Source organism: Sinomicrobium soli (assembly GCF_003285545.1).
Taxonomy (GTDB): domain Bacteria; phylum Bacteroidota; class Bacteroidia; order Flavobacteriales; family Flavobacteriaceae; genus Sinomicrobium.
On the sequence record NZ_QLNV01000004.1, the window covers coordinates 173,015 to 403,700 of the forward strand.

The 230,686-nt window shown below is 48.5% G+C and carries 206 protein-coding genes, 6 tRNA genes and 1 riboswitch (2 of these 213 cut by a window edge); of the genes, 126 read left to right on the forward strand and 86 right to left on the reverse strand.

The window, feature by feature from the left end:
• From DN748_RS06410 to DN748_RS06435, 6 genes are all read left to right on the forward strand, one after another.
• Positions 1-196, forward strand: partial view of a peptidylprolyl isomerase gene (locus DN748_RS06410; protein WP_112370956.1) — the end only. It extends 1,916 nt beyond the left edge of the window; 196 of the gene's 2,112 nt are visible here — the last part of the coding sequence; the start codon falls outside the window, past its left edge; it ends in the stop codon at positions 194-196.
• A 673-nt stretch (positions 197-869) separates the two neighbouring features.
• Positions 870-2,348, forward strand: coding sequence for a glycoside hydrolase family 28 protein (locus DN748_RS06415; RefSeq protein WP_236636806.1), 1,479 nt, complete (start codon positions 870-872; stop codon positions 2,346-2,348).
• Positions 2,308-3,387 (forward strand): pectinesterase family protein, encoded by a 1,080-nt coding sequence (locus tag DN748_RS06420; protein ID WP_236636807.1) that lies wholly within the window; start codon positions 2,308-2,310, stop codon positions 3,385-3,387. Before DN748_RS06415 ends, DN748_RS06420 begins: the two co-directional genes overlap by 41 nt.
• A 146-nt stretch (positions 3,388-3,533) precedes the next feature.
• A complete protein-coding gene (locus tag DN748_RS06425; protein ID WP_112370958.1) occupies positions 3,534-3,902 on the forward strand; it encodes a BlaI/MecI/CopY family transcriptional regulator in 369 nt (122 codons plus the stop codon).
• On the forward strand, positions 3,902-5,296 hold the full coding sequence (locus tag DN748_RS06430) for a M56 family metallopeptidase (protein WP_112370959.1): 1,395 nt from the start codon (positions 3,902-3,904) through the stop codon (positions 5,294-5,296). Before DN748_RS06425 ends, DN748_RS06430 begins: the two co-directional genes overlap by 1 nt.
• A gap of 138 nt (positions 5,297-5,434) precedes the next feature.
• A complete protein-coding gene (locus DN748_RS06435; RefSeq protein ID WP_112370960.1) occupies positions 5,435-5,587 on the forward strand; it encodes an SsrA-binding protein in 153 nt (50 codons plus the stop codon).
• Between the two features lie 15 nt (positions 5,588-5,602).
• Here DN748_RS06435 and DN748_RS06440 read toward each other — a convergent pair whose 3' ends face one another.
• Both DN748_RS06440 and DN748_RS06445 read right to left on the reverse strand, forming a co-directional pair.
• Positions 5,603-6,526 carry a GYDIA family GHMP kinase gene (locus DN748_RS06440; RefSeq protein WP_112370961.1) on the reverse strand — a complete coding sequence of 308 codons (924 nt, stop codon included), beginning with the start codon at positions 6,524-6,526 and terminating at the stop codon, positions 5,603-5,605.
• Between the two features lie 5 nt (positions 6,527-6,531).
• Entirely contained in the window at positions 6,532-7,854 is a 1,323-nt protein-coding gene (locus DN748_RS06445; RefSeq protein WP_112370962.1) for a hydroxymethylglutaryl-CoA reductase, degradative, read from the reverse strand.
• A gap of 223 nt (positions 7,855-8,077) precedes the next feature.
• On the opposite strand from DN748_RS06445, the gene DN748_RS06450 reads away from it, so the two are divergent.
• Positions 8,078-10,240, forward strand: a complete 2,163-nt coding sequence (locus DN748_RS06450; RefSeq protein WP_112370963.1) for a S9 family peptidase — start codon at positions 8,078-8,080, stop codon at positions 10,238-10,240.
• A gap of 17 nt (positions 10,241-10,257) precedes the next feature.
• The gene (locus DN748_RS06455; protein ID WP_112370964.1) at positions 10,258-11,631 is read left to right on the forward strand and encodes a peptide MFS transporter; all 1,374 of its coding nucleotides are present in this window, start codon (positions 10,258-10,260) and stop codon (positions 11,629-11,631) included.
• Between the two features lie 2 nt (positions 11,632-11,633).
• On the opposite strand, the gene DN748_RS06460 is transcribed toward DN748_RS06455, so the two are convergent.
• From DN748_RS06460 to surE, 5 genes are all read right to left on the reverse strand, one after another.
• Complete coding sequence (locus tag DN748_RS06460) at positions 11,634-13,667, reverse strand: ComEC/Rec2 family competence protein (RefSeq protein ID WP_112370965.1); 2,034 nt, start codon at positions 13,665-13,667, stop codon at positions 11,634-11,636.
• 42 nt (positions 13,668-13,709) lie between these two features.
• Entirely contained in the window at positions 13,710-14,270 is a 561-nt protein-coding gene (locus DN748_RS06465) for a C40 family peptidase (protein ID WP_112371150.1), read from the reverse strand.
• A 104-nt stretch (positions 14,271-14,374) separates the two neighbouring features.
• Positions 14,375-15,487 carry a lipid-A-disaccharide synthase gene (gene lpxB / locus DN748_RS06470; protein ID WP_112370966.1) on the reverse strand — a complete coding sequence of 371 codons (1,113 nt, stop codon included), beginning with the start codon at positions 15,485-15,487 and terminating at the stop codon, positions 14,375-14,377.
• A gap of 141 nt (positions 15,488-15,628) precedes the next feature.
• Positions 15,629-15,910, reverse strand: coding sequence for a hypothetical protein (locus tag DN748_RS06475; RefSeq protein ID WP_112370967.1), 282 nt, complete (start codon positions 15,908-15,910; stop codon positions 15,629-15,631).
• Positions 15,903-16,679, reverse strand: coding sequence for a 5'/3'-nucleotidase SurE (gene surE, locus DN748_RS06480; RefSeq protein ID WP_112370968.1), 777 nt, complete (start codon positions 16,677-16,679; stop codon positions 15,903-15,905). Before surE ends, DN748_RS06475 begins: the two co-directional genes overlap by 8 nt.
• A 329-nt stretch (positions 16,680-17,008) precedes the next feature.
• On the opposite strand from surE, the gene DN748_RS06485 reads away from it, so the two are divergent.
• Positions 17,009-19,138 carry a carboxy terminal-processing peptidase gene (locus DN748_RS06485; RefSeq protein WP_112370969.1) on the forward strand — a complete coding sequence of 710 codons (2,130 nt, stop codon included), beginning with the start codon at positions 17,009-17,011 and terminating at the stop codon, positions 19,136-19,138.
• On the opposite strand, the gene rodA is transcribed toward DN748_RS06485, so the two are convergent.
• The 6 genes from rodA to purH all read right to left on the reverse strand — a co-directional run bounded on the left by rodA (position 19,125) and on the right by purH (position 26,373).
• A complete protein-coding gene (gene rodA, locus DN748_RS06490) occupies positions 19,125-20,435 on the reverse strand; it encodes a rod shape-determining protein RodA (protein ID WP_112370970.1) in 1,311 nt (436 codons plus the stop codon). The genes DN748_RS06485 and rodA overlap by 14 nt on opposite strands.
• Complete coding sequence (gene mrdA / locus DN748_RS06495; RefSeq protein WP_112370971.1) at positions 20,428-22,290, reverse strand: penicillin-binding protein 2; 1,863 nt, start codon at positions 22,288-22,290, stop codon at positions 20,428-20,430. The genes rodA and mrdA overlap by 8 nt, the downstream gene beginning before the upstream one ends.
• Positions 22,287-22,796, reverse strand: coding sequence for a rod shape-determining protein MreD (locus DN748_RS06500; protein WP_112370972.1), 510 nt, complete (start codon positions 22,794-22,796; stop codon positions 22,287-22,289). The genes mrdA and DN748_RS06500 overlap by 4 nt, the downstream gene beginning before the upstream one ends.
• Complete coding sequence (gene mreC, locus DN748_RS06505; RefSeq protein WP_112370973.1) at positions 22,789-23,619, reverse strand: rod shape-determining protein MreC; 831 nt, start codon at positions 23,617-23,619, stop codon at positions 22,789-22,791. The genes DN748_RS06500 and mreC overlap by 8 nt, the downstream gene beginning before the upstream one ends.
• 15 nt (positions 23,620-23,634) lie before the next feature.
• Complete coding sequence (locus DN748_RS06510; RefSeq protein ID WP_112370974.1) at positions 23,635-24,663, reverse strand: rod shape-determining protein; 1,029 nt, start codon at positions 24,661-24,663, stop codon at positions 23,635-23,637.
• Positions 24,664-24,846: 183 nt separating this feature from the next.
• Positions 24,847-26,373: a bifunctional phosphoribosylaminoimidazolecarboxamide formyltransferase/IMP cyclohydrolase gene (gene purH, locus DN748_RS06515; RefSeq protein ID WP_112370975.1), complete on the reverse strand. Its 1,527-nt coding sequence runs from the start codon at positions 26,371-26,373 to the stop codon at positions 24,847-24,849.
• A gap of 296 nt (positions 26,374-26,669) precedes the next feature.
• Here purH and DN748_RS18960 point away from each other — a divergent pair, with 296 nt between their 5' ends.
• Positions 26,670-26,849, forward strand: a complete 180-nt coding sequence (locus DN748_RS18960) for a hypothetical protein (RefSeq protein WP_146746566.1) — start codon at positions 26,670-26,672, stop codon at positions 26,847-26,849.
• A gap of 9 nt (positions 26,850-26,858) precedes the next feature.
• Here DN748_RS18960 and DN748_RS06520 read toward each other — a convergent pair whose 3' ends face one another.
• Genes DN748_RS06520 through DN748_RS06530 form a run of 3 tightly spaced genes read right to left on the reverse strand, consistent with a single transcriptional unit; the run spans position 26,859 to position 29,810 of the window.
• Positions 26,859-28,220 carry a DUF5458 family protein gene (locus DN748_RS06520; protein WP_112370976.1) on the reverse strand — a complete coding sequence of 454 codons (1,362 nt, stop codon included), beginning with the start codon at positions 28,218-28,220 and terminating at the stop codon, positions 26,859-26,861.
• 8 nt (positions 28,221-28,228) lie between these two features.
• Positions 28,229-28,690, reverse strand: a complete 462-nt coding sequence (locus DN748_RS06525; RefSeq protein WP_112370977.1) for a type VI secretion system contractile sheath small subunit — start codon at positions 28,688-28,690, stop codon at positions 28,229-28,231.
• 58 nt (positions 28,691-28,748) lie between these two features.
• Positions 28,749-29,810 (reverse strand): PKD domain-containing protein, encoded by a 1,062-nt coding sequence (locus DN748_RS06530; protein WP_112370978.1) that lies wholly within the window; start codon positions 29,808-29,810, stop codon positions 28,749-28,751.
• Between the two features lie 463 nt (positions 29,811-30,273).
• On the opposite strand from DN748_RS06530, the gene DN748_RS06535 reads away from it, so the two are divergent.
• The 12 genes from DN748_RS06535 to secDF all read left to right on the forward strand — a co-directional run bounded on the left by DN748_RS06535 (position 30,274) and on the right by secDF (position 47,239).
• Positions 30,274-30,933 carry a C40 family peptidase gene (locus DN748_RS06535; RefSeq protein WP_161554491.1) on the forward strand — a complete coding sequence of 220 codons (660 nt, stop codon included), beginning with the start codon at positions 30,274-30,276 and terminating at the stop codon, positions 30,931-30,933.
• Positions 30,934-30,973: 40 nt separating this feature from the next.
• The gene (locus tag DN748_RS06540) at positions 30,974-31,954 is read left to right on the forward strand and encodes a C40 family peptidase (protein ID WP_112370980.1); all 981 of its coding nucleotides are present in this window, start codon (positions 30,974-30,976) and stop codon (positions 31,952-31,954) included.
• Positions 31,954-32,880: a hypothetical protein gene (locus DN748_RS06545; protein WP_112370981.1), complete on the forward strand. Its 927-nt coding sequence runs from the start codon at positions 31,954-31,956 to the stop codon at positions 32,878-32,880. Before DN748_RS06540 ends, DN748_RS06545 begins: the two co-directional genes overlap by 1 nt.
• 3 nt (positions 32,881-32,883) lie before the next feature.
• Positions 32,884-33,747 carry a TssN family type VI secretion system protein gene (locus DN748_RS06550; protein ID WP_112370982.1) on the forward strand — a complete coding sequence of 288 codons (864 nt, stop codon included), beginning with the start codon at positions 32,884-32,886 and terminating at the stop codon, positions 33,745-33,747.
• Between the two features lie 50 nt (positions 33,748-33,797).
• The gene (locus DN748_RS06555) at positions 33,798-35,006 is read left to right on the forward strand and encodes a hypothetical protein (RefSeq protein WP_112370983.1); all 1,209 of its coding nucleotides are present in this window, start codon (positions 33,798-33,800) and stop codon (positions 35,004-35,006) included.
• 17 nt (positions 35,007-35,023) lie between these two features.
• On the forward strand, positions 35,024-35,536 hold the full coding sequence (gene tssO, locus DN748_RS06560) for a type VI secretion system TssO (RefSeq protein ID WP_112370984.1): 513 nt from the start codon (positions 35,024-35,026) through the stop codon (positions 35,534-35,536).
• A gap of 23 nt (positions 35,537-35,559) precedes the next feature.
• Positions 35,560-38,070: an AAA family ATPase gene (locus DN748_RS06565; RefSeq protein WP_112370985.1), complete on the forward strand. Its 2,511-nt coding sequence runs from the start codon at positions 35,560-35,562 to the stop codon at positions 38,068-38,070.
• A gap of 19 nt (positions 38,071-38,089) precedes the next feature.
• Complete coding sequence (locus DN748_RS06570; RefSeq protein ID WP_112370986.1) at positions 38,090-38,521, forward strand: GPW/gp25 family protein; 432 nt, start codon at positions 38,090-38,092, stop codon at positions 38,519-38,521.
• A gap of 308 nt (positions 38,522-38,829) precedes the next feature.
• The gene (locus DN748_RS06575; protein WP_112370987.1) at positions 38,830-40,677 is read left to right on the forward strand and encodes a type VI secretion system baseplate subunit TssF; all 1,848 of its coding nucleotides are present in this window, start codon (positions 38,830-38,832) and stop codon (positions 40,675-40,677) included.
• Between the two features lie 185 nt (positions 40,678-40,862).
• The gene (gene gyrB, locus DN748_RS06580) at positions 40,863-42,800 is read left to right on the forward strand and encodes a DNA topoisomerase (ATP-hydrolyzing) subunit B (protein WP_112370988.1); all 1,938 of its coding nucleotides are present in this window, start codon (positions 40,863-40,865) and stop codon (positions 42,798-42,800) included.
• 257 nt (positions 42,801-43,057) lie between these two features.
• Positions 43,058-43,978 (forward strand): malate dehydrogenase, encoded by a 921-nt coding sequence (gene mdh / locus DN748_RS06590; protein WP_112370990.1) that lies wholly within the window; start codon positions 43,058-43,060, stop codon positions 43,976-43,978.
• 252 nt (positions 43,979-44,230) lie between these two features.
• Positions 44,231-47,239, forward strand: a complete 3,009-nt coding sequence (gene secDF, locus DN748_RS06595; RefSeq protein ID WP_112370991.1) for a protein translocase subunit SecDF — start codon at positions 44,231-44,233, stop codon at positions 47,237-47,239.
• 190 nt (positions 47,240-47,429) lie between these two features.
• On the opposite strand, the gene DN748_RS06600 is transcribed toward secDF, so the two are convergent.
• Entirely contained in the window at positions 47,430-48,245 is an 816-nt protein-coding gene (locus tag DN748_RS06600; protein WP_112370992.1) for a 2,3,4,5-tetrahydropyridine-2,6-dicarboxylate N-succinyltransferase, read from the reverse strand.
• A gap of 175 nt (positions 48,246-48,420) precedes the next feature.
• Here DN748_RS06600 and ruvX point away from each other — a divergent pair, with 175 nt between their 5' ends.
• The 7 genes from ruvX (at position 48,421) to DN748_RS06635 (ending at position 53,425) form a co-directional block, all read left to right on the forward strand.
• Positions 48,421-48,834 (forward strand): Holliday junction resolvase RuvX, encoded by a 414-nt coding sequence (gene ruvX / locus DN748_RS06605; protein WP_112370993.1) that lies wholly within the window; start codon positions 48,421-48,423, stop codon positions 48,832-48,834.
• Positions 48,835-48,864: 30 nt separating this feature from the next.
• Positions 48,865-49,455, forward strand: a complete 591-nt coding sequence (def, locus tag DN748_RS06610; protein WP_112370994.1) for a peptide deformylase — start codon at positions 48,865-48,867, stop codon at positions 49,453-49,455.
• 61 nt (positions 49,456-49,516) lie between these two features.
• The gene (locus tag DN748_RS06615) at positions 49,517-49,969 is read left to right on the forward strand and encodes a DUF5606 family protein (protein WP_112370995.1); all 453 of its coding nucleotides are present in this window, start codon (positions 49,517-49,519) and stop codon (positions 49,967-49,969) included.
• Between the two features lie 147 nt (positions 49,970-50,116).
• Positions 50,117-50,893 carry a nucleoside triphosphate pyrophosphohydrolase gene (gene mazG, locus DN748_RS06620; RefSeq protein WP_112371151.1) on the forward strand — a complete coding sequence of 259 codons (777 nt, stop codon included), beginning with the start codon at positions 50,117-50,119 and terminating at the stop codon, positions 50,891-50,893.
• A gap of 185 nt (positions 50,894-51,078) precedes the next feature.
• Positions 51,079-52,476, forward strand: coding sequence for an MATE family efflux transporter (locus DN748_RS06625; protein ID WP_112370996.1), 1,398 nt, complete (start codon positions 51,079-51,081; stop codon positions 52,474-52,476).
• Positions 52,477-52,543: 67 nt separating this feature from the next.
• Positions 52,544-52,768, forward strand: coding sequence for a hypothetical protein (locus DN748_RS06630; RefSeq protein WP_112370997.1), 225 nt, complete (start codon positions 52,544-52,546; stop codon positions 52,766-52,768).
• A gap of 81 nt (positions 52,769-52,849) precedes the next feature.
• Positions 52,850-53,425: a phosphatase PAP2 family protein gene (locus DN748_RS06635; RefSeq protein WP_112370998.1), complete on the forward strand. Its 576-nt coding sequence runs from the start codon at positions 52,850-52,852 to the stop codon at positions 53,423-53,425.
• A 4-nt stretch (positions 53,426-53,429) separates the two neighbouring features.
• Here the strand turns inward: DN748_RS06635 and DN748_RS06640 are convergent, their stop codons facing one another.
• The 10 genes from DN748_RS06640 to DN748_RS06685 all read right to left on the reverse strand — a co-directional run bounded on the left by DN748_RS06640 (position 53,430) and on the right by DN748_RS06685 (position 66,468).
• A complete protein-coding gene (locus DN748_RS06640) occupies positions 53,430-54,116 on the reverse strand; it encodes a hypothetical protein (RefSeq protein ID WP_112370999.1) in 687 nt (228 codons plus the stop codon).
• A gap of 166 nt (positions 54,117-54,282) precedes the next feature.
• The gene (locus DN748_RS06645; protein ID WP_112371000.1) at positions 54,283-55,926 is read right to left on the reverse strand and encodes an ArnT family glycosyltransferase; all 1,644 of its coding nucleotides are present in this window, start codon (positions 55,924-55,926) and stop codon (positions 54,283-54,285) included.
• Positions 55,919-56,542 (reverse strand): lipid-A-disaccharide synthase N-terminal domain-containing protein, encoded by a 624-nt coding sequence (locus DN748_RS06650; protein WP_112371001.1) that lies wholly within the window; start codon positions 56,540-56,542, stop codon positions 55,919-55,921. Before DN748_RS06650 ends, DN748_RS06645 begins: the two co-directional genes overlap by 8 nt.
• Complete coding sequence (locus DN748_RS06655) at positions 56,543-57,256, reverse strand: glycosyltransferase family 2 protein (protein WP_112371002.1); 714 nt, start codon at positions 57,254-57,256, stop codon at positions 56,543-56,545.
• A 123-nt stretch (positions 57,257-57,379) separates the two neighbouring features.
• The gene (gene meaB, locus DN748_RS06660) at positions 57,380-58,390 is read right to left on the reverse strand and encodes a methylmalonyl Co-A mutase-associated GTPase MeaB (RefSeq protein WP_112371152.1); all 1,011 of its coding nucleotides are present in this window, start codon (positions 58,388-58,390) and stop codon (positions 57,380-57,382) included.
• Positions 58,391-58,529: 139 nt separating this feature from the next.
• Positions 58,530-59,486 carry an aldose epimerase family protein gene (locus DN748_RS06665; protein ID WP_161554492.1) on the reverse strand — a complete coding sequence of 319 codons (957 nt, stop codon included), beginning with the start codon at positions 59,484-59,486 and terminating at the stop codon, positions 58,530-58,532.
• 112 nt (positions 59,487-59,598) lie between these two features.
• Positions 59,599-61,071 (reverse strand): efflux transporter outer membrane subunit, encoded by a 1,473-nt coding sequence (locus DN748_RS06670; protein WP_112371004.1) that lies wholly within the window; start codon positions 61,069-61,071, stop codon positions 59,599-59,601.
• Positions 61,072-61,099: 28 nt separating this feature from the next.
• Complete coding sequence (locus tag DN748_RS06675) at positions 61,100-64,261, reverse strand: efflux RND transporter permease subunit (RefSeq protein ID WP_112371005.1); 3,162 nt, start codon at positions 64,259-64,261, stop codon at positions 61,100-61,102.
• A gap of 253 nt (positions 64,262-64,514) precedes the next feature.
• A complete protein-coding gene (locus DN748_RS06680) occupies positions 64,515-65,747 on the reverse strand; it encodes an efflux RND transporter periplasmic adaptor subunit (RefSeq protein ID WP_236636808.1) in 1,233 nt (410 codons plus the stop codon).
• 124 nt (positions 65,748-65,871) lie between these two features.
• A complete protein-coding gene (locus DN748_RS06685; RefSeq protein WP_112371006.1) occupies positions 65,872-66,468 on the reverse strand; it encodes a TetR/AcrR family transcriptional regulator in 597 nt (198 codons plus the stop codon).
• Positions 66,469-66,798: 330 nt separating this feature from the next.
• Between DN748_RS06685 and DN748_RS06690 the strand changes: the two genes are divergently transcribed.
• From DN748_RS06690 to DN748_RS19055, 3 genes are read left to right on the forward strand one after another with little or no spacing between them, the layout of a single operon-like run.
• Entirely contained in the window at positions 66,799-67,356 is a 558-nt protein-coding gene (locus DN748_RS06690) for an RNA polymerase sigma factor (RefSeq protein WP_236636809.1), read from the forward strand.
• A gap of 31 nt (positions 67,357-67,387) precedes the next feature.
• A complete protein-coding gene (locus tag DN748_RS06695; protein ID WP_112371007.1) occupies positions 67,388-67,984 on the forward strand; it encodes a hypothetical protein in 597 nt (198 codons plus the stop codon).
• Positions 67,962-69,263, forward strand: coding sequence for a hypothetical protein (locus tag DN748_RS19055; protein WP_161554493.1), 1,302 nt, complete (start codon positions 67,962-67,964; stop codon positions 69,261-69,263). The genes DN748_RS06695 and DN748_RS19055 overlap by 23 nt, the downstream gene beginning before the upstream one ends.
• 15 nt (positions 69,264-69,278) lie before the next feature.
• On the opposite strand, the gene DN748_RS06710 is transcribed toward DN748_RS19055, so the two are convergent.
• The 3 genes from DN748_RS06710 to DN748_RS06720 form a co-directional block, all read right to left on the reverse strand.
• Positions 69,279-70,067: a patatin-like phospholipase family protein gene (locus tag DN748_RS06710; protein ID WP_112371010.1), complete on the reverse strand. Its 789-nt coding sequence runs from the start codon at positions 70,065-70,067 to the stop codon at positions 69,279-69,281.
• A gap of 2 nt (positions 70,068-70,069) precedes the next feature.
• Complete coding sequence (locus tag DN748_RS06715) at positions 70,070-71,575, reverse strand: S10 family peptidase (RefSeq protein WP_112371011.1); 1,506 nt, start codon at positions 71,573-71,575, stop codon at positions 70,070-70,072.
• Positions 71,576-71,694: 119 nt separating this feature from the next.
• Positions 71,695-72,462: a TIGR02757 family protein gene (locus DN748_RS06720; RefSeq protein ID WP_112371012.1), complete on the reverse strand. Its 768-nt coding sequence runs from the start codon at positions 72,460-72,462 to the stop codon at positions 71,695-71,697.
• An 85-nt stretch (positions 72,463-72,547) separates the two neighbouring features.
• On the opposite strand from DN748_RS06720, the gene DN748_RS06725 reads away from it, so the two are divergent.
• Both DN748_RS06725 and DN748_RS06730 read left to right on the forward strand, forming a co-directional pair.
• Positions 72,548-72,937, forward strand: coding sequence for an acyl-CoA thioesterase (locus DN748_RS06725; RefSeq protein WP_112371013.1), 390 nt, complete (start codon positions 72,548-72,550; stop codon positions 72,935-72,937).
• Between the two features lie 191 nt (positions 72,938-73,128).
• Positions 73,129-73,326 carry a hypothetical protein gene (locus tag DN748_RS06730; protein WP_112371155.1) on the forward strand — a complete coding sequence of 66 codons (198 nt, stop codon included), beginning with the start codon at positions 73,129-73,131 and terminating at the stop codon, positions 73,324-73,326.
• 69 nt (positions 73,327-73,395) lie between these two features.
• Here the strand turns inward: DN748_RS06730 and DN748_RS06735 are convergent, their stop codons facing one another.
• Positions 73,396-74,331, reverse strand: coding sequence for a LysR substrate-binding domain-containing protein (locus DN748_RS06735; RefSeq protein ID WP_112371014.1), 936 nt, complete (start codon positions 74,329-74,331; stop codon positions 73,396-73,398).
• Positions 74,332-74,593: 262 nt separating this feature from the next.
• Between DN748_RS06735 and DN748_RS06740 the strand changes: the two genes are divergently transcribed.
• Entirely contained in the window at positions 74,594-75,073 is a 480-nt protein-coding gene (locus DN748_RS06740; protein WP_112371015.1) for a Dps family protein, read from the forward strand.
• 88 nt (positions 75,074-75,161) lie between these two features.
• On the opposite strand, the gene DN748_RS06745 is transcribed toward DN748_RS06740, so the two are convergent.
• Genes DN748_RS06745 through DN748_RS06770 form a run of 6 tightly spaced genes read right to left on the reverse strand, consistent with a single transcriptional unit; the run spans position 75,162 to position 81,523 of the window.
• Positions 75,162-76,493 (reverse strand): DUF58 domain-containing protein, encoded by a 1,332-nt coding sequence (locus DN748_RS06745; protein ID WP_112371016.1) that lies wholly within the window; start codon positions 76,491-76,493, stop codon positions 75,162-75,164.
• A gap of 34 nt (positions 76,494-76,527) precedes the next feature.
• Positions 76,528-77,616, reverse strand: a complete 1,089-nt coding sequence (locus DN748_RS06750) for an AAA family ATPase (protein ID WP_112371017.1) — start codon at positions 77,614-77,616, stop codon at positions 76,528-76,530.
• 11 nt (positions 77,617-77,627) lie between these two features.
• A complete protein-coding gene (locus tag DN748_RS06755) occupies positions 77,628-78,830 on the reverse strand; it encodes a DUF4350 domain-containing protein (protein ID WP_112371018.1) in 1,203 nt (400 codons plus the stop codon).
• Positions 78,827-79,558, reverse strand: a complete 732-nt coding sequence (locus DN748_RS06760) for a DUF4129 domain-containing protein (RefSeq protein WP_112371019.1) — start codon at positions 79,556-79,558, stop codon at positions 78,827-78,829. Before DN748_RS06760 ends, DN748_RS06755 begins: the two co-directional genes overlap by 4 nt.
• A gap of 55 nt (positions 79,559-79,613) precedes the next feature.
• A complete protein-coding gene (locus tag DN748_RS06765; RefSeq protein WP_112371020.1) occupies positions 79,614-80,558 on the reverse strand; it encodes a hypothetical protein in 945 nt (314 codons plus the stop codon).
• Positions 80,555-81,523 (reverse strand): stage II sporulation protein M, encoded by a 969-nt coding sequence (locus DN748_RS06770; protein ID WP_112371021.1) that lies wholly within the window; start codon positions 81,521-81,523, stop codon positions 80,555-80,557. Before DN748_RS06770 ends, DN748_RS06765 begins: the two co-directional genes overlap by 4 nt.
• 231 nt (positions 81,524-81,754) lie before the next feature.
• Here DN748_RS06770 and DN748_RS06775 point away from each other — a divergent pair, with 231 nt between their 5' ends.
• From DN748_RS06775 to DN748_RS06810, 8 genes are all read left to right on the forward strand, one after another.
• The gene (locus tag DN748_RS06775; protein WP_112371022.1) at positions 81,755-82,498 is read left to right on the forward strand and encodes an RDD family protein; all 744 of its coding nucleotides are present in this window, start codon (positions 81,755-81,757) and stop codon (positions 82,496-82,498) included.
• Between the two features lie 40 nt (positions 82,499-82,538).
• Positions 82,539-83,162: a trimeric intracellular cation channel family protein gene (locus tag DN748_RS06780; RefSeq protein WP_112371023.1), complete on the forward strand. Its 624-nt coding sequence runs from the start codon at positions 82,539-82,541 to the stop codon at positions 83,160-83,162.
• A 71-nt stretch (positions 83,163-83,233) separates the two neighbouring features.
• Positions 83,234-84,109, forward strand: a complete 876-nt coding sequence (locus tag DN748_RS06785) for a Mur ligase domain-containing protein (protein ID WP_161554494.1) — start codon at positions 83,234-83,236, stop codon at positions 84,107-84,109.
• A 76-nt stretch (positions 84,110-84,185) separates the two neighbouring features.
• The gene (gene radC / locus DN748_RS06790) at positions 84,186-84,881 is read left to right on the forward strand and encodes a RadC family protein (protein WP_112371025.1); all 696 of its coding nucleotides are present in this window, start codon (positions 84,186-84,188) and stop codon (positions 84,879-84,881) included.
• A 74-nt stretch (positions 84,882-84,955) separates the two neighbouring features.
• Positions 84,956-86,317 carry a polysaccharide deacetylase family protein gene (locus DN748_RS06795; protein ID WP_201741434.1) on the forward strand — a complete coding sequence of 454 codons (1,362 nt, stop codon included), beginning with the start codon at positions 84,956-84,958 and terminating at the stop codon, positions 86,315-86,317.
• Entirely contained in the window at positions 86,304-87,008 is a 705-nt protein-coding gene (locus DN748_RS06800; RefSeq protein WP_112371026.1) for a YjjG family noncanonical pyrimidine nucleotidase, read from the forward strand. Before DN748_RS06795 ends, DN748_RS06800 begins: the two co-directional genes overlap by 14 nt.
• Positions 87,008-87,673: a hypothetical protein gene (locus DN748_RS06805; protein ID WP_112371027.1), complete on the forward strand. Its 666-nt coding sequence runs from the start codon at positions 87,008-87,010 to the stop codon at positions 87,671-87,673. The genes DN748_RS06800 and DN748_RS06805 overlap by 1 nt, the downstream gene beginning before the upstream one ends.
• 8 nt (positions 87,674-87,681) lie before the next feature.
• Positions 87,682-89,106: a DUF5723 family protein gene (locus tag DN748_RS06810; protein WP_112371028.1), complete on the forward strand. Its 1,425-nt coding sequence runs from the start codon at positions 87,682-87,684 to the stop codon at positions 89,104-89,106.
• 102 nt (positions 89,107-89,208) lie between these two features.
• Here the strand turns inward: DN748_RS06810 and DN748_RS06815 are convergent, their stop codons facing one another.
• Positions 89,209-89,697: a DUF192 domain-containing protein gene (locus DN748_RS06815; protein ID WP_112371029.1), complete on the reverse strand. Its 489-nt coding sequence runs from the start codon at positions 89,695-89,697 to the stop codon at positions 89,209-89,211.
• 11 nt (positions 89,698-89,708) lie between these two features.
• Positions 89,709-90,539 (reverse strand): prolipoprotein diacylglyceryl transferase, encoded by an 831-nt coding sequence (lgt, locus tag DN748_RS06820; RefSeq protein ID WP_112371030.1) that lies wholly within the window; start codon positions 90,537-90,539, stop codon positions 89,709-89,711.
• A gap of 221 nt (positions 90,540-90,760) precedes the next feature.
• Between lgt and DN748_RS06825 the strand changes: the two genes are divergently transcribed.
• Both DN748_RS06825 and DN748_RS06830 read left to right on the forward strand, forming a co-directional pair.
• Positions 90,761-91,612 carry a sigma-70 family RNA polymerase sigma factor gene (locus tag DN748_RS06825; RefSeq protein ID WP_112371031.1) on the forward strand — a complete coding sequence of 284 codons (852 nt, stop codon included), beginning with the start codon at positions 90,761-90,763 and terminating at the stop codon, positions 91,610-91,612.
• A 60-nt stretch (positions 91,613-91,672) separates the two neighbouring features.
• Entirely contained in the window at positions 91,673-92,125 is a 453-nt protein-coding gene (locus DN748_RS06830; RefSeq protein WP_112371032.1) for a carboxymuconolactone decarboxylase family protein, read from the forward strand.
• A gap of 8 nt (positions 92,126-92,133) precedes the next feature.
• Here DN748_RS06830 and yidD read toward each other — a convergent pair whose 3' ends face one another.
• The 5 genes from yidD to DN748_RS06855 form a co-directional block, all read right to left on the reverse strand.
• A complete protein-coding gene (gene yidD, locus DN748_RS06835; RefSeq protein WP_112371033.1) occupies positions 92,134-92,379 on the reverse strand; it encodes a membrane protein insertion efficiency factor YidD in 246 nt (81 codons plus the stop codon).
• 34 nt (positions 92,380-92,413) lie between these two features.
• Positions 92,414-93,901: a cysteine--tRNA ligase gene (gene cysS / locus DN748_RS06840; RefSeq protein WP_112371034.1), complete on the reverse strand. Its 1,488-nt coding sequence runs from the start codon at positions 93,899-93,901 to the stop codon at positions 92,414-92,416.
• Between the two features lie 31 nt (positions 93,902-93,932).
• Positions 93,933-94,613, reverse strand: coding sequence for a GTP cyclohydrolase I FolE (gene folE / locus DN748_RS06845; RefSeq protein ID WP_112371156.1), 681 nt, complete (start codon positions 94,611-94,613; stop codon positions 93,933-93,935).
• 272 nt (positions 94,614-94,885) lie between these two features.
• Positions 94,886-96,460, reverse strand: coding sequence for an OmpP1/FadL family transporter (locus DN748_RS06850; RefSeq protein ID WP_317047410.1), 1,575 nt, complete (start codon positions 96,458-96,460; stop codon positions 94,886-94,888).
• A gap of 110 nt (positions 96,461-96,570) precedes the next feature.
• A complete protein-coding gene (locus DN748_RS06855; protein ID WP_146746568.1) occupies positions 96,571-97,692 on the reverse strand; it encodes a hypothetical protein in 1,122 nt (373 codons plus the stop codon).
• A 97-nt stretch (positions 97,693-97,789) separates the two neighbouring features.
• Between DN748_RS06855 and proS the strand changes: the two genes are divergently transcribed.
• The gene (gene proS, locus DN748_RS06860; protein WP_112371036.1) at positions 97,790-99,265 is read left to right on the forward strand and encodes a proline--tRNA ligase; all 1,476 of its coding nucleotides are present in this window, start codon (positions 97,790-97,792) and stop codon (positions 99,263-99,265) included.
• A 73-nt stretch (positions 99,266-99,338) separates the two neighbouring features.
• On the opposite strand, the gene DN748_RS06865 is transcribed toward proS, so the two are convergent.
• The 11 genes from DN748_RS06865 to DN748_RS06920 all read right to left on the reverse strand — a co-directional run bounded on the left by DN748_RS06865 (position 99,339) and on the right by DN748_RS06920 (position 108,584).
• Entirely contained in the window at positions 99,339-99,476 is a 138-nt protein-coding gene (locus tag DN748_RS06865) for a 30S ribosomal protein THX (RefSeq protein WP_112371037.1), read from the reverse strand.
• A 113-nt stretch (positions 99,477-99,589) separates the two neighbouring features.
• The gene (trpA, locus tag DN748_RS06870; RefSeq protein ID WP_112371038.1) at positions 99,590-100,357 is read right to left on the reverse strand and encodes a tryptophan synthase subunit alpha; all 768 of its coding nucleotides are present in this window, start codon (positions 100,355-100,357) and stop codon (positions 99,590-99,592) included.
• Positions 100,358-100,419: 62 nt separating this feature from the next.
• Positions 100,420-101,652 (reverse strand): tryptophan synthase subunit beta, encoded by a 1,233-nt coding sequence (gene trpB, locus DN748_RS06875; protein ID WP_112371039.1) that lies wholly within the window; start codon positions 101,650-101,652, stop codon positions 100,420-100,422.
• Entirely contained in the window at positions 101,637-102,263 is a 627-nt protein-coding gene (locus DN748_RS06880; protein ID WP_112371158.1) for a phosphoribosylanthranilate isomerase, read from the reverse strand. Before DN748_RS06880 ends, trpB begins: the two co-directional genes overlap by 16 nt.
• A gap of 33 nt (positions 102,264-102,296) precedes the next feature.
• The gene (gene trpC, locus DN748_RS06885) at positions 102,297-103,085 is read right to left on the reverse strand and encodes an indole-3-glycerol phosphate synthase TrpC (protein ID WP_112371040.1); all 789 of its coding nucleotides are present in this window, start codon (positions 103,083-103,085) and stop codon (positions 102,297-102,299) included.
• 39 nt (positions 103,086-103,124) lie between these two features.
• Positions 103,125-104,120: an anthranilate phosphoribosyltransferase gene (trpD, locus tag DN748_RS06890; protein ID WP_112371041.1), complete on the reverse strand. Its 996-nt coding sequence runs from the start codon at positions 104,118-104,120 to the stop codon at positions 103,125-103,127.
• 120 nt (positions 104,121-104,240) lie between these two features.
• Positions 104,241-104,819, reverse strand: coding sequence for an anthranilate synthase component II (locus tag DN748_RS06895; protein ID WP_112371042.1), 579 nt, complete (start codon positions 104,817-104,819; stop codon positions 104,241-104,243).
• Between the two features lie 32 nt (positions 104,820-104,851).
• A complete protein-coding gene (locus DN748_RS06900; RefSeq protein WP_112371159.1) occupies positions 104,852-106,246 on the reverse strand; it encodes an anthranilate synthase component I family protein in 1,395 nt (464 codons plus the stop codon).
• Between the two features lie 453 nt (positions 106,247-106,699).
• Positions 106,700-107,278, reverse strand: coding sequence for a YceI family protein (locus tag DN748_RS06910; RefSeq protein ID WP_112371044.1), 579 nt, complete (start codon positions 107,276-107,278; stop codon positions 106,700-106,702).
• A gap of 45 nt (positions 107,279-107,323) precedes the next feature.
• A complete protein-coding gene (locus DN748_RS06915) occupies positions 107,324-107,956 on the reverse strand; it encodes an NAD(P)H-dependent oxidoreductase (RefSeq protein WP_112371045.1) in 633 nt (210 codons plus the stop codon).
• Positions 107,957-108,125: 169 nt separating this feature from the next.
• Positions 108,126-108,584, reverse strand: a complete 459-nt coding sequence (locus tag DN748_RS06920) for a MarR family winged helix-turn-helix transcriptional regulator (RefSeq protein ID WP_112371046.1) — start codon at positions 108,582-108,584, stop codon at positions 108,126-108,128.
• A 540-nt stretch (positions 108,585-109,124) separates the two neighbouring features.
• Between DN748_RS06920 and DN748_RS06925 the strand changes: the two genes are divergently transcribed.
• The 3 genes from DN748_RS06925 to DN748_RS06935 all read left to right on the forward strand — a co-directional run bounded on the left by DN748_RS06925 (position 109,125) and on the right by DN748_RS06935 (position 110,719).
• The gene (locus tag DN748_RS06925; RefSeq protein WP_112371160.1) at positions 109,125-109,679 is read left to right on the forward strand and encodes a TlpA disulfide reductase family protein; all 555 of its coding nucleotides are present in this window, start codon (positions 109,125-109,127) and stop codon (positions 109,677-109,679) included.
• Positions 109,680-109,691: 12 nt separating this feature from the next.
• Complete coding sequence (locus DN748_RS06930; RefSeq protein ID WP_112371161.1) at positions 109,692-110,303, forward strand: thioredoxin family protein; 612 nt, start codon at positions 109,692-109,694, stop codon at positions 110,301-110,303.
• Between the two features lie 101 nt (positions 110,304-110,404).
• Positions 110,405-110,719, forward strand: a complete 315-nt coding sequence (locus tag DN748_RS06935; protein WP_112371047.1) for a rhodanese-like domain-containing protein — start codon at positions 110,405-110,407, stop codon at positions 110,717-110,719.
• 81 nt (positions 110,720-110,800) lie between these two features.
• Here DN748_RS06935 and creD read toward each other — a convergent pair whose 3' ends face one another.
• Genes creD through DN748_RS06950 form a run of 3 tightly spaced genes read right to left on the reverse strand, consistent with a single transcriptional unit; the run spans position 110,801 to position 113,183 of the window.
• Entirely contained in the window at positions 110,801-112,222 is a 1,422-nt protein-coding gene (gene creD / locus DN748_RS06940) for a cell envelope integrity protein CreD (RefSeq protein ID WP_112371048.1), read from the reverse strand.
• Positions 112,223-112,274: 52 nt separating this feature from the next.
• Positions 112,275-112,571, reverse strand: a complete 297-nt coding sequence (locus DN748_RS06945) for a winged helix-turn-helix domain-containing protein (protein ID WP_112371049.1) — start codon at positions 112,569-112,571, stop codon at positions 112,275-112,277.
• A gap of 3 nt (positions 112,572-112,574) precedes the next feature.
• A complete protein-coding gene (locus DN748_RS06950; RefSeq protein WP_112371050.1) occupies positions 112,575-113,183 on the reverse strand; it encodes a hypothetical protein in 609 nt (202 codons plus the stop codon).
• A gap of 328 nt (positions 113,184-113,511) precedes the next feature.
• Here DN748_RS06950 and DN748_RS06955 point away from each other — a divergent pair, with 328 nt between their 5' ends.
• The 25 genes from DN748_RS06955 to DN748_RS07070 all read left to right on the forward strand — a co-directional run bounded on the left by DN748_RS06955 (position 113,512) and on the right by DN748_RS07070 (position 137,767).
• On the forward strand, positions 113,512-114,804 hold the full coding sequence (locus DN748_RS06955) for a DUF2851 family protein (RefSeq protein ID WP_146746569.1): 1,293 nt from the start codon (positions 113,512-113,514) through the stop codon (positions 114,802-114,804).
• Between the two features lie 39 nt (positions 114,805-114,843).
• Positions 114,844-115,071, forward strand: a complete 228-nt coding sequence (locus DN748_RS06960; protein WP_112371162.1) for a PspC domain-containing protein — start codon at positions 114,844-114,846, stop codon at positions 115,069-115,071.
• A 264-nt stretch (positions 115,072-115,335) separates the two neighbouring features.
• On the forward strand, positions 115,336-117,156 hold the full coding sequence (locus DN748_RS06965) for an alanine/glycine:cation symporter family protein (protein WP_112371163.1): 1,821 nt from the start codon (positions 115,336-115,338) through the stop codon (positions 117,154-117,156).
• A 33-nt stretch (positions 117,157-117,189) separates the two neighbouring features.
• The gene (locus DN748_RS06970; RefSeq protein WP_112371052.1) at positions 117,190-118,863 is read left to right on the forward strand and encodes a sodium-dependent transporter; all 1,674 of its coding nucleotides are present in this window, start codon (positions 117,190-117,192) and stop codon (positions 118,861-118,863) included.
• Complete coding sequence (locus DN748_RS19215) at positions 118,860-119,006, forward strand: hypothetical protein (RefSeq protein WP_201741435.1); 147 nt, start codon at positions 118,860-118,862, stop codon at positions 119,004-119,006. The genes DN748_RS06970 and DN748_RS19215 overlap by 4 nt, the downstream gene beginning before the upstream one ends.
• 28 nt (positions 119,007-119,034) lie before the next feature.
• Positions 119,035-119,886 carry a ComEA family DNA-binding protein gene (locus DN748_RS06975; RefSeq protein WP_161554495.1) on the forward strand — a complete coding sequence of 284 codons (852 nt, stop codon included), beginning with the start codon at positions 119,035-119,037 and terminating at the stop codon, positions 119,884-119,886.
• A gap of 244 nt (positions 119,887-120,130) precedes the next feature.
• On the forward strand, positions 120,131-121,273 hold the full coding sequence (locus DN748_RS06980; protein WP_112371164.1) for an acyl-CoA dehydrogenase family protein: 1,143 nt from the start codon (positions 120,131-120,133) through the stop codon (positions 121,271-121,273).
• 173 nt (positions 121,274-121,446) lie between these two features.
• Positions 121,447-121,641 carry a 30S ribosomal protein S21 gene (gene rpsU, locus DN748_RS06985; protein ID WP_112371054.1) on the forward strand — a complete coding sequence of 65 codons (195 nt, stop codon included), beginning with the start codon at positions 121,447-121,449 and terminating at the stop codon, positions 121,639-121,641.
• Positions 121,642-121,744: 103 nt separating this feature from the next.
• Positions 121,745-122,635, forward strand: a complete 891-nt coding sequence (locus DN748_RS06990) for a tyrosine-type recombinase/integrase (RefSeq protein ID WP_112371055.1) — start codon at positions 121,745-121,747, stop codon at positions 122,633-122,635.
• Between the two features lie 81 nt (positions 122,636-122,716).
• On the forward strand, positions 122,717-123,019 hold the full coding sequence (gene hpf, locus DN748_RS06995) for a ribosome hibernation-promoting factor, HPF/YfiA family (RefSeq protein ID WP_112371165.1): 303 nt from the start codon (positions 122,717-122,719) through the stop codon (positions 123,017-123,019).
• A 168-nt stretch (positions 123,020-123,187) separates the two neighbouring features.
• Positions 123,188-123,269, forward strand: a tRNA-Tyr gene (locus DN748_RS07000).
• Positions 123,270-123,493: 224 nt separating this feature from the next.
• Positions 123,494-123,566 (forward strand) — tRNA-Gly (locus tag DN748_RS07005).
• 33 nt (positions 123,567-123,599) lie between these two features.
• Positions 123,600-123,671: transfer RNA gene (locus DN748_RS07010), tRNA-Thr, on the forward strand.
• Between the two features lie 55 nt (positions 123,672-123,726).
• Entirely contained in the window at positions 123,727-124,914 is a 1,188-nt protein-coding gene (gene tuf / locus DN748_RS07015) for an elongation factor Tu (RefSeq protein ID WP_112371056.1), read from the forward strand.
• Between the two features lie 69 nt (positions 124,915-124,983).
• Positions 124,984-125,054: transfer RNA gene (locus DN748_RS07020), tRNA-Trp, on the forward strand.
• Positions 125,055-125,068: 14 nt separating this feature from the next.
• Entirely contained in the window at positions 125,069-125,260 is a 192-nt protein-coding gene (secE, locus tag DN748_RS07025) for a preprotein translocase subunit SecE (RefSeq protein ID WP_112371057.1), read from the forward strand.
• Positions 125,261-125,277: 17 nt separating this feature from the next.
• Positions 125,278-125,829, forward strand: coding sequence for a transcription termination/antitermination protein NusG (nusG, locus tag DN748_RS07030; RefSeq protein WP_112371058.1), 552 nt, complete (start codon positions 125,278-125,280; stop codon positions 125,827-125,829).
• Positions 125,830-125,895: 66 nt separating this feature from the next.
• Positions 125,896-126,333, forward strand: a complete 438-nt coding sequence (rplK, locus tag DN748_RS07035) for a 50S ribosomal protein L11 (RefSeq protein ID WP_112371059.1) — start codon at positions 125,896-125,898, stop codon at positions 126,331-126,333.
• A gap of 19 nt (positions 126,334-126,352) precedes the next feature.
• Positions 126,353-127,042, forward strand: coding sequence for a 50S ribosomal protein L1 (gene rplA / locus DN748_RS07040; RefSeq protein ID WP_112371060.1), 690 nt, complete (start codon positions 126,353-126,355; stop codon positions 127,040-127,042).
• Between the two features lie 23 nt (positions 127,043-127,065).
• Positions 127,066-127,587 carry a 50S ribosomal protein L10 gene (gene rplJ, locus DN748_RS07045; RefSeq protein WP_112371061.1) on the forward strand — a complete coding sequence of 174 codons (522 nt, stop codon included), beginning with the start codon at positions 127,066-127,068 and terminating at the stop codon, positions 127,585-127,587.
• Positions 127,588-127,638: 51 nt separating this feature from the next.
• Positions 127,639-128,019: a 50S ribosomal protein L7/L12 gene (rplL, locus tag DN748_RS07050; RefSeq protein ID WP_112371062.1), complete on the forward strand. Its 381-nt coding sequence runs from the start codon at positions 127,639-127,641 to the stop codon at positions 128,017-128,019.
• A gap of 125 nt (positions 128,020-128,144) precedes the next feature.
• Positions 128,145-131,954 (forward strand): DNA-directed RNA polymerase subunit beta, encoded by a 3,810-nt coding sequence (gene rpoB, locus DN748_RS07055; protein ID WP_112371063.1) that lies wholly within the window; start codon positions 128,145-128,147, stop codon positions 131,952-131,954.
• Positions 131,955-132,035: 81 nt separating this feature from the next.
• On the forward strand, positions 132,036-136,337 hold the full coding sequence (gene rpoC / locus DN748_RS07060; RefSeq protein ID WP_112371064.1) for a DNA-directed RNA polymerase subunit beta': 4,302 nt from the start codon (positions 132,036-132,038) through the stop codon (positions 136,335-136,337).
• Between the two features lie 96 nt (positions 136,338-136,433).
• Positions 136,434-136,748 carry a DUF3467 domain-containing protein gene (locus DN748_RS07065; RefSeq protein WP_112371065.1) on the forward strand — a complete coding sequence of 105 codons (315 nt, stop codon included), beginning with the start codon at positions 136,434-136,436 and terminating at the stop codon, positions 136,746-136,748.
• Positions 136,749-136,987: 239 nt separating this feature from the next.
• Entirely contained in the window at positions 136,988-137,767 is a 780-nt protein-coding gene (locus DN748_RS07070) for a hypothetical protein (protein WP_236636810.1), read from the forward strand.
• Between the two features lie 36 nt (positions 137,768-137,803).
• Here the strand turns inward: DN748_RS07070 and DN748_RS07075 are convergent, their stop codons facing one another.
• Positions 137,804-138,502 (reverse strand): rhomboid family intramembrane serine protease, encoded by a 699-nt coding sequence (locus tag DN748_RS07075; protein WP_112371067.1) that lies wholly within the window; start codon positions 138,500-138,502, stop codon positions 137,804-137,806.
• 59 nt (positions 138,503-138,561) lie between these two features.
• Here DN748_RS07075 and DN748_RS07080 point away from each other — a divergent pair, with 59 nt between their 5' ends.
• The gene (locus DN748_RS07080) at positions 138,562-139,842 is read left to right on the forward strand and encodes a replication-associated recombination protein A (RefSeq protein WP_112371068.1); all 1,281 of its coding nucleotides are present in this window, start codon (positions 138,562-138,564) and stop codon (positions 139,840-139,842) included.
• 246 nt (positions 139,843-140,088) lie between these two features.
• Here DN748_RS07080 and dnaJ read toward each other — a convergent pair whose 3' ends face one another.
• Together dnaJ and DN748_RS07090 are read right to left on the reverse strand one after the other, a co-directional pair.
• The gene (dnaJ, locus tag DN748_RS07085; RefSeq protein WP_112371069.1) at positions 140,089-141,204 is read right to left on the reverse strand and encodes a molecular chaperone DnaJ; all 1,116 of its coding nucleotides are present in this window, start codon (positions 141,202-141,204) and stop codon (positions 140,089-140,091) included.
• 45 nt (positions 141,205-141,249) lie between these two features.
• Positions 141,250-141,798 (reverse strand): nucleotide exchange factor GrpE, encoded by a 549-nt coding sequence (locus tag DN748_RS07090; RefSeq protein WP_112371166.1) that lies wholly within the window; start codon positions 141,796-141,798, stop codon positions 141,250-141,252.
• A 231-nt stretch (positions 141,799-142,029) separates the two neighbouring features.
• Here DN748_RS07090 and DN748_RS07095 point away from each other — a divergent pair, with 231 nt between their 5' ends.
• Entirely contained in the window at positions 142,030-142,680 is a 651-nt protein-coding gene (locus DN748_RS07095) for a DUF1684 domain-containing protein (RefSeq protein WP_112371070.1), read from the forward strand.
• A gap of 91 nt (positions 142,681-142,771) precedes the next feature.
• Here DN748_RS07095 and DN748_RS07100 read toward each other — a convergent pair whose 3' ends face one another.
• The 6 genes from DN748_RS07100 to DN748_RS07120 all read right to left on the reverse strand — a co-directional run bounded on the left by DN748_RS07100 (position 142,772) and on the right by DN748_RS07120 (position 147,729).
• The gene (locus DN748_RS07100; RefSeq protein WP_112371071.1) at positions 142,772-143,839 is read right to left on the reverse strand and encodes a porin; all 1,068 of its coding nucleotides are present in this window, start codon (positions 143,837-143,839) and stop codon (positions 142,772-142,774) included.
• 138 nt (positions 143,840-143,977) lie between these two features.
• On the reverse strand, positions 143,978-145,219 hold the full coding sequence (locus tag DN748_RS07105) for an ammonium transporter (protein WP_112371072.1): 1,242 nt from the start codon (positions 145,217-145,219) through the stop codon (positions 143,978-143,980).
• A gap of 47 nt (positions 145,220-145,266) precedes the next feature.
• Positions 145,267-145,605: a P-II family nitrogen regulator gene (locus tag DN748_RS07110; RefSeq protein ID WP_112371073.1), complete on the reverse strand. Its 339-nt coding sequence runs from the start codon at positions 145,603-145,605 to the stop codon at positions 145,267-145,269.
• Between the two features lie 353 nt (positions 145,606-145,958).
• Entirely contained in the window at positions 145,959-146,996 is a 1,038-nt protein-coding gene (locus DN748_RS07115; protein ID WP_112371074.1) for a GyrI-like domain-containing protein, read from the reverse strand.
• A 132-nt stretch (positions 146,997-147,128) separates the two neighbouring features.
• The gene (locus tag DN748_RS19060) at positions 147,129-147,305 is read right to left on the reverse strand and encodes a hypothetical protein (RefSeq protein ID WP_161554496.1); all 177 of its coding nucleotides are present in this window, start codon (positions 147,303-147,305) and stop codon (positions 147,129-147,131) included.
• A gap of 235 nt (positions 147,306-147,540) precedes the next feature.
• Positions 147,541-147,729: a hypothetical protein gene (locus DN748_RS07120; protein ID WP_112371075.1), complete on the reverse strand. Its 189-nt coding sequence runs from the start codon at positions 147,727-147,729 to the stop codon at positions 147,541-147,543.
• Positions 147,730-147,892: 163 nt separating this feature from the next.
• Between DN748_RS07120 and DN748_RS07125 the strand changes: the two genes are divergently transcribed.
• Positions 147,893-148,282 (forward strand): pyrophosphohydrolase domain-containing protein, encoded by a 390-nt coding sequence (locus tag DN748_RS07125; RefSeq protein WP_112371076.1) that lies wholly within the window; start codon positions 147,893-147,895, stop codon positions 148,280-148,282.
• 277 nt (positions 148,283-148,559) lie between these two features.
• On the opposite strand, the gene DN748_RS07130 is transcribed toward DN748_RS07125, so the two are convergent.
• On the reverse strand, positions 148,560-149,630 hold the full coding sequence (locus tag DN748_RS07130; RefSeq protein WP_112371077.1) for a branched-chain amino acid aminotransferase: 1,071 nt from the start codon (positions 149,628-149,630) through the stop codon (positions 148,560-148,562).
• A gap of 167 nt (positions 149,631-149,797) precedes the next feature.
• Here DN748_RS07130 and mnmD point away from each other — a divergent pair, with 167 nt between their 5' ends.
• Together mnmD and DN748_RS07140 are read left to right on the forward strand one after the other, a co-directional pair.
• Entirely contained in the window at positions 149,798-150,460 is a 663-nt protein-coding gene (mnmD, locus tag DN748_RS07135; RefSeq protein ID WP_112371167.1) for a tRNA (5-methylaminomethyl-2-thiouridine)(34)-methyltransferase MnmD, read from the forward strand.
• 153 nt (positions 150,461-150,613) lie between these two features.
• Positions 150,614-152,383, forward strand: coding sequence for an aromatic amino acid hydroxylase (locus tag DN748_RS07140; protein WP_112371078.1), 1,770 nt, complete (start codon positions 150,614-150,616; stop codon positions 152,381-152,383).
• A 20-nt stretch (positions 152,384-152,403) separates the two neighbouring features.
• Here the strand turns inward: DN748_RS07140 and DN748_RS07145 are convergent, their stop codons facing one another.
• Complete coding sequence (locus DN748_RS07145) at positions 152,404-153,078, reverse strand: PrsW family intramembrane metalloprotease (RefSeq protein ID WP_112371079.1); 675 nt, start codon at positions 153,076-153,078, stop codon at positions 152,404-152,406.
• Positions 153,079-153,306: 228 nt separating this feature from the next.
• On the opposite strand from DN748_RS07145, the gene DN748_RS07150 reads away from it, so the two are divergent.
• From DN748_RS07150 to DN748_RS07190, 9 genes are all read left to right on the forward strand, one after another.
• Complete coding sequence (locus tag DN748_RS07150; RefSeq protein WP_112371080.1) at positions 153,307-155,418, forward strand: HEPN domain-containing protein; 2,112 nt, start codon at positions 153,307-153,309, stop codon at positions 155,416-155,418.
• Between the two features lie 81 nt (positions 155,419-155,499).
• Positions 155,500-156,306: a uroporphyrinogen-III C-methyltransferase gene (cobA, locus tag DN748_RS07155; RefSeq protein ID WP_112371081.1), complete on the forward strand. Its 807-nt coding sequence runs from the start codon at positions 155,500-155,502 to the stop codon at positions 156,304-156,306.
• Positions 156,307-156,343: 37 nt separating this feature from the next.
• A complete protein-coding gene (locus DN748_RS07160; RefSeq protein ID WP_112371082.1) occupies positions 156,344-156,925 on the forward strand; it encodes a precorrin-2 dehydrogenase/sirohydrochlorin ferrochelatase family protein in 582 nt (193 codons plus the stop codon).
• Positions 156,926-156,993: 68 nt separating this feature from the next.
• On the forward strand, positions 156,994-158,052 hold the full coding sequence (locus DN748_RS07165; RefSeq protein WP_112371083.1) for an NAD(P)/FAD-dependent oxidoreductase: 1,059 nt from the start codon (positions 156,994-156,996) through the stop codon (positions 158,050-158,052).
• Positions 158,053-158,450: 398 nt separating this feature from the next.
• Positions 158,451-158,561, forward strand: a riboswitch (SAM riboswitch).
• Between the two features lie 113 nt (positions 158,562-158,674).
• Positions 158,675-159,679, forward strand: a complete 1,005-nt coding sequence (locus DN748_RS07170) for a homocysteine S-methyltransferase family protein (RefSeq protein ID WP_112371084.1) — start codon at positions 158,675-158,677, stop codon at positions 159,677-159,679.
• A gap of 56 nt (positions 159,680-159,735) precedes the next feature.
• Positions 159,736-162,477 (forward strand): methionine synthase, encoded by a 2,742-nt coding sequence (metH, locus tag DN748_RS07175; protein WP_112371085.1) that lies wholly within the window; start codon positions 159,736-159,738, stop codon positions 162,475-162,477.
• 52 nt (positions 162,478-162,529) lie between these two features.
• Complete coding sequence (gene metF / locus DN748_RS07180; protein WP_112371086.1) at positions 162,530-163,483, forward strand: methylenetetrahydrofolate reductase [NAD(P)H]; 954 nt, start codon at positions 162,530-162,532, stop codon at positions 163,481-163,483.
• 34 nt (positions 163,484-163,517) lie between these two features.
• Positions 163,518-164,621, forward strand: coding sequence for an acyloxyacyl hydrolase (locus DN748_RS07185; RefSeq protein WP_112371087.1), 1,104 nt, complete (start codon positions 163,518-163,520; stop codon positions 164,619-164,621).
• A gap of 137 nt (positions 164,622-164,758) precedes the next feature.
• The gene (locus DN748_RS07190) at positions 164,759-165,505 is read left to right on the forward strand and encodes a head GIN domain-containing protein (protein ID WP_146746570.1); all 747 of its coding nucleotides are present in this window, start codon (positions 164,759-164,761) and stop codon (positions 165,503-165,505) included.
• Positions 165,506-165,520: 15 nt separating this feature from the next.
• On the opposite strand, the gene gldA is transcribed toward DN748_RS07190, so the two are convergent.
• Entirely contained in the window at positions 165,521-166,429 is a 909-nt protein-coding gene (gene gldA / locus DN748_RS07195) for a gliding motility-associated ABC transporter ATP-binding subunit GldA (RefSeq protein WP_112371168.1), read from the reverse strand.
• Positions 166,430-166,627: 198 nt separating this feature from the next.
• On the opposite strand from gldA, the gene DN748_RS07200 reads away from it, so the two are divergent.
• Positions 166,628-168,304 carry a sodium/sugar symporter gene (locus DN748_RS07200; protein WP_112371089.1) on the forward strand — a complete coding sequence of 559 codons (1,677 nt, stop codon included), beginning with the start codon at positions 166,628-166,630 and terminating at the stop codon, positions 168,302-168,304.
• A gap of 151 nt (positions 168,305-168,455) precedes the next feature.
• On the opposite strand, the gene DN748_RS07205 is transcribed toward DN748_RS07200, so the two are convergent.
• The gene (locus DN748_RS07205; RefSeq protein WP_112371090.1) at positions 168,456-168,641 is read right to left on the reverse strand and encodes a hypothetical protein; all 186 of its coding nucleotides are present in this window, start codon (positions 168,639-168,641) and stop codon (positions 168,456-168,458) included.
• Positions 168,642-168,882: 241 nt separating this feature from the next.
• Between DN748_RS07205 and DN748_RS07210 the strand changes: the two genes are divergently transcribed.
• The 11 genes from DN748_RS07210 to rlmN all read left to right on the forward strand — a co-directional run bounded on the left by DN748_RS07210 (position 168,883) and on the right by rlmN (position 178,828).
• Positions 168,883-169,710 (forward strand): prephenate dehydratase, encoded by an 828-nt coding sequence (locus DN748_RS07210; protein WP_112371091.1) that lies wholly within the window; start codon positions 168,883-168,885, stop codon positions 169,708-169,710.
• Positions 169,707-170,852 carry a pyridoxal phosphate-dependent aminotransferase gene (locus tag DN748_RS07215; RefSeq protein ID WP_112371092.1) on the forward strand — a complete coding sequence of 382 codons (1,146 nt, stop codon included), beginning with the start codon at positions 169,707-169,709 and terminating at the stop codon, positions 170,850-170,852. Before DN748_RS07210 ends, DN748_RS07215 begins: the two co-directional genes overlap by 4 nt.
• 43 nt (positions 170,853-170,895) lie before the next feature.
• Positions 170,896-171,771 (forward strand): prephenate dehydrogenase, encoded by an 876-nt coding sequence (locus tag DN748_RS07220; RefSeq protein WP_112371169.1) that lies wholly within the window; start codon positions 170,896-170,898, stop codon positions 171,769-171,771.
• 58 nt (positions 171,772-171,829) lie between these two features.
• Positions 171,830-172,912, forward strand: coding sequence for a bifunctional 3-deoxy-7-phosphoheptulonate synthase/chorismate mutase type II (locus tag DN748_RS07225; protein ID WP_112371093.1), 1,083 nt, complete (start codon positions 171,830-171,832; stop codon positions 172,910-172,912).
• A 117-nt stretch (positions 172,913-173,029) separates the two neighbouring features.
• On the forward strand, positions 173,030-173,980 hold the full coding sequence (rsgA, locus tag DN748_RS07230) for a ribosome small subunit-dependent GTPase A (RefSeq protein ID WP_112371094.1): 951 nt from the start codon (positions 173,030-173,032) through the stop codon (positions 173,978-173,980).
• Between the two features lie 23 nt (positions 173,981-174,003).
• The gene (gene dtd, locus DN748_RS07235; protein WP_112371095.1) at positions 174,004-174,456 is read left to right on the forward strand and encodes a D-aminoacyl-tRNA deacylase; all 453 of its coding nucleotides are present in this window, start codon (positions 174,004-174,006) and stop codon (positions 174,454-174,456) included.
• Between the two features lie 26 nt (positions 174,457-174,482).
• Entirely contained in the window at positions 174,483-174,809 is a 327-nt protein-coding gene (locus DN748_RS07240) for a nucleotide pyrophosphohydrolase (RefSeq protein WP_112371096.1), read from the forward strand.
• Positions 174,810-174,823: 14 nt separating this feature from the next.
• Positions 174,824-176,050, forward strand: a complete 1,227-nt coding sequence (locus DN748_RS07245) for a 3-phosphoshikimate 1-carboxyvinyltransferase (protein ID WP_112371097.1) — start codon at positions 174,824-174,826, stop codon at positions 176,048-176,050.
• A 247-nt stretch (positions 176,051-176,297) separates the two neighbouring features.
• Positions 176,298-176,459: a fructosamine kinase family protein gene (locus tag DN748_RS19065; protein ID WP_161554497.1), complete on the forward strand. Its 162-nt coding sequence runs from the start codon at positions 176,298-176,300 to the stop codon at positions 176,457-176,459.
• 153 nt (positions 176,460-176,612) lie between these two features.
• Entirely contained in the window at positions 176,613-177,662 is a 1,050-nt protein-coding gene (gene queA / locus DN748_RS07255; protein ID WP_112371099.1) for a tRNA preQ1(34) S-adenosylmethionine ribosyltransferase-isomerase QueA, read from the forward strand.
• Positions 177,663-177,787: 125 nt separating this feature from the next.
• Positions 177,788-178,828: a 23S rRNA (adenine(2503)-C(2))-methyltransferase RlmN gene (gene rlmN, locus DN748_RS07260; RefSeq protein WP_112371100.1), complete on the forward strand. Its 1,041-nt coding sequence runs from the start codon at positions 177,788-177,790 to the stop codon at positions 178,826-178,828.
• On the opposite strand, the gene DN748_RS07265 is transcribed toward rlmN, so the two are convergent.
• Complete coding sequence (locus DN748_RS07265; protein ID WP_112371101.1) at positions 178,829-179,827, reverse strand: arginase family protein; 999 nt, start codon at positions 179,825-179,827, stop codon at positions 178,829-178,831. It lies immediately after the preceding gene.
• A 209-nt stretch (positions 179,828-180,036) separates the two neighbouring features.
• Here DN748_RS07265 and DN748_RS07270 point away from each other — a divergent pair, with 209 nt between their 5' ends.
• From DN748_RS07270 to DN748_RS07320, 10 genes are all read left to right on the forward strand, one after another.
• Complete coding sequence (locus DN748_RS07270) at positions 180,037-180,537, forward strand: porin family protein (protein ID WP_112371102.1); 501 nt, start codon at positions 180,037-180,039, stop codon at positions 180,535-180,537.
• A 144-nt stretch (positions 180,538-180,681) separates the two neighbouring features.
• Positions 180,682-182,193: a hypothetical protein gene (locus DN748_RS07275; RefSeq protein WP_112371103.1), complete on the forward strand. Its 1,512-nt coding sequence runs from the start codon at positions 180,682-180,684 to the stop codon at positions 182,191-182,193.
• Between the two features lie 106 nt (positions 182,194-182,299).
• Positions 182,300-182,884, forward strand: a complete 585-nt coding sequence (locus DN748_RS07280; RefSeq protein ID WP_112371104.1) for a porin family protein — start codon at positions 182,300-182,302, stop codon at positions 182,882-182,884.
• A 267-nt stretch (positions 182,885-183,151) separates the two neighbouring features.
• Entirely contained in the window at positions 183,152-183,496 is a 345-nt protein-coding gene (locus tag DN748_RS07285; RefSeq protein ID WP_112371105.1) for a helix-turn-helix domain-containing protein, read from the forward strand.
• Complete coding sequence (locus DN748_RS07290; protein WP_112371106.1) at positions 183,490-184,776, forward strand: type II toxin-antitoxin system HipA family toxin; 1,287 nt, start codon at positions 183,490-183,492, stop codon at positions 184,774-184,776. Before DN748_RS07285 ends, DN748_RS07290 begins: the two co-directional genes overlap by 7 nt.
• A 349-nt stretch (positions 184,777-185,125) precedes the next feature.
• A complete protein-coding gene (gene proC, locus DN748_RS07300) occupies positions 185,126-185,947 on the forward strand; it encodes a pyrroline-5-carboxylate reductase (RefSeq protein WP_112371108.1) in 822 nt (273 codons plus the stop codon).
• Positions 185,940-186,710: a glutamate 5-kinase gene (gene proB / locus DN748_RS07305; RefSeq protein ID WP_112371109.1), complete on the forward strand. Its 771-nt coding sequence runs from the start codon at positions 185,940-185,942 to the stop codon at positions 186,708-186,710. Before proC ends, proB begins: the two co-directional genes overlap by 8 nt.
• Before the next feature lie 175 nt (positions 186,711-186,885).
• Positions 186,886-188,088 (forward strand): glutamate-5-semialdehyde dehydrogenase, encoded by a 1,203-nt coding sequence (locus tag DN748_RS07310; RefSeq protein WP_112371110.1) that lies wholly within the window; start codon positions 186,886-186,888, stop codon positions 188,086-188,088.
• 287 nt (positions 188,089-188,375) lie between these two features.
• Positions 188,376-188,792, forward strand: a complete 417-nt coding sequence (gene aroQ, locus DN748_RS07315; protein WP_112371111.1) for a type II 3-dehydroquinate dehydratase — start codon at positions 188,376-188,378, stop codon at positions 188,790-188,792.
• Positions 188,793-188,867: 75 nt separating this feature from the next.
• Complete coding sequence (locus DN748_RS07320; RefSeq protein ID WP_112371112.1) at positions 188,868-189,794, forward strand: TIGR01777 family oxidoreductase; 927 nt, start codon at positions 188,868-188,870, stop codon at positions 189,792-189,794.
• Between the two features lie 38 nt (positions 189,795-189,832).
• On the opposite strand, the gene typA is transcribed toward DN748_RS07320, so the two are convergent.
• Positions 189,833-191,632, reverse strand: coding sequence for a translational GTPase TypA (gene typA, locus DN748_RS07325; protein ID WP_112371170.1), 1,800 nt, complete (start codon positions 191,630-191,632; stop codon positions 189,833-189,835).
• Between the two features lie 327 nt (positions 191,633-191,959).
• Between typA and DN748_RS07335 the strand changes: the two genes are divergently transcribed.
• From DN748_RS07335 to DN748_RS07385, 11 genes are all read left to right on the forward strand, one after another.
• Entirely contained in the window at positions 191,960-192,895 is a 936-nt protein-coding gene (locus DN748_RS07335) for an ABC transporter ATP-binding protein (protein WP_201741436.1), read from the forward strand.
• Positions 192,888-194,228 carry an ABC transporter permease gene (locus DN748_RS07340; protein ID WP_112371114.1) on the forward strand — a complete coding sequence of 447 codons (1,341 nt, stop codon included), beginning with the start codon at positions 192,888-192,890 and terminating at the stop codon, positions 194,226-194,228. The genes DN748_RS07335 and DN748_RS07340 overlap by 8 nt, the downstream gene beginning before the upstream one ends.
• 16 nt (positions 194,229-194,244) lie before the next feature.
• Complete coding sequence (locus DN748_RS07345) at positions 194,245-195,102, forward strand: mechanosensitive ion channel family protein (RefSeq protein ID WP_112371115.1); 858 nt, start codon at positions 194,245-194,247, stop codon at positions 195,100-195,102.
• A gap of 63 nt (positions 195,103-195,165) precedes the next feature.
• Positions 195,166-196,329: a sigma-54-dependent transcriptional regulator gene (locus tag DN748_RS07350; protein WP_112371116.1), complete on the forward strand. Its 1,164-nt coding sequence runs from the start codon at positions 195,166-195,168 to the stop codon at positions 196,327-196,329.
• A gap of 141 nt (positions 196,330-196,470) precedes the next feature.
• Complete coding sequence (gene yaaA, locus DN748_RS07355) at positions 196,471-197,232, forward strand: peroxide stress protein YaaA (protein WP_112371117.1); 762 nt, start codon at positions 196,471-196,473, stop codon at positions 197,230-197,232.
• A gap of 29 nt (positions 197,233-197,261) precedes the next feature.
• Positions 197,262-197,972, forward strand: a complete 711-nt coding sequence (locus DN748_RS07360; RefSeq protein WP_112371118.1) for a uracil-DNA glycosylase family protein — start codon at positions 197,262-197,264, stop codon at positions 197,970-197,972.
• Between the two features lie 28 nt (positions 197,973-198,000).
• Positions 198,001-198,687, forward strand: coding sequence for a response regulator transcription factor (locus DN748_RS07365; RefSeq protein ID WP_112371119.1), 687 nt, complete (start codon positions 198,001-198,003; stop codon positions 198,685-198,687).
• A gap of 24 nt (positions 198,688-198,711) precedes the next feature.
• Positions 198,712-200,076 carry a HAMP domain-containing sensor histidine kinase gene (locus DN748_RS07370; RefSeq protein ID WP_112371120.1) on the forward strand — a complete coding sequence of 455 codons (1,365 nt, stop codon included), beginning with the start codon at positions 198,712-198,714 and terminating at the stop codon, positions 200,074-200,076.
• 104 nt (positions 200,077-200,180) lie between these two features.
• Complete coding sequence (locus DN748_RS07375) at positions 200,181-201,446, forward strand: TolC family protein (RefSeq protein WP_161554498.1); 1,266 nt, start codon at positions 200,181-200,183, stop codon at positions 201,444-201,446.
• Positions 201,447-201,465: 19 nt separating this feature from the next.
• A complete protein-coding gene (locus DN748_RS07380) occupies positions 201,466-202,605 on the forward strand; it encodes an efflux RND transporter periplasmic adaptor subunit (protein WP_112371122.1) in 1,140 nt (379 codons plus the stop codon).
• 62 nt (positions 202,606-202,667) lie between these two features.
• Positions 202,668-205,781: an efflux RND transporter permease subunit gene (locus DN748_RS07385; RefSeq protein ID WP_112371123.1), complete on the forward strand. Its 3,114-nt coding sequence runs from the start codon at positions 202,668-202,670 to the stop codon at positions 205,779-205,781.
• Between the two features lie 87 nt (positions 205,782-205,868).
• On the opposite strand, the gene DN748_RS07390 is transcribed toward DN748_RS07385, so the two are convergent.
• Together DN748_RS07390 and DN748_RS07395 are read right to left on the reverse strand one after the other, a co-directional pair.
• The gene (locus DN748_RS07390; protein WP_112371124.1) at positions 205,869-206,756 is read right to left on the reverse strand and encodes a vWA domain-containing protein; all 888 of its coding nucleotides are present in this window, start codon (positions 206,754-206,756) and stop codon (positions 205,869-205,871) included.
• A gap of 156 nt (positions 206,757-206,912) precedes the next feature.
• Positions 206,913-208,730: an OmpA family protein gene (locus tag DN748_RS07395; RefSeq protein ID WP_201741437.1), complete on the reverse strand. Its 1,818-nt coding sequence runs from the start codon at positions 208,728-208,730 to the stop codon at positions 206,913-206,915.
• Between the two features lie 264 nt (positions 208,731-208,994).
• Here DN748_RS07395 and DN748_RS07400 point away from each other — a divergent pair.
• From DN748_RS07400 to rpsT, 3 genes are all read left to right on the forward strand, one after another.
• A tRNA-Glu gene (locus tag DN748_RS07400) sits at positions 208,995-209,066 on the forward strand.
• A 76-nt stretch (positions 209,067-209,142) separates the two neighbouring features.
• Positions 209,143-209,214, forward strand: a tRNA-Glu gene (locus DN748_RS07405).
• Between the two features lie 105 nt (positions 209,215-209,319).
• On the forward strand, positions 209,320-209,574 hold the full coding sequence (gene rpsT / locus DN748_RS07410; RefSeq protein ID WP_112371126.1) for a 30S ribosomal protein S20: 255 nt from the start codon (positions 209,320-209,322) through the stop codon (positions 209,572-209,574).
• Between the two features lie 110 nt (positions 209,575-209,684).
• Here rpsT and DN748_RS07415 read toward each other — a convergent pair whose 3' ends face one another.
• The 6 genes from DN748_RS07415 to rho all read right to left on the reverse strand — a co-directional run bounded on the left by DN748_RS07415 (position 209,685) and on the right by rho (position 215,802).
• Positions 209,685-210,452: a YoaK family protein gene (locus tag DN748_RS07415; protein WP_112371127.1), complete on the reverse strand. Its 768-nt coding sequence runs from the start codon at positions 210,450-210,452 to the stop codon at positions 209,685-209,687.
• Positions 210,433-210,939, reverse strand: a complete 507-nt coding sequence (locus DN748_RS07420; RefSeq protein WP_201741438.1) for a hypothetical protein — start codon at positions 210,937-210,939, stop codon at positions 210,433-210,435. The genes DN748_RS07415 and DN748_RS07420 overlap by 20 nt, the downstream gene beginning before the upstream one ends.
• 12 nt (positions 210,940-210,951) lie before the next feature.
• The gene (locus tag DN748_RS07425; RefSeq protein WP_112371128.1) at positions 210,952-211,431 is read right to left on the reverse strand and encodes a hypothetical protein; all 480 of its coding nucleotides are present in this window, start codon (positions 211,429-211,431) and stop codon (positions 210,952-210,954) included.
• Between the two features lie 176 nt (positions 211,432-211,607).
• Positions 211,608-212,969, reverse strand: a complete 1,362-nt coding sequence (locus DN748_RS07430; protein ID WP_112371129.1) for a sensor histidine kinase — start codon at positions 212,967-212,969, stop codon at positions 211,608-211,610.
• Complete coding sequence (locus DN748_RS07435; protein ID WP_112371173.1) at positions 212,953-213,672, reverse strand: response regulator transcription factor; 720 nt, start codon at positions 213,670-213,672, stop codon at positions 212,953-212,955. The genes DN748_RS07430 and DN748_RS07435 overlap by 17 nt, the downstream gene beginning before the upstream one ends.
• A 306-nt stretch (positions 213,673-213,978) precedes the next feature.
• Entirely contained in the window at positions 213,979-215,802 is a 1,824-nt protein-coding gene (gene rho, locus DN748_RS07440; protein ID WP_112371130.1) for a transcription termination factor Rho, read from the reverse strand.
• A gap of 224 nt (positions 215,803-216,026) precedes the next feature.
• On the opposite strand from rho, the gene DN748_RS07445 reads away from it, so the two are divergent.
• Complete coding sequence (locus DN748_RS07445) at positions 216,027-216,437, forward strand: DUF4293 domain-containing protein (RefSeq protein WP_112371131.1); 411 nt, start codon at positions 216,027-216,029, stop codon at positions 216,435-216,437.
• 145 nt (positions 216,438-216,582) lie between these two features.
• Here DN748_RS07445 and DN748_RS07450 read toward each other — a convergent pair whose 3' ends face one another.
• From DN748_RS07450 to DN748_RS07470, 5 genes are all read right to left on the reverse strand, one after another.
• A complete protein-coding gene (locus DN748_RS07450) occupies positions 216,583-217,077 on the reverse strand; it encodes a metallophosphoesterase family protein (protein ID WP_112371132.1) in 495 nt (164 codons plus the stop codon).
• 12 nt (positions 217,078-217,089) lie between these two features.
• Positions 217,090-218,859 carry an ABC transporter ATP-binding protein gene (locus DN748_RS07455; RefSeq protein WP_112371133.1) on the reverse strand — a complete coding sequence of 590 codons (1,770 nt, stop codon included), beginning with the start codon at positions 218,857-218,859 and terminating at the stop codon, positions 217,090-217,092.
• Positions 218,860-218,944: 85 nt separating this feature from the next.
• Positions 218,945-219,682: a tRNA pseudouridine(38-40) synthase TruA gene (gene truA, locus DN748_RS07460; protein WP_112371134.1), complete on the reverse strand. Its 738-nt coding sequence runs from the start codon at positions 219,680-219,682 to the stop codon at positions 218,945-218,947.
• Between the two features lie 65 nt (positions 219,683-219,747).
• On the reverse strand, positions 219,748-220,533 hold the full coding sequence (locus tag DN748_RS07465; RefSeq protein ID WP_112371135.1) for a diadenylate cyclase: 786 nt from the start codon (positions 220,531-220,533) through the stop codon (positions 219,748-219,750).
• A gap of 501 nt (positions 220,534-221,034) precedes the next feature.
• A complete protein-coding gene (locus DN748_RS07470; protein WP_112371136.1) occupies positions 221,035-221,766 on the reverse strand; it encodes a LexA family transcriptional regulator in 732 nt (243 codons plus the stop codon).
• Between the two features lie 1,009 nt (positions 221,767-222,775).
• Between DN748_RS07470 and DN748_RS07480 the strand changes: the two genes are divergently transcribed.
• Positions 222,776-230,686: part of an Ig-like domain-containing protein coding region (locus DN748_RS07480; RefSeq protein ID WP_458694045.1), annotated on the forward strand (this coding region is incomplete at its 3' end). The annotated region continues 3,089 nt past the right edge of the window; the window shows 7,911 of its 11,000 annotated nt.

Below are 230,686 nucleotides of genomic sequence, written 5' to 3' on the forward strand. Positions count from 1 at the left end.
TTCAGGAGTGATAGAAGGAAGAGACGGTGCGTATATGGTAACCGTGACCAAAAAGACTGAAGCTGCTGCACAGGAAAATTATGCTACGTATACCAATACCTTGAAAACTACAAACAGGAATACCGTAAACGGCCGGGTGCTTTCCGCCCTGGAAGAGGCTGCGGAGATCAAGGATAACAGGGCTCTCTTCTATTGATAAAGGATAGAAAGGAGGGTTTTAGGTTGCAGGTTTAGTTGATGACAATGCCTGTCATTCAGAACGCAGCGCAGCGGAGTGAAGAATCTCCGCTCCAGCCCAAAGGAACTTCAACAGCATAACGGAGAGCCCGGAGATTCCTCCCCGACCGAAAAGGCCGGGACAGGCTCTATCGTCGGAATGACAATATCCCTGTCATTCAGACCGTAGGGAAGAATCTCCGCCCCGGCATAAAGGAGCTTCAACAGCACAACGGCAAAAAAGAGATTTAACTGCGTTGAGCCCTTCGGGGTTCTCCTTTCCCGATGCTCGGGACAGGCTGTCGGGATGACAAAGCCATTACAAACATAGGATGACAATGCCTGTCATTCAGAGCGGAGCGCAGCGGAGGGAACCCGCCTGTCCGGCCGGCAGGGAATCTCCAACCCAGACCAAAGAACCTTCAACAGCATAACGGAGAGCCCGGAGATTCCTCCCCTGCGGTCGGAATGACAATACGAACTAAGAACTAACAACTAAAAAGCATTTAAAGGTTAATTTCTTTTGTTCATACCATTTATTTTTATAGTTTAGTGTAATCGATTGCATTTAAATACCCTGACTTGCCCGGGGGTATTGTGGAATGCAGTCCGGTAGAGAAAGATGATATGTATAACCACCTAAACCGGGAATTGTGAAAAATAATGAAATGTACTTCTCCGGGGCTTTTATAGCTGCATTGCTGATACTGGCCCTGGTCTTTCAATCGTGTAAGGACGCCGGGGAAAAGAAGGAGCGATCGGAAACCGTGGCCGTTACAGGTCCGGCCGATAAAATTATTGAGGGGATTGTGGTTCCGGTCTTTCCGGACAGGATCTTCCCTGTTACCGACTACGGAGCTGTAGGTGACGGGAACACACTGAATACGGAAGCCTTTCAAAAGGCAATTTCAGCATGCCACGATGCGGGGGGCGGGCAGGTAGTGGTTCCGGAGGGCCGGTTTCTCACCGGGCCGATCCACCTGAAAAGCAATGTAAACCTACATACCGAAGATGGTGCTGTGGTATTGTTCAGTACCGATAAGGAGGATTATCTCCCGGTAGTGCACACCTCCTATGAGGGAGTGGAACTGATGAATTATTCGCCCCTGATCTACGCGTATCAGCAGAAAAACATAGCGGTTACCGGTAAAGGGGTTTTTGACGGACAGGCCGGTAAAGACAATTGGTGGCCGTGGTGCGGAAGTGAGCGGTACGGGTATGAGGACGGAGCGCCTCACCAGAGAAATGAGCAGAACCTGCCCAGGTTGCGAAGAATGAATCAAGAAGGTACTCCCGTAGAAGAGCGGGTGTTCGGAAGAGGGCATCATCTGAGGCCTACCTTCTTTGAGCCCTTTGATTGTGAAAATGTGCTGGTACAGGGGGTCACGTTTACCAATGCCCCGTTCTGGGTCATGCATCCTATCAAATCTGACCACGTTACGGTAGACGGGGTTACGGTGAGTAGTCACGGGCCCAATAATGACGGTTGTGATCCGGAATATGCCCGGAATGTACATATCAAAAATTGTGTTTTCGATACGGGTGACGATTGTATTGCCATAAAATCGGGAAGAAATGAAGACGGGAGGAGAGTCAATATCCCCAGTGAAAATATAGTAGTCGAAAATTGTAAGATGAAAGACGGCCACGGCGGAGTGGTCATGGGCAGCGAAATATCGGCCGGGGTGAGAAATGTATATGTCAGGAATTGTGTGATGGACAGCCCGAACCTGGACAGGGCCATCAGGATAAAGACCAATACGCTCCGGGGTGGGTTTGTGGAAAATGTCTATGTGGATAATATTGAGGTGGGACAGGTTAAGGAAGCAACGCTGAAAATCAATACCCATTATGCCATTTACGAAGATCAGGAAGGAGACCATATCCCGGAAATCAGGAATATCAACCTCAGAAATGTCACGGTAAGGAACAGCGGAAAATACGGCGTGCTTATCAGGGGGCGCAAGGAAGCCCGGGTGGAAAAGATCACACTTGAGAACGTGACCATAGACACGGCCGGAAGTGTCATGCTGGTGGAAGATTCCGAGCCGGTCAGGTTTATTAATACCTCGATCAACGGGGAAAGTATGGATGCCGGACCGGACCCGGTTCGGGGTGAAGATGGAAAATAATGGTATCACGGGGTACAATGAGGGTGCCATGCCGGTAAAGCGAAAGTTGCTGTATGTCATTGTGATTCTCGGGGGGATGCTGACCTCCGCAGCACAATCGGTTATAGAGCCGTACCGTCAGATTACGGTATCGAAGGAAAAAGGCGCGGCATTCCAAACGATTCAGGAAGCGGTAAATGCCACCCGTGATTTAGGCCCGGGATATGTGCTGATTCATATCAGGAATGGGGTGTACCGCGAAAAGGTCAGCATACCCGGCTGGAAAACTAAGGTCATACTCCGGGGAGAGAGCAGGGAGGGGACTGTTATCGTGAATAGTGATTTTTCAGGGAAAAAGGATAGCATAACGGGACAGGAACGAACTACTTTTAACTCCTATACCCTGCTGGTGGAAGGAAATGATTTTACGGCGGAAAATCTCACCGTAAAAAATGCTTCCTGCGGAGAGGGACAAGCAGTAGCACTTCATGTGGAAGGTGACAGGGCGGTATTCAGGAACTGCAGGATACTGGGCTGCCAGGACACGGTATATGCCGCTGCGGAAGGCAGCCGGCAGTACTACGAAAACTGTTATGTGGAAGGAACGACAGATTTTATTTTCGGGGAGGCTACGGCAGTGTTCAGCAAATGTACGATCAAAAGCCTCCGGAATTCCTATATAACGGCCGCCGCAACCCCCGAAGGCAAGGATTTCGGCTTTGTATTTCTCCATTGCCGGCTGGTAGCGGCGGAAGGAGTTTCCGGAGTGTTTCTCGGCAGGCCGTGGAGGCCCTATGCAAAAACGGTTTTTATCAGCTGTAACCTCGGAGGCCATATCGTACCCGAAGGCTGGGATCCGTGGAAAGGCGACCGGATGTTCCCCGAAAAAGAGAAAACCGCCTTTTATGCGGAGTATGATAATACAGGCCCCGGGGCAGATACGGGGAAACGCGTTCCCTGGGCAAAACAGCTGACCCGTAAGCAATACCGGTCATATACCCTTCGCCACATCCTTATGGGAAAAGAAAAAGAGAATCCGTGGTATAAGAGATCACTGTAACTCCGGGGAAGCAACTTCTTTTGCCGGGAACATCGAAAATTTTATCACGATAAACTGTCTTTTTAGTCGTGTAACTATTTTTATAGTTGTATAACTAAAAAAATAGTTTATATTTGTAGTGGAAAAGAACACATAACCCTGTTATTATGAAAGTACTTCGAAAACTGACCTATAGGGAAGAGGAGGTGATGAAAATGCTCTGGAAGCTGGAAAAGGCCTTTGTCAAGGACATTCTCGCCGAATACAGGGCTGATAAACCGCATTACAACACTTTGTCTACCATCATCCGGAACCTGGAAGAAAAAGGATATGTGGCCCATGAGGCCTATGGCAATACACATCGGTATTATCCCCTGGTGAAAAAGGAGGAATACCGGAAAAAATTCATGAATAAAGTGATATCGGATTACTTCAACAATTCCTATAAGGGGCTGGTGTCCTTTTTTGCGGAGGAGGAGAAGATCAGTGTGGAGGAACTCAAAGAGATCGTAAAGGAAATAGAAAAGAAGAAGTAATGGAGGATTTTTTGTGGTACACCGTCAAAAGCGGATCACTGGTCGCCCTGTTCTACTTGTGCTACATCCTGCTGATACACGGGCAGACTTTTTTCCGCCTGAACCGTTTTTTCCTCCTCACCGGTCTGGGCTGTGCCGTGGTGGTGCCCCTGATCTTTATCACCAGAACGGTATATACCGGCCATATCTGGAATGCCGCGGAAGGTATGGCGGCCGGAACCGGCCTCAGGGAAGTTTCTGCGGGGCCCGGTATGGTATCTTTTTTGTTCTGGGGGTATATGGCCGGAATGGGGTTCTTCCTGGGCCGGTTCCTGTTGCAGCTGTTGTCGGTATGGGCGTTTCTCGGAAAGTGCCGTAAAACCCGCCGGGGCGGGTTCGTCCTGGCGGAGACCGAAGAAGATACGGCACCTTTTTCCTTTTTCGGTTTTATGGTGTATAATCCCGAAATGAGAGACCGAGAAGAGGAATGGGAGTCCGTGATGTCACATGAACTTGCCCATATCCGTCAGAAACATTCCTTCGATGTTCTCGCTGCAAACCTCTTTACGGTATTCCAGTGGTGGAATCCGCTGGTGTGGAGATATCGTAAGATAATGGTGCAAAACCTGGAATACCTGGCCGATGACCATGCGGCGGAAAACAGCGGATCGGAAAAAGACTACCAGCGATTACTGCTTCGTTACGCGGAGGAGCGCTGTAAGGACAACGTATTGATCAATACATTTTTTAATTCATCCATCAAAAAACGAATAGTTATGTTAAACAAAAACAAGTCAGGTAAGAGGCAGTTGTGGAGATACACTGCGGTATTACCGTTCGTGGCCCTCTTTTTACTCACGGTAAATACCAGGACCGTTGCACAGGAAACCGAGAGTGACAATCCGGGAAATATCACGGAAATGGTGGTGACCAAAAACACCACCGATCATTACCTGGAGCAGAGGATCGAAGAGTTTAAGGAAAGGGAAGGCGTCAAAGTCTCATTTTCCGGTATCAAGCGGAACACGGATGGTGAAATTGTCGCCATAGCTTCGGCATTTGATTCGGGTTCCGGGGATTCCGGTTCTTTTAATACACAGTCGGATACGCCTATCAAACCCTTCAGGTTTTATGTAAGCCGTAAAAACGGAGGGATTGATGACATAGGATATGCCACCCGGGAACCCACTGCGACTACTGTTACCGGTAACCCGTGGAAAGTTACCGGGATCACGACAAAGGACGGAAAGAACCCCTTGCTGGTTATAGACGGTAAGGTAATGGGTGAAGATGCTTTGCCTTCTCCGGAGCGGATACAGTCTATCAATGTTCTGAAGGGAAGTACGGCCACAACAGTATATGGTGACCGTGGAAAAGACGGGGTGATAGAGGTTACCACCAAAAAAGGGGAGTAACAGCACCAGGAACACGCATTTGAAGAAACCGCCGGATGGCGGTTTTTTTGTACCTTGTAGTGATGAAACGAAAGTGAATTCGGGTTGCAGGTTGACTTCGAGCTTCGAACTTCCGGGTAAACAAAAAATTTCTGACTGATGAAAAAACGGTTTTTTAAACTACTGGCCCGTCTTAACAAGGCGGTATTGCCGTCGTTCAGCAAACGGCAGCTCGACCTGGCAAAAGCCGGAAAATGGCAGCTGGCCATTATCGGGTGGAGGGCTTATGTGACTAAAAATGCCCTGGATTGAATGCGGAGCTGTTCCCTAACATAATACCATATCCTCATAGGGGAGTACGGTGTGATATCCCCTGGAGGCAAAATAATCACGCGGGTCATTTTCGGTAGTGACCAGGACGAAATCCCCTCCCCATGCTCCGAGACTTTTAACCCCTCCCGGGTAGTCGGGAAACAATCTTTCCTTTACGGGCGGCAGGGCCACCAGTGATGCAATGATCGTTTCGTGGCGGCCGAGCAGTTGTTCGAACTCTTCCAGGGTACGGCACCGGGACAGTTGAAGGGAGATCCCGGTAATATCTCGTATGGCCTGCGCTTTTGGAATTTTCAGGTCTTTGTAGTGCCGTATCCCTTCACGACTGTCCTGTTTCCGGTTCAGGTGTACGAAGTAGAGACATGATTTAAAAGCCGGTGAAAAACGGACAGGTGTTATTTCCGGTAAGGGGGAACCGGTACGGTATAAAATGGCTGTGTTGTTTCTCGCACAGGCAATGTCATATCCGCTGCCTGAAAAAGTGCGTTCGAGGAGAAGGTACGGGTTTACCCCGGCCCAGTCTGCGATATTGCTGACCAGGGTAGAGGAAGACCCCAGCCCCCAGTTCCGGGGAAACCCCAGCCGCGTGGCAACCCGGTATCCCTGCCCGGTACGGAGAAACCCGGGGTTCAGGTTCCGGGCTTCGCGAAACAGTGAGGCGAGCCGCAGCGCCACCTGATCTTCCGGAGCGGTGTAATTCTCTTTTGCAAAAAGCGCTTCCAGGTCAAAAACATATGTAAACCACGGATTGCCGTTATGGTCTTCACTGGCCCAATGCAGCTGCCCCGGGGCTCCCGGAGCTACGGTCATCTGCTGGCCGTATACCGTTGGAACGGCCAGGCACTGTGCCCCGTCCAGTACTACATATTCCCCGGAGAGTAACAATTTGCCGTTGCCGTAAAACTTTTTCGTTGTCATGTGCACTAAGCTTTCTCCCGTAATTGCTGAAAAGCTTCGGTCACCGACCGGTGTGTTACGGTTTTGTCTTTGAAATAATTTACAAAATACGCCTTTTCCGCTTCGGTGGCATGCAGTTGGTTGAGTATGTTGAGCAGGTGCATTTTCATATGGCCCTGTTGTATTCCCGTGGTTACCAGCGACCTTATTGCGGCAAAGTTCTGTGCCAGCCCGGCCACGGCGGTAATCTGCATGAGTTCTTCGGCCGACGGATGCCCCAGCATTTCCAGGGACAGCTTTACCAGGGGGTGCAGGTTGGTGAGCCCGCCTACCGTGCCCAGGGCAAGGGGGATTTCTATTTCAAAGGTAAAAATGCCGTCCGCAACCGATGCTTTGGTAAGACTGGTATATCTTCCGTCTTTGGCGGCATAGGCATGAATTCCGGCTTCGACGGCGCGAAAGTCGTTTCCCGTGGCCAGGACTACGGCATCTATACCATTCATGATACCCTTGTTGTGTGTAACTGCCCTGTATGGCTCAACCCGGGCGATATCTATGGCCCGGACAAACTTTTCGGCAAATTCTTCGGCGGGCATCCCGTCTTCGTTCAATGCTGCTACCTCACAGGATACGGAGGCTTTTACCCGGCAGTCGGGAACATAATTGGAGAGTATGCTCATTACAATACGGATATGCTTTTCCGTTTCCGTAAATGCAGGGTACTCCCGTGCACCTTCCTCAAAGGTCGTGGCAAATTGCTCCAGGCAGGAGTTGATAAAATTCGCCCCCATGGCATCGAGGGTCTCAAAGGTACAGTGCAGCTGGTAATACCCGGGTAGCCTTGCGGTCATATCGCGGAGTTCTATATGGCTTATTCCGCCGCCCCTTCTGCTCATGTTGGCCGTGATACCTTCGGCGTCTTTGTATAGCTGTGGTTTTACCGCGTCGAAATAGGTCCTGAGGTTTTCGGGATTACCTTCGTAAATAAAATGTACCTGCCCTACCTTTTCCGTACCGGTTACCGAGGCCCTGAACCCACCCCTTCCCGCCCAGAACTTGGCCGCTTTCCCTGCCGCTGCGACCACCGAACTCTCCTCGATAGCCATGGGAATCGTGTAAAGGCGGTCATTGATGAGGAAATTGGGGGCTATACCCAGCGGAAGATAGTAATTGGTAATGGTGTTTTCTATAAACTCATCGTGAAGCTGCTGTAGCTTTTTATCGTCGTTCCAGTATTTCTTAAACAGGGCCACCGCCTTGTCCGGCTGGGCGAAATACGTCTGTGCCAGCCAGTCTATTTTCTGGTTCTTGCTCAGTTTCGAGAATCCTTCTACGGCTCGTTTTGTCATCATACATCACATATTAGCGGTCCGGGTCCGTTTACGGGCTTCCGGAAAAATGGGTCCGTGCGCAAAGATACTAAAGAAATCCGGGCGGGAAAGATGTTAATATCTACGGCCTGGGTACGAAAAACCCTGAAATATCACAGTTTAACTGAAAAAGTTTATATTTTCGCAAAAAAAATAGTATACTTGGCAGATTTTTTAGCTGCCGTTAATAACCTGAACCTAAATGAAAAAATATTTTATCTTCTCTTTTCTGTTGATGGGACTTACAGGAATACTTACCGCACAAAAGCATATAACCCTCGAAGAAATATGGGGAGGAGCCTTCAGCACCCGTGGTATGGAGGTACTGCATTCCATGAAGAACGGGAAACAGTATTCCATTCTCAATTTTGATAAGGAACAGCGGGTGGTTTCCGTAGATAAATACGATTACAGCACCCTCGAAAAGGTAGAGACCATAGTGTCTACCCGCGACCTGGAGGAGATTCCTTATTTTACATCCTATGCCTTTAACCAGGATGAGAATAAGGTGCTGCTGGCCACGGATGTGGAGCCGGTCTATCGCCGGTCGAAACTCGGAACATATTACGTTTACGACCTGGCAGACCGCAAAACCGTAAAGCTGTCGGAACACAGGATACAGGAGCCCACTTTTTCACCGGATGGTACAAAAGTGGCTTTTGTGTTTAATAACAATATCTATATCAAGGACCTCCATAGCGGGGAGACTACGCAGGTTACCACAGACGGCGAAAAGAACAGTATCATCAATGGGGTTACCGACTGGGTGTACGAGGAGGAGTTTGCCTTTGTAAGGGCCTTCGAATGGAATGCCGACGGTACCCACCTGGCGTATATCAGGTTTGATGAAAGCGAGGTGCCCGAATTTTCCATGGACATTTACGGAAAGGACCTTTATCCCTCCCAACAGGTATTCAAATACCCCAAGGCAGGAGAGAATAATGCGGAAGTTTCCCTGTACGTCTACGGGATAAGCGACGGAGCAACGGAAAAAGTGGACCTGGAAGAGGCGTATTACATTCCGAGGATACAGTGGACCAACGACGCCGACCTGCTGAGCATTCAGGTGCTGAACCGGCATCAGAACAACCTGGACCTGGTACTTTACAGCATAGAGGAAAACAATACCCGGGTGGCGCTTCACGAAACCGACGAAGCCTATATCGATATTACAGACAACCTTACTTTTCTGAAAGACAACAGTTTTATCTGGACCAGTGAAAAAGACGGGTACAACCATATTTACCATTACGATATCAACGGTAAACTGATCCGCCAGCTCACCGAAGGCCCCTGGGAAGTTACCCGTTATTACGGATACGACCAGAAACGCAAGCGCGTATTCTACCAATCTGTTGAGAACGGCTCTGTCAACCGCGATGTATACGCTGTAAAACTCAACGGAAAAGGCAAGCAGCGGCTCTCTTCGCAGGAAGGCACCAACAGTGCGACCTTCAGTGCCGATTTCAGTTATTTTATCAATTCGCATTCGAGTGTGACCTCGCCGCCGAGATATACACTTAACGATGCCGGAACGGGTAAGGAACTCCGGGAGATCGTGAACAATGAGAAACTGTTGAAGAAGCTGGAACCTTATGAATTACCGGCCAAGGAATTTTCCACGATACATGTTAATGGCAACGATCTGAACATGTGGATGATCAGGCCGGCTGATTTTGATCCTGCAAAGAAATACCCCCTGTTTATGTTCCAGTACAGCGGCCCCGGCTCGCAGCAGGTGGCGAACCAGTGGGGGAGTTCCAATGACTACTGGTACCAGATGCTGGCCGGCCAGGGATATATCGTAGCCTGTGTAGACGGCAGGGGTACCGGGTTCAAGGGGGCTGAATTCAAGAAGCTAACCTATCAGGAGTTGGGAAAATACGAGGTGGAAGACCAGATTGCCGCTGCAAAAGAACTCGGGCAACGGGCCTATATCGACGAAGGCCGCATAGGGATCTGGGGATGGAGTTACGGAGGGTTTATGTCATCCAACTGTATCCTCAAAGGGAATGATGTTTTTAAAATGGCCATTGCCGTAGCCCCGGTGACCAACTGGAGGTTCTATGATACCATCTATACCGAACGCTATATGAGGACGCCGCAGGAAAATGCATCCGGCTACGATGATAATTCGCCGGTCAATCACGCAGATAAACTCAAAGGGGCCTATCTCCTGGTACACGGTACGGCAGACGACAATGTGCATGTACAGAACACCATGAGAATGGTAGAGGCCCTGGTACAGGCCAACAAGCAGTTCGACTGGGCGATCTATCCCGATAAAAACCACGGGATATACGGGGGAAATACCAGGTTGCAGCTGTATACCAAAATGACCGACTTCATTGAGAAAAACCTTTAGCATATAAATAATACTACATGGCAACGACAACCAAACCAGCACACGAGAGGGAACTGTTCGGGCACCCGGCAGGATTGTATATCCTGTTTTTTACCGAAATGTGGGAACGTTTCAGTTATTACGGGATGCGTGCTTTGTTTACCCTGTTCCTGGTTTCTGCAACAACAGAAGAAAACCCGGGATTCGGCTGGACCAATGAAGAGGCACTGTCGCTCTACGGCATGTATACCATGCTGGTCTATGTTTCTTCCATTCCGGGAGGCTGGCTGGCCGATCGTATACTGGGGCAGAAAAAGACGGTAATGCTGGGCGGGCTCCTGCTGTGTATAGGGCATACGGTTCTTGCCCTGAACTCGGAGTTGTCATTTTATATAGGCTGCTTGTTCATTATCCTCGGGGTAGGCTGCCTCAAACCGAATATCTCTTCTATGGTAGGTGGCCTGTACAAGCCCAAGGATGAGAGACGCGACCTCGGTTTCTATATCTTCTATATGGGTATAAATATCGGCGGATTTGCAGCGCCCATAATTTGCGGCTATGTAGGGGAAAAGATCAACTGGCATTATGGTTTCGGACTGGCGGCCATAGGGATGTTCCTGGGGCAGATCGTATACATGTGGGGCCAGAAATACCTGAGGGGCGTAGGCGACCTTATTTCTGCCAAGAATGAAAAAGACCGGGAAATACTCAACCGCCCTCTTACCCCGGTGGAGAAAGACAGGGTTAAGGTATTATTGCTGTCGTTCCTCCTTATCATACTTTTCTGGGCCGCTTTTGAGCAGGCCGGGGGGCTGATGAACCTTTACGCACAGCAGAAAACGGACCGGTCATTTTTCGGTCTGTTCGAAATACCGGCCTCCGTATTCCAGTCGGTTAATTCGTTCTTCATCATTACGCTGGCTACGGTAGTAGGCTCGTTCTGGCTGAAGTGGAGAAGAAAGGGAAATGAATCGTCTTCCCTGTTTAAGATCGCCATAGGGCTTATTATTATGGCACTCGGTTTTGGCTTTATGAGTGCTGCTTCTGCCCAGTATAATGCTACCGGCTCGTCAGCGATGTATTGGCTGATCCTGGCTTATCTCTTTCATACCATCGGAGAACTGTGCTCTTCCCCGGTATCCTTGTCTTTTATTACCAAGCTGGCTCCCCTCAAATACGCTTCCATCATTATGGGACTGTACTGGGCAGCTACCGGGTTTGGGAATTATTTTGCGGGAAAACTGGGAGTGCTTGCCCAATCTATGGGAGATTTCGAGGTGTTTACGGGGATCGCAGTGATCTGGACGCTGATAGGGATCGTTGTGATCTTATTGCTCAAACCCCTCAAAAGGCTTACGCACGGTGCAGAAGACGGGGAAGGAGCTGTCCGGGAGGCCGTGGCGGAGGCATAGATTTACGGACTTAGAACATACGCTCCCTTTTCATACGTGTTGTGAAAAGGGAGCCCTTTTTTATCACAGGTCGATTTCCACAATGCAACCAGGTATGGTGCGTTGTTCCCGTCTGCGATGACGGCTTTTGGCATGTGGTATTGTATAAGGCGTTCCAGGTTTATCCGGGGCGACTGCGAGAGCAGGATATAATCGGCTTTCGGAGCGGACAGGTAATGCTCAATGTCGGATCGGTTTACGTAAAGAACAAACTGGTCTCCGAAATCATAGCCGGGAAGCAGGTTGTGGACGTTTATCCGGCTGATCCCTTCTTCCCTCGGAAAACCTCCGAGCATCCTTTTTAAGGGAACCGTATCATTTTCGGCACGATATACCGCTACCCGGGAACCGGATTGCCGGGTGATAAAGGTCTGACGGTATTGATGCCAGATGATAAATTCTTCTTTTTCTGCGGGATGCAGGTGCCGGTAGCCCGGTATGCCGGCCAGCAGGCCCGCCGACGCCCATACCAGGAGCCGGGCCTTTCTTGTAGGCCCGGAGAACAGGAGGAGAAGGGACCCCGTGAAAATATAGGAGATTACCAACAGTTCCGCACTGAAAAAGATATCGTCAAAAACAAGGCTCTCCTGCCGGCCGGCCAGGGAGATAAAGGCATTCATTCTCGCTATAAGGAAGGTACAGGCCTGAACGAATACCGGCGGTAACAGTCCGGTCAGGGCGAGGATGAGAATAAGGACCCCGGCAGACATGATGATGCCGGTGAGGGGAACGACCACGATATTGGTAAGGAGAAAGAGGGCGGGAAACCGGTGAAAGTAATAGAGACTGAGAGGGAGTACTCCGAGCTGTGCGGTAACGGACACCCCGGCGAGTTGCCAGAAGTAACGCAGGATGGGATTTGAGGGGTTCCGGACAGACATCAGGACAGGATGAAAGTACACAATGGAGAATACGGCGGCATAACTCAGCTGAAACCCGGTGTCGGACAGGAAATCCGGTTTTATGAGGAGCAGTACGAACATGGAAACAAAAAGGGTGTTCCTTACCTCCGGGGTGCGTCGCAACTGTACGGAGAAGGCGAGAAAGGTGAACATGGTGGTGGCCCTGACTACCGAGGGCGATAGTCCCGCGATACATGCGAAGAGCCAGAGCGCCGAAACCGTAATGATGAATTTCGGGATGCGGCCGTACCTGATGTAATCGAAGGGGAACAGCGCGTAATGGAGCAGGAACAACAGTATTCCTACATGCAGGCCAGAAACGGCGAGTATATGTATGGCCCCCGCAGCGGCATAATCGTTGTATAGGGCGTCCGGTATATCCTGCCGCTCTCCCAGTAAAAGTGCCTGCATGACGGCCAGGGCATCTCCTTCGAACCCGTTTTTTTGCAACAGCCGGGTAGCGTCGTTCCGCAGTTTTCCGGCAATCGCATATATGTTGTTTTTACCGGCGGGCAACACCTGTATCCCGGATGCCTCAAGATAAAGCTGGTGATAGATGAACTGCCGGTGCAGGTAGTTGCGGTAATTGAACTGATGCGGGTTCCGGGGTGGGCGGATGTTCCGGAGATTGCCTTTTACGGAATAGGAGTGCCCCGTGGACATGACTACCGGTACGGATTCCCTGCTTATGTGACATATGACCTTTCCCCCGGCCGGTTTCCCGTTTATACGGTCGACCCGTACTGTATAACGAAGGTTCCGGGAAGTAGGCTTCAGCCGGTGCAGGGGCGTAATGACCAGGGTGTCGCTGCCGCGGATAAAATGGCTGTAGTGATCGGGGATATACCGGGGCTTTTCCGAATTGATCCTGTACAATCCGACACACCATAGCAGTATGAAGGCTGTGGCCATAAAGGAATAATTGACCGTACGCCCCGAAACGGGAGTGAGATAATGGGATATGCCGAGGAGCAACAGCAATACCAGGGAACATGACAGGAGGATCCCGGGCGGGATGTTACAGGTAAGGCCAACGGCAATACCCGTGCAAAACGGCAATAATAACCGGAAACTGTTGTAATCCCAAGGTAACATGGTTAAATGTAGTTAAAAATACCATGTAAAGAAAGTAAAAGACTACAATATTCTTCGGGCCTCGGTAAAAGCGTGGTTCCAGTATCCTTCTTTCAGGGAGGAGACCAGTACGCCTCTCGACGTGGTGGAGTGTATAAAACGTATGGCTTCGTCCTTGATGTCTACGACCAGGCCCACGTGATTTATCCGGTTTTTTCTCCCGGTCTTGAAAAAAAGCAGGTCGCCCTTACGCACTTCTTTCAGCTTGATCTTTTTTCCCTGGGTGGCCATCTGGTAGGAGGCGCGTTGTAAGGCAATGTCGTGCTCCAGGAACGAGACGTATACCAGTCCCGAGCAGTCCATACCTTTTCTGGTGGTGCCCCCGTATTTATATCGTGTGCCGTTATAGGAGAGTGCTGTTTTTATGATGGGGTCTGCCATGCTCTTTCCTGAACTTTTCTCTTTCTCCATGCGTTCCGCGGGCCAGGCTTCCACAGTTACCGTACGATGGTCGGTACCGGTTCCTTTGACAGATATTGTCCTGGGTTTTTCAACGGTCTTTTTACCCGACTTACAGGCGCAAAAACAGAGAAGCAGGCAGCAAATAAAAAGGTTTCTGATCATGGAAAACAAGCTCTTGGGCTAAATTAGTAAAAAAAGTGTTTGCTTCCATATTGCAATGGTGGCTTCAAAAGCTTTGCTGCGGATCAAAGTCAGATGACAATTAACTAAAGTGCATTTACAATAAGTTCCGCTGTATTTTTACTGGCTCCTTGTCCCCCGAGCTTTTTTTCGAGTTCGTAATAATCACGGAAAATCTGTTCCCGTTTTTCCGGGGTCAGTAATTTTTTCAGTTCCGTTCTCAGTCGTTTGCGGTTCAGGTCGCCCTGTATGAGTTCGGTCACCACTTCCTTGTCCATCACGAGATTTACCAGGGAAATGTATTTTAGTGTGATGATCCGTTTTGCGATCTGATAGGAGATCCAGTTGCCCTTGTAACAAACGATCTCCGGCACCTTGAACAGGGCAGTCTCCAGGGTGGCTGTACCGCTGGTTACCAGGGCTGCGGTGGCTACGCTTAGCAGGTCGTATGTCTTATTCCGGATAAGGTTGATGTTGGAATCTTTGAGAAAGGGGGTGTAAAATTCCCTGTCCTGTCCGGGTGCCCCGGCGATCACAAACTGGTAGCCGGGAAAATCATGTGGCATTTCGAGCATGACCGACAGCATTTTCCGTATTTCCTGTTTCCGGCTGCCCGGTAAGAGGGCGATGATCGGTTTCTCAGGGTCGAGGCCGTATTTCTTACGGAAGTCAGATTCATTGACTTTCGGGTATTGCGCAATGGCATCGATCAGCGGGTGGCCCACAAAATGTACCGGGTACTGATGTTTTTTTTCGTAAAAGTCTTTTTCAAACGGCAGGATGACATACATGCTGTCGATATCCCTTTTCACCGCCCTGATCCTGTTTTCTTTCCAGGCCCATAACTGCGGGGATATATAATAGTGCGTGCGATATCCTTCTTTTCGTGCCCACCGGGCAATACGCATATTAAACCCCGGGTAATCGACAAATATGATAACATCGGGACCGTAGCCGGCTATATCCTTTTTGCAGAAATTTATATTGCCCAGGATGGTACGGATATTCATCAACACTTCTGCAAAGCCCATAAAGGCGAGATCCTTGTAGTGTTTTACCATTTTACCACCTACACTTTCCATGAGGTCGCCGCCCCAGAACCGGAAATCGGCATCTTTATCAGCCTCTTTCAGCGCTTTCATAAGATTGGAGGCATGCAGGTCTCCCGAGGCTTCTCCGGCGATAATATAGTATTTCATTTGGTTCTTGGTTTTTTAGTTCGTAGTTCGTAGTCGGTCAGCCTGGTCAAACCAGGAACTACAAATGTGCTTAGGATGACAATTCCATGCTTCGCGCTCCCCCGATGCCGGGGCAGGCGGTACTTCCGGTTCCCCACTGTATCAGAACACTTTATACAGCAGGGTAAGCAGGGCGGTCAGTATGGTGGCCAGTAAAACTCCCCGGGCACGGTAATCCCTTCTCAGGCGCAGAAAGCCGAAAAAAGCAATCAGGTTGAGCAATGCGCCGAGGGCGAAGATGCTTCCCAGGTACCCTTCCGCAAATGCCGTTTTTAGGGTTTCCGCAATCCCTGTTCCGGAAAACAGCAATATGTACAGCAATGCTCCCACTATATTGGCGATAAGGCCAACGGCAAATCCTATGGCAATCTCTTTTTTAATCATTCAGTTTCCAGGAGTTTAAGGTTTGTATGGCGTGGTGTGCGGTAAGGTCGAACTGTACGGGGACTACAGAAATATAACCGTTGGCCAGGGCCCATTCATCGGTGTCCTCTCCGCGGTCGAGGTTGACGAATTTTCCGTCCAGCCAGTAATATTCCCTCCCCTGCGGGTTGGTCCGCTTGTCGAATTCCTGCGCCCAGCGGGCATTGGCCTGGCGGCAGACCTTAACGCCTTTTATCTCGTCCCTGCCGAGCCTGGGAAAATTCACATTCAATACGACCCCCTTGGGCATGCCGTTTTCAAGGGCATTGAGGGTAATGGTGCGTACGTAATCCTTGACTGCGTCAAAATCGGCGTCCCAGGAGTAGTCACACAGCGAAAAGCCTATGGCCGGAATTCCTTCCAGGCCGGCTTCTACCGCAGCACTCATGGTACCGGAATAAATGACATTTACCGAAGAATTCGACCCGTGGTTGATCCCGCTTACGCAGATATCCGGCTGTTGTTTTATCAGCTCGTTTACAGCCAGTTTTACACAGTCTACCGGGGTGCCCGAACAACTGTATTCTTCCGTGACCTGGTCGTCTATGTTTATCCGGTTGCAGAAAAGGGTGGCGTCTATGGTCACGGCATGGCCCTTTCCGGATTGGGGACTGTCGGGGGCCACCACCACGACATTGCCGATCTCTTTCATGACTTCGATCAGTGCCCGTATGCCCGGGGCGGCAATGCCGTCGTCATTGGTAACCAGTATCAGAGGTTTTTTTTTCATTTATGTGCTGTACTTTTCAAACGGTATGCTAAAATAAGCAATTATCCCCAGCTGTGTGCAAAACTTACCCCTGGCGGTGCGACATGCCCGGTGCCGGCCCGTACCGGAAACCGGGATTATGACAGGCGTTTAACAAAAAATTAGTATCATTGTGTGGTGCTGGCATGGTTTTTTCAGTAATTTAGGGGTTTTCAAATCGACCGGGGTAAAGTGATGCCTTTTTTGAAAAGGCGTAACGGTTGTTTGGAAAAAGAGAAGAAACAGAGTAGAATGAGCCGGATTTTTCTTTCCTGTATAAGGAACGGCAATGCGTTAAAAAAAATGAACAGATGAAAAGAAATTTTGTGTATGTACTGGCGGCCCTGCTGATATCGGCAGCTTCCTGTAGCTTTACCAATAAGACATTCGATAATCCTGATAAAGACAGGCTTCTGGTGGAGCTGCTTTCGTTTGTGATCCAGAAGTGGCATTTCAGTCCGTCTGAAGTGGACGACAGTTTTTCCGAAAAGGTGTTCGACAATTACATCGGAATGCTCGATCCGTCCAGGCGGTATTTCCTCCAGTCGGATATCGATGAATTTTCGGAGTATAAGGATAAGATAGACGACCAGATCCAGAGTGCGGACATCAGCTTTTTTGACCTGGTCCACAATCGTTTTGTGAAACGCTTAACCGAAGGGGAAGAGATCTATAAAGAGATCCTCGGCAAGCCTTTCGATTTTTCCGAAAATGAGGATATTGATATGGATTACGAGAACCTTCCGTTTCCGGAATCTGAAGATGATCGTGTGGAAAGGTGGAGAAAATATCTCAAATTTGCTGCTCTTGGCAGTTATGTGAGCCGGATGGAGGACGAGGAAGACAAAAAGGAGAAGGATGCTTCCTATACTGTAAAACCCGGTGAGGATATTGAAAAGGAGGCCCGGGAATCAATACTGAAAACACAGGCTGAGCACTTTGATATTGTAGACGACCTGGAGCGAAGAGACTGGTTTGTCATGTATCTCAATGCCATAGTTACGGAATTTGACCCTCATACCTTCTATTTTGCTCCTGATGATAAAGACCGTTTCGATGCCAGTATTTCAGGTAAGTTTGAAGGGATCGGCGCCCGTTTGCAGCGAAAAAACGATCGCATAAAGATCGTGGAGGTTATTTCGGGAGGGCCTGCATGGCGAGGTAATGAAGTAGAAGTGGGCGATGAGATCCTCAGGGTGGCACAGGGCGAAGAAGAGCCGGTAGACATCATAGGGATGAGGCTTGACGATGCCGTTAAGCTCATAAAGGGACCCAAGGGTTCGGAAGTCAAACTCACCGTGAAGAAAGTAGACGGGACCACCCAGACCATATCGATTGTCAGGGATGTGGTGGAACTGGAAGAATCTTATGCCAGGACCTCTCTGGTTAAAAAGGACGGGAGGACATACGGCATTATAAACCTTCCCAAATTTTATATAGATTTTGAGGATTATGAAAGCCGGAACGCAGCATCTGATGTCGAAAAAGAGATCGAGCGATTGAAGGAACAGGGCATGGAAGGGCTGGTACTTGACCTGAGAGGTAACGGTGGCGGTTCGCTGAAGACTGTGGTGGACATGGCCGGGTTTTTCATAAAAGAAGGGCCTGTGGTACAGGTCAAATCTTCGGGAAAACAGCAGGAAGTGCTCTCCGATACCGACAGCAGGGTACAGTGGGACGGCCCGCTGGTGATCCTGGTCAATGAACTTTCGGCTTCGGCTTCTGAAATTCTCGCAGCCGCCATGCAGGACTATAAGAGGGCGGTAATTGTAGGAAGCAAACAGACCTATGGAAAGGGAACGGTACAGAATGTGGTAAACCTGAACCAGTTCCTCGGGCAGAAGAACGACTATGGCGATGTGGGGGCCCTGAAACTGACCACCCAGAAATTCTACAGGATAAACGGAGGCTCTACCCAGCTCGAGGGGGTTAAGAGCGATATTGTAATACCGGACCGCTACAGTTATATCGACCTGGGGGAGAAAGATCAGATCAATCCGCTTCCCTGGGATAAAATAGCAGAGGCAGATTATCGCCCTTTAAAGGATCATGTGAATTACGATTACGCCATTTCCAGAAGCAAGGAGAGGATGGCTGAAAACGAACAGATCGGCCTCCTGGAGGAAAATGCACAATGGATAAAAAAGAAACAGGATGAAAGCACTTTTTCATTGAATTATGAAGCCTATCGCAAAAGTGTGGATGAGGATATGGAAGTCGCCAAAAAGTTTGATGTACTGTCGGAATACAGCACAGACCTGACCTTTGAGTCCCTCCCTTATGAAGATGCCCTGATTGCTCAGGATACCATTTTGAGAGACCGGCGTGAGCGCTGGCATAAAAACCTTTCCAGGGACGTATATGTGGAGGAAGCACTCAATGTATTGACGGATCTGAGAAACGAGTCTGAAAAGGGCCTGGCGCAGATCAGGAAACAGTAGCATCATTGAGGTCTTCCCACTCGTTGATCTGGTTGGCGTCGAGTTTGATAAAGACAAAGAGCAGCAGGGTAAAGGCCCATAGCCCGGAGCCGCCATAGCTGAAAAACGGGAGGGGGATGCCCACTGTGGGCAGCAGGCCGATAACCATGCCTATGTTTATGGTAAAGTGGGAAAACAGTATGGCTGCAACGCCGTAACCGTAAATACGGCTGAATTTGGATTTCTGGCGTTCTGCGAGAAACAGTATCCGGAGCAGCAGAAAGGTAAACAGCAGTATGACTGCCGTACTGCCGGCAAAGCCCCATTCTTCTCCTACCGTACTGAAAATATAGTCGGTATGCTGCTCGGGGACAAAACCACCTTTCGTACGGGTGCCTTCCAGAAATCCTTTACCGTAGAATCCGCCCGAAGAAATGGCAGATTCCGACTGATAGGTATTATACCCGATAGACCTCCTGATCTCCCTGAGTTTTTCAGGGTCGTGTTCCAGTTTGAGCCATAAGCTGATACGGTCCCTGTGATGTTGTTTGAAAATATGGTCGAAAGTAAACCGGACACTTGAAGTTACCAGTACCGTAATGACCATGAGGGTGAGGAAGGGCAGGAGGGAAACCACTTTTTTCTTTCTTTTCCGCCATATGAAATACAGGGTGAGTAACAGGAAGACCGCGACACTTACCCATATGGCACCGAAGATCAGGGTCGTGATAAAAAGCGTGAGCATTCCCAGGCCGCAAAGCAGGTAGCCGGAAGGCAGTCCCTCCCTGTACAATACGAGGATAAATGAAGCAAATACCATGGCACTTCCCGGGTCGGGTTGCAGGAGAATGAACACCATCGGGCCGGCAATAATTAAAAAGGCCCTCAGCTGGTCCCTGAAGTACTTGATATTGGTCTGCGAATCGCTGAGATACCCTGCGAGGGCCAGGGCCGTAGCGGTTTTTGCAAATTCCGCAGGCTGTATGCTCATAAAGCCGAAGTTGTACCAGGCCGTTTGTCCCGCTATGTTCTTGCCGAAAATGAATACCCCGGCCAGGGAGGCCAGGGAGATAAAGTAGATGATCCCGGAGAACCGCTGGTAGAACTTGGCGTCTATGGCCAGGATCAAAACGATGAAAACAGTACTCAGGCCTATAAACGTAAGCTGCTTGCCGTAGTATTGGGAGAAATCGAAAACGGAAGTCTCTAACCCGTCTGTAATACTGCTGGAATAGATATTGATCCACCCGGCAAATACCAGAAGGGCGTACAGCAGTACGGTGAGCCAGTCCATATTTCTTACCACCGAATTATTCATTGATCCTGAAAGGTTTTCCGCTTAGGGGTTTTGCATATTCGTCTTCGAGACTGGCTTCCAGCATCCGTTTTTCCAGGTCTTTCCGCGTTACTTCCCCCTTGAGGTATTTCTCAATCATGATCGAGGCTATGGGACCGGCATACCTGGAACCCCAGTAGCCGTTCTCTACAAAAACAGCTATGGCTATTTTGGGGTCTTCAACCGGGGCAAAGGCCACAAATATGGAATGGTCGGTAAGCTGGGTGCGTTCGCCGTCCAGACGTATAAAATTTTCGGCGGTCCCTGTTTTTCCCGCTATGTTTATATCCGGAACCTGGAACCATCTTGCCGTTCCGGAAGTGTAAACTTCGGCCATCCCTTCGATGACCGGCCCGAAGTTTTCCGGATCTATGGTAGTGTTTTTCCGCTCTGTAAATTTTGTATTCTCAAGAGGTTTGTTCTCGATACTTTTGAGGATGTGCGGGGTGTAGTAATATCCCCTGTTGGCTATGATGGCCGTGATATTGGCCAGTTGTATGGGAGTGGTCAGTATTTCCCCCTGCCCGATGGCGTTGGATATATTAGTGGTAGAATACCAGCGTCCTTTGCCGTACATGCGGTTATACAGATCGGTATCCGGGATCCTTCCTGCTTTTCCGGTGGGGAGGTCATACCCGAGGTAGTCGCCCAGTCCGAAACTTTGCATGTGTTTATCCCATGCATTCATGCCCTCTGCCGAGGTAGGATATTTATCTATGATACGGCGGTACACATTGGCAAAATAGCCGTTACAGGACAGGGCAACCCCTTTTACGAGGTCCCTGGAACCCCCTCCGCAATGGCATCCCATAAGTCTTCTTCCCATATAGTAATACCCGTTCTGGCAACCGATCCTGGTGTGCGGATCGATCACGCCTTCCTGCAGGGCAGCAAGGGCATTGAGCGCCTTGAATGGGGACCCCGGGGGGTACATGGCCAGCAGGCTTCTGTCGTATAAGGGCTTGGCGATCGAATCGTAATACAGTTGTGTGTAGTTCCTGGAACGCTCCCTGCCTACCAGGAGGGAAGGATCGTAACTGGGAGCGGTGACCAGGGCGAGGATCTGCCCGGTTTTCGGTTCCAGTGCAACGATGCCTCCGCGTTTGTGGGCCATGAGTTCTTCTCCGTAAGCCTGGAGGTCGATGTCAATGGTAAGTGCTATGTCCTTTCCCTGTACGGGCAGCGTATCGTATACGCCGTTCTTGTAGGGGCCTATATCCCTGTTGAAACGGTCTTTCTGGATAAATTTGACGCCTTTCCTGCCTTTCAGGGTGTCCTCGTAATATTCCTCTACGCCCTGTTTTCCTATGAGCTCTCCCGACATGTACTCCGGGTTGTTCTGCAGGTCGTATTCGCTCACCTCCCTGATATAACCGAAGATATTGGCGCCGTGACTGGTCTGGTAGTGCCTGAGAGATCGCTTTTGTATGTAGAACCCTTCGTATTTCCGCATTTTTTCCTGTAATGCGGCATATTCCGCCTTGGTGAGCTGGGGCAGGAATACCGAAGGCAAACGCGGGGAATAGGTATAGGCTTTTTTGTATTTTTTAGTGAAATCCTCTTTGGTAATGTTCAGCATGGAGCAGAATTCAATGGTGTCCAGGGGTTTTACCTCGCGGGGGATCACCATAACGTCATAGGAAGGCTGGTTGGCCACCAGGAGCGTACCGTTACGGTCGTAGATATATCCGCGTTCCGGGTAATCGTAAACCTGTTTTATAGCGGTGTCGTCCAGCGGGTTATCCCTGTTCCCTGAAATAAGTTGCAGGTAGGAAAGCCTGCCTGTATAGATCAGGGCCACCAGGATGATAACAGATGCCAGTAACAGTTTCCTCATTGATTCTTAACGCTAAATAACGGAATGAATATAAGACAGAGCAAGAGGGTAAATGCACCCGAGAACAATGCCTTTTCCAAAATGGTCAACAGATGTGTAAAACTAAAAATCTCCAGGGAGAAAAGAATGAAATGATGTGTTAAAACCATGATAAAGATATACACGAATCGCTGCCCGAAATTGGTGTTCTTTATTTTCAGTGTCTGGTATTCGTAGGCACTGCCAAAGGCAAAGCGTAATACGACAGGGCGTATATAAGCTATACATAGGGAAGCCGCCGCATTGATACCACCGCTGTCACTGAAAAAATCGACGCTCAGCCCGATTAAAAAGGAGAGCAGCAGAAAAGCGGCACGGTTTTCGTCTTTTAACGGGTACAGCAGAATGAAGAGCACATAGATATAAGGGCTGATATAGCCCATCAGGTATATGTGGTTGCAAATGAGTACCTGGGCCAGGACCAGTACGATAAACCGGATGCTATTTGCGAGAACACCGTTATTCATTGACCGAATGTTCCAGTTCCATAATTTCTTCCTTATTCGTGTTTTCTATAATGTAAACATGCCCGAGGTTGGTCATGTCGTTAAACAGCGCCACGTTTATGATATAGTAATTTTCAGAGATATCGAGGTGGTAATTCTCAATAGTCCCTATGGGAATGCCCTTGGGGAATATGGTGGACATCCCCCCCGTGATAACGGTATCTCCCTCTTTTAATGGTGCAATACGGGAAATATCTACGAGTTGTACGGTCCTTTCCGATCTTCCGTCCCACTGCAGGGAGCCGAAGTGATTGGTGTTTTTGAGCTGTGCATTGATACGGGTAAGGGTGTTCAGCACCGATTGTACGGTAGCGTAGTTTCCGGAAGTATTATCGATGATCCCGACAATACCTCTGGAAGTTATAACCCCCATGTCCTGGGCGATCCCATCATTTTCTCCCCGGTCTATGGTGACATAGTTTTTCGGGGTGTTATAGCTGTTCTTGATTACCGAAGCATTCCGTACGATATATCCCTGATTACCGCGGAGTAGCAGGGAGTCGGGAGGAATGGAGTCGGGATAGGGCAGGCGGTTGTTAAACAGCAGTGTCCGCAATCTCTTGTTTTCCTCTACCAGCTGTACATTGTGTGTTCTCAGCCCGAAATAATCCGAAATCCCGCTTGAGGCTTTGTAGATCCCTCCGGTGACCCAGTTGGCCGAATTGATAAATTTACTGGAGTGATAGTTGTGCGACTGCACCGTTAAAAAAAAGGAGAGTGACAGCAAAACAAGAAAAAGAAAGAAGAACCTGTTCTTTAAAAAAAAATTGACGATGTTCTGCATGGCGTCCTACCTTACCTATCTTACCAGTATACTCTTAAACCTGGAAATGTTTTTCAGTGCTATTCCCGTTCCCCGTACCACGGCGCGAAGCGGATCTTCGGCAATATATACGGGCAGGTCGGTTTTTTGTGAAAGCCGCTTGTCCAGCCCGCGCAGCATGGAGCCTCCGCCGGCGAGGTAAATCCCGGTATTGTAGATGTCGGCTGCAAGTTCGGGGGGAGTTTGCGACAGGGTTTCCATGACCGCGTCCTCGATACGGAGAATGGATTTGTCAAGTGCTTTGGCGATCTCCCGGTACGATACGTGTACCTGTTTGGGTTTTCCCGTCAGGAGATCCCGTCCCTGGACACTCATTTCCTCGGGCGGGGTTTCCAGGTCTTCCGTGGCGGAGCCTATCTGTATCTTGATATTTTCGGCCGTAGATTCTCCTACATACAGGTTGTGCTGGGTACGCATATAATAGACGATATCATTGGTAAATACATCCCCGGCAATTTTTACCGACTTGTCACATACGATCCCTCCCAGTGCGATGACGGCTATTTCCGTGGTCCCGCCTCCTATGTCTACGATCATGTTTCCCTTGGGCTCCATGATGTCTATCCCGATCCCTATGGCCGCAGCCATGGGCTCGTGGATAAGATAGACCTCCTTGCCATTTACCCTTTCGGCAGATTCCTTGACCGCCCGCATTTCCACCTCCGTAATTCCCGAAGGGATACAGATCACCATCCGCAGGCCGGGCTGAAAGAGTTTGCGCCTCAATGCCGGGATGTTCTTGATAAACATGTTGATCATTTTTTCCGAGGCGTCAAAATCGGCGATGACCCCGTCTTTCAGCGGACGGATGGTCTTTATGTTTTCATGGGTTTTTCCCTGCATCAGGTTGGCCTGCTGACCTACGGCGATAATCTTTCCGGAGATGCGGTCCCGGGCCACTATAGAGGGGCTGTCCACAACAACCTTGTCATTGTGAATGATCAGCGTATTGGCTGTGCCGAGGTCCATCGCAATTTCCTCTGTTAAAAAGTCAAAAAATCCCATGTATGCGTAAAATTATTCAGTTTGCTCGTTTGTATAAAGTGTATTTTTTCGGCCTTGCCCCAAATGTAACAATACTTTACTGCATTTTATATGCTGTAATTCAATAAAATATGCTCTTTGAACCATTTTTGCCCGGAGACTCTCCGGGCAATATCACAGTTTATAACGAAAAACCGGGTACAATTAGTGTTTAAAATGTCTGGTTCCTGTAAAAACCATGGCCATTTTGTGTTCGTTACAGTAATCGATACTCAGCTGGTCCTTGATAGAACCGCCGGGCTGTATTACCGAGTTTATCCCTGCCTGGTCTGCGATTTCCACACAATCGGGGAAAGGGAAAAAGGCATCGCTGGCCATGACAGCCCCGTGGAGGTCGAAATCAAAAGAACGCGCTTTTTCTATAGCCTGTCTCAGGGCATCTACCCTGCTGGTTTGCCCGGTACCGCTGGCATACAGCTGAAGGCCTTTTGCCAGAACTATGGTATTGGATTTGGTGTGTTTGCATATTTTCGATGCAAAGAGCAAATCCTTTAACTCGTTATCCGAAGGTTTATTGTCTGTCCGGTAGCTTATATCTTCCGCCGTGTCGGTCTTCTCGTTTTTTTCCTGTACGAGAAACCCGTTGAGGCAGGTTCTTACCTGGGTTTTGGAAAGTTCCGCCTCTTTGCGGACCAGGATGATGCGGTTTTTTTTCTGCTTCAGTGTTTCCAGGGCTTCTTCGGAGTAGGAGGGGGCAATGACCACTTCGCAGAAGAGTGTGCTTATCTCCCGGGCCGTATCTTCGTCTATGGGCCTGTTGGCAATGAGGATACCTCCGAATGCCGATACGGGGTCTCCGGCAAGCGCATCCCTGTAGGCTTGTGCGAGTGTACTCCGCGTAGCAACTCCACAGGCATTGTTGTGCTTCAGGATGGCAAAAGTGGGCTCGTCATTTTTAAATTCTTCCATCAGGTTTACTGCGGCGTCAACATCGAGCAGGTTGTTATAGGACAGTTCCTTGCCGTGAAGCTTGTCGAACATGGCCCCGAGATCTCCGAAGAAATACCCTTTCTGGTGGGGGTTCTCGCCATAGCGCAGCTCCTGTCCGCGGGTTTCACTCACCTTGAATACCGTTTCTTCCTCGTTGAAATAATTGAAGATGGCCGTGTCGTAATGCGAAGATACATTAAAAGCCTTTGCGGCAAACCGCTTGCGGTCCCGGAGCGTCGTGTTTCCGTTCCCCTCCGTGATAAGCTGCAGGAATTCGCTGTAATCTTCCATGGAAGCCACACAGAGCACGTCCTTGAAATTCTTGGCTGCCGCCCGGATCAGGGAAATGCCGCCGATGTCTATTTTTTCTATGATATCCTGTTCTGCGGCACCACTGGCCACGGTTTTTTCAAAAGGATAGAGGTCTACGATAACAATGTCGATCTGCGGTATTTCGTATGCTTTGAGCTCGTCCCGGTCACCTTCGTGTTCCTGGCGGTTCAGGATACCTCCGAATACCTTGGGGTGCAGGGTTTTTACCCGGCCTCCGAGTATGGAAGGATACCCGGTCACATCTTCCACGGGAATAACGTCAATGCCCAGGTCGCGTATGAATTTTTCGGTTCCTCCCGTAGAATACAATGTTACTCCCAGGTCATTCAGTTTTTGAATTACAGGCTCCAGTCCCTCCTTGCTGAAAACGGAAATTAAAGCAGATGTCGCTTTTTTAGTGGTACTCATGTTTATCGTGTTGTTTCTCTTGATTTTTCCGCGAAAATGCCATTGCCGAAATGTCGAGGTTTTTAATGGAACTCTTAAAATATCAGAAGGCATTTCGTACTGAGAGCTTGTTTAAACTAATTTCAATTGGCTACAAAATGATCTTTTACCCCATATTTCATCTTTTTCTTGCTCCATAGCTATGGCTATGCAGCGTAAAAAAGCCTTCATCTGGGGCAAAAATCTCTATTTTTCGCTGCAATCAAATCAATTTAAAAAAGCTCTGATACCGGTTCGTAAAACAGGACCGGATACGTTTGATTGCAAAAGTAACTTTTTTGTGGCAACAAACAGGTCTCCTGTTTAAAAATATTGGTATGAGGGTAGGGGAAGGACGTTTTGAAGGGAGGGCGGATATTCAGGTTTTATATGGAGTTAAAAATACAAAGGGCTATCTGAAAAGAGAGCCCCCTGTCTGTATGGTAAATACCCTTTGAAAGGGATGATTACTGTTCGGAATATTCCGTATCCCACTCCGTACCGTCGTCTCCCTTCTGCCCGTCCATTTTTATCAGGAAGTTTTTGGCAGGGAAGTACGGTTTGAGCCGTATGTCCAGGAAAATACGGTCTTTCTGGTTGGGGTCCTGTTCAAATCGCGTGATGTCAAAATCTTCGATGAGTTTGTCAGGCCCTGAAACGCTGTCCAGGAATTTTATGACCTGGTTGAGTATCTGCTTCCGGGTCTTGGCATTGAAGTTTTCAAAGGCCCGCCTGTTGAGGAAGTCCATCATCACCTTGGTGACGTAATCGAAAACCCTTACCACGGAGTAGGTCTGCAGCCCCAGGTTATCACCGTTGAACAGGGTCTTGCCGGAAAAGGCCATGACCTTGTTGTATTCATTGACCATGGGTACCAGTCCGAGGTGTTCGAGATCGGCTATTTCACTTTTCTTGAGATCGAATTTCACACCGTCTACCTCGTTGATCCCGCCAAACTTTTTGCCCGCGGTGATCTGGGACATCAGGGTATTGTATATTTTTCCTGCAAGGGCAGTAGAAGGAGGGATAAACAGGTGGTCTTCCTCGTCGATATCATCGTTCTTGCCACGGCCTACCAGCCAGTTACAGGTCATGACAACATTAGACCGGTAGATGTCTCCCCCGGTGAGGTTTGCCATTTCGAACATTTCGATCACATCGTCCGGTTCGTCCAGGTGCTGGAAGTCGGTAACCAGCATCACCTTGTTGTTGTGTGCGATTTTCGCCCATTTTTCAACGACCTTGTTAGACCCCAGGTACCCGGGAATCACCAGGAGGGCATAATTGTTCCTCAGGTCCAGCCTGTCGTAGTTGTTGACCAGTTCTTCCTGGATATAATCGATAAACCTGGTATTGTCAAGGTCCTTGAGCTGATCGAGTTCGGCATTGATAATGGACACGTTTTTTACCTTGCTCTCCTCGGTATTTTTGTAGAACAGGGCCAGGGTGCGATAGGCTTCTTCCAGTTCCCTGGTTTCACGGGTAGCTTCTGCAAGGTTCTTTTTCAGTGTCTGTTCTGCGCTTTCTGCCTTTTTCTGGCAGTCGTCTACCAGATCTACCAGGTTGTCCGAAGACTTCAGGGTTTCCGCCCAGAGCTTGAGAACCCTTTTCAGGTTCTGGCGCTCTGCCTTCTTGCCGGTCTCGTTCAGGAATATGTTTCTTCTGGCTTTTCTTTCCGGGCTCAGGTTCTGTACCCCTTCAATGGCACTCTCCAGCAGGTCGAAGCCCCCGTACTGGATAAAAGACTCGAGTTTCTGTTCCAGGCTGGCCTTCTGGCCTTCCCTGAGCTGTTCCCCTGCTGCGGTAGCCGATGATTTTTGATTCTTCATAAGTAGCTCTATTTGTCGTTTTCTTCAATTTCCCGTACCAGGGCCTCTATGGTTTCGATAATGGACTGTTTGGCTTCGGGATCCTGGAGCGCCAGTTTCAATACCTTATTGGTCTTGAGCTGCTTTATCATTTTACCGTATTGTTCTTTCTTGGTCTGAAGGTCGGTGAGGAATTCGCTCTGCTCGGTAATGCCTTTTACCGAAAAATCGGATACGTTCCCGAATTTGAGTTCTTCCCGGACGGTCATGCCCTGTTCATCCTCGAAATTGACATTCATTTTCGGAGCAAAATGTTCGAACACCTCATCCATATTCTTTAATCCGCTCACCGCTTCGGGGCGAACAGGGGTATTGGGAGTCAGCTTCTGTGCAATGAGTGTACGGTTTTGTGGGATGTCCACAATACTTTCTTCACCTTCCGGCTTTACCTCATTTCCTCCTATGCCATAACTATTAGAAAGGTTTGCCATAATATTAATTTTAGTTAAATATAATAAAAATTACGTATTGAGTATGCTTTTTCCTAATTCAGAACAGTCCTTTTCGCTTATAATCCAGTATGATAAGGCTTACGCAGTCCGTCTGCCTGTCGCGTACCATCGATACTTTCTTCAGTTCTATCTTCTTGCCGCGTATCGTATTGTACAGGTAGTGTACGGAGACTATGCTCCCGTCTTTTAACTGTACCTTGGGGAACTGGTCTTTGCAGAAATGACGGGTGAAGTTCTTGAAAGACAGTCTGTTCATCGAGATCCCCATGATTATGCCTGCCAGTCTTTCTTCGTCCATGGGGAGCACTGTTGCTTCCTCCTCCTCTTCCTCCGGGACATTGATGTTATCTACACGTTTTGCCTTTTCCGGTTCAAACCCGATAGGCTTCTCGGGAACTTTCTGGTTGATGTATATATCCACGATATCCTCATCCCTGGTGTCCTTCATGATATCCACCTTGTTGATCCTTTCCTTTTTATTGCGTGAAGGAAGAACGGTTATTTTTTTGTGGGTCAGGTATTTGGTGTCGTCATTGACAATAAGGTATACTGTTTTGAGGCCGGGAGTCTTGTAGGTGTACGAGGGATCCTTGTCAATGGCGTCGATCTTTTCTCCATCCCCTTCCCCGAAGCGCCATTCCCATCTTTTGGCGTGTGGCGTTTGGTCTGTAAAGGTTACCGGTTCGTCTACATAAGCTATTGCGGGAATGTCAAACCTGGGGAACAGTGTGGAGTCGATCAGTTCCTTGGAAGGAAGGATCTCCACGACTTTTGAAATATTACAATTTTTATTGACCCAGAGGTTGACCAGGTACTTACCCGGTTCCTTGTATTGATGGACCACCTTGGAACGGTGAGAAGCCGTATTGCCATCGCCGAAATTCCATTCCCATTCATGGGCATTGTCGGTATAGTCTGAAAAAGTTACGATCTCGCCCACTTTCAGGGCAGAGGCATCTATATTAAAGGATTGTACGAGGCAGGGCTCACTTTCCCTTACCTTGAAAGCCAATACGACGCCGGCTATGAACAACAGTGCGATGAAAGATAGCAATACCCTGGAGTCGAAATGTGTTTTTATACGGGAATTCCTATTCATGATACTATGATAATTACATTATAAAAATAATAATATACGACAATTATGATCAGAAATACATAAATTGTAATGTGCTTTGGGGGGTGTTTCAAAAGTACATCATTTGCGATTTATGCAAAATCACGGAAAACAAGTATTTCAAAGTAAAACAAAAATATTGTATTTTCGTACGAAATTTTGTGGGTACAAGCTAATAAAAATAGCTGAAACTCCGTAACAGTAAAAGAGTAAAGTTATAGAATATAGTGGTAAAATAATGTATTGTTGACCTGTATTTAAAATAAACTTAATATTTTACCGATTTATTTGTATTTGTCAATTGTGGAAAAAGATATTCCGGTATGTTGTTTGTCCGGTGGAGGTAACGAAAATGTCACGACGCGAATACGGTAGTGAGAAAAAGAAATGTGTACAGACAGATTATTCTTTGTCAATGTTAGGAAGCGATAATAATTTTTTAGCTGTGAAGTATATCAGGTGGATGATGGTCGTGTTTGCTGTTGTTCTTTTGGAAAGCTGTGGTGCAAAGAAAGATGCGGCATATATGGTTACCGATCCTTATGTGAATGCAGAGCTTGGCAGAAAGCCGGGGCTCAGCGATATAAAGGTTATTCGTGACCTGGAAATTGTATTTGAGGAGGAAGAAGAGGAGCCGGAACTTATATCGGAGGAACAGAAGCGCTATTTTGCCCGTAAACTGGGGGTTCCCGCATCTGAAATCACCAATCAGAAACTCTATGCCTATATTGTGGAGTGGGAGGGGGTGCCTTACCTGTACGGGGGGAATAGCAAAAGCGGGATAGATTGTTCCGCCCTGATGAAAAACCTGTACAGCGAGGTCTATAATGTGGAGTTGCCGCGGACGGCCTCCGAGATCATGCTTCACGACGACCAGGTACAGCCCTTCCGGTCTGTAGAATATCTCCAGGAAGGAGACCTGGTGTTTTTTCGCTCCGGCAAAGAAAAAGTAATGACCCATGTGGGTATTTACCTCGGAAATATGAAATTTCTGTCTGCCACCGAATCAAAAGGGGTTCAGATCACAAGTTTGAAAGACCCTTACTGGCATAATAGCTACAGGGTGAGTGGCAGGGTGAAGTCTTTGGTGGCTTCACAGGAATGACTGAAAGGGTCATGCCGTTTTGTTACATAATAGAGCAAGTATGGTACACGTAAGAGTATTGGTGTTTTTGGCAATGATAGTCATGGTTGTTTCCTGTAAGACCTCCAAAAGTGTAATTCCTATTACCGATGAGTATGTGAATATGGAGTTCGGGGAACTCGGGGATATGAATGAGGGAGAGGAAGAGGATACCGAAGACGAGTCGTATATTATTATAGCCCCGATTACGGATGAAGATGTTGAAGAAGAGTTCGGAGAAAGCGAGGGAGTGGCTGCTGCTACCCCTGCCCCTGTTCCTCAAAGGGTTCCGGCAACCAGAGGGCCTGTAGTGAATACGGCACCTCCTGTAGTGGATACAGAACCCCTGAATGCAGCCATAGAACTGGAAACCGGGCAGTTGCTGCTGTCGGATAGCGGTTCTTCCATTATGCTCGATGAGGTGGAAGTGGTCGGAATACGGAGGGAGGAGCAGTTCGCGCTTGGATCGCTCTCGGGGTTCCAGCTGGTTTACCTGAAAGAAACAGAAGCCCGGTCCTTGCCTCTGGTGAAGGAGGTGAAGGTCAAGGGGTATTCTCCCATTACCATAGAAGACAGGATATACTTCGGAAAACGGTTGAAGGTCAAGCCGATAAGGATCAGTAATGCACGTTTGTATTCTTTTGTCAAGGAGAATCTCGGAAAACCTTATCGGGAGAATTATCTCGACCATCTTACCCTGATGCAAAACCTTTATCAAAAGGTTTATGAGGTCAGTTTTCCGCGTACCACTTCAAAAGCCATTCTCGGTAATTATACCGAAGGGAAGATACACTACACCAGGGACATGGCAGAAGGTGACCTGCTGTTTTTCCGCCTGAGAGGCAATAAGGGAGGGCCGTACACCCATATAGGGATCTATCTCCAGAACAACAGGTTTCTTACCGTGACCCCTTCCGGGGGGGTAGAGATCACCAACCTTAGGAACCGGGAGTGGCGAACGGCATATATAGGAAGAGGCAGGGTCAAAAACACAGTAGACTGATGAACAGGGAGGATACGGCAATGGAGGCATTACAGGGATTGCCTGCTCTTGACCTGAGGGCAGAGCTGCTCTTTGAGGCCCTCTTGCGGCTCAAGGTAAGGGACAGGGATATCACGGTGTCTTCCAGGGGGAATTTTTTCCGGAAATTCAACCGGGATGTCATGGGAGTAGAGCTCGACATGAACCGTGCCGATATGTGGACTGTGATGCTGAGCAGGGACGGGTTGTACGATATCATACCGGAAGGGCTCTCCCATAATTACAGGAACCGTGCCAGGAATGAAGATCCTGTAGAAGAGTATAAAAAACGGAAACGGGAAGAGGCGGAAGCGCGCCACTTTTACAGCCCCCTGGAGAACGAGTTTTTTCGTTTCAGGCACCAGATCGAGAAATACGAAGCCGATTTTTTCCGGGATATCAATGCTTATGGCCTCTCCGATGTAATCCGCACGATTCTCGGGGTGTCTGGAAACGTCCCGGACGACCTGCTTGTCAGGATGTTCTTTTTGTTGATGCAGCAGAAAGACCACGTGAGCCGGAATATCGGCGATGTGTGCAGGGGGCTGGGGTTTATTATAGGCGAAAAAGTTGATGTCACCGTCAGGAATATCAGGCTCGAACACGGATTTGACCCTTATGAAAAAAGGGAAGAGATGCTTTTGGGGATCAATACGACACTGGAGAGTGATGAGGAAATATTCTTAAAGAAATATCACTTTGTCATCGGCCCCCTGAATGATTCGGGGATACTTGTGGAGTATGTGAACCACGGGCGGATGGAAAGCTTTCTGGAAGCCTTCTTCTACCTGTTCCTGCCCTGCCAGGTCCAGTTTTCATACGAGTTGGTGCTCAACGAGCACGACGAGGTCTTTGCATTGCACGAAAATGTCTATCAATCGCGTTTGGGAATATCAACAGTTATCTGATTCATGAGAAAAATTTTAGACTATATTGTTACCGGCGAAACCATGACACTGCTTCTCATAGTGCTTGCAGTGGCTTTTATACTAAGCATGCTTTTTGCGGCCAGGGCGCCGAAATTCCGCAAGAAGAAATGGAAGTATTTCCTGTACGTCCTGGTTATGGGGGTGCTGATCACGGCCTTCGGGGCGGTACTGTACAATCTGAAGTCTACCACCTTGAATACCCGTTTTGTTTCCTTTCAGGTGCTGATGTTCCTGCTGGGAACCGGGCACCTTGTGGTCTTTCACCGGCTTTTTGCCCGGTTTGATACCGAAAAAATGTTCCAGGAGATCTTTATGTCATTTATTACCGCACTTTATGCCGGCTGCTTTATGATCCTGGTAGTGGCTTATTTTGCAGAGTTCAGGTTTATCTACTATTTTTCCGGAAGCCTGCTGATGTTCCTCGTGCCCACGCTGGTGCTGATCCTGTTTGAAACAGCGGTTACCATTCCGGCAAGGCTGTACAAGAGATGGTTTTACCCGCTCAATAACAAGTATCCCAATCCGCAGATTACGGAAATGCGAAACATGATCCTGCTCAACCTGGTCTTTCACAAGAAGCCGAACGACCGCCACATGATCAACTTCAAGGTAAAGGCGCCCCGCGCCATGGAATTCGGCAGGTTGTTTTATTATTTTATCAATGACTACAACGACAAACACCCCAACAGCCAGATCTATTTTAAGGACGGAAAGAACGAACCGTATGGCTGGTATTTTCATACGAAACCCCGCTGGTTCAGTTCTACGAATCATATAGACCCCGACGAATCTGTAGACCGGAACGATATGAAAGACGGTGATACCATCATTTGTCAGCGTATATAAAAAAGAGGTCTTCAAGGTCTCTGTGTTTGAATTTTAAAAGATAAAAGACTATGGCAGAAGATATTCGATATTTCCCGGTGAACTGGATCGACGGGATGAAGATCAATAAGAACCATTTTATTGATCTGCAGGACAATGTGGAAGACCTCGTACGTGATGTCCGTGGGCTGATGATGACCCCGATGCAGTACGGACTGGTTTCCACCCGTTTTAAGGCGCCTTCGGAATATTCGGTGATTATCGATGAGCACAACGAACTTCACGTATCCATAAAGTTTCTCAAGGCCGTGACTCCCGGAGGGGGGCGTATCGAGGTCACGGATTTTACGGGGGAATTTTCAGAGAAGATTGCCCTGGAAAATTATGAATTCAAGGAAAACACCCGTTACCTGTTGCTCAATGTAGACCCTTTTAAGCGGGTGCCTACGGGCGTACAGAACATGGAGGAGATACCGCCGCGCTTTCCCTTTGCCATGTCGCGCTATTACCTTACAACCATTGCCGAGAGCGAAGTGACACAGAACAATATAGGGCCGCTGCAATTGCCCATCGCCAAATTTTCGTCCCGGGGCAGTGTGTTTGAGGTGGAGGATGCCTATATCCCTCCCTGTATTTCGGTAAACGGTCATCCTGCCCTGGTAAAACTTTATGAAGCCTATGACGCTTTTTTTAAGCAGATGGAATTTTACGCGGTACAGATATGCCAGAAAATACGCTTCAGGAGACTTAGCGGAGATGAAAACCTCATTGCCGATATTGTGTTCAATACCCTGGAGTGTATTATGGGATATGTCGGGCAGCAGATCAACAGGAACCGGTGGAACGGGGTGTATGCTTCCCCGATGGAAGTGCTGGACAAGGTGGTGAGCCTGGCCAGGATCATGAAAAACAGCTTTGATTCCTTTTCGGGGGATGGAAAGGAAATGGTGTTCAACTATTTTTCGGAATGGACTACGGAACTGGGGAGCGGGGATTATGAAAAACTGTTCTCGGAGACGATAAACCTCAGGTATAACGGTTATGACATCGCCCCGTGTGTACAGGGAGTGATGGAGTTCATAGAGAAAACAGACCACCTGTTCTCGATCCTCAACCAACTGGATTATATCGGGAGGAAAAAAGATTCCGGTATATTTGTCAATGAGAATATTATAAAAACAGAACGCTCTTCCGGGATCTTCTTCCGCCAGGAGGATTCGGAAAGCGGACCGGACAAGGGGGATTCCCGGGGCGAAGGAACGTCATTTCTGGCAGATTGATAATATAATAATAGATCATGGAAATACTGAATAAAAGGGAGCGGATATCTGCATTTTTGTTATTTCTTCTCATGCTTGTCATTACGGTGGGAGTGTTGATATTTGCCGTATTCTTCAATTACCAGTTGCCCTGGAAGGAGAACGAGGCCCTCAAGCAGGAAAACGACCGTATCATGAATGAGTACTACTACCAGGACACGTTTTCTGCCAAGCTGGACGAACTGACGGCGAGTATAGATTCCCTGGACCGGGCGGAAGACGGATTCCAGTTCCTCGAACAGACCATAAACCTGGAACTGGCCAAGCTCAAGGAAGGAGTCCCGGTAGACAAGGAAGCCTACAAACAGACGCTGATGTACGACAATGTCATTCTCAACCTCAAGGGGTTTGTCAATGCCAAGAGAAAGTTGCAGCTGCTGAGAACATCGGAAGAAGAGATCAATGATCTCAAGGCCCAGATATCCGATTATGAAGATATTATAAACGATCTGAAAAAGCAGCTGGAACTCTGTAAACAGTTGAGTAAGTAATACGAATTTTTTAAACGTGACCCATGTTGACACCCTACAGTGACCAGGCCATACATATCGCCCGCCGGATAGCCCGGGAAAATCACAATTCCGGCTATGCTCCTGCACATTTTCTCAAGGCATTGTTCAACCGGCAGTTCGATTTTATCCGGGAACTCGATGCGGTAGGGGTCGATGTGTTTTATATGGACGAATGGGCGGATATCCGTATTGAGGAATACGATAAAACACGCCGTCCGGGGGAAGAAATTCCGGCTACGGCATCGATGGAAGCCGTGTTTGCAGAAGCCGAAGACATCGCCCGTAAGGCCGGACAGGAAGAGATCGGGTTTATCCCCCTGTTGATGGCGCTGCTTACTCCGGGAGTGGGATTTACCCACGACGAGCTTAAGGCCATGCCGGTCACCGCCGGTGAAATAGCGGCGAGAACGGGGTATCGGAACAAGGAGGCGAAAAACGGGCAACAGCCATCTGCATTGTCCGGAACACAAAGCATAAGTGCTGCAGAGGTATCGGGGCAGTCTTCGGGAGCACTGCATAAATACTGTACAGACAAGGTCAGGGCTTACCGGGAGGGGGAAGATGTCCCCCTGGTGGGCAGGGATGAAGAACTCAAGGCTATTACGGAAATTCTCAACAGGAAACTCAAACCCCATGTCGTTGTTACGGGCGAGCCCGGAGTAGGGAAAACAACACTCATAGAAGGGTTTTGCGGGAAGATAGCCGACAATCATATCATTACCCCTCTTCAGGGGGCTACGGTCATGGAAGTGGAGACCGGGGCATTGTTTGCAGGGGCATCCTATAAGGGAGAGGTAGAAGACCGGCTGCAAAAGATCTTTGCCGAAATAAAGAAATACCCCAGGCCCATACTTTTTATAGACGATATTCACGAGTTGTTCGATGCCAGCCAGGGCAGTGGTATTGCCAGTGTGGTAAAATCGGAACTGGCCAGGGGAGATATTACTTTTATAGGGGCTACCACTACGGAAAAGTATCGCAAGACACTTGGTAAGGACGATGCCCTGAACAGGAGATTCGAAACACTTGAAGTACAGGAACCGGGAGAAGACCTGGCATTGCGTATGATCAGGAATGTGATCTCCCGGTATGAAGAGCACCATCAGTTTAAGATAGGGGAAACCGAACTGAAGGAGGCCATACGCCTTTCCGGAAGATATCTTAAGGAAAAGTCGCTGCCCGATTCGGCACTGGACCTGACAGACCGGACCATGTCTTCGCTCCGGGTGGCCAAGGAGGTGATCACGGAAGAACTTCCGGATCTTGAGGCCCGCCTGAAAGCACTGGGAAAACCGGGGAAGAAAGACCGTAAAGAGGAGCTGCAATGGCTGTACCGGGATATTGTAGACAAATCGGGGGAACTCCTGGATGAGGATGCTGAAGAGCACGGTTTTGAGATACAGAAGGGGATTCCTGCAAAAGTGGCTTACCTCGGGAAGCTGCTGGAGCAGCTCCGGCAGGTCTCGGGGGGAGATAATGTGGTGACCGCCCATCACCTGTCTTCGGTGGTTTCCGGGATTACGGGGATTCCTGCCGGAAAGGTGAAAAGCGGGGAGCGGGAACGCCTCCTGGACATAGAACAGGAACTTAAAAAGAGGGTAGTGGGGCAGGACCATGCGGTAAAAGTGGTTTCTGATGCCATCCTGGAATCGCGTTCCGGACTTACCAAACCCGGGCAGCCCATAGGTTCGTTTTTCTTTCTCGGCCCTACCGGTACCGGGAAGACCGAACTTGCCAAATCGCTGGCCGATTTCCTGTTCGGCGATGAAAATGCCATCATAAGGCTGGATATGTCGGAATTCAAGGAAGAACATTCCGCAGCATTGCTCTACGGGGCACCTCCGGGTTATGTAGGTTATGAGGAGGGCGGGTTGCTGGTAAACAAGATCCGGCAGAACCCCTATTCCATAGTGCTCTTTGATGAGATCGAAAAAGCACACCGGTCGGTTTTTGACGTTTTCCTGCAGATACTGGACGAGGGAAAACTTCACGACCGGCTTGGCAAGGAAGGGGATTTCTCCAATGCAGTGGTGCTCTTTACTTCCAATATAGGGTCGGATTTCGTGGTGAAATCCTTTTCAGAAGGACATATACCCGCCTCCAATACACTTCTCGAGATCATGTCAGGCTATTTCAGGCCGGAATTCCTGGGCAGGCTTACGGAAATAGTGCCGTTTGCCCCGATAAGCAGGGAGAGTGTGGTAAAAATATTTGATATTCACCTGGAAAAGGAACTCCTGAGCCTGCTCTCCCGGATGGATATAACTCTTAAAATACCGGATAAGGTCAGGGAAGAGGTGGCCCTTATGGGGTTTAGCCCGGAATACGGGGCGAGGCCCATTAAGGGGACTATCAGGAACAGGTTGAAGCGCCCGCTGGCGCGAAAGATCATTTCCGGAGAAGTGCGCCCGGGAGATGTGCTGACCATTAAGACAGACAAGGAGGGCGAAGTACGGTTCGCTGTAAAAAGCGCCCGTAAACCGGGGAAAAAGGCAGAGAAGGCAACATCCTGAATGATTAAAACCATTATCATTGAAAGACCTGTATTATAAAATACCCATCGATTACAAGAGAATTACGGGAGGACAGGACCTGCGTAAGGTAACGCTCGAAGAATCACTGGCCCAGTATATCTCGCTGATCATCACTACTATATTCGGGGAATACCGTTACGATAAAGAATTCGGCACGGCTATCTGGGATACGGATTTCGACCTGCTGTCTAATGTAAACCAGTTAAAAGACAGGATCAAGGATTCTGTTTTCGAGAAGGTAGGGCAGTATGAGAAACGCCTGGTGGTGACCGATGTAAGCCTGGCCATAGGAGAGGATACGATTGCCTATAATCCGAATATCCGCATAAAAAAGAGGCTGGATATTGTAGTTTACGGAGTGATCAAAAAGACCAACGAGCCCTATTATTACAAGAGCTCCTATTACCTGGCTCCGTTTTCGTACAGGTGAAGCGTGGAGCATGGAGTCGGAAGTTGTCATTCAGAACGAAGTGAAGAATCTACATCCGGGCTCAACGCAGTTAAATTTCCTTTGGTCTTGGGTCGAGATTCTTCCTCCGCTGCGCTTCGATCAGAATGACAGGTGCCTTGTCATTCCGACGATAGGAGGAATCTCCTTTTTGCCGGTATGCTATTAAAGTTCCTTTGGTCTTGGGTCGAGATTCTTCCCTGCCGGCAAGGCAGGACTGCGTTCTGAATAACAATAACAGAGTTCAACTAAGAACTACAAACTAAAAAACTAAAAAACTAAAAAACTAAATGAAACAGTTGTCCAAAGATCAGATCAAAGACCGTTTGCTGAAGCGTGCTGCCCGGCAATGGGGGTATTCTGATGTAGAGTTGGAAAACATATTCGACCCTATCGTAAATTTGCTCTTTGATGTCTGTGCCAAGGAACTGGAGAATATATCGCATGAAATATTTTCCAGCCGCAGGCGTATTACGGAACGCCTGGTAGACATACTGACCCCCATTACCTCTTCCAGGGCCATGCCGGCCAGGGCCGTTATGCAGGTTTTCCCGGTAGAGGACGAGATGACCCTGAACGACCACCACCAGTTTTTCTTTCAGAAAAGGCAGCACAACCCTTATAATCCGGGAGAAAAACTTATAAAGGAATTCTTTTTCGGCCCTACCAAACCGGTAAAGGTGGCGCGTAACCTCCTGAAGTATGTGGTGTTGCCCAATGGAATTCAGGATGCTTCACAAGGGCAGTTTCGCGAATTCCTCGGGGAAGATGCGTTTCTCAATCCGCTGCCCCACGGAACGATGTGGCTGGGCGTAAAGCACAAGGGGAACGGCATTCTCAAAAACCTGATGTTTTATTTTTACCTGAAGAACAGTTATCAGAGGGATACCTTCTTTCACTTCCTGCCCCGTGCCAGGTGGTATTTCAATACACATAAGCTTACCGTGGCCCAGGGCTATAATACACGCGGAACAATTACGGGAGGGGAACGTCATATGGTGCACGAGGATTTTCACCATCTGCGGAGGGTGGAGGACCATGTCAACGATTATTACGAGAAAAACTTTGTCACCGTCAAGGATGTGATCAATATAGGAAATTCGGAGAATTCCGTGCCGGAAGAATTCGGAACCTTTGTCCCCGAAGATGTTCTTGCAGCGCTGGAGGAAGAGCAGTTGTTGTGGTTTCGCATAGAGTTCCCGAACGTTATCGGTAAGGAAATACTGTCTGAGATATTCTGTGCTACCAACTGCTTTCCCGTCATTAATAAAAAGCTGAATGAAACCCAGGGCAATATAAAGAAACTGCTCAATATATATCCCTTGAATATAGGGGATGACTTCTTTCTCGAACTGTATTCGGTGCTCGACGACCGAAGCCGTCAGTTCGATGTGATCGCCAAGAACCAGCAGGAGTTTACCGAAGATTTTGCCTATCTCCGTTTTGGGGGAGTGGCGCGTTTCGACGAGCGCAATGCCACGGAGATGATCAACTATATGGTGGACCTGGTACGGGACGAAGCAGCAGCTTTTTCGAGGCTGGAGGCAGATTTTATGGAAGCCAACCTGCACGAGATCAACCAGATTATATCCAGGTTCCGCAATAAGATGGCGCAAACCGGGATGCACAGGAAGAATATCCCCTACCTGGTGTTGAATACACGGGAAGAGAGCAACGGGACACTTTTTGTGAAATACTGGACTACCAACGGGGAAGAAGCCAATAAGATAAACACCTTTTCGAAGCTTCAGGCGCACCGGGGTGCCGATTTTGAAAAGGACTCCATCGTCTTCCTTTCCACTACCCGGGGCGGGAGGGATGAACTGACCAATTCCGATAAGATATATGCCTACAGGGAAAATATAATCTCCAACCAGAGAGTGGTCACCAGGCAGGATATCATCATACTGTGCCGGAATCATTACGGAGATGCCGTGACCGGTATCGATATTAAAAACGGTATACAGACCAGTTTGGAAGATCGCATCGGTTATACGCCCACCATAGATATACTGCTGGAGAAAAACGAGAAGGTCAACTATTCGGAAGAAGAATGGGGGTTCCTGAGTGACGACCTCAAACTCCTGCTCCGGAACAGGGCGGTGAATATAGTTCCTTTCCGGGTGATGTACAGGTGATGTCTGCCGACAGACAGACCCCCGGGTTGATAAAATGTGCATAACTTGGTCTTTTACCTGAAGGATAGGGACTTCTACTCTCTTCTTAATTTACTATATTTGTCCGTTCGTCTATGGAATACCCGTCTGGTATTATCCGGCCCGGGTATTTGGTTTTGATACACGTTAAAAAACAGATTTGATTTATGAGCGAAGAAATTAAAAAGCAGTATTCCGCAGATAGCATTCAGGCCCTTGAAGGGATGGAGCACGTGCGGATGCGACCTTCCATGTATATCGGAGACGTAGGGGTCAGGGGGTTGCACCACCTGGTGTATGAAGTGGTGGATAATTCCATCGATGAGGCACTGGCAGGGCACTGCGATACCATTACCGTAACCATAAATGAAGATAATTCCATTACCGTTGAAGATAACGGGCGTGGTATTCCCGTGGACCTCCATAAGAAAGAAGGGGTTTCCGCTCTTGAAGTGGTCATGACCAAGATCGGGGCCGGGGGTAAGTTTGACAAAGATTCCTATAAGGTATCCGGCGGGCTTCACGGAGTCGGGGTCTCGGTAGTGAATGCACTTTCCGATAACCTCAAGGCAACCGTTCACCGCGATGGCAGGATCTGGGAGCAGGAATACGAACGGGGGAAGACGCTTTATCCTGTAAAAGCTACGGGAGAGACCGATAAAACCGGGACTATCGTAACCTTTAGGCCGGATACGAGCATATTCCAGCAGACCATTGAGTACAACTACGATACCCTGGCCAGCAGGATGCGGGAACTCGCGTTTCTCAATAAGGGGATATCCATTACGCTTACAGACCGGAGGAATACCGATGAAAAGGGAGAATTTCTCCACGAGCGTTTTTATTCTGAAGAAGGATTGAAGGAGTTTATCCGTTTTCTCGATGGTAGCAGGGAGTCTCTTATAGCCGATGTTATTTCCATGGAAGGAGAGAAGAACGATATACCGGTGGAAGTAGCGATGGTGTATAACACCTCCTTTAACGAAAACCTCCATTCCTATGTAAACAATATCAATACGCATGAAGGGGGTACGCATCTCGCAGGTTTCAGAAGAGGGCTTACCACCACGCTTAAAAAATATGCCGACGCTTCCGGGATGCTGGACAAGCTCAAGTTTGAGATCGCCGGGGACGATTTCCGGGAAGGGCTTACGGCCATTGTTTCCGTGAAGGTTGCGGAACCCCAGTTTGAAGGGCAGACCAAGACAAAGCTGGGTAACCGGGAGGTGACTTCAGCGGTATCCCAGGCAGTATCGGAAATGCTGGAAAACTATCTCGAAGAGCATCCCAACGATGCCAAAACCATAGTGCAGAAAGTTATTCTGGCAGCCCAGGCACGCCATGCCGCGCGTAAGGCAAGGGAAATGGTGCAGCGGAAAACGCCTATGGGAGGTAGCGGGCTTCCGGGTAAGCTTTCCGACTGTTCCGAGCAGGACCCGGAAAAATGCGAGGTGTTTCTCGTGGAGGGAGATTCTGCAGGAGGAACGGCCAAACAAGGACGGGACCGTAACTTCCAGGCCATACTTCCGCTCAGGGGTAAGATACTGAATGTAGAGAAGGCCATGCACCACAAGGTATTTGAAAATGAAGAGATCAGGAATATATTTACGGCGCTGGGCGTGACCATAGGAACCGAGGAAGACAGCAAGGCGCTCAATATCGAAAAACTGAGGTATCACAAGGTAGTGATCATGTGTGATGCCGATGTGGACGGTAGCCATATTGCCACCCTTATCCTCACGTTCTTTTTCCGTTATATGCGGGAGCTTATCGAAAACGGACACGTGTATATCGCTACTCCGCCCCTGTACCTGGTGAAAAAAGGGAATAAGAAAACCTATGCCTGGAACGACCAGGAAAGAGACAGGCTGCTCGAGGAATTCGGCAGTGGAGCCAATCTCCAGCGCTATAAAGGTCTCGGGGAAATGAATGCGGAACAGTTGTGGGATACGACCATGAACCCCGATTACCGTACCCTGCGGCAGGTGACCATAGAGAACGGAGGCGAGGCAGACAGGATATTCTCCATGCTCATGGGGGATGAGGTTCCGCCCAGAAGGGAATTTATAGAGAAGAATGCGGTTTATGCGAATATAGACGCATAATACTTTGAATAATTGAAAAAAGGCATCCGGAAAAAGGATGCCTTTTTTGTTGGCGGAATAAAGCCCCGGATCATGGATCGGGGGACCCGGCGTCCGGAAATAAAGGACTTTTCGGAACCTGTGGTATATCGGCCTGAAAAATATCAGGGCAAAAGGGTAAGAAGCAGTTGCTTAATAGCTTCATTTCCTGCCAAAATGACTAAATTTGTCCGTCTGACGGACTGAAAACATAATATCACTCAAAAATAAATTATCTTATGAAAGTTACAATAGTAGGTGCCGGGGCAGTTGGCGCCAGTTGTGCGGAGTACATTGCTATTAAGGATTTTGCTTCGGAAGTTGTTTTACTGGATATCAAGGAAGGTGTTGCAGAAGGCAAGGCGATGGACCTGATGCAAACAGCTTCGCTGAACGGTTTTGATACCAGGATAACAGGGTCTACCAGCGATTATTCCAAAACGGCCGGTAGTCATATCGCAGTGGTGACCAGCGGGATCCCGAGAAAACCGGGAATGACCCGTGAAGAACTTATCGGTATCAACGCGGGGATTGTGAAGGATGTGGTGTCGAACCTGATCAGGCACTCTCCCGAGGTTATCGTAATTGTGGTCAGTAACCCGATGGATACCATGACATACCTTACGCACAAAGCTACCGGATTGCCCAAAAACCGCATTATAGGAATGGGAGGAGCGCTGGACAGTGCCCGCTTCAAGTACAGGCTCAGCGAAGCGCTGGCATGCCCCGCTTCGGATGTGGACGGCATGGTGATAGGAGGGCATAGCGATACCGGAATGGTCCCGCTTACCCGGCTTGCCGCCCGCAACAGTGTGCCGGTAACCGAATTTTTAAGTGAGGAAAGACTGAAGCAGGTGGCCGAAGATACCAAGGTTGGGGGCGCCACGCTTACCAAACTGCTGGGAACAAGTGCCTGGTATGCGCCCGGAGCGGCTGTTTCGGCACTGGTGCAGGCTATCGCATGCGACCAGAAGAAAATGTTCCCCTGTTCCGCATTGCTGGACGGAGAATACGGGCTGAATGATATCTGTATCGGGGTGCCGGTCATCCTCGGTAAGAACGGTATCGAGAAGATCGTGGAGATCGGGCTGGACGATGCCGAAAAGGCGAAACTTCAGGAAAGTGCCGAAGGGGTTAAAAAAGTAAATGCCCTGCTGTAAGTACCGGTGTTGCTGACGTAAAAATTTTAAGGCTGCGTATAAAACCGCCGGTAAGACCGGGTTTTACGCAGCCTGTTTTTTTGTGATATAATGTCCGGTTGATGGCAGATGTGTACTGATTTACAGGGAGGTATATGTAAGTGGCTGTATCCGAAACACTAAGGGAATAAAACGGGGAAATAAATTGTTTTATCCTGTTGTAAATTATATATTTGCTCGTTTCAAAAAAAGGATTAATTAATTAAAATAAGAATGCAAAACAAGGGACTTATCAAGCTTTTTGCTATTTTATTTGGTATTGTGAGTATCTACCAGCTGTCCTTCACTTTTGTGACCAACAAGGTGGAGCGCAGTGCCGAAGAGTTTGCAGTGCAGAAAATTTCCGAGGATACGGAAGACTATGTAGTAAAGAGAGAGGCTGAAGAAACCAGGTACCTGGACTCTGTGGGGAATACGACGGTTTTTGATATCGGGCTTACCAGTTTTACCTATAATGAGGCCAAGGAAAAAGAACTGAACAAAGGACTTGACCTGAAGGGAGGGATCAATGTAATCCTCGAAATCTCGGTAAAGGATATTATCAAGGGGCTGGCCAATGATTCCAAAAACCCGGTATTCAATAAGGCCCTGGCCAATGCCGATAAGGCGGCAAGAAACAGTGACAAGCCCTATGTAGACCTGTTCTTCCAGGAATTCGACGCCATTAAGGGGGATACCAAACTGGCTTCCCCGGAAATTTTTGCCAATAAGCTGCTCAGTGAAGATGTCAATTTCCAGATGTCGGACAACGAGGTAAAACCCGTGATCCGCAGAAAGGTAGATGAGTCTATTGTCTCTGCTTTTGAAGTATTGCGTAAGCGTATTGACCGTTTCGGGGTTACCCAGCCGAACATCCAGCGCCTCGGCGCTACCGGAAGGATACTGGTGGAACTTCCGGGAGCCAAGGACATCAACCGGGTAAAACGATTGCTGCAAAGTACGGCACAACTGGAATTCTGGGAAACCTTCAAGAATGAGGAGGTCATACAATACCTCTTCCAGGTTAACGAAAGGCTTAAAACCCTGGTGGGCACCGACAATAAGGTGGAAGACAGTACGCAACAGTCAGGAAGTGAATCTTCCGAACTCGACGAACTGCTTGCCGATACCGAAAAAGATTCTCTCGAAAGTATGGGAGGGGCCAATCCGTTATTCGACCTCGCCGTTGCACCTGGTGCCCAGGGCGGGCCGGTACTGATGAGCTTCGCTACCAAGGATACGGCCAAGGTGAACAGTTATCTGAAAATGCGTGAGATCAGGCAACTGATTCCGTCTGAGTTGCAGAATGCCCGTTTTGTCTGGAGTAAGCCGGGGACCAACCAGGAGGTCATAGATCTTTATGCCCTCAGGTCGAACCGGGAGAACCAGCCGCCCCTGAGCGGGGGTGTGGTGGTTGATGCGCAGCAGACCTACGATCAGAGAGGAAATCCGGCGGTATCCATGCAAATGGATGGCAAGGGGGCCAAAATATGGGAAGAACTCACCGGAAAGGCACACCGGCAGGGAAGCTTTATCGCTATAGTACTGGACGATATCGTATATTCTGCTCCGGGGGTTACCAGCGGGCCCATTTCGGGAGGAAGTTCGGAGATTACCGGGCAGTTTTCGCTTAACGAGGCCATTGACCTGGCCAATGTATTACGAGCAGGAAAGCTTCCCGCTTCCGCCGATATTGTACAGAGTGAAGTGGTAGGGCCCTCTCTCGGGCAGGAAGCCATAGACAGCGGTATGATGTCTTTTGCCATTGCCATGTCTCTCGTGCTTATATGGATGATGTTCTATTACGGAAGGGCCGGCTGGTTTGCCGATGTGGCCCTTATCTTTAATATTGTACTTATCTTCGGCGTGCTTGCCGGCCTCGGCGCGGTACTGACGCTGCCGGGTATTGCGGGTATTGTACTGACCATAGGGATGTCGGTGGATGCCAATGTGCTTATATTCGAACGGGCCAAGGAAGAACTCGCCAAGGGGAAAGGACAGAAACAGGCCGTTCAGGACGGGTTTGGCAATGCGCTTTCATCCATTCTGGATGCCAATATCACGACAGGGCTTACCGCCATCATACTCTTTATCTTCGGTACGGGCCCCATTCGCGGGTTTGCCACTACCCTGATGATCGGTATCGCAACATCACTGTTTACTGCGATTTTCATTACCAGGTTGCTGATCGACTGGTATCTCGGGAGGAAAAAGTCCCTGAAATTTTCTACCGATATTACCAAAAACCTGTTTCAGAATATCAATGTGGACTTCCTTGCAAAGAGAAAGATATCGTATACTGTTTCGGGGATATTTATAGTCGTGGCCCTTATCTCATTGTTTACGCAGGGGCTGAACCAAGGAGTGGATTTTGTGGGAGGAAGGTCGTACCAGATACGTTTTGAACATCCCGTAAACCCAACCGAACTCGATGGCGACCTTTCCGGGCCTCTCGGAAGTGTGGAAGTGAAGACGTTCGGTGCGGCAAACCAGGTTAAGGTAACCACCAAGTACAAAGTGGATGAAGAGGGAGGACAGGTTGATGAAGAAATTCACGGAATCCTTTATAAAGCACTGCAGAAACATCTTCCCGATGGGCTGACCGAAGCAGAATTTGTGGGTAGTGGAGGAGATACCGGAGGATATGGTATAGTGCAATCCATAAAGGTGGGCCCTACCATCGCAGATGATATCAAGAGAAATGCACTCTGGGCCATTATGGGGTCCCTGATCGTGGTATTCCTCTATATACTGATCCGTTTCAGAAGGTGGCAGTTCTCTGCCGGAGCGGTTGCGGCCCTGTGCCACGATGTTCTGATCGTTCTTGGGGTATTCTCGCTGACGTACAGGTTTATGCCGTTTAACCTGGAGATCGACCAGGCGTTCATAGCGGCTATCCTGACGGTTATCGGGTATTCGATCAACGATACGGTGGTGGTATTCGACCGTATTCGTGAGATCACCTCTGAGCGTGGTTGGAAAGCGGGAAATAATATAAACCTGGCGGTAAACAGTACATTGAGCCGTACCTTAAATACCTCCCTGACTACCCTGATCGTGCTTCTGGCGATCTTTATATTCGGGGGAGAATCGATCCGTGGCTTTATGTTTGCCCTGATCGTCGGGGTTATCGTAGGTACGTATTCTTCGGTGTTCATCGCAACTCCCGTAATGTTCGATACCCTTAAAAACAAGGGAGAGGATGTGCTTAAAAAGAAAGAGAGCGAGACTGTAGAAGGTTAACGCGATCATTATAAAATAAAAACAGGCCCTGTCGGTTTCCGGCAGGGTTTTTTTGTGGCCGGTTGGCATATGTCAAATTAATTGTTGAGAATTACGATCCCGGTTTTTAAAGGATCGTTTTGGTGATACTGAAATAAAAAGGCCACCCGAAACTTTTCAGGTGGCCTTTGGTGATTTGTATTTTAGCAGGTCAGACTGCTACATTGTATTCCCTCAGGGCATTGTTAAGCGATGTCTTGAGGTCGGTAGAGGCTTTCCGCTGCCCGATGATCAGGGCACAGGGCACCTGGTATTCTCCTGCCGGGAATGTTTTGGTATAACTTCCGGGAATAACCACCGATCTCGAGGGGACCACTCCTTTCCGTTCAACGGGTTCGCTTCCGGTGACATCGATTATTTTTGTAGAAGCCGTAAGTACCACATTGGCACCCAGTACGGCTTCCTTTTCGACTCTTACCCCTTCCACTACAATACAGCGGGAACCGATAAAGGCATTGTCTTCAATAATGACCGGTGCGGCCTGCAGGGGTTCGAGTACCCCGCCTATTCCCACGCCTCCACTCAGGTGAACGTTCTTGCCGATCTGGGCACAGCTCCCTACAGTGGCCCAGGTATCTACCATGGTCCCTTCATCTACATAGGCCCCGATATTTACATAACTGGGCATCATCACCACTCCCGATGAGATATAGGCCCCGTGTCGGGCAATGGCATGGGGCACTACGCGGATACCTTTTGCCGCGTAACCGGTCTTTAACGGGATCTTGTCGTGAAATTCCAGCGGGCCGGCCTCGATAGTCTCCATCTGTTGTATGGGGAAATACAGGACTACGGCCTTTTTGACCCATTCGTTTACCTGCCATCCGCCGTCTTTGGGTTCGGCTACCCTCAACGACCCTTCGTCGAGCAGGCGAATGACTTCCCTGATGGTCTCCTGCGTACTTTCCTCTTTCAGTAACTCCCTGTTGTCCCAGGCGCTTTCGATATGTTTTCTGATGTTGTCCATGTTAGTGAATTATATGATCGTAATATATCTTTTGAGTGTTTCTTTGGCAAGACATTTGCTGTAGTTGGCCGTAAAACCCGCATAACATCGCAAGCAAATATAATGGCTTAAAATTTAATAAGAGAGCGATTTTAGAGTTATAACAATTTAAATATTAAATTTGCCAAAAAACCGGATGGGAAGAATCATGGCCATAGATTACGGTACGCGGCGTACGGGGATTGCAATAACCGATGAATTACAGCTTATTGCATCCGGGCTGACCACGGTACCCACGGCAGAACTTATGGATTTTCTTCTCGATTATACCCGGAGGGAAACCGTGGAGTGCATTGTAGTGGGGCTGCCCAAACAGCATAATAACGAAGCCTCGGAAAGTGAGGTCCACATTCAGGGATTCCTGAAGACGCTGGAAAAAAATCTTCCGGAGATTCCCGTAGATCGGGAAGATGAGCGTTTTACCTCCAAAATGGCATTCCAGGCCATGATAGATGGCGGCCTGAAAAAAAAACAGCGGCGGAACAAGGCCCTCGTGGATGAAATAAGTGCTACTATCATATTGCAGTCCTATCTTTACGGAAGGCAATAGTGGAGTAGCTTAATTATAAATGATGACAATATGATTTTACCGATCGTAGCCTATGGCGATCCTGTGTTGAGAAAGAAAACCGAAGAAATAGCAAGGGATTACCCGGATCTCGACGGGCTTATAGAGAATATGTTCGAAACCATGTATAACGCTTACGGTGTGGGCCTGGCGGCTCCGCAGGTAGGACTTCCCGTGAGGCTGTTTATCATAGATGCAAGCCCTTTTGCCGAGGATGAGGAACTCTCCGAAGAAGAGCAGGCAGAGCTTAAGGATTTCAGAAAAGTGTTTATCAACGCCAGGATACTGGAAGAGGAAGGGGAAGAGTGGGCCTTTAACGAAGGGTGCCTCAGTATCCCGAATGTGCGGGAGGATGTGTGGAGGCAGGATACGATAAAAATAGAGTATTTCGACGAAAACTTTGAGAAAAAAACAGAGGAGTACGACGGTCTGGCCGCACGTGTCATTCAGCACGAATACGACCATATCGAAGGCGTCCTGTTTACCGATAAGCTGTCCGGACTGAAGAAAAGACTGCTTAAAAGCAAACTTTCCAACATATCCAAAGGCAAGGTGAAGGCGGATTATAAAATGCGCTTTCCGGAAGCAAAAAAGGGGAGATAGCAGGACGAAGGAAGTACGTCGGAAAAATACAAGTACAATTAAATTTTAACTTTATTACCATATGAGTTTAGACAAGATACTGGCCATTTCAGGCAAACCGGGATTGTATGAGTTGAAAACACAGACACGCAGTGGTTTTGTGGCTGAATCCCTTCTCGATGGCAAACGCATCACCGTGGGGCTTCGCAACAATGTAAGCCTGTTGTCTGAAATTGCCGTGTACACCCTGAAAGAAGAGGTGCCGCTGAGGGAGGTCTTCGGGAAGATCAAGGAGAAGGAGAACGGAGCACAGACTTCCGTAGGACATAAGGAAGACAAGAGCAGGCTGGAAGAATATTTTTTTGAGGTGCTTCCGGACTATGACGAAGACAGGGTGTACCTGGGAGATATCAAGAAGATCATTCAGTGGTACAACCTGCTTCAGGCCAAAGGAATGACAGATTTTGATGCGGCTGAGGAAACCCCTTCGGGAGATACGGAAGAAAAAGGAGAAGATACTCCGGACGAAGCATAAAATACCAGAGAACTCCCGGAAGGGAGTTTTTTGGTTTTGGGGTTCACCGGCCCGGTGATTTCGGTACGGTTCCGGAGGAACTCAGTTATCTCAGAGGCTCCCGAAAGCCTGTTTTTAGAACACAGTTTAAAACCCGCATATACAATGATAAACTCCAGGGAAAAACAGTTAGAGGCAATGGACAGGTTGCTCACCATCATGGACGAGCTCCGGGAAGGGTGCCCGTGGGACAGGAAGCAGACGATGCAGAGCCTCCGGCACCTCACCATAGAGGAGGTCTATGAGCTGGGGGATGCCATACTGGACCATGATACCGAAGAGATAAAAAAAGAACTGGGCGATGTGTTGCTCCATATCGTGTTCTATTCGAAGATCGGCAGTGAAACCGGTGATTTTGATATGGCGGATGTAGCCCATGCGATCTGCGATAAGCTGGTAGCGCGGCATCCCCATATTTACGGAGATGTTCAGGTACGGGACGAAGCCGATGTGAAAAAGAACTGGGAGAAGATCAAACTCGGTGAGGGAAAGAAGAGTGTGCTGGAGGGGGTGCCCCGGAGTCTGCCGGCATTGGTCAAGGCAAGCCGGATACAGGATAAGGTAGCCGGAGTGGGCTTCGACTGGGAGCAACCTTCACAGGTATGGGAAAAATTGCAGGAAGAGCTACAGGAGTTCCGGGAAGAGGTGGAGGCCGGTGAGCGGGACAAGATGGAGGCCGAATTCGGCGATGTGCTGTTCAGTATGATCAATTATGCCAGGTTTCTCAACATCGATCCGGAAAATGCCCTTGAAAGAACCAATAAGAAATTCATAAAGCGCTTTCAATACCTCGAAAGAAAGGCTGCCGAGAATATGAAAAGCCTCGGCGAGATGTCGCTGGACGAAATGGATGTGTTCTGGGAGGAGGCCAAAAAGCTTCCCTGAAACCGGAAGCCCGGAGTTGTGTGGAGTTTTGAATTATAAATTTCGAATGTTGAACTACCGGAAGCACGAAGTCCGGCCCGGTAACCGGAAAGAATAACGGATATATTAAGAAAACATGTTAATTTCTGCCCGGAGATGGTTTGGAGGGAGCAAATCGCTATCTTTGCCCATTCAATTTTCAGGAGATGTTTTCACAGTACACCAGGGAATTTTCCTATAATCTCAAATTGTCTTTTCCGGTAATGCTGGGAATGCTCGGGCATACCTTTGTAGCCTTTGCGGATAACGTTATGGTGGGGCAGCTGGGTACTGCAGAACTGGCCGCGGTTTCCCTGGGGAACAGTTTTGTCTTTATAGCCATGTCACTGGGTATAGGTTTTTCCACGGCGATCACCCCTTTGGTGGCCGAAGCAGACGGAGCGGGAGACGTTGCCGGGGGCAAGGCGGCCCTGAAACACGGGCTGGTACTTTGTACGGGGCTGGGCATAGCCCTGTTTGCGATACTGATGTTTGCCAAGCCCATGATGTATGCCATGGACCAGCCTCCCGAGGTCGTGGAATACGCCATGCCCTACCTCGACTTGGTCGCGTTTTCGCTGGTGCCCCTTATTGTTTTCCAGGCCCTTAAACAATTTTCTGACGGGCTTTCGGAAACCAAATATCCCATGTATGCCACCGTAGTGGCCAATATCATTAATATCGTACTGAACTACCTGCTGATCTTCGGAAGTTTCGGTTTCCCGAAAATGGGGATCATAGGTGCGGCGATAGGTACCCTGGTCTCCAGGGTGGGGATGGTCGTCTTCCTGTGGTATCTCTTCCGGCAGCATTCCAAATTTCATCAATATATTTCAGGATTCCGGTTCAGGACATACAGCAGGGCCGTATTTTCCAAAATTGTAAACCTGGGTTTCCCCTCTGCATTGCAGATGCTTTTTGAAGTGGCCATATTTACATCGGCCATATGGCTCAGCGGGGTATTGGGCAAAAATCCCCAGGCGGCCAACCAGATAGCACTGAACCTTTCCAGCATGACTTTTATGGTAGCTACAGGGCTCAGTGTTGCGGCCATGATACGCGTGGGAAACCAGAAAGGGCTCGGGAATTTTTACGCCTTGCGAAAGATCGCCTTTTCGGTGTTTCTGCTCACTGTTATACTGGATGTGATTTTTGCCCTTTGTTTCTGGATATTCCGCGACTGGCTTCCTACAATGTATCTCGACCAGAGCGACCTCGCCGATAAGGTAAACAGTACGGAAGTGATGGCCACGGCATCCCGCCTGCTTATGGTAGCCGCGGTATTCCAGATATCAGACGGCTTACAGGTGGCGGTACTGGGAGCGCTTCGGGGCCTCCAGGATGTAAAGATCCCTACTTTTATTACTTTTGTAGCCTATTGGCTGATCGGGTTTCCCGTCTCCTATTACCTGGGGCTGCATACCGAATGGAGGAGTACCGGAATATGGATAGGCCTGCTCGCCGGACTCTCGGTGTCGGCAGTGCTTTTGTTTATGAGGTTCAATCACCTGACCAATAAACTGATCAGAACAGCGCATGCCGATGCGAACCTGCCCGTTCGGTGAACAAGGTGGCACGGTTTTAAATCTCGCTTGGCGTGAGTGAAACATTTAATTTCAAAAGAGAACGCACATGGAGCTTCCGAAATTTTTACTTGGCGATAATACCGATTATCCCGATGCCATTTTTGTAATACATACCGATTATCCCCGTTTTATTATCAACCTTGCCGACGACGAGGTGGAATGGCTTGAGGATTTTGACCCTTCGGATGAAAAAGAACTGGAAACAGAAGTGGAAAACCTCATCAGCCAGGCCACCGACTTCTACGACCGGGAAATAGAACGTTATGAGTAACGGTCTTTTCTTTTACACCGCTGCTTCACGCCGGCCGGGATATGACCTGAAGTTAAAAACCGGATATGACAATATGCAGTTATGTGGGACAGATTAATAGCATATGACCGGGAGATCTTCCTGTTGCTGAATAACCTCGGCACCGAAGGATGGGATGGTTTCTGGCTGTTTATTACAGACAAGCTCGCATCGCTCCCCCTGTACCTCTTGTTGTTGTATATGTGTGTCAGAAAACTGGGATGGAGATCTACGGTATGGGTGCTTGTTACTACGGCCCTGATGATCACCTGTACCGATCAGCTGGCCAATGTTTTCAAGGATGGTTTTCAACGCTTGCGCCCCTGCCACGACCCGTTGCTACGGGACAGTATGCGCATCCTGAAATGCGGTGGGAAATTCGGTTATTTTTCCGCTCATGCCGCCAGTACCTTTGCAGTGGCTACCTTCTTTTCCCTGTTGTTGAAGCGCTATTACCGTTTTCTTCCCCCCGTACTACTGCTGTGGGCTTCCGTAGTGTCGTACAGCCGTATATATCTTGGGGTTCACTTTCCGGGAGATGTGCTTACCGGGCTGTTTTTCGGAGTGCTGACCGGAGGGGTGCTGTTCCTGCTGCTGAAGCAGCTCCTGCACAAATTCGCAGGAAAACCTCTACGCTGAAATGCTACTCCGGAGCCCCGTTTTCCTTCTTTTCGAAAATATGCCGGTTAAAAGGGGCCAGGAAGATCAGGAAAAAAAGTATCCCGAATGCGAGTTCGTACACCTCCCATTTCCGGTCGGCGGGGATGATGCTTACCAGTATGGTACAGGCGATAAATGCAATGGTGTGCTTCCATGCCACTATGGGAACGGCAAAAGTGTCGGCCAGGTTTTTTACCCATCGGGTTTTCCGGTACAAAAGGGGCACGATAAGCAGGTAGGTGACCATGACAACCATTAACAGCTGGCTGAAAATAAGCTTGTTTATCTTGGTGTCTCCCACAACCAGGTTGTGAAGGTTGGTCTCTCCCTGTGCATTGTTCTCTACAAAGAAATCCCCCGAGGTAATCCCGAATATCCGTTGTCCCCATGATATTTCTTCTCCCGCAGCAAAAAAGAAGAGTACGGCAAAGATGACGGTACCTGTTTTCCAGAGTATTTTCTTGTATTTCCACCCCCTGAAAAGGTGATATATGCAAAGCAGGCTCACCCCCAGGAGCATCAGGGCAGTTTCGTTTTCCACAAGGCCATCCTCCTGTGCATAGTGTTCGTTGAACAGCATTTCGTCGGTAAAACCGAAATAGAGGCTGTTGACAAAAGTTACGAGAAGGAACATAAATCCTAATAGTTCTGTTTTGCTGAGATTTTTCATGGTGTTTGTTTTTTAGGTCCGAAGTCCGTTGTCCGAAGAATATTTACTTCCGACTTCGGTCTTCCGACTATTTTACTGCCACTTTCTGATCTCCGGACTTCAAGTCCGGGTTTAGTCAGATTATGCGCATAAACTAAATAACTGAATAACCTATTAACCCGATAACCTATTCCCCTACGAGGATATAATACCGGGTTAACAGCCGGAGCTTATAGTCTCTTTCATTTTTTCCTGCGGTGTAATTGATATCGTATGTATCCCTGAGCCGGAGGTTGTATTCCGGGGCAAAGATACGTTTAAATTCGTCTTCCGCTGCAGGGGGTACCAGGACCCCGAATTTTTTTTCAGCAGGGGTAAACCCGGAATGCGGTGCATCGATCCGGGGTGCCGGCCGGCCGTACTCCCATACGGTTTCCGGGGCTATCTCGCCGTAAGAGTAGACCGGGATACCTTCCTGTGCCGCCTCTTGTGCCAGGTGGTCTATGTTGTTGAAATCGGGATTGTCGTTACTGAATGTGTTTTCGAGGGGAAACCCGAAAAGGATGATGCCCATGATAAAGGCTACGGTAAGCAGAAAGACGCGGTGTATGTTTTTTTGCCTCAGGCCCCGGATGATGAGTATACCGGTAGTAAAAAGGAATACAGAAGCCGTTATATAGGCTATCCATAATCCCTGTAATTCCCTGCCGAAAAAGAGATACCCTGCTATGGGGAAGGCGATCCCGATAAAGGCGATCAGGCCGTAATTGAAATATACCGGGAACTTTTCTGCCCTGCTGCGCATTTCGGGAAACCGGCGTACCAGGTACTCGATGTAAAAAGCCGTATTCATGGCGAGAGGGATAAGGACCGGAAGGAGGTATCGCGATTTCTTTTCCGGGATGACAGACAGCAATACTACCGAGCCCAGGGTCCATAGCCAGGAAAACAGATACGCCTTTTTATCGCTTACCCGGTTTTTCAGGTACGGGTACAGCAGCCCGGTAAAGGCCGGGATCGTCCAGATCCCGCTTTGGGTAAAGAAGCTCCAGTAATAATAAAACGGGCGTATGTTGTAGCCCGACCAGTTGGCGGTTTCTTCACTGGCTATGGCCATAAAAGCCACCGGGTCGGCAAGCCGTACGTATACGAACCACCAAAGCCCTGAAATGATCGCCGTAATGAGAAATAACAGGGCAGGCATGACCTTTTTCCGGAAATTGCCGTACCCGTAAGCAATACCATAGGCAATGGCAAAAGGTAAAAAGAGCGTATACAGCGAAACAGGCCCCTTGCTCAGAAACGAAGCCCCGGTAAAAAGCCCGGCCAGCAAGGCATTCTTCCAGATATTTTTCCTTTCCCGAAGGAGGAGGTAAAGGAAATATATGGCAGTGACCATAAAGCTGTGGGTGAAAATATCCCACTGCCCGTTACGCCCGGAAAAAATAACATAGAAAGAAGTAGCCAGGATCAGCCCGGCGTAAAGGCTCAGGGTTTGTTGTCCGTGTATCTTCCGGTTGAACCTGTACATTACCAATACCATCAGTGTAGCAGCCATGGCGGCCGGAAGCCGGAGTGCAAACAGGCTTTTCAAGCCGAAAGCTGCTCCCGAAAGTGCCGTAAGCCAGGTGGGGAGCGGCGGTTTTTCGTAACGGGGCATGCCATTGAGGGTGGTGAGCAGCCAGTGACCGTCATGAAGCATTTCACGTGCCGTAATAAAATTCCTGGCTTCCATGATGTTGACATACAGTTCGTCCAGGTTAAAAAAGAAGATCACCAGGCATGACAGCAGCAGTACCGGTACGGGATATTTCTCGATAAGTTTAGTCATGTTGTTTTCTTAAGATCATCAGGTTTCTCATATAGATAACACAACCGAAGAGGTGCCCGGTCATCAGTACGGGGTCCTTTCGCAGTACGGCGTATACGAGAATGAGAAGGGCCCCGGTAAGGCTCAGTATCCAGAAGCCTGCGGGAAGTAATGATTCCTTTTTGCGTTCGGAGTATATCCATTGGTATACAAAGCGAAAGGTAAAGATCAGCTGTGCGGCACTTCCCAGGATAAGGAGCCACAGGGGAATATCCTCATTCCGGAAAAGATTGGCGATATCCATGGTGTTGTTATTGTAATAGTAAACCACTATTATAAACGGAAAAAGCCATAAAAAAGTACGGAATATCTGCGGTAATCCGCTCCATGCTCCCTGTATCTGCATGTTTCTTATATAGATGAAATAGGTAAGGGTCTGCCCCAGCATGATGGCAAAGTCGTGACGCAGGTAGCCGTATACGAACAACAGGAAAGAAGCCAGCAGGCTCAACTGCCAGAAAAGCCTGGGAGTGAGTACTGTCTTGTTTTTTTCCGAGAGGATCCACTGTAACAGCAACCGGCTCGAAAACAGCAGCTGGGCGACGAAACCTATGGCGTAGATGATCCAGTTTTGCATTTAACCCTTCTTGGCTATGGTGTAGTTAATATATTTCTTTTTCATCCAGAGATAGGCAAAGCAGTCGGCCAGCGGCCCCAGCAACCTGTTCCAGAGCCCGAACTTGGCTTTTCCGGCCATTCTCGGAAAATGCCGGACGGGAACCTGCAAGATCTTGCCCTGCTGCAAAAGGATCATGGCCGGCAGAAAGCGGTGCAGCCCCTTGAACATGGGAATACGCCTGGCATATTCTGTCCTGATCACCTTGAGCGGGCAACCGGTATCGTCCATGCCGTCGTTGGTAAAAGCCCTTCTTATTTTGTTTGCGATCAGGGACGACATGTTTTTGACAAAGGAATCCTTGCGGCTTGCCCTTACCCCGGTTACGAGGTCGTATTCCCCTATGTGTTGCAGCAGCAGATCGAAATCTTCGGGAGCCGTCTGCAGGTCGGAGTCCATATAACCTACGAGAGGGGTGTCTGCATGGTCGAACCCCGCCTTGATCGCAGCGCTGAGGCCGCGGTTTTCCGCGAATTCCAGGAAATGAAATTCCGAGTGCCGCCCGCAGATACCTTCTATGAGCTGCTGGCTCCGGTCGGAAGAACCGTCGTTGATGAGAAGGACCTGTGTGCCGGTCTTTGTGTTGGAAATATAAGCGCTGAGCTCCTGTTCTAAGCGTTCGAGGTTTTCTTCTTCGTTGTATATGGGGACAATAATGGTAAACTCGTAATTCATCCTCGGTATTAATAACGGCACCGATAAGACCGGTGCACTTTCAACACGCAAAGATGAAAAAAATATCTGGTTTTGCCGGGAAATAGTATTGTATATGCGGAAATAAACTTCAAAAGTTTATTGTTAAGAGTTTCTTTTCCAGTTTCTTAACAGCCTGTCGGCGGCCTTAAAGGGAGTGGTCTTATTGTGTTCCAGATCGGAAAAAGCCTCTTCCAGCAGTTTTTTTATTTGCCCATCTTCGTAAAAACGGGCCTTCAGGCGTTCCTCTATGGTCTGTATAAGCCAGTATCTGTTCTGGGCGGTACGTTTCCCGGCAAAATGGCCATTCTCCGTATTGACTGTAACGTAGTCCTGTATAAGCTCCCATATTTCGGGAATCCCGTTCTTTTCAACGGCAGAAGCCATAAGTACCCGGGGAACCCATCCGTTCTCCTTGGGAGGGAAAAGATGCAGGGCCCTGGAAAATTCGTTCCTGGCCTTCCGGGCTGCCCTGATGTTTTCTCCGTCTGCCTTGTTGATGACAATGGCGTCGGCCATTTCCACTATGCCCCGTTTGATCCCCTGGAGTTCGTCACCCGCTCCTGCGATCTTGAGCAGCAGAAAAAAATCGACCATACCGTGTACGGCGATCTCTCCCTGGCCCACCCCGACGGTTTCCACGATAATACTATCGAACCCGCAGGCTTCGCAAAGGATGATGGTTTCTCTTGTTTTCCGGGCTACTCCCCCGGGCGAAGCTCCCGAAGGGGAGGGGCGGATAAAGGCATCCGGGTCCCGTACGAGCTCTTCCATCCGGGTCTTGTCGCCGAGAATGCTTCCCTTGCTCAATGTACTGCTGGGATCTACGGCCAGCACGGCAACCTTTTTCCCCAGGCCGGTGAGGTACTTTCCGAAAGCCTCGATAAAGGTACTCTTTCCGGCCCCCGGAACGCCGGTAATCCCTATGCGGACGGAACGGTTGGCATGGGGAAGGCATCCTTCTATAATGGCCTGGGCATCGGCCTGGTGTTCCGGATGGGTGCTTTCAACCAGGGTGATGGCACGACTGAGTGCTACGGTATCGCCGGCGCAGAGTTTTGCCGTGAGTTCTTCCGGGGGTATCCTGGACCTTTTGAACCTTCCGGCAGCATGCATGGCATTTCCCCGAATGCCCCCCGGGGTTTCCTCGCTGTTGTCTGATGTTGCCTTGTTGCTCAAAAGTATCGAGGTTATTAAGTTATTAGGTTACTGGGTTATTGAGTGTTTCCTGAGTAACTGAACAACCCGTTTTGATTTAGCGTATTGAAAATTCGAACACGGTCTCATTGCAATACGTATCTCCTGCTCTCAATACTGCCGAAGGAAATGCAGGCTGATTGGGGGCATCCGGAAAGGTCTGGGCTTCGAAACAGATGGAAGAGTATTTTCCGTATGCGGCACCTTCCGCAAAGGGGAGGGCCCCCAGGTCTTCCGGGGTGTATACCACAACGGCTCTCTGGTTGGTAGCTACCTTCATCTCTATTCCTGTTTCCGGGGCATACAATACGGCCGCCTCAGAAGGAGTGTCGAGAACAAAGACATCGTCGATACCCGAAAAACCGGGCTGTTGCCCGATGAAGGCAGGAGAGCGGAAGTCGTATGCCGTTCCGGCCACATCCCGGAAATTGCCGGTGGGCAGCAATTTGCCGTCCAGTTCTACGAATGTCCCGCTGCTAAGTTTCAGTTCGTGGTCCAGTACAGCCCCTTTCCCGTTGAGGTTAAAATAGGCGTGATTGGTCAGGTTGATCACCGTATCCCTGTCGGAGGTGGCCTTATAGGTTACCTTCAGCGACCTGCCTTCAAGGCGGTAGGTGACGGTGACCTTCAGGTTTCCCGGGTACCCTTCCTCGAGGTGGGGGCTCAGGGTACTGTAGGTGATAGACGGGTGGTCTCCTTCGTCCGAAAGGGCCTCCAGCTGCCAGTCCTTTTTGTTAAGGCCGTTTTCTCCCCCGTGAAGGTGGACGCCGTTTTCCTGGTGCAGCTCATAACGCGTGCCGTTCAGGGTAAATCCCCCTCCGCCTATACGTCCTGCATAGCGCCCTATGGAGGCCCCTATGTAGGATGGGTTATGCAGATAGTCGTCTTCCTCTCCGAAGCCCAGCACTACATTAATGTCTTTGCCGTTTCTGTCCCTGACCCTCAATTGTTGTACGGTGGCGCCATAGCTGAGGGCAGTCAGGGAAATATCGGAATTTTGTATGGTGTGTTTCACGGAATAAAAATTAATATATGGAGTGCTAAAATACAAAAACCCTGCATTTGCAGGGCTTTTGCGTGGTAAATAAACACAGGTTTGTAAAATCGGATAAGATTTAAACAGTGTCTTAATTGTTCTTTTTGTTTTCCGATGCTTTCATGGCATCAAACTTTGTATCTGTCTCTTCCTGGCTTATTATTTCCCATCCGCCACCTAAAGCTTTGTAGATTGCTATCAGTGAAGTAGCCGAGGATATTTCGCTTATCGCCAGTGCATTTTCGGAAACGAGCAGCGCGTTGTCAGCACTGAGATAATCGATAAAGTTATCCAGCCCGGCAGTGAAACGCTGTTGTGCAAATTTTGCCGCTTCGGCACTTGCCCTGGACGAAGTGCGTAGTATTTCCCTTCTTTTTAATTCATGGGTATAATTGCTCAGGGAGGTTTTTATTTCTTCCAGACTTTCGAGAACTACCTTTTCGTATTGATTTAGAGCAGCCAGTGTCCTGGCATCCTCACTTTTTATCTGTTGTCTTACCCTTCCGAGGTTAAACGCTGCCCAGCTGATACTGGGGAAAATATTCCATGTAAAAGATTCTTTGCTGCCGAAGTTCGAGAAATCCACTGCTGAAAAACCAATAGAACCTCCGAACTTAATTTGCGGGTACAGGTCTGCTACCGCAATATTGTATTGCGCGATTCTCATTTGCAAAGCTGCTTCGGCACGTCGTACATCGGGCCTTCTTCGCAGCATTTCGCGAATATCCCCCAGGGCCACGGATTCCGGCAAACTCGGGAGAGGTTGTTTGTTGACAATATTGTCTTCAAGGTTACCGGGGACTTCTCCGATCAAAACACTGATGCTGTTTTTAAGGGCTTCTAACCTGGCTTCGAGGGGAGGAATACCGGCCCTGGTATTTTCGAGTTGGGCCAGGGCCCTGGACTCGTCGAGACTATTGCTTGTACCTGCTTCCGATAATTTAACCGTAAGATCGTAGGTGTCTTGTTGTCCCTTTAAATTTCTTTTGGCAATATCCAACAGGTATTGTGTGCCCCTTAATTCGAGATAATTATTGGCTACCTCTGCAAAAATGCTGACATATACACCATGCATATCTGCCAGAACTTGTTTTTGATTGGCGTAAGCCCTTTTTATCCTGTTGGATACTCTGCCGAAAAGATCCGCTTCCCAAAAAGCGTCAAAGCTGGCATTGTAAGTACTGTATGTGGGGTTGGCTCCCGGAACAAAAACATTTTCTCCCATTCTGGTCCGGGAATACTCTCCGTTGGCCGTAATGGTGGGAAGCCTGTCCCACTTTGTTTGCTTAAGTACTGCCCTGGCAGCTTTGAAATTGGCAACTGCCGTATTGATGTCCAGGTTATGTTTACGAGCTTTTTGTATAAGAGAATCCATAACCGGATCATTAAATCCGGTCCACCATTCTGTGGCAATAGCCGAATTTTTAAAGGCGACGTCCGTTAGTTCGTCTTTCAGAAAATCATCTTCGATGGAAACGGTTGTTTGCACGTCGAAGCTTCGTTTTTGAATGCTACAGGAACTTGCCAGGATCACTGTGATTATTAATACTATCCAATTTTTCATTTGCTTATATTTTTAATGGTTTCGGCATTTATTCTTTTGCTTCGGATGCTGTGTTTTGTTTTTTAGTACTCCATTTTCTTCCGAGGTAATAGAATACCGGGGTAAGGAATACTCCGAAAATGGTGACACCTAACATACCACTGAATACCGCCATTCCGAGGGTGACTCTTAATTCGGCTCCTGCGCCGGTTGCGATGGCCAGAGGAACTACTCCCAATATAAATGCCATTGCGGTCATAAGAATAGGTCTTAGTCTTAGTTTGGAAGCTTCTATAACAGCTTTTTTCAACTCCATACCTTCTTCTTCCAGTTGCTTGGCAAATTCCACGATCAGAATGGCGTTTTTACTAGCTAATCCTACGAGTACTACGAGTCCTATCTGTACCATGATATTATTATCCAAACCGGCAAGATCAACACCTATGATAGCAAATAGCAAAACCATAGGGACAATAAAAATAACGGCGAGGGGCAATACCAGACTTTCAAACTGTGCTGCCAGCAGAAGGAAAACAAAGATGACTGCCAGTGTAAAAGCGATCCCGGCGGTGTTTCCGGTTTGTTTTTCCTGATAGGCCAATTCCGTCCATTGAAAGGATATGCCTTGTGGTAAGACTTCAGCTGCCAGTTGTTCCATTCTTTCCAATGCTTGTCCGGAACTGTATCCGGGATTTACATCACCGTTAAGGGCAGCTGAGGGATAGAGGTTAAACCTCGGTATTCTCGATGCGCCGGCTATGTCTTGCTGCGTAGCAATTGATCCCATAGGGACCATATTACCTTGATTATTCCGGACTTTTATTTTAGAAATATCATCAGGAGTAAGGCGGTTGGGCGAGTCTGCCTGAGCGGTAACCTGGAATGTTCTTCCTAAGTAGTTGAATTCATTGACAAAGGCCGATCCCATATATATTTCAAGCGATTGGAAAACGTTCTGAACATCGATCCCTAATTTTTCTGCTTTTACACGATCTATATCCAAAAACAATTGCGGTGTCTGGTTGTTAAAGAAAGTAAAGACATTACTCAATACAGGGTCTTGATTGGCTGCCATAGCCAATGCATTGGTGGCTTCCAAAAGTTTCTCGGTACCGAGATTTCCTCTGTCCTGTACCATCATTTTAAATCCTCCGGCATTACCTATACCACTTACGGATGGTGGTGGAATAACAAAGACCATAGCGTTATCGATCTGCGATAGCGCTCCCCGGGTTTTTGCCAGGAGTTCGTTGTACTCGATACCTTCGTCATGTCTCTTGTCAAAATCGTCCAGAACCTGAAATACTACGGCAGAGTGCGAAGCAATGGTATTGGATGTCGGATCGAACCCCGTAAAGGATATAGCATCTTCGATGCCGTCAATGTCCAGAGATAAATCCAAAACTTTCTTAACTGCTTCATCGGTTCTTGAAAGTGAGGACCCCGGAGGAAGTTGTATGACACTTATAAAGTATTGTTGATCCATAGCCGGGATAAATCCCTGTGGTACTCTGCCAAATTCTACCCCGGTGAGTATTATAAGCCCGAAATAAACCACCATAACCATGGCAGAGGTACGAACGAGTTTTTGGACTGCTTTTCCGTATTTATCGGATAATTTTTCCATAAAGGAGTTGAATTTATTTCCGATATAGATAAAAGGCCTTAGTAGTATAAAGGGTTTTTTATTACTTTCTTCTTTTTCCTCGTGACGCATTAACAGGGCTGCCATTGCAGGGCTTAAGGTAAGAGATACAAAAACAGATATAGCTGTGGCTACAGCGATTGTCATTCCGAATTGTTTGTAAAACTGTCCGGATATACCTTCGAGAAAAGCGGTAGGGATGAATACGGCAATTAGTACAAGACCAATGGCTACCAATGCTCCTCCTACTTCATCCATGGTTTTCATAGCAGCTTCTTTTGGAGAGAAGCCCTGTCTGAGGTATCTTTCCATGTTTTCTACCACCACAATGGCATCATCTACAACAATACCAATAGCAAGGACCAATCCGAACAGGGTAAGTGTGTTAAGAGAAAACCCAATGCCCTGCATTACGGCGAAGGTACCTATAAGAGAAACCGGGATTGCGAGAATAGGAATAATAGCGGCTCTCCAGGACTGTAGGAAGAGTAGAATTACAATAACCACCAGTACTATAGCTTCGAATATAGTGTGGTATACCTCATCTATGGATTTTTGAATGAAGTTGGTAGGATTGTATATAATGGCATATTTAAGATCTTCAGGAAAATTTTTGGAGAGCTCTTCCATTTTATCCTGAATTGCGGCAGCAGTTTCCAGAGCATTACCTCCGGGTTGTTGGAAGATAGGCATGGCAATAGCGGGTTTTTTGCCTAAATATCCTCGTGTAGTGTAGTTCTGAGCTCCCAATTCAGCTCTTCCTATGTCTTTTAATCTCACTATGCGACCATTGTCTTCTGCTTTGATAATAACGTTTTCAAACTGTTCTGTCGATACCAGCTTTCCCTGGGTTTGAATATTTATCTCAAAAGCGGTCTGACTTCCGGAAGGCAAGGTGTTTAACGTACCACTGGCTACCTGTACATTCTGTGCCCTGAGTGCGGCAACCACTTCTGCAGCAGTGATGTCGAGAGTAGCGATTTTATCGGGATCCAGCCATATGCGCATAGCGTATTCCGCTGCACCAAACAGCTGTATGTCTCCGATACCTTTTATACGTGCCAATTCATCTTTTAATTGGAGAACAGCATAATTACCCATATAGATTTGGTCGTAAGTTTCATTTGGAGAGTAAAGGTTTACCACCATAAGGATGTCCGGAGATATCTTTTTTGTAGTTACTCCAAGTCTTCGTACCGATTCAGGTAAGCGGGGTTCAGCAATGGCAACCCGGTTTTGTACTTGTACCTGTGCTTTGTCCAGGTCGGTTCCTAATTCAAATGCAATCTGGAGAGTTACACGACCATCTGCAGAGGACTGGGATGTCATGTATATCATGTCTTCTACTCCGTTTATTTCTTTTTCGAGAGGAGCAGCCACGGTTGCCGAGAGTGTGGTGGCGTTGGCTCCGGGATAGGTAGCAACAACCTCTACCGTAGGAGGTGCTACATCCGGAAATTGAGAGGTAGGTAAAGATACGTAAGCCAGCCCTCCCACGATGAGTATAAGTATACTCAGAACGGCTGCGAAAATCGGCCTTTTGATAAATGTATGACTAAATTTCATCTGTCTTGATCTTTGTTCGTTGATTTTTTGTCGGATAGAGAAGTTCTATCCTGCCTTTTTTATCGTTGTATTCTATTGGAAATAAGAAATAAAATCCCTGTGCCCTTTTTTTGCTTGTTAAAAAGGGCACTTTTACCAGGCTTTATACGGAGTTTTTTCCGTTGGATTGCCGGTCATGGAGTGACCGTTTTCTTTGCAATCGACAGGATACTATCCGTATAAAATCGAGGTAGGGATTATATAAGTGTTTCGGTTATTTTGTAGCAGCCAAATCTGTTTTGCCGGGGAGAATATTTGTTTCATTCGCACTTACGATCATACCCGGACGGATTTTCTGTAAATTGTTTGTGATTAATTTATCTTTGGGAGAAAGTCCGTCTTTTACAATTCGCAATCCATTGGAATGTAGGGGTCCAAGAGTTATATTTTTACTTACAACCTTATCGTTCTCTCCGAGGGCATAAACATATCTCAGGGACTGATTAGTACCAATAATATTATCCGGTATCATTATGGCATCGTGTTCGTCACTGCCTATAAGCCTGGCTTTACCGAACATTCCCGGTTCCAGCAAATGATCTTCATTGGGCAGAATGGCACGGTTTTCTATGGTCCCGGAATGACCGTCTATCTCGTTGTCGACAAAATCGAGCCGGGCTTCGTGCAGGAACTCGTTTTCGTCGGATAGTTTGATATATACCGGGAGGTCTTCGGAACGGGCTTCTCCTCGTTTTCCTGCCTTTGCCAGGCGCACGTATTTCAAATAATCCGATTCGCTTCCCGTGAAATAGAAATGAATAGGGCTTGTGGCCACGATAGTAGTGAGCAAGGTAGAATTGGCACTTCCCCCGTCTATCAGGTTCCCTTCATTGACTTTGTGCCTGCTGACCAGACCGGAAATGGGTGCTTTTACCCTGGTAAATTCCAGGTCCAGGGCAGCCTGGTCTACTTGTGCCTGGGCCAGCTGTGCGCTGGCCTCTGCGTGTGCAAGGGCCTGCTCCCTGCGGTCGTATTCTTCGGCAGATACGGCACCTGTTTCCTGTAAAGATCTTACCCTGCCGTAATTTTCCCTTGCCGTTTTTAGTGTGGCCAGGGCCTGGGCGTAATTTGCCTTGGCCTGATCCAGTGCGATCTTAAAAGGTCTTTGGTCTATTACAAATAATACCTGTCCCTTTTTTACGGGTTCTCCGTCGGTGAAATTTACTTTTTCGAGAAAGCCGCTGACCCTTGCGCGAACTTCCACGCGATTGCTGGCCTCAAATCTTCCGGAATACTCGTCCCATTCGGTGATTTTTTCGAATACCGGTAATGCGGTTTCTACCTCAAGCGCCATAGTGGTTCCCGGGTTATTTTTCCCATCCCCGGGGCCACATGCTGCTGCCAGCGCGAAGACTATTCCTGTCAAGGCCGAAATGCCTGAATTTTTTATGGCAAAACGTGAGTTTTTCATCTTGATTACCTGCTGTTTGAGATTATTCTTTTTCATAGTGCAATTGTGTTTGAGTTTTGTGGTAAAAGTTTTAAAAAATACCGGGAGCGGTACGGATAGTGTGTCTGTATTTTTTTGATGAAACAAGTTGACCGGTCGTCTATAAAATAAGTAAAAAAAATTATTTGATAATAAGTGTCTTTAAGAACACCAGGAAATTATCCAGCGGTTCGGGACTTTGATTTTCTTTCATGGATATTAATACCCCTTTATAGGCATCTTCGATGAAAGCCACAATTTTACCGGGGTCAAGAGGGAGATTTATCTCCTTGTTTTCCTGTGCAGCAACGACGACCCCGACGATTTTGTTTCTTGTATTTTCTTCGTGTTTTACAATGGTTGTGCGTATTTTTTCACTGTGTTCCGACATTTCATTGCCTATGTTGGACCCCATACATCCCATGCTGCATTGCAATTCCCCTTTCATTATTTCCACCCTTTTTGCATAGTACCCGTAAAGCCTCATGCCGGGAGATAAAGAGGGGTCTTCGAGAACCTGTTCGGTTGCGTTGCTCTTCAGGCAGAAATAGCGTTTTAGTGCCTTGACCGCAAAATCTTCCTTGGAGTCGAAATAGAAATAAAAAGAACCTTTCGGGACATTCGCTGTCTTTACGATGTCGTTAACACTGGTACCGTTGTATCCTTTCGACCATAAGAGCTGCAGCCCCTTGTCGAGAAGGAAATCGGTTTTTTCCTGGTGTTTGACTGTGGTAGACATAGCATTATCTCAATTGGACAGGACAAAAATATGACCGGTCGTCTATAAAAAACAAATCTAAAATGTTAAAATTATTGTAAAGAAATTAAGGGGTAAAATATCTTTGAGTATAACTTACTGTTTTTCAGATTAGTGTACTTTTGTTGAAGTTTTTTACCCGTTCTCAAAAATACAAAATATTCTGAAAACCGCAACAGGGCGTTTTTTTTGTCGTCTATACTGTAAAGCAACAACCCTTTTTGCCGGAAAAGGATAGGTGCGGAGAAGTCTGGGGAAGACGATAAGCTCGGGGGAGGAGCGTGTTTTAGCTAAAGAAATATAACAGTAAAAGTGGGGATAAAAACCGGAACAGATCAGGCAGAATTAATAGAAAAATGCAGAAAGCACGACCGCAGGGCACAAGTGAGGCTTTACCGGCAATATTGTAACGCCATGTTTTATATAGCCCGGAGATACCTGAAGCGTGAGGAAGATGCCGAAGATGCTGTGCAGGATGCTTTTATACTGGCCTTCCGGAAACTGCATCAGTATCGGGAGGAGGTGTCTTTTGGCGCCTGGCTGAAACGTATTGTAATTAACTGCTGCCTGGACAGGATCAAAATGGAAAGAGAGCATACGGTATCTATAGACGGCGAATTTTTACAGGTAGCCGATGAGCTCCCCGGAGACTGGGTAGCGGAAGACCATATCACTTCCGGTATGGTGGTGAGAGCCATAGAGAGTTTGCCGGACAGCCATCGCTACGTACTGATGCTTTTCCTTATGGAAGGGTATGACCATGAAGAAATTGCCGGAATACTGGGGATCTCCGAGGTAAATTCGCGAACCCTTCTTTTCCGGGGAAAGAAGAAGTTGCAGCACATATTAAAAACATACAGGGCGGTATAGGGATCGGGGCCATCGCCTGAAAAAGGACAGTATGATGAAAGACATTCGGAAATTGATAGAGGAGGGGTATCGCAGCAAGGGAGATATCCCCGAAGGGCATGAGGCCAGGTTCCTGGAGAAACTGCAGGCGTTGCCGCAGCACAGCCCCGGAAAATATTCTTTACGGCACCGGGGCCCGGTATGGAAAATAGCGGCTTCGGTAGTGCTCCTGGCAGGGATAGTCACGGTTTTCTTTTACGCGGTTTCCGACCGTCCTTCCGGAGCCGCAGAGGTGACCGTGACGGAGCGGGAAAAAGCCGGGGAAGAAAAACCTATCTCGCTCAGCGACCTCTCACCCGACCTGAAAAAGGTGGAAGAATATTATATGACCGCTATCAACTGGGAGCTTTCCCAGGTAGAAGTAGACCCGGAAAACAAAAAACTTTTTGATGCGTATATGGGCAGGCTCGGCGAGCTGCAGGAAGAATACCGGGAACTGAACCGGGAACTGAACGATATCGGGCCCAATGAACAGACGGTGAATGCCTTGATCAACAACCTGCAGTTGCGGCTGCAATTGCTGTATCGCCTAAAGAACAAGTTAAACGAATTAAAACACAGGGATCATGAAGAAATATCCAATGTATAGTTTTTTTATAGCCGGGCTTATGGTCTGGCAGGTACAGGCACAGCCGGAAAGCAAAACTTTCAGGAAAAGCATGCCGGTCAATGGTAATGTAAAGATAGATGTAAAAACGAACCATGCCAACGTGGATTTTGAAACCTGGAATAAGAATGTGGTAGAAATCGAAACCGTGGTGGAAACAGAAGGACTCAGCCGTGAAGAAGCCGAAGCGTATTTTAAGGCTTCGGAGGTGTATATGGAGGGAGATAAAAACGCAGTGACCATTGCTGTGGGGAATGCAAGAGGAGGATTCCCGGCCGGAATTCCCGGAGTGCCGGACTCCATTGCGGTTGCCATTCCCCCTGTTCCGCCTGTGCCCCCTGTTCCTGCCGTACCTCCCATTCCCCCGTTGCCCCCGGAAATTACGGAATCACTATCCGGTCTTCCTTTTGATTTTACCGCATATGAGAAAGACGGAAAGAGATATATGGAGGCCTGGAAAGACAGCCTGCATAAGGTTCTTAACGGAGATTTCAGGAAAAGCATGGAGGCCTGGAAAGAGGAAATGGAGGAGAATATGCAGAAGATGAAGGCCGGTATGAATGCATCCGCCGGGAAGACCAGGGTGATCTATCTGTCCGGTGACGAAGGTGCACAGAATATTCGGGTAAAGAGCAGTGGAGGGGAGAAGAAGCATATACGGATACATAAAAAGATCCTTATCCGGATACCAAAAGAGGCCAGGCTGCATTTGCAAACACGTTACGGGGCGGTGAAGCTCCCCGGGAACCTGACGGATATCAGGGCCGATATGTCGTATACCCGCCTGTTTGCAGATCAGGTGAATGGCAGTGAAACTTTTATCGAAACTTCCTATGCCCCGGTGGCTGTTAAAAACTGGGCTCACGGTAAACTTACCGTCAATTATTCTGATAGCGTAGTACTGGACAGGGTTGGCGCTATAGACCTGGTGATGAATACTTCTGACGTAAGGGTTAAGGAGGTGTACCGGAAAGGAAGTGTTCACGGAAGTTTCGGCAGTCTTCAGATCGACAGGATCGCCAGGGATATAGATACGTTGCAGCTACGGCTGAATAATACGGATGCAGTTGTCCGGTTGCCGGAATCGGATTTTGTCTTTCTGGTGAGCGGAGAAAATTCGGAAGTGGACCTGCCCGGTCGCCTGGAGGTATCCACTTCGGTAAAAGGAAGCAGGACAGATATCAAAGGGTATTACAAAAAGGAGGATTCCGGCCGGAGCATATCGGTAAAGGCCAGGTACAGTGACCTGAAATTCCACTGAAAGTCACACCACGCCCTATTCTGAAGGCTGTATCCGGAGTGTTTTGGTGTATTCATAACCGATAAAGAACATCTGTTCTGCCCTGGAGGCGTCGAGTATGGGATAATTATACAGTTCCGGCGGTTCTATATAGATGTCGCATTCCTCTTTTTTGCGGCAAGAGGTGGCATCCACACTGAGGTGAAATGTTCTTGTGGCGATGTCGATGAGGTTGTTCAGTTTGTCCACGCGCTGGGTGGGACTTATGTTGATGGCTATCGTGGTTTCACATTGCTCTTTGATAGGGGCTATGGGAACGTTGTCAAAGATACCGCCATCCACATATTTTTTTCCGTCGATCTTTACCGGGGAGAACAGCACAGGGATCGAGGCCGAAGCCTGGACGATCTTTCCCAGGTCGCCCCGGTGGAAATACTCTACCCTGCCTTCGTTGAGATTGGAGGCTGCCACGTAGAAGGGAATGGGCAGGTCTTCGATATTTTTTGCCGGGATATAACGGGCAATGGTATGCCGGAGCTTGTCGAAATTGAGCAGTCCGTCCCTCGGGATCTGTATGCTGGTAAAGTTTCCCAGCCGGTTCTCTTTCATGATCCCGAATACTTCATCCGGTGAAAACCCCCCGGCGATAAAGGCCCCTGCAATGGCTCCTGCACTTACTCCCGAAATGACTTCCGGTTTTATACCCGCCTCGTTGAGGGCCTTGAGCGCTCCCAGGTGGGCAAAGCCTCTTGCCCCGCCACCGCCCAGGGCAATACCGTAGCGGTACGGAGCAGCTTTCTTTGTGGAAAACAGTGAGTTCAGCATTTTTAATCGCTTTCCGGTTGTGGATACCGTGCCGGAGCCCCTTTTTCAGGGAGGGATTCCTTTATAAAATTACGGATATCTTCATTGGCCGATTTGAGATCCTCTTTTCTCAGGTACATCATGTGACCGCTTCTGTAGGCCTTAAACTGCATCCGGTTGCTCATTTTTCCGGCCGGGTCCATCTGCCGCATGGTGTATTTGGCGTTAAAATAGGTACAGGCCCCGTCAAAATACCCCGATTGTACCATGAGGTGCAGATAGGGGTTCTGTGCCATGGCCTGCCTCAGGTTTTCCCCCGTACGGTCCTGGGTCCTGTCCCACGGATGTACCGGTCCGAACATGTTGTATTTCACATCTGTCCTGAAATTGAGTTGTTCCCGGATATAATAATTCATTGCCGGGGTAAAAGAGTGCAGCCACGATGTGAGTTCCGCATTGTAATCCGGGGTATCTCCGGCGTCTTCCCGGTCGATACCGAGATAGCGCGAATCGAGCCGGCCTATGGTATATCCCTTGTCACGGAGCAGCTCTTTCCAGTAGAACCAGTAGGAAACGTCCAGGTTGTGCTGGAGTATTACTTTCGGGGATAAACCGGAATACCGGGCCATCCCGGCCGCAACGGCTTCTTTTTGCGCCTTGTCCAGCTGACTGCCCAGCGCCAGGGCCGGAAGGAGTTCCCGGACGGTATAATTTTCCACTTCGGGCAGTATTTCTTCCAGTTCCTTCTGTTGCAGGTCGGGGGGGAGCATATGGTGGTACCATGCGGCTGCGGCGAAATAGGGAAGGCGGTTGGCGGTTTCTACGGGGCCGTCGCGCCCGATACCCAGTTCGGTAGGTGAAACGAGGACCACCCCGTTGAGGTACATCCATTGCTGGTTTTGCAGTTCGAGGGCAAGCCCCGAAACCCGCGTGGTCCCGTAGCTCTCCCCGATAAGGTATTTCGGGGATGGCCAGCGGTTGGTTCGGCTTACAAAGGTGTTCAGCCATTCGGCCAGGTATTTGATATCGGCATTAACCCCGAAAAATTCCGACTTTTCCGGTTTCCGGTCTTCCGTTTCGATAATGCGGGAATATCCCGTATTTACCGGGTTGACATACACAATGTCGGCCACATCCAGGATGGAATACGGGTTTTCCTTAATACCGTATGGCATTACCGGATATCCTTCGTCGTCTATATTCAGCAACCTTGGCCCCGTATAGGCGATATGCATCCATACCGAAGCCGAACCGGGCCCGCCGTTAAAAGAGATCACCAGTGGCCTGGACGCCCTGTCCTTGATGTTTTTTTTTTCGTAATAGGTGTAGTAGAGGGTAGCTATGGCATGGTCGTCCTTTCCCCATACCGGTTGCATACCGGTAGTGGCCGTATAGGAGAAACGGGTGCCGTTTACCGTAACCTCATGGGAGGTGGTTACCGCTGTGTCGGCAGGAATGGTCCGTTTTTGTGCCGTGAGCATGCCGTAAAAAGACAGGCATATGAGCAGGAGGGGTATTTTGTGTTTCATGGAATAAATGGATTTAAAATACTTGTATTCGACAATTTGGGTGGTTACAGGTTTCGGTCTGTGGTTACTCCGTGCTTCGAGCTTCGTGCTTTCGACAGCCTCTAAATTACTACAAATAATCAGAACTTTTCAAATGCCCCGAGCCCGAACAGTGCAAAATCGTATTTTACGGGGTCTTCGGGGTCCATTTTCCGGAGATTGTTATCCAGTTCTGCAAGCGCTTTGGCATCGTTCTGCTTTCGTTTCAGCAGCCCCAGTTTTCGCGCTATATTACCCGTATGTATGTCCAGGGGGCACGATAGCTGGCGCGGGGAGAGCTTTTTCCATATACCGAAATCCACGCCCGTATGGTCCTGTCGCACCATCCAGCGCAGGAACATATTGATGCGTTTGGCCGACGACCCCTTTAAAGGATCGGATACGTGCTTTTCGGTACGCTTTTCATGGGGGATCTCGAAAAAATGCATTTTAAACCTGTGAATGGCCTTTTGCAGGGAATGGGCTTCGGCATACTGCGCAAAAACCGGTTCCATGCCTCCGTATTCCGAATAGATATGGTGCAGTGAACGTACAAAACCCTGCAGGTCGGTGCCGTTGAACGTGCGATGGACAAAGCGGTCTAACCGCCCCAGTTGCTCTTCGTTGTGCGACATTACAAAGTCATGGGGCGCATTGCCCATGAGTTCCATCATCTTCCGGGCGTTGGTTATAATGGATTTGCGATTGCCCCAGGCAATGGTGGCCGAAAGAAAACCGGCTATTTCGATATCTTCCCTGGAAGAAAAACCATGGGGTATCTGTATGGGGTCTGTGGTGATAAACCCGGTGTTGTTGTATTCTGCCGCTTTCAGGTCGAGGAACTCCCTGAGTTCGGTATCATTGAGCATATGGGCTGTTTTTGTAGTTAAAATGTTTTTTAGGTTATATGCTGCAAAATAAATAATTTTAGGGGATAATTATAAAGTCATTGCTATGAGATTTCACACCCGGAAATGGGTCAAACCCGAAGATCTGAACCCCAACGGCACACTGTTCGGAGGGCGCCTGTTACAATGGATAGACGAGGAAGCTGCATTGTATGCCATTATACAGCTCGAAAACAAGAAAGTGGTCACCAAATTCATGTCTGATATCAACTTTGTCGATTCTGCCCGGGAGGGCGATATTGTTGAAGTCGGGATCGATGTGGTGGAATTCGGCAAGAGCTCCATTACGCTGCGATGCGAAGTGAGGAACAAGATGACCAGGGCGACTATCATCTCCATAGACCGGATTGTCATGGTAAACCTGGGCGCCGACGGGAGGCCCGTACCCCACGGAAAGACACAGATCGAATACGTTAAAGACAGGTTAGGGCAGTAGTGTTATATACGGAACATGTTTTTTTGAACGGAAGAAAAGTATAGGGTTTGTCACATATTTTTGTGAATCAGTTAATTAGTAAATATTTAACGATTGCCTGAAATAATCGGAATACAAAAATCGTTATATTTGGTGTAATTATGTTTCCGGCCACGGTGCCGGGACTAACCCTTAAAAAAACGTTCATTATTATGGCAAGAGCTATGTATGAGTATACTCAGGTCGTACTCCAGAAAGTGAGCTTTGATTCCGTTCTCTTCTGTAAGGAAGTAGAAAAAGCGGTTCACCGATTACTACCCTATGAACTGGAAGAACTCAAGATCTGGTTAAACCAGTTCATATCGGGAAAACCCGAACTTTCCCAATGCCTTATTCATTTAAACGCATAAAAAAATCCCGCTTCGGCGGGGTTTTTTAATTCGATAATTAGTCAATTATCACATTACCACATTACCACATTATTTCACCGGGCTTATGATCTGGACGTTCTGGAAGGCGATGGCGCCTCTTACCACTCCGAGGATAACTTCCCTCAGGGCTTCTATAAGCTGGAGTTTCAGTTCACTTTTGTGATAGATCAGGCTTATTTCGCGGGCCGGGTTGGGATCGTGGAAGAAATGCAGGTTTTTTTTCTCATTCTCACAAAGCCCCAGGGTGTGGAGATAGGGGAGCAGGGTCATTCCCATGCCTTCGTCGGCCAGTCTTATCATGGTTTCGAAGCTCCCGCTTTCCAGCTGGAAGCGTTCATCCCTGTGATCTGATTTCGCCTTGCACAGGTTGATGACCCCGTCGCGAAAACAATGCCCGTCCCTGAGCAGGAGCACGTCTTCTATGTTGAGGTCGGCAGGGTCTATCCTGGTGTTGGCGTGCAACCGGTGGTTTTCCGGGATATAGGCTACAAAAGGCTCGTAATACAAAACCTTTTCCCGGATGCGTTCGTTTTCCAGCGGTGTTGCGGCAATGGCTGCATCGAGATGCCCTTCGGAAAGTTTCTGCACCAGGGTAGACGTATTTTGTTCCTCGATCCTGATATTGACCTTGGGGTATTTATTGATGAAATTGCGCAGGAACATCGGGAGGAGCGTCGGCATTACGGTGGGAATGATACCCAGTCTGAACTCACCTCCTATATATCCCTTTTCCTGGTCTACGATATCCTTGATCCTGCCCGATTCGCTCACGATATTCCTGGCCTGTGCTACAATCTTTTTTCCTACATCGGTGAGCTGAATGGGTTTCTTGCTACGGTCGAAGATCAGGACGTCCAGTTCGTCTTCAAGCTTCTGGATCTGCATACTCAGGGTGGGCTGGGTCACAAAAGATTTCTCTGCAGCCAGGGTAAAATTCTGATACTCGGCTACGGCCAGTACATATTGTAATTGTGTAATGGTCATACTTATGGGTCGTTTAGTTTATTAGTTCGTAGTTTTTAGTTGTCAGTTTGTCAGTTTAACTCTGAATTCTGAACTCATAACGGGTTGCAGGGTTTAATCAAACTCCGGACTTCCGGCTTCCTGCCATCCCGTTATCTACAAACTAACGGCATAGTTTTATTCGATAAAAATATAAAAACTATTGATAAATGTTATATTTCCTTCCCTCTAAATAATCGGTAAATTTGTCGTAAATTAACGAAGAACTTAAAATCATGCCATTATGCAAGTAAACACCTTAGGACTGGATGTCAATAAAACAGAAAACCTGGTTAAGGACCTGAACAACCTTCTTGCCAATTTTCAGCTGTATTATCAGAATTTACGTGGGATCCACTGGAATATACGGGGCAAGCGTTTCTTTGACCTGCACCCGAAATTTGAAGAGCTGTACAACGACAGCCAGGAAAAGATAGACCTGATCGCAGAGAGGGTACTGACGCTGGGAGGTACTCCGCTGCATACTTTTGAAGACTATATCAAGGCGGGCAAAGTGCCGGTCGGAAAGAACGTTCACCAGGATGAGGCCGCAGTGACCCTGATCGTGAATTCGCTTACGGAATTACTCAAGATAGAAAGGGTGATCCTCGACGAGTCGGACGATGCCAATGACGAAGGGACCAATTCGATGATGAGTGATTTCATTACGGAACAGGAAAAGACGGTCTGGATGATGAAAGCCTGGCTGGACGAGAAGATATAACCGTTGGGTTAGATATTGTTTAGGGGTGAACAGGGTACGGATTTCCGTACCCTGCTTTTTTGTTTGGGAGCGGAGCTGCCCGTTGCCGTTATAACAGCCCCCTTGCCTTTATTTCCAGGTATTTGTTAATGGTATCTATGGTCAGGTTTTCGGGAGTGGTAAGAATGGAGTAGATGCCGTATTTTTTCAGTTCGTTGACGATAAGGCGTTTTTCGAAATCAAATTTTTCGGCGATCACCTTGTCGTAAACTTCCTGGATGGTCCCGGCGGGATTGCCGATAAGCTGGTTCAGTTCGGTATTCTTAAAGAATACGGTGACCAGCAGGTGGTTTTTGGCGATACCCTTCAGGTATGGCAGCTGGCGGTGCAGGCCGTCCAGCGTTTCGAAATTGGTAAAGAGCAGGATCAGGCTTCGCTGGGTAATATTGCGTTTGATATCGCCGTAGAGCCGGCTGAAATCAGACTCGAAAAAATCCGTCTCGATATTGTACAGGGTCTCCAGGATCAGTCCCATCTGGGAATTCCTTCTTTCCGCGACTACGATATTCTCTACTTTTCTGGAAAAGGTGAACATGCCGGCCTTGTCCTGCTTTTTCAGGATCACATTGCTCAGTACCAGGGTGGCATTGATGGCATAGTCGAGCAGGCTGAGCCCTTCAAACGGCATTTTCATGACCCGTCCCTTGTCGATAACGGCATATACCGGTTGGGATTTTTCGTCCTGGAACTGGTTTACCATAAGCTGGTTCTTTTTGGCCGTAGCTTTCCAGTTGAGGGTGCGCAGGTCATCGCCCTGAACGTATTCCTTGATCTGTTCGAATTCGAGGGTGTGGCCGATACGCCGGATCTTTTTGATGCCGTACTGGCTCAGGCGATTGGTAAAGGCCAGAAGGTCGTATTTCCTGAGTTGCAGGAAAGCGGGATAGGTGGGTACCATCACCTTGTCGCTGTACCGGTATCTCCGGGCTACCAGTCCGAGGGCAGACGAGATGTAGAGGTTCAGTTTCCCGAAATGATATTCGCCCCGTTCCGTGGGCCTCAGGTCGTATTCCACCGTTCGGGACGAGGATGCCGGAAGCTTTCGTTCCAGGCGGAAATTACGTACCTGGAACTGCTCCGGGATCTCGTCGATGATCCGGGCATGTACCGGAAACGTATAATGGTTGTCGATAACGATCCTGACCGGATTTCGGTCGCCGTTGGAAAATTTCTCCGGGGCGGTCCGCTCCGCCCTGACGCCTGTCCTGGTGTAGAAAAGGATAAGACTGTCCATGACCGTGAAGGCCAGAAGGACAACCAGCCCGAGCTGGGCTACAAAAAACAGCCTGTCCAGTACAAAACTTATGATAAACAGGACAATTACGGCGATACAGCCGTAAAAAAAGCGGTTTTGCAGGTATAAAGGTCTAAACAGTTTCAATTTTCAGATGTTCTCGGATTATAGACAAAGCGCACTATCTCGGGATCTCCACGGTCTGGATGATCTGTTGTATCACCTGTTTTGCCGTTACCCCTTCCATCTCTCTTTCGGGAGTTATGATAATGCGGTGTTGCAACACCGGGACAGCCACCTGTTTTATGTCTTCGGGCGTCACAAAATCACGTCCGTTGATAGCGGCATAGGCTTTTGAAGCCTTTAATATGGCTATGGAGGCCCGGGGAGATGCCCCGAGATACAGGAAGGGGTTGTTCCTGGTGTTTATGATGATCTCTGCGATATATTTCAGCAGGTGGGGTTCTATTCGTACCTCGTTTACCAGTTTCTGATATCCGGAGACCTGTTCCCTGGAAAGGAACGGATCTATCTTGTCGGTTTTCGGAGTGTCCCCGAGCGTATGTTCGCGGGTGATGATCTCTATTTCTTCTTCAAGCGAAGGGTATTCCACATCGATCTTGAAGAGAAAACGGTCCAGCTGGGCTTCGGGAAGGCGGTATGTTCCTTCCTGTTCTACCGGGTTTTGCGTGGCGAGCACCATAAAGGGGGGAGGCAGCGGATACCGTTGTCCGTCCATGGTGATCTGCCGTTCTTCCATTACCTCGAACAGGGCGGCCTGGGTTTTTGCCGGTGCCCTGTTGATCTCGTCGATAAGGAGCATATTGGAGAACACGGGGCCTTTCCTGAACTCGAATTCCGATTTCTTGAGGTCGAATACCGAAGTCCCCAGGATGTCTGAAGGCATCAGGTCGGGGGTGAACTGTATCCTGCTGAAATCTACGGCCAGGGCTTTGGACAAGAGTTTGGCCGTGATGGTCTTGGCCACGCCGGGGACCCCTTCTATAAGTACATGGCCGTTTGCGAGCAGGGCGGTGATCAGCATGTCGATCATGTTGGTCTGGCCTACGATAACCCCGGAGAGCTCTTCCCGTGTTTGCGCTACGGCGGCCTGCAGGGCCGAAAGGTCTATCCGCGACCGGAATTCCAGGGTGTCCCCGGCAGGGGCCGCCTCTTTTTCCTGTTCCTGTACAGGAGTTGTATCAGGAGCCTGGTGTTGTGAAGGCTCCTGTTTTTCGTTTTCTTCGGGTATGTGGTCTTCCGTATTCATAGTTGTCATTTTTATCTGGTATTGTTATTGGCGTGAAACTGTTCGATGGCCCTGTTGAGCCTCAGCAGGTCCTGCTCGGTATAGGTGGTGCGGCCTGCCAGGCGGGAGATCAGTTTTACGGTATGTGCTATGACCTTTTTTTCCTTTCCTGTCTTTGCGGCCAGGGTACGTACAAACTTTTCGTTCAGTTGTGTGGTATCCACGTAATACCGGTTTCGTATTCCTTCCAGGAAATAGGTGATCTTTTTTTCGATCAGGTTGGCGTGGTCCCCGGTCTCGTAATACAGGTTACTGATGGTCTTTACGAAGTCGACCGTAGTATTCGGTACAGGGGGGATAACCCTGATAATACGTTGTTTTCTCTTGGCGTTGAACAGGATGAATACCAACAGGGTAACCAGGCCGGTAAGCCATGCCCACCTCAGCGGGGGTTGGGAATTGATAAACCTCAGCGGAGAATTTCCCAGTACAGCCGATTGACGGTCCTTGGCTTTAAAATACAGCTTCCCGGAAGGAAGATAGGAGAATACTCCTGCTGCGTATTCCATATTCCGGTCTTTCAGCAGGTAGTAATTGGTAAAGGCATAGGGATAGGTATGCAGGAGAAATGTTCCCTTCCCGAAGCGGACACTCACAAAGTTGATCTGTCTTTCTTTAAAATCCTGGTATCCGAGAACGGTGGTATTCAGGGAATCCAGGGCCGAAAAAAACATCCCGGTCGTGCTTTCTTTTACGGAAATGCTGTCTTTTTGCAGCTCCGGATTGGCCAGGTTCAGGCTGCCTTTCTGGTTGAAAGCGTAATTGTAACTCGTTTCAAGACCGAGTGTATCGGCCAGGACAACGGGGAAATTATGGCTGGAAATAAAGGCGGTATTGCCTGCTTCCACGTATTTGAGCAGTTCGGTGACAGAGGTTTCGTCCAGGTTGAAATGACTGTCTACATACACGAAATCCGGACCCCTGGAATAGATCGTATCCATATAGGGCAATGTTGCCTGCAAGTACTCGTAAGGAGAAGTCCTGATGTCTTCCACCCCGTCTTCGAAAGCATCCTGAAGCTCTGTGTGCAGGACTTTCAGGGCATAGGGTTTGGTCTGGCTCTCGTTGAAGGTGGGGGTCCAGTCTACCGGTCTGGGCTGGGAGACCTCAAAGACTACCACTGCTGCCATGAGGAGGACCAGTATTGCTATGTATATTTTCAGACTGTTTTTCATCCGGCTACCGATGTTATGAGCCGGGAAAAAGTCCCGGCGGCATTAGTATACTGGAGCTGGTCTATCTCAAACTCCCCGTACCATATATAGGTATAAAGATAGGCAGCGTACCTGAAGTCCCTACCGATAGGGTGTTGTTGCAGCTCTGCCTGGTAATCGTTGTTGGTCTTTTCCACATCATAGGTAATGAGTGCCCTTTCCGAAAGTTCTTTTAACAGCCACAGGTAGTGGTACCTGATGGCCTCCCGGTATCTTTTTTCGGCTACGGCCTGCCGTACAAGGGCCTGAAAGTCGGTAACGTGAATATTGTTTTCGATGTCGCGTGCCACGATGATGCTGCGGTCGGTGTTCCTTCTGAATATCCATCGCCCTTCCCGGTTGATAATGGCTCTTATGATAAAATAGATAACAGCGAGTATGATCACTATGTAAAACACCTTGAGGGCGAAATCGGTTATGTCTGCTGCCTTTTGACGGGACTCCATGCGGAACAGGTCCATCAGCTTTTGCACGAACCATTCCTTGAATCTGGAGAACCACCCGCTGGCGGCTTCGTATTCGTAGGTGTATTCCTCCCCCTGGTATTTCTGTTGCGGGTTTTCGGTAAATACCCTTTTTTCCACGGGAGAACGGTCAATACGCAGGCTGTCCCCGCCATCCTGTCCCGGAACGGGTGCCATATATATAAATGCGAGTATGAATGCTAACAGGTATCTTTTCAATGTCATGAGGTTTGAGAGACAGCGCTTCCGCCGGGATCCGTTCTTCTGTTTTCCGGTTCTTTCAGGACCCGGAAGCCCCGATCTGGTCGATCACCGAAGTAGTGTTGATATTTTCCGTTTCTTCCTTAAGGCTGAAATACACCACGCACTGATTTATCTGTATAAAGGTATTTCCTATAATGCCCAGTATGAATGAAAAGAGGTAGAACACCATCATGATCGTCATCATCAGCGCCAGACTTTCCTCCGAATTTCCCGATCCGGTGGTGGTTACCACAGATATGATTCCGGCCATATACGGTATGGTGGTAGCCAGTCCCTGAACGATCTGTATCATGAAGTAGAACAATGCGACACTCCCCACACAGATCCAGAATTTTTTAAAGGTAAGCTTCATCCCGTATTCGAAGCAGTCAAAAACCCCCTTGTCCGACCCGAGGTATTCCATCAGGGCATTGTTGTAGGTAAGGGTAATGGTTGCCAGCAGGAGCGGAAGGCAAAATATTCCTATAACGGTTATCACCATTACAAAAGCTACGATACCTGCCCCTATAAATACGGGAATGGACAACAGCAGGCATGCCAGGATAAAGATGATCAGCTTTCCGGCGTTGTCCTTGAGCATTTTTACGATCTCTTTGCTTCCGAAACCGGCATTTCCCGATTGCGAATACAGCAACAGGTATATCGGGGTATAGGCATAGGTGATAAAACCTACCAGGCAGGCTACCAGGACGAAGAGAATGCCAAAAACGGCCACAAGAGGTGCATTGTTGTTGATGTAGTTCTCTACCATGGTATCCGTGTCATATCCCGGTATGGTAGCACCCGTGATCAGTGCGCTGTATACTTTTATGAAAAAATAGGCCAGTACCATCAATACCAGGATAAAAGCCCCGTTGATAAGCAGGAAGTTCCTGAAAAAATGCTTGCCGTTCTGCCTGATAAAGGCAAAGGTATCTGAAAAGAGTTCGCCGAACTCCCTTTTCTTATAGAGCTCTATCATAATGAGTTAACAGTTTTGCGATGTATGATAAAAGGGTATATGAGGTAGTAATACGATATGAAGCCCAGGGTGCCGAGTATGATGATCAGTGCGGCCATATCGGGCATGACCCCGGCATAGCGGGTAACGAACCCTTCGAGGAAGCCGGCTGCGATAAAGAACGGAATGGTGCTCAGCAGTATCCTGATACCGTCCTTGAAGGCCATCTTGAAGGAGGTTTTCCTGGAATATGTTTTCGGAAAGAGGATCCCTGCGCCGAGGATAAAGCCCGCAGCCCCGGTGACCACGATGGAAAAAATCTCCATGGCCCCGTGTATCCAGATACCCCTCACACTTTCCCACAATACGCCTTCGGCGTGGAACATATACTGGAAAGCCCCCAGCATGATACCGTTCTGGAGCAGTATCCATCCGGTTCCCAGGCCGCCGAAAATACCATATACAAAGGCCCGCATGCTGACGTAAATATTATTGAGGGTAATCCCGATAAAGCTGCCCCAGTTGCTCCCGCTTTTATATACCGCTACCGGATCGCCGTTTTTGATATTGTCCAGGGTCATGTTCACATATCCGTCGCCGAGAATTAACCTTACGAAGGTGTCGTCATGGGCAGCAGATACCACTCCGATGGCCACAAAGATAAAAAACAGTGTAAAGGCATAGGCAAAATACCGGCGATGCTGATACACGGTGAGGGGGACTTCCGTGCGGAAAAAGTACAGCAGCCGGTTGGTGTCCTGTCGCCGGGTACGGTAAATGCTCTGAAAAGCCTTGGCAGCAAGCTGGTTCAGGTAAGCTATGACCCTGCTTTTGGGGTAATAGGTCTGCGCATACGACAGATCGTTGATGATATGAATATACAAGGTAGCCAGCTCATCCGGATCCTTGAACCGTCGGTGAAATATGGCCTGCTCAAAATTGAGCCATTTTTCCTTGTTTTGTGTGATAAAGGCGACTTCTCTCATACATTCCTTCTGAATTACCCCGGATAAAGCATGAAGGCCGACAACGGAGACATGTGGAAAATTAAGATATGTTTGAACTGTAAAGTTAAAAGAAAACCGATACTTTTATGCCCGGGATGTTGTAATTTTATGCAAAATCCCTGTTTTAAGGGATAGGGAAGTTATTCGGGGAAACCCTAACTTGGCAACCCAACAGAGGGATGTCGCCGGGCATCCGGCAATGCAATATATATGGCAGAACTACAGATCAATACCACACAAAACGTCAATATCAGTTTTACCGCTGCTTCCGTAGGGGAGCGTATACTCGCCTATGTGGTGGATATGCTTATCAAGATAGCCTATGTCATCGTCGTTTACCAGTTACTGTTCGTTGTACTGGGAATAAATGATGTATTAGAGGGAATGGACCAGTGGTCTTATGTAGCCGTCCTCCTGATCTTTTTCCTGCCGTTTATTTTTTATACCCTTGTTTTCGAGTCCCTCCTGGAAGGGCAGACCCCGGGAAAAAGACTGTTAAAGATAAAAGTGGTAAAGATAGACGGCTACCAGGCTTCCTTCGGCGATTACCTCATACGCTGGTTTCTCCGGCTCGTGGATATCAACATGATGGGAGGGGTGATCGCCCTGATCAGTATCGTAAGCAGCAGCAAGAGCCAGCGGCTGGGAGACATGACTGCGGGAACTTCGGTAATCAGCCTGAAAGACCGGGTGACCATAAATCATACCATCCTTGAAAGCCTGCAGGAAGATTACCGGCCGGTCTACCCTTCGGTCATACGCCTGTCGGATAATGATATGAGGATTATTAAGGAAACCTATAACGCTGCCCGGAAATCGGGGGATAAGGTGTTGCTGTTAAAGCTTAAAAAGAAGGTGGAAAATGTGATACAGGTGTCTGCGGGAGAACCTACGGTGGGGGCATTCATAGACCGGGTGCTGAAAGACTATAATTATTTTACGCAAAATATGTAATACCCGGCAGGTGCGGGTATGCGGCTAAACGGAAAGTGTCATGTTTTATCAGGTTACAGACCTTCTGGGAGTGGTTTCTTTCGCCATATCGGGCGTATTGGCTGCCTTGCAGAAGAAACTGGATATTTTCGGGGTTTTTATTATTGCCTTTGTAACGGCGGTGGGAGGCGGGACTATCAGGGATATCCTTCTCGGGGTAGAGCCGGTAACCTGGTTGCGGGACAATGTGTATATGTACACGATCATTGTTACCGTGGTCCTGGCGCTGCTGTTCCGCGAAAAGCTGAAATACCTGAGAACCTCCCTTTTCCTGTTCGACACCATAGGTATCGGGCTATACACACTGGTAGGAGTGGAAAAGGGGATCGAAGCAGACCTGAGCGCCGTAATGTGCGTTACCCTGGGCACCATTACAGCCTGTTTCGGCGGAGTGGTCAGGGATACCCTGTGCAACGAGATACCGGTCATTTTTCACCGGGAGATCTATGCTACGGCCTGTATCTCAGGGGCGGTGGCCTATCTCCTGCTTCGCATGCTTCCGGTCCCGGAGGATATAACCTTCCTGGCCTCGATTGTTATTGTCATATCGATAAGGCTCCTTGCCGTACGGTTCGGGCTGGCGCTGCCCGATATTTATAAAAGCGGGGCCAGGGGCGGGGATTAACGGGTTTTCCCGTTTTTTTAATGCCCATGTGTATATGCTTTTTTATCTTTACGTTATCAAATCGGAAGAATATGCGTTTACATTGTATCGGCCTCGCAGACCCCAGGCTTTTTGCCATTGCCCGTGTACTTGGTAATTCTGGTCATGAGGTGAGCGGGAGCGAGGAGAAGCTCAATTACGAAAAACAGGAAGAGCTTGTGGAGAGTAAGGTGGAAGTGCAGGGGGAAGGATGGTCTGATCGCCTTGTTTCGGGCAACCTGGACGGGGTTATCGCAGGAGCCGGAATAGGGGAGGAGAACCCGGAGCTGCAGCGCGCCCGGGAACTGGATGTCAGGATATATACGGTGCCGGAGATCCTGTATGAACTGACCCGCGGCAAGACAAGAGTAGTGATCGCGGGAGGGGATTACAGCGGTACATTATTATCGCTGGTATTGTATGTGATGGAATATCACAATAAACATACCGATGCGGTAAGGGAAAAGGATGGGGAAGTGCGGATACAACTTTCCGAGGATAATGAGTTTGTCATACTGGCGGGAAGCCACCTTCCTTATTCTGCACTCGATCCTGTGCCGCAGTTTTACCACTATCATCCCAATATCGTATGGCTGACCTCGCTTCCGGGGGGAGACCCTGAGATTGCCAGGGCATTTACAGACCGTGTCGTAAAAGGAGGTATTGTGGTCTATAATGAAGATGACCCGGGGCTGAAGGCAGTGGTGGAAGCTTCGGAAAACCCGGTGCGCAAACATCCGTATCACGTGTTGTCAGGCAACGGGGACGGCGGCAAGGTAGTGCTCGATACTCCCGAAGGACCCATGCCCCTGGATATGGACGATGCCCACCTTACCGGCCATATTTTGGGAGCTAAATGGCTGTGTCAGCACCTGGGCGTTGACGAAGAGGATTTTTACGAGGGAATATACTCGTATGAAATTTCCTGACATTAGAAGTGAATTTATTTTATATTTTATTTGAAATAACGTCGGTTGAACGTATCTTTATAAGAAATTAAGACCGATGGAACAAGCGTTATCCCTATCTATTAAAAACTGGAAAGAGGACGATCGTCCGAGAGAGAAACTCCTGAACAAGGGGAGACAGGCCCTGACCGATGCAGAACTGGTAGCCATCCTGCTGGGCAGTGGTAACCGGGAAGAGAGTGCCGTAGGGCTTTCACAACGGATCCTGGGTGCGGCCAACAATAATCTGCACGAACTCGGCAGGTTTTCCATATCGGGGCTTATGCGTTTTAAAGGGATAGGAGAGGCCAAGGCCATTGCTATTGCCGCAGCGCTGGAACTGGGAAGGCGCAGAAGGGTGGAGGAAGCCCTTGAACGTTTCAGGGTAACGAGCAGTGCTTCGGTATTCGAGCTAATGCAGCCTGTGATCGGCGAACTGCCCCATGAAGAGTTCTGGATCGTCTATCTCAATAATTCGAACAGGGTGATCCGGTATGTGCAACTGAGCAAGGGAGGCATTACCGGAACCCTGGTCGACATAAGACTGGCCATGAAAACGGCCCTGGAACTGGGGGCCACGGCCATAGTGCTTGCCCATAACCACCCTTCCGGAACCCTGACGCCCAGCGATGCCGATAAAAAACTGACACAAAAAATAAGGCTTGCCTCCGAAAGTCTGGATATTCGTGTACTGGATCACCTGATAATCACGGAAAAAAGCTATTTTAGCTTTGCAGACCACCGTATTTTGTAGATTTTTGTGGTCATACAATGATGGCCGGGACTTTCGCGGAAGGCTGCAAGACCGGGAAATTGAATATTGGATCCATGCTATTAGTCTATACCCATAAAATAACTCCGAGGGTTACCTATATCATGAAGCACATCTTTGTGAACATGCTTCAGACCGAGGTGAAGATCACGGACAAGGTGGAAGATTTTATAGCTCATTCCGGGGCCAAGATCACCTATACCCGGCATCCCCTGCAGAATGAGTTTTTTGTCAGAAGTCACGATGTGCTTTTCGAACAGGGAATATCTGCTATGGATATCAATATACAGATGTGGGACGATGTGCCGTGTTTCTTCGCCACGGGAGACAAGTCCAGTATTCCGTTTGATATTTTTGCTGCCGGATTTTACCTGTTGAGCCGTTATGAAGAGTATCTGCCCCATGTAAAGGATGAATACGGCAGGTATCCCGCCAGGGAAAGCCTCGCCTGGGAACACGGTTTCCTGGAGCTTCCGGTGGTAGACTTATGGGTCAGGAAACTTGCTTCGGCGCTTCGGAAAAGATTTCCGGATGCCGGTTTCGGAAAACAGGAAACGAGGTTCGTATCGGTAGTGGATATAGCAGCGGCTTATGCATACCGCAAAAAAGGTATAATAAGGACCCTGGCCGGGACTGTCATGGATATGATTGCCCTGAAGCCGGGTAAGGTTCTGGAAAGGTATATGGTGCTTCTCGGGTTTAAAAAAGATCCTTACGATTTTTTTGGTGAACTCATCGATGTCCATAGAAAATACGGTGTTACGGCAGTTTTTTTCTTCCTGTTGGGAGACTATTCCGCCTATGATAAAAATATTCCGTACAACAAGGCCTCTTTTCGAACGTTAATAAAATCGGTAGCCGACTATCACGTGGTTTCGCTGATGTCATCGTATTACGCCGTAAATAATGCCGTGGAGCTCAAGAAGGAGCGCCGGCGGCTCAGGGAAATCATCAACAGACCGGTAAAGAGGGTCAGGGCCCGTTATAACCGTTCTTTTATCCCGGAGTCCTATAAGGCGGCCATAGAGGCGGGGTTTAACGAAGACTATACCATGGGATATTCCGATGTTCCCGGGTTCAGGGCGGGTACCTGTAGCCCGTTCCATTTTTACGATATTAGTTACGAAATACAATTGCCCCTGAAGATAAACCCTTTTTGTATTCAGGACTCGGCATTGCTCAGGTTGCCGGATGAAGATGAGGCCCTGAAGAAAATGGCAGAGCTGTACGGGTATGTGGAACGTACCGGCGGCGATTTTATCACGGTGTTCTCCAACGAACGATGGACCGGGGAAATGTCGCTCGATCTGAAGAAAATATATTTCCGGTGGATTTCCGGATGGCGTGAAGAGACGCACCAATGGCCTCCGCAGGAAATTACGGAAAAAACAAACGACCGAAAAAATGAAAAACAGTAAAACCGGCACTGTAAGGGTAACGGATATTTTTTTTGATCTCGATCATACGCTCTGGGATTTCGAGAAAAATTCGGCCCTTGCCTTTGAACATATCCTGGGCAGGCACCGGGTGGAGATCGTACCATCAGATTTCATGAAGGCTTATACTCCCATTAACCGGGATTGCTGGAAAGCGTACCGGGAGAACAGGATCACGCAGGAAGAATTGCGCCGTTCCCGGCTCGAACTTACTTTTTCTGCGTTGGGCAAGGAGGTGGACAGCGAACTGGTGGGGGTGCTTATGGAAGATTATATGGCCCAGCTTACCGAAAACAATCATCTTTTTCTTCACGCCAGGGAGATCCTCGGGTACCTCAAAGGCAAATACAGTTTGCACATCATCACCAACGGTTTTGAAAAGGTACAGCACAAAAAGCTCGCAAATTCGGGGATAGCCCCTTACTTTACCCATGTGATAAGTTCTGAGCTTTCCGGGGTCAAAAAACCGGATCCCGGTATCTTTAACTACGCGCTGAAACGGGCCGGTATTACTGCCGGAAATGCGGTAATGATAGGAGATGACCTCGAAGCCGATATCTACGGGGCCCTGGGAGTGGGTATGGGGGCCATTCATTACAACACCCGGAAAGAAAAGGCGGAAGACCGTATCGTGACCATCGACAATCTGTTCGAAATAAAAAATCATCTGTGATGCCGGCCCGGAAAATATACCGTATACTGGTAATGGTATTCCTGTGCAGTGCCCCGGGGGCATGTATGAAAGATGTCGACTTCGACCAGGTGAACGACCTTACGCTGACACCGGAGGTGGAAACGGGACTGGTATATGTGGATACGCTGACCACCTGTGATATGCTGGACGGGCTGGCCACGGAAAAGACATTATGTTCCCTGATCCCCGATGAGACCATCGGTATGGCTGAGCTCCATACACTGTTGGAGTTGTTGGGGGGTGAAAACCTTAATGGCCCTGCCGGTCGTATTAATGTGGTTGATGAGGAAGTGGGGTTTAATCTGTTCTCCGAACCTTATGTGATAGATCACCTGGAAGAAGCTTCCCTTGTTTTTGAAGTGGGCAGTACCTTAGATGTGGGAGGTAGACTTATTCTGATGATGAGGGATGAGAATGGTAACGATCTGGGCGAAGGTGTTGATATCGAACTGAAACCTTTATCGGCAGGGGAGGAATATATCGGCAGGGATACCCTGGAATATTCTTCGGAAACCATAGAACAACTTAAAAAGACAAACCGCATGTACATTCGTATTGATCTGGACGGGAGTGGTGAAATAGATAAGAATGCCTATCTCCGCCTGAAATCGATGGGCGTATTCGGGCTGAACATCAAAAAATGAGAGAGAGGATGAAATTACAACATCTGCTTCTGTTACTGTGTATGCCTGTATTTTATATCAATGCCCAGAACAAGCCCCTGTTGTATGATTTTACAGCGATCCCCCAGTCGCTGCTGCTCAATCCTGCTGCCGGGGTAGACAACCGCTGGTATGCCGGGGTGCCGTTGCTGTCGGGAGTTCAGGCAGGAGCGGGGTCGAGCGGTTTTTCGGTGTATGACCTCTTTGCAGACGATGAGGTGAGTTTTAACGATAAGGTGGGAAAGCTGGTACGCCGTATGTCTCCGGGAGATGTGGTTTCTACCAGCCAGCAGGCGGAACTGTTCAATATCGGTTTTAAGGGCGACTGGACGGGCAGGGATTATTACTCGTTCGGGATGTACCAGGAAACCGATGCTTTTGTGTACTGGCCTGGAGACCTCGCCGTGCTGGCCTATGACGGGAATAAGGGACATATAGGAGAAAAATTTGACTTGGGGCACCTGGATGTTACGGCAGAAATGCTTACCGTACTGCACTTCGGGTGGCGAAGGAAAGTCAGTGACCGCCTGAAGGTCGGAGTGAGGGCAAAGTGGTATTCGGGAATGGTCAACATCCACGCTTCGGGGAACTCGGGGTATTTTGTTACTGAATACGACCCGGTCAATTTCTATGTGCACCGCATTCTCGCCGATGTGGCCCTTCGCACTTCCGGGTATCAGTCGCTGGAAGACATCCCGAGAGACGGTAATGAAGGGAAGGAAGTCTGGAAAGAACTGAGGAGCAGAATGCTGTTCAGCGGTAATTTCGGGCTGGGAATGGACCTGGGGCTTACTTACCATCCGGCAAAGCAGTGGACGGTAACGGCCAGTTTGCTCGACTTCGGGTTTGTACGCCATACCGAAGATGTGAAGAACTATACACTCAAGGGAAGTTATGACCTGGAAGGGGTAGAGCTGTTCCTGAACCCTGCCGAAGGAGAGAACCCCGAAGAGTACTGGGAAGATTTAAAGGACAAGATAGAGGATCAGTTGCCTTATGAAAAAAATGCCCGGAAATACACCACCCGGAGGGCCTACAAGATGTATGGCGCTGTAAATTACGCTTTCGGTATCAGAAGGAATAAAAAACGCTATTACCTTACGGATTATGAGAATTATATCAATAATGTAGGCGCCCAGTTGTTTGTAGTAAACCGCCCGAAGGGGCCGCTGGCTTCTATAACGGCTTTTTACAGCAGGAAACTTACGGGATTTCTGGAGACGAAGGTAACCTATACCGCCGACCGCTATTCACAGACCAATATCGGGGGAGGGCTGGCCGCGCGGATGGGTAATGTACAGTTTTACCTGCTGGCCGACGACATCCCCGGGCTTTTAAACCTTGCAAAAGCCAATTACGGGGCAGTACAGTTCGGGTTTAACTACATTTTCCCCCATTCGGGAGGGCCTTTTTAGGGGTAAGTTATTAGGTTAATGGGTTATTAAGTTATTTACTCACTACTCACTACTCAATACTCAATACTCACTACTCAATACTCAATACTAACAACAACACAATCAATCCCGCCGGTAGCTGATGGAATCACCGGGTTGCAGGCCCCATTTTTCTGCCATACCGGCATTGACCTCCAGCACGTACTGTGCCGGGTGCTCCGAAGGAATGGAATTTTCATTAAGAGGTTCCGCATCGGTCTTTATGCTTACGATCTTCCGCGCTGCATCGAGGTAAATGATATCCAGCGGAATATTGGTATTTTTCATATAGAAATAGCGCGGTTCTTCATGGTCAAATACAAAAAGCATCCCCCTGTTTTCTGCCATTGCGCTGCGGTACATCAGCCCGGTCTCTATCTTGTATTCGTCATCGGCAATCTCTATCTCGAGTTCCTTTACGGGAGTTGCATCAGCCTTGAACAGGGTTAATTCCCCGTCTTTGGTAAAACTGATCTCCTGTGTTTTTACTGTGTTGTTCTGCCGGTCGCCCTTGCAGGAAACACTTAGTGTCAATAGGGCTCCCAGCAGCAGGGAAACGGGTATTCTAAACATGTCTTGTGTTTTTACGGGTTATCGGTCTGTACGGTCTTCCGGTTCCTGAATACGAGATAAAACCCGAAGAGAATAAAAGGTATGCTCAGCCATTGGCCCATATTCAGGGACAACTGATCTTCGAAGGCGACCTGGTTTTCCTTAAAGAATTCCACGATAAACCTTACCGTCCACAGCAGGATAAGGAACACACCGAATATATACCCGGCCTTTTTTCGTTTTTCGGTCTTCCAGTAGATATACCAGAGTATGAGAAATACCAGCAGGTATCCCGAGGCTTCGTATAACTGGGAAGGGTGTCTCGGGAAGCTTTCGTTTAGCTTTCCAAAGATGACCCCGTAATCGCTGTTCGTGGGCTTGCCGATGATCTCGGAGTTCATAAAGTTTCCGATACGCACAAATATTCCCCCGAGCGATACGGGAAGGACGATCCGGTCCAGTATCCAGAGTATGGGCTTATGAATGATCTTCCGGCTGTAGTAGAACATGGCGATGATAATGCCTATGGCTGCCCCGTGACTGGCGAGCCCGCGGAACCCTACGATACGGAATTTCGGACTGAACTCCACGGGCAGGAATATATGGAGCGGGTCTTTGATAAACATTTCAGGTTCGTAAAAGAGAAAGTGCCCCAGGCGGGCGCCGATCAGGGTGGCCAGTACCGTATAGATAAACAAAGGGTCCAGTTCCTTGACGGTCAGCCCCTCGCGATCGTATATTTTTTTCATGACAAACCAGCCGAGCACAAAAGCTACCACAAACATAAGGCTGTAATAACGAAGCATAAAAAAACCGAGGTCTATGCCCTCGCTGGGGTTCCAGTGTATACTTAAAAAATGCATGTCCTTCTGTTATCAGGTTACGGACCAAAACCCGTTCTGCAACAGGCAGTAGGGGTATAAAACTCCGGAACCTTTAATTTACAGGTGTAAATATAGGGAAACCCGGGTGAAATGAATACAAACGGAAAACTAAATTAAAAGTATTATTTTAACAGTGTTAATGTCACGTTTGTGGTATCGGCATTGTCTTGTTTTATTGATATGATGTGATAAAAGACGGTATGGACACTTTCAGACCTTTATTGGAAACGTATGCGTATAATATTCTCGGCTCTTATGAAGATGCCCGGGATGTGGTGCAGGATGTCTGGTTGAAACAGCTGGAGCACCCCGTACAGGACGTGCATAATACCAGGGCTTACCTGGTAAGGTCTGTGATCAATCATGCGATCAATGTGAAGAAACGCCAGGACAGGTTCCGGAAAGACTATCCCGGGAGCTGGCTTCCGGAACCCGTAGCTACCGACCGTTCGGATATGGCCCTGGAAAGGACAGAGATATTGTCTTATTCATTGATGATATTGCTGGAAAAACTCGGTCCGAAAGAGCGGGCGGTGTTTATTCTGAAGGAGGGGTACCATTACTCTCACCAGGAAATTGCAGTTACACTGGATATTTCCGAAGCGCATTCCAGGCAACTTTTCCGGAGGGGGAAGGTCAAGCTCAGAGAGGAAGAGATATTTCCGGAAAAGGGAGGCGAAAGCCCGGAACACCTGGAAAAACTGTTGCAGGCCATTCAGGAAGGTGAAATGCCCCGGTTGGAAGCCTTGCTGCACGACGAGGTCAATGCCACTTCCGATGGCGGAGGCAAAGTATCTGCTGCGGTAAACGTGATTTCTGGAAAAAGGGACGTTTCGAGGTTTATCCTGGGAATTTTCAGGAAATTTTACGGGCATACTCCCGGAATGCGCCTGGTCCTGGCCGGTGTAAACCACCGTCCCGCTGTTTTTTACTATCGCGGGGAAGAACTGGTCAATTGTATGCCTGTGGAAATCTGCGGGGGGAAGATCAGGCGTATTTATTTTATCCGGAACCCCGATAAATTAAAAAATCTTCAGAAAGACCGGCTTTAAATGTCACGTTTGCTTCCGGTAGTTTGTCTATGGGTATATAACTTTAAAAGATGAACTGTTATGGAAAGAATAAAGTATGCGGAATTCCCGGAAGGAATGTACAAAGTAATGGTAGCCGTAGAGCATTACATACATGAGAGCGGTATCGACCTGCGTCTTGCGGAATTGCTGAAGTACAGGATATCACAGTTGAATCACTGCGCTTTCTGCCTTGATATGCATTACAAGGAAGCTGTATACCTGGGAGAAGACCCCCTGCGACTGTACTCTGTTGCAGCCTGGAGAGAATGCCCTTATTATTCGGAAAAGGAACGTGCCGCACTGGAATTTGCCGAAGCACTTACCGATTTGCCGCATCACCATATAGACGATATGCTCTTTGAAAAGATGAAAACCTTTTTCAGTGTACAGGAGATTGCGATACTCACCCTGGCCATAGCCCAGATAAATTCCTGGAACCGGCTTCAGCAGGTGGTGAGGTCTACACCGGGAGAATATAAGGTAAGAGGGTAGTAGAGGATCTATATTTCATCTTTTTCCGGTACCGGATCGTAGCCGGAGCCTCCCCAGGGATGGCAACTGAAAATTCTCTTCAGGGCCAGTTTACCGCCTTTGAAGAGCCCGTGTTTCTGCAGGGCTTCTACGGTATAATGGGAGCAGGTAGGGCTGTACCTGCAGGTTGCCGGGGTAAGGGGAGATATGAGGTACTGGTATATTCTTACCAAAAATATAAACGGATAGGTGAGTATTTTCAGTAAAAGTTTCATGTTTTTCCTGTTTCAGCAACGTGTCCCGCGAATATCAGGAAACGGAGAAGGTGGTACCTTCTTTTCCGTCCTTAAGCTGAATTCCCATTACTGCGAGTTCGTCCCTTATCCTGTCGGATGTGGCAAAATCCTTGTTGGCCCTCGCTTCTGCCCGGAGGCGGATCAGCAGTTCGACCACGCCCGGCAGTTTGTCTGTGTCGCCTTCGCCGGAAGCAGACGTGTCCACCAGTCCGAGAACATCAAATGTAAAAGCGTGTATAGCCTCTTTCAGCAACGTCAGGTCGGCTGCGGATATACCGGCCTTTCCTTCCCTGACCTGGTTGACGAATTTCACGGCTTCGAAGAGATGGGCGATAAGCACAGGGCTGTTAAAATCGTCGTTCATCGCATCGTAGCATTTCTGTTTCCAGCCGGCCGTATCAAATCCGCGGGTTTCCTGAGAGGCCTGGAGCTCATCCAGAAAATGAATGGCTTCCATAAGCCGGTTGAATCCCTTTTCCGAAGCGAGCAGGGCGTCGTTACTGAAGTCCAGAACACTTCTGTAATGGGCCTGCAGTATGAAAAAACGCACGACGGCAGGAGCAAACGGCTTGCTTAAAATCGTGTTGTCTCCCGTAAAGATCTCGTTGGGCAGAATGTTGTTTCCTGTCGATTTTGCCATTTTCTTGCCGTTGAGGGTAAGCATATTGGCATGCATCCAGTAATTTACGGGCGAATGGCCGTTGCAGGCCTCGGCCTGTGCGATCTCACATTCGTGATGCGGGAATTTCAGGTCCATTCCCCCTCCGTGGATGTCGAATTTTTCACCGAGGTATTTGGTACTCATGGCGGTACATTCGAGGTGCCATCCCGGGAAACCGTCGCTCCAGGGCGAAGGCCACCGCATGATATGCTGGGGTTCGGCTTTTTTCCACAGTGCGAAGTCCTGCGGACTTTTCTTGTCGCTCTGCCCGTCGAGTTCGCGGGTATTGTGGATCAGGTCCTCGATATTTCTCCCGCTGAGCTTTCCGTACCTGGTGGTTTTGTTGAACTTGATGACGTCGAAATATACCGAACCGTTGATCTCATAGGCAAATCCCTTGTCGAGGATCTCCTTAATGATATCGATCTGTTCGATAATATGCCCCGTAGCCGTAGGTTCTATACTGGGAGGCAGGTTGTTGAAACGGTTCAGGGTATTGTGGAAGTCTACGGTATACCGCTGTACCACTTCCATGGGTTCTATCTGTTCGAGCCTGGCCTTTTTTGCAATGCGGTCTTCGCCTTCGTCTGCATCGTTTTCCAGGTGACCGGCATCGGTGATATTCCTCACATACCTCACTTTATAGCCCAGGTGCCTGAGATACCGGAAAACCAGGTCGAAGGATATGAACGTCCTGCAATTCCCGAGATGTACATAATTATATACCGTAGGGCCGCAGACATACATGCCTACATGGCCTTCGTTGATGGGTTCGAATACTTCCTTCTGTCCGTTAAGCGAATTGTATATCTTCAGCTTCTGGTCTCGGTATAGTTGCATTTCGGGCTTGGTGATTTTACAGGGTGGGAAACTAAAATTCGGTGTCCAGCTTTATGTAGTCCAGGAATTCTCTGCGTACGGCGGGATCTTTGAACCTGCCCCCGAACTCTGCGGTAACGGTACTGCTTTCAATATCGCGTATTCCCCTGGAGTTTACACAGAGATGCTTGGCATCCACTACGCAGGCCACATCATCCGTACCCAGGGCCTTTTGGAGTTCCTGGACGATCTGCATGGTCATTCTCTCCTGTACCTGGGGCCTTTTGGCGTAATAATCCACGATACGGTTCATTTTGGAAAGCCCTATGACATTGCCTTTGGAAATATAGGCTACATGGGCCCGTCCTACTATGGGCAAAAGATGATGTTCACAGGTAGAGTATACCGTGATATTCTTTTCGACCAGCATTTCCCCGTACCTGTATTTGTTCTGAAAGGTGGATGCTTTCGGTTTCCTGTCCGGATGAAGCCCGCCGAAAATTTCCTTTACAAACATCTTGGCCACTCTTCGCGGGGTCCCTCTCAGACTGTCGTCGGTAAGATCCAGCCCGAGGGTCTCCATGATGTGGTATACATCCTGTTCTATACGTTCCATTTTTTCATCGTCAGACAACTCAAAGGCATCTTCCCTCAATGGGGTGTCTGCCGAAGACGATACGTGGTTATCTCCAATCTCTTCAAACTGCTCTTCCAAGGCTTTGTCTATTTTCATCGGTTTGGAATTTATGTCTCCCGGTACAGCAAGCGCTGTAAACTGTATCGATGCGCTTGTGTTTGCCACTTTGTTGCAAATATAGGTATTTTCGGATAGGGAAGGCCGGATCGGTGTGTCCGGAATACCGCTTTCCGAAAATAAGCCTGCCAACTGGCGGCAAGGGGATGCAAAGATAGGGATTTCTGAGGGACAAATAATTTTTTGTTCTCCTTTTCCCGCCTGCACCCTGTCTCCGGTTATCATTCGGGAAAAGGAGGTTTTGTCCTGTGTTACAGGTTGAAGGTAAGCGACAGGGTCACGTTTGTATTTTTACTGTCTATATCTGCCGTATCGGTCAGTCCCTGTTCGTAGAGCTGTGACTTGTAGTCCCTCATATACTGTCCGAAAGCGGCATCGATCCTGGTAGCACCGAAGTCGTACCCGAGGCCGAACGAATACCCGTTCAGGTCGCCTATCATATCGCTGTCATACGGGCTCTGTTCGTAGCGGTATCCGCCCCTCAGGCTAAAGCGTTTTATACGGTATTCGCCTCCCAGCCTTACGGTGGAGACAGCCTGCAGATTATCGCTTATATAGTCGTTCTCTGCCCGGTAGGCTTCCACCGAAGCGGGTTTGAGCTTGGCATTACTCATGTCCTGGTAAGAATAGTCGAGGCTTACCAGTCCCTGCTGCCCGAATACCACGGCCATGCTCCCGGTGTATTTTGAGGGAATATGGATCTTGTAATCCTCGAAGATGTTGACGTAGTTAAAATCCACTTCCGCAATTCTCGGATCTTCATTGCTTGTCTCTATACGTTGAGACAGTTCGTCGTTGAGCCTGTACCAGGTAGGCGACTGGTAGGTAAGCCCTACGCGTACCATTTCGCCGACCCTGGCTATACCACCCACGGCAAAGGAAAAGGCATTGCCCTGGGTGAGCAGCAGGTTGTCGAAAGCGATGTACTCCATGGCGGAAGAGGCATAGCCGTCTTCGTCCAGCTGGGTGTATTTCTCGTATTGCACGTCGTGGAAGTTAAGGGATGCCCCTATATAGAAATTATCAGTGTACTGCCCGGCCATGTTTACGGTAAACTTGTTGTTATAACCTGTGGTACTCTGAAGGAAATACTGGTTTACCGTGCCCTCGGGAACATTTGACAGGTATTGCGTATTGTTGTCGCCCGTACTTACGGGATCGAATACCCCTCCGTAATATCCGAGGAATGCCTGTTGCGTCCTGAACCCGTATTCGGAGCCTATATCGAGATAGGCATCACCGAGGTGCTCGTCGGGGAACAGGCCGAGGTCACCCAGCGGGATACCGTCGGCAAAACTCAGGAAATAGCGGTCTACGGAGTTATTGCTGATCCCGGAAGCGATAAATTCGTTTTCAAAGTTGTTCGCCCTCTCAAAATTAAAGGCAAGGGAGAGTTTCCTCCAGTCCGATCCGTTACTGTTGTTGTGAAATACCAGTACGCCCCCCAGCTGGTTGAGGTCGAAATCGGAAGCGTCTGCAGCGGTCCGGTTACCGAAATACCCGGTTTTGTTTTTGGTGTTATAGCTGGTTCCCGACAGGGTAAGCATGCCGTTGTTGAAGACTGCCGATCCCGCAGGATTGTTGTTCAGTGCGGAGAGGTCACCTCCGAGGGCCCCGAAGGCCCCGCTCATGGATTGATACCGCGCTGTTCCCTGGATGTTTTCCGAACCGTACCTGAGAACGTCATTTATGGTCTGGGCCTTGATCTGAGTTGCGGTGCCCAGAACGGCCAGTGTGATCAGTACTTTTTTCATAAGGATCTGTATTTTTGAGAAACTGAATATGTTATTGCCGGGCAAAAAATAACCATGACTGTGAAAAATCACGGTTATCCTTGTTTCCGTATATCAGGTTTTTGTTTTTGCGGTACTGGTTTCGGGGAAGCCGGATTAGCGGGGGGCAATGATGAATACTTTATTTCCGGCTTCTTCCCTTACTATCTTCTTCCGCCGCTGCTGCGCGAGGTAGACCGTGTAGCTCCGCCTCCTGAAGACCTCGAAGGGCTCGAAGAACGCATAGACGGGCTGCTGCTCCTGGTCGTTCTTGAAGGCGTGCTGTACGACCTCCTGTAGGTGGAAGTCCGCGGTGCTGCATTCCGGGTGTTTCGGGAACTGTTGCTCCTGTACGACCTGTTGGTGTTGCCGGAATTACTGCTCCTGTAGGTACGGCGGTTTGTAGCATTTGAGTTGGAACTTCTGTACGTGTTTCTTCCTGCATTGACATTCGAACTGTTCCTGTAGGTCCTCCTGCTGGTACTGGCCTCACTGCTGTTGCGGTACGATCTCCGGTTGGTGCTCACATCTGAACTGTTCCTGTAGGAACTCCTGTTGGTCGATGTGCCTCTGTATGACGACCTTCTGTCTGTACTGGTTACACCACTCCTGTTGTAATACCTTCTCGTATTCGTATAGGCATAAGTCCTTCTTCCGTAGTCGTAATAATACGGGCGATAGTGATGATAGTAGCCACCCCAGTAAGGATACATGCCCCAGTGGTTCCATCCGATGCCCCATCCCGGGCCGTACCATCCGCTGTAGTACCAGGAGTTGTAACCCCAGGCTCCTCCCCAGTAGGGGTCGTACCATCCACCTCCCCAATAGGGACTGTGCCATCCGCCACCCCAGTAAGGGTTATACCATCCGCCCCAGGAATTGTTGTAGATGTTTACCGATGTGGTCTGGGGGTTATCTCCCCATCCGGGGTATCCGCCCTCGTAATCGTAGCGATAATCACCGGCTACGACATCGGCAGAGTCGTTTACCTGGTTGCTGGAATATCCCTCGACGTCGGTAAAGATATAATCGTTGCTGGTCATGGCGTCGAATTCTTCCGATTTCCGGGAAAAATACGCCTGGTACCCGGAGGGTTGTGCTTCCCTGTTGCCACTGTATTGTTCCTGGGCCCTTCCGTAACTGTAATCGGTAGCCTCCCCGTAAATCCCGTCGGAGTCGTAATAGGAGGCCTGCTGGTAGGAACCGCAGGACGACAGGAATATCCCGGAGACTGCACCAGCAAGCAGAAAACGGAATTTTTTAATATGTTTTAAAGTATTCATCATTGCAAAATTTTATTGTTGAACATAACAAAAATAGTTAGTTTTGCCAAACTATTTTCTACTTTAACAGAAGTGCAATATTTGTGCCAAACTACAGATAATGGGTAAGAACTTAACGAAGCGAAGCGAAGATTATTCCAGGTGGTATAACGAACTGGTCATCAAGGCCGACCTTGCCGAAAACTCGGGAGTACGGGGGTGTATGGTTATAAAACCTTACGGCTATGCCATCTGGGAAAAGATGCAGGCTGAACTGGACCGCATGTTTAAGGAAACAGGCCATCAGAACGCCTATTTCCCCCTGTTTATTCCGAAATCATACCTGAGCAGGGAGGCCGATCATGTGGAAGGTTTTGCCAAGGAGTGTGCAGTCGTTACCCATTACCGGCTCAAGAATGCCGAAGACGGTAGCGGCGTGGTGGTAGACCCCGAGGCGAAACTGGAGGAGGAGCTTATTGTACGCCCTACTTCGGAGACCATTATCTGGGATACCTACCGCAAGTGGATACAGTCGTACCGCGACCTGCCCGTGCTGGTCAACCAGTGGGCCAATGTGGTGCGCTGGGAGATGCGTACCCGGCTGTTTCTGCGTACTGCGGAATTTCTGTGGCAGGAAGGTCATACGGCACATGCTACGAAGGAAGAGGCCATAGCCGAGGCGGAGCAGATGATGGAGATATATGCCGATTTTGCCGAAAACTTTATGGGGGTTCCCGTCATCAAGGGAGTGAAATCTGAAAGCGAGCGTTTTGCCGGTGCGGTGGAGACCTATTGTATCGAGGCACTGATGCAGGACGGTAAAGCCTTACAGGCCGGGACCTCGCATTTCCTGGGGCAGAATTTTGCCAAGGCTTTCGATGTGAAGTTTGCAGGTAAGGACGGGCAGCAGGAATATGTATGGGCTACTTCCTGGGGAGTATCTACCCGGCTGATGGGTGCCCTGATCATGACGCACAGTGATGATAACGGACTGGTGCTCCCCCCGAAACTGGCCCCCATACAGGTGGTTATCGTGCCTATTTACAAGGGCGAAGACCAGCTGGAAGCTATTTCCGCTCATGTGGAACCCCTGGTAAAAACCCTGCGAAGCAAGGGGGTTTCCGTAAAATACGACAACAGGGATACACATAAGCCCGGGTGGAAATTCAACGAATACGAGCTTAAGGGGGTTCCGGTACGCCTGGCCATAGGGCCCAGGGACCTGGAGAACGGCACCTATGAGGTTGCGCGCCGGGATACCCTGGAAAAAGAAAGTGTAAAGGGAGAAGATGTCGTAGACCGAATCACATTCCTGCTGAACGAAATACAGGACAATATATACCGGAAAGCGCTGAACTACCGGGAAGCGCATATCACAAAAGTGGATTCTTTCGAAACGTTTAAAGACCTGCTGGAATCTAAAGGCGGTTTCCTTTCCGCTCACTGGGACGGTACTTCGGAGACCGAAGAAGCCATTAAAGAGCAGACCAAGGCCACCATACGCTGTATTCCCCTGGATGCCGGGGAGGAAGAAGGGCGCTGCATATACAGCGGCAAACCGTCAAAGCGAAGAGTGCTGTTTGCCAAAGCTTATTAAAACTGTAATATCTTTAATATACAAAGGCCATTTCCGGTTGCGGGAATGGCCTTTGTGCAATGTGTTGCTGAGGTTATGAGTTCCCCGGGTCCGGGGCCTCTGCCTTGACGTGCCTGGAACGCACTCTGAACTTACGGCGCCTGGGGCGTAATTTTCCGTATGACCCCATGATTATTTTTCCTCTTCTGGTCTTTTTGTCTCCTTTTCCCATTTGTTGAATCATTTGGTTAAACTTCGCTACAAGTTAGGAAATTCCGTTCAAATGAACGAACGGGAAGCTTAAAGATTCAGTGTACAGGGCAAATCAGCCGTGTGGTTTCGGGGTTACCGGACCGAACTGATAAACCCGGGAATGGCGTCGACGCCCTTTTCGTTCAGGAACCTGATAAAAGCCGAACCGATGATGGCGCCTTTGGCCCTTTTGGTGGCTGCTTCGAAAGTGTCGGCATTGCTGATACCGAACCCGACGATCTGCGGGTTTTTCAGCTGTAAGTTATATATGCGTTCGAAATACTGTTTCTGTGTATCCCCGAAAGTATTTTTTGCCCCGGTAACACTGGCAGAACTGACCATATAGATAAACCCGCCGGATACGGAGTCGATATAGCGGATACGGTCGTCAGGGGTTTGTGGGGTGATGAGGAAGATATTGGCCAGCCCGTATTTTTCGAACAGCGGTTTATACTCTTCCTGATAGACATCGACGGGAAGGTCGGGAATAATAAGTCCGTCAATCCCGGTTTCTGCGCATTTTGCACAAAAAGCCTCGACCCCGTATTGCATGACGGGATTGAAATATCCCATAATGATCAGGGGGATGTGTACGGTATTCCTGATGCCTTTCAGCTGTTCGAAGAGTTTACCGGTCGTCATGCCGTTTTTCAGCGCCTGCGTAGAGCTTTCCTGTATGGTAGGGCCATCTGCGAGGGGATCGCTGAAGGGCAATCCGATCTCCAGCATATCCGCTCCGCTGTCCTGTAGTTTTTCAATGATGGTTGCCGTATCTTCCAGGGCAGGATAGCCGGCGGTAAAATATATGGACAGGATCTTTTTGTCTTCCTGTAGTTTCTGGTGAATTCTGTTTGTGGTCATATAGGTGTATGATTTGTCTGTAATACATGAGGAACAGGCCTTCGGGCCTGTCCGTACTGCGGTTAAAGGCTGAAGTGATCGATATAGGTATTCAGGTCTTTGTCGCCGCGGCCGGACAGGGCTACGACTACAATATCGTCCTTACCGAATTCCCGCTGTTCAAAAACGGCCAGGGCATGGCTGCTCTCAATGGCGGGAATGATCCCTTCGAGCTGGCACAGTTCCAGTCCGGCTTTCATGGCATCGTCATCTGTTATGGCTTTGAATTCGGCCCTTCCCGAAGTAAACAGGTGGGCATGCATGGGCCCTACCCCCGGATAGTCCAGCCCGGCCGAAATGGAATACGGCTCCGTGATCTGTCCGTCTTCAGTCTGCATCAGCAGTGTTTTGCATCCGTGGATGATCCCTTTGTGCCCCAGTACCGAAGTAGCGGCACTTTCTCCGGAGTCAATTCCTTTACCCGCTGCTTCTACTGCGATGATGCCTACATTTTCTTCGTCGAGGAAGTGGTAAAAAGTTCCGGCTGCATTACTGCCACCCCCTATACAGGCTACTACATAGTCCGGGTTTTCCCTGCCTTCGTGTTCGAGAAGCTGCGTTCTGATCTCTTCGGAGATCACACTCTGGAAGCGGGTCACCATATCGGGATAGGGATGCGGCCCTATAGCCGAACCGATAATGTAATGGGTGTCTACGGGATTGTTGATCCAGTCGCGTATGGCTTCGTTGGTGGCGTCTTTCAGGGTCCGGCTTCCGGAAAGTGCGGGGCGCACTTCAGCGCCCAGCATTTTCATACGGGCCACATTGGGCGCCTGCCGGGCAATATCGATCTCGCCCATATACACCACACATTCCATTCCCGTAAGGGCACAGACGGTAGCCGTGGCCACCCCGTGTTGCCCTGCGCCTGTTTCGGCAATGATCCTTGTTTTCCCGAGGCGCCTGGCCATAAGGATCTGTCCTATGGTATTGTTGATCTTATGTGCCCCGGTGTGGTTGAGGTCTTCCCGTTTCAGGTAGATACGCGTCCCGTATTTTTCAGACATCCGCCTGGCGAAATACAGCGGGGAAGGGCGTCCTACATAATTTTTCAGAAGCTGGTTGAACTCTTCCTTAAAAGAAGGGTCACTCATGATTTCAAGGTATTTCCGCCGCAGTTCTTCTACGTTCGGATATAGCATTTCCGGGATAAAAGCTCCCCCGAACTCGCCGTAATATCCCCGTTCGCTGACGTGATAGGCGCCTTTACCTGCATTTCCGCCGATCGGAGCAGAACTTTTTACTGGTGCTGACATAGTATTTTCGATTTAAATTCTTTTAGTTTTCCGGTGTTCTTATAACCGGGTGCTGTTTCAAACCTGCTGTTTACATCGACTGCATGGCACAAACCCGCTACATTACCGTATTCAGGGCTGCTGAGGAATTCCAGGACGTTATTCCCCTCTTCCGGCCCGATTCCCCCGCTCAGGAAAAAAGGCTTCCCGGAAGGGTAGTCTTTAAGCACCTTCCAGTCGAAGGTATACCCGTTTCCCCCGGGGTGTTTCCCCCTGGTGTCGAAAAGGAAATAGTCTGCAGTGTCCTCAAAAGGAAAGAGCTGCCCGAAATCGAACTTGTCCTTTACTGAAAAGACCTTGATGATCTCCGTTCCCGGCAGGGCCTCCCGGAGTTCCCTGCAATATGCCGCGGTTTCCCCGCCGTGCAGTTGTACGGCCTGTAAGCCGAAGCGGCCCACCTTTTCGGCGATCTCGCGGACCGTCGCGTTTACAAATACCCCGGTCTTCTTTATTTCCCGAGGTACTTCCGGCATATCCCCTTCAAAATATCTCGGAGACCTGTCGTAAAAGATGAACCCGAGGTAATCCGGCTTTAATCCGGCGATTTCCCTGATATTGTCCGGGTATTTCATACCGCATATCTTGAGTTTTACGGGCATGGCTTGTCAAGTTGTTAGTTTCCTGATAAAAGCAGCTGCGCTTTCACCGGGATTACCGGTTTTCATAAAATTTTCTCCGACGAGGAATCCCCGGTACCCGAAATCCCTTAGTCCCGTAATGGTATTGTGATCGCTGATCCCGCTTTCGGACACTTTTACGAAATCGTCCGGGATCAGGGCCGACAGTTTTTCACTGGTTTCTATGCTTACCTCAAAGGTTTTCAGGTTGCGGTTATTGACCCCCAGCATATCCAGTGAAGGCATTACCGATTTGTGCAGTTCTTCTTCATTGTGGACCTCGAGAAGGACTTCCAGGGAAAGGCTGCGGGCCAGTTCGGAAAAGGATTTGATCTCTTCTCTGGTCAGTACCGATGCGATAAGGAGAATGACATCTGCCCCGTAGGCCCTGGCTTCTATGAGCTGGTATTCGTCGATAATGAATTCTTTCCGCAGCAGGGGCACGGAGGTGCTGGCCCTGGCGAGCCAGAGGTCTTCGGGAGAGCCTCCGAAGTATTTTCCGTCGGTAAGGACGGATATGCCGCAGACCCCGGCTTTCTCGTAACCCGCGGCTACGTCGTATACGCTGAGGTCGTGGTTGATGACGGCCCGGGAAGGCGATCGCCGTTTGTGTTCTGCGATAATTCCCGTAAGGCTTTCCCTGAGCCTGGAAGCCAGGGAGAGGGTGGGTCTTTCAAACAGCGTCGAGGCTTCCAGCTGGGCGACCGGGATAAGTGCTTTTTTCAAGGCGACTTCCCTGCGTTTATCGGTGATGATCCTGTCCAGTATATCAGACATTTTTTTCAGTTTTTTAAAGTTAACGATAAGATACCGGCTTTAATCGGCGGAGATGTCCCGGAGTTTTTTCAGGGCGTGGAGCGCCTTCCCGGATTCCAGGCTTTCCCGGGCCATACCGAGGGCCTGTTGCGGGGCGATCTGCCGGGTTGTGGCAATGGCCAGTGCGGCATTGGCACAGACGACATTGTTCTGTGCCTCTGTACCTTTTCCCTGCAGTACATTCATGAAAATGGCAGCGGATTCCTCGATGGAGTTTCCGCCTTTTATGGCATCCTGTTGCAACGGCGCCAGTCCGAAATCAGACGGGGAAAGCATTTCTTCCGACTGGTTCCGGATCGCCTTGGCCGGACCGGTAAGCGACAGCTCGTCATAACCGTCCAGGGTATGGAGGATGGTGTAATTCTTGTCCGTATTCTGGTACAGGTATCCGTACATCCGTGCCAGTTCCAGGTTGAATACGCCTACCATCTGGTTTTTCGGAAAGGCAGGATTAACCATCGGTCCCAGCATATTGAAAAACGTTTTCACGGCCAGTTCCTTCCGGATGGGGCCCACGTTTTTCATGGCCGGGTGAAACAGCGGGGCGTGAAGGACGCAGATGTTGGTTTCGTCCAGTGACCTCCGGAGAAAGTCCATGTCACTGGAAAACCGTATCCCGAGAAATTCCATGACATTGCTGGAACCACATTTTGAGGATACCCCGTAATTTCCGTGTTTGGCTACCGGCACCCCTGCACCGGCGGTGACAAAGGAAGCCAGGGTCGAGATGTTAAAAGTGTCTTTTCCGTCTCCCCCGGTACCGCAGAGATCAATAACCTCGGTGCCGTTGAGGTCTACTGCTATACACAGTTCCAGCAGGGCATCTCGGAAGCCTTCCAGTTCTTCCACGGTAATGCTGCGCATCATATAAACCGTAAGAAATGCAGCGATCTGGCTGGTGTTGTACGCTCCCCCGGAGATATTTACCAGCACGTTCCTGGCTTCTTCCTTGGAAATGGTTTCGTGATTGATCAGTCTGTTTAGTATGGCTTTCATGCTTGAAAGGGTTTATGTTGAGACGCATAATCATGCATCTTTACTTATCATGAGACGTATAATCATACGTCTTTACTTATCAGGATTGGGGTTACGGTAAGGGCGTATTGCAATACGCCCTTACGGGGATGGGCGAAGCCAGTTCTCAAGTATCCTTTTCCCGTCCGGGGTGAGTACCGATTCGGGGTGGTACTGTACTCCCCTGACATCGAATTCCCGGTGGCGGAGCGACATGACCTGTCCGTTCTCGTCAAACGAAGTGGCTTCGAGGACTTCCGGAAGTTCGGGGTCCACGACCCAGGAATGGTAACGGCCCGCTTCGATCTCCCTGTCCAGGCCCCTGAAAAGCGGTTCGTCGTCTACGGTGATGGTCACCCTGGTGGCCACCCCGTGATATACCTTATTCAGGTTAATGATCTTTCCGCCGAAGACTTCGCCTATGGCCTGCTGGCCGAGACAGACCCCGAGAATGCTCTTGGTCGGGGCATATTTCCTGATGATGTCTTTGAGAAGGCCGGCTTCATCCGGAATTCCGGGACCGGGCGACAGCAGTATCTTGTCAAACCCTTCGGCTTCTTCCAGTTGAAGCTGGTCATTGCGCTTTACGGTAACTTCTCCTCCGAGGTCTTCGAGATAATGTACGAGGTTGTATGTGAAACTGTCGTAATTATCGATAACCAGTATTTTCTGTGTTTTCATCACTTTGCTGTTCTTGTATTGGTAGGACGTGATTAAATGCTTTCGGCCAGGTCCATGGCTTTGTTCAGGGCCCCGAGTTTGTTAAAGACCTCCTGTAATTCGCTTTCGGGGCTCGATTCGGATACGATCCCGGCCCCCGCCTGGTAATATAGTCTGTGGTTTTTGCTGAGAAAGGTCCGGATCATGATCGCATGGTTGAAGTTACCCTCAAAATCCATAAACCCTATGGCGCCGCCATAAAAGTCACGGTTACAGTTCTCATATTTATCTATAAGCTGCATGGCCATGTGTTTAGGCGCTCCGCTGAGCGTACCCGCAGGGAACGTATCGGCGACGACCTGCATGGTAGAGGCCTGGTCATGAAGTTTGCCGGTTACTTTAGAGACAAGGTGGATGACATGTGAGAAGAACTGGACTTCGCGGTAGGTTTCTACTTTTACATGATGTCCGTGCCGGCTAAGGTCGTTCCGGGCGAGGTCTACGAGCATCACGTGCTCGGCATTTTCCTTGGCATCTTCGGCCAGTTGCCTGGCAAGTACGGTATCCTGTTCGTCGTTTCCGGTACGGCGGAAGGTCCCGGCTATGGGGTGTATTTCCGCTTTTCTGTCTTTAACCACGAGCTGGGCTTCCGGTGAAGAACCGAATATCTTGAAATTTCCGTAATCAAAAAAGAAGAGGTAGGGGGAAGGGTTAATGCTTCTCAGGGCACGGTACACGTTAAATTCGTCTCCTTTGAATTCCTGGGAAAATCTCCTGGACAATACCAGTTGAAATACATCGCCCCGGTAACAGTGTTTTTTAGCGTATTCCACACTCTTTTTGTACGCCTCGTCGGTCAGGTTGGAAACAGCTGTCCCGGTTTTGGTAAAATTGTAGGTGGCAAAGTTTTTGGAGCGGAGCAATTGTTCGATCTCCGGAATATTATTGGTGCCATCCGTACTGTGACAGAAAATATAAGCCTCGTTTTTAAAATGATTGATGGCTATGATGTTTTGATAAACCGCATAATAGATGTCCGGGATATCAAGCGTATCCTCTTTGCGGGAGATCTCGATATCCTCGAAATGGCGGACACCGTCGTAGGCGATATAGCCGAAAAGCCCTTTATTGATAAATTTAAACCCGTTGTCCTCCGTCCGGAACGCACGGGCAAAATCGTGTATGGCCTGTGGTACATCGGTACTTTTTTCGATGTTGGCCTGCTTGCTCCGGCCGTCGGGATAGGAAGTGGTAATAATTCCTTTTTTTACTTCTATGCTGGCTATGGGATTGCAGCATATATAAGAGAAACTGTTGTTGTTGGCGTGATAGTCACTACTCTCCAGCAGGAGGCTGCCGGGATACCTGTCGCGTATTTTAAGGTAAACGCTGACGGGAGTTATGGTGTCTGCGAGTATTTGTTTGTAATGTGTGGTCAGGTGTATCATTGTGCTTTGAAAATTATAAGGTCCGGAAAACAAAAAAGGCTTGTCGTGATTGACAAGCCTTATATATTTTTCTTAAAAAATACCTGTAAAGGGCTTAGCTCACGACGTGTTGACGTAAGTTGCTCCACCACCAGATATTGTTTAATGAATTATGCATTGCTGTTATTTGGATACAAATTTAGAAAGGAAAATGAAATGTGCAAGAGGTTCTGCATTTTTATAACATTTTTTTATTGATATATGTTTAAAAAATAACAGGAACCGTCCTTCTGCAGGTCTGACCCCGGTATGTTTTCTTTTGGATTGTGATACTCCCGGTTTGAAACCAGGCCCCCTGGTCATAGTTGTCGGAGTACAGTGATCAAGGAGTACAGTGATCAAAAAGAGAAGGGAGCCATAATATTACCGCTCCCTCCCGTGTTTTTCCCCTGGTAATTTTTTTCCTTTCCGGGTTTAGAAATTGAGGTCTACCACCAGGTCGAACTCGTCGTAGATAGTCTTGTCGCCAAGATTGTCGAAAAAGCTACCGGACCCGTAGCGGACATCGTATTTGGTACGATCGATCTTTACGGCTCCCGTAGCCTTGTTTCCGTATACCGAAAGTTCGAAGGTCACGGGGTGGGTCTTGCCTTTAACGGTAAGGTCGGCAGTAACCTCGTAGGCATTTTTTCCTGCCGGTTTTACCTTGGTAAATGCCATGCTGGCCGTAGGATGTGTGCCGATACCGAAAAAATCGTCAGATTTGAGGTGTCCGTCAAGGTTATCCTTGTTTTCCCCTTCGAGATCCGTGGAGCTGATTGAGGTCATATCCACAACAAACTCACCTCCGGTAAGCTGATCTCCGTCAAAGATGAGTGATCCCTTCTGGAGGGCTATGGTCCCTTCGTGGGAACCGGTAACCTTATATCCTTTCCAGGTGACCTTGCTTGTCTTTACATCGACCTCTTTGGTTTCGTTGTTTTCAGTCGTAAATGCCGATGCTCCAAAGGCCACTACGAGGGTAAGCGCTGCTTGTACAAATTTATTTTTCATGTTTTCGGAATTAAGAGTTTATATTAAAATAGTGTTTGTATCCGGTTATACTACGGTAAAAAAATCTTCTGCGGCCTGTCTTACCTTGGGCAGTCCCTGGAACGGATCGTTTTCGGAACGATACCCTATGGCGGCGATAACGGCAGCATTCAGTCCTTTTTCTTCCAGTTTGAGGATGCGGTTATACCCGTCGGGATCAAAGCCTTCCATGGGGCAGGCATCTATACGTAACTGGGCGGCTGCAGAGAGCAGGTTGCCCAGGGCGATGTATGCCTGTTTGGCCGACCAGACGGCCTTGGTTTCAACAGGCAGGTTGACAACCTTGTCGTTGATCATGTCATTGAGGCCCGTCAGGTTCCCCGCCGGAATATTTCTCGTTTTGCTCACGTTGTTTACATAGGCTGTGGTATCGCCGGCCGTGACATCCTTTTTACTGGCAAAGACGATCAGGTGAGAGGCGTCGGTGATCTGGGATTGTCCCCAGGAGGCCTCCCGAAGCTGTTTGCGGATCTCCGGATCTTCTATGACAAAAACCTCATAAGGCTGCATTCCGTATGAAGATGCCGAAAGCCTGATGGCTTCTTTGAGGGTTTCGAGGTCTTCGGTGGATATTTTCCGGGAAGCGTCGAACTGCTTGGTCGCATACCTCCACTGTAAGGATTCGAGTACTGGATTCATTGTTTAGTTTTTTAGTTTGTAGTTCTTAGTTGTCAGTCAGTTTCACGACTCTGAACTGGTCATAATTGTCATTCAGAACGCAGCGCAGCGGACTCCCGACTTCCTGCCATCTCGTCGTTTGCAAACTAACAATACGGTATCTATTTGTTTTACGGTTCGATATTTGTGTTTATGGTTTCTGGCTTCTGAGCCGTGTAAGTGCGGTATTGAGGTCTTCGATTTCCCGGGGCGTAAGCCTGTCTGTGATTTCCTTTTCGACCGCGGTTACGGCGGTACTGGCCCTGTCCAGCAATTCCAGCCCTTCCGGGGTAATAAAGATCTCTACCTTTCTGCGGTTTTGCGGGCACTGCTTGCGGCGCACCAGCCCCTTGTCGATAAGCCTGTCTATGATCCGGGTAGTATTGCTCATCCTGGCGATCATACGTTCCTGGATGGTACACAGGTTGGCCGGCTGGCCTTTCCGGCCTTTCAGGATGCGCAGTACATTGAACTGCGGTATGGAAATATCATAAGGCTTTACCGCATCGGTGATCCTGTTCTCAATTTCATGTGCGGTATAGATGACGTTTATGACCGTACGGGCATGATCCGGCATCTTTTGTGTTTTGATGATATTTTCAATTTCCATTGTCAGTACAATTATTGTATGTACAAATGTATAGAAATGAGATGAAATGGCTGTACGGAGGGAAGTATAAATTTTTGTTAAAATTGATATCGGTCAGGAAGAGGGATAGGGCGGTTTTCTGATCACTGATACAGGACAGGTAAAAACCCGGTTATTTAGTTTTGTGCTTTTATTCAAATTTAATGATTTTTATCGGAATTTGATTTAATTTGTTTTTTACGTAGAACCTGCCTTGACTTTTTTCCATACTCACCCAAGTAGACGATGTACGGTATGACAGCTGATATTTCTTCTGGCTTGGAATATTCAAAATATTGCTTTTCAGGATAAGGGTTTGTTCTTCTGAATACCCGGTTGGCTTATTGCAGATTTACTATTTGTTTCTTATACCATTTTAATAATCCCCGCAAAACCGGTATTATGCAAAATCCTGACGAATTTTCAGATTGGAAACCGAATGTTGTCCTGCGTAGCGTAATGTTTTGTAAATTAGAGCCCGGGAAGGATAATATGTCGGAATTAGGTAAAAAAAGGATTGTTATGAAGTGGTGGAACGGGATAGTGTTTTGTATGGTCCTTGTGGCCTGTAAGACGGAAAAGGGTGGCCGGGAAAGTGCAGTGGCAGATAATGCTGTTCCGGAAGAGGGGATGCCGAAGCGGGTGATCGGGACGGATGACGGCCGTATCGGGGTATATGATTTTGCGGGCTTCGAGCCCTGGTTGTACCGGGGGGAGGATAAAATATATGTGATCAACTTCTGGGCCACCTGGTGTAAACCCTGTGTGGAAGAATTACCTTATTTTGAGCGTTTGTCAGGGAAGTATGATAAGGATGAAGTAGAGGTATTGCTCGTGAGCCTCGATATGCCTGGTACCCTGGAAGAGCAACTGCTTCCCTTTATCCGTAAAAAGAAGCTGGAGTCGAGGGTAATAGTGCTGGACGACCCCAGGCAGAACGACTGGATACCCAAGGTGGACCCCGAGTGGTCGGGGGCTCTTCCTGCCACACTTATATATAAAGGGAACAACCGGGTTTTCCATGAAAATTCCCTGACGTATGAAGATCTTGAAAATCAACTTACCGTTTTTAAATAATAACCGATGAAAATGAAAACCAACTTTTTTTTACTCGCCCTGCTGACCCTGATGCATTCTTTTGCCGCCAGTCCGTCTTATGACGATATCGGGTATAAGGTGGGAGACCTTGCAGAAGATTTCAGCCTGAAGAGCACGGAGGGCAAAACCGTATCGCTGTCCGATTACAAGGAAGCCAGGGGCTACCTGGTGATCTTTACATGCAATACCTGTCCGTATGCCCGTGCCTATGAAGACAGGATCATTGCACTGGACAGGAAGTACCGCTCACAGGGTGTGCCGGTTATCGCCATAAATCCCAACAATCCTGAAAAATCGGAAGGGGATGGCTTTGAACAAATGAAGCAACGCGCTTCGGAAAAAGGCTTTACGTTTCCGTATCTGCTGGATGAGGGACAGAAAATATCGCCTAAATACGGGGCCTCACGTACGCCACATGTCTTTCTGCTGGAAAAGACCGGGCAGGGAAACCGGGTCCGTTATATCGGGGCTATAGACGATAATTACCAGAATGCTGCCCTGGTGGAAACCCCTTATGCGGAAGAGGCCGTAAATGCCATGCTTGAAGGCAGGGAGATCAGTATTACCACAACCAAGGCTATAGGATGTTCCATAAAAAGATAAGGTTTGTTCTCCCATTGACCCATTTGCACATTGACTCATTGGCACATTGACCCATTGGTATATTTTTTACTTTTGTGTAATTTTGAAAAAAAATAACAATTATGGCAGATTTGATTCAAGAGGAATGGGTGGAAGAGCTGGAAAATGATTCCAGTGCGGTGATCCTGGATGTGCGAACCGCGGAAGAATTCGAAGAAGGTTATATTCCCAACGCGATAAATATAGATATCCGGCAGGGACAGGGTTTTATAGATGAACTGGAAAAACTCGACAAGAGCAAGACGTACTATGTGTATTGCCGTTCGGGAGCAAGGAGTGCCCAGGCGTGTTCGTTGATGGAGCAGCTCGGTTTTGAAGAGGCCCATAACCTGCTCGGGGGGATACTCGAATGGGAGGGAGATATCGTGGAAGAATAGGTTAATAAGTTACTGGGTTATTAAGTTATTCAGGCAACACTCAATAACTTAATAACCCAGTAACCTAATAACCCGGTAACCTCAGGCAACCGTTCCGGTTTCCCCCGGTTTATGCACGGGGATTGCGGACGAATTTTCCCAGTCTATTTTCCGTGAAATGAACATGACAATGGCCAGGATAATAAACAGTCCTATGCTGCCGGTGATCAGGGCGTAGTTTTCCAGCTGAATGATAATAAATATAAAAGTGTAGAGGGCCGACAGGGAGAGCAGGATAAAGATGGGAAACTTTACCGATTTCAGAATGGTGTAGGAATATGCAGCGATCAGTAAAACTACCGAGGTACCCGAAATCAGATAGGCCCTGAAAAAATTGCTGTGCTCCGTTATGGAGACCAGTAAGGTGTAGAACATGATGAGTGCCAGACCTATCATAAAGTACTGGAAAGGATGTATGTTTATCCTGCTCATGGTCTGGATAAGGAAAAAGGCCAGGAAAGTAAGCGCGATGACCAGGAAACCGTATTTTACCGACCTTTCGTTCTGCTGGTATTCGTCTACGGGGATCATGAAATTGACCCCGAATGCATATTTGCCCAGGTCGGGAGGGGTCTGAAAATACTGCTGAGGGAAAGGGCGGTTGATATCGAGGACCTTCCACAGGGCGTCAAAACCGTTTTCGTGAACCTTGTTGTCGTTATAAGGGAGAAACTCCCCGAAAAAATTGGCTGTTTTCCAGTCGGAGGAAACGGATGCCGTGGTTTCTTTGCCCAGGGGAACAAAACTTATCTGCTTGCTGCCCCGTATATCCAGGGTCATGCCGAATGTACTGTTTTCGGTTCCCGGAAGATCGGCGCGCTGAACGGGCTGGCTTTCGAGGACGTACAGCGGTACGGTAGCCTGGTAATTGTCAGTATTGTTTTCGTATGACGACTTAAAGAGGTATTCCCCCTTGTTCAGGCGCATTTTTACCTTATTGCTCACCCCTTTCTGGTTGGATATCTTTATCAGTATCCTGGCCTTGTCCCACAATATGTGTTCTTCGCGGATATCACCCTCTGAAAAATCGGGTTTTGAAAAAGCTCCGGAAATATGTATCTGGCTGTCGAAAACGCTTGTCTTGTATATGCCGTAGTATTTTTCTTCAGGGGAGATCCCGGTGTCCAGGTCGAGTGTTTCGGGAAAAAAGTAGGCATAGGCCAGGTGTTCCGTAGTTTCGGTATATACCTTTTTTGTCTCGCGGTCGACCACGGTTTTTTCATTCAGGATTTTATAGGGAACCTGTAGTACGGGGCCGTAAAACAATACTTCACCTCCCCATTTTTCACCTATTTCCCGCATGACTTCCTGTTTTCTGAAGGAGCGCTCGCGGATGAGGTCTTCGACAAAAGAGAGCGGGACCAGAAGAATAAGAGCCAATGTTCCCGTGATGATCATTCGGGTGGTAACGGATGTCCTGATCCAGTTGCCGAACCTGCCGCTGTTTTTCTGATGTTGTTCCATTTCTATATGGTTTTAAAGTACTTTGTTTTTCAAAGTAAATGAATAAAAAAAATTAAGTGTTTTTTCTGATCAGGGCCTCCAGGGCATCGATATGATCCTGAAATGCATTTTTTCCTTGTGTTGTAGCCATATACCTGGTGTTGGGTTTACGCCCGATGAACTGTTTCTGTACCGTGATATAACCGGCCTGCTCCAGGGCCCTGGCGTGGCTGGCCAGGTTTCCGTCGGTGACGTCGAGTAATTCCTTGAGTTTTCTGAAATCAGCGTATTCATTGACTACCAGTACAGACATGATACCCAGTCTCACCCGGTGGTCAAAGGCTTTATTGATATTGTCTATGATGCTCAAACCTCAGGATTTATCATATTTGAAATACATGACCAGGCCATAGACGATATGCATGATGCCGAAACCGGCTACCCACAGCCAGAAACCGTAGCCCGGGAGCAATGCACTGATGAGCCCCAGCACGATCTCGGTATAGCCCAGATAGCGAATGTCCCCGAGACTGTATTTTGAGGCATTTACCAGGGCCAGGCCATAAAATATGAGCATAAGGGCACCGGTTTGCCCGTATTTTTGCTGATCGAGGATGATCAGGATATACAATCCTCCTGCTATCATCGGGATCAGGAAATTGACCACCAGTCTTTTTGAAGCGCTGTCCCATATCTTCTCCCCGTTTTTCCGGGCTTTCCGGGTGCTGAGATATATTGCTGTCCCGATGCTGAGCAGGGCTACAAGCAGCAGGTCGAGCAACACCATCCTGAACGTATAGCCGTCCAGAATGAGGTAGGGCCTCCCGGAACTGGTGACCAGGATATAGGCTATGGCGGCTCCTGTGAGGGCATATATGCCTGCGAGTATCCCGGACAGGCCGCTGAGCGATATAAAACGCGATGACCGCTGCATCAGGTTCCGGATATCACTGATATCTCTAAGATATTTTTCTGACTCCATTATAAAGTTCTTTGAAATACAAAGTTAAACTTTAATCCGGTTCCTGCAACTTTTTTATTGGTCTCAAAAAAAGTTTAAAACTATGCACTTCAGTGCATCTTCCTTTCAGGTCCTAAAAGTCTGCTACAAACATGTGTACTTCAGGAATATAGGAGTGGTTTGGTTAAAATTATAACCAGGGGTCGGGAACACTGACAGGTACTCAAGGGTGTCGGTGAAAAGTCAGGTGGCCCCGAAAGAGGGGGATATTTTTATTGTAGTAAATATTTTTCTATATTTATATGTTTTTTCTCTCTTATTAAATATAGATTGGTTTTTGTTTCGGGCTATGAAGGAGGAGCTTTTACATTATATATGGAGATTCCGGAAATGGGGAGCCCGTTCCCTGGTGACCACGGCAGGGGATGAAGTAGAGGTATTGAATACAGGGCAGTACAACAGGGATTCCGGACCTGATTTTTTTGATGCGAGGCTTCGCATCGGCGGACAGTTATGGGCGGGAAATGTGGAAATACACCTGAAATCGTCCGACTGGTATGCACATCACCACGAAAGGGACCAGGCGTATGACAATGTGATACTTCACGTGGTCTGGAAAGACGATATGCCGGTGTTCTATTCCGATAACACCCCGGTACCCGCTGTGGTCCTTAAGGGGGTGATCCCCGGCATTCTGGGCAGGCGGTACAATGATCTTCAGGCAGCGGATTATCATTTTATCCGGTGCGAACGGGAAATGACCGGTGCGGTGTCCCTCCTGGACAGGGATTTTACAGACCGTTTGTACTGTGAACGCCTGCAGCAGAAATCGGAGCGTATTGCCGGAAGGTTGTCGCGGTTGCGGAACGATTGGGAAGCGGTTTTTTTTGAAAGCCTCATGGGGAGTTTCGGGCTTTCTGTTAACGGAGATGCATTTCGGAGCGTAGCCGGATCGGTCGGTTTTACCGTCATCCGGAAAGTACAGGAAAACCGGATAGCCCTGGAGGCCCTGCTGTTCGGGCAGGCAGGGCTGTTGCATACGGGAGAGGTCCGGGACTCTTATGAAAAAGAGCTCGTTCAGGAGTACCTGTACCTTAGGCACAAGTTCCGGCTGCACAATGAAAATGTGGCCATACCCCGGTTTCACCGGCTTCGCCCGCCCAATTTTCCGACCCTGAGACTGTCGCAGATCGCTCATCTGTACCACAGGCGAAAATCGCTTTTTACTGCCGTAGTGGAAGCAAAAGATCTCGCCGAATTATACGATATGTTCGACGGAGAGGCTTCGGAATACTGGGATACCCATTACGTGTTCGGCAAGACATCGCGATTTCTGAAAAAAAGGGTTTCGCAACAGTTCGTCAGCCTGTTGTTGCTGAATACCGTAATCCCTGTCAGGTACTGCTATCATTGCCACAGGGGGGAGGAAGGTGCAGACGGGGCGATGGCGATGACCCGGCAGATGGAGGCAGAGACGAACAGGGTGGTTTCGGGCTATGCCGCGCTGGGCGTTACAGCGGCCAATGCCGCAGAAAGCCAGGCATTGCTCCGGTTGTACCATGCTTACTGTGAGCCGGGAAGATGCCTCGACTGCGCTGTCGGCAGGCAATTGTTGTCGGGGGCCGGGAACCGGGAGGTGTGAATAGCTGCATTCTTGCAGGAATTCCTTATCTTAGCCGCCGTGAAGACACTTAATAATATAAGGTATTTTTTTGAAAAACACGGTTTTGCCGTTTCCTCGCGCCTTGCCGACAGGCTTGGGATGAAAGCCAAGAACGTAAGACTGTTTTTTATATACGTCTCTTTTGCTACCCTCGGGATATGGTTTGCGGTTTATCTCACCCTGGCTTTTGTGCTCAAGCTCAAGGACATGATGTATACCAAAAGAACTTCCGTATTCGATTTATAAGGAGTTGTTTTTTGGGAAAACCGTTTTTTTAGTCCTTTTTCCATAAGTATGCCGTAAAATCCGAACCAAAATTTGATTTAGCCCGTTTTTTTTTGGATATTGCCTCCTTTTATTGATTAAAACATAAATTTGTTATAAAGCGGTTTTCCTGCTTTTTTTTAGAAACTGTTTAAATTTTGTTTTCGGAATATAAAAAGAACCGGAGCATAAAATTCGGATGGTTTCCCGAACTAACTGTAATCTCAAACTAAAATTATGCCTTTTATGAGAAACGGATTTCTCTTTCTTTTTCTAACGCTTACATCATTTACATTATTTTCACAGCAGCTTACCGTAAGGGAAGATCTTGTCAACCCGTCGAAGGTGATCAACGATGCCCGGATCGTGCTGAAGGTGGAAGGGGGGCAGGAGCCTTATACCTATAAATGGAGTCACCCGGAAACCCCGCTGGGCTCGGCAGAGGCATCGGGACTTACGGAGGGCATACCTTATACTGTAAAGATCACTGATGCGAAGGGGCTTTCGGTCAGTAAGGAATACATTGTGCCGGCCAGTTCAATCACGGAAATTTTTAACGGAACCACTCAGCCTATAGTAGATGCGATTGGTTCCGTTTTGTTTTGGGACCCTTTTGCCGCACTGGGCATTTACGATCCTGTGATCTATGATGACGAAGGGCATGCCATGTTGTATCCGAATGGAGACCTGCGCACCATTTCGGCTCCCTTTATTGTAATATGGCTTATTATAGGCGGGCTGTTCTTTACACTCCGCATGAAATTTATCAATATCAGGGGCTTTAAACACGCTTTGCAGCTGGCCAGTGGTAAGTATGACGAGCCAGATGCACCGGGGAGTGTAACCCATTTCCAGGCGCTTTCCACGGCGGTTTCCGGTACGGTGGGGCTCGGAAATATTGCGGGGGTGGCCATAGCCATTGCCATAGGAGGCCCCGGGGCTACCTTCTGGATGATCCTGGCCGGTTTTCTGGGAATGTCGTCCAAGTTCGTGGAGTGTTCCCTGGGAGTGAAATACCGGTATATCGCCGATGACGGCAGGGTATTCGGAGGCCCCATGAGTTACCTGGTAAACGGGTTGAAAGCCCGGGGAAAGGAAAAACTGGGGAAGGTACTGGCCGTGGTCTTTGCGGTGCTGTGTATAGGAGCGTCTTTCGGTTCGGGCAATATGTTTCAATCTAACCAGGCTTTCGACCAGTTACAGGGGCAGTTCCCCGTGCTGGAAGGCAACGGGTTCTGGTTCGGGCTCATTATGGCGCTGATGGTAGGGGCTGTTATTCTCGGCGGTATCAAAAGCATAGCGAAGGTAACGGAGAAAGTCGTGCCTTTTATGGCTTCACTATATGTCTTTTTTGCGATTCTCGTACTGGTGATGAATATCAGTCATGTGGGAGAGGCTGTCCTGGCCATCTTTGACGGGGCGTTTAATCCCGATGCGCTTAAAGGCGGGGTTATCGGGGTGCTTATCCAGGGATTCCGGAGGGGTACCTTCTCCAACGAGGCCGGAGTAGGCTCGGCGGCCATAGCGCACTCCGCTGCCAAGACAAAACACCCGGTGTCGGAAGGTTTTGTGGCCTTGCTGGAGCCTTTTATCGATACTGTAGTAGTCTGTACGCTTACCGCCCTTGTACTTATTTTTACCGGGGTGTACCACGAAGCTGAAGGCCTTGGAGGGGCACAGCTCACTTCTGCGGCATTCGGCAGTATCATTTCCTGGTTCCCCTATGTGCTGGCCTTTGCGATCTTCCTGTTTGCTTTTTCCACCTCCATTTCCTGGTCGTATTACGGGATGCGTGCAGCCACTTTTTTATTCGGAAAAAGCAAAAGAGTGGAGTTTGTATACAAAATATTATTTTTAATGTTCGTAGTTTTGGGGGCTTCGATAAGTCTCGGTGCCGTACTGGAGTTTTCAGACATGATGCTTCTCGCTATGGCATTGCCCAATATTATAGGACTTTATATCATGTCGGGAGAAGTTCGGAGAGACCTTAAGGAATATGTCAGGAAACTGAATGCGAATGAACTTTTCAGGAAACCGGTGAAAACAAAAGTAAAAACAACTAAATAGCGCATAACGGAGGTTGAACTATTGTAGATTAATATGACAAAGACTACAGAATCCTGGGGTTCCAGGGTTGGACTGATCCTTGCCATGGCTGGTAATGCCGTGGGCCTGGGGAATTTTTTAAGGTTTCCGGTACAGGCAGTACAAAACGGGGGAGGGGCTTTTATAATTCCTTACCTGGTATGTTTTCTTCTGATGGGGATCCCCCTGTTGTTTATCGAGTGGTCTTCCGGCCGTTACGGGGGAAGGTTCGGCAATCACAGTACGCCGTATATCCTGGATACCATGACCAAAGGCCGTATCCTGAAATATATCGGGGTATTCGGGATCTTTACCAATATAGCCGTAGCGGCGTATTACGCCTATATCGAATCGTGGACCATGTCTTATGTGCTGCATTCCATAAAAGGGACTTTTGTGGGGATGGATCAGTCCCAGGTAGCAAATTTCTTTAATTCCTATGTCGATGTGCTTCACAGTACTACCGGGATTCCTTTCGAGGCAGTCATCTTTTACATTCTGTGTCTCTCTATCAATGTATACGTGCTCTCCAAAGGGCTCGGAGGCGTGGAAAAGGTAGCCAAGATAGGAATGCCCCTGCTCATACTGTTTGGTGTGGTGCTGGCAGTGCGGGGAGTTACCCTGGGTACCGGCGGGGCCTCGGAAATATTTCCCGATGCCAATGCCTGGGACGGGTTGAACTTTCTGTGGACCCTTCAGTATGATTCCATACTGGACCTGAAGGTGTGGATGGCGGCTGCAGGGCAGGTGTTCTTTACCCTGTCGGTGGGTATGGGAACCGTACATTGCTATGCGGCTTACGTGAAAAGCAAGGACGATATTGCGCTGAATTCGCTTTCGGCAGGTTTTATGAACGAATTTATTGAGGTGGTTATCGGGAGCTCGATAGTCATTCCCATCGCAGCCGGATACCTCGGGCTCGACTGGGTGCTGGAAAATGCCGGTTTCGGGATGGCATTCCAGACCATGCCCTATCTCTTCCAGCAATGGGGCACCGTATTTGCAGCCATTGCCGGCGTCATGTGGTTCGGACTGCTGTTTTTCTCCGGGATTACCAGTTCCCTCGCTATGGGAACACCCTGTGTGAGCTTTATGCAGGATGAATTTGGCTGGGATCGTAAAAAGGGGGCGTGGGGATTTGGACTGGTCACCTTGCTGATGGGCCTTCCTACGGTGTTTTTCTTTCAGCAGGGAGTATTTGACGAATACGATTTCTGGGCCGGAACGGTGAGCCTGGTGGTTTTTGCCATGATGGAAACCATCCTCTTCTCGTGGGTGTTCGGGCTTGATAAGGGATGGAGAGAGATCAATATGGGGGCAGATATAAAGGTGCCGGGCATCTACAGGTATATCATAAAATATGTTACCCCCGTTATCCTGATCGTGGTTTTTCTCGGTACCGTCTTTGCGCCTAAGGACAATGACTGGTCCGGAAATGTCAGTAGCCTGTTTTCCGGGAACGGCTGGCCGCTGGATAATATGTCGATCATTAAAAAGATCACCAATGCAGGGCTTAACGAGCAGATTGCCAGTGCTACCGACCCCGCCGAGGTACAGCGGTTACAGGAAAACCTGGTTGCCGTAAATTCGGCCCGGGGCTTGCTTTTGGCATTGCTTATCTTTATATTAGTACTGATTTATATATCTTACCGTAAAAGAGTAAGAGAAGGGAGGGTAACACGAATATGAATACATCGGCTTTAATCACCATGATCGCCGCCCAGGGAATAGTCACGGCGGTAGCAGCTTACTTTTTTTACAAGGTGCTGACTACACCACCCAAACCGGAACCCGATTCGTACTCGGACAATGATGACGAACCGAGACCCTGATGGTGCAGACGGTTTAATATATTTTGTTATGACTTTAAGAAAAGCGCAGTCCCGTTTTCGTTTTGATCAAAAGGAACGAAACGGGATTTTCTTTTTACTGGTTTTTATACTGTTGCTGCAGCCGGTTTTTCTCGGGATGGAAAGGGCTTTTCTGATAATGGCCCCGGAAGGGACGGCGGGACCGGATACTACAGGTATTGATGACTATGCTGTTTATGCCGGGAAATATACGTATAACCCCAACTTCCTGACCGATTACAGGGGGTATGTATTAGGGATGACCACCGAAGAAATAGACCGGCTTCACCGCTTCAGGTCTGAGGGGGCATATGTGGCAGATATCCGGGAATTTGCCCGGGTAACCGGTATGGAAAAAGAAAGATCGTGGAAAATGGAACCTTATTTGCGTTTCCCCGAAAAGAAGGCAAAGGAAAGCTTTTACCGGGCACCGGTATCCGGAGAAAGGGAATACCTGGAAAAAGCCGATCTTAACCTCGCTGATGAAATTGCTCTTGACAGGGTATACGGGATCGGCGAGACATTGTCCCGGCGTATTGTAAAATACCGCAGGCTTCTGGGTGGTTTCTCTCTCGACGAACAATTGTTTGAAGTGTACGGCCTTGATTCCGTAGCGGCCCGCCGGGTCCTGGAACGGTTTGAAGTGAGGTCCGTTCCCCGGATCAGGAAACTCGATATCAACAAAGTTTCTGTAAGTGAATTGCAGTCACTGGCATATCTGAACCGGGAAGAAGCGATGAAGATAGTGGCCTATCGCACAGTGGCCGGGCATGTGAAAAGCGTGGATGAACTCCGTAAAATTGAAGATTTTCCGCCGGCGAAGATTGACAGAATTAAACTATATTTGACCGCTGAACCGTAGGCGTCCATCAGTGTTTTTGTATGGAGGTTTCTGGTATACAGTTTGTTAAGGCGGAAAAGCATAGGGAAGGGAGTTCTGAAGCATTGGGGAGATATGTTTTCTGCCTGTTATTTTTAGATCGTATTTTAAACATTAATAGTTTGGTGATTACGTTTGAGTGTCGTAATTTTACCTGCTTTTATTGTTTGATTATCATGTATTTAATTAAATAAAGAGATAGATGGGTATCGATGTAATGGGCACTATGAACTTCGATTATTCCGAGACACAGGGAATGGTCAAGGCTTCTGCGAAAGACTTTGCAACACAATTTATAAAGCCCCATGTGATGGCATGGGACGAGGCCCAGGAGTTTCCTGTGGAGTTATTTAAAAAGGCAGGTGAGTTTGGTTTTATGGGGGTGTTGGTACCCGGGCAATACGGGGGCTCCGGACTGGGGTATCACGAGTATATCGCAATTATAGAGGAAATATCAAAGATCGATCCGTCTATCGGGCTTTCTGTGGCGGCACACAATTCTCTTTGTACCAACCATATACTGGAATTCGGGAATGAGGAACAAAAACAGCGCTGGTTGCCGAGGCTGGCTACCGGGGAGTGGATCGGCGCATGGGGGCTTACGGAACACAACACCGGTTCTGATGCAGGGGGGATGAATACCACTGCAGTGAAGGACGGAACGGAATGGGTGATCAACGGTGCCAAGAATTTCATTACCCATGGTAAGAGCGGGGATATTGCCGTGGTGATCGTTCGCACCGGAGAGAAAGGAGATTCGAAGGGAATGACCGCTTTTGCGGTAGAAAGGGGGACTCCCGGTTTCGGCAGCGGGAAAAAAGAAGATAAGCTCGGGATGAGGGCCAGTGAGACCGCCGAACTGATATTCGACAATTGCCGTATCCCGGATGCCAACAGGCTGGGGGAAGTAGGGGAAGGCTTTGTGCAGTCGATGAAAGTGCTGGACGGAGGACGTATTTCCATTGGCGCCTTGTCGCTGGGTATCGCCAAGGGAGCTTATGAGGCCGCGCTTAAATATTCCAAAGAGAGAAAACAGTTCGGAAAACCGATATGTGAGTTCCAGGGGATCTCGTTCAAACTGGCTGATATGGCTACCGAAATAGAGGCTTCCGAGCTCCTGTTGCACAAGGCGGCTTTCGGTAAGAATGCGGGAAGGCCGGTAACCCGGATCAGTGCGATGGCAAAGATGTATGCTTCGGAAACCTGTGTAAGAGCTGCCAATGAAGCGGTGCAGATCCACGGGGGATACGGGTATACCAAAGACTTTCCGGTAGAGAAGTTTTACAGGGATGCGAAACTGTGTACTATAGGTGAAGGGACCACGGAGATACAGAAAGTAGTTATTTCCAGGCATATCCTGAAAGGGTAATCAATGCTTCCGGAGTTGTAAAGCCCGAAATACAGCGTCCCTGATTCAGTGATAGACTTGGCTATTATAGTACTAATAACTACGAACTAACCACTAAAAAAGAAATTTTCTGTTGTGTATGTAATACGGATACCGTACATTTGCAGTCCCAAAAGAGAGGAGGTGGTTAAGATATGTTGATAATACCGATTAAAGAAGGAGAAAATATAGACAGGGCGCTGAAGCGCTTTAAGAGAAAGTTCGATCGTACGGGGACTATGCGTCAGTTGCGTTCAAGACAGCAGTTCACGAAACCTTCTGTACGAAAGAGAACACAGTTGCAGAAAGCGCAATACATCCAGCATTTGAGGGATGAGGAAGATATTTAAGTCTTCTGTTGTCCTGGTCGGATGACCATAAAATAAAAAATCCTCCTGTGGTTTCGCAGGGGGATTTTTTTGTTTCCTATCTTTACGTAAAAGAATGAGGAGCATGTCTGTAAAGGCTTTTTTGGATTATTTAAAGCTCGAGAAGAAATATTCCGGGCATACCGTGAAGGCATATGGCAGAGACCTGTGTTTTTTTGCAGATTTCTGCAAAGCCCGGTTTGAACTTCCGGACATATCGGAGGCTTCCTATTCCCTGGTGCGGGCCTGGATCGTCAGTATGGTGGATGAAAAGATAAGCAACAGGTCTGTGAACAGGAAGGTGGCCGCGTTGAATTCCTATTACAGGTTCCTGGTCAGGACGGGAGAGAAGGAGGTCAACCCTCTTTCGGGCCACAAATCGCTCAAGGTATCCCGGAAGGTGGAGGTGCCTTTTTCTGAAGAGGAGATGAGAAGGGTGCTGGACGACATATCGTATCCCGATACTTTTGAAGGTATACGCGATCGTTGTGTTATAGAGCTGTTATACGGCACCGGGATGCGAAGAAGCGAGCTCATAGGCCTGAGACTGGGCGATGTGGATATGAGTGCCGGGACCATAAGGGTTCTGGGCAAGCGGAACAAGGAACGCATAGTACCTGTACTGCCTCATCTCAGGACAGTGCTGGACGATTATGTAAGGGCGAGGCGTGAAGTAGCTACCGGGGCCTCGGGCGATGTCTTAATTTTAGTTAAAAACGGTAATAAAGTTTACCCTGCTCTTGTTTATAGGTTAATAAATAGTTACCTTAGTAAGGTGTCTTTGAAAGTCAAAAAGAGTCCGCATGTGCTTCGGCACACTTTTGCGACTCATGTGCTTAACAAGGGCGCAGATCTGAATTCGGTAAAGGAATTGCTGGGGCATTCCAGCCTGGCCTCGACCCAGGTGTATACTCACAACAGTATAGCGCAACTGAAAAAGGTATACGGGGAGGCACATCCCAGGAATAAAAAGTAATTCTGCAGCCGTTAAAACTATGTTTAATCTATGGAAGCCCGTGTCTTTACAGGCAGGTGCTTTCGCAATACCCTAAGTGTTATGAGAGTGAGCACGCAATCAGTGAATTTTGCCATCGATGCGAAATTAGTGGATTTTATTCAGAAGAGGATGGATAAGCTGGATACTTACTACGACAGGATAGTGTCTTCTGATGTTTATCTCAAGGTGGAGAACACCAGTGTCAAGGAGAATAAGATCGTGGAGGTCAAGGTCCATGTTCCGGGCGATGAATTTATCGTAAAAAAACAGTGTAAAACCTTCGAGGAAGGAATTGATACTGCTGCCGGTTCCCTGGAGCGATTGCTGGTGAAAAGGAAGGAAAAACTCAGGGCTCATATGTGATTAAAAAAAATGGAAAAATGTTTTGAATAAAAAAATAAATATATACATTTGCAGTCCGTTAGAAATAGCGGACTTTTTTTATGGTTTAAAGTTATCCGGCCATACCCGCCGGTCTCCGGAAAAGAGGGCGGTGACGGACGATAACTGTTGAAATTTTGAAACCGGTACGGGGAGATACTCAAGCGGCCAACGAGGACAGACTGTAAATCTGTTGGTTTTACCTTCGCAGGTTCGAATCCTGCTCTCCCCACAAAGTTTCCGGATCGTTGGCGTCAAAAGCCAAAGGTTTTTGTAAGCCGACGATCCGGAAACTTTGAGTAAGGGTCCCCCTTACGGATCACCGAGCGCAGCGAGGTAATCCTTTTGTGGACAGGAGTTGAGCCGGAGTTTTTGTGGAGGTACAGGTCCTGGGGAAGATGATGAAGTGGAAGTTTGTTGTTTTCTTATCAGAAGAATGAAAATCTGAAATAATATGCGGGAGTAGCTCAGTTGGTAGAGCGTCAGCCTTCCAAGCTGAATGTCGCGAGTTCGAACCTCGTCTCCCGCTCTTGTCTTTCCCTGGAAACCAGGGGTTATAATTGCCGACGTAGCTCAGGGGTAGAGCGTTTCCTTGGTAAGGAAGAGGTCACGGGTTCAAATCCCGTCGTTGGCTCACGGAGAACTTAAATTTGAACACTAATATATAACTAAGATTAAATTATTGAATCATGGCAAAGGAAACTTTTGATCGTTCCAAACCGCACCTCAATATCGGTACTATTGGACACGTGGATCACGGTAAAACAACTCTAACCGCAGCTATTACCAAAGTTTTGGCGGATGCCGGTTTTTCTGAGGCAAGAAGTTTTGATCAGATTGATAACGCTCCGGAAGAAAAAGAAAGGGGTATCACTATTAATACATCTCACGTAGAATATCAGACAGCGAACCGTCACTATGCACACGTTGACTGTCCCGGTCACGCCGACTACGTAAAGAACATGGTTACCGGTGCTGCCCAGATGGACGGTGCTATCCTGGTTGTTGCTGCTACTGACGGTCCTATGCCTCAGACACGTGAGCACATCCTTCTCGGACGTCAGGTTGGTGTTCCCCGTATTGTGGTTTTCCTGAACAAAGTTGACCTTGTTGACGATCCTGAGCTGCTTGAGCTCGTTGATATGGAAGTAAGGGATCTGCTGAGCTTCTATGACTATGACGGAGATAACGGTCCTGTTATCCAGGGGTCTGCTCTTGGTGCGCTTAACGGTGAGCAGGAGTGGGTTGATACCGTACTGAAACTTATGGAAGCTGTAGATGAGTGGATCGAGCTGCCGCAAAGGGATGTGGACAAAGACTTCCTGATGCCTGTTGAAGATGTATTTACTATTACAGGCCGTGGTACCGTAGCTACAGGACGTATCGAAACTGGTGTTGCCAAAACCGGTGACCCCGTTGAGATCATCGGTATGGGAGCTGAGAAACTGACTTCTACCATTACCGGGGTTGAGATGTTCCGTAAGATACTGGACAGAGGTGAGGCCGGAGATAACGTAGGTCTTCTTTTGAGGGGTATTGAAAAGACCCAGATCAAAAGAGGTATGGTTATCTGTAAGCCCGGATCTGTAACTCCTCACGCCAAATTCAAGGCTGAGGTATATATCCTGAAAAAAGAAGAAGGTGGTCGTCACACACCATTCCACAACAACTACCGTCCCCAGTTCTACGTACGTACGACTGACGTGACAGGAACTATTTCCCTGCCTGACGGAGTTGAAATGGTAATGCCCGGTGACAACCTTACCATTACCGTTGAGCTGATCCAGCCTATCGCTCTTAACGTTGGTCTGCGTTTCGCGATCCGTGAAGGTGGTAGAACGGTAGGTGCCGGACAGGTTACCGAAATATTAGACTAATTCCAGTCTTGGTTTTATATAAGTAAAAGCCGGAAGAGCTTGAATTTCCAAGCGCTTCCGGCTTTACCAACGGGTGTAGTTCAAGGGTAGAATAGCGGTCTCCAAAACCGTTGATGGGAGTTCGAATCTCTCCACCCGTGCAAATAAAGTAAAGATGACAATAGTAGGTTATATCAAAGAATCCTTCGGGGAATTGAAGCATAACGTTACCTGGCCGTCCTGGGCCGAAGGGCAGAGACTGATGGTTGTGGTTGCGGTTTTTTCCATATTGTTTTCTTTGGCTATATGGGGGGTTGATCTGGCTTTCGGAGAGCTGATCAGTCTTTATTATAGTAGATTAAGTTAACATACGAACAGAGAGCAATGGCAGAAGCGTTAGTGAAACAATGGTATGTGGTCAGAGCGGTCAGCGGCCAGGAAAATAAGGTGAAGTCGTACATAGAGAACGAGATCGCCCGCCTTGGCTATTCCGATTATGTAGACGAAGTGCTCGTGCCTACCGAAAAAGTGGTTCAGATACGCAACGGAAAGAAAGTGAACAAGGAGCGTGTTTATTTTCCGGGATATGTAATGGTGAAAGCCAATCTCGGGGGCGAGGTTGCTCATATTATCAAATCGGTTACCGGAGTGATCAGCTTCCTGGGTGAAGTTAAGGGAGGTGACCCCGTGCCATTGCGCAAATCTGAAGTGAACAGGATGCTCGGAAAAGTTGACGAGCTTTCTGTTAAGACCGATAATGTGGTTATTCCCTATACGGTCGGAGAGACCGTAAAGGTTATAGACGGGCCGTTTAACGGCTTTAACGGTACAGTGGAAAAGGTGAACGAGGAAAAGCGGAAGCTCGAGGTGATGGTGAAGATCTTCGGACGCAAGACTCCGCTGGAACTGAGTTATATGCAGGTAGAGAAAATTTAAATGTTACATATACAGAAGTGTCTTGCTTCCTTGAATGAGACGCTTCCTTACATTAAATTCTGAACAATGGCAAAAGAAGTTAGTAAAGTAGTTAAACTACAAGTCAGGGGAGGTGCTGCGAACCCGTCGCCACCGGTTGGACCCGCTTTAGGTGCTGCCGGCGTTAACATCATGGAGTTCTGTAAGCAGTTCAATGCGCGTACACAGGACAAACAGGGTAAGGTTTTACCTGTTGTTATCACGGTTTATAAAGATAAGTCGTTCGACTTTATCGTAAAGACACCGCCGGCGGCAGTTCAATTGAAGGAAGCGGCTAAGATTAAAAGTGGTTCCGGAGAGCCCAACCGTAAAAAAGTGGCCAGCATTACCTGGGATCAGGTAAAGGCCATAGCTGAAGACAAAATGCAGGATCTCAATGCATTTACCGTAGAGTCTGCCATGAGCATGGTGGCCGGTACAGCGAGGTCTATGGGGATAACGGTTAGTGGTGAGAAGCCTTTTTAAATCTTAAAAGACAAGGAAAATGGCAAAATTGACTAAAAAGAAAAAAGAAGCTTTAGCTAAAATAGACAGGAACAAGCTGTACTCGGTAAATGAAGCTTCCGCCCTGGTAAAGGAGGTGACGAACGTTAAATTCGATGCTTCCGTAGATATCGCAGTACGGCTGGGTGTAGACCCGCGTAAGGCAAACCAGATGGTTCGCGGGGTGGTAACGCTTCCTCACGGAACCGGTAAAGACGTAAAGGTACTCGCCCTGGTGACTCCCGACAAGGAGGCCGAAGCCAAGGAAGCCGGAGCGGATTATGTAGGACTCGATGAGTACCTGCAGAAAATAAAGGAAGGCTGGACCGATGTGGATGTGATCATCACCATGCCCAGTGTAATGGGAAAACTCGGACCTCTTGGACGTATACTGGGGCCACGCGGACTGATGCCGAACCCCAAGACAGGTACGGTAACCATGGATGTGGCCAAGGCAGTCGGTGAAGTAAAGGCCGGTAAGATCGACTTTAAGGTAGATAAGACCGGTATCGTTCATGCAGCTATAGGAAAAGCATCGTTCACCCCGGAAAAACTTGCCGGTAATGCGAACGAGCTTATTCAAACATTAATCAAATTAAAACCTACTGCAGCAAAAGGTACCTATATCAAGAGTATTCATATGTCCAGTACTATGAGTCCGAGTGTACCTGTTGACCCTAAGGCAGTATAAGGTAGTTAATAATTCCCTTAATCATGACAAGAGAAGAAAAAGCAGCGGTAATCAGTGATCTGACCTCACAGTTGGCAGATAATACCAATATCTACCTTGCGGACATATCCGGCCTGGATGCGACAACTACCTCCAACCTGCGTAGGGCGTGTTTCAAGGCAAATATTAAGCTTGCAATAGTAAAGAATACATTGCTGGCCAAGGCCATGGAGGCCTCTGATAAGGATTTCGGTGAACTGCCTGAGATACTGAAAGGTAACACCTCACTGATGTTTTCAGAGACCGGAAACGGCCCGGCAAAACTGATAAAGGAGTTCCGCAAAAAATCGGATAAGCCCCTGCTGAAGGGCGCTTTTATCGAGGAGGCCATCTATGTTGGTGATGAGCAGCTGGACGCACTGGTAAGTATCAAGTCCAAGGAAGAGGTTATCGGAGATATCATTGCATTGCTGCAATCTCCGGCCAAGAATGTTATTTCCGGCCTGAAGTCAGGTGGCGGAAAACTGGCCGGTATCCTGAAAACCCTGTCCGAAAAAGGAGAGTAAAACGAACGCACTTAATAACAATTATATTTAAATTTTTTAAAAACGATAGAAATGGCAGATTTGAAAGATTTTGCAGAACAATTGGTTAACCTTACTGTTAAGGAAGTAAACGAATTAGCCGACATACTGAAGGAGGAATACGGTATCGAGCCCGCTGCTGCAGCTGTAGCTGTTGCTGGTGGTGGAGCTGCTGCCGGAGGCGGAGAAGCTGCTGAGGAAAAATCTGAATTTGATGTGATCCTGAAAGCTGCAGGAGGTTCCAAACTGGCTGTTGTAAAGCTGGTTAAAGAACTTACCGGTCTTGGGCTGAAAGAAGCCAAAGAGATCGTAGACAGTGCTCCCAAAGCTGTTAAAGAGGGAGTATCTAAAGATGAGGCAGAAGGAATCAAATCTTCATTAGAAGAAGCAGGAGCAGAGGTTGAACTTAAATAAGTTCCCGACGTCTTAAAGCCTTGGTTTAGGTCTTTTCGCTATATGCGAATTAGGCCTAAACCCTTTTGCATATATGGTTATATGCAGTATATATATCTATATTTTAATCAAAATTTTGTCCATTGATGTTCACAAATCAGACTGAAAGAATAAGCTTCGCCTCAGCCAAGAACACTCCGGATTACCCGGATTTCTTGGACATTCAGATCAAGTCGTTCCAGGATTTCTTTCAACTGGAGACCAAGTCTGAAGAGCGGGGACGTGAGGGTTTGTACAATACCTTCATGGAAAACTTCCCGATTACTGATACACGCAATCAGTTTGTATTAGAGTTTTTAGATTACTTTGTGGACCCTCCGAGGTATACGATACAGGAATGTATAGAGAGAGGGTTAACGTACAGTGTGCCCCTGAAAGCAAGGCTCAAGCTGTACTGTACCGACCCGGAACACGAGGACTTTGAAACTATCGTACAGGACGTTTACCTGGGAACCATTCCCTATATGACGCCCAGTGGTACCTTTGTAATTAACGGGGCTGAAAGGGTTGTCGTTTCCCAGCTGCACCGTTCTCCAGGAGTATTCTTTGGGCAATCTTTTCACGCTAACGGAACAAAACTGTATTCTGCCAGGGTTATTCCCTTCAAGGGGTCCTGGATCGAATTTGCCACCGATATCAACAGTGTGATGTACGCCTACATCGACCGGAAGAAAAAATTACCGGTAACCACCCTGTTCCGCGCTATCGGATATGAAAGGGACAAGGATATCCTGGAAATATTCGATCTGGCCGAAGAGGTCAAGGTCTCCAAAACAGGGCTTAAAAAAGTCCTCGGGCGCAAGCTTGCCGCAAGGGTGCTGAATACCTGGCACGAAGACTTTGTGGATGAAGATACCGGGGAAGTGGTATCCATTGAACGTAACGAAATTGTACTCGACAGGGATACCGTACTGGAGAAAGATCATATCGACGAGATTATCGATGCCGATGTAAAGACCATTCTCCTGCATAAGGAAGACAGCCAGACTGCCGATTATGCCATTATTCACAATACACTGCAGAAAGACCCTACGAACTCCGAAAAGGAGGCCGTAGAACACATATACAGGCAATTGCGTAATGCCGAGCCGCCCGATGAGGAAACTGCAAGGGGCATCATAGACAAGCTCTTCTTCTCCGACCAGAGGTACAACTTGGGGGATGTGGGAAGGTACAGGATGAACAAGAAGCTCGGACTGGATATCGATATGGACAAGCAGGTGCTTACCAAGGAAGATATCATTACCATAATCAAATATCTGATAGAACTTATCAGTGCCAAGGCGGAAGTGGACGATATAGACCACCTGTCCAACAGGCGTGTAAGGACCGTCGGGGAACAGCTGTCTGCACAGTTCGGTGTGGGGCTTGCACGTATGGCAAGAACCATCAGGGAACGGATGAATGTAAGGGACAACGAGGTGTTTACCCCGATAGACCTGATCAATGCCAAGACGCTGTCGTCGGTGATCAATTCCTTCTTCGGGACCAATCAGCTGTCACAGTTTATGGACCAGACCAATCCGCTGGCGGAAATTACGCATAAAAGACGCCTGTCTGCCCTCGGGCCGGGAGGACTTTCCAGGGAAAGGGCAGGGTTTGAGGTACGTGACGTACACTATACCCACTATGGCCGTCTTTGTCCTATCGAAACCCCGGAAGGGCCCAATATCGGGCTTATATCGTCGCTGAGCGTTTTTGCGAAGGTGAATAATATGGGCTTTATAGAAACCCCTTACCGCGAGGTGAAGGACGGGAAGGTAGACCTGTCTGAATTCAGGTACCTGAGCGCAGAAGAAGAAGAAGAAAAACTCATAGCACAGGCCAATATCCCGATGGATAAGGAGGGAAATGTACTTACGGATAAGGTAATTGCCCGTGAAGAGGGTGATTTCCCCGTGGTAGAACCTGCCCAGCTGGATTATACCGATGTGGCGCCAAACCAGATCGCCTCGATCTCGGCTTCGCTCATTCCGTTCCTGGAACACGATGATGCGAACCGTGCCCTGATGGGGTCGAACATGATGCGCCAGGCCGTGCCGATCCTCAAGCCGGAGGCCCCGGTAGTAGGTACCGGGCTGGAGCGGCGTGTCGCTTCAGACTCAAGGGTACTTATCAATGCGGAAGGAAACGGAGAGGTAGAGTATGTCGATGCGAACAGGATCGTGATCAAATACGACCGTACCGATGAGGAAAGGCTGGTGAGCTTTGACAATGATTCCAAGACCTATGAGCTGATCAAGTTCCGCAAGACGAACCAGGGAACTTCGATAAACCTGAAACCCATCGTACGCAAGGGAGACCGTGTGGAAAAAGGACAGGTGCTCTGTGAAGGATATGCCACGGAACAGGGAGAACTCGCACTCGGAAGAAACATGCAGGTGGCTTTCATGCCCTGGAAAGGATATAACTTTGAAGATGCCATTGTGATCTCGGAAAGAGTGGTGCGTGAGGATATCTTTACCTCCATCCATATCGACGAGTATTCTCTGGAAGTACGGGATACGAAACTGGGGGCGGAAGAGCTCACCAACGATATTCCCAATGTTTCCGAAGAGGCTACCAAAGACCTTGACGAACAGGGAATGATCAGGATCGGTGCCGAGGTTAAACCCGGGGATATCCTTATCGGTAAAATCACTCCCAAGGGAGAATCCGATCCTACCCCAGAGGAAAAACTGCTCAGGGCGATCTTCGGTGACAAGGCGGGTGATGTGAAGGATGCTTCGCTGAAAGCTTCTCCGTCACTCCGGGGAGTGGTCATCGACAAGAAACTGTTCGCAAGAGCGATCAAGGACAAGCGCAAAAGGGCAAGGGATAAGGAAGACATCGCCAAACTCGACCTTCAGTACAATACGAAGTTTGAGGAACTGAAAGATGTACTGGTAGAAAAACTCTTTAACCTGGTCAACGGAAAGACATCGCAGGGTGTACTTAACGACCTCGGGGAAGAAGTACTGCCCAAAGGGAAGAAGTACACGCTCAAGATGCTCAACGGGGTGGATGACTTTGCACATCTCGTCGGGGGGACCTGGACTACGGACGACCATACCAATGCGTTGATCGCCGACCTGTTGCACAATTACAAGATCAAACTGAACGACCTTCAGGGGGCGCTCCGCAGGGACAAGTTTACCATTTCGGTGGGAGACGAACTTCCTGCAGGGATCATGAAGCTTGCTAAGGTATATATCGCCAAGAAGCGAAAGCTTAAAGTAGGAGACAAGATGGCCGGGCGTCACGGGAACAAGGGTATCGTAGCGCGTATCGTTCGTCAGGAAGACATGCCTTTCCTGGAAGACGGAACGCCGGTGGATATCGTACTCAACCCGCTCGGGGTACCTTCCCGTATGAATATCGGACAGATTTACGAGACTGTTCTCGGATGGGCCGGTAAGAAAATCGGAAGAAAGTTTGCCACGCCGATCTTTGACGGGGCATCTCTCGAAGAGATCAATAAGTATACCGATGAAGCCGGAATACCGCGTTTCGGGCATACCTACCTGTATGACGGGGGTACCGGGGAACGCTTTGACCAGCCTGCCACGGTCGGGGTGATCTATATGATCAAACTCGGTCACATGATCGACGACAAGATGCACGCGCGTTCTATCGGACCGTACTCCCTTATCACCCAGCAGCCGCTCGGAGGTAAGGCGCAGTTCGGAGGACAGCGTTTCGGAGAGATGGAGGTATGGGCACTGGAAGCTTACGGGGCATCCAGCACATTGAGAGAGATACTCACTGTGAAATCGGATGATGTGATAGGCCGTGCCAAGACCTATGAAGCTATTGTAAAAGGAGAGGCCATGCCCGAACCGGGACTGCCCGAATCCTTTAACGTGTTGATGCACGAACTCAAAGGTCTGGGGCTCGATATCAGACTGGAGGAATAATTTACAGGGTGTATTCCGGTTCGCTGTGCTCAGCGGACCGGAACTCACCAAATTACACTTAATTCATTATCACCATACATCATGGCAAGAGGAAAAGATAAGAATACAGTAACAAGATTCAACAAGATCTCTATAGGCCTGGCATCGCCGGAATCTATCCTGGCGGAGTCCCGCGGAGAGGTTTTAAAGCCGGAGACCATTAACTACCGGACGCATAAGCCGGAACGTGACGGATTGTTTTGTGAGCGGATATTCGGGCCTGTAAAGGATTACGAATGTGCCTGTGGAAAATACAAGAGGATACGGTATAAAGGGATTGTATGCGACAGGTGTGGTGTAGAAGTTACCGAGAAAAAAGTACGGAGAGACCGCGTAGGGCACATCAATCTCGTTGTGCCTATCGCTCATATATGGTATTTCAGGTCATTGCCCAACAAGATCGGTTACCTGCTCGGACTGCCGTCCAAAAAGCTCGATATGATCATCTATTACGAGCGCTATGTGGTGATACAGCCGGGTAATGCGAAAAATGCAGAGGGAGAGGAGCTTCAGGCCATGGATTTCCTTACGGAAGAAGAATACCTGAATATTCTGGACAGCCTGCCCCAGGACAATCAGTACCTGGAAGATACCGACCCCAACAAGTTTATAGCCAAAATGGGGGCGGAGTGTATTATAGAGCTGCTCAGGAGAATAGACCTGGATGCATTGTCTTACGACCTGAGGCACAAGGCCAATAACGAGACTTCCAAACAACGTAAGACCGAGGCCCTGAAAAGGCTCCAGGTAGTGGAAGCCTTCAGGGAGGCCCAGCAGAACAGGGAAAATCACCCGGAATGGATGATCCTCAAGGTGATTCCCGTTATCCCGCCGGAACTGAGGCCCCTGGTGCCGCTGGACGGAGGACGTTTTGCCACCTCAGACCTCAATGACCTGTACCGAAGGGTGATTATCAGAAATAACCGTTTGAAAAGACTGATGGAGATCAAGGCTCCCGAGGTGATCCTCCGGAATGAGAAGAGGATGTTGCAGGAATCCGTGGATTCCCTGTTCGACAATACCCGGAAGTCTTCCGCAGTGAAGACCGAATCCAACAGGCCGCTGAAATCCCTGTCCGATTCCCTCAAGGGAAAGCAGGGACGTTTCCGTCAGAACCTCCTCGGTAAAAGGGTGGATTATTCGGCCCGTTCCGTTATTGTGGTAGGGCCTGAACTGAAAATGTACGAATGTGGCCTGCCGAAGGATATGGCTGCCGAGATCTACAAGCCTTTCGTGATCCGTAAACTGATCGAAAGGGGTATTGTAAAGACGGTAAAATCGGCCAAGAAGATCATAGACAGGAAAGAACCTGTGGTCTGGGATATACTGGACAACGTTATCAAGGGGCATCCCGTGCTGCTCAACCGGGCTCCCACACTGCACAGGTTGGGTATACAGGCATTCCAGCCCAAACTGATAGAGGGTAAGGCCATTCAGCTGCACCCGTTGGCATGTACGGCGTTTAACGCCGACTTCGACGGCGACCAGATGGCGGTACACCTTCCGCTGGGGCCGGAAGCCATACTCGAGGCCCAGCTGCTTATGCTTGCGTCGCACAATATTCTGAACCCGGCCAACGGATCGCCGATTACCGTGCCTTCACAGGATATGGTGCTCGGGCTGTACTATATGACCAAAGAGCGCAAGAGTGATGATGATGTAAAGGTAAAAGGAGAAGGGCTGACATTCTATTCGCCGGAAGAGGTGATCATCGCCTACAATGAGAAAAAGGTGGAGCTCAATGCCGGGATCAAGGTAAGGACGAAAGACCTGGATGAGAACGGGGAACCGGTTACCAGGATCATAGCGACTACCGTAGGAAGGGTGATGTTTAACGAAGTGGTGCCCCTGCAGGCCGGTTATATCAATACCGTACTTACGAAGAAATCACTTCGCGATATTATCGGGCACGTATTGAAAGTGACCGATGTGCCGACTGCTTCCGATTTTCTGGACAGGATCAAGAACCTCGGGTACCGGCTGGCATTCCAGGGTGGCCTGTCGTTCAGCCTCGGGGATATTATTATCCCGGAAGAGAAAAACCAGATGATCGAGGAGGCCAACGAGCAGGTAGACGGTATCATGATGAACTACAACATGGGACTGATTACCAATAACGAACGTTATAACCAGGTGATCGACGTATGGACCTCTACCAATGCCATGCTTACCGAGCTGGCCATGAAGCGTATCCGCGAGGATAAGCAAGGGTTTAACTCGGTATATATGATGCTTGATTCCGGGGCGAGGGGCTCCAAGGAACAGATACGGCAGCTTACCGGTATGCGGGGACTTATGGCCAAGCCTAAAAAGTCTACTGCCGGAGGGGGAGAGATCATTGAGAACCCGATCCTCTCCAACTTTAAGGAAGGACTTTCGATTCTCGAATACTTTATCTCTACCCACGGTGCCCGTAAAGGTCTGGCCGATACCGCTCTTAAGACGGCGGATGCCGGGTACCTGACGCGCCGTCTGGTGGACGTTTCACAGGATGTCATTATCAATACCGAAGATTGCGGTACCCTGAGAGGCGTAGAGGTAGAAGCCCTTAAAAAGAACGAGGAAGTGGTGGAATCTCTCGGAGAGCGTATACTCGGAAGGGTTTCGCTCCACGATGTACATGACCCCCTTACCCAGGAACTGCTCGTAGGGGCAGGTGAGGAAATAGGGGAAGATATTGTCAGAAAGATAGACGCCTCTCCTATTGAACGTATTGAAGTACGCTCCGCACTTACCTGTGAGGCAAAACAGGGGATATGTGCCAAGTGTTACGGACGAAACCTGGCTACCGGGAAAATGGTTCAGCGGGGAGAAGCTGTAGGGGTTATTGCCGCACAGTCTATCGGGGAACCGGGAACCCAGCTTACCCTGCGTACATTCCACGTGGGAGGTATTGCCGGTAACATCTCCGAAGAAAGCAAGCTGATCTCCAAGTTCAACGGCCTGGTTACCATAGAAGACCTCAAGGTGGTGAGCAGCCAGACTGCAGACGGACAACCGGGAGAGGTGGTTATTTCAAGGACCTCCGAGGTTAAGATCACCGATGAAAAGACAGGTATCGTTTTGAGTACCAGTAATATTCCCTATGGTTCCCAGTTGTTTGTTCACGACGGCGACAAGATCAGTAAGGGAGATGTGATCTGTCAGTGGGATCCTTATAACGGTGTGATTATTTCCGAATTCTCCGGAAGTATCACCTATGAGAATATCGAACAGGGAGTCACCTACCAGGTGGAGATCGACGAACAGACCGGTTTCCAGGAAAAAGTGATTTCCGAATCCAGAAATAAAAAGCTTATTCCTACGCTGCTTATCAAGGGAAGCAAGGGAGAAGTGCTCCGTTCGTACAACCTGCCTGTAGGCGCGCATATCATGGTAGACGACGGAGAGAAAATCAAGGAAGGAAAGATCCTGGTCAAGATACCGAGAAGATCGGCCAAGGCCGGGGATATCACCGGTGGTCTGCCGAGGGTAACGGAGCTTTTCGAAGCGCGTAACCCTTCGAATCCGGCTGTAGTTTCGGAGATCGACGGGGTAGTGTCTTTCGGTAAGATCAAGCGGGGTAACCGCGAGATCATCGTGGAATCGAAGCTGGGAGAGGTGAAGAAGTACCTCGTGAAGCTTTCCAACCAGATACTGGTACAGGAAAATGACTTTGTGAGGGCGGGAATGCCGCTTTCTGACGGTTCGGTAACTCCGGAAGATATCCTCAATATCAAGGGGCCTTCTGCCGTACAGCAGTATCTCGTGAACGAAGTTCAGGAAGTATACCGTCTGCAGGGGGTTAAGATCAACGACAAGCACTTTGAAGTGGTCGTAAGGCAGATGATGCGAAAAGTGCAGATCAACGATCCGGGAGATACCATTTTCCTCGAAGGCCAGCTGGTACACAAGGACGACTTTATCGAAGAGAACGACAGGTTGTTTGGCAAGAAGGTAGTAGAGGATGCCGGTGATTCGGAAAGCCTTAAGGCCGGACAGATCGTTACACTCCGGCAATTGAGGGATGAGAACTCCATCCTGAGAAGGGCCGATAAACAGCTTGTAGTTGCCCGCGATATTATTCCGGCCACGGCTTCACCCGTACTTCAGGGAATTACCAGGGCCTCGCTGCAGACCAAGTCGTTTATTTCTGCGGCGTCGTTCCAGGAAACCACCAAGGTGCTCAACGAAGCTGCGGTAAGCGGAAAAGTGGATACGCTCGAAGGACTGAAAGAGAATGTGATCGTAGGGCACAAGATCCCTGCCGGTACCGGTATGCGCGATTATGATAATATCATTGTAGGTTCGAAAGAGGAATACAATGAGATCATGAGCGGCAAACAGGAAGCAAGTCTCTATTAAAAACAGATATTTTTTAAAAGGCCGGAAGAAATTTTCCGGCCTTTTTTTTATTTTAGCATGGAACTCACCGAAACGGGTTCGTAAATAGATACCATCATGAGCGATCAGAACAACCCGAAAAGGGAGCAAATAGATATAGAACTGGATGAAAATGTTGCCGAAGGAACCTATTCCAACCTGGCGATTATCAATCACTCCGTTTCCGAATTTGTGGTCGATTTTATCAGTATGATGCCGGGGACCCCCAAGGCCAAGGTCAAAAGCCGTATTATCCTGACCCCGCAGCACGCCAAGCGTTTTCTCAAGGCACTTGCAGATAATGTACATCGCTTTGAATCGGCCCACGGGGAGATCAAGGATTATGAACAGCCTCCCGTACCGCTTAATTTCGGCCCTGCCGGAGAGGCGTAATCACGCACAGGCCCCCCGTTTCTTCAGTCCGGGTTTTTTACGGCCTTCCCTTCTCCCGCATAAACATAAATTCGCAGGAGGTGATGGATATTTGAACAGAATTTCGGAAATTAGCAAAAACTGAATTCTTTGTGCCTGCCGGGTATATCTGTATAAAACTCCGGGAAGTTGCGGAAGACATGAAGATGTTCTGTTCACCGGGTAAGATTTAAAATGCCCTTGACTCTTAAAAATCTGTAATGATGAAAAAAATATTGACTGTTCTTATTGCCGTTTTCAGTATATCCTGTGTCCTGGGGCAAAGCAGTGTTAACGGGTATAAGTATGTTATAGTCCCTAAAAAGTTTGATTTTTTGAAAAAGGAAAACCAGTACCAGGTCAATGCGCTGGTCAAATTCCTGTTTGAGAAATACGATTTTACCGCGGTATATGCCAATGAACTGAATGCGGATATCGAGGAAAACAGCTGCCTGGCACTGAAAGCGGATGTCAGGGACGATTCCAATATGTTTACTACCAAGCTGAAGGTGGAGCTGACCAATTGCAGGGGAGAGGTGGTCTTTCTTTCGGAAGAAGGGAAAAGCAAGGAGAAAGATTACAAAAAAGCATACCACGATGCCCTGAGGAAAGCTTTTCTTTCGGTGGAAGAGCTGGGTTACCGTTATGACCCTTCACAGGCCATAGTAGCTCCGCGCAGGTCTGTGGCGGCTGCACCGGCCGCTACAGCAACACCGGTGCTCGCTGCCGAAAGCAAGGCCCCGGACAATACTCCTGTGCCTGTGGCAAGGCAGACCGGTACGGTATCCGGAGAAGTGCTGTATGCCCAGCCTGTAGAAAACGGGTATCAGCTCGTAGATCAGTCGCCCAAGGTTGTTTTTGTATTGCAGAATACGAGTGTGGATAATGTGTTTATCATTAAGGACAAGAATGGGATGCTCACCCTCAAGGATGGCAAATGGATGGCAGAGTACTATGAAAACGGGGAACGCGTGCTCCGGGAGCTGGAGATCAAGTTTTAGATACCGGTAACAGCGCTGCAGGTATTGTGGTGTTAGCTATGATACGGGGTCTTCTTCATCCTCCTGTGAGGGAGGATTTTCCACAAAATTTCCCTCGTCGTCAAAATGCCTCAGGAAGGGGTCGTTTTTCTCGTCGTAATCCTCTTTTTCCCATTCGTATTTATGGGGAACGGGCAAACTTCCTTTGATACATATCGCCAGGATCAGTCCGCTTAAAAAACCGGACAAATGGCCTTCCCACGAAATCTCCTCATCAATGGGAAATACATACCACAGCATGCTGCCGTACACAAAGACGACAAGCAGCGAAAGTGCTACCAGTCTGTAGTGCCGTGTGAATATACCTTTAAAGAATATAAAGGCGAACAGCATATAGATGAGTCCGCTGGCTCCGATGTGATAGGCCGGTCTGCCTATGCCCCAGGTGAGTAGCCCGGAGAGCAGTGTGCCGTACAACAGGACTTTCAGGCTTTGTTGCCTGTAAAAATGGAGTAGCATGCTGCCCAGTATCAACAGGGGAAGGGAATTGTTATACAGGTGCTTTACGGACCCGTGAAGAAAGGGGCTGCATACAATGCCTGCCAGCCCCGGTAACTTCCGCGGGAGAATGCCATAACCGGTAAAGTCGTATGCGAATCTTATCTGTATCCAGTATATGGTCCATACCAGTACCACGAAGAGAAACGGGTAAAGTACCGTAGTCAGTGAGAAGCGAAAATCCTTATGATCCTGCATTTTTCTTAATTAATTATCGAATTGGCACATTATCGAATTAAATATAGTAATTTTACGGTATGAACGAACCACTTGCAGAACGAATACGCCCCAAGAGCCTTGAAGAGTATATCAGCCAGGCCCACCTTGTCGGGGAAACCGGATCGCTTACGCGGCAGATCAGGCGGGGACTGATTCCTTCCCTGATTTTATGGGGGCCGCCCGGTACCGGAAAAACGACATTGGCCAATATTATCGCTTGTGAAAGTGACAGGCCTTTTTATACCCTCAGCGCTATCAACAGTGGTGTCAAGGATGTGCGTGAGGTCATTGAAAAGGCCAAACAGGGAGGCGGACTTTTTACAGCTAAAAACCCCATACTTTTTATAGATGAGATACACCGGTTCAGCAAATCGCAGCAGGATTCGTTGCTCGGGGCCGTGGAAAAAGGATGGGTGACCCTGATAGGGGCCACTACCGAGAACCCCAGTTTCGAGGTCATTCCCGCCTTGCTTTCGAGGTGCCAAGTCTATGTGCTGAATGCTTTCGACAAGAAGGATATGGAGGCCCTGTTACAGCGGGCGATGGAGAAGGATACGGTACTTTCCGGGATAAAGATCGACCTCAGGGAAACCGAAGCCCTTTTGAGGCTTTCCGGAGGAGACGGCCGTAAGCTTTTGAATATTTTTGAACTGGTAATCAATTCCGAAGGTACCGGCGAGGTAACGATCACCAATGACATGGTGCTGGAAAAGGTACAGAAAAATACGGTGCGGTATGACAAGACCGGCGAACAGCATTACGATATCATTTCGGCTTTTATCAAATCGATAAGGGGGAGTGACCCCAACGGGGCGGTGTATTGGCTGGCACGAATGATAGAAGGCGGAGAAGATGTGAAATTCATAGCCAGGCGAATGATCATTTCGGCTTCCGAGGATATAGGGATTGCCAATCCGACAGCCCTGGTTATAGCCAATAATACGTTCCAGGCCGTGACTACCGTAGGATACCCGGAGGCCAGGATCATACTGAGCCAGTGTGCGCTACACCTGGCTACATCGCCCAAAAGCAATACGTCGTATATGGCGATCAACCGGGCGCAGGAAGCGGTTAGGCAGACCGGCGATCTTTCCGTGCCCCTGCATTTGAGAAACGCACCTACCAAGCTCATGAAAGAACTGGGGTACGGTGAGGGTTATAAATATGCCCATGACTATGCTGGAAATTTTGTAAACCAGGAATTTCTGCCGGACGAATTGAAGGGCACCTCCTTTTATGTGCCGGCCGGAAACTCCAGGGAGGAGCAGATACGCAGTTTTATCCAGAAACGCTGGGGCGACAAATACAAGGGGTCGTGAAAAGAAAAACCCATCCTTAAAAGGGATCAAGGATGGGAAAAAATTGCTATGAAAAAGAAAAAAATTAACACTAAGGTTTCTTAGCGGATTTTCAAATATAGTATTTTTTTTATGATATTTTTAATGAATATATAAAAAAATAATCAAAATTTCCGGTATGGTATATATCAGGTTTTCCGGATACTAAAAAACGCAGGATTTCACCCTGCGTTTTTTATGTATCGTGATTAAAGATTTTACAGGCAGTCAGGAGAACATGTCCTTTACCTTTTCGAAGAAAGATTTGTCGCTTTTTTCCGGTTTGGGAGTGAAGTGTTCATCCTGGAGCATCTGTTCGAAAAATTCCTTTTGTTCCCTGTTAAGGGTTTTCGGGGTCCACACGTTTACATGTACCAGGAGGTCACCGCTTCCGTACCCGTTAATACTTGGGATTCCTTTGCCCCTGAGCCTCAGTATCTTTCCGGACTGTATACCCGCTTCCAGCTTGATCCTGACCTTGCCCGTCACGGCATCGATCTCTTTTGAGGTGCCGAGTACGGCTTCGGGGACACTGATGTACAGATCGTAATGGAGGTTGTCTCCTTCCCTTTTAAGGGTAGCGTGTTCTGTTTCGCTGATCACGACCAGCAGGTCTCCTGAAATGCCGTTACCCGGAGCTTCATTCCCTTTCCCGGTTACCTTGAGCTGCATGCCATCTGCAACCCCTGCGGGTATTTTAATAGAAACGGTCTCTTCAGATATTTTCAGTCCCTGGGCATCGGCGTCAGCCGGTTTTTTATCTATGATCTGTCCGCTGCCCCCACAGGCATTACAGGGCGCAGAGGTCTGCATTCGTCCGAGGATGGTGTTGGTAACCCTTGTGACCTGCCCGGTGCCGTGACAGGTGGGGCAGGTTTTATAAGATACTCCCGGAGCCTGTACCTTACGGCGTACCTTTACTTTTTTCTCCACTCCATGAGCTATTTCCTCCAGGGTCAGTTTTACATGAATGCGGAGATTACTTCCCTTTACACGTCTCTGGCCGCCGAAACCACCACTGAACCCTCCGAAACCGCCACCGAATGCACCGCCGAAGATATCACCGAACTGGCTGAATATATCATCCATATTCATGCCGCCGCTGCCGAACCCGCCATTGCCTTCAAAAGCGGCATGCCCGTAACGGTCATAACGCGCCTTTTTGTCCGGATCGCTCAGTACCTCATATGCTTCAGCCGATTTTTTAAACATTTCCTCGGCATGACTGTCACCGGGGTTTTTGTCGGGGTGATACTGTATGGCCTTTTTCCGGTAAGCTTTCTTGATCTCTGCTGCCGAAGCACTCTTCTCGATTTCCAGTATTTCGTAATAATCCTCTTTCATCTGATTGTTTTTTTGAGCCGGAGTCTCTCCGGGATACCGGGCCTCTTAGTTTCCTACAACTACCTTGGGGTACCTTATAATCTTTTCCCCGAGCCTGTATCCTTTTTCTATAACATCAATAATCTTGCCTTTCATGTCTTCTGACGGAGCGGGGATCTGGGTAATGGCTTCGTGGAGTTCGGCGTCAAAAGCATCTCCCTGGTTGACTTCAATTTCCGTCAGCCCCTTACTTTTCAGGGTTTCTCGGAACTTATTACTGATCAGATCAACACCTTTCAGCAACTCATCGACAATATCGGGGTTCCCGTCTGCCGATTTCCTGATCTCTGCAATGGCCCTGTCAAAATCGTCCAGTACCGGAAGCATGGCAGACACGACATCCTGTCCTGCTGTCTTAAAGAGTTCGATACGCTCTTTGGCAGTGCGTTTTTTATAGTTTTCAAATTCGGCAAAGAGACGGAGGAACTTGTCTTTTTCCTTGCCGAGCTCTTCCCTGAGTTCCTCTTCTGCAGAGACTTCCTGTTCCCGGGCAACCTGTCCTTCTGCCGCGATATCTTTATTGTCTTCTATTTCGTTGTTATCCTTTTTAGCCATGGGTTCTGTCATTTATACTGCCCAACCATATAGCAAAAGTGTTGCCAAACCCCAAAAGATGAGTTTTCGGCATGCCTGATGCCCGGCACCTGCCCCGTCTATGTCAAAATGTCACCGGTTTCCGGAGGATTGCGGCGGAGAATTGTATTATAATATCCTAACTTTGTGTTTTATCCGGTCATATGGATATTGTATGGTGGGAAGTACATCGTTTATCTCAAATTTATTCACATGAAAAAGCAATATCTGATTATGGTGTTTCTCCTTGTCCTTGCCGGTTGTAAGGGAGACAGGAGATATCACGATATCGGGACCACTGCCACACAAGATTCTACTGACGTACTGTGGGACATAGCGCAATTTCAGAAAACGCTGAACGGGGAATTCCGCGATCCGGGGCATTCCCCGTTAAAGGAACGGGACCGCAAGGATTTCCGGGGGCTGGATTTCTTTCCCGCAGATACGCTGTTACGGGTCGTGGCAAGGCTGGAACGAACCCCGGGAGCCTCTCCTTTTGCCATGGCGACCACGACCAGCCGGTCCGTGACCGGAGTGCGTTACGGAATACTTCATTTTACCATAGAAGGGGAGGAGTACCGGCTGAATGTGTATCAGAACCCTGAAGTCACTTCCCGCCCGGGATATGCCGATTATCTCTTTCTGCCGTTTGCCGATGCTACCAACGGGGAGGAAACCTATGGGGGCGGCCGGTATATCGACCTGAGAATTCCTGAGGGGAACGAGATCGTGCTGGATTTTAACAAGGCATACAATCCTTATTGCGCCTATAATCCGTCGTATTCATGCCCGGTGGTGCCCGATGAAAATACCCTGGCTGTTCCCATAAGGGCCGGGGTAAAGGCTTTCAGCCCCGGTAAGTAATTGCCGGAATAAAAAGGTCCGGCCTTCCTGTGGGAAGATCCGGACCCGAAACATACATGGTATGAAATATAGCTTCTGACTGTGTGGTCTTTCAGAACTTGTAGATGGCAGCCATAACAAAAGACCCGAGACTGCCTTCCGAAGGAATTCCGGCATTGAAACCGTCCTTGTCAAAGAATACGTCTTCCGATACCGAATCCAGGCGCAGTTCCGGTTTGAGGATCAGATCGCCTACGGTATAGCTCCCGGTAAGGGTAAAGTCCCAGGTATCGATATCAGCTCCGTATACGGGGCCACCGTCTTCAAGTTCCTTGAAGTATTCTGCGCGTAATCCCAGTGCAAAACTTTCGGAAGTCTTGATTTGCGGGTACAGGGCTACCCCGTAGAACCCGCCGGCATCCTTGGTCTCGTTGTAGGTAGCGTTGAGCCCGAGATAAAAAGCATCGGTAAGGTCGTATCCCGTGGTAAGATCTATCTGGAACGTGGGGTTTTCACTGATGGATGTGCCGTCGTATTGCTTTCCGTAAATGGCGTTGAGCCATGTACCCCCGTTTTCGGTCTCATAACCGAGCTGGGCGCCAAAGGTATATACCCCGGCAGGATTGTACTCGGTATAATCGGTCGGGTTCATCACGGCAAGCATCGCCGACCAGTTGTCGGAAAGACTGAAGTCGGCTTTCAGGCCGGTATGGGAAAAAGGACCGTAGGAGAACATATAGGAAGTAGAGTAGTTGAAATTCCCTACGGGAGAGATCACCTCATATCCCAGGAAGGTATTGAAATTCCCGAAGGTCAGTGTTACCGCATCGCTTACGGTCCAGTACACGTATAGCTGGTTTACGATATTGGACGATCCTGTAGACAGGAATACCGCATCGGTTCCGCGGGGACCGAAAACGAGGTCTGCCACGAATCCCACTTTGTCGCTCTCATAGGAGGCTACGACGTTGGCCATTCCGAGAGCGAACCCCGGACTGTTGGCAAAGGAAGAGGCAGGGGCCTGCTTCTGTTCGTCGGAAAAATTGTAACGGTAATATCCGTCAACACTTCCGCTGATCTGTAATTTTTTTTCTTCCTGTGCCATTACAGTTAAATTTACGAGAGCAAACATGGCTAAAAGTGCTTTTTTTGCGAACTTTGTAGAAGTGATCAGTTTCATAAATAAAAGGATTAGTCGTTTTAATAATTATTACGTTCGTTATGTATGTTGAAATGCCGGAAATCCCTTGTGAGGCTGAGTTTAATGCGGAGCGTTCTGCCAAACGCTCCGCTTCCTTATGAAGGACTTCCGTGTGAATTAGTGTTGATTCATACGGAAATCGGCATAGGCCTCCATGCCCCCGTGCTCGTGAAGGTCGAGTCCTTCGATCTCCTCATCCCTGCTGACGCGAAGCCCCATGGTCTTTTTGACAATAAAGAGTATGATGAATGCCGAGACGACGCAAAAGGCACCTACGATACCTACTCCTGCCAGTTGTATCAGGAACTGGTCGAATCCTGCCATGGACCCGAACAGGCCGACGGCCAGGGTTCCCCAGATACCGCATATAAGGTGTACGGCAACAGCTCCTACGGGATCGTCCAGTTTCAGGTGGTCTACAAGGGAAACCCCGAGCACTATGACCACCCCGGCAATAAGCCCTATGATAATGGCATCGGTAGGTGTCATCAGGTCGGCTCCTGCGGTGATACCTACCAGTCCTCCGAGGATACCGTTGAGGAACATGGTAAGGTCGTAATTCTTATACCTGATCTTAGAGAAGACGAAGGCTGAGATCCCTCCTGCGGCAGCGGCCAGGCAGGTGGTGACCAGTGTGAGTGAAGTTGTGGCCGGGTCTGCCGATAAAACGGACCCCCCGTTAAACCCGAACCATCCCAGCCACAGGATCAGTACTCCGGCAGTGGCCATGGGTATATTGTGCCCGGGAATGGCGTTGATTTTTCCGTCCTTGTATTTTCCGATCCGGGGCCCGAGCAGGTATACCGCAACAACGGCTGCCCACCCTCCTACGGAATGAACTATGGTAGACCCGGCAAAATCATAGAATCCCCATTCGTCGAGGAATCCTCCGCCCCATTTCCAGGAACCGGCTATCGGGTATATAAGGCCCACATAGATTACCGTAAAAACCATAAAACTGGTGAGTTTTACACGCTCGGCAACAGCACCGGATACAATGGTAGCTGCCGTAGCGGCAAACATGCCCTGGAACAGGAAATCGGTCCAGTAGGTATAGCCGCCATCTGCATATGCAGTGGTCAGTCCGTCCTCAGGCAGCGAAAGGCCGAAGAGATCTATAAAATAGTCCGGAAGTATGCCGGCGATAAAACTTCCCGGATACATCAGGTTGAAACCCAGCAGGCAGTACAGCAGTAAGCCTATACAGATTATAAAAACGTTTTTGAAAAGGATATTAATGGTGTTTTTCTGTCTCGTAAGTCCTATTTCCAGAAAGGAAAATCCCAGGTGCATAAAAAATACCAGCCCGGTACATACCATCATCCATATATTATTGGCTGTGAATAAAGTGTCTTCCATAATAATAGTCGCTTTAAATTGTTACGTTGTCGGTTAGTTTCTTTTCCTTAGTTGAGCGATGTTTCTCCGTTTTCGCGCGTTCTGATACGATAAGCCTCTTCTACCGGCGACACGAAAATCTTCCCGTCGCCTACAGTACCGGTGGCTGCGGCATCGAGAATGGCCTCAACCGCTTTTTCCGCAAAGGAGTCCGATACTATTATGGACAGGTAACGGCGCTGAATATCGGCAGTACTATAGGTAACCCCGCGATATACATGCCCCTGTTGTTCATTACCCAGCCCGGTGACGTCCCAGTAGCTGAAAAAATTAACGCCAACCTGATGAAGTGCTTCCTTTACATCATCAAACTTTGACTTTCTGATAATTGCTTCTATTTTTTTCATAAGGAATTATGTTTTATGAGTGTTAAAATTATACTAAAACAGTATACACCCCTACTAAAAACATACTAAAACATATGATTTTTACAGTTATTTTATAAATACCCCTATTTTAATTAGGGGGTGTTTCTGTAAAAAGATGTTTTTTTAAGAGGTTTTTATTTTTTTGAAAGGGGAAGTAAAGGTTTGGATAAAAAAATGCGGAAATCGAAAACGTTTTCGAAAGCTTTTATGGTGTTCAGAAGCAGAAAAAGGAGAAGGAGAGGTGATAAAAATGAAAAAAGAACGGCTTTTGTCTTTTTATGGACAAAAGCCGTTCTGAAAAAATGCGGTTCCCGCGTAAAGAATTCTCTGGATTACTCTACTATGGGAGGAATGTTTATTTCGTATACCGGCACCAGGATCTCGGTAACCCATTTGGCAGGGTTCGGAGTATTGCTGGCGTCGGAAGGGTAGAATTCCATATAGGGTCCCGTGGAATCCTGTGCTATTTGTCTTTCGCGCAGATAGGAGAAAGCGCTTTCCCAGGCTTCCGGAAGGTTTTTGGTGTCTCCGTTCAGGGTAACTTTCAGGGCCCTGAAAGGATCGATCTTTCCGGTCAGTATGTTGCTTTCCGGATCGGTAATGACCCTGGAGGTCGTAAACACACCATTGGAGAATATGACAGCGTTGTTTTCCCTGTCCCACGAATGATAATAGGTAAACGGGATTCCCGTATGGTGTATGTTGTTCTCCCTGATATACGTATCGATATCCTTCAATTGTCCCGCAATTTTTTTACTGCTTTCGGATATCCTGCTGGACGTTGTGGTATAGAGATAGAAGCCACCCCCCTGTTCCGTGATCCCGTCTATGCTGATACTGTACTTTTTCAGGTTTTCGGTGATAATGCTGTCGATCAGCCCGAAAGCTTTGTGCACTTCGGGTTCCAGTTTCTGCCCCGGCGGGCCGTAGTATAGCGCCCTGGCTTTTTCTGCAAAATCCATTTTCCCGTTGATGGTGAGTGCGACTTCCGTATGCTCATCCTGCTCCCGGAATTCCCACAGCAGCATTGCCTTTTTTTTCTCCGTACCGGCTATCTCCTGTTCCATATGAGTATATGGAGTAGCACTTGTCGTGGTAATGGTCAGTGTCTCTTCACCGTTTTTCCAGCGGTAACTGCCACCTATTCCCACGGCCGGGTCTCCGTAATGTATTCCCGCTTCATCGCCCGGGAGAAAAGACCAGTCCTTCCAGTTTTTCAGGTTGGCCACATACTGGTACACCAGCTGCGGATTACCGTGTATCACCCGGGAATGACTAATGGTGTATCCGGACGGTTGTGTAGCTATATAGACAGATGCTCCTATAAAGAGTATAAGGATCAGAAAAAAAAGATATTTGAGAATTTTCATAAGATATTCCTTTTACGCCAATGCTAATTTACGCAATAACGTAAAAATTTTGCACAAAAGAATTCCCTTTACTTTTCCGATTGCGGAAAAGCACTATACCAACGACCTCGTATCCGGTTGTAGGGCAACCGGCTATATCGCTTCCCTGTAATGTTTTACGTTAAAATCCGGGGAGTAGCCTCCGTTTGTCTTTTCCGTGTAAAACCGGAAAGGCTTTTTCGTCTTTTTCTCCGTTTTGTTGATGCTGAAAGCCAGCAGCAATACATTGAGGAGAATAAGCGAAAACAGCACGCTTAAGAATGTAATCATTGCTTTTTTATTTTAAACCACGCCGCTAATGTATACTTTTTTTCGATAAAAGGCAATGAAGTGACGTTAAAAAGAGGTTTTAGAGGTATGTTTTGAAGGAAAATACACCTGTTGCTGTAGTGTGACCAAACCATTTCCCGGCTTGAAATCACAGGTCATGACAGGCAATCGTGACATTGATAATCAGGGCAGCAGGTCATTCGGGGCATACCCGTAATCTGTTTTTTTAAGGGGGTCAATGCTTTACCCAGGATTTCAGGAGCAACAGTATCACGAGAAAAAGTATAAACCCTATCAGTACCCTGCCACTGCCCTTATAATGTCTCAGGTGTAATTTTTTATCTCTTTTATAGCTGATAAATATGATGGCTACAAAAGCGACCAGGAAAAAAAGGGCAAATATGAGTTGTCCCGTTGTGAACATATCTTTATTTTTAGCAAAAATAATCATTTTATCCGGAGGAAAAGGAAGAGATCTTACAGGGATTGCAGGTTGAAAAACCCCGGGTGCCTGGTATGATGGCCTGTGGATTTCCTGCCGGTGGCAGGGCAGTTTTGAATACGAACTTAAAATATTGAATATTGCGATGAAGAGAAAACTTGAGGCGGTGGGCGAATTCCACCGGGCATTCGGACTGGGAATATCAGACAAACCCGTAGCAGACCTGGGGCAGGATAAAAACAGGTTGCGCTTTAACCTGATGGCCGAGGAGAATGAGGAATACCTGGAAGCGGCGGAGAGCAATGACCTTGTGGAGGTAGCCGATGCACTGGGGGATATGCTCTATATTTTATGCGGAACCATACTGGAGCACGGCATGCAGCATAAGATAGAAGAGGTCTTTGAGGAGATCCAGCGCAGTAACATGAGTAAACTCGGAGAAGACGGCAGGGCCATATACAGGGAAGACGGGAAGGTAATGAAAGGACCGGATTATTTTAAGCCGGATATAGCAGCAGTACTCAATAAGGAGTAAACGGTGGTTGAAGTTAATAGTTTATTAGTTTGTAGTTCTTAGTTGCTGTCATTCCGACATAGGAGGAATCTCCGGTGCTTCCGTTATGCTGTTGAAGCTCCTTTGTGCCGGGACAGAGATCCTTCCCCCGACAAAAGCCGGGACAGGCACTGCGGTCCGGATGACAACTTTCGACTCCCGACCATTTCGTCGTTTGTAAACTAACGATGGGTTATTGAGTTATTTGGAATCAACTAAATAACTCAATAACCCATTATTAACCTGATAACCTAACCCGTCAATCTATTTTATAACGCCAGCCGAACAGGTCTTCAGCCCTGTTGTACTGAATATCTATGATCACTTTTTTGATGAGTGAGGCATAGGAATTATCGATTTGCGGAAGCTCGAATTTTTCTTCTTTATATCCGAAACCTGCAATCGGGTTGATAACTGCTGCGGTACCGCTTCCGAAAATTTCCTTCAGGCTTCCGTCTTTGGCAGCAGCTATGATCTCACTGACCTTAACAGGCCTCACTTCTACATTGATTCCACGCGATTGTGCAACGGCAATAACACTTTTCCGGGTCACCCCGTCGAGTATCCTGTCACTGGTCGGCGCCGTTAACAAGGTGTTCCCCACACGGAAAAAGACATTCATTGTCCCTGCTTCTTCCAGGTATTCATGAGTATTGGCATCGGTCCATATCACCTGCTGGTATCCCTCCTGCTGGGCCAGGCTGGTAGGGTAGAACTGTGCCCCGTAGTTGGCGGCGGCCTTGGCCGACCCTATACCTCCCGAAGCCGCACGGCTGTAGTGGTCTGCGATCTTTACGCGAACTTCACCGCCGTAATAGGACTGCGCGGGCGAACAGATGATGATAAATTTGTATTCACTGGAAGGGGAGGCCATGACACTGGGTTCCGTAGCTATGGCAAAAGGGCGGATGTAAAGGGAATTCCCTTCACCCCCGCGGATCCATTGCTCGTCCAGTTTCAGGAGCGTCCTGAGCCCGTCGAAAAAGTAATCCTCCGGAAAAGCCGGCATGGCCATACGTTCGCAGGATTTGTTTATCCTCAGAAAGTTTTCCTCGGGGCGGAAAAGCCAGACCTGGCCCTGTTCGTCCCTGTAAGCCTTCATACCTTCAAAAACAGCTTGTCCGTAATGAAATACCCGCGCGGAAGGATCCAGTACAAGGGGCTGGTACGGTTTTATTTCGGGGGTCTGCCATTTTCCGTCCTTAAAATCACAGACAAACATATGATCGGTAAATACGCTTCCGAATGTAAGCTTGCTGAAATCCACTTCTCCTATCCTGGAACCGGCCGTTTTTTCCACTTTAATCGGAGTAACTTCTTCTGTCTTCATATTCAAAATATTTTATCAGCTAAATTAATTAATTTAATACGTATATCGGCGTAAAAAATAGTATAAAATTCATTTATTTTGTAGTGCCATGCCGGCCTGTATGCGTTTTGAGCCGGGAAAACCGGGAACGGAGGATACGGAAAATAAATTTTACGAATAAACTGCCATTGAAGAGAAAGATCATAACCACGGCCGATGGTTCCACCACCATTCAGCTCGAAGAATGGAACGAACAGTACCATTCCGTTCACGGCGCTGTCCGGGAAGCCAGACATGTATTTATAGATCAGGGACTGGACCGTTTTGAGTCCGGACCATTGTCTGTACTCGAAATAGGCTTCGGAACGGGGCTTAATGCCTTTATTACCCTGCTGGAAGGAGTGCGGCGGGGCATGAAAATACATTATACGGGAGTAGAGGCATACCCGGTATCTGCAGAAGAGGTGAAACAGCTGAACTATGTACAGGCTCTCGGCGCCGAAGCACACGCCGCCCTTTATGTGCGCCTGCATGAGGCCCCCTGGGAGGTCCCGCAGGAGATTGCGGAAAATTTCGTATTGGTAAAGCGGAAACAGTCTTTTGCCGATATAGGGGATAAGGCGTGTTTCAACCTGGTTTATTTTGACGCTTTCAGCCCGAGGGTACAACCCGAACTGTGGACGGAAGACATTTTTGCCAAAATGTATGAGGCCCTGAAACCGGGGGGTATACTGGTTACCTATTCGGCCAAGGGCAGTGTGAGGAGGGCCATGCAAGCCGTCGGTTTTACCGTGGAACGCCTGCCCGGACCTCCCGGAAAAAGGGAGATGCTAAGGGCTGTGAAACACTGATATTGATGTTTTGTCCTTGAGGAAGGGCGATTTTATACCGGTAGTACCAGGTCTGATGAAGTCCGAAGTCGGAAGTAAGACTGAAGTTCATCATGTGGTGTCAACAACAATCTCCCTTTTTGTATCTTTGAAAGGAACCAGCAATTTATTCTCATGGAAGAAACAGCATATCAGAGTAATCCTGTCCTGGATAAGTTACCGGCACACCTGAAACAGTTTATCAAACCGCAGCATTATGAGGATTATTCCCCTGTAGACCAGGCGGTATGGCGTTATGTGATGCGCAAGAATGTGGATTACCTGAGCAGGGTAGCCCATGACTCCTATCAGGAAGGGCTCCGGAAAACCGGGATATCCATAGAACATATCCCCGATATGTACGGCATGAACCGTATCCTTAAGGAAATAGGCTGGGCGGCGGTAGCGGTAGACGGGTTTATCCCCCCGTCTGCGTTTATGGAGTTCCAGGCATATAATGTCCTGGTCATCGCTTCCGATATCCGGCAGCTGAAACATATCGAGTACACCCCTGCACCGGATATTATCCATGAAGGGGCCGGACATGCCCCTATAATCGCAAACCCGGAATACGCCGAGTACCTGCGGCGTTTCGGGGAGATCGGGAGCAAGGCGATCTCCAGTGCGCACGATTACGAGGTGTACGAAGCCATACGGCATCTCTCCATTATAAAGGAGGCCTCCGGCACTCCCGATACGGAGATAGAAGCGGCGGAGAAACGGGTGGATGAACTGCAGCGGGATACGGGAGACCCCAGTGAAATGGCCCTGATCCGGAACCTGCACTGGTGGACGGTGGAATACGGGCTGATAGGCAGTGTGGAACACCCGCGCATTTACGGGGCCGGCCTGCTTTCTTCCATAGGGGAAAGTGCCTTGTGCATGACAGACCAGGTGAAAAAAATACCTTATACCATAGCGGCGGCCTACCGGGACTTCGATATTACCAGGCCGCAGCCACAGCTTTACGTCACTCCTGATTTTGCCCATCTCAGCCTGGTGCTGGAAGAATTTGCCAATACCATGGCCCTGCGAAAGGGAGGCTTGCAGGGAGTGCGTAAACTTATAGGATCGGGTGCACTGGGTACGGTAGAGCTGAGTACGGGATTGCAGATCTCCGGGGTTTTTACGGAAGTGCTGGAAGACGAAGGGAGACCGGTCTATGTACAGACCCGGGGAAAGACGGCACTGGCATACCGCGAAAAGGAACTGGTAGGGCATGGCACCGCATACCACGCCGAAGGATATGGTAGCCCTGTGGGAAGGCTCAGGGGGATAAACCTGGCCATAGAAGATATGAGCCCTCGGGATCTCAGGGCCTATGATATCTATGAAGGAGAGCGGGCCACACTCCTGTTTGAAGGAGGGGTGGAAGTGAGCGGTGACATTATCACCGGTACGCGCAACCTACAGGGGAAGATCATTCTTATCAGTTTTGCCAACTGTACCGTACGCCAGGGAGACCGGATATTGTTCCGCCCCGAATGGGGAGTTTACGACATGGCGGTAGGAAAAGAGGTGGTCTCTGCATTTTCGGGGCCTGCCGATGCCGGGAGTTTTGACCTGATCAGTCATGTGCCTTCCGAAAAAACGCTGAAGCAGGAGAAAAGTGAAGTGCGTACCAGGCTCGAAAACCTGTACCGGGAAGTCCGGGAGATCAGGGAAGGACACAGGAAGTTTGCTGAAATTCACGGGATATTTGACAAACTCAGGCAGGATCATCCGGAAGACTGGCTGTTGCCGGTAGAATTATACGAACTTGCCGCAACGCATAACGACGAAGGTCTCCTGCTCGGTATCAGGGCATATCTGCACCAGGTGAAATCGGAGCAACCACAGGCAGAACGGCTGGTAGACGACGGTCTGGCACTTGCAGGCCTTCCGGCCTCACAGGAAGAGGGATAACCGGTAATGCGCGGTAGCTGTCATATGCGGAACCGGGAGTTGTCCTGGTGTCTCCTGATGGCTTTTCGCGATAGCAGAAGCGCTATGCCCAGGGAAATGAAAGCCCCGGCCCAGGTTCCGGGAATAAAATTGATGAACAGGAAGAAATCATAGGCCCCGTGAAACAGTACCGCCAGCAGCAACCCGCAGAGATTGAGCAAGCTGCTGTTTCTGGAAAATTTGGCCTTTCCCATAAAATATCCCATCAGTATGCCGAAGGAAGCGTGGGCAGGTACGGCGGTAAATGCCCGTACCAGGGCTATCTGGTACCCGCCGCTCATCACATACAACAGGTTTTCGGTGGCGGCAAACCCCATGGAAACCATTACGGCATAGACAATGCCATCAAAAGGTTCGTTAAAGTCGCGTTTGGGCTGGGCGTAATACCGGACAATGACATATTTGCTGAATTCTTCGGTAAACCCCACCACTATGAATGCTTTTACAAACATCTGTAGTACACTGCTGCCGTCATTCAGCGGGAGCAGGGTGTCGAATACCCGGGAAAGCAGTACCGTGATGAGGACACTGGCTATGGCTCCGAGAAGAAAACAGGACAGGAGCAATCTGACGGGTTCCTTTTCGTATTTGTCCTTTATATAAATATACAGAACAATGGCGGCAACGGGAGCAAGTGCTGTGAGTATGAGATTCATGGAGGAAAATTAATAAAATATGTGACATGACAGCCCGGTTTTTTTAAAAGAAAGCACCGGGCGTGCCGGACAGGAGGTATTGCTGTGCAACCCGTCGGGGGGGAACAGTACGTTCCTGCAAATAAAAAAGGGCGTAAAAAATCTGCCGATTCTGTTAGGTTTTATATAATTATCCCTTACATTTGCATCATAAACCTATAAATCTATCGATTAAATAGACTAATAGATATGCAGAGCTTCAGAACAGAAATAGAGAATCCGGTTGTAGAAAAGGATATTATAGACCTGGAACGCAAGATACGCCAGTTCCGGGAAGGCAAGGTCGATGACGAGCGTTTTCGCAGTCTTCGCCTGGCAAGGGGTATCTATGGGCAGCGACAGCCCGGGGTGCAGATGATACGGATAAAACTTCCCTACGGAAAGGTGACCAGCGAGCAGCTGCACCGTATAGCCGATGTGTCTGACAAGTATTCCACCGGGAGGCTGCATATCACGACCCGGCAGGATATACAGATACACTACGTGAGCCTGGACCGGACACCGGAACTCTGGGCCGAACTGGAGAAGGACAGCGTTACCATACGGGAAGCCTGTGGTAATACGGTGCGTAACGTTACGGCGAGCGAAACGGCGGGGATCGATACGGAAGAGCCTTTCGACGTGACCCCCTATGCCGATGCTACGTTCAGGTATATGCTCCGGAACCCCATAGGGCAGGAAATGGGGAGGAAGTTCAAGATATCTTTCTCTTCTTCCGATGCCGATACGGCATTGAGCTATATGCACGATCTCGGGTTTATCCCCAAGATAAGGGACGGAAAAAGAGGCTTTAAGGTATTGCTGGGCGGAGGGCTCGGCTCTCAGCCGAGACATGCCGATGTGATATATGAATTTCTCGAGGCAGAGCGTATCATACCGTTGATAGAAGGCGTAGTGAGAATATTTGACCGTTACGGAGAACGTGCGAAACGCATGAAAGCCAGGATGAAGTTCCTCCTGAAGGATATGGGGGTAGAAGAATTTACCCGGTTGGTCAAAGAGGAGCAGAAAGCGGTTCCCTATGACACGTATCCGATAGAAACGGAAGGTTTTGACAGTTTCCCGGCAGCACTCGAAAACCTGGAGCATATAGAGGTCCCCCGGGTAGAGATCGACGATGCCGAGGCTTATGAACACTGGAAGAAAACCAATGTCTTCCCCCAGAAACAGCAAGGGTTTGTCGCTGTCGGGATCAAGGTGGTCATAGGTGATTTTTATACGGACAAGGCCCGGAAACTGGCCGATCTGGTCAGGAAATATGCAGGGAACGAATTGCGTTTTTCACTGCGACAGAACATATTATTGCGTCACGTCCGCGAAGATCTGCTTCCCTTTTTCTACAGGGAACTCGGCGCATTGGGCTTTACGCAGGTCGGGTACGACAGCACGGCCGACATCACTGCCTGCCCGGGTACGGATACCTGTAATCTCGGGATCGCCAACAGCACCGGGATTGCCCAGGTACTGGAAGAGGTGCTCAGTGAGGAATATCCCGAATACCTCGACAACAAGGATGTGGCGATAAAAATAAGCGGCTGTATGAATGCCTGCGGGCAACATATGATGGCCCATATCGGTTTCCAGGGGATGTCCATACGTTCGGGCAAGCTGGTGGCCCCGGCGCTCCAGGTATTGCTGGGAGGTGGCGTACTCGGCGATGGTCAGGGAAGATTCTCCGACAAGGTGATCAAGATCCCCAGTAAGCGGGGACCACAGGCCCTGAGGACCATACTGGACGATTTCCGGGCCAATGCGGAAGAGGGAGAGAATTTCCTGGGGTACTATGACCGCCAGGGGAAAACCTATTTTTATGATATCCTGAAACCGCTTTCAGAAACAGATAACCTCACCGAGGATGATTTCAGGGACTGGGGCCATACCGAAAACTACAAGCAGGAAGTAGGTGTGGGGGAATGTGCCGGGGTGGTCATAGACCTCGTGGCTACATTGCTTTATGAAAGTGAAGAAAAGATAGAAGGTGCGGGTACGGCACTGGAAGCCGGAAAATGGGCAGACAGCATCTACCATTCGTATACCTCCATTATCAATACTGCCAAGGCATTGTTACTTGCAGAAGGTAAAAAGACAAATACCCATGCCGGGATTATCGACCAGTTCCAGGATGTTTTTGTGGTCACCGGTAAAGTGGAACTTCAGGCCGGAGGTGAATTTTCCGACCTGGTATACCAGATCAGGAAAAATGAACCTACAGGTGATTTTGCAGGAAAGTATATGCAGGATGCCATCACTTTCGTCAACCGGGTAAAGTCGTACAGGGAAGAGGAACTGATAGCGAGTTAGGGCTGCAGGCTAAAAGACATTCAGTGCTCCGGGCCCGGATAAAACCGGCCCGGAGCGCGCAACAGAAAAGGAAAATATTACGTGAAAAGACCGAAGTTAATATTAGTAGGAGCAGGACCGGGTGATGCGGAGCTCATTACACTCAAGGGCATAAAGGCCTTGCAACAGGCCGATGTGGTGCTGTATGACGCCCTGATCAACAGGGAGCTGCTGGACCATGCGCCCCGGGCGATAAAGATCTTTGTCGGGAAGCGCAAGGGGTTTCACGCCTATTCCCAGGACGAGATAAACAGGCTTATCGTACGCAATGCTTTTGCACATGGTACGGTAGTCCGTTTAAAGGGGGGAGACCCTTTTATCTTCGGCCGGGGTACCGAAGAGACAGACTACGCGGAGGGTTTCGGGCTGGAAACGGAAGTGGTTCCGGGGATAACCTCGTCCATAGCCGTGCCTGCCAGGCAGGGTATATCCCTGACAAAGAGAAATGTAGCCGAAAGTTTCTGGGTGGTTACCGGTACGACTTCTTCGGGGAAGCTTTCGGGAGATATCCGCCTCGCAGCACAGTCTACCGCTACCGTGGTGATATTGATGGGGATGGGCAAGCTCGGAGAGATTACGGAACATTTCCGCAATGCCGGAAAAGGGGAGGTGCCCGTAGCCGTGATCCAGAACGGGACTACGGTCAATGAAAATCTGGGATGCGGAACGGTAAATACTATCGGCGATATTGTCCGGGATAAAAAACTGGGCTCGCCGGCCATTATTGTGATCGGAGAGGTGGTTCGTGAAAGTACCCGCCTGAAGCATCTTTACGAGGCTGTAAATGTTCTGCCGGAACAGGAAAAATACGATGATCTCCCCGAAAGGATTACATTGTTCAAGCGGTAATAACGCCCGTTTTGGTCGGCTACAAAATTGTAAACAGATGAAAAAAAACGAATTATACCCGGTATTTTTAAAGGTCAGCGAACTCAATATCCTCCTGGTAGGAGCCGGGAATGTAGGGTATGAGAAGCTCTCCTTTCTCCTGAAGTCGAGCCCGAATGCGAGAGTCATTGTCGCGGCCGACCGCTTTAGCAGTGAGGTTAAGGAGCTGGCCGGGAAACACCATATTCCCCTGTTGTTCCGTACCTATTCCTCAAACCTGCTCCATAAAAAACATATGGTGATCGCAGCGACCGACGACCCGGAAGTAAACCGGCAGATCAGCGAAGAGGCGAGGGAGAGAAATATCCTGGTCAACGTGGCGGACACCCCGGAACTCTGTGATTTTTATCTCGGGGGTATCGTCACCAAGGGACAGGTGAAAATAGCCATATCAACCAACGGAAAATCGCCTACCATGGCCAAGAGATTGCGACAGTTTTTTGAGGAGGTGATCCCCGAGGATATCGACGAACTGGTAGAAAACCTCAATCGCTACCGCAGTACCCTGAAAGAGAGCTTTGACAGTAAGGTGGCCCGGCTCAACCACCTCACGAGATCTTTTATCGGAGTGTCGGAATAACTTTCCCGGGTTGTGGAAAATGATGAAATTAACACCTTAAATACAAATCATTACAGAAACAGAACGAGATGATAAAGACGGATATTTTGATTATCGGTGCCGGCCCTACAGGATTGTTTACGGTATTTGAAGCCGGGCTGTTGAAATTAAAGACACACCTTATCGACGCCCTTCCGCAACCGGGCGGGCAATGTTCGGAGCTATATCCGAAAAAGCCCATTTACGATATCCCCGGCTTCCCGGAAGTGAATGCCGGAGCCCTGGTAGACAACCTGATGGAGCAGATCAGGCCGTTCAGTCCCGGTTTTACGCTGGGCGAACGGGCGGAAACCATAGAGAAACTCGAAGACGGTACTTTTATAGTCACCACCAACAAGGGTACCAGGCACCATGCCCCGGTAGTAGCCATTGCCGGAGGTCTGGGTTCTTTTGAGCCTAAAAAGCCGCTTATAGACAATATTGCGGATTACGAAGACCGGGGGGTGACCTATATGATCAAGGACCCGGAAGTATACCGCGACAAGAGCGTCGTCATTGCCGGGGGGGGAGACTCCGCGCTGGACTGGTCCATCTTCCTGGCCGATGTGGCTTCCGAAGTGACCCTGGTACACCGGAGAAGCGAATTCAGGGGAGCCCTGGATTCTGTAGACAAGGTAGGCGAACTGGCCAAACTGGGAAAAATAAACCTGGTAACCCGTGCCGAAGTCACAGGGCTCTCGGGAGAAGGACAACTGGAATCCGTACGTATCCGCCACCAGGATGAAGGAGAGTTTGTCAAAGAGACCGATCACTTTATTCCCCTGTTCGGACTGTCGCCCAAACTCGGGCCGATCGCCAACTGGGGGCTCGAGATCGAGAAAAATGCGATCAAGGTGGATAATTCCTATGACTATTCCACCAATATCCCCGGGATCTATGCCATCGGGGACGTAAATACCTATAAGGGAAAACTGAAACTCATCCTGTCCGGCTTTCACGAAGCCGCCATTATGTGCCAGAGTGCCTACCAGCGTATTTTCCCGGACAAGAAGTATATCATGAAATACACTACCGTGGGAGGAATACAAGGCTTTGACGGTACCAAAAAAGAGGCGAAAAAAGAGGTCATCAAGGCTATTGAGGTATAATCCCGGCCCCGATTGTTGTTGACAATACGGGGCAACCGTAGAGACATATGATCATGTGTCTCAAGAGGATTTCAGACAATAATTTCACATAGGTTTTACCCTTTGTGAATATTGCGATATAACAGGTAACAGCCCTGTCCGGATGGTTGTCCGGGCAGGGCTGTTACCGCGATAAAAAACAACAATTAGTTTGCAAAAGAAAAAGGTATTGCATTTCTTTGCGGTTGTTTTGGTTAGTAGTGAGGTGTTAGGTGTTAGTATTGAGTAGTGAGATGTTAGTAGTGAGATATTAGTATTGAGTAGTGAGAATAAAATAAATCTCAATACTCAATTCTAAATACTCAATACTCAATACTCAATTCTAACCACTAAAAACCCCCAATATCTCAATTTTATTGCAGTTATCAAGAAAGGCATAGGGAATAGACCCGTTGACGCCTTGGCAACCCTCCGGGCCTGAAGCGGAGAAGGTGCTAAATTCTACCCTGGTTTCCAGGGACAGATGACGAGGATACTTCATGTATTTTTCCCTGCTTCCTGATAACAGATAATAGTTTTAGAAACGGTTTTTGTCCGGGCCGGATAGTTATTGCTGTCCGTACAAAAATTAAAGATCCGTGTTATGAACAGATTAAAGGCAGAACTCGCCAGGCGGATACTGGTACTGGACGGAGCCATGGGAACCATGCTCCAGCAATACCGGTTTTCCGAAGAAGACTTCAGGGGTGAGCGTTTTAAGGATTACAAATATCCGCTGAAGGGGAACAACGACTTGTTGTCCCTTACACAGCCACAGGCCATAGCCGAAGTGCACGCAAAGTATTTCGAGGCGGGGGCGGATATCGTGGAGACCAATACCTTTTCCGGTACTACCATAGCCATGGCCGATTACCATATGGAAGACCTGGTTTACGAGCTCAATTACGAATCGGCCCGGATCGCACGGGAGGTAGCCGACAGGTTTACCGCTGAGCATCCGGAGAAACCCCGGTTTGTGGCCGGAGCCATGGGCCCCACCAATAAAACGGCAAGCATGTCGCCCGATGTCAATGATCCCGGTTACAGGGCCATTACCTTCGACGAACTCAAGACGGCGTATAAACAACAGGCAGAGGCACTGACAGACGGCGGAGCGGATATTCTGCTCGTAGAGACCGTTTTCGATACCCTGAATGCCAAGGCAGCCCTGTTTGCTATAGAAGAGATGAAAGAAGAGCGAGGGACCGATATTGCGGTTATGGTAAGCGGTACGATTACCGACGCTTCCGGAAGAACATTGTCCGGGCAGACCGTGGAGGCCTTCCTGATCTCCATTTCCCATATCCCGTTGCTCAGTGTCGGCTTTAACTGTGCACTCGGAGCCGACCTGCTGAAACCCTACCTGAAACGGCTGGGGCAGCAAACAGAACTGAATGTCTCTGCCCATCCCAATGCAGGACTTCCCAATGCTTTCGGTGAATACGACCAGACTCCCGGAGAAATGCAGGCACTGATCAGGGAATACCTGGAAGAGCACCTGGTAAATATTATCGGAGGGTGTTGCGGCACCACCCCGGAGCATATCAGGCTTATCGCAGAAGTGGCTGCCGCATACGAACCCCGGAAACTGGGAACAACGGCCCTGTAGATCGTATCGGAAAATACGGGCCGGAAGTGAATAACCGCAGGTAGAAAGGAGCATACATGGAGAATATCAGTAATAATAAAGAAGATAAATTACCGGGAGAACAGGCCGGCCGGCCGGTGCGCCCCCTGAAGTTGTCGGGGCTGGAACCACTGGTCGTTACCCCCGAAAGCAATTTCATAAACATAGGCGAACGGACCAATGTCACCGGTTCGCGGAGGTTCCTGAGACTGGTCAGGGAAGAAAAGTACGAAGAAGCCCTGAATGTGGCACGGGCCCAGGTAGAGGGAGGAGCCCAGGTGATCGACGTGAACATGGACGAAGGAATGATCGACGGGGTACGGGCCATGACCACCTTTCTCAACCTGATCGCTTCGGAACCTGATATCGCCCGGGTACCTTTAATGATAGACAGTTCCAAATGGGAGATCATAGAGGCCGGGCTGAAGGTGGTACAGGGAAAATGTATCGTAAATTCCATCAGTCTTAAGGAAGGAGAGGAGATCTTTATTCATCATGCAAAGACGGTCAGGCGCTACGGAGCGGCAGTGATCGTCATGGCATTCGATGAGGTAGGGCAGGCCGATAATTACGAGCGGCGGGTAGCGATCTGTAAACGCTCCTACGATATTCTGGTGGACAAGGTGGGCTTCGCCCCGGAAGACATCATTTTTGACCCCAATATTTTTCCCGTAGGTACCGGAATGGAAGAACACCGTAAGAATGCGGTGGATTTCTTCATGGCGACCCGGTGGATCAGGGAAAATCTCCCCTATGCCAATGTAAGCGGGGGGGTGAGTAACGTATCGTTCTCTTTCAGGGGAAATAACGTGGTGCGCGAGGCCATGAATGCCGCCTTTCTGTACCACGCCATACAGCACGGCATGAACATGGGGATCGTGAACCCGGAAATGCTGGAAGTATACGATGAGATCCCGGAAGAACTGCTTACCCATATCGAAGATGTACTGCTCGACCGGCGTGATGATGCCACCGAACGCCTGCTGGACTATGCCGAGCAGGTAAAGGGAGAAGGAAAGCCGGGAGAAAAGAAAAACCAGGAGTGGCGTTCGGAAGACCTGCAGCAACGCATCACTCATGCCCTGGTGAAGGGCATCGACGAATTTATAGAAGACGATGTGGAAGAAGCCCGCCAGCAGGTGAGTAAACCCATAGAGGTTATTGAGACCCATCTGATGAACGGGATGAATGTGGTGGGCGACCTGTTCGGCAGCGGAAAGATGTTCCTGCCCCAGGTGGTAAAATCGGCACGGGTCATGAAAAAGGCCGTGGCCTACCTGCTGCCCTTTATCGAGGAAGAGAAGAAAAAACTTCCGGCAGGGGAAGGGGCCTCCCGTGCGGTCGGAAAGATCCTGATGGCTACGGTAAAGGGCGATGTGCACGATATCGGAAAGAACATCGTAAGTGTGGTGCTGGGCTGCAATAACTACGAAGTGGTAGATCTCGGGGTGATGGTCCCTCCCGAAAAGATCATACAGACTGCTCTGGATGAAAAGGTGGATATTATCGGTCTCAGCGGACTGATAACCCCTTCGCTGGACGAAATGGTATACCTGGCACAGGAACTGGACAAGCTGAATATCAATATCCCTGTCCTGATAGGCGGGGCCACGACCTCACGGGCACATACGGCGGTGAAGATAGCCCCGGCATACAGGGAAACCGTGGTGCATGTAAACGATGCTTCCCGGGCTGTTACGGTAGCCAGTAATCTGCTTAACGAAAAGACAAAAGCGGAATACTGCCGGTCGGTAAGGGAAGAATACGATAAGCTGAGAGAAGGCTTTCTCAGCCGTTCCAAAGTAAAGGAATACCTCAGTATCGAAGAAGCCCGGAGCAACAAGATGCAGCTGGACTGGGATGGGTATACTCCCGTGAGGCCGGAAAAACCGGGAATACACCGGGTAAGTGTGAAACCGGAAGAACTGCTCGGTTATATCGACTGGACCCCGTTTTTCAGGACCTGGCAGCTGCACGGTAAATACCCCGACATACTTACCGATGAGGTAGTAGGCGAACAGGCTACCCTGCTGTTTGAAGATGCGAAGAAAATGATGGAACAGCTGATAAGGGAAGAGTGGTTGCAGGCCCGGGGAGTGTACGGACTTTTTGCGGTCAACCAGGTCAACGACGACGATATCGCCGTTTATGATGAGGCCGGGAACCAGGTAGCGACGTTCCTGACACTGCGGCAGCAGTCTAAAAAGAACAAGAGGGCAGCCAATATTGCCCTGGCCGACTTTATTGCCCCGGAGCACAGTGGCACCAGGGATTATATGGGGGCATTCTGCGTGACGGCAGGCTTTGGGGTGGAAGAGAGGGCCGCGGCATTTCAAAAGAACAACGACGACTACAATTCCATTATGGTGAAAGCCCTGGCCGATCGCTTTGCCGAAGCGTTTGCCGAATACCTGCACGAGAAGGTCCGTAAGGAATACTGGGGGTATGCCTCCGGTGAAGTGCTGAATAATGAAGAGCTTATAAAAGAATCGTATAAGGGGATAAGGCCCGCCCCGGGATATCCCTCCTGTCCCGATCACCTGGAGAAAAGGACGATATGGGACCTTCTTAAGGTGGAGGAGAACACGGGAGTAATACTCACTGAAAGCCTGGCGATGTGGCCTGCTTCTTCGGTGTCGGGCTATTATTTCGGACATCCCGAAAGCAAGTATTTCGGCCTCGGAAAGATCAGGGAAGACCAGGTAGCCGATTATGCGGTCAGACGGGGAATCACCGAAGATGAAGCCCGGAAATGGCTGAATCCCAATATTGCAGATTGATTATTGATCAGAGATAAAAAACAGTATTCCGGAACAGCCGGAAGATCGTGATATGAAAGTAACAGAACACATAGAAAAGGCCGGGGGGAAGACCTTGTTTTCCTTTGAAGTGGTTCCCCCGCAAAAAGGAAAGAACATCCAGGATCTCTACGATAATATAGATCCCCTGATGGAATTCAGGCCGCCCTTTATAGATGTCACCACGTCGAGGGAAGAGTTTGTATACATAGAGAGGGAAGGCCTGCTGGACCGCAGGATCGTGCGTATGCGCCCCGGTACGGTGGGGATATGCGCATCCATAAAACACAAATACCAGGTAGATACGGTGCCCCATGTATTATGCGGAGGGTTTACCCGGGAAGAAACGGAATACATGCTGGTAGACTGCCATTACCTGGGGATTGAAAATGTCATGGCGCTGCGGGGCGATGCCATGAAACACCAGCGTTATTTCGAGCCTGCCACCGGGGGGCATACCTACGCCAATGAACTCGTAAGGCAGATCAAGGATATTACCCGCGGAAAATACCTGCACGATACGGTAGAGGCCGCCAACAAGCCCGATTTTTGCATAGGTGTGGCGGGGTATCCCGAAAAGCACCTGGAAGCACCTTCACTGGATTACGACCTTAAAAAACTCCAGGAAAAGGTGGATGCGGGAGCCGATTATATCGTGACGCAGATGTTTTTTGACAATAAGAGGTTCTTCGAATTCGTGGAAAGGGCCAAAGCCATGGGGATCAATGTTCCCATTATTCCCGGGCTTAAGCCCATTGCGGTAAAAAGGCACCTGCAGCTTTTGCCGCAGGTATTCAAGATCGATATGCCCGAAGACCTTATCAGGGCCGTAGAACAGTGTAAGACCAATAAGGAGGTGCGACAGGTAGGGGTGGAATGGTGTATACAACAATCCAAAGAATTAAAGGAGGCCGGGGTTCCGGTCCTGCATTACTATTCTATGGGGAAATCTGATAATATCAAGGCCGTAGCCTCGGCTGTATTTTAAAAATATAAACTACATTTGTGCTGAACCGGTCGGCATGAAAAACCTGTACATCGTTTTTATTCTGGGATTTCAGATGCTTGTTTCCGCCCAGGAACAGAAGGCCGGAAGCGGGCATTTCTCGTCGGTGGATATCAGTTATTTCTACGGTAATATTGCCCTGCACAACCCGGATATCCGGCACCTGGTCACCGGTCATCCCGAAGGCGTTATACTCAGCTGGAACAGGAAGACGTTCGGTTTTGAAGCATGGGAACAGTACTACAACTATCCTGATTACGGTATCTCTTTTGCCTACCAGGACCTGAAAAACAGCTCCCTGGGCGATAATTACGCCCTTTACGGCCATTATAATTTTTATTTTTTCAGAAGGAATCTCATGCTGCGTATAGGGCAGGGACTGGCCTATGCGACATCGCCTTATGACAGGGAAGAGAATTACAGGAATATCGCTTTCGGGTCGCGTTTGCTGAGCAGCACCTACCTGATGCTCAATTACCGTAAGGAAAACTTGTGGGGCAGGATCGGGCTGCAGGCAGGCCTGTCCCTGATACATTATTCCAATGCCAATGTAAAGGCCCCGAATACCAGTGTCAACAGCATGGCGTTTAATATAGGGCTGAACTACCGGCTGCAGGACGATTTACCGGAATACCGTACGATGCCCCGGCCGGGAAAATATACCGAACCCGTGCGTTACAACGTGGTCTTCCGGGGAGGGCTGAATGAAAGTGATGTGATCGGGAGCGGACAGTATGCATTTTATGTGTTCTCTTTTTACGCCGATAAGCGGCTGGGCAGAAAAAGCGCGGTACACCTGGGTACGGACGTCTTTTATTCTAACTTTCTGAAAGAGTATATACGTTATAAAAGCATCGCCTACCCCGAAGACGGGATCTCCGGCGAGGAAGATTACAAACGGGCAGGGATATTTGCGGGTCACGAACTGTTTGTCAACAGGCTGTCCCTGGTCACCCAGCTGGGCTATTACGTGTATTATCCCGTAGATTTCGAAGGGCGGTTTTACCAGAGGGTAGGGCTGAAATACTATTTGGGAAAGAAACTCTTTGGTGCATTGACACTAAAAACCCATGCGGCAAAGGCGGAGGCTGTGGAACTGGGAGTGGGAATACGGTTGTGATGTTGTAGGTTTGGGGTTGGAAGCACGAAGTATGAAGTCGGGAGTTGTCATTCAGAACGAAGTGAACTGACTAAGAACTAACAACTACGAACTAAACAACTCATAACATCTGAGAAGTTTTGCTTAAATTGATTTTTGTGAAAAAAGTACTGTTATATCTTGTGGTGCTATGGTTGCTTTCCTGTAATAGCGAAGGGAGTAATGACTGTGTTAAGCTGGCCGGTGATGTGGTCAGCAGGGAGGCCGGGGTGACTTCTTTCTCGGCGATTACCGTTGGGGAAGGAGTGCGGATGGTGATCCGGGAAGATGAGGAATTCAGTGTTGTGGTTGAAACCGGGAAAAACCTGCTGGATGACATCGGGGTTGAAGTAAGGGAAGGGCGGCTGCTGTTGTCTAACCGGGCGACGTGCAATTTTTTCAGGGAATACGACAATACGGTGGTGTATGTATCAGCGCCCGATATTACAGAGATAAGAAGCTCTACGCAGTTTGATATCCGTTCGGAAGGCATACTGACCTACCCCTCGTTGCGTATCGTTTCCGAAGATTTCGGAACAGATTACAACAATACCGGCGATTTCTACCTGCACCTGGAAAACAGCAGTATCAGTATATTGTTCAACAACCTTTCCAATTGTTACCTGGAAGGGAGTACGGAGAAACTGGATATTTACCTGGCTGCCGGGAATTCCCGTGTGGAGGCTGCGGATCTCCCGGCGGATGAGGTGAGCTTTTATCACCGGAGTTCCAACGATATTATCGTAAACCCGGTCCGTAGCCTGGAAGGGGACATTTACAGTACGGGCAATGTGATTGCCGTAAACCGCCCGGAGCAAACGGAAGTTCACGCCCATTACAGGGGAGAGTTGCTGTTCGGGGAATAAGCGGTATTCCGTGCCTCACTGTGTCAGCTCCCGGAACAGGGTTTCCAGGTTGCGGTTCTTGTGGTGCAGTTGAAGTGTTTTCAGCCCGTTGTCGTGTGCAAAATCAAAAATGGCCGGCCGCATGTCGGTAGAGGTGCTGAAGTGCAGTTCGTATACAAAATCGTATACATTTCTGATCGTATCGATATAGGGCAATTCTTCGAGCAGGCGGGGTTCTACCCGGTAATCGAATTCCACTTCAATGACCTGCGTTTCCCCTTCCTTAAGAGTGGACAGCTGTTTGTCGGCTACGATCTGCCCGCGGTTTACGATGATCACCCGGTCGCACATCGCTTCCACCTCCTGCATGATATGGGTAGAGAGCAATACGGTTTTTTCCCTGCCGGTATTTCGTATGAGCTCCCTGATCCCGACGATCTGGTTCGGATCGAGCCCCGTAGTGGGTTCGTCGAGGATCAGTACTTCCGGATCGTGTATCATGGCAGCAGCCAGTCCGGTTCGCTGCCGGTATCCCTTCGACAGTTGCCCTATCTTTTTATAAGCTTCCCCGCTGAGCCCGGTAAGTTCCAGTACGCGTTCGAGTTCTTCTTTTCCGGTCTTTTTTCCCGCGGCACGGTACACCGAAGCCGTGAAGTCCAGGTATTCTCGTACATACATGTCGAGGTAAAGCGGATTGTGCTCCGGAAGATAGCCGATACTGCGCTGTACCTCCTTTTTCTGCGTAAGGATATCGAAGCCGTTTACCGCTGCCGAGCCCGAACCGGGACGGATATAGGTGGTAAGGATCTTCATCATGGTCGACTTCCCAGCACCATTGGGGCCCAGGAAACCGACGATCTCTCCCTTGTTTATCGAAAAAGAGACGGAATCCAGGGCTTTCCGGGGACCGTAATTTTTGGTGATATTTCTAACGTCTATAGACATTTTTGTATCATTGATAATGTTATACTGCCAAAAATACAAAACACTGGCAAAGGAGAAATGGTTTACTTGTAAATAACCCTATCTTTGGTCTTTTTCACACTTAAAACTTAAGAACATAAGAACTGTTTAAATTATAACTTTTATATTTAGCAGATTTTTGAAAAACCTAATATAAAATCATTAACAAACTATAACTTTATGGAATTCGGATTACTTGATAAAATTATATTTGCCGCTTACGCATTACTGATTATCGGTATAGGATTATGGGTGTCCAGAGGCAAGGGAGATACCTCTGAAGATTATTTTCTGGCAAGTAAATCGCTGCCGTGGTGGGCTATCGGGGCATCGCTTATCGCTGCCAATATTTCAGCAGAACAGTTTATCGGAATGTCCGGTTCGGGCTTTGCGATCGGGTTGGCCATTGCTTCTTACGAATGGATGGCAGCCATTACCCTGCTCATAGTCGGGAAGTATTTCCTTCCCGTTTTTATTGAGAAGAAGCTATACACCATCCCCGAATTCATAGAAGTGCGCTATAATAAGAACCTGAAAACCATACTGGCGGTATTCTGGGTATGTCTTTTCGTGTTTGTCAACCTTACTTCGGTGCTTTACCTGGGGGCTACGGCTCTCGATACCATTCTGGGAACGGGAGATGGTTCCCTGTTTTTATGGACCATTTTCGGACTTGCCTTTTTTGCGGCTGCCTATTCCTTATACGGCGGACTGTCTGCAGTGGCATGGACCGATGTGGTACAGGTCGTGCTGCTCGTTATCGGAGGGTTGATTACCACTTATATAGGGCTGACCCATATTTCTGAAGACGGAAGTGCCATTTCCGGAATGGTGGAGCTCTATGACAAGGTGCCGGAAAAATTCTCAATGATCCTGGAAAAGGGAGAGATCTTTACTCCCAACGGAAAAGATGCCTGGTGGGACCTGCCCGGGATAGCGGTGCTCATAGGAGGGATGTGGGTAGCCAACCTGTATTACTGGGGCTTTAACCAGTACATCATACAACGTACCCTGGCTGCAAAAAGCTTGCGTGAATCCCAGAAGGGAATTATTCTTGCCGGGTTTTTAAAGATACTGATCCCCCTGATGGTGGTTGTTCCCGGGATTATAGCCTATGTGATGAATATGGACCCGGAAGGGAATATTACACAGGCTTCGGCCGTTCCTTCATTCTTCAGCCCGTCGGGAACAATAATCAATGATAATGCCGCACCCTGGCTGATACGGGAGTTTATCCCGACAGGTATAAAGGGGCTGGTGGTTGCCGCCCTCGCTGCAGCGATCGTTTCCTCCATAGCATCCATGCTCAACTCTACGGCGACGATCTTTACTATGGATATATACAAACCTTATATTCAGAAAACTGCTTCTGAAAAAAAACTGGTAAGGGTAGGAAGATTATCTGCTGCCTTAGCGCTGCTGGTGGCGGTTGCTCTGGCTCCGCAACTCGCCAATCTGGGGCAGGTGTTCCAGTATATTCAGGAATACACAGGTTTGGTGAGCCCGGGTATCCTCGCGGTATTCATGCTGGGGCTGTTCTGGAAGAAAACCACCAGCAGGGCCGCAATTATCGGGGTGTTGGTTTCTATCCCTATCGCCCTGTATTTTAAAATAGGCCCCAGTGGCTGGATAGACAGCCCGCTGTTTGTAAAGCTGCCTTTTATGAACCAGATGATGATTACCTGGATACTGACCATGCTTATCATGATTGTTGTCAGCTATGCGGAAAGTAAAGGTAAAGATCACCCCAAGGCTATTACGATAAGCAAGTCCCTGTTTAAGACCGGCCCGGCATTCAATATAGGCGGGTTTGCCATTTTGCTTATTGTGGCGATGCTTTATGCTCTGTTCTGGTAAGAGGTACGAAGCGGGGAGTTGTCATCCCGACGATAGAGCCTGTCCCGACCTTTTCAGTCAGGGAGGGATCTCCGGGTTTTCGGTGATGTTAGTGAAAGTTCTTTGATCTCGGGTGGAGATTCTTCACTGCGTTCTGAATGACAGGGCTTTGTCATCCCGATGCGGGAGGGATCTCCGGGTTTTCGGTGATGCTGTTGAGATTCCCTGCCAGCCGGGCAGGAGGGTTCTCTCCGCTGCGCTTTCCCGCTGCTCGGGACAGGCTGGTCTGAACGACATTTACACGTGGATTAATATGTCGTTTTTCCGCTTTTTTGTGAAAAATAAAAAAAAATGTCACTGATCACTTGTCCGTTTCGGATTTATAATTACTTTAGCAGCGTCAAATGGAATAAACAAATGGTTCAGACTGCTTATAACTGGAACTTCTATTTTTTCTTCTTTTACTTTTTTAAGGGAAGAACGGGACGGTTATAGGTTGTTTTAAGCATTAAAATATAGATGACAGGTCCCGGAAATTTCCGGGACTTTTTTTTGGTAAAAAAATAAAACAGGAAACAGATGCAGTTAATTGCAACGCCATGAAAAGGAAGATAGCCATACAGGGGATCAGGGGCTCTTTTCATCACCAGGTAGCCAGGGAGTATTTCAGCGGAGACATCGAGGTGCTGGAATGCCTTTCCTTCGACAAGCTGGTCGACAGTTTGCTCGACACGAGTTCAGACGGGGCTGTTATGGCCATAGAGAATTCCATTGCAGGTTCTATCATTCCCAATTACGCCCTGATAGACAACAATAACCTGCATATTATCGGGGAACATTACATAAACATTCACCACAACCTGATGGCCCTTCCGGGGCAGACCATTGCCGGGATCCGGGAGGTGTATTCCCATCCCATGGCCCTGTTGCAGTGCAAGAAGTTCTTCAGGCAGTATCCGCATATCAAACTCGTGGAAGACGCCGATACGGCAGAAACCGCCAGGCGGATCCGGGAGCACGGGATTACGGGGATCGGGGCCATAGCCAGTAAAACCGCCGCCGAACTCTTCGATATGGAAATACTGGCCGGGAATATTCAGACCATTCAGGACAATTCCACCCGCTTTGTCATTGTACAAACGCAGAACTCCGTACTGCCCGAAGAGGAAGTCAACAAGGCTTCGATAAAATTCAAGACACAACACAAGAGGGGAAGCCTGGCCACGGTGCTCAACGTCATGAGCGACTGCAGGCTCAACCTCACCAAAATACAATCGCTTCCCGTTATAGAAACACCCTGGAAATATTCCTTTTTCGTGGATGTAACCTTCGAGAAGTACGACGATTTTAAAAAGGTAAAATCACTACTCGGTATCATGACGGATGATTTTAAGATACTCGGGGAATATAAAAACGCAAAATCATGATAGCACCGGCACAACGATTAAATACGGTAGAGGAATACTATTTTTCCAGGAAACTCCGCGAGGTGCGACAGCTTATGGCGGAAGGGAAACCGGTGATCAACATGGGGATCGGCAGCCCTGACCTCCATCCCGCACCGGAAGTGACTGCCGCGCTCGGGGCATCGATGAAAGACCTTATGGCGCATCAGTACCAGAGCTACCAGGGGCTGCCCGAACTGCGCGAGAGCATGGCCGGGTTTTACCGGAAGCACTTCGGGGTGGAGCTCGACAGTAACCGTGAAGTGCTGCCGCTGATGGGGTCCAAGGAAGGGATCATGCATATTTCACTCGCCTTCCTCAACGAAGGAGATGAAGTGCTTATCCCCGATCCTGGCTATCCTACCTATACGTCGGTAACCCGGCTGGTAGGGGCGACCCCCAGGTATTACGACCTGACAGAAGCCGGCGGGTGGCTCCCCGACCTGGAGGCCCTTGAAAATAAGGACCTCTCCCGGGTAAAACTGATGTGGCTCAACTATCCGCATATGCCTACGGGAACAAATGGCAGCAGGGAACTTTACACCGGGCTGGTGGCTTTTGCGAGAAAGCACAACATACTGCTGGTCAATGACAACCCGTACAGCTTTGTACTCAACAACCATCCCCGCAGTATCCTGCAGGTAGAGGGTGCCAGGGAGGTGGCCATGGAACTGAATTCCCTGAGCAAGACCTTTAATATGGCCGGATGGCGTGTGGGAATGGTGCTGGGCAGCAGTGAGCATATAGATGCGGTGCTCAAGGTAAAGAGCAATATGGACAGTGGCATGTTCTACGGGATACAGAAAGGGGCCATTGCGGCATTGCATTGTTCGGACAGCTGGTACAAAGAGATCAACGAGGTGTATGCCCGCCGGAGAAAACTCATATACAGGCTGGCTGAAAAGCTGGGTTGTTCCTATGACGAAGAGGCAGTGGGAATGTTTGTCTGGGCACGTTTGCCCGAAGGAGTAGATGGAGCCGAGGATTTTATAGACGGTGTACTGTACGACAAACATGTTTTCATCACCCCGGGAACTATTTTCGGGAAGAACGGCCAAGGATATATCCGTTTTTCCCTGTGTACCCCCGAAGAAAAAATAGAAGAGGCTATCAGCCGGTTTTAGCCGGAAATGAATGCGCTTTCCGGCAAGCGAAAAAAGTATCGAAATGACAAACGTATTTGTAATAGGGCTCGGGCTTATAGGAGGGTCTTTTGCCCTGGATATCCGGGAAGCCTGTGAGGAAGTGCAGGTATATGGGTTAGATAATAATGAAGACCATATCCGGCAGGCGCTGGAACTGGGGCTGATCCACCGGAAGGCCACTGCAGACGATCTGGAAAAAGCGGATATTGTCATTGTGGCCGTACCGGTAAATGCCAGTCTCGGGCTTTTGCCGGAGGTGCTCGACAGGGTCCCTGACGATGCCGTGGTCTGCGATGCGGGCTCTACCAAGTTACAGGTGTGTGAGGCGTTGGCCTCACACCCTAAGCGCAGGAATTTCCTGGCTGCCCATCCCATTGCGGGAACCGAATTTTCCGGCCCTTCCGCAGCGCTGAAGGGATTGTACAGGGACAAGGTGAATATTATCTGTGAGGTGGAAAAGACAGCATTCAAATTACAGGAAAAAGCGTTAAGGCTCTTTTCCGGTATCGGAATGCGTATCCGCTATATGGACCCGGCAGCTCACGACCGGCATATTGCCTATGTGTCTCATTTGTCACATGTCAGTTCTTTTATGTTGGGAAAGACCGTTATCGAAAAAGAGAAGAACGAACGCGATATTTTTGACATGGCCGGAAGTGGTTTTGAGAGTACCGTAAGGCTGGCCAAGAGTTCCCCGGCCATGTGGGCGCCCATTTTCGAGCAGAACAAGGCCAACGTTATGGAAACCCTGGACGAATATATCGCTAATCTGCAGCATTTCAGGGCATTGATGGAACAGGGGGATTTTGAAGGCATTTATGAAGAAATGGAAAACACGAACAGAATAAAGGAAATATTAAAGGGGATATCCGTTCCCGCCCCCCGTAGAGACGCATAATCATGCGTCTCCACAAAGAAAAATAATAAAAACCGGAATTTACAAATTAAAAACGATCATGGAAAATTCGAAAGAGATGAGAGGATGGCTGGACGACCTGGGATTAGATCATCCCCTGGTTATCGCGGGCCCCTGCAGTGCAGAAACAGAAGACCAGGTGCTCCGTATAGCGCATGAGCTGAAAGACACTGATGTAACCTACCTGCGTGCCGGGATATGGAAACCCCGTACCCGCCCCGGAAATTTTGAGGGAGTAGGCGCCCTGGGGCTTAAGTGGTTGCAAAAGGCCAAAGAGGAAACAGGAATGCTTACGGCCACCGAAGTAGCCAATGCGGCCCATGTACAACTGGCCCTGGAACACGATATCGACCTGCTGTGGATAGGCGCACGGTCTACGGTAAGCCCGTTTATCGTACAGGAGATTGCCGATGCCCTGAAAGGAACGGACAAGGTGGTACTGGTCAAAAACCCGGTAAACCCCGACCTGTCCCTCTGGCTGGGCGGAATAGAACGGCTGTATACGGCAGATATCAAAAAACTCGGTGTCATCCACCGCGGATTTTCCACCTATGAGAAAACCAAGTACCGCAATATTCCGGAGTGGCAGCTGGCCATTGAGCTCCAGAACAGGTTTCCCGATCTGCCTCTCATCTGCGACCCGTCCCATATTACCGGGAAGCGGGACATGATCTTCGACGTATCCCAGACCGCCCTGGACCTCAATTTTGACGGGCTGATGATCGAAACCCATGACGATCCGGACAATGCGTGGAGCGATGCGGCCCAGCAGGTAACTCCTGCCACCCTTATCAGCATCATGCAAGACCTTAAGATAAGAAAGGAAAGCGATGCGGAGGCCGAATACAATAACAAGCTCGGAATGCTGCGTGCACAGATCGATGTGATAGATAACGGGCTTATCGATACCATGGGCAAACGCATGAAGATCTCCGATGAGATAGGGCAGCTTAAAAAGCAGAAGAATGTGGCGGTACTCCAGAGTAAAAGATGGAACGAGATCCTGGGCAGGATGATCCTGGAAGGACAGGAAAGAGGGCTGAGTGAAGAGTTTATACTGAAAATGTTCAAGGCCATTCACCAGGAATCCATAAACCACCAGGAGAAAATATTAAAAGCGTAAATTTGCGGGTAGCACAGATTTCGTAATTAATATCAGGGGAGGTCCGGAGGTCCCCGGGAAATATGGTATTTCCCGGCGCCGTATACGGATGTGCGTCCGGAGCTCCCTGTAAAGCCTATGACAGGAACAGTCTATAAATCTACGGGTAGCTGGTATACCGTCAAAACGGAGGATGCACAGACCTATGATTGCAGGATAAAGGGAAAATTCCGCATCCGGGGGATCAGGAGTACCAATCCCGTCGCTGTAGGCGATGTGGTAGATTTTGAGCCCGAAACGGGGGTGGAAGGGAATACCGGTATTATCACCCATATTCACGACAGGAAGAACTATATTGTCAGGAAATCGGTAAACCTGTCGCGGCAGAAACATATCATAGCTTCCAATATAGACCAGGTATTCCTGCTGGTAACGCTTAAGAACCCCGTAACCCTGACCACCTTTATAGACCGTTTCCTGGTTACGGCCGAGGCTTATGATATCAGGGCGATACTGTTGTTCAACAAATCAGACCAGTATGACAGGGAAGAGTTTCTCGAGGTGAAATACCTCGCCGATATGTACCGGAATATAGGATATGAATGCCTGGGAGTGTCTGCATTAACCGGGAAAAACACAGACCGGCTGAAAGCGTATATGAAGGATAAGGTAAGTGTGTTTTCAGGACATTCCGGGGTGGGAAAATCGACCCTGATCAATGCCGTGGAGCCGGGGCTCGGCCTCAAAACGGCCGAAATATCGGAACAGCACCGGCAGGGGCAGCACACCACGACCTTTGCCGAGATGTTCGACCTGAGTTTCGGGGCCCGTATTATCGATACCCCGGGAATAAAGGGGTTCGGGATCATTGATATGGAAAAGGAGGAACTCGGGGATTACTTTCCGGAATTCTTCGCACTGAAAAGCGGGTGCCGGTTTAACAACTGCCTGCATGTAGAAGAGCCGCACTGTGCCGTAAAACAGGCTCTTGAAGACGGAGAGATATCGTGGAGCAGGTATAAGAGTTACCTGCAGATCCTGGAAGGCGAGGAAGAAAACTATCGCACGGATAATTACGGGGAAGAATAGTCTCCTGTCAATACCGGATTGTTATGAGGGCAGTGATACAACGCGTCAGCGAAGCAAAGGTTACCATAGAGGGCGAGGTAAGATCGTCTGTGGGGCATGGCCTGCTCGTATTGCTCGGAATAGAGGATGCCGACAGGCAGGAGGATATCGAATGGTTGTCGCGGAAGATCGTAAACCTGAGGATATTCGGCGATGAGGACGGGGTGATGAACAGGTCGGTCAGGGAGGTAGAAGGCGATATTCTTGTCGTGAGCCAGTTTACCCTGCACGCATCCACCAGAAAAGGCAACCGCCCGTCATATATCAGGGCGGCCAGGCCCGAAGTGTCCGTTCCGATCTACGAGGCTTTTGTACAACGTATCGGTGCCGATCTCGGAAAAGCGGCAGGCACGGGAGAATTCGGTGCGGATATGAAGGTATCGTTGGTCAACGACGGCCCGGTAACCATTATTATCGATACCAAAAACAGGGAGTAGAATCATCGTACTAAAAAATATAAACCATGAATATCAAAAACGCCCAGCAGGAAGTAGACCATTGGATAAAAACACATGGGGTCCGTTATTTTAACGAACTTACCAATATGGCCCAGCTCACCGAAGAGGTGGGTGAAGTGGCCCGTATCATTGCCAGGAGATACGGGGAGCAGAGCGAGAAGGAAAGCGATAAGGACAAGGACCTCGGGGAAGAACTGGCCGATGTGGTATTTGTAGTGTTGTGCCTGGCCAACCAGACGGGAATAGACCTGCAGGAGGCTTTCGACCGGAAAATGGATAAAAAGACCCGGCGCGACCACGACCGGCATCACAATAATGAAAAACTTCAATAAGCCAATACTTGTCCATGAATCTGAGAATATTCAATCCTGAAAAAAAGATAAACGGAAATATAAAGATCACAGGCTCGAAGAGCGAATCCAACAGGTTACTGCTGTTACAGGCCCTGTATCCCAGGATAACCATAGAGAACCTTTCCAATTCAGACGATTCGGCAGTGATGAAAAAGGCACTGACCACCGATGAAGCTGTAGTGGATATACATCACGCCGGTACGGCGATGAGGTTTCTCACCGCTTTTTTTGCCACCCGCCCGGGCAGGGAAGTGACCCTTACCGGATCGAAACGCATGACCGAGCGCCCTGTAAAGATACTGGTCGATGCGCTCCGGCAGCTGGGTGCGGATATTTCCTATACCGCAAACGAGGGTTACCCCCCGTTGCATATCAAAGGGAAAACCCCCGACAAAAACAGGGTATCCCTGCAGGCGGGGGTAAGCAGCCAGTATATATCGGCATTGTTACTGGTGGCTCCGGCACTTCCGAACGGACTGGAACTTACCCTGGAAGGAAAAATAACATCGGTGCCCTATATCAAAATGACGCTTGCCCTGCTGGAAGAAACAGGAGTGCAGACATCTTTTGAAGGACAGGTGATCACCGTAAGCCACAAACCCGGCACGGACCCTGTGACCCTTACGGTGGAATCGGACTGGAGTTCGGCATCTTATTTCTACAGTATAGTGGCCCTGAGTGCGTTGGGGACGGAAATATCCCTTTCTGCCTATAAGGCCGCCAGCCTGCAGGGAGACAGTGTGCTGGCGCGGATATATGAGAAATTCGGGGTGAAAACGGCTTTTCAGGAAAATACCATTACCCTGACAAAAGCAGGAGAGGCCTCTTCTGACGATCTCGTTTTCGACCTGGCCAATGCTCCCGATATAGCACAGACCATTGCGGTAACCTGTTTCGGACTGGGAAGAGGATGTCACCTTACCGGCCTGCATACGCTTAAGATCAAGGAAACCGATCGCCTGGAGGCGCTCCGGACAGAGCTTTCCAGGATGGGCGCGGAGATCAGGGTTACCGATGCCGAACTTTTCCTGGAACCAGGAAAAACGATACGGGAAAACGTGGCCATCCCCACTTATAACGATCACAGGATGGCGATGGCGTTTGCCCCGCTCGGGCTCAGGGTCCCCCTGGTCATTGAAGAAGCCGGGGTCGTGAGCAAATCGTACCCGGATTTCTGGAAGGATATGGAAACACTGGGTTTCAGGACGGAAAAGGTTTGACGGATACTAACTGCAGATTACAAATGTCATTCAGAGGCCTAACATTTGGGCAACCGCATCAATGGAGATGACGTTTTTGTCTTCATTTATCAAATGTGATAAACCACATAACACCTCCCTTCAGACGAAGGGAGGTGGCTCATCTTCGATGAGACGGAGGGTTTTGAAAGCCCGGATCATAAGGATAATCCCAAACGTTTGGGGATATACGCCAAAGTTCGGGCCTGTTCAAAACTCCCCGGCCAGCGTGGCTGCCCACCCCTCCCAGCCTGTCCGGCAGGGAATCTCCGATCCGGCCCGGGAGGAATTATGGCAGCTGTACTACCTCCTGGAACATCTGAATCTCTTCGGGAAATTCTATTTTCCGGCCGTAAAACGAACGGTAGATAAATTCGGAAAACAGGGATAACATTCTCCATTCAAATAAATTTGGGTATTTCCTTGACATCTCCTTGGTGAGGATTGTATATTTGCAGCTTCGTATAAATTAGGGGGAAATATCTTCCGGGTATGTCGCAGGACGTCGGTGCTTTCGATACTACCGTTAAAAAAATCAGACAGCATGAAATTATCGCATTTTAATTTTGACCTTCCGAAAGAATTACTGGCCGAATACCCTTCGGAAAACCGGGATGAAGCCAGGCTTATGGTAGTGCACCGCAAGGACGGGACCGTGGAACACAAGATGTTCAAGGACCTGATAGACTACTTCGACGAAGGGGATGTCATGGTGCTGAACAATACCAAGGTTTTTCCTGCCCGCTTATACGGAAACAAGGAGAAAACGGGAGCCAGGATCGAGGTTTTCCTGTTGCGGGAACTCAACGAGGAACAACGCCTCTGGGATGTACTGGTAGACCCGGCCAGAAAAATACGGATAGGGAACAAACTGTATTTCGGCGATGATGAAAGCCTTGTGGCCGAGGTGATCGACAATACCACTTCCAGGGGAAGGACCTTGCGGTTCCTGTACGACGGTTCGTATGAAGATTTCAGGCGGAAGCTCAAGGAACTGGGCGAAACCCCGCTGCCCAAATATATCAAGAGGGGAGTAGAGCCGGAAGACGAAGAACGGTATCAGACCATCTACGCAAAACACGAAGGGGCTGTGGCGGCGCCTACCGCAGGATTGCACTTTTCCAAACACCTGCTGAAGCGCCTGGAGATCAAGGGGGTGAATTTTGCCGAGGTTACCCTGCACGTAGGGCTGGGTACTTTTAACCCCGTAGAAGTGGAAGACCTGTCGAAACACAAGATGGATAGCGAAGAACTGACTATTCCCGAGTCTGCCACGGAGGTGGTCAATGCGGCCAAACGCAATAAAAACAAAGTATGCGCCGTAGGAACTACTGTCATGCGGGCCATGGAAAGTTCGGTATCTTCGGAAAGATTACTGAACCCTTTCGACGGATGGACCAACAAGTTTATATTTCCTCCTTACGATTTCAGTATTGCAGATTGCATGATCACCAATTTCCATACCCCGAAGTCGACACTGTTGATGATGGTATCCGCCTTTGCCGGTCATGACCTGATCAAGAAAGCCTATGAGGAGGCAGTCAAGGAAAAGTACAAATTCTATTCTTATGGCGACGCCATGCTGATCCTCTGATGAAGAAGGCTGGTTGTTGGTTGCAAGTTACAGGTTGCAGTTTCATAACTCATAACTGGTTATATATTGACAGTCAATCAACTACGAACTAACAACTACAAAACTAAGAACTGTTCACTACCCGTATGCACACCGAGAAGCGAGATATAAGAGCACTGAGCCGTGACCAGTTGCGGGAATTTTTTATTTCCAGGGGAGATAAGGCCTTCAGGGGGAACCAGGTTTATGAATGGCTATGGGCCAAGGGGGCGCATTCCTTTGAGGGGATGACCAATCTTTCCGTGGAAACCCGGCAGGTACTGGAAGCACATTTTGTGATCAATCACATCCGTGTAGACCGTATGCAGCGCAGCGGTGACGGAACCATTAAGAATGCCGTAAAGCTTCACGACGGCCTTGTGGTTGAGTCGGTACTCATTCCCACGGATACCCGTACTACCGCCTGTGTTTCCAGCCAGGTGGGGTGTAGTCTCGATTGCAGGTTCTGTGCTACGGCCAGGCTGAAACGCATGAGGAACCTTCAGCCCGATGAGATCTACGACCAGGTAGTGGCCATCGACCGGCAGAGCAGGCTGTATCATAACCGGCCGCTGAGCAATATTGTCTTTATGGGAATGGGAGAACCCCTGATGAATTACAATAATGTGATCAGGGCAATTGATAAAATAACCGCTGCCGACGGCCTGGGAATGTCGCCGCGGCGTATTACCGTGTCGACCTCGGGGGTGCCGAAGATGATCAGGAAACTGGCCGATGACGAGGTGAAATTCAAACTGGCCGTATCCCTGCATGCCGCTGTTGACGACATCCGTACCTCGATTATGCCTTTTAACGAACATTTCCCGCTTAAAGACCTCCGGGAAGCCCTGCAGTACTGGTACGACAAGACCAGGAGCAGGATTACCTACGAATATGTGGTCTGGAAGGGGATCAACGACAAGCGCAGGGATGCCGAGGCCCTGGCGCGTTTCTGCAGGTTTGCCCCGTCTAAGGTGAATATCATAGAGTACAACCCTATCGGCGACCCGGAATTCTCCCAGGCAGGCCCGGAAGCACTGGAACTGTACAGGGAAGTTCTGGAAAAAAGCGATATTACCGTTACCATACGCCGTTCGAGAGGCAAGGACATCGATGCGGCATGCGGACAGCTGGCCAATAAATCCTGATCAGGCTATGGGGTGCTTCCTGGCATCAATAATACATTTTCCGAGATTTGCAATAAACTCGCGGGTATATTCTGCCGTAGGATCGAGGTCCGGGTCCAGTAAGGTGATCTCCAGCCCGGCGGCCTTGTTGTGCGTGAGCAGTTTTTCCATGATGTGATTGAATTCGGCATAGGTGAGCCCGTCGTCGGAACGGCCGGTTGCGGGAGGCATCACCATGTCGTCCAACACATCGGTATCCACGTGAATGAAATAACCGTCCAGGTCTTCCTGCTCCACCATTTGCAGAAAGGTGTTGGTGCAGTGTTCCGTTCCGTTGTGCTGAAGGGTGTCGAGGTCCATATAGTGTATGTCGGATTCGTGCAGGGGAGTAAGGTGGTCCTGCCCGTATTCGCGATTACCTACACACCAGATATGTTCTTCCCTGAAATAAGGGGATAGCCCGTCTATATCGCTCAGCCTCGGATGCCCCTGCCCGGAGACCACGGCAAGATTCTGCTCTGCCAGTCCGTCGGATTGCGAAAACGGGGGTACTACGTAATTCGTCTGCCCGTTCAGGTAAAAAAGCCCGTAATCCCCTTTTCTCTTGAGGGCCATGGCATTTCCTACCAGTATACTGCAATCACCGCCTATGATAACGGGAAAGGGATCTTCTTCAAAGACTTCCTCCAGAAGCTCGGCCTGCTGTTTTGCAAAGTCGACGATAGACGCACTGTTGCGTATACCGGTTTCCGGGTCGCGGCGCGTGCTGTATGCAGGCGCTTTGGCAGTGTATACGTTTTGAGGTTTCAGCATATCGTAAAATCCGTTTTCCCGGAGCCAGGACGGCAGGTTTCGTACTCCCGGCTCCGTACCGGGGGCAGGTTCTTCAAGTCCGAGATTGGATGGGAATTCTACGATGTTGATATTGTGGTTCATGAGTGAAAAAGTGTATTTTGATTTTCCATAAAGATAAGAAATATTGACCAGACCGGAGAATTGCAGGGTACAGGTCAATGTCATCCCCGAGTGCAGTTTCTGTCCCGGCCCCTGGCCGGGGGGAGGGATCTCCGGCTCTTGAACTTAACAGACTGCGAACTAACAACTACGAACTACAAAACTGAATTTAAGCTTTTTAACAGAATAATCAAAAACAAAAAAACGGGGATAAAAACGGAAATATAAATTAATGAGTATCTTTACTATCGGGAAAACACAAAAAACCTTAAAAGATGAAAAGAACTTTTTTAGCAATTGCAGCCGTTATCGGTTTTGCTTTTTACGGAAATGCACAAAATATTCATTTCGGGGCCAAGGGCGGGGTTAACTTCGCCGACCTCAGTGATGTAAGTGCCGACGGGCGTACCGGGTTTCACCTCGGTCTGCTGGCCGAGGTCGGGCTTGGCAAGTTCTCGGTTCAGCCCGAAGTGCTGTATTCGGCACAGGGAGTTGATGATATCAACCTGGATTATCTCAATATTCCCGTACTCGCAAAATACTATGTGATACAGAACCTCAGCCTCGAGGCCGGGCCGCAATTCGGTTTTAATACTAAGGAAGACGATATCAATGATATCAATACCTTTGATATGGGGGGTGCCGTAGGGGTCGGATACAAGATCGGCAGCCTGTTTGCCCAGGCCCGTTACAATTTCGGCTTCAGCGATGTGTCAGATGCTGATTATGGGAAAAATTCCGTGTTCCAGTTATCCGTAGGGTACCTGTTCTTTTAGGAGAAAAGTAATCATTTAGCATAGCAAAAACGAAGGATCAATAGCGGTCCTTCGTTTTTTTGTTTACAAAAGTAGGTTTTTTCTTTATTTTTTGTATTTTTATGTAAAATAAATCTTTCAAATTATAACGTAAAATCTTTAGTTATGGAAAAAACCTATTTGTTTTGTGTATTCCTGTCTATGTTGCTGACCCTGGTGTGGGCTTGTGAACAGGGCACTCCGGATGTTGAGGTCGCGGAGGAGAGCAGGGACGTATTGGCTGACGAAAAAGACAGGCCGGCCATTACTTTTGCAAGGGCCCTGGCCGGTGCGATGCAACGGAGCGAAGCGTTGAGGGCCTTTCTGAAAGAAGAGGCCCTGCTGATGTTTGACAATGATTACGATATCCTTTATCACGCTATTAAAGGCGAACAGCTTTCGGATGGCAATACGCCTGCAAGCCTGCTTATGGAGGAATGCGGAGCGTACAGTCAGGAGCTCCCGGCACTTTGGGACAGGGTGCCCGGACTTACCATATTTGTTCCGTCTTTATCAAGCATTATATTCTCGGCAGAGTCGTGGGATACTTCGGTACAGGTTCCAATGGTTGCCGTATTACTGCACTGCGGGGATAAGGTATATTATGTAGACGGAAAAGGGGAAGAGAACGTTGTGGAGGCACAGATGGTCCCTGCTTTTCCCGTGGTGGTGATCAAGGAAAACGAGAGAGTGGTAACCGGTGACGACATATATGCCGTAACTGACAGGGCAAAGGGAAAAACGGCGATGCGGGGCGGCGTGAATTACCGTTTTCTGGATGAGGTATTTGACGGAAGCCGGGACCGGCAGGGAAGTATTATTGCCGCAAGGCAGGAGACCGAACCCGACCGGAAACTGGAAGAAGCATATGAAATATATGAGAACACCAATGGCTGGCACCGGGACTATATCTATTACGGGATAACGCCGGATATCACCGAAGGCGAGTTTTCCTATGACTACCAGGAACATATAACCTCTTTTGCCATGAAAGGTGGAGATGCGGCCGTTTCCAGGATCTCCGACCAGGATGGAGATCCCGGGTTGAGAATAAAATTAAGGCTGTCCGAACGCAGCTGGATGGACGGATTTTTCGAGTTTAAGGTAAGGGTGTTGCTAAATGCAAAGAACGGGATAGGAGCCGAGTACGTAACCTATTTTTCTGCGATGCCGGACGATCTGTTCCGGATGAGCTATAAGCACAGATGCGGATCGGGAGCCGTCCTCAGGCTGTTTTACTGTCCCACGCTCGAAGAGATCCTGGAATACCGGGTGGAACTTCCCCTGTTTCAGTGGGACCTCAATCAATACGCTTCCGCCATAAAGATAGAAATAGAAGAAGTAGACCTGGCCGTAACCACTACCATAACCGATACCAGAACGGTAAAGTTTGCCAATAATTTTGATATCCAGGGCGATGTGCTGAAAAAGGTAGGACTGAAATTCGGGGCCAAACTGGAAACTACCGAATCACAAAGTATAAAGAAGAGCTTTACCCAGGAAAATGATGACCTCGGTGGTGTGATCATCAATTTTGCCGATAATGTTCTGCTTGGTAAGGACGGGGAGAACTGGAAGACCAGGGAGTATGAAACCGGATGGTTTAAGATCGGGGTAGCACCCAGGAAAGTACAGTGACGGGGATTTCAGGATTTGAAGTGGTAAATTGTGCATGTGATAATTTTATAAAGCACCAAATAAAAATATCTCCTATATTCGCACTTAAATCTTTAAATCTTTTAAAATGAAAAAACTTTTACTTGTAGCCGTAATGGCTTTTGGATTTGTATGTACTGCCGCTGCCCAGGAGGTGACCTTCGGGGTTAAGGCCGGGCTTAATTTTTCACAGCTGAAAGTGGACCTTGATGGTATAGGCAGTGGTAGCAGTGACGGAAGAACAGGCTTTTATCTTGGAGGGCTGGCAGATTTCGGTCTGTCGGAGAAATTCCATATTCAACCTGAAGTGCTATATTCCAACGAAGGTGCCAAGGGGGTTGACGAATATGGTGAAAAGGCGGATGCCAGTATATCCTTTATTAATATTCCCGTATTGGCCAAGTTTTATGTGGTGGAAGGCTTTAATATACACGCCGGCCCCCAACTGGGAATACTTGTAGATGCAGATGGCGGAACAGACGAATTGAAGACCACCAATTTCAGTCTTGCTTTTGGAGCGGGATACGAACTGTCTTCCGGTTTGTTCTTTGATGCCAGATACAATCTCGGTCTTTCAGACATCACTGACCTGGGAGAGGAATATGAAGCTGCCGGACTGGATTTTTCTATGAAGACCCGGGCCTTTCAGGTCGGCTTCGGATACCGTTTCTGATCGTAGAAAAAAGAGTATAATTTTATATGTAAAGGCTGCCTTAATGATTTGGGGCAGTCTTTTTTTGATTGCAGATTACAGGTTGCAGGCTTGACTGATAATAACCTCACTGATTAATAAAATAAAATAATAAATGAAATATAATTCATAAAATATATATTTTATATTTATGTGTTTTTTTTTGTACATTAGATGAGTGGTTTTTTAGTGTAAAAAATTTTGTGAAATGAATGAAATAAAACTCAATATTTATTAAATTATGTATTTATGACTGATTTATCATATATTAATTCTTTAAGTGATAAAGCAATCTTTAAAGAAATTGGTAATTTCGTTCAGCAGAGGCGTATAAAAATGAAAATGACGCAAAATGAGTTGGCGGAAAGGGCAGCGATCAGCCGATCTACATTGAGTTTAATTGAACGCGGAGGGAATATTGCCTTGAAAAACCTGATCAAGATCCTTCGGACGCTGGATGCCTTATATGTATTTGGGATGTTTAAAGTAGAAGACGATCTTAGCCCGCTTCAATTGGCAAAGGGTGAAAGGATAAAGCGGAAACGCGTCAGAACCCGCTCTGATAACGATAAACAGAAAGATCCGGGATGGTAACGACAGCATATATTAATGTGTGGGGACAACGTGTAGGAGCTGTGGCCTGGAACCCTGACACGGCACTTGGCAGTTTCGAATACGATCCTAAATTTGCTCTGGACCGGTATCCCGTTTCTCCCATAAAAATGCCTGATAAAGATCGGATTTACTCTTTTCCGGAGCTTGGATTATCCGAAACATTTCGAGGTCTCCCGGGCTTATTGGCAGATGCTTTGCCTGATAAATACGGAAAAGAATTGATCAATGTCTGGTTGGCACAACAAGGTCGTCCGGAGAACTCGTTAAACCCAGTGGAACTATTGTGTTTTATAGGAAAAAGAGGAATGGGGGCATTGGAGTTTGAGCCGGTATTGCAGTCGAAGGCAACCATGTCCTATACCTTGGAACTTTCCAGTCTTATCGAAACGACCAAATCTTTATTGGAGAAAAAGGAGAATATTCATCTGCAAACTTCTGGTGAGATGCGGGATGTAATGTTGGATGTATTGAAAATGGGAACTTCAGCGGGTGGTGCAAGACCGAAAGCTATCATAGCTTATAACCGACAGACAGGAGAGATCAAATCAGGACAAACTTCTTCGGAAGACGGGTTTGATCACTGGATCATCAAGTTTGATGGTGTAAGTGATGTGCAGTTTGGTGAAACATTGGGATATGGCCGTGTAGAAATGGCTTACTATAAGATGGCAACGGACTTTGGTATTAAGATGACAGAAAGCCGATTGATCGAAGAGAACGGGAGAGCGCATTTTATGACGAGGCGATTTGACCGGGCCAATGGCAGAAAAGTGCATATGCAGACCTTCTGTGCTTTGCAACATTATGATTTTTCGAACATCACTTCTTACAGCTATGAACAGTTGTATCAAACCATGCGTTTTCTGAAATTAACTTATGCTGAGGCAGAACAAATGTATCGGCGTATGGTATTCAATGTTATTGCAAGAAATTGTGATGATCATACCAAGAATTTTTCCTTTCTTATGACTCAGCATGAAGGAAAATGGAAACTGGCCCCGGCATATGATGTCTGTTTTGCCTATCGCCCCGGAAGTCTTTGGGTGAGTCAGCACAATTTAAGTATTAACGGAAAAAGGAAAGATTTTTCAAGAAGAGATTTGCTTCAAGTCGCAGAGCAGAATTCCATTCGAACACCTGATAAAATTATTGATGAATGTATTGATATCGTTGGAAATTGGGAAACGTATGCCAAAAATTATTCAGTCGGGGAGAAGAGGATTGGGGCAATTGCTGCATTATTGCTAAAAAAATTGTAAATGCGATCATGGAGTAGGTGAGTCAGAAATTATCAGCTATAAACCTATACTCCGAACTCCACATCCGGATATCGAGTATGCTTTAAAGTTAAAATTATGTTAAATAAACACTGTTAAACCTGCCGTTTTTTCAGGTTTATGCACATATGGCGGTCTTTTGTCAGGGCGTCATATTTTTTATTCGGGATGTTAAATATATAACCAGGCACAACTATTGTGTTGTTTTTAAGGTTGTTATGTGTTTTTGTTTTTGTGTTTTAATCGAAAAAATAAAGATTTACGTAAATTTCAGCACGTTCCTTGCGGTAACAGGGACGAACATAAGTAATAACCTTAAAAAAACTATTCAATGAAAGTTCTTGTAATTGGCGCCGGCAACATGGGGCTGACATACGCCCAGGGCATGGCCCAATCAGACTTATTACGAAAAAAGGATCTCATGATTTTAGACAGTGTCCGGGAAAAGACCGAGGCACTGAAGGAAAACGGCGAGTTTGATGTCTACGAAAAGATAGAAGACTGCCTTCCGAAAGCCGATATCATTTTTATCGCGGTAAAACCATATAACAGCGATGCGCTTTTCGAGGCCATCCGCGAGTACAGAAAACCTGATCAGATCTTTGTGTCCATCATGGCAGGGGTCACCATCAAGACCATGCAGGAGGCTATGGATATCAGGAAGGTCGTAAGGGCAATGCCCAATCTTCCGGCCAAGGTAGGGCACGGGTTCACTTCGTTTACGGCCTCAAAGGAAGTTTCCAGGCTGGAACTGTTAACCATAGAACGCCTTATAGACACTACCGGAAGATCGGTACGCCTGGCCAATGAAATGGAGATTGACAAATCTACCGGCATATCCGGTTCCGGACCCGCTTATATATTCTATTTTATGCAATCCATGATGGAAGCTGCGCTGAAAATGGGATTTTCCCAAAAGGATGCGCGCCTCATGGTAGCACAGACATTCCAGGGTGCCGTAGAGCTTTTTAACAGCTCGGACCTCGATCCTGATGCGTGGATGGACCGGGTGGCTTCAAAGGGCGGAACAACCCGTGCCGCACTGGATTCCATGGAAGAGAACAATGTCAAGGAACTCATCAAGGAAGCGGCGTACGCCGCTTTTGAAAGGGCTGTAGAGCTCGGAAAGGAGAATAGTCAGCAACATGTCTAAAAAAAGAATAGTCGTAAAGGTAGGGACCAATGTAATGATCAACAAGGACAACCGCATTGTGCAACCTATCCTGCAGAAACTCGTAGACCAGATTGCCGAACTGTATGAAAACGATGTGATGACCGTACTGGTCAGTTCCGGATCGGCCAATGCAGGCCGGGAAATACTGGGAGATAGTGAAATAGAGAACAAATCCATAAGGAGACAGGTGTATTCCGCCATCGGGCAGCCCCGCCTTATGCGGTATTACTATGCCATGTTCCACGACTACGGGATGCGCTGTGCCCAGGTACTGGCCACCAAGCGCGATTTTAATCCCGGGGAACACCGGGAAAACATGATCAATTGTTATGAAGGATTGCTCTCGGAGGGCGTAATTCCCGTGGCCAATGAAGACGATGCTACCTCGGTGACCCACTCGATGTTCTCGGATAACGACGAGCTGGCAAGTCTGATCGCAGAACTGATCCATGCCGATATGCTGATCATCCTTACCGATATAGACGGGTTTTTTACCGGTCACCCGGATAACGATGACTCGGAGCTCCTTTCGGAGGTTAAAGTAGGCCAGCCGGTGGAACAGTATATCGAGGAAACCGATAAGGGAGAAACCTCCGGACGGGGCGGAATGGCTTCCAAGCTGAAGATAGCCAAGAGCACGGCAGCCAAGAACATTCCCACCTTTATTGCCAACGGCAAGAAAGACCGTATTATCCTCGATATCGTAGCCGGCAAGAATGTGGGAACCCGGATCGTAGAGTAATTATTCTTTATGGTGTGCAATGAATATGGAAGTAGAAATGACGAAATGGTTGGAAGTCGGAAGCTCGAAGTGATTATAGACTAAGAACTATAAACTTGTAACCAGTTATGAGTTCAGAGTTATTAAACCTGCAAACCATAAACTAAGAACTAAGAACTACAAACTAATAAACTAAATGAAACTTTTATCAGAAGATATTAAAAATAAAGTGCTTCAATCCATGGAACGTATCCTCGATGAGGAACGGAGTTCCATTGTCGAAGCCAACAAGAAAGACCTGGATGCTTTTGACAGTGATGATCAGGCCATGTACGACCGCCTGGTGGTCAACCAGGCCAAGATAGACGGCATGATACAGGCTGTAAAGGAAGTACGCGAACAACAGGACCCGGTAGGGAAACTGAAATCTTCCCGCGAACTGGACAACGGGTTGCGTATAGAGAACAGGACAGCTCCTTTCGGAACGATCATGATCATCTACGAATCGCGGCCGGATGTTACCATAGAAGCAGCGGTGCTGGCGTTTAAGGCCAACAACAAGATCCTGCTCAAGGGAGGTAAGGAAGCCCGGTTCAGCAATGAAAAACTGGAGGAATGCTGGCACAAAGCCCTGAAGGAAAATGGTCTGGACCCTGAAAGCTGGATACGGTTGCTGCAAATGAACCGGCAGGAAACACAGGAATTCCTGAAAAACCCGCCCGAAAAACTGGATCTTATCGTTCCCAGAGGGGGCGAGCGCCTGATACGTTTTGTAAAGGATAATGCCGAATGTGCAGTACTGGTGAGCGGAAGGGGAAACAACTTCCTGTATGTGCACAGGGAAGGTGACTGGGACCGTGCCCTTGATATTATTGTCAATGCCAAGACCGACAAGATATCGGCCTGTAATGCTCTCGACAAGATATTGATCGATAAGCAGATCCCCGGTTTTGAGGACAAAGTAAAACAACTTGCGGAAGTGCTCGGGGAGCGCAATGTGGAGTTGTTGACAGATCAGGACCTCAAATCGCTGCTGCCCCAGGCTCATGTTATCGAAGATGAGTCGGTATGGTATGAGGAGTTCCTGGCGTTAAAAGCGGTTATTGCCGCTGCGGAAAACGTAGATGATGCCATCGGGAGGATCAATACCTATTCCGGGGGGCACTCGGCTTCGGTGATCACCAGAGATGAAGAGGTTGCCCGCACCTTTATGGAGCAGGTAGACAGCGCCGCCGTTTACCAGAATGCCTCCACGAGATTTACCGATGGCGGGCAGATGGGAGTCGGAGCAGAACTTGCGATAAGTACGGATAAACTCCATCATCGTGGTCCCCTGGGGCTGGAACAGCTGGTTACAAACAAGTATTACGTATACGGGAACGGACAGGTAAGGGTATAAACAGAATACCCTGGCTGCAGATAAAGACAAACCCCGGATGGCCGATAGCCATCCGGGGTTTGTCTTTTGTGTATATTTCCCTTTTTTATACAGCTTAAATTGGATATTTTTACGGAAGATGTGCCTATGCCTGTGGCTGACGGCCATCTTTATAAAAATAAAAGACGGATCGTTAGTTTGCAAACCGGGAAATGACACTATGGTCGGGAGTCCGGAGCCGGAAGCCCGAAGTAATTATCCAATTGACCACTAACAAACTACGAACTGACAAACTAATAGACCCAATCATGAAGCTTATCATTATCAACGGGCCCAACCTGAACCTTCTCGGAAAACGCGAGCCCGGAATATACGGTTCGGAAACTTTTGAAGACTACCTGGAACAACTGCGCAGCCGGTTTCCGGAGATTGAACTGGATTATTACCAGTCGAACATCGAAGGGGAGATCATAGATAAACTCCATGAAACAGGCTTCGACTACGACGGTATTATCCTGAATGCGGGAGCCTACACGCATACCTCCGTAGGCATAGGCGATGCCATAAAGGCGATTGCCACTCCCGTAGTAGAAATACATATTTCCAATACTTTCGGGAGGGAGGCTTTCCGGCATCAGTCGTACCTGTCTGCCCATGCCAGGGGGGTGATCCTGGGCTTCGGGATGCAGAGCTATATGCTGGCGATCCGCAGTTTTGCGGAATAGGGAAAGAATACCGGGAGGGCGGTTGCAGGCTGGTTCTTCCGCCCGGACCATAAAGAGTAACTCAATTAATAGCGTATGCGTATTTTAGTTACAGGGGCCACAGGACTGGTTGGCAGTGAAATCACCGCTCTTTGCGAAGAGCAGGGCGTGGAAGTGCATTACCTGACCACAAGCCGTTCCAAAATCAGGGAAACAAAGACCGTTAAGGGGTTTTACTGGAACCCGCAATCGGGAGAAATAGACCGGAAGTGCCTGGAAGGGGTGGAGGCCATCATCAACCTTGCCGGGACTGCCATTGCACAGCGATGGACCCCCCGGGCCCGGAAACAGATCGTGGACAGCAGGGTTGAGGCCCTGCAGCTGCTGCACCGTACCCTGGCCTGTGAGGAGGACCACAGGGTACGCATGTTGCTGTCGGCTTCGGCCATAGGGATCTACCCGGACTCCCTGGGGCATTATTACGAGGAGATCGAAAAAAATACGGACCCTACCTTTCCCGGAGAGGTCATCCGGCAATGGGAAACTGCTGCCGATTCCGTAGAACGGCTCGGGATCAAGGTAGCGAAAATACGGATAGGGCTGGTGCTTTCGGATAAGGGAGGGGCATTGCCCCGTATGGCCGGCCCGGTAAAATACTGGGCGGGCGCCCCGCTCGGCCGTGGCATACAATGGCAGTCGTGGATACATATTACAGACCTGGCCAGGCTCTTTCTCTTTGTGCTGGACCACGACCTTCCCGGGGTGTTCAACGGGGTGGCGCCAAACCCGGTAACCAATAAAGAACTGACGGCGGAAATAGCCGCAAAATTGCGAAAGCCACTGATATTGCCAAATGTTCCCGCCTTTGCGCTATACTGGTTGTTCGGGAAAATGGCTTACCTGATGCTGAGCAGTCAGCGGGTGAGTTCCCGTAAAATAACGGATATGGGATTCTCCTTCCGGTACAGCACCCTCCGCGAGGCACTGGATGCCATATATGCCGGGAAAAAGAGAGAAGAATAAAAAAAAGCTACCCCTGTGAGAGGTAGCTTTCTGTGGAGTTAGGCAATTTTATTGCGCTTCCTGTCGTTTTCCGTCAGGAATATTTTTCGCAGTCGAAGGCTTTGCGGGGTTACTTCGACGTATTCGTCTTTTTGTATATACTCCAGCGCCTCTTCGAGAGAGAATTTGATGGCCGGTACGATCTTGGCCTTTTCATCAGCTCCGGAAGAACGGACATTGGAAAGTTTTTTGGTTTTGGTAACATTGACGGTCATATCGTCTCCCCGTGAATTCTCACCGATAACCTGGCCTTCGTAAATATCTTCATTGGGGTCTACGAAAAACTTGCCTCTTTCCTGTAGTTTATCTATGGAGTAGGGAATGGCCTTCCCGTTTTCCATGGAGATCAGCGAACCGTTATTTCTTCCGGGGATATTTCCCTTGTACGGCTGGTACTCCAGAAAGCGGTGCGACATGATGGCCTCTCCGGCAGTGGCGGTAAGCAACTGGTTCCGGAGCCCGATAATTCCTCTTGACGGGATGTGGAATACGCAGACCATGCGTTCCCCTCGGGGTTCCATGCTCAGCATTTCCCCTTTGCGCAGGCTCACAAACTCCACCGCCTTTCCGGAAAGGTTTTCCGGGAGGTCTATGGTCAGTTCTTCAACAGGTTCGCACTTTACACCGTCTATTTCCTTGATGATCACCTGGGGCTGGCCTATCTGTAATTCGTATCCCTCGCGTCTCATGGTTTCTATAAGTACGGAAAGGTGCAGTACACCACGCCCGTAAACCATGAATTTATCGGCACTTTCGGTTTCTTCCACGCGCAGAGCAAGGTTTTTTTCCAGTTCTTTTTCCAGTCTTTCCTTAATGTGGCGGGAGGTTACAAACTTACCTTCCTTGCCGAAAAAAGGCGAGTCGTTTATGGTAAAGAGCATACTCATGGTAGGCTCATCTATGGCAATGGATTTAAGGGCTTCCGGGTTTTCTGCATCGGCAATGGTATCTCCTATCTCAAAACCGTCGAGCCCTACTACGGCACAGATATCCCCTGCTTTTACCTCGTTTACCTTTTTTCTTCCGAGCCCTTCGAAAGTATGGAGTTCCTTGATGCGGGATTTCAATATACTGCCGTCCCTTTTAACCAGTGATACCGGCATTCCCTCGGTAAGTGTTCCCCGCTGAAGCCTTCCTATGGCGATCCGTCCTGTAAAGCTGGAGAAATCCAGGGAAGTGATCAGCATTTGCGGGGTCCCTTCCGAAACCTCGGGGGCCGGGATGTGTTCCAGGACCATATCGAGCAGGGGCTCGATGTTTTCCGTAACCTGCTGCCAGTCTTCAGACATCCAGTTGTTTTTGGCAGACCCGTAAACCGTGGGGAAGTCGAGCTGCCATTCTTCGGCCCCGAGTTCGAACATCAGGTCGAAAACTTTTTCGTGTACTTCTTCCGGTGTACAGTTTTCCTTGTCCACTTTATTGATTACCACACAAGGCTTAAGTTTGAGGTCGATGGCCTTCTGCAGTACAAACCGGGTCTGGGGCATAGGCCCTTCGAAAGCGTCGACCAGCAGCAATACCCCGTCGGCCATGTTCAGCACACGCTCTACTTCACCACCGAAATCGGCGTGCCCGGGAGTATCGATAATGTTGATCTTGGTGTTTTTGTAGGTTACCGCAACGTTTTTGGAGGTAATGGTGATCCCTCTTTCCCGTTCCAGGTCATTATTGTCAAGGATCAGGTCGCCCGTATTTTCATTTTCACGGAATAATTGACAATGGTACATGATTTTGTCTACCAGGGTGGTCTTGCCGTGGTCTACGTGCGCTATGATCGCGATATTTCTGATGTCCGCCATTCTTTTTGACTCGGTTTTTCTGTTTATACTACGGTATTTTCCCTTTCCGGGAAAAAACAAGGGCGCAAATATAAATCATATTCCCCTTTTTCAGCCATTAAATTATTGTTTTTTAAGGATATGCTGTTTTTTATTACCGTCGGCTCCGCAGTTTTTATACGGGCAGGTGGGGGAGCCCTGCAAATAAATATCGTGATTTTTCCTGCGTTAGTAGTGATTTCAATATCTTTGAAACCTACTTGTACAGGGCCTGTATGACGGGTAGGGCATACCGGGACCGTTTTCGGGGACCTGTAATTTTGTTGGATGAAAACTGAATAATAGCTTATGAGCAACCTGCTGGAAGTGAATGACGTTTCCAAAAAGTACGGATCGTATACCGCTCTGGACAACGTTTCACTACAAATTCCGAAAGGCAGTATTTTCGGATTGCTGGGCCCTAACGGGGCGGGAAAAACCAGCCTGATCCGTATCATTAACCAGATCACCTATCCCGACAGGGGAACAGTGCTCTTTGACGGGAAACCGCTGAACCCGGAACATATTGCCCGTATCGGGTACCTCCCGGAAGAACGCGGGCTCTACAAGAGCATGAAGGTGGGGGAGCAGGCCCTTTACCTGGCCCGGTTGAAGGGATTGTCGTCCGGGGAGGCCAGGGAGCGGCTCAGGTACTGGTTCGATCGCCTGGAGATCGGTGACTGGTGGAACAAGAAAATACAGGAACTCTCCAAGGGAATGGCCCAGAAGATACAGTTTGTCGTTACCGTCCTTCACCGCCCTTCGCTATTGATCTTCGATGAACCTTTCAGCGGTTTCGACCCCATCAATGCTAACCTGATAAAGGATGAAATCCTCCACCTCAGGGATCAGGGCGCCACGGTGATCTTTTCTACCCATCGCATGGAATCGGTAGAGGAATTATGCGACGATATTGCGCTGATCAATAAATCAAAAAAACTGCTCGAGGGCAGGCTTGTGGACATCAAGAAGCAATACAGGAGTAATACTTTTGAAGTAGGGCTCGATGTCCCGGACCGTACTGCGATACGTGCTGAAATAGCACAAAAGTTCCGGGTAGCCGATGCGAGCTTCAAATCGCTTTCGGATGAGGTCAAGCTGAGAATACATCTGCCAGACGACCATGCGCCGAACGATTTACTGGCCTATCTTGTCAACCTGGGGGTCGTTACCCATTTTGTGGAGGTGATCCCGAGTGTAAACGACATTTTTATCCGAACCGTAAAAGACAGTGATGATGAATAAACTGCCATTGATCATAAAAAGGGAATACCTGGCCAAGGTGCGCAACAGGTCTTTTATCGTAATGACCATTCTGAGCCCCCTGCTTTTTGTGGGAATGGCTGCCCTGGTATTTTTCCTGACCAAAGCCAATAACGATGATGTCAAGGTGATCGCGGTACTCAATGAAGGACAGTTTTTCGAAGACAGCTTCCGGAATACTGCTGCGCTTTCCTATGTGTCTTTCGAGGGGATGCCCCTGGAGATCGCCAAGGATTCTGCCCGGCACGAGGCATATTACGGCTTGTTGTATATCCCGGACGGAGCCGATATAGAGCAGGTTACCGGGAATGTTGAGTTTTTCTGCCGGGAGTCGCCCGGAATAGGAATCCTGTCGGCTATGGAGGGTGTCATCAGCAATAAGATCAGGGAAGTGAAATTACGGGATTTCGGGGTGCCGGACCAGGTGATGCGGGAGCTCGGAAGCGGGTACCGGATCAATGTCGAAAATTTTTCCGGAGAGAAAAAACTCCGGGGGATCAACGAGATCAAGGCCATTATAGGGGGAGCCTTCGGCTATCTTATCATGATGTTTATCATCATCTACGGTGCCTTCGTTATGCGCAGTGTTATCGAAGAAAAGACCAGCCGTATCATCGAGGTGATCATCTCATCGGTAAAACCCTTTCAGCTGATGCTGGGCAAGATCATAGGAACTTCACTGGCGGGAATCACACAGTTTCTTATCTGGACCGTGTCGGCGGGGGTGCTGGGGATGATACTGGCAGGGGTGCTGGGGATCAGTACGGACGAACTGGGGCCCCATACCGTGTCGCCGGAAGCTGCGGAAGCCGTAAACGGGATGTCGGACGGCATCCGGGAAAACCTTCAGCCCTATATTGCGGAACTGCTGAAGATCTCCTGGGGATGGCTGTTATTTTCTTTTATCGTATATTTCGTACTGGGATACCTGATCTACAGCTCCATTTATGCCGCTATAGGGGCGGCGGTGGATAATGAGACCGATACACAACAGTTTATGTTTCCCGTTATCACGCCCCTGATGCTGGCGATATATGTGGGGTTCTTTTCGGTGTTCAATAATCCGCACGGCCCCATTGCCGTGGCTTTCTCCCTGTTTCCTCTTACCTCACCCATAGTGATGCTGATGAGGCTTCCGGGAGGGATAGGAGAAGGAGGGGTCCCGGTATGGCAGTTTATTACTTCGGTAGTATTGCTGGTGGCGACGTTCCTGTTTATCGTATGGATCGCAGCACGGATATACCGGGTAGGAATACTCATGTATGGCAAGAAGCCGGGATACAAGGAGATATACCGGTGGCTGAGGTATAGTTAATAAAAATACACGGTGTATGGAAACAGCGTTTAAGGACATACTGGATTCTATAAACGAATTCCTGTCGTATAAGATCTATTCCCCGGAAGGGAGCCCCGTAGATATCACGGTCGGGATTGTTGTGGCGGTTGTTATTGCCATTATGGTTACACATCTGGTACTGAAGCTCTTCCGGAAAGTGGTGACCCGGAATTACTCGGTGGCCGATAAAAACAAGTTTATAAGCATTTTCCAGTTTATAAAATACATCATCTATGTCCTGGTCATTATTTTTACCCTCGATGCGGCGGGCATTAATGTAACCGTATTGCTGACCCCGCTGGCAGCACTGGCGGTAGGTATCGGTTTTGCCCTGCAGCAGCTGTTCCAGGATATTATGTCGGGATTGCTTATCATTGTCGACAAATCACTCCAGGTAGGTGATATTATCGAAGTGGACGACAAGGTGGGCAGGGTAACCAGTGTAAAACTGCGGACCACCAGGGTAGAGACCCGGGGAGGGCGGATACTTATCGTTCCGAATCATAAATTCATGTCCGATCCGTTGTTTAACTGGACACAGAATGGCAATATCATCAGGGATGATGTTAAGGTAGGGGTGGCTTACGGGTCGGACGTAATCCTTGTGAAGAAACTCCTGATGAAATGTGTTCGGGAGCATTCCGGTACCCTGGAATTTCCGGAGCCTTTTGTGCTTTTTGAGAATTTCGGAGATTCTTCCCTGGATTTTGCCGTATATTATTATATACCGGACAGTTTTTCAGCGCCCCTGATGAGAAGCGATATCCGTTTTGAAATAGACAAGGCCTTCAGGGAACACGATATTTCCATTCCGTTCCCTCAGCGGGATGTGCATATGATCCCCCCGCAATAGAGCTGCGGGGAAACCGAAGGAAGTAATAACAGCAAGGAGAAAACTTTAAACAGCAGATATATCATGCCCGGAATTTTGGTAATAGAAGATGAAGTAGCCATCAGGAGAGTACTGGTGAAGATACTGGCGGAAGAAAGTAAGGAATACGAGGTAGACGAAGCGGAAGACGGGGTAGCCGGAATTGAGAAAATACGGAACAACGATTACGACCTGGTGCTCTGCGATATAAAAATGCCGAAGATGGACGGGGTGGAAGTACTGGAGGCGGCAGGAAAGGAAAAACCGGATATTCCTTTTGTGATGATCTCCGGGCACGGAGACCTGGACACTGCAGTGCATACCATGAAACTCGGGGCCTACGACTATATCTCCAAACCGCCCGATCTCAACAGGCTGCTCAATACGGTGCGAAATGCCCTGGACAAGAAGGAACTGGTACGCGAAAACAAACGGCTCAAGAAAAAGGTCAGCAGGAATTACGAAATGATCGGGGAGAGCAAGGCCATAGTGCAGATCAAGGAAATGATCGATAAGGTGGCCCCTACCGATGCACGCGTGCTGATCACCGGTTCCAATGGTACGGGGAAAGAACTGGTGGCGCACTGGTTGCACGAAAAAAGCGGGCGGGCCAAAGCCCCCCTGGTAGAGGTCAATTGCGCGGCTATCCCTTCAGAACTCATAGAAAGCGAACTTTTCGGTCATGTAAAAGGCGCGTTTACCTCCGCTGTAAAGGACCGGGCCGGAAAATTTGAAGCTGCGAACAAGGGAACCGTTTTCCTGGACGAGATCGGCGACATGAGCCTCTCTGCCCAGGCCAAGGTATTGCGTGCCTTACAGGAAAATAAGATTTCACGCGTTGGCAGCGACAAGGATATTAAGGTAGATGTACGTGTGATTGCGGCAACCAATAAGGACCTGAAGGAAGAGATAGAAAAAGGAAAATTCAGGGAAGATCTCTACCACAGGCTTGCCGTTATACTTATTCATGTGCCTTCACTCAACGACCGGAGGGAAGATATTCCGCAGCTGGTAGAATACTTTAGCGGAAAAGTGGCCGCAGAACAGGGAATGGGGGCAAAAAAATTCTCTCCCGAAGCCGTAAGGTTATTGCAGGAATACGACTGGACCGGGAACATCCGGGAGCTTCGCAATGTTGTGGAACGCCTTATGATCCTCAGCGGTGAGGAGGTGAGTGAGAGTGATGTAAAGCTCTTTGCCAGTAAATGAGGAAATAGTCGGGAGCCGGAAGTCGGGAGTCGGAAGTTGTCATTCAGAACGCAGCGCAGCGGAGTGAACCTGCCTGCCTACCGATACAGGCGGGACTTCGTTCTGACACAAACTAAGAACTAAGAACTAATAAACTAAACCATGAAAATCGTCATATCGCCGGCAAAGTCACTCGATTACGATACTCCCCTGCCTACAGGAAAATATTCGGACCCCCTGTTTTTAAAGCAGGCAGAACGGCTGCATAAGGTATTGAAGAAGAAATCTCCGAAAAAGTTGTCGGAACTGATGGGTATTTCGGATAATCTGGCTGAACTCAACTGGAAACGGAACCAGGAATGGTCTTTGCCCTTTACTCCCGATAATGCCAGGCCCGCAATATACGCCTTTAACGGCGATGTTTATGAAGGGCTGGACGGATACACCATACCTGAAGAAAAACTGGACCGGTTACAGGAGATACTTCGCATTTTATCCGGACTGTACGGGGTGCTGAGGCCCCTGGACCTCATGCAGCCCTACCGCCTGGAAATGGGAACGTCTCTTAAGGTCGGTACAAAAGAAAACCTGTATGAGTTCTGGAGAAGCACGATCACCAAAACGTTGAATAAAGAGCTTGAAAAAGATGAGCTTTTTATCAACCTGGCCAGTAATGAATACTTCAAGGCCGTAGATGCCAGGGGCCTTAAAGTTCCTGTGGTGACTCCGCAGTTTAAAGACTGGAAAAACGACCAGTTGAAAGTAATCAGCTTTTACGCCAAAAAAGCAAGAGGGCTTATGGTGCGCTATATTCTCGATACCGGGGCAAAAACAGTGGATGATCTCAAGGGATTTGACTATGAAGGGTATTCGTATAGTGAGGAGCATTCCGCAAAGAAAAACGAACTGGTATTTATACGGTAAACAACTCAGGAAGGGTACAGAGAAAAAAGATGACCGGGAAAACCAAAAAGAGAAACAAGGCCGCCTTGTTTAAACACGAACATCCGTATCCCCCTTTTATTCCGGAGGGGGCCACCCGGCTCATTGTCGGGACATTACCACCACCGCGATTTTCTACGGGCGAACTCAAAAAGGGAGATGTGGATTTTTGTTATGGCAGTATTGACGGACAATTGTGGGTTATCCTGGACCGTATATTCGGTCTCAACCTTAAATTCGAAACCACGCCCGAAGCCGTTGCACAACGCAAGGCGTTCCTGGAAGTACGGAAAATAGGGATCTGTGATATTGTGGAACATTGCCATCGCGAAAAGATAGATGCTTCCGACCTGGGCATGCAGCATGTGGAGTACAGGAATGTGCTCAGGTATCTCAGGGAGTTTCCCACGGTACATACCTTGTTGTTTACGGGAGGGAACAGCAAGAACGGCCCGGAATATTTTTTCCGGAGGCATTTGCGGGAGCACGGGATGAAGCTTGAGGTATTATCCGGTGAAGTTCCGCGGATACATTGTTTTACCCTCACCGGTGCGGACGGGAACAAACGGGAAATCCGGACTGTTTCGCTGACTGCACCTTCGGGTTCGGCCAATCGTGCCGTAGGAGGAATACCTTTGTACAAGGAACTGAAAAAGAAAGACCCCCGCTTTACGACCATTGATTTCCGCATAAGACAATACCGGGACTTTTTTCTCGATTGACCTGTCCTTAACCATAAAAAACAATGTATTGAAAAAAATCCTGCTCATAGAAGACGATCCTGCTCTCAATACCAATATAAAAGAAGCGCTCTCGGCAGAAGATCTGGAGGTGGATACGGTATTCGACGGGTTACTGGCGGAGCGGATGTTGCGTAAGACCACTTTTGACTGTGTTATTCTCGATATCAACCTGCCCGGCAAGAACGGTTACGAAGTGTGCAGAAGTTTTCGGGAATACGATACCTCGACCCCGGTATTGATGCTTACGGCTTTCGGAGAACTCGAGGATAAAGTACAGGGCTACGATTGCGGAGCCGATGACTACCTGACCAAGCCTTTTTATATGCGGGAGTTGTTGCTGCGCGTAAATTCCCTGATCAAGAGGAGTGAAAATAGCCGGGCAGACAGGCAGGATAAAGAAGTGCTTACCGTAGATGATCTCGTTATTTACCAGGCGCAGAAGAGGGTGACCAGGCAGGGAAAAGAGATTGCACTGACCCCGAGAGAATACCAGATACTGCTAAAACTCATTGCCGGAGGCGGAGAAGTATTGTCCAAAAAAGACCTGGTGCGGGAGATATGGGGCCGGGCCTTTGACGGAAATACCAACACTATAGAAGTGTATATCAATTTCCTTCGCAATAAAATAGATAAGCCGTTCGGTAAAGAATCCATTAAGACCAGGGTGGGATATGGGTATTATTTCGGGGATTAGGCCTTAAAAAATATAAGGATAGCAGTGACAATTCGGAAAAAAATACTGGTATATTTTACGGCAGCAGTAATCCCGCTCCTGGGCCTGTCGCTTTTCCTGATCTATACCCTGTTTTACGAGTACAGGGAAGAGGAGTTCCAGCAGAGCCAGAAGCAGAAAATTACGGCCACATTACAATATCTTGCCGAAGTACAGAAGGTGGACAACGAGATCCTCTTGTCGTACGACCGAAAGACTATAGATTCCATGTACGATGAAAAACTGCTCATCTACAACAGTAATAAAAAACGCATATACGCCAGCCTTGACGATACGACCATTCCCTATGCCGAAACCATACTGAACGGTCTTTCTCCCAATACTCAATGGATAGAGACCAAAGACGGGGCTTATGACGTGGTGGGGATTTATTTCGAATCCGGGATGAAGTCCTACTACGGGATCAGCAAGGCTTACGATGCACTCGGGTATTCCAAGCTCGGCTTTCTGCGGAATACGCTCATTCTTATTTTTGTGATCATCGCCCTGGTGCTGGTATTGATATCCTATTATCTTTCCGGTAAGATCTCCGGTCCTATCATGGAGATTACCCGTAAGATTACCCGTTATGACCTGGAGAGCGAAGACGATCCTATCGCAGTGCAGGGCAGGGAGAAAGAGATCGTGTTGCTGGCCAACAGGTTTAACCGGCTGATACATCGTATCCGCGAAGCCTTTGCGTTTCAGAAGTACGCCATACACCATATTTCCCATGAACTGAAAACCCCGATAGCCGTGCTGGTTTCCAATTTTGAAAAACTGGAAAGGGAAACAGACCCGGAAGAGATGCGGAAACAGATCCGCAGGCAAAAGGAAGATACCAAGAACCTCGGAGAGATCATTAACGTATTGCTGGAGATCGCGAAGGCGGAATCTGCCGATGGGCTTGTCGTGACCAAAATGCGTGTAGACGAACTAATATTCGATCTTGCGGAAGAGTTGAACCTCTTGTTTCCCGGTCATGGGTTTCATGTCGCCTATGCCGCGATACCCGAAGATGATAGTGTATTGACGGTAAACGCCAACGAAAGACTGCTTCGGGCCGCTTTTTCCAATCTTATGCTCAATAGTATACATTATGGCAGTAATGACCGTACACAGATCCGTATCACGGCATTCCAGGGTACGGTAAAACTCGATTTCATCAATACGGGTAAAGTTATTGCGGAGACCGAAAAGCAATACCTGTTCCGGCATTTCTTCCGGGGCGATAACAGCAGGGGCAAACCCGGTTTCGGACTGGGGCTGGTATTTATCCATAAAATCGTGCAGCTTCACCGCGGAAGTATTGCCTATGATTCCGAGAACGGGGATACGAATATCTTTACTGTCATTCTTCCTTTAAGCTGAATTTTATCCGTTTTAAGCTTTTTTTAAGCTCCTTATAAGGTTCTTTACATCGCTAAAAAAGGGATGAAATGAGGTGTTTCATACAATGGATAATCATATGTTTAATGGCTTGTTTTCAGGCCGGGGCACAGGATACGCTGGTCCTTAACAGAAGGCAGTGCGAAGCGGTATTCCTGGAAAAAAACCTGGAGCTCCTTGCCGGACGATTAAAGATCGATGAGGCCGAGGCCCGTCTTCTTCAGGCGAAATTATGGCCGAATCCCACGCTTTCGGTAGATGAAGTAAACCTGTGGACTACGGGTAAAGGAACCAATAATCTCAATTATTTCGGTGACGGATTGCCCCCGCTTTCCGGAAATGACTGGAAAAATCAGCAGGTCGGCGTAGAACTGGAACAACTGGTCCGGACTGCAGGCAAACGGAAAAAAATGATGGCGATGGAAGAGGTCTCCGTGGCTATGGCAGCAGAATACCTGGAAGACTTACTGAGAAACCTGAAAAGGGAATTCCGCAACAATCTTACCGAATTGCAGTATTTGCAGATGTACAGGGAAGTGTATGAAAAAGAAGCTTCTTCGGTGGCAAAACTGGTACAGGCTTATGGCCGGCAGGTAGAACAGGGCAATATAGGTAAGGGGGAATATGTAAGACTCAAGGCACTGGGGCTGGAGATTGCAGGAGAGATCAACCGGCTGGAACGCGAATCCAACAAAGTGCAAAAGGAATTGAAAGTGTTGATGAGGTTGCCCGTGCAGACCACCCTGGTATTGGATCACGATGACTTTGTTCCCGAGATAAAAAAGCTGAAGGGCATACATCCGGAGTACGTCCTCGACATGGCTTTAGGGCACCAGCCGGAACTGAAACTGGCCAAACTGGACAAGACGTATTCCGATAAAAACTATGCTTATGAGCATGCTATGCGTGTTCCGGACATCACATTCAAGGCCGGGTATGACCGCGGCGGGAACTTTATGCTCGATTTCGTGGGGTTCGGTTTTTCCGTCGACCTGCCCGTATTCGACCGTAACCAGGGTAATATCAAAGCTGCCCGGGTGGGACAGGAACAGGCAGGGTTAATGTTGCAGCAAAAAGAACTCGAAGTAAGATCGGGCGTCATGCTGGCCTATAACGACCTGGTGTCTGCCGTATCTTTTCTCGAAGATATAGACCCGGCTTACGGGGATGAACTGGAATCTTTACTGGACAGTTATACCCGGAATTTCAGGGAACGGAATATCAGTATGCTGGAATACCTGGATTTCCTGGAAACCTACCTGCAGAACCGGAATATACTCCTGGAATCCATAAAGACCACAAATGAAAAACTGGAAGACCTTCAGTTTGAGATAGGTAAAGACATAGATTAAAATAAAGAGGCAGAATACGATGAAACAATTACACCATCACCATAATAATATAACGGGTAATAACGGGCGGCCCGGTTTGGGCATGTTAGCATTACTAACCGTTTTTTTCTTTTTTATATCCTGTAAGGAACCATCGGTAGAAACGACAAAGACAGCGCGGTATTGCCTTGACGATTCGTTCCGGAAAAAAGTAAAACTGGCACCGGCCCGTTTGCAGCCCGTACGCGAGAATATTACACTGACAGGGATCGTACAGAGTAACCCGGATAAGGTAGTTCCGTTTACCAGCCTGGTAGGAGGAGTTGTTTCCAGGACCTGGTTTTCGCTCGGGGACGTGGTGACAAAAGGACAGGTACTGGCTGAGATACAGAGTTCGGAGCTGAATAACCTGCAATCCGAACGGAAGAGCCTGGAAGGAGAGATCGCCGTTGCAGAACGGGAGTTGAGCGCTGTGGAATCGATGTACGAGGACGGGATCGCCTCTCAGAAAGATTTTCTCACGGCACAAAGCGAACTGAAAACAAAACAGGCAGCCCTGGAAAATGTTACGGCTACCCTGGGGCTGTACGGCAGCAGTAAAGGAACGGCCGGTTTTCAGATCAAAGCACCGATGTCCGGGGTCATTACAGAAAAAAACATAACTGCCGGAATGCAGATACCGGCAGAAGGTAATACGCTGTTTACCGTGGCTGACCTGAGCGAAGTATGGGTGATACTCAATATCTATGCCGGAAATGTCACTAAGCTTCATGCCGGGCAGAACGTAGAGATTAGTACCCTGTCTTACCCGGACAAGGTGTTCGAAGGAAAGATAACCTCGGTTTCCCAGGTGTTCGACAACGAAGAAAGAGTACTGAAGGCCTGGGTAGTGATCCCCAATGAAGACCAGGAACTGAAACCCGGTATGTCTGCGGATATCACTGCAAAAAGGGAACAGGGTGAAGAGGCGGTAAGCATTCCCACAGGGGCATTGATCTTTGATAACGAGAAGCATTTTGTAGTGGTGTATAAAGACGATTGCAATATGGAGGCACGACATGTACGGCTGCTCGGGAAAAACAGCGGAACGGCCTATGTAGAAGAAGGTCTTCGGGCGGGTGAACAGGTGGTGTCGGCGAATCAATTGCTTATTTACGAAAGAATCAAGGACAATAATTAGGGGCCTTTTCGCTCCTTCGGGAAGCGATCCTGATGCTCCCCGGTTTATAATATACAGGCGAGATGACTAAATTCGTTCAAAATATCGTTGCTTTTTCCCTGAAGAATCCGGTGATCGTATTTTTCTTTACGATCCTTTTACTGCTGGCCGGAGTCGTAAGTTATATACATACCCCGATTGAGGCCTTTCCGGATGTGACCAATACCAGGGCGCGTATTATTACCCAATGGCCCGGAAGGAGTGCGGAAGAAGTGGAGAAGTTTGTTACGCTTCCGGTCATGAAAGAGATGAACACCATCCCGGGAAAGACCGAAGTACGTTCCATATCGCTTTTCGGATTGTCTGTCGTAACGGTTTTGTTCAATGACAAGGCCGATGACTTTTTTGCGCAGCAATATGCGTCAAACCGTTTGCAGAGCGTCGATCTCCCGAATGGAGCCGAAGCCGAGATAGAACCGCCTTCCGGGGCTACCGGCGAGATCTTCCGTTATGTAGTAAAGAGCGACAGGCCGATAAAGGAAATTACAGCCATACACGACTGGGTTATAGAACGGGAACTGGTAGCGGTGCCCGGTGTGGCGGATATTGTGAGTTTTGGCGGGGAGGAAAAGATATATGAAATACAGATACACCCCACAGAACTTATCAACTACGGGCTCTCGCCCCTGGATGTTTTCGAAGCGGTCTCCAAGAGTAATATCAATGTAGGCGGAGATATTATCGAGCAGGGGAGCCAGGCCTATGTGGTCCGCGGGGTAGGACTGCTGGAAAGTGTAGAGGATATCGAAAATATACTGATCGAGGTCAAGGGGTCCACTCCCGTTACCGTAAAACATGTGGCCGAAGTAAAGATCGCGGCCAAGCCCCGTCTGGGACAGGTAGGGCTCCAGGATGAAGATGACCTGGTGGAAGGTATTGTTATCATGCTTCGCGGGGAAAATCCCGGAGAGGTAATTACCAGTCTGAAAGACAAGATCCGGGACCTGAACGAGCGTATACTCCCCAAAGATGTGAAAATCGAACCGTTTATAGACCGGACCGAACTGGTGGATGTTACGGTAAATACGGTGACCAAAAACCTCATAGAAGGTATCGTACTGGTATCTCTTATCGTATTTATATTTCTCTACAACTGGCGGATGACCCTTATTGTGGCCTCCGTGATCCCGCTTGCCTTTCTTTTTGCCATAACCATGCTGCGGATCATGGGTATGCCGGCTAACCTGATCTCTATGGGGGCGCTCGACTTCGGGTTGTTGCTGGAAGGAGCCCTCGTTATTGCCGAACGGGTTTTTGTGGGACTGGAACACAAGGCCAGGGAACTGGGTATGGAGCGCTTTAACAGGATTTCCAAAGCCGGTATCATTAAAAAGAGTGCCAAAGAAGTGGCCTCCTATATATTCTTTGCCCTGTTTATCCTCATCGTAGCATTACTGCCGATCTTTTCTTTTCAGAAAGTCGAGGGGAAAATGTTTTCACCGCTGGCGTACACCCTTGGTTTTGCCCTGCTGGGGTCGTTGATCCTGAGCCTTACCTACGTGCCGGCAATGTGTAAACTGCTCCTCACCAAAAACATCGTTGAAAAAGACAATGTCATAACCCGCTTTTTCCGAGACGGACTGTATAAGTGGTTCCTATGGGCCACACGGTATAAAAAGGCGACAATAGGGGCATTTTGCGTTTTGCTTGCCGTAACGGTTTTCGGATTTCTGAGTCATGGCTCGGAATTTTTACCGAAACTCAATGAAGGAGCGGTATATGTGCGGGCAACCCTGCCCAATAGTGTAAACCTCGAAGAGGCGGTGAAACTCACTAAGGAGATGAAAAACAAGCTTCGCGAATATGAAGAAGTGAAATTTATTCTCACCCAGACGGGAAGACCCAATGACGGTACGGACCCGACAGGTTTTTTTAATATAGAGTTTCATATACAGCTCTTCCCGGAAAACGAGTGGAAGCGTTCCCTGAACAAGGCTGAGCTGGTAGAGGAGATGCGGGAGACACTGCAGACATACCCCGGGGTTGTCTTCGGGTTCAGCCAGCCTATACAGGACAATGTGGAAGAATATGTGGCCGGGGTGAAGAGCTCACTCGTGGTCAAGATATTCGGGGATGACCTTTTCGAACTTGAGGATTATGCAGACCAGGTCGCCGGGGCCCTTCGCAATGTAGAGGGGATAGAAGACCTCAATGTGTACCGGAATATCGGGCTGCCCGAGTTGCGCATACAATTGCACGATCACAAGATGGCCAGGTATGCCGTGGATATGTCAGACGCACAGGCTGTGGTGGAGATGGCTATCGGTGGCCAGGCGGCTACCACGTTCTACGAAAACGAAAGGATGTTCGATGTACGCCTCCGTTTTGCCAAAGGATACAGGGATACGGATGAAAAGATCGGGGAAATACTGATCCCGACCAAGGACGGAAAGCGTGTGCCGCTCAAAGAGATCGCCACCATCGATTTTCATACCGGGCCGGCATTCATCTATCGCGAAGGGAGCAGCCGTTACATTGGTGTGGGGTTCAGCATAGAGAACCGCGATCTCGGGAGTACCATAGAAGAGGCCAGGGAAGTGGTAGGAGCACAGGTGGAATTTCCGGAGCATATCAAAACCGAATGGGCAGGAGAATTCGAGTCGAAGGAGAGGGCTACCAAACGGCTTTATACTATAGTTCCCGTTTGCCTGGTTCTTATTATATTCCTGCTGTGGATGAACTTCGAGGGTAACCTCAAAGATACGCTTATCTCGTGTATTGTAATACCTTTTGCCTTTATCGGGGGATATTTGTCGCTCTGGATTACAGGGACTACCTTTGGTATTTCGGCAGGTATAGGTTTTATCATCCTGTTCGGGGTGGCTACTATAGACGGTATTGTGCTTATCGGGAATATCCGGCAGCAACTGAAAAAACACAAGCCTCTGAAAGAGGCAATATCCGATGCGGTATATGGCCGTATCCGGCCCGTATTAATGATTGCCATGATGGGGTCCGTGGGGCTTCTTCCGGCTGCCCTTTCCACCGGTATGGGATCGGAAATACAAAAACCACTTGCCATTATGATCGTCGGAGGGCTTATCATTTGTATGATACTGTCCGTTACGGTCCTGCCACAGGTATTTTATTTTGCCTACAGCAAGAAGGAGGAAAACCGCCTTAAGAACGGAAAATAAATATGCGGGAAAGCATAAAACCCGAAGCGTATTTTTCCGCTTCGGGCTTTGCTCCGGGAGGGGCAGGTGTTTGAAAATAAGGAAGCGTCAGTCACATATGTTTTCGATGATCCTGATCAATTCCTGTGAAATATCGTCGAAACTGTCGTATTCATAGGCCAGTCCCCCGGTATTGTTGGCAATGAGCTGTAGTTTGTAATTGGGTCCGTACCAGGGACTTCCCTTAAAAGTGGTGAGCAATACACATTGCACTCCCATGGCGTTGGCATCGGCGGCGAGGTCCTGGAGGTAGGTGTCATCGGTGGCGTCGGCATTGTCGTCGTCTCCTCCGGCGGGAGCATCGGTAATGATAATGGCCAGTTTGGTGATATTACCGCTTCGCCATGTTCCGGCAAAATCGTTGTTCAGTATTTCATTCAGCAATAACCCTCCCGGTTCCGGGCCGTTTACCCCGTACCCGATCAGCATCCCGCTGCTGTTGTTCAGTTTGTCGAGTTGTGCGGAAAACGAGCTGCTGTTGGCCGGCGCAAACTTTTCCATCATGGTCAGGTACTGGTCGGTGGAGGGCCCGGAGGTTATGACCACTTTTTGTGCGGCAGGCAATCCTGTATAGGCGGGGGCATCTATATAGGAGGGGCCCGGATATGTTCCGTCTGCCTTGATGGTTTCGTCAAAAACAGACAGGGCCAGGCGGTAATCCCCGTTCGACTGGGTTACGATACTGTTTACAATATCGTCTACTTCAGACTTGACCGAATTTATAGCCCCGCCCATACTTCCGGTATAATCGAGGAGAAAGGCTACGTCCATACCTGCGCTGCACCCGCTTTCGATCTCTTCGGGAATAATGTATTCGCAGTCTTCCATGGTATCGCTGCACGAGGAAATCAGCAAGAAGAGCAGTATGCCGGTATATACGGTGATAAGAGGCTTGATATAGGGGAGCAGTGTATATATAATGACGGTATTTTTCATTGTAGTATTTTTTAAGTTAAACTGTTTCCGGACGGGCTGATCCGTATCGTATGCCCGTAAAAATTTACTCGATAATCGAGATTTAAATGCTCCGAGGCTTGCCTCGAGATATTTTTGTTTTCCTTCTAATGCCTTATATGCTTGCATCGAGGTAGTTTACTCGGGGCAGATCACTTTCATTTCGGTGCGGCGGTTGAGCTGATGTTCTGCTTCAGAACAGGGCACCCCGTCGGCACAGCGATTGAGCAACCGGGTTTCTCCGTACCCCACGGCCTCGATGCGCTGCGGATCGATCCCTTTGGATATCAGGTATTCCCTGGCGGCATTGGCCCTGTTCTGGGACAATCGCTGGTTGTAGGCATGTGATGCCCTGGAATCGGTGTGGGAGGACAACTCCACGCGGATGCCGGGATTGTCGAGCATGAACTGCACGAGCCGGTCGAGTTCGGGTTTGGCATCGTCGCGGATAAAGTATTTATCCAGGTCGTAATGAATATTGTCCAGCCTGATGGCATTGTTGCAATTGGCTTCGTCCATGCACATTTCCAGTTTTACGAACAGGGTGGTATTCCTGTCGTAATCACCTGCGGCAATATGAACCATCTGTGAAAAGTAATGTTGTTTCCTGCCGAAGAGGGTAACTTCCGATTTCTGGTCCAGGTGAAAGATAAAAGTTCCCTTTTTGCCGGTAAGGGTGTTTTTTTCCACGGCTGAAGGTTTATCGCGCAATACCACGGTGACATCAGGCAGCGGGGTTTCGGTATTGCATATTACGGCATTCCCCTGGAGAATAAAGCTGGTGTCGGTATACAGTATCTCTTTCTGAACGTTGGGGTTGCCTGCGAATTCATCCTGTAATACAGTATCGGAAGAGAGGTCTTTGCCATACAGTTTTCCGGCAATGGCATAATCTCCCGGAGCAATGTTGTCGAAGACGACAATGCCGAAGGAGTTGGTGACTCCGGTACGGACAATACCTCCGGCCCGGTCTGATACGGCTACCTCGGTACCGGGAAGGATCTCTCCGGTATACTTGTCATAGGCCGTTACGGTGAGGGTGTGTACGGTACAGGTATTACAGGCTTCCTCGGCGGGCGGAACAGGTTTTTCCGGGCGTGAGGGGAGGCGCAGGGTAAGCCCGGCATAGGCCCCTATGGAGGAGATATCGCAATTGCAGCTGTGGTCGACAGTGCGTATGTCTGCCTCGGTAAATGCGAGTACATTGTCGTCATTGAATGCCGTAACCCGGTATGCGGCGCTGTAACCACTGCTGTTGACGAGGTCTTCAACACCAAAGTGCCTCATGTAATAGGCGCCTATATGCACCCCTAATATATCACTGAAATTATAGGTAAATCCCAGGGAGCCTTTCGCGGTCAGCACATTTTTTACATCGTACCCTGCATGGTAATTCAGTAAATAGGATGCAGAACTGCTGTTTCCCGTGAAGGAGAGTTCTCCGCCGCTGATATTGGCAAACCCTGCCCTTCCGTTGAGTTCTGCGGAAAACTTCTTGTCGGGACGGGTATAGTGTATTCCCGGTCCTATACCGTAAAACAACCGGGTAATACCCGTACTGTTCAGGGCGAAATTATCGATGGTCTCACTGCCGGCCGGATCGAATATGGTTTCGGAAGGGTACCGGTTATCCGGACTGTTCCTGATATAATCCACATCCAGGCCGGCACTCAGCCATTTCCAGTAATACGCTGCGGTGAGCCCGGCATACAAACCACCCTGGTAATCGATATGCGGTGTGTTGTTGTGATATTCCGGAACGATGTCGTACCCTGCCCTGAGCCCGAACCGGAACCCCTTTTCGGAAACGTTTTCTTCCGGCAGGGAATCGGGAGCATGTCGCTGAAAGGCCTGAGCTGTTACGGGGAAGAGAAGTAGTATGAGAAAAAAGGGGAGTACGGCTTTTAAACATCCTTCGGGTGAGGGGAATGATACTGGTGTTTTTGTTGTTTTCATGGCGATATTTTTTGATTTAAATACCTGTATTCGTATTTTCGACAGGTGCTTTGCCATTATATCAGCCGTATGAAAAAATGTTACCCCTGCCGCTTTTCCCGGGGCATGATGTTAAGGTATTTACATTATTGATTTACAATGTGTTAGATGTGTTTTAGGGAGGGGTATAGTATTTTTTTTGAAAATAAGAATAAAAAAAATGTATGGAGTATTGCATCGTATGAAAATAGTTGTATTTTTGCATCCGCAATTGAAATAAACAATGGTCCGTTCGTCTAGGGGTTAGGACGCCAGGTTTTCATCCTGGTAACAGGGGTTCGAATCCCCTACGGACTACAGAAGGTTCTTTGAAGTATGCGTGAATATGTTTCCGGGATTAAGGGAGTATTGTTTGCTCATATATTGATTTAACGGTCCGTTCGTCTAGGGGTTAGGACGCCAGGTTTTCATCCTGGTAACAGGGGTTCGAATCCCCTACGGACTACAGATGCGAAGGATGGGATTACCCGTTCTGACAACAGGAACGGAAAATTACTTCCGTGTAACAAAGAGATTTAAAAATTGATTTAACAGCTTAAGGAAAGGCACTATGGCACATCATAAGTCTGCATTAAAAAGAATAAGAAGAAACGAGGCGGTTCGCCTGAGAAACAGGTATCAGCACAAGACCACGCGTAATGCTATAAAGAAACTGCGCGCTACGGAGGATAAGAAGGAAGCTGAGTCACTGTTTCCGTCAGTGGCTTCCATGATCGACAAGCTGGCCAAAAGGAATATCATTCACAACAACAAGGCGGCCAACCTGAAGTCGAAACTTGTCAAGCATATTGCTGCCTTGTCATAAGGAGGGATAAAAGATATAAAATGTAAAAAGGCTATCGTGAGATAGCCTTTTTTTGTGCAGACAGGTGTTCTGTTTTTTGTGTGAATTATAGAGAACTTGCCCCGCGATTATTATGTTCTTGACATGGCAGGGGTCTTGTACCCCTGGTTCTTTCTTTTTTTTCTCCAAACCATTTTTTTCAGTCTGATCATATAGTATTCGTAAAAAATGATAACACATATCACCATCGAAGCGATATAGAACACCATAAACCCTATCTGCTGGTATACAACACCTGCGAAAATACCCCCGGTAACATATGAGGTAGCAATGGCGTATAACACGTTGGCCTTGGCGCGAAGGGCTTTATTTTGCCGGTATTCGCTTTTGGTAAACATGGAGGTCAGTAACCCCAGGTCTGTCGTGAGGCCGGTGAGGTGGGTGGTTTTTACCGAAAAGTTTGATATACTGGCGGTAAGCCCGTTTTGTATGCCCATGGCAAATAACATCAGCCCTACCATGATCTCTGTTTCTCCCAGGGTTTCCCCGTAAAAAAAGGCGCCGTATGTGCCTACGGAAAGGAGGCACAGGATCTCCAGTATTAATGGGGTGGCATGGGCGGCATAGGTGTTTTTCTGATTGAAATTTATGATGATCATGTTGGAGCAGAAATTACCGGCGAAGAACATGAATATCCACGCGAATACCACGGCAGCCTGGTACCAGTTTCCCTTGGATATTTCTTCGGCCAGTATGGCGTAGTGCCCGGTTACGTTGGAGGTAAATGCAAAAAATATGATAACCGATGTCACGTTGACCATACCTGCCGAAAAGGCAGTCAGTGAACCTAACTGTATATTCTCTCTGGTAGTTCTGCTGTTATTGAATTTTCTGAGCATAGTTTTCCTGATGGATTTTTTTGAATTTCATTTTTGCAATCCCCTTGGCCTGTAGATCGGTGTTGAAATACAATATCATCTCGTCCTGGTTCAGTACCTGGAGATTGTAATGTTCGGGAGTGTTTTTCCCGTTGTATATTTTCAGTATGTTCCCTCTTGATTTAAGGGTCCATTCCGATAGGGTGGCCCCTTTGCTGTCGTAGAGGACAAGTGTGCCGTTCGGGCGGAATTCCCAGGTTTCGGCCTGATGGATGACCAGGTCCCTGGTAATCTCTCTTTTTGCATTGTCGCTGATGGTTTTGTCTGCTCTTATTTCCGGGTTGCCGGGAAGTTTTTCATACTCCCATGAGATCTCTTCCCATTTCCCCAGGATAACGGTATCCGGAGCGGGAGATGATGCAGACATGCTGACAAACAATAACAGGCACAGGGCAAATCCTGACAGGTATGTTAACCTGATTTTTCTGTTGCTATTTTTCTTTTCCATTGCTAATGCGTTTTAAGGAACCAGTAATTTGGCCAGCACTTCATCCATGTTTACCTGGGAATGATCGTTATATGCTACCAGTGAGAGCTCCAGTCCTGATTTTTTGATAAAAGGGATGAGGTCGAACCCTTTTTTTATTGATGGGTGCAGTGACTTCGGGTTTTCAGGAATATAGGCCTTGTCTATTTTGTTTGCCTTTATAAAGTTTTCGAAGGCACTGTGGTTGGTTCCGTGAAAAATAGCTGTCCGAAGTGTCTTTATCCGTGAGGCATACCTGTTTTTCAGTATTCCTTTGGCTTCTGTAAAACTCTTGCTTTCCAGGGAGGACAACAAGGTGCTTTTGGAGAAGAACATCAGCTCGGAGATGGACCCGGGAAGGTGTTTCCCGTAAACCAGGATAAAATTATGAGCTTCGTTTTCCTGCTCTATGGCTTTTTTCAGAATGACAAGGGCGTCTACGGTAAAGTCGGTAGGTACCAGGATGTTTTTCATAGCGATGCTTTTTTAAGGTTACGGAGCAAAGCTACGCCTGTCGTCTTAGAACGGTCTTAAAGACAAATTAAAATCAGATTAGAATTTGATTTATATTGCGGGTGTTATGCGATATTGCAGGGGTGTTGTTGAGGTAAATTGTTGAAATATTGTTTATGGGGTAAAAAAACAGGGGGTTATTTGCATACGGGTAGTTTTATTTCAACGGTTGTACCTTCGTTTTCTGCCGAGAATACGGAAAGAATTCCCTTGTGCATCTGGATGACATTTCTGCTCAGTGGCAGGCCGATGCCGTATCCGTGATATTTTCCGGTATTGGAGGCCCTGAAGAACGGATCGTAGATATACTGCATTTCCTGTTTCGGGATACCTATTCCTTTGTCTTTTATCATGATGATGATGTTGTCGTCGGAGACTCCCAGTGCTACCCTGACCTCTTTGAAATCGGAATATTTACAGGCATTCAGAAGGATATTGGAAACGGCCATATGCAGTAATTGCCTGTTTCCTTTTACATTGAGTTTTTCCGATGCCTCGGGGAGCAGGTCAAAGTCTATATGTATTTGTGCGTTGGGGTATATCTTGTGTGTAGTCTGCTCGGCTTCCAGGATAAGTTCGTCGATACGGATGTCTTCGAATTTCTGGACCTTACCGTTAAAACCGGTGTGAGCGAGCAATAACAGGGCTTCGGTTTTTTTACTGAGTTTTTCCGCATCTTCGAGAATATTTCCCAGTGCGGTCCGGTACTCTTCCTCACTGCGTTGCTTGGCCAGGGTCACATCGGCCTCTCCCATAATGGAAGTGAGCGGGGTATTGAGTTCGTGTGAGGCATTGCTTATAAAGTTTTTCTGTGTTTCGAAAGATGTTTCCAGCCGGTTGAGCATATCGTTGAAAGTCAGGGTAAGGTTTTTCAGCTCTTCATTGTTTTTGGGAACCTCAAGGCGGAGGTGCATGTTTTCGGAACTTATTTCCCGCATCTTGTCGATAATGTTTTTTACAGGACGGAAGACCATTTTGGAAAAGAGGTAGGCAAAAAACGTAATAATAAGTATGGATACCAGGAGTGCCGCGAGTAGAAGATTTTTCAGGTAGGCATTGTGGTGGGTGTTGTAGTAGTTTTCGGCAGAGGCTATAACCAGGTAGTTTTTCCCCTGGGTTTCGTATTGAATACCCGAAAAATAGGTATTTTCGTGATTGTAGAAGCCTTTGCCCCGGTGCAGTATCTCTTCGATAAAGCTTACGGGAACTCCCAGTTTTTTTGCCTTGGCTCGGGGGTCAACTCCCGACAGGTCAGCAATATTGATCTTTTCATCGGGCAGTTTTTCCAGGAAATCCTGGCGTATTTCCAGAAGGATATCGCGGTCCTGCCGGTGTTCCAGTTCGATTTTAGCCGCAGTAACAGCGCGTATTTCCAGCCTTTTGTAGAAATCGACATAGGAGTAGTTCTCAATGGAAAAGTAAATGAATCCGCAGAATATAAGAATGTATACAAGGACCAGGGCAGTGAGAGACAGTATGATCTTATTTCGTGTATTCATCGTTTTCTCTTAATACGTATCCCATGCCTATTACGGTATGGATAATACGTGGTTTATCACCTTTTTCAAGTTTTTTTCGAAGGTAATTCACATAGACATCAACCACATTGGTACCGATATCAAAATCAACCCCCCAGACATGCTCGAGTATTTCTGCACGTGAGAGCACGCGAAAAGGGGTTTTGATAAACATGTGCAATAAGCGGTATTCTGTTGAGGTAAGACTGATTTCATCACTCCCCCGCGTTACTGTTTTTGTGGTGTCGTTTACCTTCAGGTCAGAAAAACCATAGGTAACCTCCTCTTTGACAAAACGGTTTTCATGGGTGTCGGATCTTCTTAAGAGACTCTTTACCCGGGCCACAAGTTCGATAAATTTAAAGGGTTTGGACAGGTAGTCATCTGCGCCGCTGTTCAATCCGAGCGCTATATTTTCGGCACTTCCGAGGGCGGTGAGGAAGAGTATGGGGATATTCTGGTTGTGTTTCCTTATGGCACTGCAAATGTCCAGTCCGTTTATATCCGGAAGCATGATGTCGAGTATGAGCAGGTCGAACCCGGAAGATTGTGCCCATTCCAGTCCCTGCTTTCCGCTCATGGCAATGGTCATTTCATAACCCGCTTCTGTCAATCCCCTGTTGATAAAGGAGCAGACCTTGCTATCATCTTCTACCAGTAGTATTTTTTTTGCCTGGGATTCCATCTGTTTCACATTTTTTGCACGGACCGGAATATGGAAAAATTTCAATCATTTCCTTGTGTCAATACGTGATTGAAATCTTCATGTTCGTTTATCTTTTTGTTTTTCTGTCAATAAACTCCGGGTGAGTTCAATGGACATGCGGTTACATTACAACATTATGGAGACATTGACGGGAGTAAAAATAAGGATTCCCTTTTAAATGGGGCCCATAAAAAGAAAAATGGAAAGAAGAGAAGGGGACAAAGAAAAAATCCCAAAGACATTACAATGCCTTTGGGATTGATATGGTTGAAGACATTCTCTTGCCTACTGATTCATGGTCATGAGGAACTCCTCGTTGTTTTTGGTCCTCTTGATACGGTTGTCGAGGAACTCCATGGCTTCTACCGGGTTCATGTCTGCGAGATACTTTCTCATGATCCACATGCGCTGAATGGTATTTTCGTCCAGGAGCATGTCATCCCTGCGGGTGCTCGACGAGATCAGGTCTATAGCCGGGAATATTCTCCTGTTGGCAATACGCCTGTCGAGCTGGAGTTCCATATTTCCGGTACCCTTGAATTCCTCAAAGATAACCTCGTCCATTTTGGACCCTGTTTCGGTCAGTGCCGTAGCGATAATGGACAGGGATCCTCCTCCTTCAATATTTCTCGCCGCTCCGAAGAAGCGTTTGGGTTTGTGCAGGGCATTGGCATCCACACCACCGCTCAGCACCTTTCCGCTGGCCGGTTGTACGGTGTTGTAGGCCCTGGCCAGCCTGGTGATCGAGTCGAGGAGGATAACCACATCGTGCCCGCATTCTACCAGTCTCTTGGCTTTCTCCAGGACTATATTGGCTACTTTTACGTGGCGGTCTGCCGGTTCGTCAAAAGTGGAAGCTACCACTTCACCTCTTACACTTCGCTGCATATCGGTAACCTCTTCCGGGCGTTCGTCGATCAGCAGGACCAGCAGGTATACTTCCGGGTGATTGGCAGCAATGGCATTGGCGATGTCTTTCAGCAGCATGGTCTTTCCTGTTTTGGGCTGTGAAACTATCATGCCCCTCTGTCCTTTTCCGATGGGGGAGAACAGGTCTACGATACGTGTGGATATGGTGCTCTGCTTTTCAGCCAGCTTGAACTTCTCATCCGGGAACAGCGGCGTGAGGTGCTCGAACGAAACCCTGTCGCGCACTACCTGCGGTGCCAGCCCGTTTATCTTGGTTACCCGTATAAGGGGAAAGTATTTTTCACCTTCTTTGGGCGGGCGGATCGTACCCAGCACGGTGTCTCCGGTTTTTAGCCCGAACAGCCTGATCTGTGACTGGGAGACATAGATATCGTCGGGAGAGGAGAGGTAATTGTAGTCTGAAGAACGCAGGAAACCGTAACCGTCCTGCATGATATCCAGTACGCCTTCGCTTTCCACGATCCCGTCAAATTCGAAATCCGGGTCCTTATACCTGTTCTTTTTCTCCTTGTCGAAATTTTCCTTGTTGTAAGAGGTATGAGTGTTATTGCTTTTCTTTTGATGCTGGTGATTCTGGTGGTGCTGGTGATGCTGCCCCTTGGGAGTGTGTTCTTTTTTCTTTTCTTTCTGTACGGTGGGCTGGGCAGACTGTTCCGTTGCCGGTTCCTGCTTTTTGTCCTCCTTGTCCGTCACGGTTTTTGCAGGGGGTTTTCCTTCGTGGGCCCTGGGAGGATTATTTTTCTGAACATCTTTTTTGGGAGGAGTGTTTTTCTGGATGTCTTTTTTCGGGGGAACATTTTTCGGAGACTCCTTTTTCGGGGTGCTATCGGTTTTCACAACACTCTTTTCAGAACCTTTGTTTTCGTTTTTTTCAGGTCCCCTGTTTTCGTTCTTTTCGGGGGTCCTGGCTTGTGATTTTGGGGCATCTGCAGCAGTCTTCTTGATCCGGGTTCTCCGGGTTTTCTTTTCTTTCTGGGGGGAGGTCTCTCCCTTGTCGGAACTTTTCGGGGTGTTGATGGAAGATTCTGTAATGGTCTTCGGATTGGCAGCCTGTACATCCAGAATCTGGTATATCAGGTCCATTTTTTTGAGTGTTCTGAACCTGGGGATACTTAAGTTTTTTGCGATATCCTGCAATTCAGTTAGTTTCTTCGCCTTTAAATCTGAAATGTCAAACATTGAAGTGATAAAATAAGTTAATTAATTCTTTTAAGAAGTGTTTGTTAAGTCTGTTTTGTGCTTTTTGGGAATGAGCATCAAAGTGAAAAAAATCGAAGTCAAACGAACCTTGTTTTGAATCGGTTACGAATGGATACCGCAATATTACAAATTTATTTTTACAAACCGAACGTATTTTTTAAAAAGAACTCTTATTTTTGCTATCGCAAATTCAGATACGGCAAATGTTACAACGGATACAGAGCATATATCTATTAGTGGTGTTTTTGGTGAGCGCTGTTCTTCCTTTCGTAGCATCGATGTGGAAAGATGCAGCGGGAACCCCGGTCTATGCTTCTTCGGAACTGTGGATACTGCTCTCATTTATGGCAGTAGCACTTTTGGCCCTGGTATCGGTTTTTGCCTATGGAAACAGAAAAAACCAGTTTGTATTAAACAGGCTGAACATGATATTAAACTTAATTTTACTAGGAGTATTTGCTTATCGGTCACTAAATTTATCCGGAGAAACCGAGGTTTCTGAGAAGGGTATTGGGATTTTTCTTCCTGTTATTTCTATCGTTTTTCTGGTTTTGGCCAATAAGGCCATCAAAAAGGACGAAGATCTCGTAAAATCTGTGGACCGGTTGCGATAAACCTGAAATCTTAGTAGTATTAGTGCGTAAAAAACCCGGATGCCTTTTGGTATTCGGGTTTTTTTGTCCGTTCCTGTTTCCGGGCTGAAACCCGCCGCTCATAGGGCAGCCGGGTGTTCCGGCCCGTGGTCGGAATGTACCGAAGTTACCGCGCTCCCAGTTCCACGATTTCCAGGTCCCGGATCTGGTCGGTGTCGATGTTGAAACGCAGCATGGTCCTGACCTGGTGAAACCCGTATGTTCCTGCTGCACCGGGGTTCATATGCAGGAGCTGAAGTTTTTTGTCGTAGATGACCTTGAGTATATGGGAGTGTCCGCAGATAAACAGTTTGGGCGGGTTTTGACGCAGTAGGTCGCGTACTCTTCGGTCATATCTTCCGGGATATCCTCCGATATGTGTGATCCATACATCGACATTTTCGCAGAAAAACCTGTTGTTTTCGGGAAATTCTTTCCGGGTTTCTGCATTGTCAATGTTGCCGTATACGGCACGTAACGGAGCTATTTCCTTAAGGGTATCAGTAACTTTCAGGTCGCCGATATCCCCGGCATGCCATATTTCGTCGGCCTGGTGTGCATATTTGAGAATGCCCTGATCCATATGGCCGTGGGTATCAGATAAAAGGAGGATACGGGTCATATTATCATTTGTTTAGGAGGCTTTTTCCTCAGCCATGAACTGTACCTCATACAGGTTTCTGTAATAGCCGTTTTCCCTGGTAAGGAGCTCGGAATGCGTTCCGGTTTCCACGATCCTGCCGGAGTCCATGACAATAATGGTATCGGCTTTCTTGACGGTGGCCAGGCGGTGTGCAATAATGATCGAGGTACGTCCCTGCGTTATTTTTTCCGTGGCATTCTGTATCAGCTGTTCGGAATGGGAGTCTACCGAAGAAGTGGCTTCGTCGAGCACGAGGATATCCGGGTTGCTTACATATGCCCGGAGGAAGGCGATAAGCTGCCGCTGCCCCCCGGAAAGCATGGACCCTCTTTCCTTGACGTTAAACCGGTATCCGCCGGGAAGACTTTTGATAAAGTCGTGTATGCCTATCTGCCGCGCTGCTTCCTCTACCTGTTGTTCGGTGATCTCCGGATTTTTAAGGGTAATATTGTTGAGAATGGTATCGGCAAACAGGAAAACATCCTGTAGGACCACCGCTATTCGCCCCCTCAGAGAGTCCAGGCTGAAATCCCTGATATTGGTATTGTCTATGGTGATGTTTCCCGAATTGATCTCGTAGAAACGGTTGAGCAGGTTTACTATGGTCGATTTTCCCGCCCCGGTAGCGCCCACTATGGCAATGGTTTGTCCTGCACTGACCTCAAAGGAGATCCCGTGAAGCACTTCTTCATCGGGCAGATAACCGAAACGTACCTCTTTAAAGGAAATATCTCCCCTGATATTTTCTGCGGTAACCGTCCCCTTGTCTTCTATGGTGCTCCGGGTGTCGAGAATGTCGTAGACCCTGTTTGCTGCCACCATTCCCATTTGCAGGGTATTGAATTTATCGGCGATCTGTCTCAGGGGGCGGAACAGCATCTGCGACATTTCGATAAACATGAAGATACTCCCCAGTTCGATATCATCCCCTGCAATGGTACGTACTCCTCCATACCACACGATAAGCCCGATAGTGATGGAAGTAGCCAGTTCGGCCACCGGGAAAAAGATGGAGTTATACCATACTGTTTTTAGCCAGGCTTTTTTGTGCTTTTCATTGATCTCCGTAAACTTCCGGTATTCTGTCTCTTCCCTTGTAAAGAGCTGTACTATTTTCATGCCTGAAATGCGTTCCTGTACAAAAGAGTTCAGGTAGGCTACCTGCGCCCTTACCTCTGTAAAAGCTACTTTCATGGCTTTCTGGAACAGGCGGGTGGCATAAAGGATAAGCGGAAGTATGGAAAATACAATAAGGGAAAGCTTCCAGCTGGTAGCCAGCATGATAATGGCTACAACGACCATTTGCAGAAGGTCACTGACGATCATGAACAGTCCCTGGCTGAATATCTCTCCTATGCGCTGCATGTCGTTTACCGCGCGGGTTACCAGGACCCCGATAGACGAATTGTCGAAATATTTCATGCGGAAACGCAGCATATGGCGAAAGAGCTCTACCCGTATATCGCGGATTATGGACTGCCCCAGCCAGTTGGCGTAGTAGATAAACCCAAGCTGGCAGATCACCCCTGCAAGCAATACACCCACCATGATCAGGGAGAAGGTCAGTAGTCCGTGGGCGTCCCTGTTGGTAATGTAATCATCTACCGTTATCTTGAGCAGCATGGGACGTGCCACGGCAAAAAGGGAACCGAGGATTGCGGCCAGGGCTACCCCGTAGAAGACCAGCCGGTATTGCCGGGCGTGTTTGAGAAGTCTCCTGAAAAGGTTCAGGTCAAATGCTTTTCCTTTATTGCTGCTCATGTTTTAGCTACCGTTTTTCAGGATAAATTTACCTGAGGTATACAATATTATTTTGTTATATCCGCACAGTTGTAATAACAGTGCTTTATATAAAGGGATATGTGATTTTCGTTAAATATAAGCCATGTGCCGGAACTGATGCCCCAGCATTCCCTCTATTTTTACTTTCTATGATTTTTTTAACGTTTTCAGGAGTTATTTTCCCGCGCCCCACTTCCAGCAGAGTGCCCACAACGGCCCTTACCATATTGCGCAAAAAGCGATCGGCCGTTATGGTAAACACCAGGAGACCGTTATCTTCCCGATTCCAGGTCGCTTTTTCAATAGCACAGAAAAAGGTTTTTACATCGGTATTGGACCGTGAAAAACACCTGAAATCCTGTCGTCCGAGAAGCACTTCCGCCGCATGGTTCATCATCTCGGTGCTTAGGGGATAACGGTGATAATAGGCAAGTCCCTGGGTAAAAGGATCCTTTCGGGGGATAACCAGGTATTTATAGGTGCGGGAAGTAGCATCGAACCGGGCATGGGCATCCTCGTGCACTTTCCGGATCGCGTGAATGGCAATACCGGCAGGAAGCAGGGAATTCAGTTTTCGTTCGATCTCTTCCGGGTCGAAGGAAGTGTCACAATCGAAATGGGCAAACATCTGCCTGGCGTGAACCCCGGTATCCGTACGCCCGGCCCCGGTGACCGGTATGGTTGATCTCAACAGTGTCGACAAGCCCTCTTCCAGGGTTTGCTGGACTGTTGAAGCATTCGGCTGTCGCTGCCAGCCGTGGTACGGAGCCCCGTGATATGATAACTCTATGAAGTAGCGCAAGTGTATTCAGATTTTGAAGGGACAAAGATACGAAGTTTTGGGGTTGTTGGTTAAAAACTTCGGGGTTAACTAAGGTCCTCTCTCAATATGTCGAGCAGTTCATTGTGATCCTTGAAAAGTGTAAATTCCCCGTCTTTGATGTAGGAAATCTGCCCTGTTTCCTCGCTGATTACCAGGGCCAGGGCATCGGTTTTGTCGGTAATCCCGATGGCTGCCCTGTGTCTGAGACCGAAGCGAAGGGGGATATTCCGTTCGTTCGATACCGGGAGCACAGCCCTTGTGGCTACAATATAATTCCCTTCGATGATCACCGCACCGTCGTGAAGCGGGCTGTTTTTGTAAAAAATACTCTCTATGATGGGCACAGTGATCCTGGCATGCATGCTGTCTCCCGTATTCTTTACAAAATCCAGGGGAGTATTGCGCGCTATGACCAGGAGCCCGCCTGTTTTGGTACTGCTCAGTTTTTCACAGGCGGTGACCAGGGCGCCGATATTGGTTCTGACCTCCGGATTTTCTTCTCCGAAAAAACGAAAGTATTTTTTCAGGTTTTTCCTGTTGGCGAGATTGGTAGAGCCGATAGTGAGAAGAAATTTTCTTATTTCCTGCTGGAAAAGAACAATAAGAGCAAAGAAACCGACACTCATAAAACTTCCGAAAATACTGCTCATCATATGCATCTGCAGTACCTCGGTAATTCTCCATATAAGATATATGATCCCTATTCCTATAAAGATATTTACGGCTACCGTGCCTTTTACCAGCCTGTAGATATAGTACAGCAGGAAGGCGACCAGGAGAATATCGACCAGGTCAAGAATTTTAAAGTCTAAGAAATCAAAGATTTTCAAAGCGTATTCTTTTGTGTAAATTTAGAAAAAAATAGGGCTTTAACAGTGTAGTTCCAAACTTTTTAGTTTTTAGTTGGTAGTTTCGAAATGTCATTCAGAACGCAGTGAAGAATCTCCGGGTTTTTCGTTATGCTGTTGAAGTTCCTTTGGGCTGGGTTGGAGATTCTTCACTCCGCTGCGCTACGTTCTGAATGACAGGAATGTCATCCCGACCATCGTTCCTGTCCCGACTCCCTGCATTTTTCATGCAGCGAAACACCTTGCTGTATGCCCGTAACAGAAAACAGGAGTTTTAAGGCTGTCTGGGCGATTTATTTTTTGCTGCCATGTAACGGCCTGAAAAAATCGCAAAATGCGCTTAAAATAAAATTAAATCATGATGTTTTTTATACAAAATAATTTAAATTTATTATTTTTTAGTTTTATATAGGCTTTAACTATTGATTGTGATTTGGCTCCGGCCGGCCTCGTCTTCCGGTCGGGAAAATTTTCATACGGGGCTTATGGCCATTTGGGATGTTCGTAAACACTTTCTTCTACCGGGGAATAACTCAGTTTGGCTTTTATCTCCCAGGCCTCTGCAATTTCATCCGTACGGATTTTTATGTGCTGGGGGACCATTTTATTATCGTTGACCAGGACCAGTTCACCGGGAGTGGTGTGGGAGGTTTGCACGCGATTGATGAATATTCCGCGTAACTTACTGACTATTACATAGTTTTTATTTCTTTCGATCTCCGAAGGAGCGTGGAGCTTTGAAGCTATGACAATGGAATTGTCTTCAAAGGTCGGATGCATCAAATTCCCGGTGACCTGGAATGCCCTGAGATTTTCCCCTTTGATAAAAGGCAGGTTATATACCGGAATACTTTCCATAAAAGAATCTTCACCGAGCTGGTTTACGTATTGGAACTGGTATTCCCGGGTTACAACAGGGATATAACGGTCGGTATTGTTGTTGACCGATCCGTACGCCCGCTTGTGGCTGTAGAAGATATCATTGAGATCGATATCTTGTCTTTCACATATCGCGACTACAAGTTCGTAATCCATACTATTTCTCTTCTTCCATGTCGAAATGGTATTGGGTTTTACCTCCAGGATCTCAGCCAGCTCGATATTGGTCTTTACTTGTAAGTGTTTTTTTAATTTTTCCAGTATAAAAGTCGCATTGAGAGATTTTTTTTCTTGCGTGTTCGCGTAATGATGACTATATTTGACTGTGTTTAACATTTATTTATCATTTTTTGTGCTCGTTTTGAGAATAAGGCTTATCTGCCGTTCTCAAAGAGTGGGTTCTACAAAAAATAAAAGCAGTTGGTTGGTTGGACCGGTTGTTAGTTAGAGAAATACAGCGGTTAGGCTGGCGGTGTTTATATCCCCGGTTTATGACTTTTGATCGACCTGGGGTGTTTAGGTGTTATATCGCGATATGATTATAACTCCTTTTGTTTGATTTTATTGTGAATCACCTGTCGAAATTAGGCGATTTACTCAAAACGAGAAAAAAAAATCGTTCAATGTAGGAGAATTGTCGTTCAATGCATGAATAATAAATATTTCAAATATAAATATCTCGTATAGAACATATTTGTGCGATCATGTGGTCATAATGAGAATAAAGAGGTGGGGTTTTCGGGTACTTAGATGTTTATAGTGTGAGAAGTACGAATGAAATTACAATTAATAGAAGCGCTATGGAGCAAAACTACATTGAACATGTCAGTCCTTTTAATGGTTTACGGGTACGGTGGTTCCTTCCCCTGTACCACGCACTTCTTTCTTTTATACTGAATCATTTCCCTGTTTATAAATTATCAGATCCAAGACAACATAAAATCATGACCCGGACTTTTCCCGGAGCGGTATACCGTGATATATGGTCGCTCCGGAGGGGCAGGAAACAAAATATCCCCGTTTTGTTTTATCGCCCGGACCCCAGGTAAGGGAAGATTGAAAATAGCCTTTTAACATGGCAGGGCTACCCTTTTCGGGAGGGCTTGTTGCCTGTTGATAAAATGATGTGCTCAAAACAGATAGTGATGACTTTAAAAAAGTGCAGGAGTTATTTTTTTGTCCGGTATCCGACGGCAGTACTGTCTTTTCCGGAAGCCGCTCAGACGACCTTTACTTCCGTATTGCCCCGGATACGGGGAAGCGCAGGCCGGAAAGCGGCCCTTGTGGTGTTATGTGTTTTTGTCTTTAATATAACTTTTCTTTTATGAAATTACTTTACTACGTTATGCAAAAAATAAAACCCGGGCTCGCCGCAGTGTTACTTACACTGGGCTTGCTGTTGTTTTCTCCCGGAACAGCCTCTGGGCAGGATATGGTAAGGAAGTATGCAGAGGTACAGGAGGTTCATACAACTATTGGAGGAAGTGTTGATCAACCGGGAAATGCAGTCAATGGCAACCCCAGGGAGCCTTCTACACTAAGGGTTGGGGTAGGATTGTTAGATGCATTTTATGCGCGGCAATTTATTGACTTTGGAGAACTTCTGGAAGCAGGTACCCCTGTTACCATTAAATTTTCAGTACCTACTTCTACTCTTGGTGTTGCGGATAATTTTAGTCTCCAGCCTTATGCCAATTTGAGAGAAGAAACAATATTGTTTAATACGAGGTGGACTGCCGATGCTGTTGGAGATGCATATGAAGGAGGAAACCTGTTGACCCTTTTGGGTGGGGTAGGGACTTATGAAGTAACTCTAACCCCTACAGAAGATTTTGAAGGAATATGGGTAAATCTTTCTTCTGCATTAAGTGTGGCAGCAAGTATGCAGGTATACCATGCTTATGTAGAAGAAGAGGCCGGTACACCTTTCGATTGTATAGCAAAAAATGAGCCCCTGGATGTACTTTCCGGTGTAGGAGGTGCCGGGCTTGACCTGGCCGGGGGACTTACATTTGTTAATGATCCGTATAATGTTATTGACAATCACGATAATTATGCGGAAATGGCTGTGGTAGCGGGTGCTGCTAATGAAGCTTATATTAATACGATTTTTGCAACACCCTCAGAATCCGATCAGGTGGTTCGTATCGTTCTGGAACAACCGGGTTCTTTGCTGGATGTAAGCTTGCTTGCTGCATTTACGATACAACCTTATCTTGAGGATGACGAAGTGGGAAGCCCGATAGCAGGAGATTCCAACCTCCTCGGCTTGCGTCTGTTGCCCGGAACCGATAAGTATGAACTTGCCGTTCCGGTACAAGGCTCTTTCGACCGGGTGAAAATATCACTCGGAGGGGTTCTCGGCCTTCTTCAGAATATCCGGGTTTACGAAGTAAGCCGACTCCCCAGGGTGGATATCATCGACGACCCCGAACTGACCGAGGCCCTTACGGCCTGCGGTTCGGTAGATTTGTTAGGGGCAGTTACCAATTACCAGCCGGATTATTACGATTATGCGTATTTCGGTGCGGCTACCGGAGGTGAGGCATTACCATCTTCTGTAGTAACGTCTTCCGGTACCTATTATATAGAAGCTACCGATAAGGTTACCGGTTGTGTGTCGCCAAGAGTGGCGGTAAATGCTACGGTAAATGAATATCCGGAAATTACGTTTTCGGGAGAGACAACATACCAGATCTCGGTAGGTGAGAGTGTCACGCTTCCGACTCCCTCTGCTGCAAATGTTTCGGCAGATTTTCAATGGTATGATTATAATGGTAATGCGATTACCCCTTCAGGAGCTATTGCGTTTCCGGGTGCAGGGGTATTTACCTATTATGTTGTAGCGACATCTGCAACCGGTGGATGCCAGTCTGCTGCTACCATAGTGGTTGTAGTTAATGATGATGGCTGTCCTGCAGCTTTTACGAGAGAGTATGCAACTGCAAATTCTGAGTTCTCAACTTCCAGCCTGTTGGGAATAGATCTTGGGTTTATTGAAAATGAGGCTAATGCTGTTGATGGAAATATTGCCACATATTCTACCCTGACAGAAGCATTAAACCTGTTGGGGCTGACGGGGGAGACTTCCCAGACTATTTTCTGGGGTTCGGATGTCAATGCTGGCACCCCGGTTACGGTTAAACTGGGACGTGAATACGGTGTAGCTTCCGTCATCGGAAGTATTTTTATCGCTCCCGTAGATAGTAATGGCAATGAAATAGGTCCCAGGGTGTCTGCCGACCCGAACCTGGCCGGTCTGGTCAATGGGCTCAATATATTCGAACATACCTTTATTCCTTTGGGAAGCAGTGGTTCGGCTATTTCCTACAGTGGTGTAAAAATAGTTATGGAGTCTGCAGTGAATGCTTTTCAGGCCATAAGGGTATACGATGCATATTATCATACGGCCGGAGACCCGGCATGTACCGGACAGGATGCCATAGATGCATATGGAGGTTATGAAACACAATTGCTTAATCTCAATGCTACAACTGCGCTTATAGGTGTTTCAGACCCGGGATTGGCGGTAGACAGGGATATTAGCACCTATGCCGAAATGAATAATACCGTTGGTGTTGGTGTATACGGTAAACTGGATGTGGTTTTCGGAACACCTTCATTGGCGACAGACAGTCTTCAGATTATTCTCGGAGAACCGGGTACGTTATTAGATGTCGGTCTGCTTAATGAACTGCGTATACAACGTTTTCTTAATAATGCACCTGTAGACGAGGAACCTGTACTTCTGGACCCCAGTCTATTACGTCTTAAACTATTGTCATCGGGAAGCTTAAGTGCAATAACGGTGCCGACTAATGTCCCTTTTGACAAAGTGCGGATCACCTATGGAGGAACGGTAAGCGGGCTTTCCGCACTCCGTATCTACGATGTATCGAGAATTGCAGCTACCCGACACCCCGATGGAGAGGGCCCCGATAATACGGTAACCCTTTGTGCCGGAGAAACACTGTCTCTCGATGGTTTGCCGACAGACTGTGCTACTTCCTATAAATTATACGATGCGGAATACGGCGGGAATGAAGTGGAATTAAGCAGTATCCCGGACCTGGCTGCCGGGGAGCATACCTACTGGATACAACCTGTACGCAACGGATGTGAATCTCTTGCCCGCGGCGTACTTACTCTTGACATTACCGGTCCGGCAGAGGCTCCTGTAGTAGCCTCCGAAAATGTATGGGTCGGGGCAGACGGTACGGCTACCCTGAGTATACAGGATCCGGATGAAGAGCTGACCTATAACTGGTATACCGAAGAAACCGGTGGAACCGAAGTTTATACCGGAAGTACTTATGATCTTGAAAATATTACGGCAGATGCCACTTATTACGCAGAAGCCGTAAGTGGAGGCGATTGTGCTTCACCCACAAGAACGGCAGTCAGTGTACAGCTGATACCTACTCCAGTGGTAGATCCTATAGGGGCAACGCTTACCGAAGGAGAAACGGAAACCTTTACGGCTTCTAATATTCCTGACGGACTCGAAGCAATATGGTACGATGAAAATAATCAGCAGGTAAGTAACCTGCCCCAGTTTGAAACTGATCCCGGATTACTGCCGGATGAATATACGTATACCGTGGTATACAGGGATCCGGTAACAGGGGCAACTTCTGCACCTGCAACAGTACCGGTGACAATAGAAGCTGCAGGTGGTGGATTACTGCCCCCCGCAGTAGACCCCCCATCGGCAGTTATTGTGGAAGGAAACTCACAGACTTTTACAGCTACCCATGACAATGCAGATGTGACGTATGTATGGTATGATGAGAGCGGAACGGAAATACAAACCGGCGGAAATACCTTTACAACCCCTGACAATCTTGCGGTCGGCGATTACAATTATTCGGTTGCCGTAAGAGATGCGGGAAACAACGAATCTGCTGCCACGCCCTTCAGTCTTACTGTAGAGGAAGCCGATGCATTGTTACCACCAACGGTAGATCCTTCTGCCGTAACCATTAAAGAAGGGGAAACCCATACTTTCGAGGCGACCCATCCCGAAGACCCGGATGTAGACTATACCTGGTATGATGCCGATAACAACGAGGTAGCCACTACCCCGGAATTTACCACGCCGGATGACCTTCCCTTAGGGGAACATACGTATACGGTAACAGTAACCGATCCGGATAGCGGGGAAGAATCCGAACCCACTGAAGTGACGGTAACCGTGGAAGCCCCCCTGACACCGCCAACGGTAGACCCTGAAACAGCAACCATAGAAGAAGGAGAAACCCAGACCTTTACGGCTACTCATCCCGATGATCCGGATGTGAATTATACCTGGTATGATGCCGATAACAACGAGGTAGCGACTACCCCGGAATTTATCACGCCGGATGACCTTCCCGTAGGGGAACATACGTATACGGTAACGGTAACGGATCCGGATACGGGTGAAGAATCTGGTCCTGCCGAGGCAACCGTAACGGTTACGGCACCTGCAGTGCCTTTGACGGCTCCGGAGGTTACGCCCGAAACAGCTACTATAGAACAAGGGGAAGCAGTTACCTACACGGCTACCACAGATTATCCGGATGGAGAAATCGTATGGTATGATGAAGGGGGTAATGAAATAGCTGTAGGTGAGCAGTTTGTTGCAGGTCCGGGACTTGAACCCGGAAATTATTCCTATAATGCGGTAGTTCGTGATCCGGATACCGGCGAGGAGTCCGATCCGGCCACGGTAACCCTTATTGTAACAGAACCAGTCATTCCGGAAGATTGTCTTCCGGCCTATGAAAGAATATATGCTTCAACGCAGACTTCGGATGGTGTAAATAACGCCGGAGGTGCGGTAGATGGCAACCTGGGAACGTACAGTACGATTGAGATACCTTCCCTTTTTGCCACGAATTATCAGGTCCTTCAGTTTTCCGGGGCTTTCAGCCCTGCAAACGGAGACCAGCTTCATGTAAGGGTAAGTACCGATGTTACGTTATCCCTGCTTGGAAGCGTAACAATTACCGCCCAGGCTTATGACGGAAATAATCCGGTAGGTACGCCTGCACAGTTAAGCGGAGGAGTTTTACTCAACTTATTGGCAGGGACTAACGAGGGAGATATAGTGGTACCTGTGGGTAGCCCTGATCCCAATGTCAGTTTTAACTCGGTAAGGGTTGAGGTGCAGGGTGCTTTACTCGCAGGAGGTGATATCAATATACATGAAGCTTATGTAAACCAGGAAACCCAAACCCTGGCAGATTGTAATGTTGAGGATATCCTTACGGGAGTTACTTCCGGTGCCCTGGGTACACTCAACGGGGTTAGTGATGCAGCAAATGCTGTAGACGGAGACCTCGGTACGGCAGCACTCCTGCGTCAGAATGTCGGACTTGCCGGCTATGCTCATTTAACTACAATTTATCCGGCACCTTCTGTTCCCGGAGATTCTATCCGCCTGGTCATTACCGATCAGGATGCGGGCTTGCTCGACCTTGGCGTAGCTACGGGATTGAAAATAGTGGCTTATATGGGCAATACTCCTGTTCACGAAGTATCGGTGCAGGAAGGGTTGTTAAGCCTTAAACTTCTCGGAGGAGGAGAGCAGTATGAAGTAGCTACTGCCGTAGACCAGCCTTTTGACCGGGTCTCTGTACAACTTGGCGGACTTGCATCTGCACTGGAAGGAATTAATGTTTACGAAATAGAACGGGTCCCCGGAATACAACTCGAAGGGAATGACCCCGGAAATAATATGGTGGAAGCCTGCCAGGGAGAAACCATAAGCCTGGCGGCGCCCGGTGATGATTGTACCACTTATGTATGGTACGACCAGCGTAACGGGGGAACTAAGATCGGAGAGGGAAATCTCGAGTTCGAAGTGCCTGCGGACTGGACGGCCGGAGAACATGTGGTTTATGTGCAGCCCGTACGTTACGGTTGTGAAGAGGCAGGACGTATTGCAGTGACCATAAACGTCAGTGAAACCCCGACGGCCGATGACATTGCAGTCACCGGAAATGAAGATCCGTACTGCTCCGGCGAAGACGTACTGGTTACGGCTACTGCGGATGGTATCACCGATGCGGTGTTCAGCTGGTATGCCGATGAAGATAAACAAACCCCTCTTTCCGATGCGGGCGGGGTGACTTATGGTATCAATAACGGAGCGTTGACCGTTAGCGGTCTTACCCCCGGTACCTATACGTATTATGTAAGTGTGCGTGCAGGCGCGGACGGTTGTGAAAACCTTGCCGGCGACCTCGCTGCAGTGGAGGTGATCGTAAACGATGGCGCTGTTGCCTCGGATATCCAGACAGCGGATATCCAGGTCTGTGCAGGGGATATCGCCACACTGGAAGCCTCCAGTACTACGGTGACCAACCCCGTGTTTACGTGGTACGGCAATGACGATCTCAGCGGGACGCCTGTATTTACGGGTCCTGTGTTTGAACAGAGCGACCTTGAAGCGGGAGTCTATACGTATTATGTCACGGTACAGGGCGATGGTGTGTGTGAGAGCAGTGCGGATGAGGCAGTGATGGTAAGCATTGCGGTACAGCACCAGGTTACGGCCGGGGATATCGATCTTCCTGCCGACCTGAGCCAGTGTGTAGGTTCTGATGTGATGCTGACCGCAGGGGTGATGCCCGGTATCACGGTAACCAACCCGGTATATACCTGGTACCTGGATGCTTCGGGCACACAGGTGATCAGTGACGGGGATACCGATGGTACGGTGACCTATACGGTAAATAACAATGAGCTTACGGTATCGGGACTGTCTGAAGGAGTGACCGCGACATATTATGTGAGCCTTGACGGCGATGATGTCTGCGGCAATGCGGGTGGTGACCTGGCTTCGGTAGCGGTAACGATCAGTGATGACCTGGAGGCTCCTGCTGTAGTCTCGGACAATGTGGAAGTATGTACCGGTGAAGATACGGTACTTGAAATATCAAGTCCTCAGGGCAGCCTTACCTACAACTGGTATGATGCGGCCACCGGAGGGACTTTGGTAAGCACCGGCGAGACGCTGGAACTTACCGCGGTAACTGCTGATGTGATGTATTATGTAGAGGCTGTGGGCACCGGCGGTTGTGCGAGCCTTACACGAACCGGGGTATCGGTAACGGTCAATGACTTTGCCGGTGCTTCCGACATCGATATTGCCGGTGAGACAGCGATCTGCGAAGGTGCTGATGTGGTACTGACGCCTTCCTCGGCGACTGTTCCCAACGCGGTGTTCCGCTGGTATGAAGATGCCTCGGGGACTACGGAGATCACAGCGGGGGTTGATGCTTCCGGTGTACTGACGGTATCGGGACTTACCGATGGCGACCATACGTTCTATGCGAGTGTGGAAGGTGACGGCTATTGTGAGAACGCTTCGGGCGACCTGGCAGCGATTACGGTCACTGTAGGGGCTGAACTGTCTCCTTTAGTGGTGACCCCTGCCGAGCAGTATGTGGTTGTAGGCGATACACCCCAGGCTTTCCGTGTGGTTGATTTTGCGACGATTACCGGGGATGTGATCTGGTATTCTGATGCTGCACTGACCACGGAGGTAGCGAGAGGAGAAGAATACGCTCCTGCCGCTGCTGCTGAAGGTGATTATACGTATTATGTGGTCCATGAGAACGGCCCCTGTGTCTCTGCAGCCACGGAGGTGGTACTGCATGTGCTGGGTACCCCGACTCCCCCGGACGACTGTTATATAGCGGACAGCGAGGAACACGGGACGACCTTTGGTTGTGTGTTGTGTGCTGTGCTTGATCCTACGAACGCTATAGATGATAATCCTGACAATTATACCCGCCTGTCGATGCCTGCGGGTCTTGGAACCGGTTCGATCTACCAGACGCTGATCTTTGATCATGCCGGTAAGGCCGGTGATACGGTACTGGTGGATATCGGTACCCCTGTGGAACTGGCCGATATTAACCTTCTTGGTGGTATTACGGTAACCCTGTATAATGGTACTACGGAGGTAGACCAGTACAGCCTTGATAACCCGCTACTGGAGATCGAACTGCTGAGCGGCGGTGACCGCGGAGAAGTGGGAATCCCTGCCAGCGGTGTTTACGACCGTGTGGAGATCCGCAATACTGCCGGAGTGGCGACCTTGTTACAGGGTGTGGATATCTATGGTGCATATATCCGCCAGGCTGCCCCCGAGCTTGACATTACCGATCCTGTGGTACTGTGTGAGGGAGAGGAATATATTATAGAAGCCGTGGCTGCACCCGGTACCCTGCTTCGCTGGTATGACGAGGGCGGTGCCCTGGTG

Excerpts from the sequence above, each read along its gene's own strand:
- DN748_RS06420 (WP_236636807.1), top strand. The coding sequence starts at position 2,308 with ATGCCGGACCGGACCCGGTTCGGGGTGAAGATGGAAAATAATGGTATC.
- DN748_RS06425 (WP_112370958.1), top strand. The coding sequence starts at position 3,534 with ATGAAAGTACTTCGAAAACTGACCTATAGGGAAGAGGAGGTGATGAAA.
- DN748_RS06430 (WP_112370959.1), top strand. The coding sequence starts at position 3,902 with ATGGAGGATTTTTTGTGGTACACCGTCAAAAGCGGATCACTGGTCGCC.
- DN748_RS06435 (WP_112370960.1), top strand. The coding sequence starts at position 5,435 with ATGAAAAAACGGTTTTTTAAACTACTGGCCCGTCTTAACAAGGCGGTA.
- DN748_RS06440 (WP_112370961.1), bottom strand. The coding sequence starts at position 6,526 with ATGACAACGAAAAAGTTTTACGGCAACGGCAAATTGTTACTCTCCGGG.
- DN748_RS06445 (WP_112370962.1), bottom strand. The coding sequence starts at position 7,854 with ATGACAAAACGAGCCGTAGAAGGATTCTCGAAACTGAGCAAGAACCAG.
- DN748_RS06450 (WP_112370963.1), top strand. The coding sequence starts at position 8,078 with ATGAAAAAATATTTTATCTTCTCTTTTCTGTTGATGGGACTTACAGGA.
- DN748_RS06455 (WP_112370964.1), top strand. The coding sequence starts at position 10,258 with ATGGCAACGACAACCAAACCAGCACACGAGAGGGAACTGTTCGGGCAC.
- DN748_RS06460 (WP_112370965.1), bottom strand. The coding sequence starts at position 13,667 with ATGTTACCTTGGGATTACAACAGTTTCCGGTTATTATTGCCGTTTTGC.
- DN748_RS06465 (WP_112371150.1), bottom strand. The coding sequence starts at position 14,270 with ATGATCAGAAACCTTTTTATTTGCTGCCTGCTTCTCTGTTTTTGCGCC.
- lpxB (WP_112370966.1), bottom strand. The coding sequence starts at position 15,487 with ATGAAATACTATATTATCGCCGGAGAAGCCTCGGGAGACCTGCATGCC.
- DN748_RS06475 (WP_112370967.1), bottom strand. The coding sequence starts at position 15,910 with ATGATTAAAAAAGAGATTGCCATAGGATTTGCCGTTGGCCTTATCGCC.
- surE (WP_112370968.1), bottom strand. The coding sequence starts at position 16,679 with ATGAAAAAAAAACCTCTGATACTGGTTACCAATGACGACGGCATTGCC.
- DN748_RS06485 (WP_112370969.1), top strand. The coding sequence starts at position 17,009 with ATGAAAAGAAATTTTGTGTATGTACTGGCGGCCCTGCTGATATCGGCA.
- rodA (WP_112370970.1), bottom strand. The coding sequence starts at position 20,435 with ATGAATAATTCGGTGGTAAGAAATATGGACTGGCTCACCGTACTGCTG.
- mrdA (WP_112370971.1), bottom strand. The coding sequence starts at position 22,290 with ATGAGGAAACTGTTACTGGCATCTGTTATCATCCTGGTGGCCCTGATC.
- DN748_RS06500 (WP_112370972.1), bottom strand. The coding sequence starts at position 22,796 with ATGAATAACGGTGTTCTCGCAAATAGCATCCGGTTTATCGTACTGGTC.
- mreC (WP_112370973.1), bottom strand. The coding sequence starts at position 23,619 with ATGCAGAACATCGTCAATTTTTTTTTAAAGAACAGGTTCTTCTTTCTT.
- DN748_RS06510 (WP_112370974.1), bottom strand. The coding sequence starts at position 24,663 with ATGGGATTTTTTGACTTTTTAACAGAGGAAATTGCGATGGACCTCGGC.
- purH (WP_112370975.1), bottom strand. The coding sequence starts at position 26,373 with ATGAGTACCACTAAAAAAGCGACATCTGCTTTAATTTCCGTTTTCAGC.
- DN748_RS06520 (WP_112370976.1), bottom strand. The coding sequence starts at position 28,220 with ATGAAGAATCAAAAATCATCGGCTACCGCAGCAGGGGAACAGCTCAGG.
- DN748_RS06525 (WP_112370977.1), bottom strand. The coding sequence starts at position 28,690 with ATGGCAAACCTTTCTAATAGTTATGGCATAGGAGGAAATGAGGTAAAG.
- DN748_RS06530 (WP_112370978.1), bottom strand. The coding sequence starts at position 29,810 with ATGAATAGGAATTCCCGTATAAAAACACATTTCGACTCCAGGGTATTG.
- DN748_RS06540 (WP_112370980.1), top strand. The coding sequence starts at position 30,974 with ATGGTACACGTAAGAGTATTGGTGTTTTTGGCAATGATAGTCATGGTT.
- DN748_RS06545 (WP_112370981.1), top strand. The coding sequence starts at position 31,954 with ATGAACAGGGAGGATACGGCAATGGAGGCATTACAGGGATTGCCTGCT.
- DN748_RS06550 (WP_112370982.1), top strand. The coding sequence starts at position 32,884 with ATGAGAAAAATTTTAGACTATATTGTTACCGGCGAAACCATGACACTG.
- DN748_RS06555 (WP_112370983.1), top strand. The coding sequence starts at position 33,798 with ATGGCAGAAGATATTCGATATTTCCCGGTGAACTGGATCGACGGGATG.
- tssO (WP_112370984.1), top strand. The coding sequence starts at position 35,024 with ATGGAAATACTGAATAAAAGGGAGCGGATATCTGCATTTTTGTTATTT.
- DN748_RS06565 (WP_112370985.1), top strand. The coding sequence starts at position 35,560 with ATGTTGACACCCTACAGTGACCAGGCCATACATATCGCCCGCCGGATA.
- DN748_RS06575 (WP_112370987.1), top strand. The coding sequence starts at position 38,830 with ATGAAACAGTTGTCCAAAGATCAGATCAAAGACCGTTTGCTGAAGCGT.
- gyrB (WP_112370988.1), top strand. The coding sequence starts at position 40,863 with ATGAGCGAAGAAATTAAAAAGCAGTATTCCGCAGATAGCATTCAGGCC.
- mdh (WP_112370990.1), top strand. The coding sequence starts at position 43,058 with ATGAAAGTTACAATAGTAGGTGCCGGGGCAGTTGGCGCCAGTTGTGCG.
- secDF (WP_112370991.1), top strand. The coding sequence starts at position 44,231 with ATGCAAAACAAGGGACTTATCAAGCTTTTTGCTATTTTATTTGGTATT.
- DN748_RS06600 (WP_112370992.1), bottom strand. The coding sequence starts at position 48,245 with ATGGACAACATCAGAAAACATATCGAAAGCGCCTGGGACAACAGGGAG.
- ruvX (WP_112370993.1), top strand. The coding sequence starts at position 48,421 with ATGGGAAGAATCATGGCCATAGATTACGGTACGCGGCGTACGGGGATT.
- def (WP_112370994.1), top strand. The coding sequence starts at position 48,865 with ATGATTTTACCGATCGTAGCCTATGGCGATCCTGTGTTGAGAAAGAAA.
- DN748_RS06615 (WP_112370995.1), top strand. The coding sequence starts at position 49,517 with ATGAGTTTAGACAAGATACTGGCCATTTCAGGCAAACCGGGATTGTAT.
- DN748_RS06625 (WP_112370996.1), top strand. The coding sequence starts at position 51,079 with ATGTTTTCACAGTACACCAGGGAATTTTCCTATAATCTCAAATTGTCT.
- DN748_RS06630 (WP_112370997.1), top strand. The coding sequence starts at position 52,544 with ATGGAGCTTCCGAAATTTTTACTTGGCGATAATACCGATTATCCCGAT.
- DN748_RS06635 (WP_112370998.1), top strand. The coding sequence starts at position 52,850 with ATGTGGGACAGATTAATAGCATATGACCGGGAGATCTTCCTGTTGCTG.
- DN748_RS06640 (WP_112370999.1), bottom strand. The coding sequence starts at position 54,116 with ATGAAAAATCTCAGCAAAACAGAACTATTAGGATTTATGTTCCTTCTC.
- DN748_RS06645 (WP_112371000.1), bottom strand. The coding sequence starts at position 55,926 with ATGACTAAACTTATCGAGAAATATCCCGTACCGGTACTGCTGCTGTCA.
- DN748_RS06650 (WP_112371001.1), bottom strand. The coding sequence starts at position 56,542 with ATGCAAAACTGGATCATCTACGCCATAGGTTTCGTCGCCCAGCTGCTG.
- DN748_RS06655 (WP_112371002.1), bottom strand. The coding sequence starts at position 57,256 with ATGAATTACGAGTTTACCATTATTGTCCCCATATACAACGAAGAAGAA.
- meaB (WP_112371152.1), bottom strand. The coding sequence starts at position 58,390 with ATGCATGCTGCCGGAAGGTTCAAAAGGTCCAGGATACCCCCGGAAGAA.
- DN748_RS06670 (WP_112371004.1), bottom strand. The coding sequence starts at position 61,071 with ATGAAAAATTGGATAGTATTAATAATCACAGTGATCCTGGCAAGTTCC.
- DN748_RS06675 (WP_112371005.1), bottom strand. The coding sequence starts at position 64,261 with ATGAAATTTAGTCATACATTTATCAAAAGGCCGATTTTCGCAGCCGTT.
- DN748_RS06680 (WP_236636808.1), bottom strand. The coding sequence starts at position 65,747 with ATGAAAAAGAATAATCTCAAACAGCAGGTAATCAAGATGAAAAACTCA.
- DN748_RS06685 (WP_112371006.1), bottom strand. The coding sequence starts at position 66,468 with ATGTCTACCACAGTCAAACACCAGGAAAAAACCGATTTCCTTCTCGAC.
- DN748_RS06695 (WP_112371007.1), top strand. The coding sequence starts at position 67,388 with ATGATGAAAGACATTCGGAAATTGATAGAGGAGGGGTATCGCAGCAAG.
- DN748_RS19055 (WP_161554493.1), top strand. The coding sequence starts at position 67,962 with ATGAAGAAATATCCAATGTATAGTTTTTTTATAGCCGGGCTTATGGTC.
- DN748_RS06710 (WP_112371010.1), bottom strand. The coding sequence starts at position 70,067 with ATGCTGAACTCACTGTTTTCCACAAAGAAAGCTGCTCCGTACCGCTAC.
- DN748_RS06715 (WP_112371011.1), bottom strand. The coding sequence starts at position 71,575 with ATGAAACACAAAATACCCCTCCTGCTCATATGCCTGTCTTTTTACGGC.
- DN748_RS06720 (WP_112371012.1), bottom strand. The coding sequence starts at position 72,462 with ATGCTCAATGATACCGAACTCAGGGAGTTCCTCGACCTGAAAGCGGCA.
- DN748_RS06725 (WP_112371013.1), top strand. The coding sequence starts at position 72,548 with ATGAGATTTCACACCCGGAAATGGGTCAAACCCGAAGATCTGAACCCC.
- DN748_RS06730 (WP_112371155.1), top strand. The coding sequence starts at position 73,129 with ATGGCAAGAGCTATGTATGAGTATACTCAGGTCGTACTCCAGAAAGTG.
- DN748_RS06735 (WP_112371014.1), bottom strand. The coding sequence starts at position 74,331 with ATGACCATTACACAATTACAATATGTACTGGCCGTAGCCGAGTATCAG.
- DN748_RS06740 (WP_112371015.1), top strand. The coding sequence starts at position 74,594 with ATGCAAGTAAACACCTTAGGACTGGATGTCAATAAAACAGAAAACCTG.
- DN748_RS06750 (WP_112371017.1), bottom strand. The coding sequence starts at position 77,616 with ATGAATACGGAAGACCACATACCCGAAGAAAACGAAAAACAGGAGCCT.
- DN748_RS06755 (WP_112371018.1), bottom strand. The coding sequence starts at position 78,830 with ATGAAAAACAGTCTGAAAATATACATAGCAATACTGGTCCTCCTCATG.
- DN748_RS06760 (WP_112371019.1), bottom strand. The coding sequence starts at position 79,558 with ATGACATTGAAAAGATACCTGTTAGCATTCATACTCGCATTTATATAT.
- DN748_RS06765 (WP_112371020.1), bottom strand. The coding sequence starts at position 80,558 with ATGATAGAGCTCTATAAGAAAAGGGAGTTCGGCGAACTCTTTTCAGAT.
- DN748_RS06770 (WP_112371021.1), bottom strand. The coding sequence starts at position 81,523 with ATGAGAGAAGTCGCCTTTATCACACAAAACAAGGAAAAATGGCTCAAT.
- DN748_RS06775 (WP_112371022.1), top strand. The coding sequence starts at position 81,755 with ATGGCAGAACTACAGATCAATACCACACAAAACGTCAATATCAGTTTT.
- DN748_RS06780 (WP_112371023.1), top strand. The coding sequence starts at position 82,539 with ATGTTTTATCAGGTTACAGACCTTCTGGGAGTGGTTTCTTTCGCCATA.
- DN748_RS06785 (WP_161554494.1), top strand. The coding sequence starts at position 83,234 with ATGCGTTTACATTGTATCGGCCTCGCAGACCCCAGGCTTTTTGCCATT.
- radC (WP_112371025.1), top strand. The coding sequence starts at position 84,186 with ATGGAACAAGCGTTATCCCTATCTATTAAAAACTGGAAAGAGGACGAT.
- DN748_RS06795 (WP_201741434.1), top strand. The coding sequence starts at position 84,956 with ATGCTATTAGTCTATACCCATAAAATAACTCCGAGGGTTACCTATATC.
- DN748_RS06800 (WP_112371026.1), top strand. The coding sequence starts at position 86,304 with ATGAAAAACAGTAAAACCGGCACTGTAAGGGTAACGGATATTTTTTTT.
- DN748_RS06805 (WP_112371027.1), top strand. The coding sequence starts at position 87,008 with ATGCCGGCCCGGAAAATATACCGTATACTGGTAATGGTATTCCTGTGC.
- DN748_RS06810 (WP_112371028.1), top strand. The coding sequence starts at position 87,682 with ATGAAATTACAACATCTGCTTCTGTTACTGTGTATGCCTGTATTTTAT.
- DN748_RS06815 (WP_112371029.1), bottom strand. The coding sequence starts at position 89,697 with ATGTTTAGAATACCCGTTTCCCTGCTGCTGGGAGCCCTATTGACACTA.
- lgt (WP_112371030.1), bottom strand. The coding sequence starts at position 90,539 with ATGCATTTTTTAAGTATACACTGGAACCCCAGCGAGGGCATAGACCTC.
- DN748_RS06825 (WP_112371031.1), top strand. The coding sequence starts at position 90,761 with ATGGACACTTTCAGACCTTTATTGGAAACGTATGCGTATAATATTCTC.
- DN748_RS06830 (WP_112371032.1), top strand. The coding sequence starts at position 91,673 with ATGGAAAGAATAAAGTATGCGGAATTCCCGGAAGGAATGTACAAAGTA.
- yidD (WP_112371033.1), bottom strand. The coding sequence starts at position 92,379 with ATGAAACTTTTACTGAAAATACTCACCTATCCGTTTATATTTTTGGTA.
- cysS (WP_112371034.1), bottom strand. The coding sequence starts at position 93,901 with ATGCAACTATACCGAGACCAGAAGCTGAAGATATACAATTCGCTTAAC.
- folE (WP_112371156.1), bottom strand. The coding sequence starts at position 94,613 with ATGAAAATAGACAAAGCCTTGGAAGAGCAGTTTGAAGAGATTGGAGAT.
- DN748_RS06855 (WP_146746568.1), bottom strand. The coding sequence starts at position 97,692 with ATGATGAATACTTTAAAACATATTAAAAAATTCCGTTTTCTGCTTGCT.
- proS (WP_112371036.1), top strand. The coding sequence starts at position 97,790 with ATGGGTAAGAACTTAACGAAGCGAAGCGAAGATTATTCCAGGTGGTAT.
- DN748_RS06865 (WP_112371037.1), bottom strand. The coding sequence starts at position 99,476 with ATGGGAAAAGGAGACAAAAAGACCAGAAGAGGAAAAATAATCATGGGG.
- trpA (WP_112371038.1), bottom strand. The coding sequence starts at position 100,357 with ATGACCACAAACAGAATTCACCAGAAACTACAGGAAGACAAAAAGATC.
- trpB (WP_112371039.1), bottom strand. The coding sequence starts at position 101,652 with ATGTCAGCACCAGTAAAAAGTTCTGCTCCGATCGGCGGAAATGCAGGT.
- DN748_RS06880 (WP_112371158.1), bottom strand. The coding sequence starts at position 102,263 with ATGAAATACCCGGACAATATCAGGGAAATCGCCGGATTAAAGCCGGAT.
- trpC (WP_112371040.1), bottom strand. The coding sequence starts at position 103,085 with ATGTCTGATATACTGGACAGGATCATCACCGATAAACGCAGGGAAGTC.
- trpD (WP_112371041.1), bottom strand. The coding sequence starts at position 104,120 with ATGAAAGCCATACTAAACAGACTGATCAATCACGAAACCATTTCCAAG.
- DN748_RS06895 (WP_112371042.1), bottom strand. The coding sequence starts at position 104,819 with ATGAAAACACAGAAAATACTGGTTATCGATAATTACGACAGTTTCACA.
- DN748_RS06900 (WP_112371159.1), bottom strand. The coding sequence starts at position 106,246 with ATGATACACCTGACCACACATTACAAACAAATACTCGCAGACACCATA.
- DN748_RS06910 (WP_112371044.1), bottom strand. The coding sequence starts at position 107,278 with ATGAAAAATAAATTTGTACAAGCAGCGCTTACCCTCGTAGTGGCCTTT.
- DN748_RS06915 (WP_112371045.1), bottom strand. The coding sequence starts at position 107,956 with ATGAATCCAGTACTCGAATCCTTACAGTGGAGGTATGCGACCAAGCAG.
- DN748_RS06920 (WP_112371046.1), bottom strand. The coding sequence starts at position 108,584 with ATGGAAATTGAAAATATCATCAAAACACAAAAGATGCCGGATCATGCC.
- DN748_RS06925 (WP_112371160.1), top strand. The coding sequence starts at position 109,125 with ATGAAGTGGTGGAACGGGATAGTGTTTTGTATGGTCCTTGTGGCCTGT.
- DN748_RS06930 (WP_112371161.1), top strand. The coding sequence starts at position 109,692 with ATGAAAACCAACTTTTTTTTACTCGCCCTGCTGACCCTGATGCATTCT.
- DN748_RS06935 (WP_112371047.1), top strand. The coding sequence starts at position 110,405 with ATGGCAGATTTGATTCAAGAGGAATGGGTGGAAGAGCTGGAAAATGAT.
- creD (WP_112371048.1), bottom strand. The coding sequence starts at position 112,222 with ATGGAACAACATCAGAAAAACAGCGGCAGGTTCGGCAACTGGATCAGG.
- DN748_RS06950 (WP_112371050.1), bottom strand. The coding sequence starts at position 113,183 with ATGGAGTCAGAAAAATATCTTAGAGATATCAGTGATATCCGGAACCTG.
- DN748_RS06955 (WP_146746569.1), top strand. The coding sequence starts at position 113,512 with ATGAAGGAGGAGCTTTTACATTATATATGGAGATTCCGGAAATGGGGA.
- DN748_RS06965 (WP_112371163.1), top strand. The coding sequence starts at position 115,336 with ATGAGAAACGGATTTCTCTTTCTTTTTCTAACGCTTACATCATTTACA.
- DN748_RS06970 (WP_112371052.1), top strand. The coding sequence starts at position 117,190 with ATGACAAAGACTACAGAATCCTGGGGTTCCAGGGTTGGACTGATCCTT.
- DN748_RS19215 (WP_201741435.1), top strand. The coding sequence starts at position 118,860 with ATGAATACATCGGCTTTAATCACCATGATCGCCGCCCAGGGAATAGTC.
- DN748_RS06975 (WP_161554495.1), top strand. The coding sequence starts at position 119,035 with ATGACTTTAAGAAAAGCGCAGTCCCGTTTTCGTTTTGATCAAAAGGAA.
- DN748_RS06980 (WP_112371164.1), top strand. The coding sequence starts at position 120,131 with ATGAACTTCGATTATTCCGAGACACAGGGAATGGTCAAGGCTTCTGCG.
- rpsU (WP_112371054.1), top strand. The coding sequence starts at position 121,447 with ATGTTGATAATACCGATTAAAGAAGGAGAAAATATAGACAGGGCGCTG.
- DN748_RS06990 (WP_112371055.1), top strand. The coding sequence starts at position 121,745 with ATGTCTGTAAAGGCTTTTTTGGATTATTTAAAGCTCGAGAAGAAATAT.
- hpf (WP_112371165.1), top strand. The coding sequence starts at position 122,717 with ATGAGAGTGAGCACGCAATCAGTGAATTTTGCCATCGATGCGAAATTA.
- tuf (WP_112371056.1), top strand. The coding sequence starts at position 123,727 with ATGGCAAAGGAAACTTTTGATCGTTCCAAACCGCACCTCAATATCGGT.
- secE (WP_112371057.1), top strand. The coding sequence starts at position 125,069 with ATGACAATAGTAGGTTATATCAAAGAATCCTTCGGGGAATTGAAGCAT.
- nusG (WP_112371058.1), top strand. The coding sequence starts at position 125,278 with ATGGCAGAAGCGTTAGTGAAACAATGGTATGTGGTCAGAGCGGTCAGC.
- rplK (WP_112371059.1), top strand. The coding sequence starts at position 125,896 with ATGGCAAAAGAAGTTAGTAAAGTAGTTAAACTACAAGTCAGGGGAGGT.
- rplA (WP_112371060.1), top strand. The coding sequence starts at position 126,353 with ATGGCAAAATTGACTAAAAAGAAAAAAGAAGCTTTAGCTAAAATAGAC.
- rplJ (WP_112371061.1), top strand. The coding sequence starts at position 127,066 with ATGACAAGAGAAGAAAAAGCAGCGGTAATCAGTGATCTGACCTCACAG.
- rplL (WP_112371062.1), top strand. The coding sequence starts at position 127,639 with ATGGCAGATTTGAAAGATTTTGCAGAACAATTGGTTAACCTTACTGTT.
- rpoB (WP_112371063.1), top strand. The coding sequence starts at position 128,145 with ATGTTCACAAATCAGACTGAAAGAATAAGCTTCGCCTCAGCCAAGAAC.
- rpoC (WP_112371064.1), top strand. The coding sequence starts at position 132,036 with ATGGCAAGAGGAAAAGATAAGAATACAGTAACAAGATTCAACAAGATC.
- DN748_RS07065 (WP_112371065.1), top strand. The coding sequence starts at position 136,434 with ATGAGCGATCAGAACAACCCGAAAAGGGAGCAAATAGATATAGAACTG.
- DN748_RS07070 (WP_236636810.1), top strand. The coding sequence starts at position 136,988 with ATGATGAAAAAAATATTGACTGTTCTTATTGCCGTTTTCAGTATATCC.
- DN748_RS07075 (WP_112371067.1), bottom strand. The coding sequence starts at position 138,502 with ATGCAGGATCATAAGGATTTTCGCTTCTCACTGACTACGGTACTTTAC.
- DN748_RS07080 (WP_112371068.1), top strand. The coding sequence starts at position 138,562 with ATGAACGAACCACTTGCAGAACGAATACGCCCCAAGAGCCTTGAAGAG.
- dnaJ (WP_112371069.1), bottom strand. The coding sequence starts at position 141,204 with ATGAAAGAGGATTATTACGAAATACTGGAAATCGAGAAGAGTGCTTCG.
- DN748_RS07090 (WP_112371166.1), bottom strand. The coding sequence starts at position 141,798 with ATGGCTAAAAAGGATAACAACGAAATAGAAGACAATAAAGATATCGCG.
- DN748_RS07095 (WP_112371070.1), top strand. The coding sequence starts at position 142,030 with ATGAAAAAGCAATATCTGATTATGGTGTTTCTCCTTGTCCTTGCCGGT.
- DN748_RS07100 (WP_112371071.1), bottom strand. The coding sequence starts at position 143,839 with ATGAAACTGATCACTTCTACAAAGTTCGCAAAAAAAGCACTTTTAGCC.
- DN748_RS07105 (WP_112371072.1), bottom strand. The coding sequence starts at position 145,219 with ATGGAAGACACTTTATTCACAGCCAATAATATATGGATGATGGTATGT.
- DN748_RS07110 (WP_112371073.1), bottom strand. The coding sequence starts at position 145,605 with ATGAAAAAAATAGAAGCAATTATCAGAAAGTCAAAGTTTGATGATGTA.
- DN748_RS07115 (WP_112371074.1), bottom strand. The coding sequence starts at position 146,996 with ATGAAAATTCTCAAATATCTTTTTTTTCTGATCCTTATACTCTTTATA.
- DN748_RS19060 (WP_161554496.1), bottom strand. The coding sequence starts at position 147,305 with ATGATTACATTCTTAAGCGTGCTGTTTTCGCTTATTCTCCTCAATGTA.
- DN748_RS07120 (WP_112371075.1), bottom strand. The coding sequence starts at position 147,729 with ATGTTCACAACGGGACAACTCATATTTGCCCTTTTTTTCCTGGTCGCT.
- DN748_RS07125 (WP_112371076.1), top strand. The coding sequence starts at position 147,893 with ATGAAGAGAAAACTTGAGGCGGTGGGCGAATTCCACCGGGCATTCGGA.
- DN748_RS07130 (WP_112371077.1), bottom strand. The coding sequence starts at position 149,630 with ATGAAGACAGAAGAAGTTACTCCGATTAAAGTGGAAAAAACGGCCGGT.
- DN748_RS07140 (WP_112371078.1), top strand. The coding sequence starts at position 150,614 with ATGGAAGAAACAGCATATCAGAGTAATCCTGTCCTGGATAAGTTACCG.
- DN748_RS07145 (WP_112371079.1), bottom strand. The coding sequence starts at position 153,078 with ATGAATCTCATACTCACAGCACTTGCTCCCGTTGCCGCCATTGTTCTG.
- DN748_RS07150 (WP_112371080.1), top strand. The coding sequence starts at position 153,307 with ATGCAGAGCTTCAGAACAGAAATAGAGAATCCGGTTGTAGAAAAGGAT.
- DN748_RS07160 (WP_112371082.1), top strand. The coding sequence starts at position 156,344 with ATGAAAAAAAACGAATTATACCCGGTATTTTTAAAGGTCAGCGAACTC.
- DN748_RS07165 (WP_112371083.1), top strand. The coding sequence starts at position 156,994 with ATGATAAAGACGGATATTTTGATTATCGGTGCCGGCCCTACAGGATTG.
- DN748_RS07170 (WP_112371084.1), top strand. The coding sequence starts at position 158,675 with ATGAACAGATTAAAGGCAGAACTCGCCAGGCGGATACTGGTACTGGAC.
- metH (WP_112371085.1), top strand. The coding sequence starts at position 159,736 with ATGGAGAATATCAGTAATAATAAAGAAGATAAATTACCGGGAGAACAG.
- metF (WP_112371086.1), top strand. The coding sequence starts at position 162,530 with ATGAAAGTAACAGAACACATAGAAAAGGCCGGGGGGAAGACCTTGTTT.
- DN748_RS07185 (WP_112371087.1), top strand. The coding sequence starts at position 163,518 with ATGAAAAACCTGTACATCGTTTTTATTCTGGGATTTCAGATGCTTGTT.
- gldA (WP_112371168.1), bottom strand. The coding sequence starts at position 166,429 with ATGTCTATAGACGTTAGAAATATCACCAAAAATTACGGTCCCCGGAAA.
- DN748_RS07200 (WP_112371089.1), top strand. The coding sequence starts at position 166,628 with ATGGAATTCGGATTACTTGATAAAATTATATTTGCCGCTTACGCATTA.
- DN748_RS07210 (WP_112371091.1), top strand. The coding sequence starts at position 168,883 with ATGAAAAGGAAGATAGCCATACAGGGGATCAGGGGCTCTTTTCATCAC.
- DN748_RS07215 (WP_112371092.1), top strand. The coding sequence starts at position 169,707 with ATGATAGCACCGGCACAACGATTAAATACGGTAGAGGAATACTATTTT.
- DN748_RS07220 (WP_112371169.1), top strand. The coding sequence starts at position 170,896 with ATGACAAACGTATTTGTAATAGGGCTCGGGCTTATAGGAGGGTCTTTT.
- DN748_RS07225 (WP_112371093.1), top strand. The coding sequence starts at position 171,830 with ATGGAAAATTCGAAAGAGATGAGAGGATGGCTGGACGACCTGGGATTA.
- rsgA (WP_112371094.1), top strand. The coding sequence starts at position 173,030 with ATGACAGGAACAGTCTATAAATCTACGGGTAGCTGGTATACCGTCAAA.
- dtd (WP_112371095.1), top strand. The coding sequence starts at position 174,004 with ATGAGGGCAGTGATACAACGCGTCAGCGAAGCAAAGGTTACCATAGAG.
- DN748_RS07240 (WP_112371096.1), top strand. The coding sequence starts at position 174,483 with ATGAATATCAAAAACGCCCAGCAGGAAGTAGACCATTGGATAAAAACA.
- DN748_RS07245 (WP_112371097.1), top strand. The coding sequence starts at position 174,824 with ATGAATCTGAGAATATTCAATCCTGAAAAAAAGATAAACGGAAATATA.
- queA (WP_112371099.1), top strand. The coding sequence starts at position 176,613 with ATGAAATTATCGCATTTTAATTTTGACCTTCCGAAAGAATTACTGGCC.
- rlmN (WP_112371100.1), top strand. The coding sequence starts at position 177,788 with ATGCACACCGAGAAGCGAGATATAAGAGCACTGAGCCGTGACCAGTTG.
- DN748_RS07265 (WP_112371101.1), bottom strand. The coding sequence starts at position 179,827 with ATGACATTGACCTGTACCCTGCAATTCTCCGGTCTGGTCAATATTTCT.
- DN748_RS07270 (WP_112371102.1), top strand. The coding sequence starts at position 180,037 with ATGAAAAGAACTTTTTTAGCAATTGCAGCCGTTATCGGTTTTGCTTTT.
- DN748_RS07275 (WP_112371103.1), top strand. The coding sequence starts at position 180,682 with ATGGAAAAAACCTATTTGTTTTGTGTATTCCTGTCTATGTTGCTGACC.
- DN748_RS07280 (WP_112371104.1), top strand. The coding sequence starts at position 182,300 with ATGAAAAAACTTTTACTTGTAGCCGTAATGGCTTTTGGATTTGTATGT.
- DN748_RS07285 (WP_112371105.1), top strand. The coding sequence starts at position 183,152 with ATGACTGATTTATCATATATTAATTCTTTAAGTGATAAAGCAATCTTT.
- DN748_RS07290 (WP_112371106.1), top strand. The coding sequence starts at position 183,490 with ATGGTAACGACAGCATATATTAATGTGTGGGGACAACGTGTAGGAGCT.
- proC (WP_112371108.1), top strand. The coding sequence starts at position 185,126 with ATGAAAGTTCTTGTAATTGGCGCCGGCAACATGGGGCTGACATACGCC.
- proB (WP_112371109.1), top strand. The coding sequence starts at position 185,940 with ATGTCTAAAAAAAGAATAGTCGTAAAGGTAGGGACCAATGTAATGATC.
- DN748_RS07310 (WP_112371110.1), top strand. The coding sequence starts at position 186,886 with ATGAAACTTTTATCAGAAGATATTAAAAATAAAGTGCTTCAATCCATG.
- aroQ (WP_112371111.1), top strand. The coding sequence starts at position 188,376 with ATGAAGCTTATCATTATCAACGGGCCCAACCTGAACCTTCTCGGAAAA.
- DN748_RS07320 (WP_112371112.1), top strand. The coding sequence starts at position 188,868 with ATGCGTATTTTAGTTACAGGGGCCACAGGACTGGTTGGCAGTGAAATC.
- typA (WP_112371170.1), bottom strand. The coding sequence starts at position 191,632 with ATGGCGGACATCAGAAATATCGCGATCATAGCGCACGTAGACCACGGC.
- DN748_RS07335 (WP_201741436.1), top strand. The coding sequence starts at position 191,960 with ATGAGCAACCTGCTGGAAGTGAATGACGTTTCCAAAAAGTACGGATCG.
- DN748_RS07340 (WP_112371114.1), top strand. The coding sequence starts at position 192,888 with ATGAATAAACTGCCATTGATCATAAAAAGGGAATACCTGGCCAAGGTG.
- DN748_RS07345 (WP_112371115.1), top strand. The coding sequence starts at position 194,245 with ATGGAAACAGCGTTTAAGGACATACTGGATTCTATAAACGAATTCCTG.
- DN748_RS07350 (WP_112371116.1), top strand. The coding sequence starts at position 195,166 with ATGCCCGGAATTTTGGTAATAGAAGATGAAGTAGCCATCAGGAGAGTA.
- yaaA (WP_112371117.1), top strand. The coding sequence starts at position 196,471 with ATGAAAATCGTCATATCGCCGGCAAAGTCACTCGATTACGATACTCCC.
- DN748_RS07360 (WP_112371118.1), top strand. The coding sequence starts at position 197,262 with ATGACCGGGAAAACCAAAAAGAGAAACAAGGCCGCCTTGTTTAAACAC.
- DN748_RS07375 (WP_161554498.1), top strand. The coding sequence starts at position 200,181 with ATGGCTTGTTTTCAGGCCGGGGCACAGGATACGCTGGTCCTTAACAGA.
- DN748_RS07380 (WP_112371122.1), top strand. The coding sequence starts at position 201,466 with ATGAAACAATTACACCATCACCATAATAATATAACGGGTAATAACGGG.
- DN748_RS07385 (WP_112371123.1), top strand. The coding sequence starts at position 202,668 with ATGACTAAATTCGTTCAAAATATCGTTGCTTTTTCCCTGAAGAATCCG.
- DN748_RS07390 (WP_112371124.1), bottom strand. The coding sequence starts at position 206,756 with ATGAAAAATACCGTCATTATATATACACTGCTCCCCTATATCAAGCCT.
- DN748_RS07395 (WP_201741437.1), bottom strand. The coding sequence starts at position 208,730 with ATGAAAACAACAAAAACACCAGTATCATTCCCCTCACCCGAAGGATGT.
- rpsT (WP_112371126.1), top strand. The coding sequence starts at position 209,320 with ATGGCACATCATAAGTCTGCATTAAAAAGAATAAGAAGAAACGAGGCG.
- DN748_RS07415 (WP_112371127.1), bottom strand. The coding sequence starts at position 210,452 with ATGCTCAGAAAATTCAATAACAGCAGAACTACCAGAGAGAATATACAG.
- DN748_RS07420 (WP_201741438.1), bottom strand. The coding sequence starts at position 210,939 with ATGGAAAAGAAAAATAGCAACAGAAAAATCAGGTTAACATACCTGTCA.
- DN748_RS07425 (WP_112371128.1), bottom strand. The coding sequence starts at position 211,431 with ATGAAAAACATCCTGGTACCTACCGACTTTACCGTAGACGCCCTTGTC.
- DN748_RS07430 (WP_112371129.1), bottom strand. The coding sequence starts at position 212,969 with ATGAATACACGAAATAAGATCATACTGTCTCTCACTGCCCTGGTCCTT.
- DN748_RS07435 (WP_112371173.1), bottom strand. The coding sequence starts at position 213,672 with ATGGAATCCCAGGCAAAAAAAATACTACTGGTAGAAGATGATAGCAAG.
- rho (WP_112371130.1), bottom strand. The coding sequence starts at position 215,802 with ATGTTTGACATTTCAGATTTAAAGGCGAAGAAACTAACTGAATTGCAG.
- DN748_RS07445 (WP_112371131.1), top strand. The coding sequence starts at position 216,027 with ATGTTACAACGGATACAGAGCATATATCTATTAGTGGTGTTTTTGGTG.
- DN748_RS07450 (WP_112371132.1), bottom strand. The coding sequence starts at position 217,077 with ATGACCCGTATCCTCCTTTTATCTGATACCCACGGCCATATGGATCAG.
- DN748_RS07455 (WP_112371133.1), bottom strand. The coding sequence starts at position 218,859 with ATGAGCAGCAATAAAGGAAAAGCATTTGACCTGAACCTTTTCAGGAGA.
- DN748_RS07470 (WP_112371136.1), bottom strand. The coding sequence starts at position 221,766 with ATGTTAAACACAGTCAAATATAGTCATCATTACGCGAACACGCAAGAA.